Genomic DNA, 230,686 nt, shown 5'->3' on the forward strand with positions numbered 1-230,686 from the left:
TGGCAGCACGGATGCAGCAATACCACTGCCCCCTCCGGCAAAGTGGAGAGCATGTCGAGCATGGCTTCCAAACGCAGTTGGCCAGACGCATCGTCAAAATACGGGTAGGTATTCACCTTCAGCCCTGCCCCTTCAAATATCGCCCAGTGGTTGGCCCAGGTAGGATCGGAAACCCAGATTTCGCGGCGCGCCAGATAGTGATAAATAAAATCGGCACCCAGTTTCAGTGCGCCAGAGCCACCCACACTTTGTACCGTAGCAATACGGTCCGCCGGTTCACCAAACAGCAGCGTCTGGATCTGGCGGGCAAACAGTGCAGAACCTTCGATTGGCGGGTAAGTATGTGGCCGCTGTTGTTCCAGTAAACGCTGTTCGGCAATATGTACGGCCTGCATCAAGGGAATATTACCCTGATGGTCGTAATACAGGCCTATACCCAAGTTAACCTTTTGCGGATTAGCATCCTGCATATAGGCTTCCATCAGTGACATAATAGGATCGGGCGTTGACGGGGTAATATGTGCGAACATAGATTATCCTTAACTCATTATGTAATGAATCAGCAGGTGAATATTATTTTATGAAGATTTAATTACGCTGTGGCGCTAACGGTGATTTCTATTTTCATTCCTGGCACCACCAATTTATCAACAATCACCGTTGAGCGGTTGGGATACGGATAATTAAAATACTGTTGATAGATTTTATCGAGCAGTTTAACGTCATTAACATCGGTAAGATAAACAATAACCTGTAATACATTATCGCTATGGCTATTGGCGGCCTTCAGCGTGGTGGCTAAATTATCAAACGTCAGCGTAATTTGTTTTTCCGGATCGCCGGTTTCAATAGTGCCATCCTGGCGGACCGGGCCATGGGCGGTGAATAACATCCCGCCGCCTTTGGTCGCCCAGGAAAAAGGTTGCCCGATCTCCGGCAGGCCGGTTTCAATGACTGTGCGCATCAAGATACTCTCCATCGGTAAGCAGGAAACGGTGCAGAGCGCCATCGGCGGCAAAGACCGCATCCAGCACGCTGTAATGATTAGCACCGGGGAGCGCATAACGGCTAACCGGCAGCCCCTGCGCCCGCAATGCGGAATAATAATAAAGCGATTGCCCAATCAGCTCCGGCAGTTCCGCCGCGCCGTAAAACAGCACCATGGGCTTCAAAGATAGCGGTATATTACGCGCCGGGCTTAAGGCCTCTATCTGCTGGGTGGTCAGCTTTAGCTGTTGGTTTACGTAGCTCGCCAGCAGCGGCTGTAACTCAAAAATGCCGCTGATGGGAAACACCGCCTGCACCCGCGGATGGTGTTGCCAATACGCTGCCAAATGTCCACCGGCAGAATGACCCGTGAGATAAACCGGTTTATCGCCACGCGGCTTCAGCCGCCGCTCGATGGCATCCAGCGCGCCCCCAATTTGCTGACAAATATCGGCCAAGTTAGCCGCTGGCGCCAGGGTATATTCCACCAGTACCACATCAAAACCTAATGACAATGGCGTGCTGGCAATAAAAGCAAAATCCTGCTTATCACAAAACTGCCAATAGCCGCCGTGAATAAATATTATCGTGCCTTTATATTCTTCAGTTGAATAAAACCAGTCAAAAACTTCACGCGGCGCATCCCCATAAGCCATATTCAACTCATGGCGTTGCTGTTGGTAAACTCGCTGACTGCGTGATTGAAATGAGAGCAGGATCTCGTTTTCATCAGCCACCGTCGTTGCGTTATCGTAACTGCCCGCTAAAAGTTTCATATATTAAACTTTGTTTATTATTTAAGATGTGAGTTAACTATTAGCAACATGTTAAAATATTGTCAAGACAGCGCATGCGGCAATGCGTGTTCGGCGAGATAAATTTATTTTTTCCGGCAATAAGTTTCACTGGTTAAACATTTAGAGGTTATTTTAAAGTTTCATCCATGAAACTCGAAAATAAATTGAGGATAAAGGATAAGTGGGCGCAGCATGCCTCGCCCCTACGGGCGAGCCGGTTGTATTTGCGCAATTTGGCTGAGGTGCTGATAAGCGTAATCCCAAAAGGTACGCACCTTCAGCGGCATGTATTGCACATTATTCGCCACCAGTTGCACCGGCACTGGCATGGGCTCGTAGGCGGCCAGCAGCCGCACCAGCGTACCATTGGCCAGATCGTCCGCCACCTGATAAGACAGTAGCCTTGCGATCCCCTTGCCTGCCCGCACCGCCAACAGTTGAGTTTCCACCTCGTTCAACAACAAGCGCGGCGTCAAACGTACTCGCTCACCGTTTTCGTCAGGCCCAAAGCGCCATTCACCTGACGTCGGACGTAAAGTGCCGACAATAGTGTCATGATCGCTCAACTGCGCCGGTTCCAGCGGCTCCCCTCGTTGCGCCAGATAGGCTGGGCTAGCCACGGTGATGCGTGTCACCTCTCCAAGCTTACGCGCCACCTTGGAGGAATCCTGCAAATGCCCGATGCGCACCGCCACATCCAGCCCTTCATCGATCAGCTCCAGATTGCGGTCATTTAACTGCATGTCGATGTGGATTTGCGGGTAACGTTCGAGAAAAGCCATCACCATCGGTGCCACATGCTTGCGCCCAAACTGTACCGGCGAAGTAATACGCAGCAGTCCGCTCAGTTGAGCCTCTGCGGTATCCATTACCGCACCTTGATAGTCATGCAACAGAGCACGCGCGCGTTCGGCTAAACGCAAACCGGCCTCCGTAGGTGCCAGACGCCGGGTAGTGCGTTCCACCAGCCGCGCCCCCAACCGCTGCTCCAAAGCAGCGATAGCTCGGGTTACCGCCGGAGCGGAACGGCGCAGCTTGCGGGCCGCACCGGCCAAACTCCCCTGCTGGATCACCGCCACAAAAATCGCCAACTCGTCCAAACGATCCATAGATTATTCCGCCAAGTGAAATTATCAATTGCCATCTTCCCGGATACCCATCATCTGGCGCAAGAGTATTCTGGTCAGCAAGACCATAAAGGAGACTCACCATGCAAACGTTGAAACTATACGGCACTCCGGCCTCTGGCCATTGCCACCGCGTCGAGTTGCTATTGCGGATGCTAGATCTGCCTTATGAGTATTGCGAAGCCCCGGCCTCGGTGCGCCGCAGCGAGGCGTTCCTGAGGCTTAATCCCGTTGGACAAATCCCGGTATTGCTGGCCGATGAGCAGGTATTGAGCGACAGCAACGCCATCATGGTGTACCTGGTCAAACGCTATGCGCCGGATAGCCACTGGTTGCCAGAAGATCCGTTGGCAGCAGCCCAAGTTCAAGCCTGGCTTTCCAAAGCGGCCGGAGAGGTGCGCTATGGCCCCGCATCTTGTCGGATGGTGGTGCAATTTTCTGCGCCAGAGAACTACCCGTCTGCACAAGCCATCGGCGCACGCTTTCTACCCCAGTTAGAGCAACATTTGGCAGAACGCGAGTTTTTGGCAACGTCTTTGCCAACGATTGCCGATCTGGCCTGTTACAGCTACGTGGCGGCCGCCCCAGAAGGTGGACTTTCCCTCAAGTCCTTCCCGGCAATCCAGCGTTGGCTAGATCGTATTGCCGCGCTACCCGGGTTCTTCCCCATGCCTGCGTTACCCCTGCCTGACCAGGCTGTAGGCCAATAACATGTCTCCCTCCATGTTTCATCCCGATGAGCAGTTGGCGCAGGACCTGGCCGGTTTTGATGCGGTGAGCGGGAATATCTATACCGCCATGCCCGATCAACATCGCGAGTTCTTCGCTCACCTGCCCTACCTGTTTGTTGCCACACTGGATGAGCGGCAGTGGCCGGTTGCTACGGTGTTCAGTGGGCCTGCCGGCTTTTTGCGCTCGCCAGATGAAGCACATTTGCGGATCGTTTCACCACGCCGGGCGGACGATCCTGCTCAGGCAGCGCTCTATCCCGGCCAACCCGTCGGCGCATTAGGATTAGATTTCAGTAACCGCAGGCGCAACCGGGTTAACGGCATCATTAGCCGCACGGATAAAAACCGCGTGGAGATTACGGTGCAACAAAGCTTTGGCAACTGCCCACAGTACATTCAACGGCGAGAGCTGTTCACCGATCCGAGCGTTGCCGCACCCATTGAGCAGTTGAGTTCGTTAGACGATCAGGCCCGGCAGTTGATCCAACAGGCGGATACCTGCTTTGTGGCCAGCTATGCCCACGGTGATTCAGCGCAAGGTGGCGTAGATATCTCGCATCGCGGCGGTAAACCGGGGTTCATCCATCTGGCTGGAGAAACCCTGTGGATACCGGACTTTCGCGGTAACCGTTATATGAATACGCTAGGAAACCTGCTGGCACAGCCGAGGGCGGCGCTGTTGTTTATCGATTTTGCACGCGGGGACATTCTACATTTGCAAGGGGAAACCCAGATCTTATGGCAGGCGGAAAACGAAGCCGTCGAAGGAGCCGAGCGCTACTGGCGATTTGATATCACCAGTGCATGGCGTTTTCGCCAGGCACTGGGCTGGCGCGGCAGAAACGTTGAGTTCTCTCCGGCAACGTTACGCACGGGTATTTGGCAAAATCACGCAGAAAGCTAAACGGTCGCGCATGCTCGCCCTATCCCCATTCAGCGACATTGCCACGCTGTCATCAATCTGCACTGCAGGATCTATTTTTGCTAGCTAGCGCCATTTTAAATAAATCCACGCTGGGTTACAGTGAAAGTGGAGAAGCCCTCCAGTGTACAGTTTGACTCAAAGGAGCTTGAGTATGTTTCCAGAATACCGTGAGTTAATATCGCACCTGAAATCAAGCCACCCCCGCTTCCAGTCATTGTTTGATAAGCACAACCAACTCGACCACCAAATCTCCAGGTTAGAAGGGCCTGCAGGCAACGGCTACTCTGACGAGGTGGTTCGCTTGAAAAAAGAGAAGCTACATATCAAGGATGAGTTACACAAAATACTAAAGGCAGAGGAAGCCGCGGCCAAGTAGCGCATGCCGATCCCCGCGCTACTGCGGGGATCACCGCTTGAGCGCCATTAAACCCATTGGTATAAAATTGCTTATTTATCGTTTCCATTCCATTCTTCGGGACGTTGGTCACAGACAAAGTTAAGCGTAAGTGATTGAATAGTAGCGCAGAGCAAGGTTTTAATCCGCATAGCGGGTAGCCTTGAGACGGTTTGCAAGGCCGTCGCGTTCAGCCACTCCGGCAGCTCTGCGTGAAACGCTTGCTATAGTGCCCCCTTTTGCGGCATGTTGACATTATCAGCCCCAGCCGAATGTTCCAGTGACCCTTAGAGCAACGCAATGATTAAATGGCCGTGGAAAGCAAATCAAGCGCAGGCGGAAACGTTTGCCGACTGGCAGGAAGCCCTGTCCATTCCCCTGCTCTCACCTTTGGATGAGCAAGAGCAGCGGCGTTTGGTGGCGGTTGCCAGCCAGATTTTGCAAAATAAACGCATCGTGCCTTTACAAGGGTTGGAAGTGACATCCCTGATGCAGGCGCGTATTGCCCTGCTGTTTGCGTTGCCGGTGATGGAACTGGGGGCAGAATGCCTGGACGGTTTTAACGAAGTCCTGCTCTACCCAACCCCGTTCGTGGTGGAAGATGAATGGCAGGATGATATTGGTCTGGTGCATTCCGGGCCGGTGGTACAAGCGGGCCAAAGCTGGGAACAGGGGCCTATCGTACTCAACTGGCTAGACGTGCAAGACTCCTTCGACCTTTCCGGCTTCAACCTGGTGATCCATGAAGCGGTGCACAAACTGGATATGCGTAATGGCGGCACCGCTACCGGCGTACCCCCAATCCCGCTGCGCGATATCGCCGCCTGGGAATACGATTTACACGCCGCGATGGAAAACCTGCAGGATGAAATCGATATGGTGGGTGAAGAAGCAGCCAGCATGGATGCCTACGCCGCCAGCGATCCGGCAGAGTGCTTTGCCGTGCTGTCCGAGTACTTCTTCAGTGCCCCTGAACTGCTGGCCAACCGCTTTCCTGAGTTGTACGAGCATTTCTGCCGCTTCTACAAACAAAACCCTCTGGCACGTTTGCAGCGTTGGTATGCAGACAGCGAGCCACAACGGGACTGAGTTTGCTCAGATGATGAGCTGTCGCACCCCCAGAATCAATTTTGCGTTGACACGATCTGCACGGCTGGATATGATGCGCCCCGTTCACACAATTCCTCTGTAGTTCAGTCGGTAGAACGGCGGACTGTTAATCCGTATGTCACTGGTTCGAGTCCAGTCAGAGGAGCCATATTTAGAAAAGCCCGCTTAGTTGCCTAAGCGGGCTTTTTGCTTTTTCATTGGCCCCCAGAGCCCCCGCTACCGATCAATCTAGTCAGCCCCCTCACTTGACTTATTTTGTCTAATTTGTATTTTAAGGACATGCACACCTTTTTGATTATCGTCCCCGAAGGGGGCATGTTATTCGAGCCTACGGGCATTGCCGATATCCTGATGCAAGCCAACCGCTTGAGGCCGACGGATGCCGCGCATCCACCTTATCAGGTGTCGATTGCCACGACCCAGGCGCACCGCGTGATCCATGGGGGGTCGGGGCTAAATCTGCTGGCCGATCACCGTCTGACTGACCTTGATCCCACCCTGCAGCGTGACACCATTATGATCACCGGCAAAGGTATGAGCGTTGAGGAAAGCGATATCGTCGTCAATTGGCTGCGTCAGGCTGCGCCGTATGCGCGGCGGATCGTATCGATTTGCGGCGGTGCGTGGCTATTGGCTCAGGCCGATCTGCTTGATGGCCGCCGTGCCACCACGCACTGGCGGCTCCTGGAAGCGATGCAAGCTCAATTCCCCAGTGTCCACGTTGAGAAAGGCCCGATTTATCTTCAGGACGGCAACATCTGGACCTCCGCTGGCGTCAGTTCGGGCTTCGACCTCACGCTGGCTTTAGTGGAAGACGATCACAGCTTCACGTTAGCGCGCGATGTCGCCCAAGACTTGGTGATGTTCCTGCGCCGCCCCGGAGGACAGTCTCAGTTCAGCCGTTTTCTGCTCAGCCAAGCCAGCTCGCCTGGCCCAATTCGTGACCTGCAAACGTGGATACTGCAAAATCTGTCCGGCGATTTATCTGTTGAAAGGTTGGCGGAGCACGTGGCCATGAGCCCAAGGAATTTTACCCGCGTTTTCACCCGTGAAACCGGGATCAGCCCCGCCAAGTATGTGGAAGAAGTCCGCCTCGACGTAGCACGGCAACACCTGGAACAAAGCTCGGATAAGCTTGAACAAATCGCTACCGCCACGGGTTTTGGCAACAGCCTCAACCTGCGTCGCGTGTTTGAAAGAAATTTACAACTCACACCCTCAGATTATCGAGAGCGTTTTCACGCTCGCACTATGTCCTAAATTGATTGTTATTTGTCATTTACGCCAAATGATCCACGCACTATTTTGGAACCAGATAACTCACCGAGGAGCACATCATGGTCAAAGTAGGCATTAATGGGTTTGGTCGCATTGGCAGAAACGTACTGCGCGCCGCGCTGGGTCGCAATGACTTTCAGGTGGTGGCAATCAATGACCTGACCGACAGCAAAACCCTGGCTCATCTTCTGAAATACGACTCGCTGCAGGGCACCTTGGCCGCCAGTGTTGAAGCCTCTGAAGGGCAGTTATTGGTGGATGGTAAAACCATTCACGTCTTCTCCCAACGCGATCCGGGCGCAATTGCGTGGAGCAGCGTGGGGGTTGATTTAGTTATCGAAGCCACCGGATTCTTCACCGACAAAGCCAAAGCCGAAGTACATATCACCAAGGGCGGCGCAAAGCGGGTGATTTTATCTGCGCCCGGTAAAGACGATGACATCACGGTCGTGATGGGCGTCAATCATGAGAAATACGATCCCGCCTTGCATAAAGTGGTCAGCAACGGCAGTTGTACAACTAACGGTTTAGCACCAGCAGCGCTGGTTCTGCACCAAAGCTTCGGTATTGAACATGGTTTGATGAACACCACCCATGCCTATACCAACAGCCAGGCCCTGCACGATCAACCGGAAAAAGATCTGCGCGGAGCCCGTGCCGCTGCGCTTTCTATCGTGCCTTATTCTAGCGGTGCGGCTAAAGCGCTCGGTAAAGTGATCCCGGAATTGGACGGACGCCTGACCGGCTATTCACTGCGCGTACCTGTGCCCGTGGTGTCTATTGTTGATCTGACCGTCACGCTCAAACGTGATGTGACGGTAGAAGAAGTGAACGCGGCATTTCGCAAAGCGGCAACCTCAGGTCCGTTGCAAGATATCTTGGGCTACAGCGATGAGCCTTTGGTATCGAGCGATTATCAGGGTGACCCACGTTCATCAATTATCGACGGACTGTCTACGCTGGTCATCGGCGGCAATCTGGTGAAGATCCTCGCATGGTACGACAACGAATGGGCTTTCTCTCATCGTCTGGTTGATCTGGCTGTTTTGATGGACCAACGCGGTTTGTAATTTCGCTAAGCGGGCGCTCTGTGCAGCGCCCCTCATCGCCTCCCTTCTCTTCATCCCCTCCACAAACCAGCCAATGAATTTTCGCGATTACCAGAAAAGCGCCAGCCATCGGCTAGACTTTAACTTGTCAGTGCAGTACTGCTAGATCGATACCTATAAAGAGAAAAATTGCGTCGTAAACAGAATAATATGGGTCATTACCCATCACAGGAGCACGCTATGCGGATGTTTCTTGCAGTGGTCTGGACAGGGCTGTTATTGCTAACCACGCCAACTCATGCAGCAGAACCGGAACCCAGCACCGGGCGGGTCTCGGGCTGGTGGAACTCTTTAACCAGCGGTGTCGCACAAACCTGGGAGGACCCGCAATACCACGATCTTTATCTGCCGTTTATCAGTTGGCACGCCCGTTTTATGTACGACGAGACGGATCATTACAATGAGATGCCGTGGGGCGGCGGCTTTGGGATATCGCGCTATAACGAAGAAGGTGACTGGAGTGCCCTGTACGCGATGATGTTTAAAGACTCCCACAATGAGTGGCAGCCGATTGTCGGCTATGGCTGGGAAAAGGGCTGGTATCTGGATCAGAATCAAGATTTCCGCCTTGGGTTTGGTGTGACGGCGGGGATCACCGCACGTGAAGATTTCGGCAACTACATTCCATTGCCGATCGTGCTGCCGCTGTTTTCCGCTGGCTACAAGCAGGCAACCGTTCAGTTCACCTATATCCCCGGTACCTACAACAACGGCAACGTGCTGTTTGCCTGGTTACGCTTTAGTTTTTAGTTCGGAGTCATCATATGAGCGGGCGCACATGATGCGCCCCTACTCCACGCAAGTGCAGCAGCAGATAGATTCATTCGGCCAACGCTTTACGCTATGCTGAGGTATCGCAAGAACCGAGGAAAAACAATGAATACCCCTGAAAAAAAGTCGCTGACTGCCCTGCAAGCCCTCGACCAACTCGAAGTACTGTATGACGCATCGGTCAACGCCTTGCGCGCTGCCATCAAACAATTTATCGCGGATGGCACCCTGCCAGAATCGCAGGCCCGTGCCTCGGGGCTGTTTTCCTACCCGGAGCTGCGAGTACGCTGGGATGGTGAACATCCCGACCATCCAAGAACTCGGGCCTATGGCCGTTTTACCCGGCCTGGCAGCTACACCACCACCATCACCCGGCCGCAGCTGTTCCGCCCTTATCTTGCCGAACAGTTGGCAATGCTGACCAGTGAATATGCCGCCGTGATCGAAGTGGTTCCTTCTCAACAGGAGATCCCCTTCCCTTATGTGATCGACGGCTCCGATCTGGCCTTGGACAGAACCATGAGTGCCGGGCTTACCAAGCATTTCCCCACTACCGAGCTGGCGCAGATTGGCGATGAAAATGCAGACGGCCTGTCCCCTTTTGCCAACCATTTTCCACTCTCCCATTTTGACGCGCTGCGGACCGATTTCTCACTGGCCCGTCTGCGGCACTACACCGGCACGCCGGTGGAACATTTTCAGCACTTTGTGTTGTTTACCAACTACACGCGCTATGTCGATGAGTTTATCCGCTGGGCGTGTAGCCAGATCGCCGATCCGGCCAGCCCCTATATCGCGCTTTCTTGCGCCGGTGGCCACTTTGTTACGCCAGAAACGCCAAATCCAGAGCAGACGGTGTCCGATCTAGCCTGGAAGAACCACCAAATGCCCGCCTATCACCTGATCGCCAACGATGGCCAGGGGATCACGCTGGTCAATATTGGTGTCGGCCCTTCCAATGCCAAAACCATCTGCGATCACCTGGCCGTGCTGCGTCCCCATGCCTGGCTGATGATTGGCCACTGCGGCGGCCTGCGGGAAAGCCAGTCAATTGGCGACTACGTGTTGGCCCACGCCTACCTGCGTGACGATCATGTATTAGACTCGGTGCTGCCACCGGATATCCCAATTCCAAGCATCGCGGAAGTTCAGCGTGCGCTGTATGACGCCACCAAAACGGTAAGCGGTATGCCTGGGGAAGCGGTAAAACAGCGGTTACGTACCGGGACGGTGGTCACCACCGACGATCGTAACTGGGAGCTGCGCTATTCGGCTTCCGCACTGCGCTTTAACCTCAGCCGCGCCGTCGCCGTCGATATGGAAAGCGCCACCATCGCGGCGCAGGGTTATCGCTTCCGGGTGCCTTATGGCACTCTGCTGTGCGTGTCTGATAAACCGCTGCATGGCGAGATTAAACTGCCGGGCCAAGCCAACCGTTTCTACGAGGGTGCGATTTCGGAGCACTTGCAGATCGGGATTTGTGCCATCGACCTGTTGCGGGCTGAAGGTGAACATCTGCATTCACGCAAACTGCGCACCTTCAACGAGCCGCCGTTCCGCTAACCCAAAGGCTGGGCGCCGCACGCGGCGCCCCTACAGCGCCAAAGCCAGCATTCGCGTCGGCTGATGATGGCTGGCGGTAATTTCCAGCAGGATCTCCCTCACCGCTCCCGCCACCGCAGTGAGCGGCTTTTGGCCGCAAACCACTAACGCCAGCGGTACCGAAAGCGCCGGAGCATTGAGGCGGATCATCCAGGCCTTGGCCGGGCCGATCGTCGCCCTGGCAATCGATTCTGGCAGGATCGTCGCCCCCATTCCGCTAGCGATAGCGGCGCAAAGCATGCTGTGTGATTCGATCTCACCAATCACATTCGGCGTGAGTTGGCGCAGCGCCAGAGCCTCATCGACCAGGTCGCGCACCACATCCCCCTCACGCGGCAAGAACAGATTAAACCTGCTCACCGCCGATAAATCGATGCTGTTGCCCGGATGAGGGATACTTCTTGCCGCGACCAGATACAAATCCTCTTTAGCCAACGCCGTAACGTTCAGGTTCGGTGGCATGATCTGCCCGTACATCACCGCCATATCCAGAGCCTGCGTCGCCACCTGCTGGCTCAACGCGTTGCCGATATTCTCATTCAGGCTCAGCAAAATCCCAGGATGCCGATCGCGTACCGCTTGCAACAGCGGCAGCGCCAACTGCGAGGCCGCACTACCTTGCACCAGGCCGACCGCCACCTGCCCAACCAGCGTTTCCCCACTGCCGATCACAGCTTGCTGGGCCTGCTCGCACTGCTGAAGGATGGTTTGCGCATGCGCATAAAGAATATTGCCGGCCTCCGTGGGCATCACTCCGCGCTTGGTACGGATCAGCAATTGCTGTTTCAGTTCCCCTTCCAGAGTGGCAACTTGCTGGCTCAGCGCAGGCTGCGCAATATGCAACACCTCTGCCGCCTGAGTCAGGCTGCCGATATCGACGATCTTTACGAAATACTTCAGGCGTCTGAAATTCATCGTGGCTCCTAGCTGCGGTTAACTGCATTCAATATCAACGACTGCAACTACAGCAAAAAACGGGCCAGGCAGAACAAGCAGTGCATTATCAGCCTAAGTGATTAAAAAATAATGAAAGGTAACGATATGGCGGGATTGGGTGAAAAGGTAAAGCCGGGTTCTGCACCACACTGGGGCATTGCCAGTCCCCAGCGTGGTTCAGCTAAAAAAAACCCGCCAATCATCTGGCGGGTTAGTTATAGGGTTACGGAGCTTTTTGCTCGGAGGCTGGTATCACATCCAGGATGCGTACGTTATAGACCATGGTCGCGCCCGGTGGGATATCCGGTGCCATGCCTTTCTCGCCATAGGCCAGTTCAGGTGGCACCACCAGCGTCATGTTACCGTGGTTCTTCAACTTACCTAGCGCTTCGCGGAACAGCGGTGGATACGCGCTCAGCGGCTGCGAAATTGAAGTGCCAGCCAGATCCATATCCTTGATCACTTTACCGTCGGTCAAGCTCTCTTTAACCACCACGGCAACGGTATCACCCTCACCAATCACGCTATCGCCAACATAATCGATGCGGTAATAGAAGCCTTGCTTAGACTGTACGACGCGTGGCTGCTTCTTGAACTTATCGATGTAGCTGCTGCCTTGTTTTTCGTTCTGCTGTTTGATCTTTTTATGCTGATTGTTCAGCTCCAACTCGCTTTCATACAAGGCTTTGGCAATCTGTTCTTTGGCCAGTTTGGTCTGGCCATTGATGACATCAGTGACACCTGCCAGCGCCAGTTGGCGGTTCACGTCTACACCCTGGGTCTTTTTGCTGTTGAGCAAATCCAGGATGTCATTACCCAACGCGGTACCGATCGCATAATCGCGTTTTTCCACCTGCGTTTTCGGCTCCGTGACCACGGACGTGCCAGCCGTTTGCTTTTTCTCGGCTGCAGTCAGCTTCTGCTGTAGCTGGGCAAGTTCCTGCACCTTCTGCTCATTGTCTTTGGTTTGTGCCGCCAACTGCTCTTGCAGCTTGGCACTCTCCTGCTGACTCGCCAGCTGCAACTCGGCGATCTGCTTCGCTTTCTGCTCGCTGTCTTTGGTCTGAGCCGCTAACTGCTCCCGCAACTTGGCGCTCTCCTGCTGACTCGCCTGCTGCAACTGGGCGATTTGCTGCGCTTTCTGCTCGATGTCTTTAGCCTGAGAGGCTAATTGCTCTTGCAGCTTGACACTCTCCTGCTGACTCGCCTTCTGCAACTGGGCGATCTGCTGCGCTTTCTGCTCGCTGTCTTTAGTCTGAGCGGCCAACTGTTCCTGCAGCTTCGCACTCTCCTGCTGACTCGCCTTCTGCAACTGGGCGATCTGCTGCGCTTTCTGCTCGCTGTCTTTAGTCTGAGCGGCCAACTGTTCCTGCAGCTTCGCACTCTCCTGCTGACTCGCCTTCTGCAACTGGGCGATCTGCTGCGCTTTCTGCTCGCTGTCTTTAGTCTGAGCAGCTAACTGCTCCTGCAGCTTAACGCTCTCCTGCTGACTCGCCTGCTGCAACTGAGCGATCTGCTGCGCTTTCTGCTCGCTGTCTTTAGTTTGTGCGGCCAACTGCTCTTGCAGCTTGGTGTTCGACTGCTGACTGGCCTGCTGCAACTGGGCAATCTGCTGCGCTTTCTGCTCACTGTCCTTGGTCTGAGCGGCTAACTGCTCCTGCAACTTCGCCAATTCCTGCTGGCTTTGCTGGAGTTGTTTAACCTGCTGAGCCTTCTGATCGTTGTCTTTGCCATACACCGTCAACTGTTCTTGCAGCTGCTTTATCTGCTGCGCCTTCTGTTCACTGTCTTTGGTCTGCACGGTCAGTTGATCTTGCAGTTTCGCCATCGTCAGCAGCTCTTGCTGCAATTTCTTCATTTGCTGAGCTTGTTGCACGAAATCTTTGTTATTAAGCGCCAATTGCTCCTGCAACTGCTTGGCCTGTAGCGCTTTTTGTTCGCTATCCTTGGCCTGGGCAGCCAGTTGAGTCTGCAACTTGGCCAACTCTTGCTGGCCTTGCTGGAGTTGCTTCACCTGCTGGGCTTTCTGCTCATTATCCTTACTGGAAGCCGCCAACTGTTCCTGCAGCTGTTTGACCTGCTGCACTTTCTGCTCGCTGTCCTTGGCTTGAGTAGCTAACTGAGCCTGCAGCTTGGCCAGCTCTTGCTGGTTTTGCTGCAGCTGTTTCAGCTGTTGCGCTTTCTCATCATTGGCTTTGGTTTGTGCAGCTAGTTGCTCTTGCAGCTTGCTACTGGTCTGTTGCAACTGTTTCACCTGCTCGGCTTTTTGCTCGCTGTCTTTGGTCTGGATGGCTAGCTGTGCCTGCAACTCTGCGACGGTTTGCTTATTTTGTTGCAGCTGCATCACTTGCTGCGCTTTCTGCTCATTATCTTTGGTTTGCGCGGTCAACTGCTCCTGCAACTTGGCGCTCGCCTGTTGCAACTGCTTCACCTGCTCAGCTTTCTGCTCGCTGTCTTTGGTCTGAGCGGCCAGCTGTTCTTGCAGTTTTGCCAACGACTGTTGGTTTTGCTGCAGTTGTTTCAACTGCTGGTTTTTTTCATCAAGGCCTTGGGTTTGCGCGGTCAGTTGCTCCTGCAACTTGGCACTAGCCTGTTGCAGCTGCTTCACCTGTTCGGCTTTCTGCTCGCTGTCTTTGGTCTGTGCGGCCAGTTGATCTTGCAGCTTCGCTATCGCTTGCTGGGTCTTCTGCTCATTCTCTTTGCTGCGCGCCGCCAACTGATCTTGCAACTGTGTTACCTGCAGGGCCTTTTGCTCACGCTCTTTGGTCTGGGCAGCCAACTGTTCCTGCAGCTTCGCCAACGCCTGCTGGTTTTGCTGCAGTTGTGCAGCCAGTTGGGCTTTTTCATCGTTGACTTTGGCTTGTGCCGTCAACTGCTCCTGCAGCTTGGCGCTCGCCTGTTGCAGCTGCTTCACCTGTTCGGCTTTCTGCTCGCTGTCTTTGGTTTGAGCAGCCAACTGTTCTTGCAGCTTTGCCATCGCCTGCTGCGTCTTCTGCTCATTCTCTTTGCTGCGCGCCGCCAGTTGATCTTGCAGTTGTGTTACCTGCAGCGCCTTTTGCTCACGCTCTTTGGTCTGGGCAGCCAACTGTTCCTGCAGCTTCACCAACGCCTGCTGGTTTTGCTGCAGTTGTGCAGCCAACTGCGCTTTTTCATCGGTAGTTTTGGTTTGAGCCGCGATCTGTTGCTCTTGCAGCTTGGCGCTGGCCTGCTGCAACTGCTTAATTTGTTCGGCTTTCTGCTCACTGTCTTTGGTTTGAGCAGCCAACTGTTCTTGCAGCTTCGCCATCGCCTGTTGGGTCTTCTGCTCATTCTCTTTGCTGCGTGTCGTCAGCTGTTCTTGCAGCTGTTTGACCAGTTGGGCTTTGTATTCACTGTCTTTGGTCTGGGTGGCTAACTGCTCTTGGAGCTTCGCCAACGCCTGCTGGTTTTGCTGCAGCTGCTTGGCCTGCTGGGCTTTTTCATCGTTAGTTTTAGCATACGCCGTTAGCTGCTCTTGCAGCTTGACGCTCGCCTGTTGCAGCTGCTTCACCTGTTCGGCTTTCTGCTCGCTGTCTTTGGTCTGTGCGGCCAGTTGATCTTGCAGCTTCGCCATTGCTTGCTGGGTCTTCTGCTCATTCTCTTTGCTGCGCGCCGCCAGTTGTTCTCGCAGCTGTGTTACCTGCAAGGCTTTTTGTTCACTGTCTTTGGCCTGGGCAGCCAACTGTGCTTGCAGTTTCGCCACCTCCTGCTGATTTTGTTGCAGCTGCTTGGCCTGCTGGGCTTTTTCATCGTTAGTTTTAGCATACGCCGTTAGCTGCTCTTGCAACTTGGCACCAGCCTGTTGCAGCTGTTTCACCTGCTCGGCTTTCTGCTGGCTGTCTTTGGTTTGCGCAGCCAGTTGCTCCTGCAGCTTCGCCATTGCCTGCTGGGACTTCTGTTCATTCTCTTTGCTACGCGCTGACAGCTGATCCTGCAATTGGGCTATGGCCTGCTGGTTTTGCTGTAACGTTTGCTGCAGTTGTTTGATCTGTTGCGCTTTTTGTTCGTTATCTTTGGTTTGCGCTGCCAACTGTTGCTGCAATTGCGCACTGTTACGTTGTTCCTGCTGTTGCAGCTTCATTTGCTGCATCTGCCGCTCGCTTTCCTTGGCCTGTGCGGCAAGCTGCTGCTGCAGCCGCGCATTTTCCCGCTGGCTTTGCTCAATGGCCTGTTGCAGACGCGCCAACTCTGCAGAAGAGCCCGCTGACTGAGATTGCGTTTTACGCAACTGCTCGAGAGCCGCTTCCTGGCTGGTGACTTTGGCTTTCAGCTGATTGATGGTTGCCTGCAGCGTCTTCATTTCGCGAATACGCTCACTGCCCCTCTCATCCGCCGACTTTGCCAGTTCGTTAGGTTTGCTGCTGGCAGGTTTACTACTTTTGGGTCTTGCAGGTTCTGCTGTATCCAGTTGTGAAGGCGTCAGAAACAGGAGCGCCGGAGCCTCATCCACCTGGCGTGTGATCGCGTCCAGTGAATTCAACGCATGGGCATCGGGAGTAACCGCCTCCTCAGCCCTTACTACTCCTAGCGGCAACGCCAACGTCAACAAGGCACCGCAATATATCCTGCGTTTCATTTCACGCTTTCCCCTCTCTGGATCAAGCCTTGCAGGACGTCACGTTCGATCTCGGCACATAGCTGATTGGTCTTGTATTTGTACAACGCATCAAGGGTATCTTTGGTTGTCGCATTGACATCGCCGCGTACCGCGCCATAAACCGAGGCATTGTTCACCAGACGGTTAAAGTTGGCCTGCTTGGCCGCGTAAGCCTTCGGATTGACCTGCTTGAGTGACGCCAACTCGCTTTGGCAAAGGCCAATTTTGCTGGTTTTGGTTTCTGCGGCAGCCGGTTCTGGCGGTGGGGACACGCTGATCTGTTGAGGGGGAGCTTGTACGGTGGTCGCTGGTGGGGTTTCTTGCCAACGGGTCTGTGCGGTTTTCTGGCATCCTGCCAGCAACAAACCACTGCACAGTATTACGCCTAAACAGAGGTTCTTTTGGGTGCTTATCATCGAAAATTCCTTTCAAAAAATTCCGTTACCGACAGGTCAACTCAGACCAGATCGGCTATATCCTGGATAAATAATACGAGCATTTTTCAGCAATGATATAGGGGTGGCTCTTCAGTAGCAAACATTCACTGGAACTATACTATGGCCGCTCATTGCCCCTACTCTTGCAACGTTCGCCATGGTCTATTAACTTAACGAATACTTAACCGGGTTTCATCGGTGACCTGCATAGCGCAATAAGGCGCCTGCAACTTGCCAGCGATTTAACCTGCCCACGACGTTTATGAAGTGCAAAATAATACTGGTATTTTTTATATCCAGCAACTCTGCAAGCGGGCCTGAACGCCGAGTTGCGTGGCAAAAACGGCGCTTGTCGCCAAGTAAGGACAAAGACACACTCCCGCATACAGCAGCATCCATTCTGATCTCTTGGTAAAAAAAGCGCCAAAAAATACAACAAAATAGATTAAAAACAATGAAATGCATGGAAATCTGACAATTTCCGCCGCTATCATCGCAACCCCCGTTTTTCCTAATGAAAATGACTATCCCCCACGATTAAAAATAGATATATATATTATTAAAAACGCATTTTTTGGCGATTTACTCCACACGTGCCCGGATGTTTTTCCATAGCGACAGCGCAATCTAAAGATTTATCCGAGGCACTCTGATTGTTGTATTAAAAATACAGGACTTGATGATAATCCTTAAACTTATTTTTCCATCGATCACTAGGAATAATCCATGAAAATTACAGGAAATATCTTAGCGAACAAGCTCAATCCCTCACTCTATAATTAGGAATTTTCTTGGGTTTAGCCTTTAAAATATCAGCACCCCGAAAAACTCGGGATTAACTTACAAAGTGTGCCCGCCCTGCAATGATAGCGGCCTGTCTGTCAGTGATAAAGTTTAACCTGCTGGAAAACAAGCCAATTTGCTCATAACCTCGACAAACGGAACATTTGTGCATTTTCATGCTTTACAAGCCCCATCGGCACCGCTATTATTCGCCCCGTTCACACGATTCCTCTGTAGTTCAGTCGGTAGAACGGCGGACTGTTAATCCGTATGTCACTGGTTCGAGTCCAGTCAGAGGAGCCATATTTAGAAAAGCCCGCTTAGGCAACTAAGCGGGCTTTTTGCTGTTTAACCACTGGGTGACTCAATCGTCATAAGGTTCGCCGAGTGTCAGCATCAACCGGTTGGCCCAAGCAAAGAAGGCCGTCGCCTGCACCAGGTCCAACAACTCCAGTTCGCCTAGCCCTTGTTCGCGTAACGCAACCAGCTGAGCCGCATTGGCCTGCGGTGGCGTGGCCGAAAGCGCTGCGGCAAAGTCTATTTGCGTACGCCAATCCTCACCCTGCCCCTCGCTCAAGATCCCTCCAGGCGCGACATCCAGCAGGCGCTGCACCTCTTCAGCCCTTTTGGATAACTGCACCGCTTTACGCGCATGCACCGAGGCACAGTAAATACAGCCATTCACCTTGCTGGCCACCGCCGCAGCCAACTCCCTATCCTGGCGGGCCAGGCCACCCACGGTGTAGAAAATGGCCCTATCGGTGATGGTTCGCTGTTCCAGCACCGCATGATCGCGCGCCAACAAACGGAAATAGTCAGAATCCGCGTGACCGAACTTGGTCAACAAGGCTTTTCCCGGTTCGTCAAACGCCTCCAAGGGTTTAGCCGCAATCCAGGGCTCCCATCCCAACTCCTGGCTGGTGAACGCAGGCGGTGCATGTCGATCACTGGCTGTATGACTCGCGGTTCGCCAGGCGGAAGCTCGAACGGGAGCACGGCCACTGGTCGCTACCGGCAATCCTGCCAGCAAGCGGTAGCCGTACAGCAGACGGCTCTGGAAACTGACAAAGGCGATCAGCTGTGAAAGCGTGACGATGTCATCCAATGACCACCCCGCCTGTTGCAGAGCCTGTAAGTGTTTGGCTTCTGCCCCGGCAGGTTTGAAGGCCAGGCGTTCTGCGTGATCCAATGCGGCCTGCAAACGTGGGCCGTCTGCGGGCGGAGTCTGCTGCAGTTGAGCATAATGCCCCGCCAATTGCCGATCGCCGTGCCATTCACTGATACGTTGAGCCAACAGCAGGCGTTCCGCAATCCCAAAACCGCCCACATCCTGTGGCGCGAACAGCCTCTGATAGCTGGCCTCAATCCCGTCGGTTGCCGCCTGGCGTGTTGCTCTGGCCTGTGCCAAAGGAGAGTCTGGGGTGATTTCAGCCAGTCTGGTCAGATGATCCTGGGTTTCGGTCATACGTTTTCCTCTGCGTGATGTGAATAAGCCAACGTGGCAGGATTGCGCCGCTGCCAGCCTAATGCCGGTGCAACGTCGCGAGCTATCAGCTCAATGGAGCGCAAAATATAGGCGTGTGGCGGATCGATAGAGTGCACCTGAAACGCCAGATCGGTGACACGGGCCAGCGCGCTATCGCGTTGCAACGAGGCGATCACCTGCTCTGGCGTACCGAGATGCACGTCAAAAGCGCGGATCAGACCGTCGAGCGACTCATCCTGTACCTGATGCCCACAGGCGCGTAAGCGCTCCAATCCACGGCTAAGCCCCTGTGCAGCAAAATCCCGCGCACGGTTCTGATCTTCAGTCACAAAAGCGGTGCGCGATCCCATGATGCGGGGCTCTACACCAGGCGGCAGCGCGGCGAGATAGGCATCAATAATCGGATTTTGCAGCTCATCGAGTGGCGTATCCGGTGCATCTGACGGCCTGGGTTGAGTGCGTGACAACATCAGCCCATCTCCAGCCTTACCAGCACGGATCCCACCGTCAACCGAGAAGGTGGCTTGCCAGACGCGTTTTTTCAGTTGGGGAGCGGCCGGATAAAGACGGTTGGCGGAGTTGCCGAGCGCCTCACCACTCCAGGCGTCCAGCAGAATGCGTAAATTATCGTTAAACGCCGCATTACGCCGCTCGGCATCAATACCAAAAGCGCTAAACGAAGACGGGGTTCCCCCTGCCGCAAGCCCCACTTCCAGCCGGCCACCAGAGAGCAGATCCAACACCGCCGTATCTTCCGCCACGCGAACGGCAGACTCCATCGGCAAGGTGATCACTCCAGTCCCCAAACGAATATGCCGGGTATGCACCGCGGCCTGAGCCAAAAAAACCAGGGGTGAAGGCAAGCCGCCCTCATCCTGATGAAAATGGTGCTGCGCTACCCAGGCGGTATCGAACCCGGCGCGTTCGGCATGGACAATCTGCTCGGTGGCCAGCCGGTAACGTTCCTGAGCACTGCCGTTATCCAGCAGGCGGGTAAAAAAGCCGAGACGTTTAGCGCTCATGAGGCATCCTTCAAAGTTTGGTACATCGCACGGCCAGGAATGGCCGCAATCAATTGGCGGGTATAGTCACTGCCGGGCCGGGCAAATACCTCGGCGGTAGTGCCTGCATCTACCTGTTGCCCACGGCACAGCACCGAGACGCTGTGCGAGATTTGCCGCACCGTAGCCAGATCGTGCGAGATAAACAGGTAGGTCAGCCCCAACTCTTGCTGTAGCTGCTCTAATAAGCGCAGGATTTGCGCCTGCACGGTGACGTCCAACGCCGAGGTAGCTTCATCCAATACCAGCACCCGAGGTTGCAATATCAGAGCACGAGCGATGGCAACCCGTTGGCGTTGGCCCCCTGAAAGCTCACGCGGTTTGCGCGTCAGAAGTTCAGCAGGCAGAGCGACTCGTTCGAACAATTCCCGCACCCGCCGGTAACGCTCTGCTTTGGCGACAGGCTCAAAGTTGAGCAACGGCTCTTCAATCGCCTGATACAGGGTTTGCGCCGGATCGAGCGAAGCAAAGGGGTTTTGATAGACCAGTTGAATACGTCGCCGAAACTGGCGCAACGCCTCGCCCTTCAGCCGGGTAAAATCGACGCCGTCGATGATGATTTGCCCCGCATCCGGCCGCTGAAAACCCAGCAGGCAGCGGGCCAAAGTGGTTTTACCGGAGCCAGACTCGCCGACCAACGCATGAGTAGTGCCGCGCTGCACGCTGAACGACACCCGATCCAACGCCCGGAACGCCTGCCCGCCTCTGCCAGCAAAACGGAAATCCTTCACCAGCTCGTTGACGACGATCGCCGGTTCCGCCTTACGGACGATAATTGGCGGAGCAACGGAAGCCAGCGAAGGCACATCGGCAAACAAGCGGCGGGTATACTCATGCGCCGGTGCCTGCAACACCGCCGCCGTTTGCCCCTGCTCTTGCACTCTGCCCTGACGAAACACCAGTAGCCTATCGGCCCGTTCCGCCGCCACGCCCAAATCATGGGTGACAAACAGCACCGCCGTGCCAAACTCCTGACGCAGTTCGTCGATCAGATCGAGGATGCGTTTTTGCACCGTGACGTCCAGCGCGCTGGTCGGTTCATCGGCAATAATCAACGCGGGCCGTAACGCAATGGCGATGGCAATCAGCACCCGCTGTTTCATGCCGCCGGAAAGCTCATGCGGATATTGGCGCGCGCGCAATTCAGGATGAGTCAGCCCCACACGGGTGAGTAACTCCACTACCCGAAGCTGTACCAGCTTGCGTGGCAGACGCTGGTGAATATTGATGATCTCGGCAACCTGCTCACCGATGGTTTTAACCGGGTTCAGCGAACTGGCGGGATCTTGCGGGATCAGGCTGATCTGCGCACCACGTACCGCATCCAACTGACGGGTAGAGCAGTGGGCAATATCGGTACCATTGAGGCGGATCGCCCCCTGCTCCAGGCGGCCATTTTCCGCCAGCAGGCCGATTATCGCCTGGGCCGTGGTGGTTTTACCCGATCCCGATTCCCCCACCAGGGCAACGACCTCCCCTGGCTGAATGGTAAAAGAAACGTTGTGCACCACCCGCTGATTACTGTTGCCCTGCTGATAGGCGATAGAAACGTTATCCAGTTCCAGCAGTGGCGCGGGTGAAACGGTTGTCTGCGGGGTCATCGGCGCGCGCTCCCTAATGCATGGCTGATTCGGTTGGCCGCCAGCACCACGGCAACCACCATCAGGCCGGGGAAGGTCGTCAGCCACCAGGCCGTTGAGATGTAGTTACGCCCTTCGGCGATCAGCAAGCCCCACTCCGGCGTGGGCGGTGGCGTGCCGTACCCCAGGAAGCTCAGGGTGGCGATCGCCAGAATGGCATTGCCAAACTGTAGGGCAGAGAATGCAATCACCGAGGTCAGTGAATTAGGCAGAATATGACGCCATAGCACCGCCCAAAAGTGTCCGCCGCTACCGTAAGCCGCCTCAACGTAGTCGCTGTGCCGCACCCGCAGCACCTCCGCACGAGCCAGACGCGCAAAGTTGGCCACCGACGAGATCCCCACCGCCAGCGCCGCATTCACCGTGCCAAAACCCAGCAGGATAATTACGCTCAAAGAAAGCAGCAGCCCAGGGATCGACAGCAAAACATCAACCAAGCGCATCACAACATCATCGGCGATGCCGCCCAAAGCCCCGGCGACTACGCCCAGCAACGTCCCCACAACCAGCCCCAACGCCACGGCAACCAACGCTGCAGATAAAGTGTGCGATGCGCCATACACGATCCGGGCGTAGAGATCGCGGCCCAGTGGGTCTGTGCCCAGCCAATGTTCACCACCCGGTGCCAGACGCTGTGCTCCGGCAATTCCTTCCGTGCCGCTGTACGCAGTAAAGATCTCTGGGGCGATCGCCCAAAGCACAGCGATCGCCAGCACGGCCCAGGCCAGCCCCAGGCTGAGCGGATAACGCCGCTGAGCGCGCCTGGCGGTGGGTAAACTACCTTCGGTTTCCCCGCCGGACAGATCGCGTTCCGGCATCACGGATTTTTCCAACGGAATACTGCTCATCGGGTCGCTCCTGCATAGGATTTCAATCTGGGATCGAGCAGCGGGAACAGCAGATCGACCAGCAGATTGAGGAAGACAAAGGCGGCGGCAGAGATCATTACTACCGCCTGTAGCACCGCCACGTCCTGGTTCACGACCGCCTGCTGCGTCAGTTGCCCCAGGCCACTGCGGCCAAATACGGTTTCTGTGATCAACGCCCCGGCGATCAGTTCGCCAAACAGAATGCCCGCAATGGTCAGCACTGGCAGCATCGCGTTACGCGCCACATGCCGCCACAGCACTCCGCTACGACTAGCCCCTTTGGCTCGCGCCACCGCCACAAACGGCTGGGTTTGCACGCTATCGATGCTGCGGATCAGGATCTGCGCCAACGGGGCAGAGATTGGGATTGCCAAGGTCGCGATCGGTAACACCAGCCCAACCCACTCCCCTGGATTGATGATCGGCACCAGTTTCAGCCGGAATGAAAAGATCTGGATCAACACGATGCCAAGCCAGAAGGTGGGAACCGATACAAACAGCGCAGGCAGCGATTGCAGCGCCGATTTCAGCCAGCCAAAACCGATCAGATTGGAGACAAAGGCAATGGCCAGCGCCAACAGCAAGGCCAGGGTGAAGCCCAGCACCGCTAATTGCAGGGTGGCGGGCAGGTTGGCAGCCAGCAAAGCACTGACCGGCACGCCGTTCTGGATCGAATAGCCCAAATCACCGCGCAGGAAATTCCCCAACGTATGCAGATATTGCTGCCACAGGGGCACATCGGCACCGTAGGCGGCGCGCATGTCGGCGATCTGATCCGGGCTAAGCCCCATATCCGGGTTCTGGAATTTAATCAGGATCGCGTCGCCGGGCAGCACCTGCAGCAAGATAAACGACAGGGTAAATGCCGCCCATAGCACCAGCAACGCCTGTCCGGTTCGGCCACTCAGGTATTTCAGCATCTTTATCTCCTTGAATGTGGCGTTAGCGTTTCTCTAACCACGCGCCATAGAAGCTTGGCCGACCCACGGCTTCAAAGTTGACGCCTTTCAGATAGGGAGCACCGGCAAAGACCTGCGGCTCTTCAAAGAACGGGATCACATAGGCCTGATCCAGCAGATACTTTTGAGCCTCACCGGCGATCTGCAAGCGCTTGGCCGGATCCACTTCAGAGGCGATCCCCAGCAGCAGTTGGTTCAGCGAATTGTCGATAAATTGACTGTTCTGGCTGGTGCCCCCCTGCTGCAACAGGCCATCACGATTGGTGGGATAAAACTGGCTTTTAATCACATCGGGATCGGCACGGCCCACTTCGACCACCGAAGCCGGGGTCTTTTGCGGATCGAGGTTATCTGCCACCCGGCTGCCAGCATCGCCTGCCAAGATATTCAGCCGAGCCCCCACCTTGCCCCATTGCTGCGAGACCAATTGCAGCACCGCCTTGTTTTGCGGCTGCGGAAGCGACTCGTACACCGTTAACAACAGCTTTTTACCGTCTTTCTGGCGCAGACCATCGCTGCCCTTTTGCCAACCAGCGTCATCTAGCAGGCGGTTGGCCTTCGCCAAATCGAAGGTCAATTTATCGGAGAGATCGACAAAACCGGCTGCCGAGGAGGCAATCACCGATTTGGCTTGTGGATAGTTGGCGGAGAACAGCGTATCGACGATCTGTTTGCTGTCGGTGGCATGCAGCAGCGCTTGCCGCACGCGGATATCGGCCACCAGCGGATTGTCTGGCCTGAAGGCAATGCTGTCGTTTACGCCACGGGTTGGCGCGGCATAGATCGTAAAACCCTGGTCTTGGGTTTGCTTCTCATCGTAAGCCTGGATCTGGCGAATAAAGTCCGCCTGCCCGGCCTGCAACGCGCCAATTCGCACGCTGTCTTCCGGGGTGACGATCACCTTGATGGCATCCAGATTGGCCCGCCCTTGCTGAGGCAGCTTGGCGGGCCCCCAACTATAGTCTTGGCGTACGCTGAGATCGACCTCCCGCCCTAAGGTTTCACCGCTCACCACAAACGGGCCAGAGCCGATAATATGGCGCGCATCACCCAGTTCATCGTATTGGCGGTTCAGCGTGCTGAGCGACACCAGCCCGGAACCGATGGTCGCCGTACCTTGCAGGAATCCTGGGGACGAGCGCTTGAAATAGAATTTGACCGTCAGCGGATCGATGACCTCACTGTGGTCATAGTTATTGATCACCTCGGAAACCGGCAAGCGCAGCGCTTTATTGCCCAAGCCGTAGGTATCAAAGTTCTTGGCTACCGCGTTGGCATCCAGCGGTGTCCCGTCGGAGAAGGTCACTCCGGGGCGCAGTTTGAAGGTATATTCCGTTTTATCGGGGTTGCTGGACCAGGACTCGGCGATCCAGGGTTCGATCTCCAGCGTTTTCGGGTTCTGGTAGGTCAGCTTGTCGGTGATCTGATTAAGGATACCGCCATTGGGATAAAACCCACCTGAAGGGGGATACAGATTGGTATGGGCCTGCTGCTCCAGATAGATCAGCGTGCCGCCCTGCACCGCCGCGATGGCCGGGCTCGCCGCAGCCGCAGCGCCTAATACCACCACCAGTCCGCTGGTTAACGTCTTGAAAGGAAAATTAAACATGGGTGCCGTGCCTTCTTTATGTCGGTTTGTTATGGGGTAGATAACAAACCAAAACGGCACGGAGTTGAACGAACTAATTTAGCTAACTAATGATGAAAAAAGCAGTAACACGCCAAGCCGTGGCTGGGCACACCTGCACGCCCCATCAATCCACCTGATACTGCACAATCAACTGCCCTTTCTTCATCTTGACGGCGGTAATTTGCACCTTGCCCAACTCCGCCAGCGAACGCACATGGGTGCCACCGCAGCCATAAGCAGGCAGATCGCCAAACCCAACCTGACGGACGCCTTGCTGTTCCTGCTGCCTGCGTGGCAAGTCGGCGGCGATCAAGTCCGTCAGCCGTTGTTGCAAATATTCTGGTTGCAGTTCCGTTGCCTGTGCACCCGGTGCAAAGGTAATACGCCCTTCCCCCGGCCAGTGGTGCGCTTTCACCGGCTGCCAGCCCCGGTTTTCCCCAAGCCAGCCAATCAGATGCCCGGCAGAATGCCAGCGGGTATGTAAGTGGCGTTGCTCCCCGTCGATTTCCAGCGTCACCGGACCACAAGGCAGGGGGGCGGCCAGATAATGGAGCAGTTGATCGCCCTGCGCAGCAACACGTAATACCGCTACACCGCCGATCGTGCCGCTATCGCTCGGCTGCCCGCCGCCCTGTGGGTGAAACAGCGTGGCATCCAACTGCACCGCATAGCTGCCATCCTCTTGCGCCGTGCAGGACAATACCTGAGCCTGGAGCTGCAAATCATCGTGATAATAATAAAGTCGTTCGGTCATGGGCTCTCTCCTGGTTAACGCCGTTATTATATTCGTGCCATAATCGGCTGATAATCCGTCTTCTTTACAATGGACCTTTGCGCCGTGAGCACAAATCTTTCCACCACACTGCTGGTTGAAATGGCCGTTTTTGTTCAGGTGGTGGAAAGCGGCAGCTTCTCCGCCGCCGCCCGCCAGTTAGGCAGCTCGCCTTCTGCCACCAGCCGCAGCGTTGCCAGGTTGGAACAAGCGCTGAACGTACGGCTGTTGCACCGCACCACCCGCAAACTGCGCCTGAGTGAGCAAGGCGAGGCCGTGTTTCAGCGCTGCCGCAGCATGCTGGATGCCGCCAACTCAGTGTTGACCATCAGCGACCAGAACAGCTCGGAGCCGGAAGGCACAATCAGCATCAGCGTACCGAAAGCCGTCGGGCACTTTGTCCTGCACCCTCACATGCCAGAGTTCTTACGGCGCTATCCGCAGGTGGATGTCCATCTGCGGCTGGAGGACCGTTATATGGATTTGATCGACGATCGGGTCGATCTGGCGCTGCGCATCACCGACCGACCGTCACCGGGCCTGATCGGCCGCCCGTTGATGACCATCGAACATTTGCTATGCGCCACTCCGCATTACCTGGCCCAACAGGGCACGCCGCGTCACCCACGAGACCTGACGGAGCATAGCTGTATTTATCTGGGGGAGACGCCCAGCGACGCACGTTGGCGTTTTCGCCGCAATGGCAAGACGGTTTCGGTCAATGTGCGGGGTCGCTATGCCGCCAACCACACCGGGGTTCGGTTGGATGCGGTGAAACAGCATATCGGTATCGGCAGCCTGCCTTACTTTACCGCCCACCAGGCGCTAGCCAGCGGTGAGATTGTGCAGGTGTTGCCAGAGTGGGATTTCCTCAGCAGCTATCATGGCGATCTGTGGCTGCTGTATGCCCCAACTCAGCATCTGCCCCCCAAGCTGCGAGTGTTTATCGATTATCTGGTGGCCAGTTTAGGCCAGGAACCCGCGTTAAAGCGCCTTGCGCAGGGTGATATTGATACGGTGTGACCCCACCAGGGAATGATAGCCCTCTTTCACCGGCATGATGCCGTGGAAACATAATCGCGACGGGCCACCCCAGACTACCACATCACCGTGGGCCAGCGGGATGCGCCGCGTTCTGTCGCTGCGATGCAGGCCACCAAACTGAAAAACGGCCGGTAGCCCCAGCGATACCGAAACGATCGGTGCCGTAAAATCATGCTCGTCTTTATCTTGATGCAGTGAAAGCTTACTGCCCGGATCGTAGCGGTTCATCAGGCAGGAGTCCGGGACGTAATGACCGAACCCGGCCTGCAAGGCCGCTTCATCGGCCAAAGCCAGCAAAATTGCCGGGATTTCTGGCCAACTTTTGCCAGTACCGGGATCGCGTTGCGAATAGCGGTAGCCATTGCTATCGCTGTTCCAGCCGTTGCCGCACCAGCTCATGGCCACCGACATGGTGAAGCCGCCCGGCGTGGTCATATGCCGCCAAGGCACCTGTGCCACCACGCCGTTGACCGCCGCCAGCAGTTCCGGCCCGTGATCGCGAACAAAGCCGTGCAATACCACCGCCCCCGGCGCGATTTCCTCACGCCAGGGCGGCGGCAGCGCATCCTCAAACAGATCGATTGTCATCGTCATTACCTGGATAAATACACAGGTGTAATTCTAACCGCTTGGCCGTTGTTGTCCAGTCCAGCGTAATCCATTGTTGTTAGAGCTAAATAGCCTTAGAGTAGCCGCAGGAAATTCCATTAATAATCAGGAACGCTGGTGATCAAAGGCATCATACTTTCCGTCGTCGCTTCCCTGCTGTTCGGCGTGATGTATTACTACACCTCAATGCTAACCCCACTCGACGGCGAGGAAATCTATGGCTGGCGCACCCTGCTGACGCTGCCGTTTCTGACGCTGTTTATGCTGTTTTCCGGCGACTGGGCGCGGGTGAAAGAGATGCTGCACTGGCTACGGCAGCGTCCGCAACGCGTGCTGTTGTTGCTGCTCACCACTTCCCTGCTGGGCGTGCAGCTGTGGCTATTCCTGTGGGCACCGCTGCACGGGATGGCGCTGGATGTCTCACTCGGCTATTTCCTGCTGCCGCTGACCATGGTGTTGGCAGGGCGAGTGTTTTTCCGCGATCGCCTGTCTGTGCTGCAAAAAATGGCGGCCCTATGCGCATTGGTCGGCGTGGGTAATGAGCTGATCCTGGTGGGCGGGGTTTCCTGGTCAACGCTGGTCGTCGCGCTAGGTTATCCGGTTTACTTTATTCTGCGTCGCCGCTTGGGCACCGATCATCTGGGCGGGTTGTGGTGTGAACTGACGCTGATGCTGCCAGTTGCCGCGCTGTTTGCCCTTGGTGGCTCAGAACCGCTGGCGGCACTGACGGCCAAACCGCTGCTGTATTTGCAGATCCCGCTGTTGGGCATTATCAGCGCTCTGGCGCTGGTGTGCTATATCCTTGCCAGCCGCCTGCTCCCCTTCAGCCTGTTTGGCCTGCTGAGCTATGTAGAACCGGTGTTGCTGGTGATCGTCGCGCTGCTATTGGGGGAAACCATTAACGCCAACCAATGGCTGACCTATATCCCGATCTGGCTGGCGGTCATGTTGCTGGTGCTGGAAGGTGCGCGCCATCTGCTACGACGCCGTAGGTATTAAAATTCTGATTTTAAAAACAAATAAACGTTGTTACGGCGTCACCTTGCAGCCAGAAACGTCCTTTAAACCGACGGCCTGCTTGGCATCGTGGCGTCAACGTTGTTAGCAACTCCAGCTCAAAGGTCTGCGCCTGCATATCCAACCCGACGATCCGCGCATCCATAAAATCAAAGTAGCAGCGTACCTGCGGGTAAAGCGCCTTGAACAGGCTTTCCTTGGCGGAAAATACCAGCGTCAACAGCAGATTAAAGGGCTGTAGCCGTTGGCGTAACCACTGGCATTCGTTCTCATTGACGATGCCGCTCCACAACTCTTCTGCTCGTACAGATGGCATCTGCGTTTCCACATCAATGCCCACGCCACCTGCCCCATCCTCATGCTGAGCGGCACACAGCGCCGTATCATTATTGTGGCTGATCGCCCCGGCAATTCCGGCGGGCCAGAGCGGTTCACGTTTCTCCCCGCGCAATAAAGTGAAATCCTGATGGCCCAACTCTGCCAGCACCCAGCGCGCCAGATAGCGCCCGGCAAGATATTCCGCCTTACGTTTGGCGACTGCGGGTGCGACATGTTCAGGGAAATCGATACCGGCGGCAGCAAACAGATCGTCGTGATAATCCGCGACAGAGAAGTGACATTGCGCGATCAGGCCGGTAAAGCCGTCAATCGGCAGTAATTTAGCGTTGAGAATAAAAGAAGAGAGCACGTTTCATCCGTGACAAAGGATCCGTTGAGACAGTATATACCGCGTGGCTGGCCGGGGCGAAACGGTTCGCCCCGGCAGCAAGGTTAATGCAAGACGTCCTTCATGGTTTTTTCAAAGTCGCTCCAGGCGCAGAAGCCGTCTTTATCTACCGGGCAGCCTTCCAGCGCCAGGGTGACGCGCTGCGGCGGGGTGCTCAGCGTCAGCGGTTCGGCATTACGCAACTGTTCGGTGGATTGGTAGACATACTCAATCTTCAACAGATCGCGATCGCCCTTGCCATCATGCCAGCGTTGAAACACCAGCTTGCCGCCAATCGGGGTTTTCTCATACTGCTTCGGCAACGCATACGGCTTGAACTTCATCGCTGACAGCAAGGAAGCGATGTTGGAATCATGCCCCACCAGCACGGTCAGCTTCGGTGAATCCGCCTTGCGCTCGCTAATCAGCGCCGAGTTGATGTAGGTCAGCAGCGGTTTGGCAACGTTCTGGGCGACGACCGACGAGGTGAACAGCGAATCCTGATAGCCATCTTTCAGCTTGGCCAACTGCTGCCACTGGTGCGGTGTCACAATCTTGCCCCAGGCCACCTCTTTCATCGGGAAGCCTTCGTAATACTGCAGCATAAAGGCATCCACCAGCGAGTTACCCACTTTCAGCGGGCCAGAAACGCCTGGCTCTTTCCCCGGTACCGCGCTCATTTTGTTCGGCTCAGTGGCCAGGTTGCACTGCTTGTCGATCTTGCAGGCGGGGGAGTCTTTGTAGTCGATGATCTGCTCGAGCTGTTTGTAGGAGGCGTCCAGCTTCAGCGATGCCAGCTCGGCATTCATGGCGCTCAACGCCTGCTGGTTAAAGGTTTCGCTGCTGTTGGTGATAATCGGGTTGAAGGTAGGATCCATCTCCCCCATTTTCTCCTGATGATGCACGCTGATGTCACAGCCTGGGAATGCGCCGTTGGTAAAGAACTGCGCGGTGGCTACCGTGCGTTGCAGGCTGTTGGCATACACGTAAACGCTGTCAGCGGCTGGGCAACCTTCCTGCGGCAAAATGCCCGCCTGCTTGAGCCACGCGTTGAAATAGTGGCCCATATACACTTCCAGCACGCCGCCCTTGGTGGTCAGCAAGCCACCTGGCGTATCCCACTGTGGCCAGGCTTTCGGCGTGGACTGGGCCAGCACGCTACCGTTGTTCGCCAGCGGAGCGCGCAGGTTATGGCGGCTCATCACCAGCACCTGCTCAAGTTGATAACCGTCGTTCTCGGCAAAGGCGGTGCCGCTGAACAGCAAAGGCAGGCAAAGTAATAACGTTTTTTTTCTCATCCGCAGAGGCTCCCTAAATATGATTATTTTGAATAGGTTAACGTTGGATTTGTATAATGACGGCGTTCGACATGAAAGTGTGTGACGGGCGTCACGGGGGAAGGGATTGCAACAGCGGCCATCCGTGGATGGCCGCCGATTAACTTAATACCACAGGCTAAGAATTGGCCAGCCGATCAACAGCAGCGCCGCGATATACACCACGCCGAGGATACCGCCAAGACGCCAGTAGTCTTTCGACTTCACATAGCCACAGCCGTAGATGATTACCCCTGGGCCAGTGGCATACGGGGTCAATACCCCCATGATACCGATAGACAGCACCAGCAGGATGGAAAGGTGTTCCATCGGCACGCCCGGCAAGCCTTTACCTACCGCCAGGATCATCGGCAACATGGTCGCGGTGTGGGCCGACAGGCTGGCAAACAGGTAGTGCGCGTAGTAGAACACCAGCACCAGCAGAATCACCGTCATTTTCGGTGAGAAACCGTCCAGATGGGTGCTCATGGTGGTGGCAAACCAGTCAATAAAGCCGGAACGGCTCAGGCCGCTGGCCATCACCACCAAGGTTGCCAGGTTAACCAGGGTATTCCAGGCGCTGGAGTATTTGGTGATGTCTTTCCAACTGACCACGTGCAGGGCAAGCATCAGCGATACCGCCAGCAAGCACACCGTGGTCGCATCCAAAATTTTACCGCCGAACACCCACAGACACAGGCTGAGTAACACCAGACCGATCAAGGTATATTCTTTGCGGGTCAGTTTACCCATTTCCCCCAGTGCCGTACTGGCCCAGCCAGCCACTTCGTTGCTGTGGGTTACACCTGGCTTATACAGGTAGTAGGAAATCAACGGAGCAACGATCAGCAGCAACAGCCCAACCGGCAGGAAGGCCAGGAACCATTGCATCCAGGTGATATTGATCCCGGCAATCTTGTTGACGAACTCGATGCCCAACACGTTAGGTGCCGCGCCGGTCACAAACATGGAGGAACTGATGCTGGTCCCCACCACCATCATCCACATCAGGTAACCACCAATGCGGCGTGAGGAAGGATCGTTAGGGAAGGAATCAAACAGCGGCGGCAGGTTCTTCACCACCGGGAATACGGTGCCGCCGGTACGCGCGGTATTGGACGGGGTAAACGGCGCCAACATGATATCGATGATCACCACCGCGTAGCCTAGCGTCAGGGTGCGTTTGCCCATGAACTTCACCAGGAACAGCGCGATGCGGCGCCCTAACCCGGTGGCCTCGTAGCCCAGCGCGAAGATAAAGGCCCCAAACACCAGCCAGACGGTGGTACTGGAGAATCCGGCCAGCCCCCATTTGAGCGCCTCTTTACCGGCTTTAAAGCTGGGATTGGCCAGCTCTTCGGCACCAAACAGCACCCAGTTGGAACTGAGCACGCTGACGGTCACGGCAATAAAGCTGATCGCCGTGGCCGGGATCGGCTCCAGGATCATACCGACAATCATCGCCACAAAGATGGCAAAGTAACGCCAGGCTTGCGGTGGCATCCCCTCCGGCGTGGGTATCATTAACAGGACGGCAAGCACCACCAACGGGGCGATCGCTTTCCAGATTTTCTCTTTGGTTTCGGACATGGACACTTCTCCTGAAGGCTTCGTTATTTTTTTAAGCCCCCGCCTGCGGCAACTGCGCCAACAGCCAGGTGACTATCAATAAATCGGCACTACCGCCGGGGCTAAGATTGCGGGCGATGCACGCAACGTCGAACTGCCGCAAACGGGCAATTCCTTGCGCCGTACCTGCCCCTCCCTGTGCCAATAACTGGCTGGCGTAGTGTTGTAACCAGCGCAGCCCTTTAATGCCGCCCCGCGAGGCGACGTTGGTATCATCGTTATGCGCCATCAGCCACAGCAGGCTGTCCAGCAGCGCGACCTGTTCTCCACAACCACTGGCGATCCTCTGGTGATACAGCGGTAACGCACCGCCGCTCACCCGCTGAAAGCCGGATTCAGCCTCACCACGGGCACCGCTCAGGCCAAACTCGGCAAATAACCGTTGCCCTGCCGTCTGGCCCGCGTTGTTACGTTGCAGCTCCCGGCTAACCAACCCACGGCACATCTCGGCCACTTCGCCACACAGGCTTTGGGCGTCAATTTGCCGTTGTTGTTGCTGTAAGCGGCCAAAGGCGCAGCACAACAGCCCCAGCGAGAACACGCTGCCTTTATGGGTGTTGATGCCGCCGGTGGCGTGGAACATCTGTTCTTCACAGGCCATGCCCAATGGGCGCAGGCGTGCAAGCTGCTGCTCGGCGGGCAAAGCGGCGTCGGCCATACCCTGGCGGATAAAATAGGGCAGCCACCGGCCAATCGCCCTTGAGCTACGGTAGAAATGGCCAATATCCATGTCGCGATGCGCGCCATTGTTGTGGCGATCGACCAACCCCGGTTTCGGCGTCAGGTTGACCTCCACCAACAGCGCCCGATAGGCGTCGCGAGCAAAGCGCTGGCTGTGCGAAAGATCTGTAACCGTCGGCTGCCAGTCAGGCTGGGAGTGCATCATTGAGCATCCTTTCCATTGCAGTGAGCAGTTGTTCGGTGCTGTGGCTCTGCTGGCGGGCGCAAATCTTGGCTGGCTGATTGCACAGCAGACAGCTGCGTTCAGGCAGACCAAGTTCACGCCGCGACAGGATCTTCCCTTGCGGGGTCAGTACATCGATATCCCACAGGCGGCCAATTGGCTGCTGGATTTCCAGTTGGATGGTGGCCTCTTTCACCGCGCGGGCATCGGCTTGCAGCGCCAGATAGCCCTCGCAGCCAGTGGGCAGTGCCAGGGTCTTCTGCTGCAAACAAAGCCAGCCTTGCTGGCGATACATCTGCTGCAAGGCCTGCCTGCCCAGATTGAACACGCGCCGCGTCATGGGGCTGTCTTTCACCGCCCCCGGCACCACGAGTGTGAGCACCACCAGCGTGGCGGTAGGATGGCGCGCCAGCCACGCCTGTTGCCGTGCCTGCCGGCATTCACGGCTGGAAAGCAGTTCGGGCAAACTTACGGCGCGGCTGGCGGCCAATTCGGGGGAGATGTAAGCCATGGCGTTACTCCGCGACCTGATGTACGACGTCAATCACCGAACCGTCGCGATAGCGCACCACGGCCACCACGTTGTCGGTAAAGGCGATCGGTTTCGGTTCGCAGGTCAGTACCAGCGCACGCTCACGCAGCCATTCGATGGTGACCACCTGCAGGCCAGCATCACGTAATCTCTGCGCCAGTTCTGGGCGAGCCGGGTTTACGGCAATACCGTGGTCGGTCACCAGAATGTCGATGCTGGAGCCCGGTGTAACGCAGGTGGTCACCTGCTCAACCAGCGTAGGAATGCGGCCACGCACCAACGGTGCGACAATAATCGCCAACCGCGCCGCCGCTGCGGTATCACAGTGGCCACCGGAAGCGCCACGGATCACCCCGTCGGAGCCGGTCAGCACGTTAACGTTAAAGCCGGTGTCAATTTCCAGCGCGCTCAGCACCACCACGTCCAGGCGATCAACCGACGCACCCTTGGAGCTGAAGTTGGCGTACTGATTGGCGCTGATCTCAATATGGTTTGGGTTGCGAGCCAATGACATGGCCGCCGCACGGTCAAAGCTCTGCACGTCCAGCAGTTTGCCGATCAGGCCTTTCTCATGCAGATCCACCATGGTGGAGGTGATGCCGCCCAGTGCAAAACCGGCGCGGACGCCACGGGCACGCATCTTGTCTTCCAGGAAGCGGGTTACGGCCAACGAAGCGCCACCGGTGCCGGTCTGGAGGGAAAAGCCTTCGGTAAAGTAGCCGGAATCGACGATCACTTCGGCAGCACGGCGGGCAATCAACAGCTCACGCGGGTTGGAGGTCATTCGCGTGGCATCGGCCCCAATCTTGTCCGCATCCCCTACTCGCTCCAACTGCACGATCAGATCGACCTGATCCTGTGCCAGACTGGCGGGATGATGCGGATAAGGCACGATCGCTTCGGTCAATAGCACTACGCTACGGGCCGCGGCGGCATCCACCTTGGCATAGCCGAGCGAACCGCAGCAGGCATCGCCGGTATAACCGTTGGCATTGCCGAACTCATCGCAGGTAGGCACCCCGAGGAAGGCAACGTCGATCTGCAACTCACCCGACTCGACCAGGTTGACCCGGCCACCGTGCGAGTGAACCTGCACCGGCTCTTTCAGCAAGCCGCGCGAAATGGCATCTGCCAACGGCCCACGCAGGCCAGAGGTATAAATACGGCTCACCACCCCGTTGCGGATATGGCCGACCAGCGGCGCATGGCAATCGGTCAATGAACTGGAGGCCAGCGTCAGGTTGCGGAAGCCCATCTTCGCCAGCACATCCATCACCTGGTTGAGGGCCAGATCGCCGCCACGGAATGCGTGGTGGAAAGAGATGGTCATGCCGTCCTGCAGGCCGCTGCGGCGGATCGCCACTTCCAGCGACTCACAGCGTTTGATATCGCGCGGTTTCCGCGCCTGCAGGTTGGCCTTGGAGGCTTCCTGATAAAGCCGCATCTCGGCGTGATTGTTCAAGGTCATCAGGCGTTGTTGGCGTTTCATCATGCTTCCTCGCTGTGGTTCGGTTCTTCACGCACGCCGGAAAGCGCTGCGCGTTGCAGTACCAGACGGGCCCGTTCAATCACCGGGCTATCGACCATCTTGCCGTTCAGCGAAACCACGCCGCACCCCTCTTTTTCTGCCGCCTCTGCCGCATCGACCACTCGCTGGGCATGAGCCACTTCTTTGGCGGTTGGTGCATACAGGTTGTGCAGCAGTTCGATCTGGCGTGGGTTAATCAGGGATTTACCGTCAAAACCCAGCTGTTTGATCAGCGCCGCTTCCTGTAGGAAACCCGCTTCATTGTTGGCATCGGAATAGACGGTATCGAACGCCTGGATCCCGGCCGAGCGGGCAGCCTGCAACAGTGAGCAACGGGCGAACAGCAGTTCAATGCCTTCCGGCGAGCGCTCGGTACGCAGATTACGCACATAGTCTTCGGCACCCAGCGCAATCCCGATCAACCTTGGGGAAGCCTGCGCAATCGCCACCGCGTTGGTGATGCCCTGTGCGGACTCGATCGCCGCCAGCAGGCCAGTGCTGCCGACCGGGCGACCACAGGCACGTTCAATGGCGGCGATTTCACGCTCCATATCCACCACGTCCTGCGCGGTGTCGGTTTTTGGCAGACGGACGATATCCGCCCCGCCGCGCACCACCGCTTGCAGATCCGCCAGGCCATAGGCCGAATCCAAGGCGTTAACGCGCACAATGGTTTCAACTTCCTGATACAGCGGGTGTTGCAGCGCGTGATACACCAGGCGACGGGCCGCGTCTTTCTCACGCAGGATCACCGAGTCTTCCAGATCGAACATCAACGCATCGGCCTGATAGATAAAAGCGTTGCTGACCATGGCGGCATTTGCCCCCGGTACGAAAAGCATGCTGCGGCGCATACGGTGTTTATTCAGCGTTTTCACGGCGTTCCTCCCAAGGCAGTGCGGCGGTTTCGCTGGCACGCATCAGCGCGGTTTCCAGCCGTGCACGCAGCACACAGTCCAGTGCGCCTTTATCGTCGACAATCACCTGCACCGGCGGCACGTCATACTGCTGCAAAACCTGCAACAGGGTGTGGCGGATGGCATCGCCGAACTGTTTTTCCACGCTGCTGGCAATCAGCAGATCGTGTTCCGGGCCTTCTGCTGGCGCGATACGGACCATGACATCGCTGGATTCCAGCGTGCCGGCCATTGCTTCTCGGATTATTTTCATTGTTCACCTGATTGTGCGGACTCAAATTCTTGCGGTACTGGCTTGGCCCGGCGCTGTGCCTGCAGATCCTGCAGGTAGTACAGCGTGTCTTTCGGCACCAAAGGCGCTGCGGCGTGGAAGTCTCCCGCGGCCAGCAGCTTGCGCACCCAGGAGGCAGAGATCGCCGTGCCCTGGTACTGCAAGCGCTCAATTTCCACCAGATCGATCGGTGGGCTAGGCAGCGCCGGAGTTTCCAGCCAATAACGCATGTCGCGGTTGTATTTCGCCGTTACGGCGCAGAACGGTTCGTTGCCGACAAATCGATGCGTGATGCCCAACGCGGGGGCCAGATACTGGCGGAAGATTTTCAGATCGATTTCGGTGTAACAGTCGTCGGCAACCCCCTGCTCTTTAATGAAGTAGCAAGGGAAAGTGGCACGGGAGATCACGTATTGAGACCCCTCATGCACCGTCAAATTGGTGATCCCCTCGGTGCCCTTCAGTACCAGATCGCGGCGATCTTCATACGGGAAGCGTGAGGTGTTTTCCTTCACCAGGAACAGATGCAGCCAGTCACATTGGGCGGCGGCTTCCCGCACCAGATATTGATGGCCACGGGTAAAGGGGTTGGCATTCATCACGATGCTGCCAATGGTGTCGCCCGGCTGGCGCTCGCTGGCCAGTTGCGCGGCGTAACGCTTCAGGCGGCACGGGCTGTTTTCCATCAGCACCACGATGCCCGGCACGCTGGCAATCGGATAAAAACCACACTGGCGAAACAGCGTCTCATTCTGCACTTTGGTGTAGATAAACAGCTGGGTGTGATGGCGCTCATAGGCCAGATTCACCAGTTCGGTCGCCAATGATAACGCCAGGCCTTCACCGCGCATTTGCGGGCTGATGGCCACGCATTTGATAATATTTTCGGCGATACCTCCGCAGGCAACCAATTGCTCGCCCTGGGTCACGGTGATAAAAACCTCGACCGTGGTATCAATATTCAGATCGTTACTACGCAAAAAAGCATTAATTGAGGCTATATTTTTGTGATCCGATCTTTTCACCCGAGTAAATACGGTATCGCCCAGCATGTCAGTCTCTCTAAAATAACTTATCAATAACATTTGAAATACAAAATCCCATTACAGTTAACATTAAGGTGTAATAAAAACCTTAAAAACCATCGAGTTGAAATGGTCCATAACACGAACGGGGTATTTAATGGCGCCATGTTAAACACAAATAACGCCCTGATTATTGACCTATTTCACAATCTACCCGCAGTAAATAAGTTGTTTAATGGTTTTTATTTACTTAATTATTTTTATAGTTTTTATTAGCGACATAGTGTTTAATTAAATAACCATCTCGCTGAGATTTAATTAGCAACGTAATTAAGCAACGGGGAATTAACATGGAGTGGCTAAATATTCTGATTGTTGAGGATGAAACGCCGTTGGCAGAAATGCATGCGGAATTCATCAAGCAGAATGGCGGATGCCGGCAGATTTGGCTGGCGGGTACCCTGGCACAGGCACGCACGATGACCGAGCGTTTCAAACCCGATCTGATCCTGCTGGATAATTTCCTGCCAGACGGCCAAGGCATAGAACTACTGCGCGAACTGACGCTACAAGGCTACGGCGGTGGCATTGTGTTTATCACCGCCGCCAGCGATATGGACACCGTGGCCGAAGCGCTGCGCTATGGCGTGTTCGATTACCTGATCAAACCCCTGGCCTATGACCGCCTGGCGCAAACCCTGCAACGCTTTAGCCAACGGCGCGAAGCGCTGAAAGACAAGGCGCGGGTCAACCAACGCCGCATTGATGAAATGTTCAACACCTACGCCCGCGGTGGCGATCAGGCCGCGTTGCCCACCGGCATTGATGAGCTGACGCTGATAAAGATCCGCGATTTGTTCGAAGATCCGCAGGTGCGTCATACGGCAGAAAGCGTGGCACAACAAATTGGGCTGAGCCGCACCACCGCTCGGCGCTACCTGGAGTTTTTTAGCGCCAACGATCAATTAGTGGCGGAGATTATTTACGGCAAGGTGGGCAGACCCCAGCGGATCTATCGTTCAGCAAGCCATGGTTAAACAGGAGCGCCCAACATACAGTGATGTAGTGGGCTGCTTCTGAGGCTATCGAACCTGTTTGGTGAACTTGCCCTATCACTACAACGGCTTGTTCTGCCCTAAGAACCGCAATGCCAGGACCTTCGCACCTTTGACAAAGATAAACGCCAGCAGTAGCGACCCCCACAGTGCCATGGTGATATAGCTACTGACGCCCATGATATTTAGCCCGCTCTCCAGCATTTGCAGCAGGAACAGCGCTAACACAATGCCGAAGACCCTACCAAATCCGCCGTCAGGATTTACCCCACCCAATACCGTCGCCAGGATAGTGATAAGCAACAGTGACTCGCCGTAGGAGGCTTTGGCCGAGTTGAGTTTCGACATCATCAGCAACGCCGCGACGGCGCACAGTAACGAGGAAATCACATAAACCCAAATCAGCGTGCGGCGGGTGTTAATCCCAGAGTAAAAGGTGGCTTTCTCGTTGGAGCCGGACAGGTATATCTGACGGCCCAGCGGGGTCTTGGCCAACATAAGCCAAAGCAGCAACGCCACCACGGCAAACAGGTAAAGCGGGACTGGAACCCCAAGAAAATAGCTGCGGTCCAATGCCAGTACATAGCTCGGAAAGTTAGAAATCGCCGAGCCTTTGGAGATCAGCACATTGATCCCTTTGAGCAAGGTCATGATGCCCAGTGTCGCCAAAATTGGGGATACCCGAACCACCGAGATAAGCACCCCATTGATGATCCCCACCACCAAGGCAACCGCCCCCCCCGCCAACAGCATCACTATCAATGAACTGAACGTTGGCTCAAGATGGGTACACACCCAGGCCATCACCAGCGCACTGGCGTTCGCAGTGGCAATAATGGATAAGTTGATGCCACCGGTCAGCATGGTGATCGCCATTGCCAGCGTCAATATCCCCACGACGGGGATCTGTGAGGCGATGGATTGGAAATTGGCCGCAGACCAGAATACCTGTGGGATCAGCACACTGAACACGCCCGCCACCAGCACCAGCAGTGCCACCAACCAGCGCTCGGTATGATCACGTTGAGTTGTTTTCGACATGGTTATATCCCTACCTTATGACGTTGGCCCCAGGCTGTCACACTGATACTGATGACTATCACCAGACCGATCACCACGCTATGCCAGTACGACGAAATACCCAGTAAATTCAGACCATTTTGCAATATTGCCAGCAAGATCACCCCGAGCAGAGTGCCGGTTAGGGTCCCCCGTCCACCGACAATACTGGTACCGCCCAGCACCACCGCCGCCAGCACGGTGAGTTCATAACCGAGCAACGAATCCGGTGCCACCGTCAAGACGGTATAGGACTGCACCACACCGGCGATACCGGATAAAAACCCCATATAGCCATAAACAAACAGTTGCAGCTTTACAATGCTGAACCCCATGCGGGATGCCGCTTCCTGATTACCGCCCAACGCATAAATTTGCCGGCCAATGCTGGTGCGTGTCATCACCAAAGCAGTGACAATAATCGTCGCCAGCAAGGTCAAAATGGGCAGCGAAAGGCCATAGTCATAGCCGTCAGCGGCGGTGAAGGAGAACAGCATTGGCCCATGTTCGAACCATTCCGGATAGGTATACAGCCAGACACCCCGGCTGAGATACAGCAGCAACCCGTAGAAGATATTCAGCGTGGAAATGGTAATAATGATGGACGGTACCCGCAGGCGATTAACCAAGAGCGCATTGATCAACCCCAGCAACAATCCGATGCCTCCTGCCAACGCGAAAGCCACCGGGAAATTACCGCCAAACTTCGCAATGAATGTCACCATGACATATTGCGAGATAATGGTCATCGCCGGGAATGAAATGTCAATACCGCCAGAAATCAAGACGATAAAAAACCCGCACGCCAAAATGGTCAGCATGGCGTAGTTATTTATCAAGTCATAAATATTGGCGAGCGTCAAAAATTCTGGGCTGGTGAAAGCAAGATAAGTCGAAATAATCAATAGGGTAAAAGCCAACATAACTTCATGGCGTTTCAGATGCTCTTTATTAAATAATCCTGTTTTGCCTACATCAGGCTTATTGAGTGCATGGGGATTAGCCATTGACTACCTCCGCAATGGCAGCTTCGCTGCAGTTACTCGGCAAGAACTCCTGCACAAGCCGCCCAGACCGCATAACCAGAATACGGTGGCTATTAAAGTAAGCTTCATCAATCTCATCACAAACCATTAATACCGCAATCCCCCGCGCCGCCAATGCATTGATAATATTATAAATGCCTGCTTTGTTGGCGATGTCGACCCCAACGGTCGGCGAGTCGAGGATCAGTATTTGCGGGTCGGTTGCCAGCCATTTGGCGATGGCAATACGCTGGGCATTTCCACCGGATAACGTATTGACCGGCAGGTCGCTATTACCGATTTTGATCGACAGATGTTTCACCATGTCTTCGACCAGCGTGTCGACTCGCTCGGCCCGCATCAGGTGCAAGGCATTTTTAAGCCGGTGTAATACCGTGGCACTGATATTGTCGCGGATTGATTGCTCCATAATCAGCCCGGTGCTCATCCGGTCTTCCGAGACATAGCCCACACCGGCGGCAATGGCATCGCGGTTACTGGCGAACCGCATTGGCTTATCATTGATACGAATGCTGCCCGACTCGGGTTTGGTTAAACCAAATAGACTGAGGCACAGTTCTGTGCGGCCAGACCCGAGCAAACCAACCAGCGCGACAATTTCGCCAGGATGCAAAGCCAGTGAGATATCCTGATATTGATTGCCACGGGAAAGCGCTTCCACTGCCATCACGACAGGGCGTGCTTCGCTGTAAGGCGGTAGCACCTGAAAATCAAATTTCATATCCGTCATCAGCCAGGCAAGCCGCTGGTTGTCCACTTCAGCCGCAGGGTAGGTTCCAACCCACTGGCCATCTTTCAGCACGGTAATACGGTCTGAAATCTCCAGCACTTCGCTCAACCGGTGACTCACAAATACCACACAGATATTGCGTGATTTCAGCTCATGCACCACCCGTAGCAAGCCGTTGACTTCCTGCCGGGTCAGCGACGCGGTTGGCTCATCCATCACAATGAGGCGGGCATCTTGTGCCAGTGCACGACAGATAGCGACTAACTGTTTCTGGGCGATGGATAAATTCTCAACCAATTCGTCCAGATTAAGGTGGGCATCAATGCTGTTAATGACGCGTTCGGCGGTCTCACGCATCTGACGTTTATTCACCCACAGCTGATGGTGATAATGGTTCATGGCGATATTCTCAGCCACGGTCAGATTCGGGAATAAGGATAAATCCTGATAAATGACCTGGATCCCCAGGCGGACAGACTCAATAGGTGTCAGGGTTGAATAGGTTTTGCCATCAATAATAATGGCGGCATCTCTATCGGGTTGGTAAACACCGGAGATAATCTTGATCAGTGTTGATTTGCCACAACCGTTCTGCCCAGCGAGGCAATGTACCTCACCCGGTAACAGGGTCATAGCCACCTTATTCAGCGCCTTGACGCCATAAAAGGTTTTACTGATATTTTCCAGGGTAATAAATGGCTGCATACATCCTCTTACGCCAGGCGAGCAATGGTTGCAGAGCCGGACAAGGCATCCGGCTCTGCGGTCATGCGGGGGAATTAATACAGGGAATCCACGTTATCTTTGGTAACTCGCAGTACATTGTGGAACTGAATCAGGTGTTTATCCTGATCAACTTCCGCTTTACCCACCCCAGGGATCTCCATGCCTGTTTCGATCTTCTCACCTTTAAGCACTTTGTCAGCAACGGCGGTCAATGCATATCCAGCAGAACCTGGGTCATAAGTGACACCCATGGCGATATCACCACTTTTAATCAGCGAGGCTGCCTGAGAGGGGATCATCATGCCGAATACGTGGACCTTGTTTTTCGCCCGCTTCTCTTTCACTGCACGGCCTGCACCAATTGGGCCTTGTGAACCGAAGGCCACAATCCCTTTCAGGTCGCTATGCGCTTTCATCAGATCCAGTGTGGTGCGGCGTGAGTCATCAATGCTCTCGGCGACGGGCATACGGCTAGTCACTTCAAACATTTCCGGATAATGCGCTTTCTGGTACTTAACAAACAAATCTGCCCACAGGTTATGCTGTGGCACGGTCAGGCTGCCGACATAAATGACATACCCACCCTTGCCGCCCATCGCTTTTGCCATTTCTTCCACGTTGTCGGCGGCAAATTTGGCGTTATCAATGATTTCAATATCCCAGTTAGCGCTAGGCTGCCCTGGTGATTCGTTGGTTAATACCACGATACCGGCGTCACGCGCTTTCTTGAAGACGGGCTCCAATACATCGGCATCGTTCGGCACGATACTGATGGCACTGACTTTCTTGGCGATTAAATCTTCAATAATTTTAACCTGTTGTGGAGCATCGGTACTGGATGGGCCGACTTGATAGGCTTTGATACCCAGTTCTTTACCGGCACGTTCCACACCTTCACCCATACGGTTGAACCAGGGCATTCCCGCGATTTTCGAAATATTGACGACTTCCACTTCTTGCGCCAATGCACCGCCCGAGCCCACCAGCATGCTGAACAGGCTAGCCGCCAATAACGTTTTCACACTCAATTTTTTCATCTAACACTCCCGGATCTAATGTAGGTTGAGGCATAATCGCCAAATAGCGAGGTAACTCATTGGTATTATTTATATTTTATTGTTAGTGACGGTTTCCCGGGATGCCGATTTTACATCTGCACAACATTCCCGTAGAGGGACTCTACAGCCTCGATAGCGATTTCCCCCATATCTTTGAATGCTATTTATATGGACAAACCTGCAACCTTCCCGGTTTGCGACGGGGGTCATGATCCTGAGGGGATAAACGAGGCGAAATGCGTAAAAATAACCGTCAGGAAGGCAATAACAGCGCTGGTGACAGGGATACTCTGGGTCGATGCGGCAGGCCATTTTAATGCCAATCTGTTAACTCCCTTCCATTTTGCAGCGCAACAGTTGCCAGCCAGAGTTTTCCTGCGCATGATGCGGAAAATCTCACACTTTGTTACAGGCTTATGATTAACGTTGCGCTGATAGACGACCACGTGGTGGTTCGTTCCGGGTTTGCCCAGTTACTGTCGTTGGAAGAGGATATCCGTATCGTCGGCCAGTTCGACTCGGCGGCACAGGCATGGCCGCACTTGCTGCGCGATCCGATCGACGTAGCGGTGCTGGATATCGCCATGCCGGATGAAAGCGGCCTCAGCCTGCTCCAGCGTTTACGCCAACAGCGCCCCACCTTTCGCGCCATCATCCTCAGCATCTATGACACCAATGCCTTCGTGCAAAGCGCTATCGATGCCGGGGCCGGTGGTTATCTCACCAAACGCTGCGGCCCCCATGAACTGGTGCAGGCGGTTCGCGCCGTCAGCAGCGGTGGGCTTTACCTGTGCGCGGATGCCTTGCGAGCGCTGCGCCATACTCCGCAGCCACCGAAAGAATTGCAGGTACTCACCCCGCGCGAGAAAGAGATCTTCGATCTGCTGGTCAACGGCCTGAGTGTCAAAACCATCGCCCAACAGTTGACCTTAAGCCATAAGACCGTGCAGGTGCACCGCGCCAACATCCTCGGCAAACTGCATTGCGACACCACCGTAGAACTGGTGCATTTCGCGCTGCAACATCAACTGCTTGCCGGGAGTTAGCCGGTGCCGCCAATGGTGCGCCGCCTGGCGCTTTCGCTGTTTCTGGCGCTGTTTTTTGCCCTCAGTTGGCTAGCCCTGTGGACCATTAGCCTGCATCTGAGCCATGACGGCCAGCAGGCCGTGCTGCTGTTTCCCCAAGGGCTACGGCTAGCGCTGCTGATCCTGTTACCCCGACGTTACTGGCTCACGCTATTACTGGCGGAAGCCGCTACGCTGCTATGGCTGCATGACCAGCAATTGCTGAGCGATCGCTCGGTGCTACTGCTACCGTTGTTAAGCCTGCTACCGGCCTGGGGCACTCAGCGGCTGTGGTATCGCTATCACCTGTATTGGCAACGGCTGTCGCTATTGCTGGCGGCCATCGCGGCCAATTCGCTGCTGTGCGGGTTACTGGCGGGGGTCTGGCTGCCATCCAGTATCAGTCAAACCTTGCTGACCAGCTTTACCGGCGGCGTACTGCTGGTGCCTTTCGTCTATCTGATTTATACCTACCTGCGCCAGCAACTGGTGACGTCGATGCCCGTTCCGCGCCCCTCGACACCACAGCTACGCACCTCTCTTCTGCTGTGGTGTTCACTGTTTCTCACCATGGGGATTTGCGTGCAACTGGCGATCGCCCCGCAGATGGAGCGGCTGCTGCTGATCTTTATCTTTCTGCCCAACGTGTTTATGGCTTATCGCTTTGGCTGGCAAGGGGGCGTCCTGGCGGCGCTGTTTGGCAGCGTGATGATCACCCTCACCCGCCAGGCTGGTGGCGCGTTTCAGGGTCTGCAAGAGTTGGAGCTATTCCTTTCTACCCAGGCGCTGTTGGGGATTGGGCTGGGGATTGCCATCAGCCGTCAGCAGCAATTGGCGCAAAAGCTACAGCGCTATCGCCAACAGTTGGAGCAGGAATTAGCGGCCAAAAGACACCTGATGGAGCGGCTGATAGGTACCGAAGAAGAGGTGCGCAAGGCCATCGCTCGCGAGTTGCATGACGAGATCGGCCAGAATATTACCGCCATTCAGATCCAGGCAATGTTGGTCAACCGCAGCGCCACCGCCCCGGCCACCCGCCTGGCCGCGGAGCAGATCGATTCGCTATCGCAACGCATCCACCACACCACCCGCACCCTGCTACGGCAATTGCGCCCACCGGTGTTGGAAGAGATGGCGCTGGACAAAGCCCTTCATCACCTGGCCGATGAGTTTTCCTTTGCCGAACAGGGGATCAGCTTCCAGCTGGATTACCGCCTGCCAGCCACGCCAGATGATGAAACCCTGGTATTTACCCTCTACCGTGTGGCACAGGAGCTGCTCAATAACATCAGCAAACACGCCTGCGCCAGCCATGTGCATTTAAGCCTGACGCAAACCCACCAGACGATCACCCTGGAAGTCCGTGACAACGGCCAGGGCATGCCGTTGCAACCCACCAGCGGCTTTGGCCTGCGCGGTATCGAAGAGCGAGTGCGCGCATTGGGGGGCGATTGGCGGCTCCATCGGCGTAATGGCACGCGCATAATTGTTAACCTGCCCACAAAACTGAACAAAAACTCCGTCTGACTAGGACTAAGTCTTAGGTGCCTAAAACCTTGTCTCATCCAATCCTGTTTTCAACACCCTACACTGCTCTCACTGTCCGGAGGAACTCATGACATCGGCCACGTTAACCGCGGAACAAATCAGCGCTCGCTACCGCTACTGGCGACCACGCCTGATGTTTTCGATGATCGTCGGCTACGGCGCCTTTTATCTGACACGCAAGAGCGTCAGCTATGCCATGCCGGTGATGCAGCTCGAACTGGGGTTGGACAAAGGGGATATCGGCCTGCTGGGTACGCTGTTTTACCTGGCCTACGGCGGCTCGAAGTTTGTCTCCGGCATTGTCAGCGATCGCAGCCAGGCGCGCTGGTTTATGGGTGTCGGGCTGTTTATCACCGGCGTGCTGAACATCGTGTTCGCCTTTTGCCATTCGCTGACGGCGTTGCTGGTGGTCTGGACGTTAAACGGTTTCTTTCAGGGCTGGGGCTGGCCGCCCTGCGCCAAGATGCTCACCAGTTGGTATTCGCGCAACGAGCGAGGCTTCTGGTGGGGCACCTGGAATACTTCGATCAGCCTGGGCGGTGCGGCCGTGCCGTTGCTGTCCGGATTTATGGCTTCACACTACGGTTGGCAGGCTGCGCTGTTGCTGCCGGGAGCCATCGGGATGCTGATTGGGCTGTGGTTGTGCTGGCAACTGTGCGGTAAACCGCAGCAGCAAGGATTACCCAGCGTAGGCCACTGGCGGCGCGATCCGCTGGAGCTGTGGCAAGAGCAGCAAAGCCCGGCGATGCCGATGCGGCGGATGTTGTTTGACACCATTTTGCGCAACCCAACCATCTGGTTGCTGGGCGTGTCCTACATCCTGGTGTACCTGATACGCATTGCGCTGAACGATTGGGGCAACATCTGGCTGGCGGAGAGCCACGGCGTCAACCTGATGAAGGCCAACGCCACGTTGTCACTGTTTGAACTGGGTGGGCTGTTTGGCGCACTGTTTGCCGGGTGGGGATCGGATCTGCTGTTTCGCGGCCTGCGAGCACCGATGATCCTGCTGTTCTCCATCGGGCTATTTCTAACGACGACCGCCCTATGGCTGGCCCCGCTGCACCATTACGGGCTGCTTTCGGCCTGCTTTTTCGGCCTCGGCTTTTTTGTGTTTGGGCCGCAGATGCTGATCGGGCTGGCCGCCACGGAGCACTGCCACAAGGACGCGGCCGGGACCGTGACCGGGTTTCTTGGCCTGTTCGCCTACCTGGGTGCCGCGCTGGCCGGTTGGCCGCTGGCGCAGGTATTGCAGCATTACGGCTGGTATGGCTTTTTTGCCCTGCTGGCGCTGGCAGCCACCTGCGTCGGCCTGCTGTTGATGCCGCTGCTGATGGCCGGGCAGATACGGCAACAATAGACGTAATTTTTATACGGTTAATGGATTAATCCTCGCACCCAATAGCAACACCGGATCAGCTCCCTCTCCCTGTGGGAGAGGGTTGGGGTGAGGGGAAAATGGTTTGCTTTACCCTACAAAGACAACAACAAAAAGGACAACACCATGAAATTGACACCTCTCAACACCCTGCTGGCCACCACGCTGGCGCTGACAGCCCTGGCCGGAACCGTGCAGGCCAAAGGCCGTCTGGTGATCTATTGCAGCGCCACCAACGCCATGTGCGAGGAAGAAGCCAAAGCCTTCGGGGAAAAATACGACGTCAAGACCAGCTTTATCCGCAACGGCTCTGGCAGCACCTTGGCCAAGGTAGACGCGGAGAAGAAAAACCCACAGGCTGACGTCTGGTACGGCGGCACGCTGGATCCTCAATCGCAAGCCGGCGAAATGGATTTACTGGAGGCTTACGCCTCGCCGAACCTGGAGCAAATCATGCCGCAGTTCCGCGATCCGGCCAAACGTAAAGGCAACTACTCCTCTGCGGTGTATATCGGTATTCTCGGTTTCGGCGTCAACACCGATCGCCTGAAAGAGAAAAACCTGCCTGAACCCAAGTGCTGGAAGGACCTGACCAACCCGATCTACAAAGGGGAAATCCAGATCGCCGATCCACAAAGTTCCGGCACGGCCTACACCGCGCTGGCCACCTTTGCGCAGTTGTGGGGCGAAGAGGCCGCCTTTGATTACCTGAAACAACTGAACGGCAATATCTCGCAGTACACCAAGTCCGGCATCGCCCCGGCCCGCAACGCCGCGCGTGGTGAAACCACGATCGGCATTGGCTTCCTGCACGACTATTCGCTGGAAAAAGAAAAAGGCGCACCTCTGACGCTGGTTTCCCCATGCGAAGGTTCTGGCTATGAAATCGGCGGTATCAGCATCCTGAAAAACGCCCGCAATATGGAAAACGCCAAGCTGTTCGTGGATTGGGCGTTGTCTAAAGAAGCCCAGGAGCTTTCCTGGAAGAAAGGGCAGTCTTACCAGATCCTGACCAACACCACGGCAGAGACTTCTCCTAACTCGCTGAAGCTGGATCAACTGAAACTGATCGATTACGACATGGATACCTACGGCGCTTCCGACATGCGTAAAAAGCTGATCACCAAATGGGTTAACGACGTGAAGATGGGCCACTGATCCCATCCTGCATCTATCGGGCGTAGTGACTGCTGACTATGCCCGCTTCATTTTCGTTTATTCCGGGGAATATCATGTCTGAAACCATCACCTTGCGCACGGCGCAGGGGCGGGATCCCATTTTCTACTGGTTGCTGCTGGCGCTGGCAGGTTTCGCCCTACTGCCTTCCTACAGCCTGGACTACGGGCTGCTTGAGGCGACCAACGAAGAACTGCTGGCGGCCTACGGATGGTCACATGCAGGCTTGGCCATGCTGTGGTTTGCCGCCCCGTTGCTGCTGGTTGTACGCCCGCAGATTGCCAATGGCCGCAAGCAACGCAACCGCCACCTGTTTGATGCTGGCTATGCTCTGGCCTGCGGGCTATTGGTATTTATCAGCGCCGCCGCGACCGGTACTGGGATGGGGTTCGCTACCTTGCCGCTGCTGATAGCAATGGGCGCAGTGATCACCCTTGCCCTCTCAAGGCTGGAATGGCTGGGTGGCGATCGCTTTGTACTCGGTTCGCTGGTGGCGGTGATCGCCCTGATCGTGCTGTTTATCATTTATCCCAGCATCGCCATCTTTATCCCGATGTTCACCGATGAGGCCGGTGCCTTCGCCCCGTTGGCATTTATGCAAACGCTCGGGCAGGCGCATATCCTGCAGGTGATCTGGAACTCCTTCCTGCTCTCCGTCGCCGTCGGGATTGGCTGTACCTTCTTTGGCATGGTGCTGGCGATTTATACCACACGTATCGCCCGCCGCTCGGCGGTGATTGGCCGTATCTTCTCGATCCTGCCAATCGTCACACCGCCATTTGTGGTTGGTTTAGGCGTCACCCTGATGATGGGCCGCTCCGGCTACATCACCGAGCTGATGGTGACCTGGTTCGGCCTGACCAACACCAACTGGCTCTACGGCTTTACCGGGATCTGGTTGGCTCAGGTGCTGGCCTTTACGCCCATGTCATTCATGATCCTCGATGGGGCTATCAAGACCATCCATCCGTCGCTGGAAGAGGCGTCCTACACGTTGCGCGCCAACCGCTTCCAGACCTTTACCCAGGTGTTTATGCCGCTGCTGAAACCGGCATTGGCCAACTCGTTCCTGATCGTCATTGTTCAATCGTTGGCGGACTTCAGTAACCCCTTGGTTCTCGGCGGCAACTTCGACGTATTGGCCACGCAGATCTACTTCTACATTACCGGTGCGCAGCTTGATTATCAGGCAGCCAGTACGCTAGGCGTGGTGCTGCTGATGTTCTCGCTGCTGGTGTTCTGCGTGCAATACATGTGGATCGGCAAACGTTCCTACGTGACCATTTCCGGCAAATCCAACCACGGCGACGTTCAGCCGCTGCCGGTGACGCTGGTGTGGGGCGTCTCGCTGATGCTGTATGTCTGGATCGCCTTCAACATCTTGCTGTACGGCAGCATTTTCTACGGCAGCTTCACCGTTAACTGGGGCGTGGACTACACGCTGACGCTGGACAACTTCAGCAAACTGTTCGGCCAAGGCTTCAGCGACGGCGCGTGGCCTTCCCTGCTCGATACCTTGCTGTATGCCGGGATTGCCGCACCGATCACTGCCATCTTCGGCCTGCTGATTGCCTACATCGTGGTACGCCAGCAATTCCAGGGTAAAAAAGTGATCGAGTTCAGCACCATGCTGTGCTTCGCGGTGCCAGGCACCGTGGCCGGTGTTTCCTACATTCTGGCGTTCAACAGCGCGCCGGTTTACCTGACCGGAACGGCAGCCATCGTGATCATTTCGATGGTGATGCGCAACGTGCCGGTGGGGATCCGCGCGGGTATCGCCGGTTTGGGGCAGTTGGACAAGTCGCTGGATGAGGCCTCCCTCAGCCTGCGTGCCGGTTCGCTACGCACCATAGTGTATATCCTGCTGCCCTTGCTGCGCCCGGCGATCCTTTCGGCGTTGGTCTACAGCTTTGTCCGTGCCATGACCACCGTGAGCGCCATTGTTTTCCTGGTGACGCCAGATACGCGCGTCGCAACGTCCTACATCCTTAACCGGGTCGAGGACGGCGAGTATGGCGTAGCCATTGCCTACGGATCGATCCTGATCGTAGTGATGCTGGCGATTATTTTCCTGTTTGATGCCCTGGTTGGCGAAGCGCGGGTCGCGCGTTCCAAAGCCCGGAATGCGGCCTGATACCCGGCGGAGAAGGATGAACAACATGTCTGACATTCAAGATAAGAAACACTTTGTTGAACTGAAGAACGTCGCCAAGCGGTTTGGCAACAATACCGTGATTGAAAACCTGAGCCTGGCGATCCCACGTGGGGATATGGTGACGCTGCTTGGCCCTTCCGGCTGCGGTAAAACTACGGTCCTGCGCCTGGTCGCCGGGCTGGAGAAACCCAGTGGCGGGCAGATCTTTATCGACGGCGAGGACGTGACCGATCGCTCCATTCAGCAGCGGGACATCTGTATGGTGTTCCAGTCCTACGCGCTGTTCCCTCATATGTCGCTGGGGGATAACATCGGCTATGGCCTGAAAATGCTCGGAAGGCCCAAGGCAGAGATCCGCGATCGGGTACGTGAAGCCCTGATGCTGGTCGATCTGGAGGGTTTTGAAGAGCGCTATGTCGATCAGATCTCCGGCGGCCAGCAGCAACGCGTCGCCCTGGCACGTGCGCTGATCCTCAAACCCAAGGTGCTGCTGTTCGATGAACCGCTGAGTAACCTGGATGCCAACCTGCGCCGCAGCATGCGTGAAAAGATCCGCGAATTGCAGCAGCAGTTCAACATCACCTCACTCTATGTCACCCACGATCAGAGTGAAGCCTTTGCGGTTTCCGACACCGTGCTGGTGATGAACAAAGGGGAAATCATGCAGATTGGCGCACCGCAAACGCTGTACCGCTACCCGGCCTCGCGCTTTATGGCCGGATTTATGGGGGATGCCAACATCTTCCCGGCCAAGGTGACCAGCAGCGGCGTAGAGATCTTTGGCTACGCGGTGCCACGCCCACAAGGCTTTGCTGCTGGTTTGCAGCAATGTACCGTGGGCGTGCGCCCAGAAGCGATTACCCTCAGCCAACATGGGGAACCGAGCCAGCGTTGCACCATCAGTAAGGTAGCTTATATGGGGCCGCAGTATGAAGTGCTGGTGAACTGGCACGATCAGTCGCTGCTGCTGCAGGTAAACGCTACGCAGTTGCAGCCCGAACCGGGCGACAGCTATTTCCTGCAAATCCATCCGTTCGGCATGTTTGTCCTCGCCGACGAGTAAGCATGAATTTACTCCCCGCTCGTGGTTCCGGGCGGGGATTTTTTCGATGTCCATTCCCTACTCCCGTCTCGATATCACCGCATTTACGGCACTGATGTGATCTCGCTCTGTTTCTCGCCGCCGTCGGGCATTATCACTATCGGTTGAACTTAACGCGGGCATCTATGGGGTAAATCTGCCAAAAGCTCAACGGGTTGCGCATTCTGTAAGCAAACAAACGCAGAATGCGTAATCCCCTTTGACTTCCCCCCTGCACCCCGTTATGATTCCGCCCGTTCACACGATTCCTCTGTAGTTCAGTCGGTAGAACGGCGGACTGTTAATCCGTATGTCACTGGTTCGAGTCCAGTCAGAGGAGCCATATTTAGAGAAGCCCGCGTAAGGAAACTTAAGCGGGCTTTTTGCTTTTCAGTGACCCGTCCTGAATAGCGTTGACACGTTTTCGACTTAAATCCGGAGAACGTGATAATGGCCGAGTTTAAACGTACACAACGTGACTATCCTTTGTCTTTTAAAATTGCTGTTGTTGAGCAGGTTGATAAAGGCGAAATGACCTACAAACAGGCTCAACTGCGCTATGGTATTCGGGGACGTTCGACCGTTCTGACCTGGTTGCGCAAGCATGGCCATCTTAACTGGGCCCCAGGTCTTCCCCATCTCTCCAGCCGGGAGTTGCCCATGAGCCAACCGCCTGCCCCTTTAACTCCTGAACAAAGGATCAGGGAACTTGAAGAACAGCTTGAGCTGGTCACCCAGATCGCACTGTGATTAAAAAATACGCTATCATCTTGTCTAGACAGTGAAAATACACAAAATAAAACCGTTCTGACGGGCCCGACTGGGTAATAGCTTTGTTCTGTTTATGGAATTCGAGCTTACTATTCCCGGCCCCTATCCCCCAGTCGTATTTATCGACCGAGAAAAACCATTTGTCATTGCATTCAAGTAAAACTCAGATGATTGTAGCCGGCTTCAATAACGGTCAACTCTTCTGCACTAAAAGTCTGCCGTTTTCGCTCACCCCGGTAATACCAACAGCAATGCACCAGCCCCTTATCAGACGTAGTTCCACTGACGACCATGATTGCAGGTCGTTTACGTAAGCGTACAAGCATCCCAGGCATAAACATTAACCGCCCCCTGCTAAAGCAGAGCTATTAGTCTGCCCCATCTTTAATACACTCATCATAATGAATTCGTTTGCCTGTTTGAGGGCAGAAAAGTCAGGTTTGACCTTGCCATAAACACGCATTCCTTCAAGCATTATGAAGAGGCTTTCAGCCATAATCTCGGCCTTGACATCCAGCCTGAATATGCCTTTTTCTTGGCCCTGCTTGATTATGATCAACAGGTTTTTCTTAATTCCGCTGAACATATAGCTGACTTTTTCGTAGATATCCTTGTCATCTGGGAGCAACTCACTCGCCGTAGCAATGGTAAAGCAACCCCGGGTACCATCTTCGCCGGTAGACAGTAAAGCACAGTAATTCAGCGTTTCTCTCAGTGCTTTTTCAGGATCCTGCTCACCTGCGCGTTTTTCCATTCTCCGCAAACCATCATCCATATACTGCGTTAACGCAGCCAGAAAAATGGACCTTTTATCCGGGTATAGCTTGTAGATGCTCGCGCTGGCCAAGCCCGATACCTGCATTAAGTCAGCCATTGATGTGGCGTGAAAACCTTTCATCCAAAACACGCTAAGCGCAGCATCAAGAAAATCCTGCGGGTGAAATTCTCGAGGTCTACCAAGATTTTTTTTCATATTTTCCACTATTTTTTCTTATCGTGATATAAGCCCACCATGAATTGTAGATTAATCAATCCACAAGTCAAGAGGTTAATGATTAATAAAAGAAAGTAATCATATAATTAAAATAACCGCATGTTTTTACTTGAATTTTACAATCATGATTGGAAAGATGTTTAATTTCACAAATCACTCTTATTCAATTTAACAACCAATCTATTCTTTTTTATTCCTTTTTGATACTTCCACAGCATAAAAACCGCATGTAATTCTAGCTGTGATTAATTAATGTTTTCATATGGAGATCGCTATGAATAAGGAAAAAACACTGAAGTTAATCGAACTTAGTCACGAAGAAAAATCAGTAATTCTCGATAAAATAGCAGGGCTAACCTATTCGCCAGAAGGAAGTTCAGAATATATTAAAGCTATAAGAAAACTGATGTGGAGTATTCTGCCTGAACACTTAACTGATGCCCTAGAAGACCTCAAAAAGCCATTTCCAGAATATGCAGGTATTAAAGTTACAAATCTTCCTGTTGATAGCGTTATTACTGGTAGCCCTCACAACAATGAAACAGGTAGACTATTCAAAAGTGGTTCTGTAACAGAGAATATTTTAGTTGGCATGGGCGCTATTTTAGGAGAACCCTACTCCATTGCTCATGAAGGATATGAATTGGTCAATAACCTGACCCCACATAAAGAAAAAGCGTCTGATTATACCGGATTAGGCTCCGCAGTCGAACTTGACTTTCATATTGAAAATGCAGCACAAGTTTATCAGGAGGAAGGTGATACTTCCCCTTTCGTACTCATACTTCTAGGGGTGAGGGAAGATACACAAGCAAAACCATTAACTCGAATCTCTGATGCTCGCAAAGCGCTTAAGCAGCTTTCTGCAGATGATATTGCTGTATTACGAGAAAGATCTTTCATTATCAAAGTCCCTCATCGCTGGAGATCGGCCACGGTTACTCCCAGAGATAATACAGAGTTAGTCCCTGTCGTTTCTGGACCGATAAATGCGCCTAGGATAACCGTGGCATTTTACCCAGATATGGTTATACCCGTTAATAGCAGGGCTCAAGAAGCATTAGAGAAATTACATATCACTATCCGGAGTGTGGCTGAAGGCATTCATATTACTCCTGGTACAATGGTGATAATCAACAACAATTTCATGCTGCATTCTCGCGATCAATTCACAGCCAATTATGATGAAAATGGCCGAGCCTATCGCTGGGTTCAGCGTATTTTCGTCACTAAAAATTTATGGCCTTTCCGCAATTTTAGTTGCCAAGGCGAAAGGATTTACAACGCTAAATTGCTCACCGCAGATCAAAAATGTACTGATGAATAAGAGGCTGAAATGCAACTCGTCATTATAGGTGCTAGAAATACTGGCACCAGCTTATATCTTGTGTCGCTGGCGATTCGCTATGGTTATAGCGTCACCGTGTTAACGGCTGAACATGATAATCTCAATGGCGCTTTTGAAAACGCCGTGCAGGTTATCTCATTGAATATTTCCACTGAGAATGTTATAAATTGGATTAAAAACAACCTGGTAGTATTTACCTCGGCATTACTGATAACAACTGCACACGACTTATATGCAACAGTTGCAGCTCAAGTTGCCGATTGGTTTGGTGTTCCCGGCCCTGATAAAAAAGCAGTAGCTTACTGTGTATCTAAAATTAACCAGAGCGAGACACTTAGCCGCCTAGGTTTTCAGCAAGCTTCTCCAACTCGAGTTTCTCTATCAGAACAGCTACCTGCATCCCTGATCGCGACCTTAAGTTATCCTGTGGTCATTAAACCGGTTGAAGGCTCGGCCAGCCAAGGGATCAGTCTATGCCGGACAACGAAAGAAGCTTTAGTCCACCTTGAACACCTCAGTGCTAAATACAGGGCTCAGCCAGAAATTATCCCTGGTGGCGCAGTACTGATTGAACACTTCGTTGCAGGGCAGGAGTATTGTGTTGAACTATTTGATGGAGTTTTTATTGGCACTATGAAAAAAAACAAGCGTGCAGGCTCACGCTTTATTGAACGGGGTTACAGCTCTGATATTGATTTGACAGAGTCTCAGATTGACAGACTCATCCTCATGACAGAGAAAATTACAGCCTCACTGAATCTGATGTGGGGCCCTATACATATAGACTGTATTATTAATGAAGAGCAGATATATATCATTGAAATTAACCCGCGCATTGCCGGAAGCTTTATTACCGCTATCATTCGAGATGCATGGATGTTTGATATCGCGGATGCACTATTAAAACGCTTGAGTGGGAAGCACGTTGAAATTTTTAGACGACGTGAGCCAAAAAAATTTGCTCAAGTAATGTTTTTTCTTGGTTGTGATCCTGAATCATGGCAAGTCCCTGTAGCAAGTCAACTGACGGACTCTAAAATCAAAGTGATATATGCACCGCAGTTCATTCCGGAAAGGGAGCGCCGAGCCTATGTTTATCTTGTGGTGGAGTGAGCAATGAAAGCACATCGACCTTCACTTCTTCAAGCTGCTCTTGTTACTTCACTTGGCTATATCGTGGTTCAGCTTGATGTCACTATCGTCAACGTTGCCCTACCGACCTTTGCCAGAATATTCCAAGCTGACATGTCTGGGCTACAGTGGATCCCAGATGCGTATGTCATCGTTTTTGCAGCCCTTCTGCTTGCAGCAGGCGGATTGAGCGATCGATTTGGCAGTCGGAGAATCAACCTCGTTGGAATGGTCATTTTCCTGTTTGCATCGCTAATTTGTGCTTCCGCTACCTCAATTGATATTATGATTGTTGGCCGTATCGGACAAGGGGTAGGTGCAGCCCTTATTCTTCCTTCATCACTCGCATTGCTCTCTGCAGTCAGCGAAGGCGATGCAGTACTCCGTACAAAAGCCATTGGATGGTGGAGTGCTATTGGTGGCATTATTAGTGCCGCAGGGCCTTTTATTGGAGGGCTTATATTAAAATATTTATCTTGGCACGCACTTTTTCTTATAAATATCCCGTTCTGTCTTGCTGGTTTAATTTTTACTCTTTATATTATCAAGGAACCCCCATGTCATCATCGCCAAAAAGTCGATACAAAAGGGATAGTGATTTTTATTATAGCTAGTTTTTCACTGGTGTTTTTACTTATCAATTTTGGAAAAAAATCCGTATATTCCTTTTCTAACCTTGCATTTATAATGTTATTTTTCATTTCAGCGACACAGTTAATTCGGCACCTAAGAAATAATGAATATGCTTTTATACCTCCAACTTTACTGCGAACCCCCATTTTCTCAATGGGATTGCTTCTAGGCGCCACCATGAATTTTTCATTTTATGGTTCTATCTTTATATTAACCATTTATTTTCAGGTTTATCGCGAATTTTCACCCGTTATGACAGGGTTAGCTCTGCTGACTTTCACTATTATTGCTGTGGCCAATACTGCCAGCGGTTACTTGTCTGAACGCTTTGGCCCCCGCCTAACCATCATGACCGGACTGGTTACTGCCTCTGTGACCTACACTATTCTGGCTTTTCTTACGTATACCGATGCGAGTTATCTTGCTTTTGTATGTTTCCTATTTCTTATGCCGATAGGTGGCGGAATCGCCTTGCCCACGCTTATTTCGGCTTTCATTCATGCAGCACCTGCCGATAAGACGGCAACCGCCTCAGCAGCGATTAACTCCATGCGTCAAATCGGTGGTGCTATTGGCGTAGCGTTGCTTGGGCTTCTTGTCTCCGGCGTACATTTCCCAGTAAATGTCGGAGCTGCCACCGGCTTTCTTATTGCAGCCTTTACCATGCTGATAACAGCACTCCTTACCTATGCAATGTTTTATGAGTCTGAAATCAAGAGGGTTTAAGATGAATATCAGTAATATTCTTATTGTCGATGGGGCTTCTACTTCTGCAAGTTATGCTCCTTTATTCCGAGCTTATGGCATTCCTTGCATCCATCTGTTTAGCGATCCTGTTATAGCCAGCCACTTTGGAGCAATGATCAATCAGCAAGATTACGTGGCATGTTTGACCCATCAGGGCGACATAACGCAAACCCTTGAGCGTCTATCCAAATGGCAAATCTCAGCTGTATTACATGGTTTGGACTCAGCGTTAGCAGTGGCAGGAGCCATCGCCAACGCGTTGAATCTGACATATGTCAATGAGCCGGAGTTAAATCTAGCTAGGCGGCACAAGTTTGAAATGATAGAAACCGTCAGAAAAGCAGGATTACGAGCCCCAGAACAGATATTATCAGATAACATACAAGTCATCTTAAATTGGGTCGGGAACAGAAATCAGTATCCTGTTATTATAAAGCCTGTTGAAAGCGCAGGAGTAAAAGGTGTCTTTAAATGTAGCTCTATTAAGGAAGTACACCGGTACTTTAATAAGGTAATGAACTCGTCTTCATACTATGAAGAGCCAAATACAACTGTTTTAATTCAAAGCTTCTTAGCTGGGAAGGAATATATTCTTGATAGCGTATCGTTAAATGGAAAACACTACTTAACCAGTATTTGGCTTGTCAAACGTGACAATGGGTCATCGCCGTTTCTTGATAATATGGAAACAGTTGATCACACCTTGCCGAAATACACTGTAATTCGGGAGTATGCAACAGCTGTTTTAAATGCTCTTGGCGTCCGTAATGGCCCCTCACATCTTGAGGTTATTCTGACTGAAAATGGCCCAGCACTAGTCGAGCTTAACTGTCGCTTACATGGGAGTCTTGACCTCCGTCTGACCACTTATGCATGTGGCCGTAATCATGTCCAGGATGTGGTCACCTCCCTCTTATCCCCTGATTACTTTATGACCTCATGCTCTCATCCCCTTTCATTTTATGGTCAGGCGATGCATGTATTACTTCGTTCTCCTTTGGCCGGCCGTAAATTGCGCAAAGATTATTGGTCGAGATTAGAAACGTTATCTTCTTTTGTCAGTTATAAATCCAATTTACCTACTGAAGGAATAACTCCTAAGACTAAAGATCTGAAGACAGCGATAGGTACTCTATCTCTTTTTAATCGGGACAGTAAACAACTAGCAACCGATCTCCTTTTAGTACGCCATGAAGAAAATACAGGGGCCATGTATAAACAAGACTAAAAAACAGCCAAATTAGGGAGGTAGTTAAGATAAAAAGGCATGCACTGCCTCTCTTTTTAATTATTCAACTAACACCATTCTAATCGCCCCAAAAAAGAGCAGAAAATTTATGCAATCTCAACCAGCGCATATCAGGTGGCTAACCAAGAGCCTCACACCCAGCCCCTCAAACCCGCCTCCAGATCACACCCTCAACATTTAACATGAAAAGTACAATTTTTTACCTGAATGTTACATTCCATTAAAATACCCTTCCCCCATACTCATCCCACGCCCACCCCTACCGAGGGAACCAACTGATGAAAACTAGCAACCCGATGCTGGAAAAATTACTGCCCATTCTGCCACTTATCGCTGCCAACGCCGCACAGGCGGAAAGCGAACGAAAAGTACCGGATGAGAATATCCGTTTGTTAAAAAGCATAGGTATGCACCGGGTATTCCAACCGAAAAAATTCGGTGGCCTGGAAATCTCCCTGCCAGAATTCACCGACTGTGTCGCCGCGCTGGCCGGAGCCTGTGGCGGAACGGCCTGGGCTTTCAGCCTGCTATGCACCCACAGCCATCAGATAGCGATGTTTTCCCCCAAACTGCAACAAGAGATCTGGGGAGATAATCCAGACGCCACCGCCAGCAGCAGTATTGCCCCGTTTGGCCGCATTGAGGAAGCCGAAGGCGGTGTCTATCTGAGCGGTGAAATGGGCTGGAGCAGCGGTTGTGACCATGCCGAATGGGCGATTGTCGGCTTTCGCCGCAAAAACGCCGACGGTGAGTTGATCTACAGCTTTGGCGTGATCCCACGTAGCGATTACGAAATTCGTGATGACTGGTTTGCGGTTGGCATGCGCGGCAGCGGTTCCAAAACGCTGGTGATAAAAAATGCCTTCGTGCCGAACCACCGCATTGAAGCCGCTCAGGATATGATGCACGGGCGCTCTGCAGGTTTCGGCCTCTACCCGGACAGTAATATCTTCTACTCGCCCTATCGCCCCTATTTCGCCTGCGGTTTTGCCGCCATCAGCCTTGGCGTTGCGGAGCGTATGCTGGTCGCCTTTAAAGAAAAAACCCAAAACCGCGTACGAGCCTATACCGGAGCCAGCGTGGGGACGGCCACCCCGGCGCTGATGCGTCTGGCAGAGTCCACCCATCAGGTTGCTGCCGCCCGCGCCTTTTTGGAAAAAACCTGGCAAGAACATGCCGAACACGGCCGTAAGCACCAATATCCCTCTCATCAGACATTGACGTTCTGGCGTACTAACCAGGCCTACGCGGTCAAAATGTGCATCGAATCGGTTGATCGCTTGTTCAGCGCCGCAGGGGCAACCAGTTGGATGGAAAGCAATGAGATCCAGCGCCTGTTCCGCGACTCGCACATGACCGGGGCACACGCTTATACCGATTACGATGTCTGCGCACAGATATTAGGCCGCGAGTTGATGGGGTTAGAACCCGATCCGACGATGGTGTAACGAGCAGGAGTTCCTATTTAATGACACATCACACAGAACCAGCCCTGGATCCCCGCGCATTTCGCCGTGCGCTGGGTAATTTCGCCACCGGCGTGACGGTAGTGACAGCAGCAACCGCAGATGGCACCCGCGTGGGAGTCACAGCCAACAGCTTTAACTCGGTATCACTGGATCCGCCGTTGGTATTGTGGAGCATTGATAAACGCTCCGGCAGCTACGCGATCTTTGAGCAAGCCAGCCACTTCGCCATTAACGTGCTGGCCGCCGATCAGATGGATATATCCAATCGTTTCGCCCGCCCCAGCGAGGATAAATTTGCCGGGATTGAGGTGGAGGTCGGCGCGGGTGACGTGCCTTTGCTTGCCGACTGTGCCGCACGCTTTCAGTGTGAGAAATATCAGCAGGTTGACGGCGGTGACCACTGGATCCTGATTGGCAAAGTGGTGGCGTTTGACGACCTGGGCCGCGCACCACTGGTATATCACCAGGGATCCTATTCCATGGTGCTGCCTTACCCGCAGGTGGCGGAGCGCGTTGCACAGAATGCAGTAGGCAGCGCCAGGCAGGAACGCTTGAATAACAACGTCTTCTACTTGCTCACCCAGGCGCTGCGCAGCTATCAAAGCAGCTACCAGCCCAAGCAGCTCTCCACCGGGTTGCGGGCCAGCGAGGCCAGAATGCTGCTGGTGTTGGACAGCGACGCCTGCCTTGATAAGGCCTGCCTGCTGGCAGAAATGGCGATGCCAACCAGAGAGATCGAAGAGGCGCAGGAGGCGTTGTACCGTAAAGGCTTGGTATCCAGCACCGAGAATGGCCATCACTTGACCGAGGCAGGCGAACGCCAGGCCAGCGTGCTGAGAGATATTGCTGCCAAACAGCAAGAACAGGTCCTGTCCGCCTTCACAGCGGACGAAGTGGGCATTTTGAAGAAGCTGTTGCGCGGTATTATTGCTAATAGTCAGTGACTTAAATCGGTAAACCTCATGCGCATTGTCAGCAACGGCAATGCGCATGAAAACCTCACCACCGCATCCTACCTATTCATGCAGCCGTGAACCTATTCGCGCTACAGACATCCTCTGCCCTACCCAACCTAGCACCGCGCAAACGGCCATCACCAACGTCATGGCAAACGGCGTGTCATCCTGCAACCAGGAAACGGCCAGGCTTGCCAACGCCCCCATACCAAACTGCAACGAGATCGCCAGGGCACTGGCACTCCCAGCCTGTTGGCCACGCTGTTGCAACAATAGCGACAGGCTGTTGGTGCCAATGGCATTCACCAGCGACATAAACAACACCACCAGGATCACCAGGATAGACAGGCTTTGCTGATGGAACATCAGTAGCAACAGCCCAAACACCACCTGGGCACTGCTTTGTATCATCAACAGGCGCGGCAGGCTGTAGACCTTCAGCATCCGCACGTTCAGCAGCAGCACGGCGATCATGCCAATGACGTTGCAACCAAACAGCAGCCCGTAATACTCAGCGGGAACCTGAAAGTAGCTGATGTAGACAAAGGGAGAACCGCTGATAAAGGCAAACATGCCCGCGAAGGAAAACGCCAGGGTAGCAATAATGCCCATCGCTTCCCTGTCCCGAGCCAACAGGCAATAGTTATGAAACGCTTTCAGGATGCTGCCTGACTGCCCTGGCGGGGTCTTTAACGTCTCCGGCAGTATCAAAAATACCAATAACCCACTGATACAACCCACCACCGCCAACAGCATGAAGATGGCTTGCCAGTCGAAGATAGTCAGCAAAGCACCGCCTAACAACGGGGCCAGCAGCGGTGCAATCATGGTAACCAGGGTCATCAGCGATAACACTCGGGGCAGCTCATCCGAGGCATAAACATCCCTGGCAATGGCGCGCGCCATCACTACAGCGGCCCCGCTACCAAATGCCTGTAACGCCCGCAGTACCACCAGTTGCTCAACCTGAGTGACCTGCGTACAGAGCACGCTGGCAATCACAAACAGCAGCATGCCGCTCAGCAACAGCTTTCGCCTGCCTAGCCGATCGCTAAGTGGCCCGTACAGCAACATGCCGATGCAAAAACCGGCAAAGAATGCCCCCAATGAATGCTGCATCTGCCCCTGTGTGGCATGCAGTTGTTGCCCCATCGCAGGTAACGCAGGTAGATACATATCAATCGACAGTGGGCCAAAAGCCACCAGCGATCCCAGTAGCGGGATCAACCAACGTGGCGGCCGGTTAGTAAAGGCAGGTGGCATAGCGGCTCCTTTATCATCAATAACGCCTCAGCGGTTGTGGGCGTGAGTCTTGGTGATTATTCGTTAATATATTAACAATCATCTTATAAAATGGACACATTTAAGACAACATTTGTGTCTTTCCTGACGAGAATGGATTTTATTAATACATTAAAGAAAACAGGACTGGCGTTGAAACGCAGAGGGCTGAGAATGCTGGGAGGATGTATTTTTAGCGGGAACCCAGGGCTCCCGCAGAGGTTATAGTTGCCGCGTTGCCTTAGATCGCATTCAACTTCGCAACAGCATCGCTCGGCAGTTTGAGTTGGGCTGCGGCAAGGTTCTCTTTCAGATGTGCCAAGGAGGATGTCCCTGGGATCAGCAGAATGTTGGGTGAACGCTGCAGCAACCAGGCTAGTGCCACTTGCATAGGCGAGGCTCCCACCTGCTGCGCAACTTCCGACAACGTCGTAGACTGCAACGGCGTGAATCCCCCCAGCGGGAAGAACGGCACATAGGCAATGCCCTTGCCAGCCAGTTCGTCGATCAGTGCGTCGTCATCCCGATGTACCAGGTTGTAATTATTCTGTACGCAGACAATCTCACAAATCTTCTGCCCTTGCGCAACCTGAGCCGAGGTGACATTGCTCAGCCCGATATGGCGGACCAGCCCCTGCTGCTGTAGCTCGGCTAACACGGAGAGTGGCTCTTCAAGCGACCCCTCTGCCGGACCATGTGCATCAAACATGCAGCGCAGATTGACCACATCAAGCACATCCAACCCCAGATTACGCAGGTTGTCATGCACGGCCTGGGTCAACTCCGCCGGAGAAAATGCAGGCAACCATGCGCCTTGCTCATCCCTGCGCGCGCCGATCTTGGTGACAATGACCAGATCGTCGGCATAAGGATGCAGTGCCTGGCGAATAATTTGATTGGTGTAATGCGGGCCATAAAAATCGCTGGTATCGATATGGTTGACCCCGCTGGCAACCACTTCACGCAGAACTGCGATGGCCGTTTCAGGATCCTTCGGTGGGCCAAAAACACCTGGACCGGCGAGCTGCATGGCACCATAGCCGAGCCGCTTGACGGTATGCGTGCCGAGCGCAAAGGTACCTGACAGATGAGTGCTGGACATAATCAAACTCCTAATAAGATGGCGCAAAGTTCAGACGCTGCTATTACCGACGATAGGCAAACAATATATACCCGTCGCCTGGCAAGCTACAGCGTTCAAACCGATGCACAACTGATTTAGGGTTGAATCATCGAGCCAGTTGATTAAATAACAAACCCATAGTGCGAACCATCTGGCAGCTCTATATCCAGACGCAGCTTGCCCCCTGCGGCCTCGATATAGCGTTTGAGCGAGGAGAGCTTCAGATCGCGGCCTGGTTTTTCCATGCCCGCCACGGTGGGTTGTTTGATGCCAAGTGCCTGCGCCATTTCAACCTGGGTTTTCTGCACCCGCTCACGTAGTTCGGCCAGGTGAATATTGAGCAGCGTATCCGCCGCAATGCGCTCAGCGCTGGCCACTACCTCGGGTTTTTCTTCCGCCAGGATTTGTTCGAGTGTTCTGCCCATGGCCTACTCCTTGTTCTCTGCTGTATTCAGAAATTGGGTAAATTCCCGATCGGCAATCGGGATCATCACCTCATAAAAACGCTTCTCATTACCGGCCTTGCTGCCTTGCTACCAGCACAAAGCAAAATACCGCGACGGCGTGGATCAAAGGCAAAGAAGGCCCTTATCGGTATGCCTCGGCTTTGCACACGTAGTTCCTTCATGTTGCTGTAGCGCGATCCCTTTACCGTGTGGGCATAAGGTCTGGGCAACTGAGGACCCTTTTCACGTAGTACCATGAGTGACGCCAGCACCGAAGCTCTGTCAGTGTCATCCAACCGGCTGAACCACTCGTCAAACGTATCCGTTGTTTTAATCTTCCACACAGGTGCTCCTTGGCAATATAGGTCAAAAACTATATAGGTGTAAACCTATAAATTGCATTATGTCGGAGCTTGGAACGCGAGGCATTGGCCACAATGGTGAAGCTGGAAGCCGATCCCGGTATTTCGATGAAGGTGAAGCATGCACGTTGATATTTTGCGTATCTGCTAGCAAAACATGGCGGCAAGATGGGAGGTAAAGAGAAGATAGGTCTTAGGGGGCCCTTGATTACCGGGCCCGGCAATCAAGGGAGCGTTGATTAAGCCCGATGGTGCTGCAAGCGTTCGTTACGATAGAAACTCAAGATACACCAGCCGAGGGCGATCAGGGCCAACGGCGCTCCGACGAAGCCAATGTTTGGCATTCCCAGATGCAGGCTGACCTGGTTGCCCAGCAACGCCCCGCCGCCGATCCCAAAGTTATACAAGCCGGAGAAGATCGCCATCGAGACATCGGTCGCATCCGGTGCCAGACTGAGCACCTTCGCCTGCATCGAAAGACCAATCGCCATGATGGCCATGCCCCAGACCACACACAGTAACGTCAAGGTCGTTTCATTACCGGAGGCGGGCAACAGCAATAACAGGCTGAGGGCCAGCAGACCAATTGCCCCCATGAAGAAACCCGACGGGAAACGTTCGCTGTAGCGGCTGAATAGCAGGCTGCCGACAATGCCCGCAGCACCAAACAGTAACAGCATCAAGGTGGTAAAGTTGGCGGATAACCCGGCCACGGTCTGGATAAAGGGCTCGATGTAGCTGTAGGCAGTAAAGTGCGCCGTCACCACAATGATGGTCAACATATACAGGCTGACCAGCTCCGGGCGTTTGAACAACAGGGGAACGCTGGCCAGTGAACCGGAATGCTCGCTTTTCAGCACCGGCAGCAAGCGCCACAGCATCACCAACGCCAGGGTGGCGCACACGGCAATGCCAATAAACGTCATACGCCAACCGAGTAGCTGCCCCACCACTCGCCCTAACGGTAAACCCAACACCATCGCCAGCGCGGTTCCCCCCGCCAGCATACTCAACGCCTGTGCCTTTTTGCCTGCGGGTGCAACACGAATGGCCAATGACGCGGTGATCGACCAGAACACCGAGTGCGCCAGCGCCACACCGGCACGCGAGATCACCAAGGTGGTAAAGTTCCAGGCCACCGCGGTGAGCACATGGCTGGCAATAAACAGGATAAATACCCCGATCAGCAGCTTACGCCGCTCAATCTTGCTGGTCAGCAACATACAGACCAGCGACATCGTGGCAACGATCCAGGCATAAATCGTGATGATCAGCCCCACCTGCTCGGTTTGCATCCCAAAGCTTTGGGCAATATCACTCAATAACCCGACGGGGATAAATTCGGTGGTATTAAAGATAAATGCCGAAATGGCCAAGACGACCACGCGCATCCAGGCGGTCGAGCGGGAAGTGCTGATTTCATCCATTGTAAGGTGTTCCGGAACAGGGGCTGGCAGTGGCGCCATTTTAACTAACCCGTAACCAGAATGCGACCTAGATCACGTTTTTGTGGTGCTGTTTTTTTCAACAGTAGGAGCGCCATATTTGACGCGCCTAGGATCGAGGATGTTCAATGCGCCCCTCATCGGGGCGGTTACCTTTATGCGCCTCCCAGATAAGCCTTTCTCACCTCCTGATTGCTCAGCAGTTCGGCACCGCTGCCGCTCAGGCGGATTTGCCCATTGACCATGACATAGCCCCGATCGGACAGCTTCAGCGCATGATTGGCGTTTTGCTCCACCAGGAAAATTGTCATGCCACCGTTGGCCAGTTCGCGCAGAATGCTGAAGATCTGTTTGACGATGATCGGTGCCAGCCCCAGGCTAGGCTCATCCAGCAACAGCAACTTTGGCCGGCTCATCAGCGCACGGGCTATCGCCAACATTTGCTGCTCACCGCCGGACATGGTCATCGCCCGCTGGTTACGCCGCTCTTTCAGGCGCGGAAACAGCTCATACATACGTTGCATATCTTCAGCGGCATAGCGGTTACCAAGGGTGATGGTGCCCATCAGCAGATTTTCCTCTACGCTCATGTCGGGGAAAATCCGCCGCCCTTCTGGGGCCTGCGCGATGCCGCTACTGGCCACAAAATGCGTCGACCGCTGGCTGATATCTGTCCCCTGAAACAGGATCTGCCCACCGCTGATGCAGGGTTGGCCAAAGATTGACATCAGCAAGGTGGATTTCCCCGCCCCGTTGGCCCCGATCAACGCTACGGTTTCCCCTTGCCTGACCTGCAATGACACCTGTTGCAGCGCCTGGATCGGGCCGTAATGGACATCTACCTCGCGAAATTCCAGCATCACCTCGCTCATCCTGTCAGCTCCTCTTCGTCTGCGCCCAGATAAGCGGCGATCACGCTGTCATTGTGTTGGATCTCCTGCGGTGTTCCCTCGGCGATCACATTGCCGTGATCCAGCACGATCACCCGGTCGGAAATCTCCATCACCATGCCCATATCATGTTCGATCAGCAGCACCGTAATATCATGATGCTGGCGCAGAAAGCGGATGATCCGACTGAGGGTGGCGGTTTCCACCGGGTTTAACCCGGCGGCGGGTTCGTCCAGACAGATCATTTCCGGGGTGGTGCACATCGCGCGGGCGATCTCCAGCCGCCGCTGCTGGCCGTAGGACATCTCCCCCGCCAGCCGGTTGGCACAGTCCACCAACTCGACCACCTCCAGCCAGTAAAATGCGCGGTCCAGTGCTTCATTTTCTGCCCGGCGATAGGCAGGCGTATTGAACACGCCAGCAATCAGGTTACGGTTACTCAAACGGTGTTGCGCCACCAACAGGTTCTCCACCACCGACATCTCACGGAACAGGCGGATATTCTGGAAGGTGCGGGCAAGCCCGGCACGGTTCACCAGATGTGTGCCACCAAACATTTTGTAGTAAAGGCGCGACCCCAGTTGCGCGGGGTTAATCCAATCCCCTGCACGGAATTTCTGCCCGAGGATACGGATCACATCGATGGGTCGTTTGTGAGTATTGAGCAGGATCGCCCCGCCGCTGGCACGATAAAAACCCGTCAGGCAGTTAAACACCGTGGTTTTCCCCGCGCCGTTCGGTCCGATCAACGCGGTGATCGACCCACGCTCCACTTCGAGATTTACATCGTTCAGCGCTTTGATGCCGCCGAAGTGCATCATCAAATGTTCAACGCGCAAAATGGCATCGCTCATGGTGCAACCCCCTTGCGTGGCGTAAAGCTGCTACGGCTGATACGCACCAGGCCGCGTGGCCGCCAGATCATCATCAACACCATCAGTACGCCAAACAGCAACACTCGATATTCGGCAAAGCTGCGCAGCAGTTCCGGGGCCACCGTCAGCACAAAGGCAGCCAGCACGACACCGATAGTCGATCCCATTCCCCCCAGCACCACGATCGCCAGGATCAGCGCCGATTCAAAGAAGGTAAACGACGTTGGATTGACGAACCCTTGATAGGTAGCAAAGAACACCCCGGCGATACCCGCGGTGGAAGCTCCCATCATAAACGCCGAGAGTTTGACCAGCACATGATTAAGCCCGAGCGAACGGCAAGCAATTTCATCCTCCCGTAACGCTTCCCACGCCCGCCCTATCGGCATCCTCGTCAGCCGATGTTTGACGAACAACACCAGCAACACCACCAGACACAATACGGCGTAGATAAAGATAAACTTCAGGTTGGGGTTGTAGGTAATACCAAGAAACTCGTGGATCGGTACTCCCCCTTCCTTGGCCCGACGGCCAAATTCCAGGCCGAACAGGGTCGGAGCAGGAACCGAAACGCCGTTTGGCCCGCCGGTCAACGACACCCAGTTATTCAGCACCAGGCGGATGATCTCACCAAAGCCTAGCGTCACAATCGCCAGATAGTCACCGTGCATACGCAGCACTGGGAATCCCAGCAAGGCCCCGGCCAGCGCCGCCATCAACGCCCCCAGCGGCAACATCGCCCAGAAGCCCAGACCAAGATACTGATAGCCCAGTGCCAGGCCGTAGGCACCAATGGCATAAAACGCCACGTAACCCAGATCGAGCAGCCCGGCCAGCCCCACCACAATGTTCAATCCTAGCCCTAACAACACATAAATCAGGCCGAGGATCGCCACGGTCAGCAGGTATTTGGTCGCCATAAACGGGAACAGCAATGCCAACACCACCAGTAACGGCAGGATCCAACGCAGGCTCGTTCTGGCTCCGACTGGCCGAACATAAACACCGTCATTGCCCCCTTCAAAACGCGCCGACACCCTGCGCCCCAACGGCGTTTGCAAAAACAGGCTGAGTAACAGCCGCCCCGCCATCACTACCGAGATAATCACCACCAGGCGGTGTGGCTCAAAGTTGAAACTGTAGCCGTCCAGCACAATGCCGACGATCGGGCCAAACACAATCAGCGCGATCAGGCCCGCGAGAACGGCATCCAACAGGCTGCGTTTAATACTCAGCCCTTGATGAACTGTGGATTGAGACATAGTTTCCCTCACACCTTAGCGACCATTGGCCGCCCCAGCAGGCCCTGAGGGCGGAAAATCAGGATCACCACCAGCAGACCGAATGAAAACACATCCTTGTAATCCGAGTTCACCATGCCGGCGAACTGTGCCTCTGCCACCCCAAGCAGCAAGCCTCCGAGCATCGCGCCGGGCAATGAGCCAATGCCCCCCAGCACCGCTGCGGTGAAGGCTTTGACGCCGATAATAAAGCCCACGTAAAAATCGAAGGTGCCGTAGTTCATGGTGACCAGCACCCCGGCCAGCCCGGCCATCGCCGCGCCAATCACGAACACCAGCGAGATCACCCGATCGGTATTGATGCCGAGTATCGATGCCATCTTGCGATCCTGTTGGGTAGCCCGGCAGATACGCCCCAGGCGCGTGCGTTGGATCACGTAGGTAAGCACCGCCATACCCAATAGTGCAGCGACCAGAATAAATACCTTGGTATAGGTAATCTGGATCACTCCGCCATCAAAATTGAGCCGAAAAACGCCGTCCAGCAGCGTGGGGATCCCCTGCTGGCGCGGCCCCTGACTAATTTGCGCGTAGTTCTGCAAAATCAGCGACATACCAATGGCAGAAATCAGCGGAGCCAGACGCGTGGAGTTACGCAGCGGTTTATAAGCAATACGCTCAATCACCCAGCCATAAACGCCGGTAACCACGATGGTGAAAACCAGGGTGCCCAGGATCAACAGCGGGAAAGAGTGCAGACCAAAGAAAGAGAGCAGCGCCAGGCCAATCGCACACAGATAGGCAGAAATCATATACACCTCGCCGTGGGCGAAGTTGATCATGCCAATAATGCCGTACACCATGGTGTAGCCGATGGCGATCAAGCCATACACTGCGCCAAGGGTCAGGCCGTTAATCAGCTGTTGCAGGAAGAATACGTCCATAATAAGCAATCTCACCTGATGGGCGGGCCGCAAGTTCAGCACCACGCGGCCCAAAGGAGGTTAAGGAACGGATCCGCCGCAGGCTCGGATCCGTTGATCTTTACATCAGAGCTGGTGATATTTGCCTTTGTCATCCCATTGGTAGACCACGTAGTCTGATACCTTCAGGTCACCTTTTTTATCCCAGGCTTTTTTCCCCATCACGGTATCCACATCGTGAGATTTCAACCACTCGCTGGCCTTGGCACTGTCTTTACCGCCGGTGGCATTGAACGCTGCAGCGATGGCCTGAATCGATGCGTAGGAGTACAGCGTGTACCCTTCTGGCTCAAATCCACTCTCGCGGAACTTGGCGATCACAGCTTTCCCTTCTGGGATCTGACGGGGATCGTTACCGAAGGTCATCAGCACGCCAGTGGTGTACTGTGGCCCGCCGGCCGCCGTCACCAGTTCCTCGGTAACAATACAGTCGCCGGAGAAGAATTTGGCTTTCACCCCTTGCTCACGCATCTGACGCACCAGCGGACCTGCTTCTGGGTGGCAGCCGCCGAAGTACACCACGTCTGGATCCACCGAGGCGATTTTGGTCACCAGGGCGTTAAAGTCTTTCTCACCGCGCGACAGCCCTTCATACATCACTTCCTTCACGCCACGTTTGTTCATTTCTGCCTTGGCGGCATCTGCCAACCCCTGGCCATAGGTGTCCTTATCATGGATGACGGCAATCTTCTTCGCCTTCAGGGTATCCAGCATGTAATTGGTGGCGATAACCCCTTGCTGATCGTCGCGGCCACACATGCGGAACATGTTATTCATGCCACGTTCGGTGATTTGCGGGTTAGTGGAACCGGGTGTGATAGCAATGATCCCAGCTTCGTCATAGACCTCCGAAGCGGGCATGGTGGAAGACGAGCAGAAGTGCCCCACCACCGCAGCGACGTGATCCTGATCGACCAACCGGTTAGCTACCGAGACGGCCTGCTTAGGTTCACAAGCATCATCGCCTTGCACCAGCTTGATTTTTTCCCCTTTAATTCCCCCGGCCGCATTGATGTCTGCGGCAGCCTGCGAGGCCCCACGCCAGTATTGATCCCCATAGGTGGCATTTGGGCCGGAGAATGGCCCGGCAACGCCAATCACGATATCGGCATGTGCAGAAAAAGCCGTACTAAAACAACCAATAAGCAGAGCAGCAAGCGGGGTTTTTAGCAATCTCAATGACATTTTGCATTCCTCAGCACTGTTTTAGCGAAAGACCGTAGACCCGGCAGATTGCAAATTGCGGCCAATAACGGCGGCAGTTGCAGGACGACGGGTAAATGACGTGGAGCAGTCACTTTATGTGTAGTCGGGGAAAATAATTTGCGCGAGAGCGCAACCGATTTACCCGCGTTTATCCAAGCAAAAATCTAGCCATTGTGACGGCGCATACAAAAATAGAGCCGATTTGCTGGCGCTCTCAGCCGTAAAAATGAGGAGGCTCACTGGTTTTAGCGGGCAACGAGCGATAGAAAAGAACGCGGAGAATTTGCTGGCGCACCTTGCTGGTGCAACTGGAGTGCATTTCGTATGAGCAGAAACAAAAACGCTCCCTAAGAGAGCGTTTCTGGTACAACACCATGTATTCCCGGAACATCTGAATACGGGGTATGCGCGTTAGGCGCCAGTCACACGCTCGATCAAAGCATTGGTCAGGTCGGTGCTGATGCGGTTACAGGTTTTGGCAATGCGGAACTGATAGGCAGCATCCATGATTTGATGGATTTCGGTGCTGACGTTGTCACGAATACGCATGTAAAGCTTGGCCTGCGCCACGATATCGTTCAATTCCACGCTGCGGGTTTGATACAACCGCGGGCTAACCTGTTGCAGAGCATTCAGCTCTTTCATGCAGGGATACATGATGTCATCGGTACCCACAGAAGCCATCGGCTGAGCTGGCTGTGTAACGGTAGCACTCGGCGTGACTGGGGCTGGCGCTGGAACACCGGCGGCGGTTGCAGGTTTGTTTTTCGCAGTCTGACACCCTGCCAGCAACACACACAATGCAGCTATGGCGATTGTTTTTTTCATTACTAAAAAACTCCGGGAAACAAAGGAACGGCGTGGTTTACCGCTATTAAAAATGGCTTGGCGTAGCATAGAGTAATAAAGCAAGCATTGACAAGATCTGCGAGGGCCTCATTACTGCTATCAGCATAGAATGCCCGCCAGATTAACATAGAAAAATCTTAAAAAAAATCACTTATCGCCAATTAGAACGACTTACCATTTTGATTTAAATCAACTTTTCTGGAAAAACCAAGCATCTGGCAGATGAAAAATAAAAAAACAATCTCGATCACAGTTTGGTAAAAGATAAGCAGATATTTTGGGTTTTCGCTAATGGCCCATTCAGATGGCATCAAGACCCTTCCTGATTAATTTATATTCGGTGAGTAGTGTTTTTGTGGGATCGCTTTATGACGGTGCTACTTAGCATTCTGTCATGGTCGTTAAGCTGCATGTTGAACGCGCTGATCTTTTCCTCATGGTTCCGCATTTTACGCATTGTTAACCAAAGCAAAGTGCCGAAAAACGAGCCAATATGCTCAATCTGGCAGCAAACGCACTTTTCCCTCACTTTAGTGCTTTGACAAACCCAATACGCCTCGCTATTATTCGCCTCGTTCACACGATTCCTCTGTAGTTCAGTCGGTAGAACGGCGGACTGTTAATCCGTATGTCACTGGTTCGAGTCCAGTCAGAGGAGCCATATTTAGAGAAGCCCGCTTAGGAAACTAAGCGGGCTTTTTGCTTTTCAACGGTGTCTCAGCAGTTCGCCCTATTCCCTATACTTTCACATGCTCCCGCCGTAAATGGTAATCCACCTGGTACTCGCTGGCATTTCTGAACATCACCGAGTAATTCACGAAATCGCCGCTGTCGCTGTATGACAGCGAGGTGATGCGCAAAATAGGTGTCTGTTCATCGACATTCAGCAGCTTCGCCATCTTTTTATCGGCCAGCACAGGCGTGAGGCTCTCATAATTGCCGCGCACGATGATGTGACATTCATCTTCGATATAGCTGAATTTTGACCCCTCCAGGTGGGCAACGGACAAATTGCGATAGAGCTTCGCTGGCATATAGCTGTCTTCTACCATCAGTGGCTTGCCGTCGACCGAACGAACCCGGCGCGAGTAGTAGATCCGTTCATCAATCTTGATGCGCAGCTGGCTGGCGATAGCGGGTGGCGCGGGCATAATAGTAAACTCCAGCACGTCGCTTACCACCTCCTTACCCTGATTGCGCATTACCTCGATAAATCCGGTCAGGTTGGTGGTTTCATGATGCACATCTTTCTTCGCGACATACGTGCCGCTACCGTGGCGGCGCTCCACCAATCCCCACCCCACTAGCAAATCTATCGCTTTGCGAATAGTCATGCGGGAGACGCCAAACTCTTCTGCCAGGCGAACCTCCGCAGGCAATGGGCTGCCAATATGATAATCGGCGGAATTGAGCCGAATGCGTAGTCTGTCGGCTATGGATTTGTAGATCACTGATAGACCTCTCTGGAGTTCCGCGCTGCGCTTAAATAATCCACACCCTATAAATTAATAGGCTGTTTTTATTGAAGTTGCAAACAACCTCATCAAGTGAAAATTCCAAGCGAAATCGTCGTGTACAGTTTTATGACGAAAAGTAGACAACTTGGTGCAAACAAAAACCATGAATGCGATCACGAATCGGTGCGACGGACAAAGATAACCCCTCACGTACTCCCTACTCTGCTTCTCAGACCCGCGTTAAAGAATAAGGTCACTTCCCCTACAGGTTGTTACATGAGGATTTAACATGCTCAGTCAAATACAACGTTTTGGTGGCGCAATGTTTACCCCGGTCCTGCTATTCCCGTTTGCCGGGATTGTGGTCGGTATCGCCATTATGCTGCGTAACCCGATGTTTGTCGGCGAAGCGCTCACTGCACCCGATAACTTATTTGCGCAAATCGTCCACATTATTGAAGAAGGCGGCTGGACGGTATTTCGTAATATGCCACTGATTTTTGCCGTGGGTTTACCTATTGGCCTGGCAAAACAGGCTCAGGGCCGCGCCTGCCTGGCTGTGCTAGTCAGTTTCATGACCTGGAACTACTTCATTAACGCAATGGGAATGACCTGGGGCCAGTACTTTGGCGTTGATTTTAACGTCGACCCGGTGGCGGGAACCGGGCTCACGATGATTGCCGGCATCAAAACGCTCGATACCAGTATTATCGGTGCGATTGTGATTTCCGGATTGGTCACCGCTATCCATAACCGCTATTTCGATAAACAACTTCCCGTTTTCCTCGGTATTTTCCAAGGCAGCTCATTCGTGGTCATTGTTGCCTTCTTCGTCATGATCCCTTGCGCGTGGCTAACCCTGTTCGGCTGGCCAAAAGTACAGATGGGGATTGAATCACTGCAGGAATTCCTGCGCAGCGCTGGCTCGCTCGGCGTGTGGGTTTACACCTTCCTTGAGCGCATCCTGATCCCGACAGGGCTTCATCACTTCATCTACGGCCCATTTGTCTATGGTCCGGCAGTCGTGGAAGGAGGCATTCAGGTTTATTGGGCGCAGCATTTGCAGGAGTTCAGTCAAAGCACGCAGCCGCTGAAAACGCTGTTCCCAGAAGGCGGCTTTGCGCTGCACGGTAACTCGAAGGTGTTTGGCTGTCTGGGGATTGCGCTGGCTCTCTACGCCACCACGGCACCTGAAAATCGAGTGAAGGTGGCAGGCCTGCTGATCCCTGCCACGTTAACGGCGATGCTGGTCGGTATTACCGAACCACTGGAATTTACCTTCCTGTTTATCTCGCCGGTACTGTTTGTCGTCCACGCATTTCTGGCCGCGACCATGGCGACGGTCATGTATATGTGCGGCGTAGTAGGCAACATGGGCGGCGGTCTGCTTGACCAGTTCCTGCCGCAAAACTGGATCCCGATGTTCCACAACCATGCGTCAATGATGTTCACCCAGATTGGCATAGGCCTGATCTTCACTGGCCTCTACTTCGTGGTGTTCCGCTTGCTGATCCTGCGCTTCAACCTGAAAACACCGGGCCGGGAAGAGGCCGAAATCAAGCTCTACAGCAAGGCGGATTATCAAGCATCCCGCCAAGCGAAAGAAACCAAACAAGGCCAGGCTGTCGGTTTTCTCGAAGCTCTTGGCGGAGCAAGCAACATCCTGAGCGTTAACAACTGTGCGACCCGCCTGCGTATTACCCTGGTGGATATGTCGCTGACGCAAAGCGACGACATTTTTAAAGCGCTGGGCGCCCACGGTGTGGTGCGACGCGGCAACGCTATACAGGTGATTGTGGGGCTGAACGTCCCGCAGGTCCGCGACCAGATCGAAAACCTGATGAAAGACGCTTCTTCGAGCGAACTTAAATCCATGACGGAGGCAGTATCATGAATAAATTCTCTGTAGTTGTAGCTGGCGGTGGTAGCACCTTCACTCCAGGTATCGTACTGATGTTACTGGCAAACCAGCACCGTTTCCCGCTGCGCGCCTTGAAATTCTATGATAACGATGGTGCGCGCCAGGAAACCATTGCCGAGGCGTGCAAAATCATCCTGAAAGAACAGGCACCAGACATTGAATTCAGCTACACCACGGACCCCAAAGAGGCATTTACCGATGTGGATTTCGTGATGGCACACATCCGCGTGGGCAAATACCCGATGCGTGAAAAAGACGAAAAAATCCCTCTGCGCCACGGCGTGCTTGGCCAGGAAACCTGCGGTCCAGGTGGAATTGCTTACGGCATGCGCTCCATCGGTGGCGTGCTGGAAATTGCCGACTACATGGAACAATACTCGCCAAACGCCTGGATGCTGAACTATTCCAACCCGGCGGCGATTGTGGCAGAAGCAACCCGTCGTCTGCGCCCTACGGCGAAAATCCTCAATATCTGCGATATGCCCATCGGCATTGAAAGCCGTATGGCGCAAATTGCTGGCCTGAAAGACCGCAAAGAGATGCGCGTGCGTTACTACGGGCTGAACCACTTCGGCTGGTGGACGTCTATTGAGGATCTACAGGGCAACGACTTGATGCCTAAAATCCGTGAATACGTGGCTAAATTTGGCTACGTTCCGCCATCAGATGAACATGGTACGGAGGCTAGCTGGAATGACACCTTCGCCAAAGCGAAAGATGTCTGGGCGTTGGATCCAGAAACCTTCCCCAATACTTACCTGAAATACTATCTGTTCCCAGACTACGTAGTAGAGCATTCCAACCCAGAGCGTACCCGCGCTAACGAGGTCATGGATCACCGCGAGAAGCACGTCTTCGGCTCCTGCAATGCCATTATCCAGGCGGGTAAATCCTCGGCAGGCGAGTTGGAAATCGATGAGCATGCCTCCTACATCGTCGATCTGGCAACCGCCATCGCCTTCAACACCCAGGAGCGCATGCTGTTGATTGTGCCAAACAACGGCGCTATTAATAACTTCGATCCGGAAGCCATGGTCGAAATCCCCTGCCTGGTTGGCAAAAGTGGCCCGCAACCGCTGGTGGTTGGCAATATCCCGCAATTCCAGAAAGGGCTGATGAGCCAGCAGGTGGCGGTAGAAAAACTGGTGGTCGATGCCTGGGAACAGCGTTCTTATCAGAAACTGTGGCAAGCCATTACGCTATCCAAAACCGTGCCGAGCGCATCGGTTGCCAAAGCAATACTTGATGACTTGATTGAGGCGAACAAGGACTACTGGCCTGAGTTGAAGTAAGTAAGGATAGCGTTGCCAACGAGAACCACTTTCCCCTCCCCAAAGGGGGGATAGTTTGATTTCATTGCTCATGGTGATGTATTAAGTCATAGAAGCCCGGATGGTCCGGGCTTCCCATAAAGCAAAATCTGCAGCACAAAGCGTTTTACCAACGTAACACGTTGCCTGCATAGTCAATAAAGTGGTGCCCTCCTTTGCCGCGCCAGGCCAGAACCTGGCTCACAATCCCAGAGCAGCTTTGTTCGACAGTCAGCGTGGCATTGGTTCCGCCCATATCCGTTTGTACCCAGCCCGGATGCACCGACAGCAAAGTCACCTCCCGCTGTGCGGCCGTATCACGCAATCCGCGCGTTAACATATTCAGAGCAGCCTTGCTGGCGGCGTACAGCGGATAGGTTGCCGCTTCGTTCTCATTTAAACTGCCCAACTCCGATGTCATCAACGCCATCACGCCGGTTTGCGCTTTCACCAGCGGTATTAACGCTGCCGCACAGCGAACCGGGGAAAAGGTATTGGTCATAAACAGTTCAACGATCTCATCATTATTCGCCTGGGTAACGTCCTGATGGACTGGCCCGTAAACACCTGCGTTGATAAAGATAAGATCGAATTGTTGTGACAACAGCCGTTCTTTCAGGGCAATCCTTTCATCATGATGATTGATATCTAATTTCAGCCATTGCGTGTCAGCCGGGCTATCAGCAGGCACCGCGCCGCGACAGGTTGCAACTACCTGCCAGCCCTGCATGGATAGCTGCCTGACAATGCCTAAACCTATCCCGCGTGATGCACCGATGATCAGTGCCGAGAATGGAGATGTCATGATTTTCTTCCTAATGCTGATAACGGTAGGTTTTCCCCCAGAATTACTCCGGCTCCACGTGGGTCATTTTGCCCATCACAAAGGCTAAATTAGCCGCCGCGATCAGTGCCGCAGCGTGGGCATCGGTACTCATCTGTTGCGCATAGAGCAGACCATTGGCAGCCTCGTTGGCTACGGTGATGGTCCCCACGCCGTTGCGATAAGACTCCAGCGCGGCGTCGTAGGTAATAAACGCGGTTTTTACCAGGTTCAATGCTGCCTGGTTGGCTTCTAGCGCGGATTGTAACGTATCGGCCGCCACGATAATCTCACGAACCGCAGCCTCCTGCGTCTTTTGGAAAGTCTCGTTTGCCACGGCGGCACGTGATTCGGCCTCTTTCACGCGGGCAGCTCGTATTCCACCATCGTAAAGCGGTACGGTAACGCCCAACAGAATGCTAGAGGAGGACGTTTGCTGGCCAATGGACGGCAATCCCTGAATGTCAAAACGCCCATCGCCACCCGCGACCGCGCTGGCAAGATAAACCTTAGGCAGAAAATCCGCCTCTGCCGCCTTGATACCGGCAGTAGCGGCCTGAGCAGCAGCATAAGTTGCCAATACGTCTGGCCGCTGAGAGAGCGCCAGCTTAATCATCTGCTGGGTTGGCGCACTGGCTGTCTGCGGCAAAGGTTTATCCTCGGCATAGCCCACTTTGATTTGCGATGAGGCAGAAATGCCCATGGATGCCAGCAAAGCCTGCCATGCGTCACGTTCCGTTCCCTGCGCAACAACGCGATTCAATTCAGATTGCGCGACCTGCTGGCGTGCCTGTGCAACTTCCACCGTTGTCGCAACGCCATTTTTGTTACGCGCCAAGGCAGCATCGAGGATTTTCTGGCTATTGCGCAGCGTCTCCTGCGCTATTTTTCGGCGTGACTGGGCCGCACCGTATTGGTAATAGCTGCGCGTAACCTCATAAATAATCTTTTGATGCATGCCGTTAAAGGCGACGTTGGCGGCATAGGAGGTGTGCTTGGCCGCCTGTTGCAAAGCGCTACGCTGGCCAAAATCGAAAATTAACCACTGCAACGCCAGTGCCGGCACTACCGCGCTGCCGGAGGTATCCAGATCGTGTTGGTCGCCAATGTCATAGGGCAACGGCGTTCGCGTTCTTTGGTAGCCGCCAATCACGCTGGCTGACATCATTGGCAAAAATGTCGCTTCAGCCATGCCGACACCCAGTGCAGCCTGCCGCGCCTGTTGCCAGGCGATGCGGGTATCCGGGTTTTGCATCTGGGCAATGTCTATCAGCTCAGGTAACTGATAGATCTGCTGCTGGTTGATCGCAGGCGGTGCAGGGAGTTCTGCTACCGCCGGGTTGGCCGGAACAGCAAATTCATGACTGCTGATGCCGTCAGGTGTCCAGGGAGAGGAAGGGCTAGCCGGAGCCAACGCCAGTTGGTCCGTGGCACAGCCTGCTAACAGACATAATCCCACTGCCGTGCTGAAAGTTCGTATTTTGAAAGTCTGAGTGCGCGGCTTCATCCAAGAAGTTCCTCAAGTCGCCTGATGCTTTGTTGGATCTCAAGTTCAACGGCGGGTGGCAAACCGTTGTTGCTGCCTGTTGGTACTGAGGGATTAATCACTCCACCGCTCGAGGAAAGCCGGCTAAGCCGTTCCACATCGGAGAAGGACTTATCAAAGGGCAAAAACAGCGCCGGACAGAGGTTTTCCATTTCGCCAAGGATCGCTTGCAGACGCCGGTATTCTTCGGGAGAGGGGCGTAGCGATCTTGGCTCAAAAGGAACCAGCCTTAGCGCCTCCCGTGCCGTAGTCAGTTCTTCTTCAACCTCTGCCGCCTGTCTTATCGCTGCCGGGCGCTCTGTTGGCGATAACGCGGCAAGATTGCTTAATCCCGTGACCAGGCTACGGATGCGAGTGCGGACAAAATCAGCAATGGCGACGGGCCACACGTAAGTGAATATCAAATACACCACCAGATTCCCCAGCAGGATCCCGAGTACCCTATCGAGCGCAACGCCCAAATCCGTACTCGGACTAAAGCCATGTAACACGGTCAGTAAGAATGCCAGTCCGATTTGTATGCCCGCATAAGCAATCCGCTCATTGCCGCTCGATACCCAGGCACTGAGCAGCAGCGCGCCGAATACCAACGCCATTAACTGGCCGATATCACTAAGCGACGGAACAATAAAAATCAGCGAAAGCACGCCCATCAATGCGCCTATCAGGCAACCAACAATGCGTAACGTCAGCTTGTGTACTGTCTCTCCCGCAGTGCCTAACGCAGCGACATAACAGGTGATCATGGCGGTATGAATATCTTGCCAGTCCAGTGCGGTATAGACGAGATAACAGATCACGCTGGCCGCCGTGGTCTTTAAGGCAAATTGCTGATGGACGGGATTGGTAAAGGCGTCTGCGGCTAAAAATGAGGCTTTGGGCGCACTGGTGTCTACCGCATTATCTGGCGTTGCAAGTTGCACCAGCGCGTGGGTGACTTCGTCATTTTCCCCACTCTGATTAAACGCTGGGGGTTCAATCCCCCGGCCCGCGGCAATAGCCTCGGCGGCGGAACTGCACCAGTCTGCCAAATTCGGGCGAGTTAACGCCGGTTCGGTTTTATTGAGGGCTGAAATGGCCAGCAGTAACCGATAGCTGCTGTTGACAGCGGCGGTTAACCAGGCAGCCTCTGCGGCAGGCCGCAGATGGAAAATGCGCACGAGCATAGCCCGCTGTTGATGTTCGCTCTGCCCTTCCCGCAACAGCTCCTCTACTTTATACAGGCTGGGGGCATCCGGGTGGCGTAAAGCCTCACCGGCAACCGCTAAGCGCTCTGCCAGACTTGCGCGTAGCAGTTTCCAGGGTGGCCGCCCGATGAAAAGATTAAAGGCTACCAATAGCAGCATCGGGGATGCGGCCATCAGCCAGGCATACAGCACCGCGCGTACCGCTAACTCTCCATTCGGCGCGTCGCCAAGTAGCGACATGATGAAAGCGATCACCAGCGCAATAATGCTGCCTACCGGCCCGAGCTTGCTCGCCGAGCCTAGCCAGAGAAAGGCAAACGAGCTAAGCACCAGCACCGCCATGCGTAAAGGCGCAGATTCCAAGGTATAAGGCAGGATCAGCAAGATCAGCCCCACCACTATGGACACGAGCAGGGTCACCGCAATGGCCATCGCCATACTTTCGGCGGCGTCTGGTTTCATCACGAACAAAATCAGGTAGCAGCTAATGGCTGATTCGGGGATACCGTAAAGCATGGCCACCAGCGTCATCAGCGAGCAAAGCGCACCGACCCGCCAGGCCATCGCCAATCGGCCAGGGAAATAGGCCAAATCGCGTTTCACCTGGCGCAACATTCTGCCCCAGGGGCTGTCAGCAACCATGGTCGTCTCGTACTATTGCTACCGCGCTGGCACCAATTCGCATCAACTCCGCCGGCGGATCTTTAAGGGTTATCCGCACCGGGAAACGCTGTTCGACCCGCACCCAGTTCAGCGATTTTGGGACATAGGGCAGATTTCGTGGAATGTTAAACTGCTCCTCGGAGCTGATCCCCCAGCCAATCCCCTCCACTTTGCCCTGAATCGCACGCTGACGATCGGCCATAACATATACCGTGGCGCAATTCCCCGGTTTAATGTGCGCCAGCTCTGTTTCGCGAAAGTATGCCGAGGCGTGCCAGTGGTCGCTATTAATCAGCGTAAATACCGCCTGATCCGGCATCACAAATTCCCCCGCCGAAACATTCAGCCCCACTACCAGACCATTATGCGGCGCTCGTATCTGGGTATTTTCCAGTTCTTGTTCGGCAATGGCCAATGCGGCGCGGCGTGCGCTGAGCAGGGCCTCAGACTCCGCAGCGCTGCTGATTAATGCCTGCGAAGCGACGGTTTGCTTCAGCGCCTGTTTCAGGCTGATTTCCGCATCGTGTTTGGCTGTCTGGGCATCGTCCACTTGCTGGGCGGTGACATACCCCTTGCCCAGCAGTGGCTGAATGCGCGCCAGAGTCTGGGTGGCAAGCTTGAGGTTGGCTCGCGCCCGGTTTACCTGTTCATCGGTAATAGCCGCATTAGATTGTTCTGCGATCATCGTGCGGTGCTGAGTATCCCAGGCAGCTTGCGCCATCTGCAGTTCCGCCCGTGCCTGCTCGACCCGCAAACGATAAATCGTGGGATCGAGGGTGAACATCACCTCACCTCGTTGGACCCTGCCGTTTTCTGTCACATTAATGGACTGAATACGCCCAGGTACGGAGCTGCTGACGTTCACCACGCTAGCACCGATGACCGTATCCTGCGACGTGGGATTTAACGTGTTTTGACGCAGCGTCAGCCACCCTGAAATAGCGGCAGCAATAACGATAACCACCCCGATGACGATCGCTATCCGACGTTTATTGCCCGGTTGTTTTAACGTGTTCATTTTTAGCGCACTTAGAATAAAAGCGATGACATAAAGGCTACGGCGAGCGCCAGGCAGGTATAGACGAAGAGTCGCCACGGCAGAACTTCGTCAATTCCTGCAAAAATCAGCAGAACGCGCGCTCCTATCGCTACCACGAGGCCAATCCCAGCACAGGCTAGCCAGGCTGGGAAATAAGAGCCGAGCATGGAAAATGCTGGCGCACCAAAGTCACGACACCCGATAAGGCTAAAGGTGCTGACCAGCAATAAGGCCAACGCTCCGTAACGCGTATGGCCTGAACGAAAAAACACAGGCCCCCGGCGCTGACGAAAAGAGTGTGCGCTTGCCATTTTATCTCCCAAAACCGCATTGCGGCGCTGTATTAAACCGCGCTGTTTACCAGCGTATTTTTATAAATTTGCCCATTTTTCATGATCATCTGAAATGCTTCCTCAGGCTGGGCCAGCAGTTGAATATCCGTTAGCGGATCGCCGTCGACAATGATCATATCGGCCAGAGCGCCTGCTTCTATCACCCCGAGCCTCTCGGGATAAGGGTTACGCGGGCCGGAAAGCGCGCAAAGTTCGGCATTCACGCTGGTAGCCATTTTAAGAATTTCAAGAGGTGTATACCAGCGGATCAGCTTGGCAAGCTGAGCTCCTTGACGTGTGGCAAGCCGGGCGTCGAACAGAGTATCGGTACCCCAGGCGGTTTTAATCTGGTGTTTTTTCGCCAGTTGGTAGGCGTTATCGGTTCCTGCAGACATCACCAGTTGCTTGGCGCGTGAAGCCGGATTCGCCATCGGTACGGCATCTTCATCGTCCAGGAAAGGTTGTAGGCACCACCACAGATTCTGTTGCGCCATGAGCTCCACGGTCTGTTCATCCACCAACTGGCCGTGTTCGATGCATTTTACGCCGCCTTTGATCGCCATGGTGACAGCTCGGGCCGTATAGGCGTGAACGGTCACGTAGGTACCCCAATTTTCCGCGGCGGTCACCGCCGCCTGGATTTCGGGCACGGACCCCTCCGTTACGTCGATGCCGTCATAGAGTGAGGCTACACCGCCACCGGCCATAAATTTGATCTGGGATGCCCCCCTCATCAGCTGTTCCCTGGCGCGCAACAGCACCTGGTCGGCACCATCAGCAATGGCGGTTATCCCCACCCGCTCGATATAGCTCAGCGAGTCCGCGGGTGCGCGTGGGACTTCGCTCAGCATGCGAAAATCACCGTGGCCGCCGGTCTGGGAAATGAACGCCCCGGACGGATAAATGCGCGGGCCAACCGTAATCTGCTCATCAATCGCACGTTTCAAACCAAACACCGGCCCGCCCATATCGCGTACCGTGGTGAAACCACGCAGCAGCGTTGCCTGTGCTTCGGCAATGGCCAGCGCCTGGATATAGTTAAAATCGGCCGTCATCGCCGCCATCATGGAAGGACGAGCCATGATGGCATGCCAGTGCGCATCAATCAGGCCGGGCATCAGTACGCCACCGTTGCCGTCTATAATCGTTGCTTCCGCTGGCGGAGGCGTATCAGCAGGTTCAATCGATTTGATTTTGTTGCCTTCAACGATAACCTGCATGCCCTCGCGCAGTTGGTCAGAAACCCCGTCAAAAATCCGTACGTTGATAAACGCTTTCAGCTGCGTAGCGCTGGCGGTTGCATTGGAATGTGTGGATTGTCCTGCGGGTATTGCTGCTGCGACCGTGGCTGTCGTTATCGGCGGCGCTTTCGCCGCCTGGCGGGTTAGCACCGTATTAATGCGTAAAAATGCCGGGCTGTGGCATAGGCATGCCTCAGAATGTTCGTGGGCAGGCAAGTCCATGGCGCTTTGCTGCATAACACATCACTCCTTATCAAATTAAACCGACTTAGCGGGTAACTGCAGGTTTTGTTTAGAGTAATTGTAGAACGTAATCCCTACAATGCTTTATTTTTCAATAATTTTATATCTTCATTAATAAAACATTATTTTGCAGTGGATAAAATAGGAATTACCTTATCAATAGAGAGGAAAGTCTCATTAATTAATTTAACATCATCATAACCATGAAGTAACAATATTTAAATTACTGGCATAAAAAATCCGAGTGAGACCACCCAATGAATCGCCCCTCACGTTTTTTGGGGGTATTGAGAAAACGATCAACAACGCAAGCATCTTTATCGCTGATTTTAAAAGAAAAATATTATATTTATAATTATTTCCTGTCTTTTTCACAAAATGTTCTAGAATTAACGGCAAGACTTGATGGCGTTAGTAGAGCGCAGGGGACGGTTTCACGTGATCCTGCCGAGTATATTGACATATAAAAATCAAGAGGGTTCTTATGAGTAACAGCAATCAGAAAAATAACAGCAATGTTAATGATGATGTTTATTCTTCGATAGATTTGGCCATTTCACTACCGAAATCTGGATTTCCAGACGCAGAGCGAAACCCTCGCCATGTATTCAGTGCCATTCGTGATGAGTTAATGTTGGACGGTAACTCACGGCAAAACCTGGCGACATTCTGCCAAACTTGGGTTGACGAAGAAATTCGCGACCTGATGGATCTATCCATCGATAAAAATATGATTGATAAAGACGAGTATCCACAAACGGCCGAAATTGAAGCCCGCTGCGTGCGCATGTTGGCCGACCTGTGGAAATCACCGTCGCCGGACACCACCCTGGGCTGCTCCACCATTGGCTCGTCAGAAGCCGCTATGTTGGGTGGGTTGGCGTTGAAATGGCAATGGCGCAAAAAACGTGCCGCGCAGGGCCTGACAACCGATAAGCCCAATATGATCTGCGGGCCGGTGCAAATTTGCTGGCACAAATTCGCGCGTTATTTCGATGTGGAGTTGCGAGAAATCCCTCTGGAAGGCGATCGTCTGATCATGAGCCCGGAAGAGGTACTGAAACGAGTCGATGAGAACACCATAGGTGTGGTACCCACCCTCGGAGTGACCTTTACCTGTCAGTACGAGCCGGTAAAAGCGGTCAGCGACGCGCTCGATAAGCTGCAAAAAGACACCGGACTGGATATTCCTATTCATGTCGACGGTGCCAGCGGCGGCTTTCTCGCCCCATTCTGTGCCCCCGATCTGGAATGGGATTTCCGCCTGCCACGCGTAAAATCCATCAATACTTCAGGCCATAAATTTGGGTTAGCCCCTCTGGGTGCGGGCTGGGTGGTGTGGCGTGAAGCGACAGACTTGCCCGAAGAGCTTATTTTCAACGTCAACTATCTTGGCGGCAATATGCCTACCTTTGCGCTCAACTTCTCGCGCCCTGGTGGACAGATCATCGCTCAATACTACAACTTCTTACGCCTTGGCCGCGAAGGCTACGCCAAAGTGCATAATGCTTGCTATGCCACGGCCCAGTATCTTGCTGACGAGATCGGTAAGCTCGGCCCGTTTGAAATCCTGTTTGATGGCGACAGCGCCAAAGGCATCCCGGCGCTGGCCTGGAAACTGAAAGAAGGCGCCAACATCGGTGGCTACACGCTGTATGACCTCGCCGATAAATTACGTTCACGCGGTTGGCAGGTCCCGGCATACTCCATGCCAGCTAATCGGGAAGATCTGGTTATCCAGCGTATTCTTGTACGCCACGGGGTGAGTTTTGACCTGGGTAGTCTGTTGCTTGACGATCTGAAACGAGCGCTTGAGCATTTCGAAAATCATCCGGTCGTTAATCCACTTTCGGAAGATGAAGCGGCCGGTTTTAACCACGGCTGATCCGCAGTTGGTCTGTTAATGGAGTGGCATGCTCTTCGCCACTCCTGTTAACCATAAGAACTCAACTGGCAAGCATCTTCGCTTGTCCCAGGAGAATTGCCATGGCTACCTCTCAAATCATCGCTGCGCCAAAACAACTCACGCTGTTGGGCTTTTTTGCCATAACGGCATCAATGGTGATGGCGGTTTACGAATACCCAACGTTTGCGACCTCTGGTTTTTCACTGACCTTCTTCCTGATCCTTGGCGGCTTGCTGTGGTTCATTCCGGTAGGATTGTGTGCCGCTGAAATGGCAACGGTTGAGGGTTGGCAGGAGGGCGGCGTGTTTACCTGGGTTTCTAAAACCCTGGGTGAGAAATGGGGGTTTGCCGCTATTTCGTTTGGCTATTTGCAAATCGCGATCGGCTTTATCCCGATGCTCTACTTCGTGCTAGGGGCGCTGTCCTATATTCTTAACTGGCCCGAGCTCAATAACGATCCGATAGTCAAGACCATCGCAGCACTGATTATTTTATGGGGTCTGGCCTTGACTCAGTTTGGTGGCACCAAGAATACCGCTCGCATCGCCAAGATTGGTTTTTTTGCCGGTATCCTGCTACCAGCAGCCATTCTGGTGATCCTGGCCGTCACTTATCTGCGCTCTGGTGCTCCCATTGCGATTGAAATGAATGCCGAAACCTTCTGGCCGGACTTCACCAGCATGAGCACGTTAGTGGTGTTTGTGGCCTTCATCCTAAGCTATATGGGGGTCGAAGCATCGGCTACTCACGTCAATGAGATGAAAAACCCGGGCCGCGATTATCCGCTCGCCATGCTGCTGCTGATGTTTGCGGCGATTTGCCTGAGTTCAGTCGGCGGGCTGTCCATTGCCGCCGTGATCCCCCATGAGCAAATCAACCTCTCTGCGGGCGTGATGCAAACCTTCACGGTGCTGATCAATCATTTGGGGACGGGCTTTGAATGGGCTATCCGCGGTATCGCTGCGCTGTTGCTCCTGGGCGTGCTAGCTGAGATCGCGGCATGGATTGTCGGGCCTTCCCGTGGGATGTTAGTGACGGCACAACAAGGGATCCTGCCTGCCCGCTTTGCCAAAATGAACAAAAACGGCGTCCCGGTAGTGCTGGTCATTTCCCAGTTACTCATCACCTCGGTGGCACTGATTGTGCTGACCAATACCGGGGGCGGCAATAACATGTCGTTCCTGATTGCGCTGGCGCTGACGGTGGTAATTTATCTTTGCAGCTATTTCCTGTTATTCCTGGCTTATATCCAGCTGATCCGCAAACAGCCGAATAACAAACGCACCTTTAATATACCGGGAGGCAATGGGGTTAAAATTGCGGTGGCGGTCATCGGATTGCTGACCTCTCTGGTCGCCTTTGTCGTCTCCTTCTTCCCTCCTTCGGGGCTACCGGGTGGAGAAGCTAACGACGTCTATGCCGGTTTACTGGTCGTTTGCTTCCTGGTGGTGCTGGTCATCCCCTTCATTATTTATGCACTACATAATAAAGCTGCCGGAGCGAAAAATATCACTCTGGTGCCAATCAACACGGATAGCGCTCAGGAAGGGCATTTCTTCATCCATCCGAAGGCACGTAGCCCGCACCACATCATTGTTGATGGTAAAAAGCTTCACTGATCGTCGATTATAAGGTGGATGTGCGGCAACGCCATCCGCCTCTTTACCCCCCGGTTAACCAGCCTTCAAACGACTCAACTCAGTGAGTTTGCCAGCGCTAAAGGCGTCATAGCCAACAGCGGATGGGTTTTCATCAGCGCAAATGACCAATCCACAAAGCTTCTCACCCGAACCGACAAATGCTTGCCGGTGGGGTAGATAATATAAATGGGTCGTGGAGCAAAGTGCCACTCGGGTAACACCGGCTGCAAGAGCCCACTCTTCACATAGCTTTCCACCGCGAAGGGTGCTCCGGAGCAGATGCCCGCCCCGGCAAGGCAAGCACTCATGGCCACATCGGGATCTTCGATCAGCAAACTGCTGTTGCCTACTACCGCGATGCTCTGGCTTGCCGATTGCAGATGCCAGGTAAGCTGCTTACCGCGCTGAATGCCAAAACCCCCAACCCATCGATGATGCTGAAGATCTTCAGGCTGCCTGATAGCTCGCATTGAGCGGAGAAAATGAGGGGAAGCATAAAGGCCCATCTGCACATCGCAAACGTGCCTGGCCACCAGCGTCGAATCTTCCAGATTACCGCCGCGGATCGCGCAATCAATGCCTTCCTCAAACAAATTACTGATGCGATCGCTGCTGGCAAGCCGCACCACGATCTCTGGAAAACGTGCCTGAAAGTCATGCAACTGAGGTGCGAGGATCCAACGCGCAATCGAGGCCAAAGCCTCTATACGGATCTTGCCGCTCGGCGTTGTCACCCCGCCGCTGAGCCCCCCTTCCAACTCATCAATTTCCGCGAGAATATGCTGGCAGCGCTCAAAATAGGCGCTACCATCCTCCGTCAGGCTCAACGCCCGGGTCGTTCGATGCAACAGGCGCACGCTCAGGACGCGCTCAAGATCGCTAATCCGCTGGGAGATCCGCGCTTTGGGAAGCCCCATGGCGATAGCCGCACGGGTGAAACTTCCGGTTTCAACCACTTTGACAAAAGTGGCCATGGCTGCAAGTTTGTCCATTTGTTCACAAATATTGAACAGAGTTAGCTTTTATAGTCTATTTATTAATTTTTGCTGTCAAATATCATGACGATCGCGCTCTCAACCCAGCTTGGAGTTTCCACATGATGCAATGCGATCCCAGCACCGGCAGTTGTCTACTGCCTGACGAGCCCTCTGATGCACAACGGCAACCCACTACGCCCAGCGATGTAGTCATTCGCTACGTCGGCGATCCGATGTGCTCCTGGTGCTGGGGCATTTCACCCGTGGTGAAGAAACTGGCGGAGTATTGCAATCAACATGGCCTGAGTTTTGTGATGACCATGGGTGGCTTGCGCGCTGGTGGCGGCGATGCTTGGAACTCGGCATTCAAAGCCTTCTTAAGGGAGGAGTGGCGCCACATCCAGAAAATAACCGGCCAACCTTTTGGTTTCAGCCTGCTGGAAGCAGCGCAATTCAATTACGATACCGAGCCGGCCTGCCGGGCGTTCGCAACAGCTACTCTGCTGTTGGTTGAGCGGGGTTTACCTTCCTCGGCAGCGTTACCGTTTCTCGCAGCAAGCCAGTACAAATTCTATGTAGATGGGCAGGATCCTAAAACCGTGGCGTTTTATCGTGACATCTGTGACCAGGTTGGCCTGCCATTTGAAGAATTCAGCCAAACCTTTACGTCACAACGGGCCAGAGAGGCGGTTAACCAAGACTTTGCGCTGTGCCGCCAATGGGGCGTTCGCTCCTTCCCCACCCTGTTGCTGGAACGTCAAGGTGAGATATCGCTGCTATCTTCGGGTTACGTTGACACCGAGACATTGCTTAACCGTCTCAACGCACAGTTACCCCCTGTTGCAGAGCACACCACGGAATAACCCTGTTTCTTATACAACCACCCGTCACGAAAAGGATCACGACATGAGTGTCATTTTACAGATTGATTTTAGTTTCCCAGCCGACCAGCTTGGTGCAACCCTGTCCAAAAATGCGCAATCGCTGGCCGAAAGCATCAATCAAGAGCCGGGTTTCATCTCCAAGATATGGACTGAGAATGAGCATACTGGCGAGGCGGGTGGAATATACTTTTTCGAAAACCGAGCGTTTGCCGAAAAATATGCCGAACACCACGTCAAACGGGCTGAGGCGATGGGGGCCAAAAATCTTCATCTGAAAATATTCGACATCAACCTTCCCCTGACCAAAATCAACCATGGCCAATATGAGTGATTATTGTCCTAAAAATTGAAGCACAAGGTGCCCCGTCAAAGGGAAGCCAATTTATTCGATAAAATTAATGTAATCATGGCATTAACGGAATAACTGTATGTGATCGCCCGCGACTTAACAAGTCGGTCAATTGATTTTTCACCAACAATTGCCACGAAAACGACAGCTTGAAGCGAAAAAAATCATTTGTTTTCGCTATTATTAGTCTTTCTCTGGCCAACTCTAAATACCAACACCAAACCCAATAGGATTGCGGCCATACCTAGCAAACTGAGTGCCGGTAATACGTTGCCTAAGAACAGATAATCCATGACAGCCGTAACAACAGGAACCAAATAGAAAAGGCTGGTCACGTTGACCATATTTCCACTGCGGATCAGTCGATACAACAAAAACTGTGCTCCAACGGAGATAACCAAACCCAGCCATAACAGTGGCAATAGGAACCCCACTCCCCAGTCGACCTCAAAGGGTTTAAATGGCACAAAGCAAAGGCAGAATACCAAGCTGACAAGATACTGAAGAGGCATCACTTCCTGGGGTGACTGCTGCACTGTTTTTTGTAATAGCGCCCCTGTCGTCATGCTGACTAGTGCCAACAGGGCAAAAGCCAATCCCAGGACCGACATCCTAGCAAAGCTTAGCCCTTCAAATACCACCAGAGTCAAGCCACACAGAGCCAATACCAAACCGCCTAGACGAGCTAACGAGAAATTCCGCTCGGTAAGCACCAATGTAAGGATGGGTTGTGCGCCTAGGATAGTGGCAAGTACGCCAGGGGTGACCCCATGCTCGAGAGCCAGAAAGTAGCAAATCGAATAACCGCCAATAAGCAACACTCCTGTCAGTGCTACTTTCCCACGAGTGCCCGACTTCGGCAGCAATCCTCCGCTAAAGCTGGCGATGACGACGAGCAGTGACAGCGCGAGAATAAAGCGCAAGGTAAGGATGGCGAACGCTGAGCTGTGGTCAAGCCCCCAGCGTGAGAAAATTGCTCCGCTGCCCCAAAGCAGAACAAAAAGCATGGTTGTGCCGTACGAGGCCCAGGCATTCTTGGTTAGCATCATATAATCTGCCTATATTGTTGTCTTTTCAGGTCCACCAGACAACCTCCCCCGTAGGTAATTGCCCCATAAAACAAGTAATCAACAGGCGTTGCCGTGCAGAAATACCGCTACCACCAAGTACAGCATGAACGAGATTACCATTTAGCAGTACGAGGTCACCTGCTTCCAAATCAATAGTTAGATGAGCATGTTCGTGCAAAAGCTCTACTGGATAAGGAAAACCACTATATTCAAGTCCTAGCTTTATTCGGGAATCATTATCTGGGGCGATATTCCAAACTTTGAGTTGGCCACCTTCACTTGGCATATCTGCGTAGAAGTTCATAGCCATTACATGCTCAACCCCCTGAATCTCAAAGCCATGTTGTGAAGGATCGCTCAATTGGGCCAAATCGTCATGCGGTAGTAGCAAATAATCTCCAGTATTGTTCCAGTAAACAGCCTTAGCATCCCCCGCAGGTCGTCCATCGTGGATTGCTGCTCGAACATTCATAGATTCCTTACGGAATCCTTCCCTCACTCGAGCAAGCGGATCCACACTGCCCTCGTAAATCGCATCTACCGGTTTCTTAAAGAAAGCGACTTGATCCAGATACTCTTGAGTCGTCTTTTCAATATGTGATGCGCCGACAAAGTATCCCTCAATCCCACCCTCACCTTCTCCATACCGTGGCGTGCGCGCTTTAGAACACCAAAAATTCTTTACTATTTGCGTCCTCTCTTCCACAGATAGAAACTGGCGTACTCGATACGCAGCCAACTGTCCGGATAGCACCTGATTAGCCCAAGTGAGATCCAAACGCTCAACAGATCCCTGAACCATGAAATTGCTATCAAATAGCCTTTCCCCCGTAATTGTCTCTCTATTCAAAGACATGATGACCTCCTTAATCGCCTTGGCGAAGATGACCCGTGTTCACTTTTTTGTGCAGCATCGTCCGCTGTCGATGCAAGAAACCCAAAATTGCAGGAACCGGGCTGATGACACGCTGATGCTCTGAGAGTTGCTTAGCATATTTCTGACGCGTTAAGGGTAAATATAGCCAGTGCGCTGTTGGCACAAGGTGATGCTCCTGATGATAACCATCGTTGAACGCGATAAAATTGTAAAACCGACCGTAATGACTTACCGAGTTGGCAAATGGGTCATCGGGATTTGCACCAAAATGTTCGTAGTAGTTCTGGATATTAACCAGCGCGAAAGACAGATAGAGTGCAGGAAAATAGCACAAGAGCACCCAATCCCATGCCACACATAACAATAGGAATAGCGCTAAGCACTGCACCACTCGGTCCCAGCGTAATTGCGCTATCTCACGCGATCTTGCTGATGGCGAGCGCGAATAGAAGAGGTCCATCTCAACGACACCCGCATGACTCCTCCAAAAGCAAACTGATTTGACCATTGCAACTAAACTGCTGAAAAAAGTGTAGAACGCTCCCCGAAATGCGTAATGTATTAGGCCCACGTGTTCACCGTTTACGCCATCGACGAACGTAGAAGAAGTATCTTGAGGCGGATGCCCGTTTTTACCACGATCATTATTGTATCGATGATGATTCCGTACATGCGTCAAATGGTAAGCTTGGACGGATTGCCCAATATTTATGGAGTTAAACATAGATACTGCGGCATTTAATTTTGATGAAACAAACCAAGGGGTATGCGTAAAAAAATGTGAAATAATTATAATGTTATAAGTCGTCATAACCACAAGCAGCAGTACGTTAAAACCCCAAGCACTCCAAGAAAAAAAAGACCATCGCGAGGCTAGCCAGAACGTTAGCACCAATTGTGCCAGACTCAGGATAAACATCAGAATATCCCATTGAGAATATTTCCACAGTTTCATCGCTGGCCCTCCTACTATAGATAGGATTGGAGGTTGCCACGCCGGCGAACATCCAATGTTGCGCAATGAAAAGAACCACCGAAACTATTAAAACACCTGAAATTACATGGGATAGGCGTAAATCCCCAAGACTTCATTTTTCTAATCATCGGTTCATCCTGTGCTTCAACAATCACACGGTGCTCATCCAGCATAAGGATATTCATATTTATCCACTTACTGGTCATATATAGCGGATGCGAGTCTGGAACTATTGGTTCTGGTGCCAGTAACATATCCCAGTTTTTGAAGATGGAGGGTTTCTCTCGTACGCGCTCAGGATTTACCAGCAGCTTGCCTGGTGCCAGTGGAACCAGAGTTGCATCTATGTGCATCGGATGCTTGTCATCAAACTCCAAAACATGGACACGATATTCGCTACCAAGATGGCGTCTTAACCATTCAATGCCGAATGCATTAGTCACATTGCTCTTTTGGGCTATGATATCTCGGCCACAGCGAGCAAAATCCGCCGCGTCAAACGTAGGTTCGAATTCAGTGACCACTAGCGGTATTGTGCCAAACGAGGCATTTTTTTCCCAATCAGGATCAAACTGCTCATCCGTCAACTGCGGTTTCGGCCCGGCACTCCATCGAGCGCCGCTATTAAAGTACTCTTTGAGCAATGGTTTATATGCGGAAACCTCGAAGTAACGGGAGCGCCATGCAAGAGGACATTCGATAATATCGTTGCCTATCACCAACAATACGTCTCGAGGCATTGCACAATATAACCCGCTGCTAGACCAACCCGGTGCACCAAAAATCAATGTCTGATCTTGAGGAACTGGACGACGAACTGTGACGCCTTCTCCTGTAAGAATACTGACAAATTCCTCGAGTTCCTCACGGGCCTTATCGATAAGATTCACGGGAAATGAGCGACCGGCCATGCGCTGAAACAGTGAATGTTGTGCAGCGGGCAATACGGGCTCAAGAGCAACATGCCAAGGTGGGAAGCACGCACCATCTACAACACCGACAATAACCTCTTCCAATGGATCCCATTCGGTATACGAACTCACAGCGCAATATTGAGATAATAACGCAGATTGATTATCTTGAGGTTTAAAAACTGTATTCATATGTTCCTCCTTGATTTTATAATCACATCCCTTAGGATTCCTCCCGTGCCAGATGTATAGATATTTTATCTAAAAAAATTACATTTATTCAGACTATCAATTACTCTACTACACTAACTACAACACCGATTAAATGATGTCATCATGGACTAAGGATCGCAGATAAGGCACTCATTATCATTAATTAAATTATTGCCACATCAATAACATACAATAAATCACAATGCGTCTTAAACGTATCGAATTTTTAGTCTCAAATATGAAACACCTTAGACTGTAGCAATACCACATATGAATTTCATCAAATTAAAGAATGAATCACCTAAACACGAATCAAGACTAACGTCAGAATTAACAGCAATAAGCAACGAGTAAAGTTCGACGATATATTGAGAGAAATAGAAAATGACGCAAGCTCTTTTGTAATGTCAACTTACAGGAGGTTTTTCGTGGCTTCCATGATACAGGTCACAACACTCACACAAACTCCTACATTTTTATAACATCTATACGAGTGCAGATTTGTCACTTAAACGCGCTTTGGCCTTATTGCCTGCCCCACTATTTCACCAGCATAGTGTGCCACAGACCTTCTGCGATTTCCTGCTACGTTAACTCTTTCAGCGGGCGGGCTTTGTCTGAGGCGTTCTTTTCACCATAGTGTCCATAGCAGGAGGCGCAGCTATTTTTATAGATCACACCAGGAGTCTGGACCAATTCCGGGACGGAGCCTGGCAAACGCGCTATTAATAGTGTTCCGTGTTACTCGCTTATCAGTTAATTACTCTACCGTTTTAATGCTTGGTTATTGCCGAAATGGGCTGCTGGCTACCCTTACTTCGCTGCAGGCTTCAGCAATCCGTTGTTACTGGTAGAGCTACCAGGTTTTATCCAGGTGTGACTGAAAGTTATCGCTCCGCTGTGGATAGTTTGTGGCAGCCAGCGCTACAGAGCTGAGAAAATATTATCCGTCACAGAAAAACAGGATCCGACTTATAGTACACATTGACATGATAGCAATTCTTTTAATAGGCGTAATTCTTATTATTAATTTCGCATCAAGGACATAGGCTGATTAAGGTCAAACTATGGAGGTAAGGCATGACCAAACGGGCGTAGCATGATGCTACACCCATTTAACCGCATATAGCGCTAGCGTTTTGCGGCTGCGAGGTACTTGGCCATCTCTTCCTCAGGCACCATACCGCCACCGGTTGCCCACACCAAATGCGTGGCATTAGCGATCCGTTGGGCGTCGATCTGGTGGTGGTCCAGATAATGTGGGTCGGCGCAGACTCGAGCCGGCCCCGCCATGCCAGCCAACGCAGAAGGCTCCAACTGAATGCTCTCTTCAGCGGCAAGCAAGCCAAGCAGGTCGTACATCTCCTGATCGCTCAGGGTGTAGAAACCATCCAGCAAGCGTTCCATGGCACGCCCGACAAACCCGGAAGCCCGGCCGACGGCCAAACCATCCGCCGCCGTGACGTTATCAATCCCCAGGTCCTGCACCGCAATGTGATCGTGCAACCCGGTGTGGATCCCCAGCAGCATGCAAGGTGAGTGCGTCGGCTCGGCAAAGATGCAGTGCACATGGTCGCCAAACGCCAGCTTCAGACCAAACGCCACTCCGCCAGGCCCGCCGCCTACGCCGCAGGGCAAATAAACAAATAACGGATGGTCCTGATCAACCTGGATGTTCATCTGCGCAAACTGCTTTTTCAGGCGACCACCGGCCACCGCATAGCCGAGGAACAGGGTTTGCGAGTTCTCATCATCGATAAAGAAACAGTGCGGGTCAGACTCCGCCTGCTTACGCCCTTGAGCCACCGCCACACCATAATCCTGCTCGTACTCCACCACGTTAACGCCGTGCTCACGCAGTTTGCGCTTCTTCCAGGCGCGAGCGTCGGCAGACATATGCACGCTGACGCTGAACCCCAGCTTGGCACTCATGATGCCAATCGACATCCCCAGGTTACCGGTTGAGCCCACCGCAATGCTGTACTGGCTGAAGAACTGGCGGAACTTGTCGCTAAACAGGATGCTGTAATCGTCGTCTACAGACAGCATGCCCGCCTCGATGGCCAGCTTTTCCGCATGGGTCAGCACTTCATAGATGCCGCCACGGGCCTTGATGGAGCCAGAAATCGGCAAATGGCTGTCCTTTTTCAACCACATCTTGCCCGCGATCGCCTGCTTATAACGCTGCTCCAACGCGCCCTGCATCGCCGGGATCGCCACTACCTCAGACTCGATAATGCCGTTCGTTTGCTGCGTTTCGGGGAAGGCCAGGCACAGATACGGAGCAAAGCGTTGCAAGCGCGCTTCGGCTTCGGCGACATCATTTTGCGTCAACCCGACGTAAGGTAACCCTTCCTCCAGCGTGGTCGTATTGGGGTTGAACCAGGTCACCGCTTCCAAATCCATCAGCCGTTGCACCAAAGGAAATTTCACTACCAGGTTTTCAATGTCTAACGTATTCATAAAGAGTCTCTTTTGGTCTAGATGATATAAGAAAGCAGGAATGTGGTTCCCAGCGCAATCAGCGAAGCAATAAAGGTGGCCGAGGTATAATACTTAAACATCTCGCTGAGCGTCGCGCCGCAGTATTGTTTCACCAGCCAGAACAGCGAGTCGGTGACGATGGTGCAACCGATGGCACCCGAGCCAATGGCCAACGCGATGATCTCCGGGCTGACGCCAGGGTAATGCGGCAATACGGGGGCAACAATAGCCGTTGCTCCCATCATCGCCACGGTGGCCGACCCCACCGCCGCATGCAGGCAGATAGCCACCAGCCAGGCCAGCAAGATCGGATGCATATCCATATTCGACAGGATCACCGCCAGCGTATCCGCCAGCCCACTGGCTTTTAATATGCCGTTGAATGCACCACCAGCCCCGATAATCAGCAAGATGTTGGCGATGGAAGAGAAGCCGTTTTCGGTTTTGGTCAGCAAGGTGCCCATGCCCATATTGCGGCGAATACCCAGCACGTAGTAGGCCACGAAGGCGGCGATAAACATGGCGGTGATCGGGTTGCCGATAAACTCCAGGAAGGTATACAGCGCACTGTCTTTGGCCATATAGAGTTCCGCTGCGGTTTTCACCAACATCAGAATGATCGGCAATAGCACGGTAAACAGTGTGGCACCCAACGAAGGCAAGTCCTGCTCGTTGCGTACCTCCACGGAGGAAAACTCGGCGGGTACGGGTTTGAACGGCAGACGCTTACCGACCAACTTGAGGAACAGTGGCCCACCGATCAGCGAGGCGGCCAACCCGACAATCAAACCATACACAATCACCGAGCCCACATCGGCACCCAGCTTGTTGGTGACAAACAGCGCCGCCGGATGCGGAGGAACCACACAGTGCACGGCCATCAATGCGGTACACAGCGGGATCGCCAACTTCAGCAAGGAGGTATTGGTTTTTTTGGCAATCGAGAACGCCAGCGGGATCAGCAACACCACGCCCACTTCAACAAACAGCGTAATGCCGCAGACCAGCCCCACCAGCACCATGATCACGTCAGCCGACAGCCAACGGCACTTTTGCAAGGTGATGCCAATGCGTTCTGCCGCCCCGGACACTTCCATCATGTTGCCCAGAATGGTGCCTAAACCAATCACCGCCGCCAGGAAGCCCAAGGTCCCGCCGATACCGCCTTCAATGGCATTGACCATTTCCAGCGGGTTCATGCCCATCAGGGCCCCCACATAAAAACTGGCCAGCAACAGCGCCAGGAACGGGTGGATCTTGAATTTTACGATAGTGAGAATAATGATAATGATGCTGCTTAGTAACGTAGCGACTACCCAGATCTGCGAGTCCATGTTCAGCGTCCTTCCAGGATAAATTTCACTCCTATTGGAAACTAACGCCCCAGCGCTGACAAACGATCAAAACGCCTCTTCACATGAGCCAGATTCAATCAATCAGGTGATTTCGGTCAACATTTGGCACTATTTATGTCTTTGACTCACATTGCTTCATCTTTAAACCCCCAGCTTCGATATAATCTGGTTTATTTCACAGGCGATAACCATGTACGACGACAAGCACCAGCTCGCCCGCAACAGGCACCTGAATGGCTATCAGCTAGCCAAGCTGCATACGTTTGAGATTGCCGCGCGGCAAGGCTCATTCGTGCTGGCCGCCGAAGAGTTGGCGATCACCCCCAGCGCCGTCAGCCATCGGATCAACAATCTGGAAGCCGAGTTGGGTTTTAAGCTATTCCAGCGCTTTCACCGCCGGATCGAACTCACCCCTGAGGGCGAGCGGTTGTTCTGGGTGTTGAAATCGTCACTCAGCTATCTCAATCAGGAGATACTGGAGATTAAAAGTCAGGAACTGTCTGGCACCCTGACTATCTACTCCCGACCGTCGATTGCCCAATGCTGGCTGGTGCCCAAGCTGGCAGATTTCGATCGCCAATATCCGGCCATCAGCCTGAATATTCTCACCGGTAACGAGATGGTGAACTTCCACGGTGCGGGGATCGATCTGGCGATCTATTTTGATGATAAAACGCCGGAGAAACTCGATTGCCAGCATTTGATGGATGAGTCGATTGTGCCCGTTTGCAGCCCGGAGTACGCCGAGCGCCATGAGCTAGCGGGTAATCCCGCCAACCTGCGCCGCTGCACGTTATTGCACGATCGTCAGGCATGGAGTTACGACTCGGACATTGGGGAATGGAATACCTGGGCTAAACACTTTGACCTGGAGTTTGCTGAAGGCCAGCGCGGTATGGGGTTTGATCGTTCGGATCTGGCGGTGATCGCGGCCATGAACCACGTGGGAATTGCCATGGGCCGCAAGAAGTTGGTGAGTAAGCGCCTGGAGAATAACGAACTTATCGCGCCCTTCCCCGGCATGGAAATGCAATGCGCCCAGCGCTACTACATTTCCACGCTCTCGGACCGGCAATGGCCTAAAATCAACGCCTTTATCCAGTGGTTAAAGGCCATGGCCGACGAGTCTTAATTAGCCGCCTGCTGGCGCGCCCATGCCAGCGTCTGCGCTGCCAGCTTATCGCTGGCCAGGCCAAAGGCCTGCACGACGTTGTCCATCGATGTGCCGTGGATCGGCTCGCGCACCGCAAAACTACGGCTGGCCATCACTCGGCGATCGGAGGTGCGAACCAGGCGAGCATCAAAACGGATCACCACTTCGCCCCGATCCCCGTTATAGACCCCTTGGAAGGAGGACAAATCGCCGCCTAGCTCAAGATCTGCCTGTAAATTGTCATCGTCGCTGCTCACCGAGCGGAAATGGCCGTTAGTACGGAACTCCTGGATCAGGCGATTACGCAACAACAACGGGGCCGGATCGCTCCAGCGTGAACCGCTAAAAGAGGTGATCTCCGCACCCTGAGGCTGCACAGCAATGCGCGTACCGTTCAAAAACTGGCTGGTATTGGGCTGCACGATACGTACCGAGCGTTCAGACGCCTGGCCCCCTGCCACGGCCACTGGCTGTGCTGGCAGCAAATACACCTGCTGTATCGGGCTTTCCGGCAAAATGGTGCAGGCGGCCAGCGGCATCACGGCCACCAGCACCAACAACCGAAGCATCTGGCGAAGTTTTAGCTTAATCATTTAGGGGTAAACTCCTTGGTACGTTCGCGGCCCCTGAGCAAGGCGGACGGGTTCTCTTCCAGGCGGCTCATGGCACCGCGTAAGGTCAATAAGGTTCTGCGTAATTCATCTACCGCCGGGCCAAGATCGTTGAATCCCTGGATGCCGCTATTCAGTGACTGCTGATTTTCACCAATCAGCTTGTTGAGCAGTGCAGTGGTTTTCTCAAGCGAAGCCATGGTATTTGCCGCATTGGCCACCAATTGCTTGCCCTGCCCGTCCAGCAACACGTTAGCATTGCGCACCAACCGATTGGTCTGCGCCAGCGTATCGTTGCTTTGCTTGGTCACCAGCGCCAGCTGCTGCAAGATGGTGCGGATATCTTCACGTTGCCCGGCTACGGTAGAGGTGATCTGTTCCAGATTATCCAGCGTATTCACCAAACGCTGCTGATTGTCCGGCGTCATGAGCTGATTCAAACGCACCAGCACCTGGTTGACATTGCTCATCACATCTTCGCCATTGGCGAGCAACTGGGTCAACGGTGATGGCGTGGCGACAATCACCGGGATTGCCCCATCCTCTCCTGTCAGCATCGGGCTGGTTTCGCTCCCACCGCTGAGCTGGATATTGGACGTACCGGTAATGCCAGCTATCGCCAGGCGAGCCTGAGTGTCCTCACGGATCGGTGCAGAGGCCGTGACCCGAATGCGCGCCCAGACTTTGGTCGGCACATTGGGATCCAATCGCAGCTGAGTGACTTCCCCCACACGGATCCCACTGTAATTGACCGTGCTGCCCTGTGACAGGCCACTGACGGCTTCATTAAACACGATATCGTACTGCTTGAACTGGCGATCGGTGCCGGACTTGGTTAGCCACAGGCTGAACAGCAGCACGGCAGTGAAAATAATGAGCGTAAATAAACCAATCAAGACATGATGCGCACGGGTTTCCATTTGTTATTGCCTCTCTGGGATATTCGTTACGGCCTGCTGTGCCGCCCGCCCACGCGGGCCGTGGAAATACTCTTGGATCCAGGCATCGTCAGTGGCGGCCACCACCTCCAGCGTATCCACCACCAGCACCTTCTTCTGCGAAAGTACCGCTACCCGGTCACAGATTGTATAAAGCGTATCGAGATCGTGGGTGACCAGAAACACCGTTAACCCCAAGGCATCGCGCAACGTGCGGATCAGGCTGTCAAAGGCGGCGGCACCGATGGGATCCAGCCCGGCCGTTGGCTCATCCAGAAATACGATTTCCGGATCCAACGCCAGCGATCGGGCCAACGCGGCACGCTTGACCATGCCGCCAGAAAGCGAGGCCGGATACTTGTTGCCGGCACTGGCAGGCAGCCCGGCCAGCGCCAGCTTCACCTGGGCCAGCTGCTCGGCATCACGGCGCGGTAAGCCTGCGTATTCAATCAGCGGCAGCGCCACGTTTTCCGTCACCGTCAGCGAGCTGAACAAGGCACCACGCTGAAACAGCACGCCAAACCGCCTTTCCAGCACAGAGCGGCGCGTACCAGAGAGCGCCATCAGATCCTCGCCAAAGACGTGGATCTGTCCAGCGGTTGGGCGGCGCAGACCAACGATACTACGCAACAGCACGGACTTGCCGGTGCCCGAACCACCGACCACGCCCAGGATTTCTCCTCGGCGCACGTCCAGATCGAGGTCCACATGCACGCATTGGGGGCCAAAACAGTTTCGCAATTTACGGATGCGAATAATGGCTTCAGGGGTCGTCTGGCTCACACGCCCATCTCCATGAAGAACAGTGCAGCGACCGCATCCAGCAGGATCACCACAAAGATTGAATGCACGACGCTGGCGGTGGTATGAGCCCCTACCGACTCGGCGCTACCGCTGACTTTAAACCCTTCCAAACAGCCGATAATGGCAATCAGGAACGCAAATACCGGCGCCTTGCTCATCCCCACCAGGAAGTTCTGAAAACCGCCGCTACTCTGCATGATGGTTAAAAACATGGTGGGTGAGATATCCAGCGTCAGGGCACAAACCACCATGCCGCCAAAGATGCCGCTAATCATGCCTATGAAGGTCAGCATCGGCAACGCCAGGAGCAGCGCCAACACACGCGGCAGCACCAGCAGTTCAACCGGGTTCAGGCCCATCGCCTGAATAGCGTCTATTTCCTCATTGGCCTTCATCAGCCCAAGCTCTGCGGTAAAGGCGCTGGCGGTACGGCCCGCCATCAAGATAGCCGTCAGCAGCACTGCGAACTCTCGCAGGAAGGAAAACACCACCAGTTGCACGGTAAAGATGCTGGCACCGAAGGTAGACAGGACGGTTGACCCCAGGAAAGCGATGACGGCCCCTACCAGGAAGGTCAGCAGCATAATGATCGGCACCGCGTTCAGGCCGATTTGCTGGAGATTGGCCACCAGCGAGGTGATTCGCCAGCGCGTAGGGCGTAGCAGATTGGCAAACAGGGTTTGCAACGTCAGGCCGATAAACCCCAGCAGGGCAACCAGGTTGTGCCAGAAATTTTCCATCGACCGGCCGACGTTGGCCAGCAGTTCGATCGCCAGACCGGGCGGCTTTTCTGCCGGTGGCGGCTCAAAACCTTGCAAAGCACGGCCAACGGTTTCCAACAGCACGCGGCGTTCCACAGGAAGCGTGGGGGCTAACTGTTTGAGATCGGATATCCGTTGGTCACCCAGCAGATTGACCAGCAAGGTGGCACCTGCGGTATCCAGGCTGCCCAGTTGGCTGAGATCGAACACCACATCGGCCGGCAAGCGGGCTTGCAGTTGCCCAACGGAGGGTTCCAACAGGCGATAATGTGCCAACACCCAATCCCCAGATGCCAAGATACGGGGAGGATGGAGCGTCTCGTCCAGGTTGAGAAAGGTGCTGAGTTGCGGTTCTGCCATCGATGACAGCCTCTGCTGGCGAAGAAATTTATACCCGTCGTCCTTCAAGCAACATCGTGAAAGCGATTGGGCAAAGTCTATTTATAACATTAGCGTAGCGGCTTTAAGCAGATTTGCTATAGCACGGTAACATATCGTTATTCTTTATGGTCGTTCGGGGCGCTGCGCCCCTGAAAAGACGCAGGGCCGGGAGATCCCCAGCCCTGCTTGACGCGAATTACTTCACTTCGCCCATTGCTTTCAGCTTTTTGGACAGATCGCGGCGTTCTTTCGACAGATCGGCATTTTTGATGATGTAATCATCAACGCGATCTTCATAGTCACCGCGCATGTTGGCGATGATGCCCTGAATGTCTTCAATGCTCATGCCCGGCTTGATGTACTCGCTCAGGTTGTCGAGCAGCAGCACACGCTTCTGGTTGTCACGAATTTTCTTTTCGTTGTCGACAATTTCACGCTGTAGCTTGTTTTTACGGCGGAACATACGCACAAACTCCAGAACGTCCTGGAAACTCGGCTTATTTGCATTATCCATCTTTATACCCTTGCTTTAGTAATACACAGATTCATTTGCTTACGGCCACAATGATACCAAGATACAGGGTTGTGGCCGTCAGACACAACTGTCATTGCCTTATCTTACCCACTTTAGCGCATTGACCCTATCCTGATGCACCTGCTTCATGATCTGATCCACTATTCCTGAGTATTGGCCGTACAGACCTTGAGCAGATCGCCCAACTCTTCCAACTGCTGCGCCAGTTCCATGCTCAGCCAGACATAGCCATAGATCGGGGCTTCGCTGAGTTGAGCGGCACTGGCCTCTTGCATTAATGCCTTCAGCTCTGCGGAGATATCGTTCAGTTCCCCGGCAATAACCTGTGCATGCAGGGGTTCACCATCTCGCATAATACTCGCCAGCGATTCGATCGCGCGCTGCGTCAACAGCTGTGAACTACGCAAGGTTTTGGCATTAAGCATAATAAAATGGGTTTCACGCGAGGCCCAGTAAGCATCGGCTAACAGCTCCAACGTGCAAACCAGATTGCGGCTCAGGGTCTGTACCGCTTCAAAGACCGGTTTGGCGATATGAGTCTCTTTGCTGGCGGGGGCGATCAGTGTGCGTAGCTTCACCACATCGCCCAGCAAGTTTTTGAGCCGGGGCTCCAGCCGGGGCCGCTCAATCATATTGGGTGAAAGGTAAGCGCCGTAGATCTTCCCTACCGTCTCCAGGCAATCCGCCATTTTCATTCGCCACAATACATAAGCCCGCTGCGGGTAGATACTGGTAAACAGCAGCGCCAGCAACGAACCAAAAATCACATCGCCACTGCGCCACAGTGCGATAGAGATATCGCCAGCCCCGGCGCCGATGACCACCGCCAGCGTAATGCCCACCAGCAACGCCATATAAGGCCGTTTGCCTAGCGTCAGATAACCACAGGCAAACATCACCACTCCGCACCAGGCCAGCATCAGCGGCAGTGAATACAGCTCCAGATATAGCGCAATCAGACCAGAGGCCGCACCAAACACCGTACCGGCAATACGCTCCATCGCCCGTTGCAGTACGTTACCCCAAAAAGAGATCGGCCCCATCACCACGATCAGCGTGATCAACGGCCAGGTACCTTCCGGCACCGCCAGCAGACGGATCAGCAGAAAGGTCAGGATAAAAGCCAACCCGATCCGTACCCCGTGGACGATGCGGTAATTACGGTAGATCAGATGTTCAAAAGAAGAGATTTTTCTATCCAGACGCACGCTTGTACCCGCCAACCCTGCTGTAAAACCCTTATTTTAGTGGAACAATGCGGCTGACGTACAACACAAGCTGTTGAAAGATGTTTCCTGGTTAGGAATAGGTTTAGGTTGGCGCTAAAGATTTTAGCGGCGAAGGATTTACCTTTTTGCTAAAGAGTGAGATCATCGGCCCATGGAAACCAAAGAAATCAGGCGCAATAACCTGCGCGATCTGATGGCACGTTTCGCCCGGCAAGGCACCAACCAGAATGAGTTTGCTCTACTGGTGGGATCTTCTGCGCCAACGCTGAGCCAGATCACCGGTGAAAAATCCTCCCGCAACCTGGGCGACAACCTCGCCAGACGCATTGAGGCCAAACTCGGCTTGCCCAAAGGCTGGTTCGATGTGTTCCATGAGAAGGCGCTGGAACAGCCGTTTGCCAACGTGGCGGCCGAGTCTGATTTCCAACCGGCACGGCTCAAACCCGTGGTATGGGAAGATACCGAGCAGGACAAGGAAGAGTTTGTGGAGATCCCATTGCTGGATATCGATTTCTCCGCCGGTGACGGCTGCTACGAAATTGTCGATAGTGAAGAGTTTTCGCTGATCTTCCGCCGCTACTATCTGCACAAGATGGGGGTGCCGGTAAACGCGGCGCGCATTATCCGCATCTCCGGCTCCAGCATGGAACCCCGATTGCAGGATGGGGATGTGGTGGGAATCAATACCGCCGATACCCGCATCCGCGAAGGGAAAACCTATGCGATCCGCCACGGCAATCTGTTACGGGTCAAGATCCTGATTGAGCAGCCCGACGGTGGCGTGGTCATCCGCTCTCTGAATCGGGAAGAGTATCAGGATGAGCAGCTCAGCTATCCACAGCGCAAAGAGCAACTGGTAGTGCTGGGCCGGGTATTCTGGTCTTCCTCCTCCTGGTAAGATCCTGGAAGCGGGCGCAGCATGCGGCGCCCCTCCGTAACCAACCATTCAGCCTCTATTTAAAATCCACCGCCATTTGCTGCGGTATCGACAACCCACGCGTCGATTGCACACAGCGGCCAATATAATCGGTAAAGCGCGGCGGTTTAGGCATACCCAGCTTGAGGATTTTTTCGTTGCTAAAGCGCACGTTCAGCATGGCAAAGGAGCCGTACAGACGCATCGCTTTCAACATCAGGCGCTCATTGCACGGCCCGAAGATATCCTTCAACTGTTTGCGCATTTGCAACAGGGCTTCGTAGCTGACCTGTGCATAGCGATCGCCCACCGGTGGCTCCTCTAATGCGGCGGCGATGGCATAATCGATATCTGCAAAACTGACGCTGCTCTCCTCCCCCGCCGAAATATGGTAAACATCGTTATCCAAGCTCTCGCGGTTAAGCAGCATCACTAACGCATCGGCGCAATAGTCCACCGGGATCACATCGATACTATCTTGCAGCGAACACATAAACTTACGCAACATCAACGCCATACTGAATACCCAGAAAATACTGCTGGAGGGTTTGCAGCCCAACTGCGTATGCCCCACCACGATCGAGGGCCGGGCGATCACCAGCGGCAGCTGTGGGCAGGTTTGCCGCATCAGTTGCTCGATGGTCGATTTGGAGCGGGTATATTCCACCAAGTGTTCGGCGGTTTCCTCAAACTCGGCGCTTTCTGCCACCAACGACCCCACCTGAGGTGAGCAAGACATTGCCGTGCCCACATGCAGAAAACGTTTTAATCCAACCACCTGAGCCATTCGCTGCGCAAATGCCAGAGTGCCTTCAACGTTAACCTTCCAAATAAGGGGGTTGTTACCAAATGACGCCACCGCGGCACAGTTAACGACATGGGTTACCTGGTTAATGCGGGCGTCAGACAAAAAGTATTCAGGTTCGCTTAAGTCACCCAGTAAAATATTCTCTACAGTGAGCTTATTCAGAATATTTTTATCTATATTGAACTTTTCCATATTAGTGAAAATACGGTTCAAGCCCTGCTCTTCTGTTTCCGCACGCACCAACAATAGATAGTTAACCTTCTGATTTTCTTTCAGTAACTTTTCAAGCACCGCACCACCGAGAAAGCCAGTCGCTCCAGTCAACAGTAACGTTTTCATCTTACATACCTACATTTTCATTGAATGAGGTGGAGTGTATGCCTATATTTATAAACCAGAAGTAAATAGAAATTAACTGATTACGTAACTACCCCTATTAATATTCTCTTGAGGAATATCCTGAAACACTCACAGACAATGAGTAACAGCTCAACGCCTCTTTCATTCCGTTTGTTTAATTAACATTTATGTTATCTCTGATTTAATTAACCAGATTAATCCCATACGCTTTTTAGGAGCTATCATGAGCTACAACCAAAAGGTCTGGCTGGCTGTATTAACGGTTTGCACGCTATTCTGGCTTGCCCTGATTAGCGGTCTGTATACCTATGCTAAATCATTGGATCATCAGCACGATCATGGCCAGCAAGAACAAGCGATGAGCATCAAGCCAGTAAAGCACCACCCCACTCTGGCACAGGCGCTATGAAGGTTCTGCCCTGAATGAGGTAGCGACAAATTCTCTTAAGCCAAATATTATGCGCTATCGAATAGGGAGAAAGACATGCCACGACCACTGGATGGCCTACCCCAGCAAGAACGTGAAAAGATCCAAACCGATTTGCTGGCACTCAGAATTATTTATAGCGAACGCTACGGCTACGCCGCCGAGTGGGAAAGCGCCGAAACGCACGTCCCCACGCATCTACGCGGCTACTTTCAGCAACGGTTGAACTTCTATCGTACTGCGCAGCGCCACTCAATTTAACGTTAAGCCTTAACCAATACTTGGCATCGGTGATCGCGCCGTTACAATAGGGCTATTCCCTACGCCAACAAGAGATGCGATTTTGAGCAGCAAGGCACCGGCCACATTCTACATCCACGACTACGAAACCTTCGGCAAAAGCCCGTCAATGGACCGTCCGGCGCAGTTTGCCGGGGTGCGTACCGATATGGATTTCAACATTATCGAAGAACCGCAGGTGTTTTACTGTGCGCCAGCCGATGACTACCTGCCTGACCCCGAAGCGGTGATGATCACCGGCATCACGCCTCAGCAGGCGCTGGCCAAAGGCGTTAACGAGGCCGAGTTTGCCCGCCGTATTCATGAAGCGTTCAGCGTCCCTGGCACCTGCATTCTGGGTTACAACAATATCCGCTTTGACGATGAAGTCAGCCGCAACATCTTTTACCGCAGCTTCTACGATCCTTACGCCTACAGCTGGCAAAACGGCAATTCCCGCTGGGATCTGCTGGATGTGATGCGGGCCTGCTACGCCCTGCGCCCGGAAGGCATCATCTGGCCAGAAAACGAAGATGGCTTCCCCAGTTTCCGTCTGGAACATCTGACGCGTGCCAACGGCGTTGAACACGAACACGCTCATGATGCGATGTCCGATGTGCATGCCACCATCGCCATGGCCAAGCTGGTCAAACAGGCGCAGCCAAGGCTGTTTGACTACCTGTTGCAGCACCGCAACAAGCACAAACTCAATGCGCTGATCGACGTCGCGGAAATGACGCCGTTAATGCACGTTTCCGGCATGTTTGGCGCGGCACGGGGTAACACCAGTTGGGTTTCCCCCCTGGCCTGGCACCCGGACAATAAAAATGCGGTGATTATGTGCGATCTGGCAGGGGATATTACCCCGCTGCTGGAACTGAATGCCGACGAGCTGCGAGAACGCCTCTACACCCGCCGCGATCAATTGGCGGCCGATCAGGCCCCGGTGCCGATCAAGCTGGTGCATATCAATAAATGCCCGGTGCTGGCTCCGGCCAAGACGCTGCTGCCAGAAAATGCAGACAGGCTAGGCATCGATCGTCAGGCATGTCTGGAGAATCTGAAGGTGCTGCGCCAACACCCGGAGATCCGTGAAAAAGTGGTGGCCCTATTTGCCGAGGCCGCCCCTTTCACCCCGAACGATGATGTGGATGCCAAACTGTACGACGGTTTCTTCAGCGATGCCGACAAGGCGGCGATGAGGATCATTCAGCAAACCAAACCGCAGAATTTACCCGCGCTGGATTTGACCTTCAGCGATGGCCGGATGAAAGAGCTGCTGTTCCGCTTCCGCGCCCGTAACTACCCCAATACGCTGGACGACGCAGAGCAGCGCCGTTGGTTGCAGCACCGCCAGGAGGTGCTCAGTGCCGAGCGGGTGCAAAGTTATATCTTGCAACTGGAGTCGCTGTATAACCTGCATGAAGGGGATAAAGAGAAGATGGCGTTGCTGAAAGCGCTGTTTGATTACGGTAAACAGTTGGTGGGGTAGCCTCAACACACCTTCTCACTGAGTGGCATTACATTTCTTCAAGCAAATAAAAAGGGTTCCAACATGTGGAACCCTTTTTGCTATCGCGAAGCAGAAGAATGGATTAAGCCACGTCTTCGCTTGCTTGTGGCACCGGCAGGCTGAAGCTACGAGTGACAAATGTCAGATACAGCAGGCCAATCGCCGCCCAGACCAGACCCAGCGTCATGGAACTGACTTCCAGGTTGACCCACAATGCACCGACGGTTAACGCCCCCAACACCGGCAGGATCAGGTAGTTGAAGGTGTCTTTCAGCGTACGGTTACGTTTCTCGCGAATGTAGAACTGTGAGATCACCGACAGGTTAACGAAGGTGAACGCAATCAGTGCGCCAAAGTTGATCAGTGCCGTAGCCGTGACCAGATCGAACGAAACGGCAGACAGCGCAATCGCACCGACCAGCAGCACGTTCAGCGCCGGAGTACGCCATTTTGGATGCACATAACCGAAGAAACGCTCCGGGAATACGCCATCACGGCCCATGACGTACATCAGGCGGGAAACACCCGCGTGAGATGCCATACCGGAAGCCAGTACGGTTACGCATGAGAACACCAGGATCACCGACTGGAAGAACTTGCCAGCCACATACAGCATGATTTCCGGCTGTGACGCATCAGGATCTTTGAAGCGCGAGATATCCGGGAAGTACAGCTGCACGAAGTACGACACCACGATAAAGATCACGCCGCCGATCAAGGCCGTCAGGAAGATGGCTTTCGGGATCACGTTTTCTGCGTCTTTGGTTTCTTCGGATAACGAGCTGATGCCGTCAAAGCCGAGGAACGAGAAGCACAGAATGGTCGCACCGGTGATCATCGGCACCACGTGCGCGTTGTCAGACCAGAACGGACGGCTGCTCACCAGCGTACCGGCGCCTTCACCGTGGGAGATACCGTTAATGACCAGGCCCAGGAACACGATCATGATTGCCACCTGTACCACCACGATTATGGAGTTCAGGTTGGCCACCAGCTTGATGCCACGCAGGTTGAACGCCGTCATCAGCCCAACCAGGGCCGCAACGAAGATCCACGAAGGCACACCCGGGAAAATGGCTTCCAGGTAAATTTTTGCCAACAGGATGTTGATCATCGGCATGAACAGGTAGTCCAGCAGTGATGACCAACCCACCATAAAGCCGACGTGCGGGCTAATGGCTTTCTGGGCATAGGTATAGGCAGAACCGGCTGAAGGGAATTTCTTCACCAGTTTGCCGTAGCTCAGGGCGGTAAACAGGATCGCCAGCAGAGCAAAGGCGTACGCGGTCGCGACGTGACCGTCGGTCAGGCCGGAGACGATGCCGAAGGTGTCAAAGATGGTCATAGGCTGCAAATAGGCCAGACCCATCATGACGACCGGGACTAAAGTCAGTGTTTTACGCAGTTGGGCGCGTTGGCCGGCAGCGGGTGCGGCGTTGATGATGTTATCGGACATCGCGTAGCCCCCCCTTACCTTCAGTCTTGCGGATAATAGACACGCCAAGACTCAAGGTTGCGGGGAAACTTCGCAACGTGCGACTGAATTCTAAAAGGGGGATGAGGGAAGCTGGATAACTAGGCACAATAGCCTGTGTTGCTCCATAATCGCTGCGACCGCAACGGAAACCGGCGTGCACCGGTGCCAAGGTGAAAAATTGCCCCATCTTTCTTATCCTCATGAGTCACGACCATAAAGTTTTGGTTGATCGCGACGAACCTATTTATCTATCCGGCTCGATGTCCGGCCTCGCTTGATGTATGAAACGCACGTTGGTAGAACATAATGCAAAAAAAAATAACCGACGCGTTAAAACGTCGGCTATCTGCATTTCGCGTATTTTGCCATAAGATCGCAGAAAGACAAGATCCTGAAACCTTCTAATACAAATTCTTTTGCTTAATATCAGGAAAAACGCCCTTCATTGCCATCAGGGTACCTGATATCAGGCATTTTTCAGCATCCAGTCGATCTCGGTTTCCGTCACCAACCGTTCAAACTGCATCAGTTCCCCCATTTTGCAGGCGTGATAAACCTGTGAAAAGCGTTCGCCGAGGTAGTGCGTCAGTTCGTGCTGATGCTCGAATTCGTACAGGGCATCGCTTTGGCGGATCGGGAACGGTAGCCCCTCCTGTTCCAAACCGTTGCCGGTCACTGGCTCAGGCAGCGGTAATTCGGTGTCCAGCCCGTACAGCATCCCCGCCAGGATAGTCGCCACCACCAGATAAGGGTTGGCATCGGCACCGGCAACGCGGTACTCCACGCGGTGGTTCTGCGCATCGCCACAGGGAATACGTAACGCCACGGTACGGTTGTTATGCCCCCAGGACGCCTGGACCGGCACATACATCCCCGGCTGGAAACGGCGGAACGCATTCACGTTGGGCGCCAGCACCGCCATCGATGCGGGCATCAAGGCGATCATCCCGGCTAATGTCCGCTTAAGCAGCGCCGAGTCTTCGCCATCCGCTTCGGCAAACAGGTTTTTCCCCGCACTGTCTACCACGCTGAGATGGACGTGCATGCCACTTCCCGCGTAATCCTCATAAGGTTTCGCCATAAAGGTGGCATGCATATGGTGATGTTCGGCCACTTGGCGCACCAACCGCTTCAGCGCCAGCGCATGATCGCAGGCTTGCAGCACGTTGTCGGTATGATTCAGGTTCACCTCGAACTGGCCGGGGGAAGCTTCAGCCACCGCGCCATCCGCCGGTAGCCCTTGCATCTGTGCCAATGTGTCGATGTCGTTGAGCACCCCAGCAAAATGGTTGAGGTTATCCAGCGAATAGACCTGGCTCTGTACGTTGCGCTCCTGGGTGCCCGGTGCGCACGGAGGCTGCAGATAACCTTCCGAGTCTCGCTGTCGATCGATGAGATAAAACTCCAGCTCTACCGCTACCACCGGGAACAGTCCGCGCTGGCGCAACGCCTGCCATATTCGGTTCAGTACATTGCGGGGTTCAACGTCAAAGGGAGTACCATCTTCATCCAGCATGGTCAGCAGCACCTGACCGATATGTTGCGGATCCGCCGCCGACGGCGTCAGCGTACCGGGCACGGGCATGCAGATCCGATCCGGCTCGCCCAGTTCCTGCCCCAACCCGGCCTCTTCCACCACGTTGCCCAAAATGTCCATAGCGAACACCGAAGCGGGGAAATAGCAGCCTTTTTCAACTTTTTTCAGCCCGGAGACGGGAATGCGTTTACCGCGGAAGGAACCATTGAGATCGGTGAGAAGGATATCGATATACTGCGTGGCAGGGTGGCGTTCCAAATAGTGAGCAACCTCACTTTGGAACGCGCTACTTCGCCTTTCTTCATTATGCTGTGCAAAATCTTCTACTACTGCGCTATTGGTTTGCATACATCACCTGCCGTTGTGCTCTTGGGAATGCCTTCGCATCCGCTTGCCGATTGACTTAACACATGGTCTGATTTCTCTGTAGAGTGCGCCACAGGCTGGCGCTCAAAATAACACCCATAATATGAAACATAGCTTTAACATAAATGGTTTGCAAATGTTACAATGGCGTTTGATTATTCGCCAGGGACTGCTAAATTGATAAAATATTGACCGAAAAGGCGTTGTTTGCGCTTTGTTGGTACGGAATTTCTTCCGCCAGACCAGGGGGAAACATGGGCAATATATTTTCCAACGGCCGCCCAACAACCGATATCATGTGGTTTCGATATCACTTAGACAGGTACCCGGCTCCGGGTGTGATCCCAACCTGTCGCTCCTATCAGAAGGAACTACCGCTATGAGCGAAGTCAGCTTGGCACCAGGCAAGCGCCTGTCGCAGATCCGTCAGCACTTGGGTTTGTCACAGCGCAGGGTCGCCGAACTGTCCGGATTAACCCACAGCGCCATCAGCACCATTGAGCAGGACAAAGTCAGCCCTGCCATCAGTACGCTGCAGAAACTGCTGAAGGTCTATGGGCTATCGCTGTCTGAATTTTTTGCTGAACCTGAACGGCCAGATGAACCCAAAGTGGTGATCGAGCCGGACGATCTGATCGAGATCGGCAGCCAGGGCGTTTCGATGAAGCTGGTGCATAACGGCAGCCCTACCCGCAGCCTGGCCATGATGCTGGAGACCTATCAACCGGGCACCACCACCGGTGAGAAGATCAAACATCAAGGCGAAGAGATCGGCACGCTACTGGAAGGAGAGATCATGCTGACGGTCAATGGCCAGACCTATCTGCTGACCGCTGGCCAGAGCTATGCCATCAACACCGGCATGCCCCACAGCTTCAGCAATACCTCAACGCGCGTTTGCAAGATCGTCAGCGCGCATACCCCAACCACCTTCTGACAAGACCCGCCGGAGGAGTGATGATGGAACATGTTGCCAGCTATTATGCCGCCAGCGCCAACCCCCATGCTCCTTATCCCCAGTTGAACGAGGCTATCCGCTGCGATGTCTGCATCGTCGGTGGCGGTTTTAGCGGCCTCTCCAGCGCCCTGCACCTGACCGAGGCCGGTTACGACGTGGTGGTGCTGGAAGCCGCCCGCATCGGTTGGGGAGCCAGTGGGCGCAACGGTGGGCAGGTGGTGAACTCCTACAGCCGCGATATCGATGTGATCGAGGCTCGCTACGGCCAGCAAACTGCAGCCATGCTCGGCAGCATGATGTTTGAAGGGGCGGAGATCATTCGCCAGCGTATCGATCGCTACGCCATCGCCTGTGACTATCGCCCCGGAGCGGTTTCTGCCGCCTTAACCACCAAACAATTTAACGCGCTAACGGAAAAAATGGCGCATTGGCAGCGTTATGGCCACCAGCAACTGGAACTGCTGGACGGGGAAACCATGCGCCGCACCGTGGCCAGCGAACGCTATGTCGGCGGGCTGCTGGATCGCCAAGGTGGCCATTTGCATCCGTTAAATCTGGCGCTGGGTGAAGCCGAAGCGGTACGCCGCCACGGCGGGCGGCTGTTTGAACAATCGGCGGTCACCCATATCGATTATGGTCAGCCCGCCACACTACACACTGCTCTTGGCTCCGTCAGCGCAAGCTTGGTGATCCTGGCAGGCAACGCCTATCTGGGGGAAAAGCTGGAACCCCGCCTCGGCCGCCTGAGTATGCCCTGCGGCTCGCAAATCATCGCCACCGAACCTTTATCTGCGGATATGGCTCTATCGCTGCTGCCCGATAATTACTGCGTTGAAGACTGCAACTATCTGCTGGATTACTTTCGCCTGACGGCAGACAACCGTTTGTTATACGGCGGTGGCGTGGTCTATGGCGCACAGGATCCAGCAGATATCGAAGCCAGGATCCGGCCCTTGATGCTCAAAACCTTCCCGCAGTTGAAGAAGGTGCGCATCGATTACCGCTGGACCGGCAATTTCCTGCTGACCCTGTCGCGCATGCCACAGTTTGGCCGCCTGGAAAATAACGTTTACTACCTGCAAGGCGACAGCGGCCACGGCGTGACCTTGACCCATCTGGCAGGCAAACTGATTGCCGAAGTGCTGCGCGGCGACGCGGAACGCTTTGACGCATTCGCTCAACTCCCCCATTTGCCGTTCTTCGGTGGCCGCCATTTACGGGTGCCATTTACCGCCCTAGGTGCCGCCTACTATGCCCTGCGCGATCGCTTAGGGTTCTGATCCCGCTTTTTATCTACGTTATGCCATTTTGCATGTTGCAAAAATGGCAATTCATGTTACAAAAGAGTTTCTTTAGCCGTCTATACATCCAAATGAATTTCACGTTGCCGCCACCACGCCGCGATTTGAAACACGAGGGGCGCAACGTCTTCAGCCAAACTATGCCGACCAATACCGCTTCACGCCTGGAGATGCGCAATATCTCCATCGCCTTTGCCGGGTTCAACGCTCTGCAAAACGTCGATTTTACGCTGCAAGGCGGTTCAACCCATGCGCTGGTGGGAGCCAACGGCGCGGGCAAATCCACGCTGATGGGCATTCTCTCCGGCGCGCATAACCATTACCAGGGTGAAATTTTTATCGACGGCCAAAAGGTCGATATTCATTCGCCGCTGCAGGCCCGCCAGCACGGGATCCAGGTGGTGCAGCAGGAGGTGGATGTAGCGCTGATCCCCACGCTGTCCGTCGCGGAAAACATCATGCTGGACTGGCTCAATCAGCCGGGCCATCTGCTGAACTGGCGGCAGTTGCATCGCCAGGCTGCCGCGCTGTTGCAGCAGCTTGGGCTGAATATCAACCCACGCCAACGCCTGGAAGCCTGTACGTTGGCGGAGAAACAGCAGGTGCTGCTAGCTCGGGCGCTATCCCACCGCTGCCGTTTTCTGGTGCTTGATGAGCCGACGGCTCCGCTGGACAGCAATGAGAGCGAACGCCTGTTCCACATCGTGCGCCGCCTGCGCGCCGAAGGCATCGGCATCGTGTTTATTTCCCATCGTATCCACGAATTGAAAACCGTCTGTGATCATTTGACGGTCCTGCGCGACGGTCGCCATGCCGGTGAAAGCAGCATGCAGGGCCTGAGCGGTGAACAGATCGTCGAAAAAATGCTGGGCCATTCGCTGGACGATATCTTCCCTGCCCCCCGCCCACAGCACGGCTCGCGCCCGTTGCTACGGGTAGAGGGATTGCACGATCGCCATAAACTGCGTGACGTTTCTTTAACCCTGCATCAAGGGGAGATCCTAGGCATTGCCGGGCTGGCGGGCGCAGGAAAAACCGAGCTTTGCAAAGCGTTGTTCGGCGCAACCCCCAGTAAATTGACGCAGGGAGAGCTGCGCGGCAAACCTTGGGCACCGCATTCACCGCATCTTTCGGTAGAACAAGGCCTGGCGCTGGTGCCGGAAGAGCGCCGCAAGGAGGGCATTTTTATCCACGAAGCCGTCCCAATGAACCTGAGCGTCAGTGCCGATGACAGCTTCTCCCGCTGGAGCCTGTTCAGCCGCCGCCAGGAACTGCGCTGGGCCTTAGAGATAATGCAACGGCTTGGCGTACGGGCCTCCGGCCCACAGCAAAAGCTGGCCCGCCTGTCGGGCGGCAATCAGCAAAAAGTGGCGATCGGCAAATGGTTACGTGGCAACGCCGAGGTGCTGATCTTTGACGAACCCACCAAAGGCGTAGATATCAAGGCCAAACAGGATCTGTTCCGGCTGATCGACGGTTTGGCTCGTGACGGCAAAGGCATTATCTATGCTTCCGGCGAGTTTTCCGAGCTGGTGGGCCTGTGCGATCGCATCTGCGTATTATGGGATGGCCGCGTAGTGGCGGAGCTCAACGCCGCCGATATTGATGAAGAAACCCTGTTACTGTATTCCACCGGAGGAACTCCTGCGTGAGTAAAGCATTGTCCCTGAAAAGCGTTCTGCCCTGGCGCCACCAACTGTTTGAGTTTTTGTATAAATGGGGGATGTTGCTCACCGTTGTCGCCTTGATCGCGCTGTTTGGCCTGGCTTCCGACAATTTCCTCGAAGCCAACAACATCATCAACATTCTGCGTTCGATCGCCATCGTGACGGTGATTGCCATTGGCGTGTCGATCTCACTCTCGGTGGGCGGCTTCGATCTCTCCGTCGGTTCTACGGCGTCGTTGGCTAATGCGTTGGTGATTTCGTTGTTTGCCTGGTACGGCTTCGGCACTACCGGTGCCATCGTGCTGACGCTGCTGCTGTGTACGCTGGTCGGCCTGTTCAATGCCTTTTTGATCGTGGTGCTAAAGATCCCCGATATGCTCGCCACGCTCGCCAGCCTGTTCGTTATCCAGGGCGTGGCCATGACCTACAGCTACGGCGGCTCCATCACCCAGAATATGGTGCTGCCGAACGGGGATATGGCCGAAGGCGTGATCCCAGAGGTGTTTTCCTCTCTGGGGCAGGTGCCGGTGATCGTGCTGATTATGCTGGCGGTGACGGTGATCATGCAGCTTTTCCTGTCGCTGACCAAGCATGGCCGCCGGATGTATGCCATCGGCGGTAACCCGGAGGCCGCCCGGCTTTCCGGTATCCGCACGGTACGTTACAGGGTTACCGCATACGTGCTTTCTTCGCTGCTGGCGGGCCTTGGCGGCATTTTGCTGGCGTCACGTATCGGTTCCTCACAGGTTAACGCCGGAGGCGGTTACCTGATGGATGCGGTAGCGGCGGCCTATATCGGTTTCTCCCTGGCGGGCTCCGGCAAACCTAATGCGCTGGGTACCCTGGTTGGCGCGATTATCCTGGGCGTATTGCAAAACGGCTTGGTGATGCTCTCCGTGCCCTACTACGCTATGGATATCATTAAAGGGCTGGTGCTGGCATTGGCACTGGCGATCACCTACATCCAAAAACGCTAATCCACCCGGCGCACCACCGCGCTGCGCCGGGCTATCCCCCCTTTTCCCCGGGTTTGAATCTATTACCGAACAAATATACAAATGATAGTTGTTATCATTTGTATTTACATTCATGACGATTTCCTTACAATGGCCTGACGTTTTCCTCACGCAACGAAAATTCTCGCGGCAGCGTGAAAACATATTCTTTTAAATCAAACAACTAACAGGAAAACCTGTTGACCTCGGACGGGAATATTTAACCCATGGAAAAGCCAAGCTATAACACTTTAACCGCGTTAATCCTCGCATCACTCGCCAGCGGCAGCGCTCTGGCACAAACAGAAGATACCATGGTGGTCACCGCCTCCGGTTTCCAGCAAAGAATTCAAGACTCGCCAGCCACCATATCGGTGATCCCTCGCCAACAGCTAGAAACCCGCGCGTACCGCGACGTCACCGATGCGTTGAAAGACGTGCCGGGCGTGGTGGTAACCGGCGGTGCCAGCAGCAGCGACATCAGTATTCGTGGGATGTCCTCTAAATACACGCTGATCCTGATCGATGGTAAACGCGTCGATACCCGTGGCACCCGCCCTAACAGCGACAACGCCGGTATCGAGCAAGGTTGGCTGCCGCCATTGCAGGCTATTGAACGCATTGAAGTGGTACGCGGGCCAATGTCTTCTCTCTATGGCTCCGATGCCATGGGTGGGGTGATCAACATCATCACGCGCAAAACCTCCACCACTAAAGACTGGGTTGGCTCCCTGCAAGGCGATGCCACCATTCAGGAAGACCGGGATTCCGGTGATATTTACCAGACCAACGCCTACGCCTCTGGCCCGCTGATCGATGGGCTGCTTGGCCTGCGGGTGAATGGTCTGTTCTCCCATCGTGGGGAAGACCACTTTACCAATGGCTTTAACGAACAGCGTATGCGCAGCGGCACGGCGGTATTCAGCCTGACGCCGGATGAGAAAAACGATTTTGATTTCGAAATCGGTCGTTCCCTGCAAGATCGTAACAGTACGCCGGGTAAGTCCGTAGCAGCAGAAAAATGTAAAAAAGGCGTTTGTACGCCGAACAACCCCAGCGACAACCTGTATACCCGTAATAACTACTCGATCACCCATAACGGCTATTACGACTTTGGTAACAGCACCAGCTACGTTCAACGGGAAGAGACCAATAACCCCGGACGCAACATGAAGCTGTACAACACCATCTTCAACACCCAGACCCAATTTGATCTTGGTTCCCACATGCTGAACCTCGGTGGGCAATACCGTTACGAGAAACTGAATGACGGTGGCAACCAGCTTAAGGCGGCTGACGGTCTGGACCAACTGACCCGCTGGAGTTGGGCACTGTTCGCCGAAGATGAATGGGCGCTGACCAACGATTTTAGCCTGACCACTGGCATCCGTATGGATCGCGATCAGAACTACGGCAGCCACTGGACACCGCGCATGTACGGCGTGTGGCACCTGACAGAGATGTGGACCGTGAAAGGCGGGGTTTCTGCGGGTTATCGCTCGCCGGACCTGCGCCAGTCCTCTGCCAACTGGGGCCAGATCACCGGCGGTGGCGTGAGCAACGGCATCATCGTGGGTAACCCGAATCTGAAGCCAGAGAAAAGCATCAGTGAAGAGGTCGGCATCCTGTGGGATAACCAGCAGGGGCTGAACGCAGGCATTACCCTGTACAATACCGATTTCAAAGACAAAATCACCGAAGTTCGCCGCTGTAACAGTTCAGAGGATCCGGCCTGCACCATCGGTGACGAGCACTATGATTTCGTCAGTGACCGCGTCAACGTGGATAAAGCCAATATGCGTGGTATCGAAGTGACCGCCGGTTGGCAGATCACCGAAGACTGGAAGCTGAGCACCAACTACACCTTTACCGAGTCTGAACAAAAGAGCGGTGAGTTCCAGGGCAAGGCGCTGAACCAGATGCCGAAGCACATGATCAATGGCGTGCTGGATTGGCAAGCCACCGAGGATCTCGGCCTGTGGTCACGCGTTAACTTCCGCAGCGAAACCTCGGAATACCTGAGCCGCACCTCCATGGCGGTCAGCACGCCATCCTATACTTTTGTTGATGCCGGGGTGAGTTACCAGGCGCTGAAAAACCTGCAGCTTAGCGGCGGGGTTTACAACATTCTGGATAAAACCGTGGATTACGAGCACTACAATACCACGCTGGATGGCCGTCGTTATACCGTGGGCATGACTTACAACTTCTGATTGCCAAACAGAGTTTGTACCAAGGGGCTGCCATCGTGCGGCCCTTTTTTTGTTTGGTTTTTAGCTGGGGGGATTTTTGAGGGGGGGGAGAAAGGGGCGGGAACCCGCCCCGTCTAGAACTAATCGCTTACTTATCAGGGTTCCATTTCGGGAATTCCATTTCGCTGTACTTCACCACTTTGGTGCCGCGCGTCAGCTTATAACCGAACCAGATAATCAGGAACAGTGGAATACCGATGTAGGTTGCCGTCACGCCGTACCAGTCGATACGGTCCGCCAGGAAGGCCTGATAGTTCTGCCCCAGCGTGATGATCAAGCACAGCACGAAGGCAAACATTGGCCCCAACGGGAAGAAACCGGATTGATACGGCAGATCGCTCAGGCTATTCCCTTGCATCACATAGCCGCGACGGAAACGGTAGTGGCTGATGGCGATCCCCAACCAGGCGATAAAGCCGGTCATGCCCGAGGTATTAAGCAGCCACAGATAAACGGACTGATTACCAAACATCGAGCTAAGGAAGCACAGCGCCGCTACAACGGTGGTGGCATACAGCGCATTACGTGGCACTCCACCTTTTGACAGCTTGGCGAAAATACGTGGCGCCTTACCTTCCGAAGCCAGCGTGAACAGCATACGGGTTGAGGCATACATCCCGGAGTTACCCGCAGAGAGTACCGCCGTCAGGATCACCGCGTTCATCACCGCCGCCGCAGAGAGCAGGCCAGCATGTTCGAATACCAGCGTGAACGGGCTGACGCTGATGTCTTTCACGTCATTGCGTAACAGGCTCGGATCGGTATAAGGAATGATCAGGCTGATAATCAGGATCGCGAAGATATAGAACAACAGAATACGCCAGAACACCTGACGCACCGCGCGTGGAATGTTCTTGCCCGGATCTTCCGACTCGCCCGCCGCGATACCGATCAGCTCGGTGCCCTGGAACGAGAAGCCGACGATCATTGCCACGCCAATCATGGCCGAGAAGCCACCGGCAAACGGTGCATCGCCGATCGTCCAGTTATGCCAACCGGCATTTTCACCGCCCTTCAAGATACCGAAGATCATCAGTACGCCAAGGACGATAAAGATAATTACCGTGCTCACCTTGATCAGCGAGAACCAGTATTCCGCTTCACCGAAGCCTTTGACCGAGATGTAGTTAAGCAAGAACATCAGGCCAAGGAACAGGGCGCTCCAGATCCAGCCTGGCGTGTCTGGGAACCAATAGTTCATCACCAACTGTGACGCTACCAGGTCGACCGCAATGGTCACCGCCCAGTTGTACCAGTAGTTCCAGCCCAGCGCAAAGCCGAAGCCTTCTTCAACATACTTGGCACCATAGGTGGAAAACGATCCTGAAACCGGCATAAACGCCGCCAGTTCACCCAGGCTGGTCATCAGGAAATACACCATCAGACCAATCAATGCATAGGAGAGTAACGCGCCACCTGGGCCTGCCTGGGAAACCGTTGCGCCAGAGGCAACAAACAGGCCGGTACCGATGGAACCGCCAATGGCAATCATGGTTAAATGCCGCGCTTTCAGCTCGCGGCGTAATCCGGGTGCTTTCTGCCCCGCTGTTTTTATATCCTGCTGAGCCATTCTTACCCTATCTGCTCGTCAAAAATGAGGGCCGGATTGTAACAAATACCCGCCAGCGAACTAGTAACATTGCCCTGATATAAGATAGCTTCATAATCCGCCGCCAATTATTAGCAGCGGCCCTAATGATGACTTTATGCGATCTTGTCCGGTTTTTGCCCAACGCAATAGCTCAAGAAACGCTGTAGCGCATTGGAAATGTGCTTTTGCCGATGATGGATCAGATACAACGTGCGCATCAATGGCGGTAGAGGAATGCTCAGTTCCACCAATACACCGCTAGCCAACTGTTCTTCCACTACGCGACGTGACAGGCAACTGATGCCGATGCCGTGGCGCACTGCATGCTTGATCGCTTCCGAGTTGCCCAACTCCATCACCAACTGGAAGTTTGGCAGGTGCGCCAGCAGCAGATGATCCAGTACTTCCCGCGTGCCAGACCCACGCTCCCGCAGGATCCAAGGGGCGCTGGCCAGCGTTGCCAGGGTCACCGGTTGCTGTAACAATGGGTTATCCGGCGCGGCAAACACCACCAGTTCATCTTCAAGCCACGGCTGGGTGACCAACTCAGGCATGTGGCACGGCCCTTCGATCAGCCCCAAATCGACTCGAAAATCGGCTACCGCAACAATCACCTCCTGACTATTGCCCACGTTCAGTTCCAACGCTGTAGCAGGAAAATCTTTGCGATAGTGGGCGATCATCTCTGGCAGCATATAGTTGCCGATGGTGCTGCTGGCGGCGATGCGTAACGCGCCGCTGTCATGCAGGAACAGTTGTTCTATTTCCCCAGCCTGCTCCAACAGAGCCAGCGCTTTGGGGTATAGCAAGCGGCCATGTTCGTTGATCACCAGGCGTTTACCCACGCGATCGAACAACAACACCTTCAGTTGCCCTTCCAGATCGGCCAGCGCCGCGCTGACTGCCGATTGTGATAAAGCCAATACCACTGAGGCCTGAGTGGTGGATCCGCTTTTCAGCACCTCGGTAAAAACTTCCAGTTGGCGCAAAGTGATATGCATAACAGCCTCGACATAAAGAGAATGGTCAGACAAAACCATTAAAATGAAAACACCAAAAATCAGTTACACGGCATTGGTAAGCTTACTGCCCTGCCTTATAAGGTTATCACGTTTACAGGATTAGGCTTGGCGGAGTAGCCGACCGTCCAGCCGATCAACCACTTATTCCGATAAGTTATAAATATATAATCAATTTCTCTTTTAGGTCACCTGCTTTTATCATTGCACTCAGGAATTTAGCAGAGGACAGAATAATCATGGCGAGTCACAGCACTCATACCTATCCCGAACAGCGTTTTCCGCTGTTTGGACTACCACGGTTGATACCAGGCTTACTGCTGACCGGCGCGCTGACCGCGTTTTCGGTCTGGGCGGGCGATGTTCCCTGGGTTGCCGGGTTGGGATTAGGCGCCCTGACGCTGGCGATCCTGTGCGGCATCCTGATCGGCAACACTCTTTATCCCTGGTTGCAGCCTAGCTGCCATAGCGGCGTACAGCTGGCCAAACAGCGGCTGCTACGCCTGGGGATCATTCTTTATGGCTTTCGTTTAACCTTCCAGCAAATTGCCGACGTGGGGGCCAGCGGGATCATTATCGATGCCCTGACCCTGAGCAGCACTTTCTTGCTGGCCTGCTGGTTGGGTAAAAAAGTGTTCGGCCTCGACAGCCAAACCACCATGCTGATCGGTGCCGGTAGCAGCATCTGCGGAGCCGCGGCCGTAATGGCCACCGAGCCGGTGCTGAAGGCAGACTCCAGTAAGGTTGCCGTCGCAGTCTCTACCGTAGTGGTGTTTGGTACGCTGGCGATCTTTGCCTATCCGTGGCTGTATCAACTCAATGAGCACTTCCAGTGGCTGCCGTTGACGCAGGAAACCTTCGGCATCTACGCTGGCTCGACAATCCATGAGGTGGCTCAGGTGGTTGCTGCTGGCCATGCCATCGGCCCAGATGCGGAAAACGCGGCGGTGATCTCCAAGATGATCCGCGTCATGATGTTAGCCCCGTTCCTGCTGTTGCTGTCTGGCTATATCAGCCGCCGGGCCGGTAACGGCAGCAAGAGTGAAAAATCGGCCATCACCATTCCGTGGTTTGCTGTGCTGTTTATCGCCGTTGCCGGGCTGAACTCGTTCAACCTGATCCCGGCTTCGCTGGTACAGCATCTGATCACCATCGACACCTGGATGCTGGCCATGGCAATGGCCGCTTTAGGGCTGACCACCCACATTAGTGCGGTACGTCAGGCGGGTGTGAAACCCATTCTGCTGGCAACGCTGCTGTTTGTCTGGCTGATCGTTGGCGGCGGTGCCATCAACCTGTTGGTGCAGCACCTGTTGTAATCCCCCCTCTTCAGGCCCGAGCTTTCGGGCCTGCTTGTTTTACCCCCACCATTCAATCCTTCGCTTATCAATGCCATAATGGCAGCGTTAACACAGGAGAATGAAAATGAAGTTTGTCGGTGCACACGTCAGCGCTTCTGGCGGCGTAGATCAGGCCGTGATCCGCGCACACGAATTAGAGGCGACCGCATTCGCCCTGTTCACTAAAAATCAGCGTCAATGGAAGGCTGCCCCGCTGCCTGCCGACGTGATAGACAAGTTTAAAAGTGCCTGCGCACAGTACGGCTACGGCCCAGGGCAAATCCTGCCGCATGACAGCTATCTGATTAACCTTGGCCATCCGGTAACGGAAGCGCTGGAGAAGTCCCGTGAGGCGTTTCTTGATGAGATGCAACGCTGTGAGCAACTGGGGCTGACGCTGCTGAACTTCCACCCGGGCAGCCACCTGATGCAGATAGATGAGGATAAGTGCCTGGCAAGGATCGCCGAGTCGATCAACATCGTGCTGGATAAAACCCACGGCGTCACCGCCGTGATCGAGAATACCGCCGGGCAAGGCAGCAATCTGGGGTTCAAATTTGAACATCTGGCGGCGATCATCGACGGTGTAGAAGACAAGAGCCGCGTCGGTGTCTGTATTGATACCTGTCATGCCTTCGCCGCCGGTTACGATCTGCGTACCGAAGAAGATTGCCAGAAGACGTTTAAAGAGCTGGGCGACGTGGTGGGCTTTAATTACCTGCGCGGTATGCATCTTAACGATGCCAAGAGCGAGTTTGGCAGCCGCGTTGACCGCCACCACAGCCTGGGTGAAGGCAATATTGGTAAGACCGTGTTCAGCTATATCATGCGCGACGAGCGCTTCGATAACATCCCGCTGATCCTGGAGACGGTGAACCCGGATATCTGGGCCGAGGAAATTGCCTGGCTGAAGGCGCAGCAGTAATTTTTCTGCAGACATAAAAAAGCCGGCATTTTTCAGATGCCGGCTTTTTATTGCGTGGTTGCCGTTATGCCACCGTGGCTACCGGCGCTTCAGAACGTTTAAGGACCGCATAGGCCACGCCCGCCAGCAGGGTACCCGCCACAATCGCCAGCAGATACAGCAGCACCGGCGAGATAGCACCAGGGATCAACAGCACGAACAGCCCACCGTGTGGTGCCATCAGTTTTGCACCGAAGGCCATCGACAGTGCACCTGTCAGGGCTCCACCTGCGATACAGCACGGCAGAACGCGCATTGGGTCACGGGCAGCAAACGGAATTGCCCCTTCAGTGATAAAACACAGGCCCAACACCAACGCGGCCTTGCCCCCTTCCTGCTCGGACTTCTCGAACTTGCGACGAGCCAGAATGGTCGCCAGCCCCATCGCCAGCGGTGGCACCATACCTGCCGCCATAATCGCTGCCATAGGTGCGTAGACCGAAGAACTCAACAGCGCTACACCAAAGGCATAGGCCGCCTTGTTAACCGGACCACCCATATCGGTACACATCATTGCACCGAGGATTGCGCCCAGCAATACCGCGTTGGCGGTGCCCAGCGATTGCAACCAGTTGGTCAGGCCAACCATGATTTTGGCAACGGGTGTGCCCACTACGTAAATCATGATCAAACCGGTGATCAGGCTGGCAACCAGCGGAATAATCAGGATCGGCTTGAGCGCTTCCATACTCGGTGGCAAACGCAACTTACCGCTGATGGCCTTGGCCACGTAACCCGCCAGGAAACCGGCAATGATACCGCCAAGGAAACCCGCACCGGTGCTAACTGCCAACATACCGCCGATCAGGCCCGGCGTCAGGCCAGGACGATCCGCAATGGAGAACGCGATGTAGCCCGCCAGAACCGGCACCATCAGCGCAAAGGCCGAACCACCACCGATCTGCATCAGCGCCGCAGCCAGCGTCCCTTTGACTTCAAACGCCTTGATACCAAACACGAACGACAGCGCAATACACAGACCGCCCGCCACCACCATCGGCAGCATGTAAGACACGCCGGTCAGCAGGTGGCGATAAGGCCCTGCGCTCTCTTTCTTCTTGCCTGAGCTCGCGGTGCTGCCACTTTTTTGCGGTTGGAAAATCTCGGCTTCTACCTGTGCCTTATCCAGCTCCTGCGCGGTTTTCTTCAACGCCAAACCGGTCGAGGTGCGGTACATCGGCTTGCCGGCAAACTTGTCCAGATCCACTTCGATATCTGCCGCGACAATCACCAGATCGGCCGCCGCCACTTCTTCTGGGGTGATCGCATTCCCGGCACCGACGGAACCGCGGGTTTCAACCTTCACCCACCAGCCACGTTTCTTGGCTTCGCTCTCGATGGCTTCGGCCGCCATAAAGGTATGCGCAACGCCGGTCGGGCAAGCGGTAACGGCAACAATGCGTTTCGGACCGGCGGATTTTGCCGGTGCTACCGTCTGGGCCGGAGCCTGATACGGTTTGGCTTGCGCCTGTGCCGTGGCCAGGAAGGCTTCAGGCTCACGCACCGCGTGTTCCACATCTCCGATATAAACCTGTTTGCCGTTCAGCTCAGCGTCAGCAGGTGCAGCAACACCAGCCACTACCACCAGTTCGGCCTCGTTGGCCGTATTAACCAGCGTCAGGCCGGTTTTGGCCGCAGCGGCCTCAAGCATGCGTTTCGCCAGGTGGCTACGAGCCTGCCCGAGCGAACTGTCTATCATCAGCAGCGTTTTCATTCTGACTCCTGCGATTAGTTAAAGGGTTTCAGATCGACGCGCGCCATCATCGCGGCCAACTGCGGGCGATCGGTGATGCCAACGTTGCTCTGGCTCACCGCCAGGGCAGCCACGGCAGTGGCCAAGCGCAAGGTATGCTCGCTGGATTCACGCATCAGCAGGCCGTAAATCAGGCCGCCGACCATGGAATCACCAGCCCCCACGGTGCTGACCACCTCACAGGCTGGCGGTTTGGCGATCCAGGCGCCGGAGGCGTTAACCCACAGCGCGCCTTCAGCACCCAGTGAGATCACCACGTGGGCAATGCCCTGTTCACGCAGGGCGTGAGCGGCTTCCACTACATCTTCCAACTTCGGCAGGGGTTTGCCTGCCCAGATTTCCAGTTCACGACGGTTAGGTTTTACCAACCACGGCGAGGCTTTCAGCCCAGCCACCAGCGCTTCACGGCTGCTGTCAAAAATGATGCACGGACACTGCGCACGCAGGCGGGTCATCCACTCGGTGAAGGCTTCCGGAGCAACCCCGGCAGGCAAGCTACCGCTGACCGCTACCATGTCGAACTGGCCCAGCCAGCTCAGGGAATCCACCACAAAGCGTTCCCAATCCTGGGGCGTCACTTCAAAACCGGAGAAGTTGAAATCGGTCACTTCACCGTCTTTCTCCGTCAGCTTAACGTTGATACGTGTACGCCCAGGGACCACCTGGAAACGGTTGGCAATGCCCAAATCGCTGAACAGCAGTTGGAAACCATCCTGGTTATCTTTACCAAGGAAACCGCCAACGGTGACGTCGATACCCAAGTCTTTCAGTACCTTGGCAACGTTGATCCCTTTACCTGCCGCATGGAGACCGGCGGTTCTTACCAGGTTAACCTCACTCCGTTCGATCTCCGGGCAAAAGCCCACCAAATCGTAAGCCGGATTCAGGGTTATGGTGGCTACTCTTCTGCTCATGCTGCACCCTCGCCAAGACCTTCACTGATGGCTTCGCCGATGGCTTTCAGCGCTGCTTCAGCATCGTCACCACTGGCGGTAAAGCGCAGGTGATGACCTTTTTTCACTCCCAGTGCCACAACCTTCATCAGGCTGCGGCCGTTAGCCGGTTTACCGCTGCCGTCGAGATTGGTAACGGTAATTTCACTGGAGAACTGTTTGATTACGTTGACCAGCGCAGTGCCTGGGCGGGCATGCAGGCCATGCTCATTGCGCACCACGTATTCCGCACTCAGCACCGCGCTCTCTTCGGCAACTTCGCTGGTCAGTAACGCCAGCACGCCCACCGCATCAGCGTTCAGCAAGCGTTCAGCTTTTTGGCTCACTAACAGATCGCTTAAGTAGTTCAGCACCGTCAGCGGTTGTTGATCGGCGACGGCGACGGTCAATAACAACGCGACCTTTTCGCCCTCTTCATCAAACGCCTGTGCCGGGCGGCTGACGGTAGCGGCGCTGGTCAGGTTGCCTTCAGTGCTGTCACTCAACCAGATCCCCTGCCCCAGATTCAGCGGCTTGCGGGTGATCACATCGCTGACAAACTGGGCGTTAACCGCACCGATTTTTTGCAGACGGCCCGCGTTCAACGCTTGCAGCGTCATCAGCGAATCAGCGGCCACATCAAGAGCAATCAATGAGGCATCAAACTTGAATTCAGCCGCCAGTTTCTCGCCCATCAGCAAACTGCGCAGTTCTTCAGCTGAAGTCGTTTTTGCCAGCTGTTCGGCGACGCTGTCATCACTGAGCACGTGCGTGAGCTGACGCAGTAGCGCCAGGTGTTCATCGGAACGCGCGGCAATACCGATCACCACATAGGCCGTCTGGCCTTCGCCCCACTCGATACCCTGTGGAAACTGGAATACCTGAACACCGGTGTTCAGCACCAGATCGCGGGTATCTGTAGTGCCATGTGGAATGGCGATGCCGTTGCCCAGATAAGTAGAGGTTTGCAGCTCGCGCTGCAGCATGCCGTCAACATAGGCGGCGCTGACGCATCCGGCGGAGGTAAGCGCTGCCGCTACCTGCCGGATGGCTTCCTGTTTGCCGCTAGCGGCAGCTCCCAGGTGAATATCTTGCTGTGACAACTGGAACATGGTTCTCCTCTCCTGCTGAATTGAATCGTTTCAGCCAAGTTAAGAAAAAGGAGCGTTACCCATCGCCTAACCAGGCCATCGATGACGCTGAAACGTTTCAATGAGTGTGTGAGCAGCTATCACCGAAAGCAAGTTTTCTCGATCTCCGCGTGATAGTTTTTTGACCTTACGCACACTTTTCTGGCTAAAACCCCCTTCCACGGGGGAAAATGGCATACTGTGCTGAAACAGTGCTGAAGGAAGATAACAACATGGTTGCCACCGGTATCGGGGTCATAATCGTTAACGCTCAAGGGCAAATCCTGCTGGGGAAACGCTGCAGCACCCATGCCCCTTTTTGGTCTATCCCTGGGGGGCATCTGGACGCGGGGGAAACCTTTGAACAGTGCGCCCAACGCGAAATTGCCGAAGAGACCGGGTTGCAGATAGCTCCGCCAACCTTTATTGGCGTCAGCAATAATCTGCAAACCTGGCGGGCAGAGGGAAAACATACGGTGTCGATCTGTATGCTGGTTCAGCATCCAGGAGGAGAAGCCGAGCTGAAAGAGCCGGAAAAATGTGCCGAATGGCGCTGGTGTTCCCCGCACGACCTGCCGGAGCCCCACTTTGAAGCGAGCAGAACGGCGATCCACCTTTGGTTGAGCCAACAGGTATATCTGCCGATATTGTGACGTTATTCCCTCCTATTTTTTCCCCTGTTCATCAAAGCATATCGCTATATAAATTAGAATATAACGCTACATTATTACTCAATCACTCTACTTTTCGCTGTAAATACCCCTAAGGTATTAGGTTTCTTTTGCGAAAATACCTATACTAATTCAGGTGTTTTTGACCTGGTGTCGAAACCTTTTTGGCAAGTTTTTCCTTGGTATTTCATAACTATAAGTGGGTTCAATATGAGCAAAAAACAAGCTGGCTTTGAAAAGCGACGCCGGTGGGGATGGCTATGGATTTTAGTGATCGGGATTATTCTCGGTGCCGCACTGCTGGCGGGGACCGCAACGGTCTTCCATAAAACCAGCGATACCGCCTTCTGTGTCTCCTGCCACACCATGCAACAACCTCTGGCCGAATATCAAGGCAGTGTCCACTTCCAGAACGCCAAGGGGATCCGCGCGGAATGTGCCGATTGCCACGTCCCTCATGAGCCACTCGATTACCTGTGGACCAAGATCCGTGCGGTGAAAGACATTTACGGCGAAATGACCGGCAAAATCGACACCCCGGAAAAATACGAAGCCCATAAGCTGGCCATGGCACAATCGGTCTGGAAAACGTTGAAAGAAAACGATTCAGCCACTTGCCGTTCTTGCCATAGCTTCGATGCCATGGATATCACCGCCCAGCGTCCTGAAGCCCGTATTCAGCATCCGGTGGCCATCAAGCAAGGTGAAACCTGTATCGACTGCCATAAAGGCGTAGCGCATATCCTGCCGGATATGAGCGGTGCCGCACAGGCCGGTGCTGCCGAACTGGCAAAAGCCGCGGCGGAAACCTCACCAACAGCAACCACGCTGTTTACCATCGCTACCGAACCGTTCTTCCTGAAAGCCGACGATACGCATAATGCCGGTAACCTGATGCCTTCAACCGAAGTTCACGTCGTGAAACAGGAAGGTGACAAGGTGCTGGTAGACGTTAGCGGCTGGCAACAGGATGGCGTCAGTGAAGTCTTCTACGCAGCACAAGGTAAACGTATCCTCAGCGTTCTGCTGGGCGAAGACGCGCGTAAACTGCTGAAAACCGGCAGCACCATGACCGATGCCGAAACCGGCCTGGTCTGGCATCAGGTGTCTCTGCAGGTCTGGTTGCCACGTAAGCAACTGATCGACGATCAGCAGAAAATCTGGCGTTACACCGCCGATATGATGTCCGCCAACTGTACCGGCTGCCACGGCCTGACCGCCCTTGATCGCTTCAACGCCAACCAGTGGATCGGCGTGATTAAAGGTATGGCTCCTCGCACCTCGCTGTCGCAAGAACAACTGCGCGTTCTGACGCAGTACGTTCAGAAACATGCCAGCGATATGCAACCTGCCACACCGGCCAAAAGTTAAGGGAGAAGCGAAATGAGCAAGTACCAACAACAACCATTGGCCATGAGCCGCCGTCGTTTCCTGACCGGTGCCAGCGCCCTGGCCGCCGTGCCTCTGTTTGCGGGTCTGTGGCCTAAATCAGCATTGGCGGAAGCCATCAGCCAGGCATTGCCACAGTTCGTGGCCCTACGCCAGGCGCAGAAGGGCATCCTGACCGGTGCGCACTGGGGCGCATTTGAAGCCATCGTGCAAGACGGAAAAATGGTCGGCGTGTTGCCGGTCAAAGACGACCCTTACCCGAACGATCTGATCACCATGGCCCCCCACCAGGTCCATGCGGAAAACCGTATCAAGTATCCAATGGTACGTAAAAGCTGGTTGGAAGGCGGCCCTGGCAGCCGTACCGAGCTGCGCGGCAACGATGAATGGGTGCGCGTCAGTTGGGATAAGGCTATCGATCTGGTCGGTAACGAAATCATCCGTTTGCAAAAAGATCACGGCCCTCAGTCAATTTATGCCGGTTCTTACGGCTGGAAAAGCGTGGGCATGCTGCACAACAGCCGTACCCTGCTGCAACGCCTGATGAACCTGAGCGGCGGCTTCCTTGGCTATGCAGGTGACTATTCTACCGGTGCTGCACAGGTGATCATGTCACACGTGATGGGGTCAATGGAGGTTTACGAACAGCAAACTGCCTGGCCAAACGTCATCGACAACAGCCAACTGGTGATCCTGTGGGGCTGTAACCCGATGGTTACGCTGAAAAACAGCTGGAACGTGCCAGACCACGTCGGCCAGACCGGCTTTGAGGCGCTGAAGAAGAAAGGCACCCGCATCATCAGCATCGATCCGGTGCACAGTGACAGTGCCAAATATGTCGGCGCACAGTGGATCGCTCCGCGTCCGTACACCGACAGCGCGATGCTGATCGGTATCGCCCACACCCTGTTGACCGAAAAGCTGCATAACCCGGACTTCCTGAAAACCTACACCGTGGGCTTCGACAAGTTCCAGGCCTATCTGCTGGGTGAAACCGACGGTACGCCGAAAACTGCCGAGTGGGCTGCCGATATCAGCGGCGTTGATGCCGAAGTGCTGCGCCAGTTGGCGCGCGATATGGCAAAACAGCGCACCATGATCATGGGCGGCTGGGGGATCCAGCGTCAGCATCACGGTGAGCAGCAGCACTGGTTGCTGGTGACCGTGGCGGCCATGCTTGGCCAGATCGGCCTGCCGGGCGGCGGCTTTGGCTTTAGCTATCACTACTCTTCCGGCGGTAGCCCAACGGCTAAAGGCGGCATCCTCTCCGGTATCTCTGCGGGGAATGCACCGAAGAATTCACCAACGCCAATCCCGGTGGCTCGTATCGCCGAGTGCCTGACCAACCCAGGCAAGACCATTCACTTCAATGGGACCGATGTTACCTACCCAGACGTGAAGATGGTGTACGTGGCCGGTGGTAATACCTTCCACCAGCATCAGGATACCAACAATCTGGTCAAAGCCTGGCAGCGGCCGGAAACCATCGTGGTTAACGAACCGTACTGGACGGCCACCGCCAAGCATGCGGATATCGTGCTGCCTGCGACCACCAGCTATGAGCGTAACGATCTGGAGATGGGCGGCGACTACTCGCAGCTGTATGTCTTCCCGATGCATCAGTGCGTGCCGCCGCAGCATGAGTCACGCAACGACTTCGATATCTTCGCCGCTCTGGCCGCCAAGCTGGGCGTACTGGATGCCTTTACCGAAGGCAAAGACGAAACCCAGTGGCTGAAAGGCATGTACGACGACATGAAGTTGCAGGCCCGCGCCGCCCGCGTTGCCCTGCCGCCGTTTGACATGTTCTGGGCGTCGAACAACTACATTCGTTTCCCGATCCCGCAGGAAAACAAACAGTGGGTACGTTTCGCCGATTACCGTGAAAACCCGCTGCTTAATCCATTGGGGACTCCGTCCGGCAAGATTGAGATCTATTCCGATGCCATCTCGAAGATGGAGTATCTGGATTGCAAAGGTATCCCGACCTGGATGCCGCCGCATGAATGGTACCGTGGCCCAGAGGCAGCCAAATACCCGCTGTCACTGAATACCGCGCACCCGACCAACCGCCTGCACTCACAGCTGGACAACACGCCGCTGCGTAAGAAGTATGCGGTGGCCGACCGTGAAGCGATCTTGATCCATCCAGAGGATGCCAAATCGCGCAACATCACCAACGGCGATTTGGTGCGGGCGTTTAACGACCGTGGGCAGATCCTGGTTGGCGCTATTGTCAGCGAGGATGTGCGCCCAGGTGCAGTGCGGATCAGCGAAGGTGCCTGGTACGATCCGGCCGATCCGTCAACGCCGGGGTCAATCTGTAAGAACGGCAACGTCAACTGCCTGACTTTCGATATTGGCTCATCCAATCTGGCACAGGGCAACTGTGGCCAGATGGCACAGCTGGAAATTGAGAAATATCAGGGCGAAGTGCTGAAGAATACCGCGCACGACGTTCCTGCTGGCGCATAACCGCTAGCCACCAGCGCAGGGTGATGGTGACATCGCCCTGCGCTTTTCCTGCCGACAGAGACAATGTATTTACCCTTTCCTTGATTGAAACAGGTTTTTGTTTTTTTAAACGAGCGTATTATGCGCGCGTCTCCCTTCTCTTTGGCTATTCATTCAGCTTATGCGTACTTCAACTGCGGCGACACGACGCTTGCCCGATTTAACTTCGTTGGCATTTCTGGTCGTGGCCTTTCTCACCGGGATTGCTGGTGCCCTACAGACGCCCACGCTGAGTCTGTTTCTCTCCACCGAAGTGAACGTACGGCCAACGATGGTCGGGCTGTTCTTTACCGGCAGCGCGGTGATCGGCATTTTGGTCAGCCAGTTTCTGGCCAGCCGCTCAGACAAGAGGGGCGATCGCAAATCACTGATCTTTCTCTGCTGTATGTTAGGTGCCTTGGCTTGTGCGCTGTTCGCCTGGAACCGTAACTATTACCTGCTGCTGTTTGTCGGCGTGCTGCTGAGCAGCTTCGGCTCGACCGCCAACCCACAGATGTTTGCCCTGGCACGGGAACATGCCGAGCACACCGGCCGGGGAACGGTGATGTTCAGTTCTATCCTGCGCGCTCAGGTTTCGCTGGCCTGGGTGATTGGCCCGCCGATCGCCTTTGCGCTAGCCTTGGGGTTTGGTTTTAAGGTGATGTATCTGGCCGCCGCCGCCGCCTTTATTCTCTGCGGAGCGCTGGTATGGAAGATGTTGCCCTCCATGCCAAAAGTGCAGAGTACCAGCGGGGCGACGCTGGAAGCCCCCCGCCAGAACCGCCGCGATACGTTATTGCTGTTTGTGGCCTGCACCTTAATGTGGACGGCCAACAGCATGTATTTGATCAATATGCCGCTGTACATGGTGCGGGAGCTACAGTTACCGGAAAAACTGACGGGAATACTGATGGGTACCGCTGCCGGGCTGGAAATCCCGACCATGTTGCTCGCAGGCATGGTGGCCCAACGCTTTGGCAAGCGCTTCCTGATGCGCTGTGCGGTGATTGCCGGGGTGCTGTTCTATGCTGGGCTACTGTTAATAACTGGCACTTGGCAACTGATCGCCCTGCAACTGCTGAACGCGCTGTTTATCGGGGTGTTAGCGGGAATTGGTATGCTCTATTTCCAGGATTTGATGCCCGGCCAGGCCGGAGCGGCCACCACGCTGTTTACCAATACCACCCGCGTAGGCTGGATTATTGCCGGTTCGATCGCCGGGGTCGTGGCTGAAATGTGGAGTTATCACGCGGTATTTTACTTTGCGTTGGCTATGGTACTGGGTGCAGTACTGTGTATGTGGCGGCTGAAGGACGTTCAAGGGGCGGTATCCGCCTCCAACTTGGCAAGATAGATCAGCGCCTCATCACGGCGGTCGTGGCACATCTCACGGCTGGCCTGCAGGCTGCCACAGACTTTGGGCCGCAGCGGCGAATGAAATATCCCACAGCGCAGTTGCGGGTCCAGATGGATGCAGCGGGTATTGGCCGGTTTGCCGTTGGGCATACCAGGGATCGGGCTGGAAATCGAAGGTGCGATACAGCAGGCACCACAGTCGGCACGGCAGTCCATCTGCGATCCTATGGGGGGCTGATTATGTGGTTGAGACAATAACAGAAGCCAAGGCTAAGTTATACTCATTCATAAATCTTACTAATAGTGCTAGAATATAACCTTAATGGAGCATGGCAGCGCAGAACGAACAATGGATTGAGTAAATGGATGTGAATAATAAATACGTTAAAATATTACTGTCAACAACACTCTTAATTGTGTTTTCACTTGTGACATTATTAGTCTGCCAGTATGTTTTAGCGTTAGTATTCATGGAGGATGAAATAACCTTTTCCGCATCTGTTGTTATCGGTTTCCTTACCTGCCCACTACTATTATATGCAATGCTTAGCGGCATATACTTTTTTATTTTCAATAAGCGCCCAAAATATGACAAAGGAATTACTCGATATTTGGTTTATCTAATGTTTACCTCATTTGTTATCAGCTTACCCATTGCTTTATATGTTGATTATAAACTAAAGCATACCGGTTATTTAACATGTGACAGGATATCATGGCAGTCACCTACAACTTATGTCACGAACCTATCACTTTGCCAGTGAAACCTACCATAAGATAAGCATAGTCTTGTGAAAAACAGATACTGGAAAATATTAGGGGCATCAGCATTACTGGCAATATTCATATGTCTATCGCTATTGATTTACAGTTACGCTATTTCATTGATATTGATGGAGGATGAAATAACATTTTCAGCATCTGTATTCATCTGCTTTTTTGCAACGCCTTTGATACTCTATACTTTTTCTTGCTCTGTTTTTTTCTTTATTTTTGACAGACAACCTAAATATAACATAATAATCAGCAAGTATTTAATCATGATAGCGTTCACATCATTAATTTTTAGTTTTCCTGTATCTCTTTATGTGAACTACAAACTCATACATGTTGGCTATTTCACGTGCGATAAAATTTCCTGGATGTCACCAACGACTTATGTGAAAGATTTATCACTTTGTCGATGAGTGGCATTTCCCGCTATACCCAACAATTAAACAATGAAATACATCACAATACGTAAAGTGACGCCCCTCACCCTAACCCTCTCCCGCAGGGAGAGGGGACTGAATGTGCTACAACTTAACGTCAGTAACTGGCCTCGGCACCGCAATAACTCCATCTCGCTTAGGGAATATTTTAACGTGACACTGATAGACTTCGGCACCTGACTACAGCACAGTTCTAACCCTTCGTGAGTGCGAACAGACAGATTTCTGCACCTGACCACAACGCCATTGCAGCCCCGCCCTGTTAGAGAGGGCTGTATGAGCAAAAAAACCACCAAAATAACGCTCCTAACCGCTGAATATTGCACCAATCACACCAAATATCCGCTTTACATGCACACATCGCGCACGTACCATTAAGCTAGTACAAAAGAACTCAAGGCCAGCGGCCAACCAGGAGCAATAATGTCTGCGGACACCATCCAGAAGCTTTCCCGCCCTTCCGTACTCGGTGGCGCGATGATCATTGCCGGCACCGCCGTAGGTGCTGGTATGTTCTCCATTCCTATCGTAACTTCTGGCGTGTGGTTCAGCGGCTCCGTGGCGCTGCTGATTTATACCTGGTTCTGTATGCTGATCTCCGGGCTGATGATCCTGGAAGCCACCATGAGTTATCCGGCGGGCGCCAGCTTCCACACCGTGGTCAAAGATCTGCTCGGCAAAGGCTGGAATACCCTTAACAGCCTGTCGATCACCTTCGTACTCTATATTCTGACCTATGCCTATATCTCGGCGGGCGGTTCGATCATCGCCCATACGCTGGAAGGCGTCTTCGGGGCCAACCAAACCCTGTCCGGATTGGTGTTTGCCATCGTTGTGGCCTTTATCGTCTGGTTATCCACCCGCGCCGTGGATCGCCTGAGCACCATTCTGATTGGCGGTATGGTGATTACCTTTGTGTTGTCCGTCGGTGATATGTTCACCCACGTGCAACCCGCCGTGTTGTTCAACCAGGGTGGTAGCGACGCCAACTACCTGCCCTATGCGCTGGCGGCATTGCCTTACCTGCTGACCTCGTTCGGCTACCACGGCAACGTGCCCGGCCTGGTGAAGTATTATCAGAAAGACAGCGGTGCCGTGGTGCGCAGCCTGGTATACGGTACCTTGCTGGCGCTGGCGATCTATATCCTGTGGCAGTATGTGATCCAGGGAAATATCGCTCGTGATGCCTTCAAACAGGTGATCGCCGAAGGGGGCAACATCGGCAGCCTGCTCAAGCAGATGGGTAACGTTTCCAGTAGCTATGCGGTAGGCCAACTGCTGAATGCCTTCTCGTATATGGCGCTGGCCAGTTCATTCCTGGGGGTGTCGCTGGGGCTGTTTGATTTTCTCGCCGACTTCTTCAAGTTCAAGGATAACCAGGCAGGCCGCACCAAATCGGCACTGGTGACCTTCGTGCCGCCAACGTTAGCCGCGTTACTGTTCCCGAACGGTTTCCTGTACGCCATCGGCTTTGCTGGCCTGGCCGCCACCATTTGGGCGGTGATCGTCCCTGCGATGATGGCACGCGCCAGCCGCCGCCGTTTCCCACAGGCGAGCTACCGTGCTCCCGGCGGTCAAGGCATGATCCTGTTCATCATCCTGTTTGGGGCGATTAACGCCGTGGCCCACGTGCTAACGCTATTAGATTTGCTGCCAGTGTTTAAATAAGCCTCAGGGCGGCTACGGCCGCCCTTTTTCCCCACTCTTTTTGCGCGCGGCACTTGCCTGAAAAGCACGGCGCGAGTAACTTGTCGCAACTTCCTAAATTCCATTTCGACAGGGTATTCCAATGGCAAGAGCGAACGAAATCAAGCGCGGTATGGCGATCAATTACAACGGCAAACTGCTGCTGGTAAAGGACATCGATGTCCAGAGCCCAAGCGCCCGTGGTGCCAGCACGCTGTATAAAATGCGCTTCTCCGACGTCCGTACCGGGCTGAAGGTAGAAGAGCGTTTTAAAGGTGATGATATTCTGGACACCATCAGCCTCTCCCGCCGCAAGGTAAACTTCTCCTATATTGACGGCGAAGAGTATGTGTTCATGGACGATGAAGACTACACCCCTTATATCTTCAAGAAAGATCAGATCGAAGATGAGCTGCTGTTCATCCCTGAAGCGGGTTTGCCGGGTATGCAGGTACTGACGCTGGATGGCCAGGTGCTGGCGTTGGAACTGCCGCAGACCGTGGATATGGAAATTGTTGAAACCGCTCCGGGCATCAAAGGAGCTTCTGCCAGTGCGCGTAACAAGCCGGCCACCATGGCGACCGGCTTGACCATTCTGGTACCCGAGTACCTGAGCAGCGGTGATAAAATCCGCATTCATATTGCAGAACGCCGCTATATGAGCCGCGCAGACTAGTCAACGGTGGGGGCGCAACCTGAGTGCGCCCTGCTTTTGCTAGAGTAATTCCGGGAAAAACCGCCGCTTTAACGCCAGCTCAACCCCACGAACCTCCGCCAAACCTTTCAACCGACCGATGGCCGAATAGCCCGGATTGGTTTTCTTCTTCAGATCGTCCAGCATCTGGTGACCATGGTCTGGTCGCATTGGGATAGGCCGCAGATCGCCCGCTTTATGACGGCGCTGTTCTTCTGCCAGAATAGCTTCAACCACCGCAACCATATCCACATCCCCTTGCAAGTGCGCCCCTTCGTGGAAGGTTTTAGGGTTTTGCTCGCGGCAAGTAGCACGCAGGTGGGTAAAGTGAATGCGATCGCCAAAGGTCTCAATCATCCGCACCAGATCGTTATCCGCACGCACGCCGTAAGAACCGGTACACATGGTGAAGCCGTTATAGATGCTATCTACCGTCTCTTTCAGCCACTGCATATCTTCGATGGTGGAAACAATACGCGGCAAGCCAAGGATGGGGCGCGGTGGATCATCGGGATGCACTGCCAACCTGACCCCCACCTCTTCCGCTACCGGCACGATAGCGCGCAGGAATACGGCCATATTTTCGCGCAACTGCGCCTTATTGATATGATCGTACTCCGCCAGCCGAGCACGGAACTGATCGAGCGTGTATCCCTCTTCCGCCCCAGGCAATCCGGCTATGATATTTCCGGTCAGCTTGGCAATATCTGCCGTACTCATCGCCTTGAAATAGCTTTGTGCCTGGGACTGCTCTTCGTCGGTGTAATCTTTTTCGGCCCCACGGCGGCACAGGATATGCAAATCGAAGGCCGCAAAGGCGATCTGATCAAAGCGTAAAGCCTTGGAACCGTCCGGCAGTTGATATTCCAAATCGGTACGCGTCCAGTCGAGGATCGGCATAAAGTTGTAGCACACGGTATCAATGCCACATTCCGCCAGATTGCGCAGCGATTGTTGATAGTTGGCGATATAACGTTGATAGTTGCCGCTGTGGGTTTTAATTTCCTCGTGCACCGGGATACTTTCCACCACCGACCACACCAGCCCTTTTTCCGCTAACAGAGCCTGCCGCGCCTTGATCTGTTCAACCGGCCACACTTCGCCATTAGGAATATGGTGTAACGCGGTCACTACGCCAGTCGCACCAGCCTGACGCACATCGTCCAGCGAAACCGGATCGTTCGGCCCATACCAACGCCATGTTTGTTCCATTGATTTATCCTTGTAAAAGTCGCTCTGTCATCGTTAAAGCGATATCGGTGGTGAGGTAGATCGCAAAATCAAATCAATCCTGTTATACCACATTGCAGTAGATATCATTCATCTTTAACCTTACTGATTAGCGGCATGCTGTCAAAACAGAAACGTCGATTGATTGATCCAACTCACGATCCTGGGATATTTTGGACCGACCAATTTTATTCACCTCTCTACCGCTCTACACTGGCGGTTGTTAACAGATACGCGAGAGCCGGGCATACACCTGCGGCTAACTGGTCTGATAGCTTTATACCAGCGATCAACCGCCCCTTGCTCTCGTCATGGAGCCATTAATGAAAACTATCGCCAACTCACCGTTACCCGCCAAGACACAACTGCCCCAGTACGATCGCCAGAGCCTGCGCAGCCGAATTGTCCACCTGGGCTTTGGGGCTTTTCACCGCGCTCACCAGGCATTGCTGACCGACAGAGTACTCAACCGTAACGGCGGCGATTGGGGGATTTGCGAGATCAGTCTGTTCGGCGGCGATAAGCTATTCCAGACCCTGCGCGACCAGGATCATCTTTACACCGTGTTGGAAAAGGGCGCGGCGGGCGATCAGGCCATCGTGGTGGGGGCCGTTCACGAAAGCGTACATCGCAAATTGGAAGGTATCGACGCCGTGCTGGAAAAGCTGGCCGAGCCACAGGTGGCGATCGTCTCCATGACCATTACGGAGAAAGGCTACTGTATCGAACCCGGTAGCGGCCAATTAGACCTGCAACACGACGCGATCAAAGCCGATTTGGCTAATCCGGCCCAACCCACCACGGTGCCGGGGATCCTGGTGGAAGCACTGCGCCGGCGTCGAGAACGTCATCTACCCGCCTTTAGCGTGCTGTCCTGCGACAACATTCCAGAGAATGGGCATGTGGTGCGCAATGCGGTGACTGGGCTAGCCAAAGCGCGCGATCCACAGCTGGCCGAGTGGATCGCGCAACACGTCACCTTCCCCAGCACCATGGTCGATCGCATCGTTCCAGCCGCTACGCCAGCAACGCTTGATGAAATCGCCGCCGCTCTGGGTGGCGTGCGTGATGAATGCGCTATTGCCTGTGAACCCTTCATTCAATGGGTGGTGGAAGATAATTTTGTCGCTGGCCGTCCACGCTGGGAGGATGCCGGTGTGCAACTGGTGGACGACGTTCTGCCGTTCGAGCAGATGAAACTGCGGATGCTCAACGGCAGCCACTCCTTCCTGGCCTACCTCGGCTATCTGGCGGGTTACCAATACATAGTTGACTGTATGGCGGATGAGAATTATCGCCGCGCCGCACACCATTTGATGTTGAACGAGCAGGCTCCGACGCTGCAGGTCACTGGCATCGATCTGGCCGCCTACGCGGAGCAGTTGATCGAACGTTACAGTAACCCGGCACTGCAACACCGTACCTGGCAGATCGCTATGGATGGCACGCAAAAGTTGCCTCAGCGCCTGCTGGAGTCCATCCGTTGGCATCGGCAATATGGCGGCAGCCATGCGGGGCTTGCGCTTGGCGTAGCGGGCTGGATGCGTTATGTCGGCGGGATTGATGACGCCGGGCAACCGATTGATATCCGCGACCCCATGCTGGCCACGTTGCAACAGGCCGTTAGCAGCTCACAGGACGGAGAACCCCGCGTGACCGCATTGCTGGCGTTGAAAAGCGTGTTTGGCGAGCAGTTGCCAGCAGATAGTACGTTTGTGGCGGAGGTAACCCGAGCCTATCTGTCATTGCGCGATCGAGGGGCACGCCAGACGGTAAAAGATTGGGTAACCACCCAGTTGAATTGATCCCTACCGGCCGCCATGCCAATCTACCAGGCATGACGGCCACTTGACTGAATGTGGATTAATGGTATTCCAGCGTCATTATTCCGAGTTTTTTCTGCTGATCCAACCACTTGATTTCGCTCTTGCCGAGATTCATTGGCAGCTCTTTGCTACCGCTCTGCAGGCTCGCTAACCGATGTTTGCTGGTGTAGTTTTGCCCGTCGCGATAGCATTGCGTTTGCGCCGTTGAGTCAGCGACTTCCACCGTGCAAGGGCCTTCGACAATGGCGCCATAGAAGTGGATCACGCCACCGGTAGCTGCATTAGCCACACCAGCTGCCAGCCATGAAAACAACATTCCTGCGATCAAAAATAACCGTAAGCTTTTCATGGTCACCTCACTTGTTATTAAGCCAATATAAACCTGAAAAAAAGTTCTTGGATTAAGCGCAAGTTAGAGAGGTTTTATCTATTTATCATCTAGTTAGATAACTACCCACCTCTCTGGCGGCGCATAATTTATTGCCGCGAAATACAGATTTCAAGCCGGAAAAGTCTTAATTTATTTTCTGACAACGGCCTGCTGTGCAGACGGCTTGCCGTGCACAATCCTGGTCAGTCGGTTGGGCAATGAAAGGTGTGGAGAAAACGAATCAAAATGCGGGATCTGGGGAAGTCATGCCGAGCCCCACTCGGCATGACTAGAGGACTTAACGATAAATCACTGTCATTATTGCGAGTTTTTTCTGCTGATCGACCCACCGCATTTCGGTGGTACCGATATTCAGCGGAAGTTCTTTACTGCTGGCATCAAAACTTGCCAGCCTTTGCGTGCCTGTGTAGTTTCGCCCGTTACGATAACATTGGGTATTCGCCGTTGAGTTGCTAACATCTACCGTACAAGGGCCTTCGACAATGGCACCCACAAAGTGGATAACGCCACCTGTGGAACCCGCATGACTTGCTGCCATCCATGAAAACAACGCTCCTGCGATCAAAATTAACCGTAAGCTATTCATGGCAACCTCACTTTTGTTAAGCCACTTTAAAGATAGGTTACTTTTTTAGGAATAATCGTAAGGATAGGCAGTTTTTTTAACGGTTAATCGTTGAATTAAGGCCGTGGAAACAATACGGTACGGTACAGTTGACTTTGTTAACGCCACGTTTTTATGGGAAAAATCCTATCGTTTTAGCGAAAAATAAGCGCACAAAAACAGGCGATTTTTATGCTTAAATTTGTGATCTTCCCCTCCTAGTTGGCCAAGAGCGATAAATAAGCAAATAATTGCCAACCTGCATACATTGAAAACATCACTAACGGGAATCTCCAAATGACAAAAACCAATCTGATCACCGGCTTTCTCGGTAGCGGCAAAACCACCACCATTCGACACCTGTTGGCCAATAAGCCGGAAAATGAGCGTTGGGCCGTGCTGGTCAACGAGTTTGGCGAGATTGGTATCGATGGCGCCCTGCTGGCCGACAGCGGTGCGGTATTGAAAGAGATCCCCGGAGGCTGCATGTGCTGCGTTAACGGGCTACCTATGCAGGTAGGATTGAATATGTTGCTGCAACAGGCCAAACCCGATCGGTTACTGATTGAACCCACTGGATTAGGTCACCCTAAGCAGATCCTGGCGCTGTTGACCCAGGAAACCTATGGTGGGTGGATCGATTTACTGGCAACGATCTGTGTGCTCGATCCCCGCCAACTCGGCGAATCTCGCTATAGCGAAAATGAAAATTTCCGCGATCAGCTGGCCGCAGCCGACGTCATCATCGCCAATAAAATGGATACTTGGCAGCCGCAAGATGCCCTGGCACTGGAAACCTGGCAAACCCTGCATGGCCAGCAGCGGCCGGTCTTTACCATCGAGCAAGGGCGCATGGATATCAAGCTGTTGGATCGGCCACGCACCAATTGCACAGAATTGCCGGACGCACAGCATCATCATAGCCACGCCAAGACCCAAGGATTGGCAGCGTTGCGTTTGCCTGAAAACTCCCGCTGGCGCCGAGCCCTCAACCAAGGCCAAGGATTCACCAGCTGCGGCTGGATATTTGATGGAGAAACCGTCTTCGATACCGTCGGTATGATGGAATGGATCAGGTTAGCACCGGTTGATCGGGCCAAGGCAGTGGTACGCATTGCCGAAGGCAGTTTGCTGATCAACCGCCAAGGGCAGGATCTCAGTATCGAGACGCGCCCCACCGCTCCGCTCGACAGCCGTATCGAATTGATCCACAGCGACGAGGCCAACTGGAATGCTTTGCAAGCGGCCTTGTTTAACATTCGTTTAAGTTAATGCTTTTAACGTTGGCATTATTTTTTTGATTTTTACAGGTTAGCCATGACACGCCGTAATTTACCCTCCATCCTCATGCTCAACGTCTTGGGCATCGTGCTATTTCTTTCCTGGTATTTACCCACGGATCACGGGTTCTGGTTCAAGCTTGACTCAGCAATCTTTTTCTACTTCAACCAACATCTGGCCAGCGATGCCTGGTTTCTGAGAATGGTGGCGATCACCAACAATCGGATATTCGACGTCATTTCACTCATCGCCATGGGGTTGTTGTACCTTTACTTCTACCTCAAGCAGGATGCCTTTGGCCGCCGCCGTCTGATCGTTACCGGCGTCGTGATGTTGTTAACGGGAGTGGTGCTCAACCAGTTTGGCCACCTGCTGCCGGTCAAACACGCCAGCCCAACCCTGACTTTTGACAATATCAACCGGGTCAGCGAACTCACCGGCATCCCAACCAAAGACGCCTCCAGCGACAGCTTCCCTGGCGATCATGGCATGATGCTGATGATTTTCTCCTGCTTTATGCTGCGCTACTTTAACCGCACGGCATTTGCCATCGCGCTGCTGATCACCCTGGTCTTCTGCCTGCCACGCATCATGATCGGCGCACATTGGTTTACCGATATTGCCGTCGGCTCGCTGTCGGTGGTGATGGTCGGAACCAGTTGGTGGCTGATGACACCGGCCAGCGATGTTGTGATCCACTGGTTGAACTGCAAACTACCTGGTAAGTATCGCCCAACGCAGCCATAACTTTAGGTTATGATAGCCGGGAGGCCAGCGCCTCTCGGTTATTTACCGGCCGGATCTTGTTTACTCAACAACCACACCGTTAACATGCCTACCCCATTAATTAACCTCAATCCAACATAACCGCCAAACCGCGGTTTTTTATATGAAGATTTACATTATGTTACATCACAATTTCATATAAAGAATGTCGGAAAAAGGCTCGCAATCCTCACGTCATTCCGGTACTCTCGGATGCGTTTGTGCCTGGTTTAGCTTGGCTCATTAGTAAAAATCCGAAAACTGTGCGTTCCTGCACATTTCCGATGCTAACTGATTGTCCTTCCTGCCAGTGCCAACTAGTCTCGTTCCGTTTGGTATTTTTCAGATAACGACTTGCGTCGTTAAGGACTTCAAGGGAAAACAATTACAATGGTCAAATCTCAACCTTTTCTGAGATATTTTTTGCGGGTTTTACCTGCAATTGCGGCAGCCTTGGTGCTCTCCGCCTGTAGCTCAACAAACACTTCGAAGTTAGATAGATCACAAACTGAGATGCATGCAGTTAATGACAAAAACGGTCTTTTACTGCAAGCCTCTCAGGATGAATTCGAAGCGATGGTGCGTAACGTTGACGTCAAGTCAAAGATTATGGACCAGTATGCTGATTGGAAAGGCGTCCGCTACCGTTTAGGCGGTGAAAGCAAGCGCGGTATTGATTGCTCGGCGTTTGTGCAACGTACCTTCCGCGAACAGTTTGGTATGGATCTGCCCCGCTCAACCTATGAGCAAGAAGATATGGGCAAACAAATCCAACGCGCCAAACTGCGCCCAGGCGATTTAGTGCTGTTCCGCGCCGGTTCTACTGGCCGCCACGTCGGCATCTATCTGGGTAACGACAAATTCGTTCATGCCTCTACCAGCAGTGGTGTGACAATCTCTAGCCTTTCGGATAACTATTGGGATAAACGTTATCGTGAAGGCCGCCGGTTACTGGGTAAAAGCTCCAGCTAACGGCGTAGTATCTGAATCTGGTCCTGAAAGCCAAACAAACGAGACGAGAACGCTGCCCCAGGGCAGCGTTTTTTTTCACGGTCATGCTGGCGCCGAACAAACCCGCATCGCTATTTTCGCTTATCACTGTGCCATAAACCACGCAACGGTTGAAAAAATAGCCTATTATCGTCAAGTGACATGCCATTTCGTAACGCACTATTTACGCTGTGTCTAAACAGACAGCCTTGGTGCAAGCCAAACGAATAATGACGCAGGCAGGATCGGTGGGATATATTAATCACCAGCAATATAACAATAATATTTTTATGCTGCGCTCAGGGGGCGAGTAATGGGATTGAAGGGAGCATTTGCACGCCATGCATCCAACACACGACGTAGCCTGACTAAAAGCTGTATTGTCGCCGTCGTTTTCCTCATTGTTTTTACCTCTGTCACCTTATTTCTGATCGATCATCAGCGCTCGCAATATCAGCATAAAATCGAAACCCGTACGCAGAAATTTGCCGTTAATTACCTCGATCATCTGCAAGAAATGATGCAACAAATCATGCCGCTTACCGGTAAACCCTGCGAACAGGCTCAGTCCGATCTGACCTACCGTGCTGCATTTACCGCCGGCGTACGCACCTTTGTTCTGGTAAAAGACGGTTTTGCCTATTGCTCCTCGGCAACCGGTAACATGATGCTGCGGATGAGCCATATTTATTCCGATATCGACTGGCATAAGCCACTGGATATGGCATTACAACAAGGCACGCCGATGGTGCCTGGAAAACCGGCGATTGCCGTGTGGTTACGCCAACCAGGGCCAGGCAATACCGGCATATTAGCCACGCTGGATCTCACCCTGGCCCCCTATCTGCTGCTCAATTCACCCGATAGAGATACTCCCGGATTTGCCATAGTGATCGGGGGGCATGCGGTTACCACCTTCAGCTCGAATATGCTGCCGCTGGCGCAATTACCTAAAAGCCACGCCAACCAACTAGCCGTCCCGGGCTATCCACTGAGTATGATCTTCTATCACCAATCCCTGACGGCTAATGATATCCGTTTGACCGTGCTGGGTAGTCTGGTGCTCTCCCTGATGGTGGGCGCGCTGTATTACTATATGCAGATACTGCGCCAAAGCCCCGAACGGGCCCTGATGAGAGGCATCAAGCACAATGAGATCTTTGCTGAATATCAACCCGTGTTCCACTCTGCAACCAACACCATTGCCGGCCTTGAGGCATTGATCCGCTGGCAGCATCCCACCGAGGGGCGCATTCCACCCGATCTGTTTATCCCCTATGCTGAAAGCGAAGGGTTGATCGTAGCGCTGACCCGCCACCTGTTCCGTAGGATCGTGGCAGATATCCCGCAATTGGTACAAGCTCTGCCACGGGGCGCCAAACTGGGCATTAACCTCGCGCCTTCTCACCTTAATGCGCCTTCGTTCCATGACGATATCACCGAGCTACTGGCTAAGTTGCCAACCGACTATTTCACCGTGGTGTTTGAAATCACCGAGCGCGGCATGGTGGAAGAGCAAAATGCCTTGGAAGAGTTTGACTGGCTACATCGCCAAGGGGTTGAAATCGCCGTGGATGACTTTGGTACCGGCCACAGCGCCTTAATCTATCTACAACGCTTTACCCTGGATTACCTCAAAATCGACCGCGGTTTTGTCAATACCATTGGCCAGGATACGGCGACCGCTCCCGTCCTGGACGCAGTGATCTCGCTGTCTAAAAAGCTGAAAATGCTGACCGTGGCGGAAGGCGTTGAAACCGCCGAACAGGTGAGTTTTCTGCAAGAACGCGACGTTAATTTCATGCAGGGCTATTATTTCAGTAAGCCACTGGGTATTGAGGAGTTTGTGGCCTTTTGCCAGAATAAGGCCGTTTTTGATTATCAGGCCGCAGTTAATCCCTGATATTTAAACTTCTTTACTCAGAAAACCAGCCTGAAATGCTATGCTACCGGCTGGATTAATTGACTTATATCCGACGTATTTCAAGCCATGGCTTGAAAGGCAACGGGTATAGCTAGCAGGAGCTTACCGTAGAGATGTCCGTACGCATTTTTGCTGCCTTGGTGCTTTCGGCACTCAGTTTTAGCATGCAGGCCGAAACCCTTAATGAAAGCTACGCTTTCGCCACGCTCGGTGAACCGAAATATTCCACCGACTTTAGCCATTTTGACTACGTGAACCCTGCGGCCCCCAAGGGCGGCGACGTTAGGCTGGCAGCCATCGGCACCTACGATAACTTCAACCGTTTCGCCTCGCGCGGTGTACCTGGTGAAAGAACCGGGGAACTCTACGACACGCTGTTCACCAGCTCGGACGATGAGCCTTCCAGCTATTATCCGTTGATTGCGGAATCTGCCCGCTATCCGGCAGATATGCGTTGGATGGAGCTGGATATCAACCCACGCGCGCGCTTCCATGATGGCAGCCCGATCACCGCCGCCGACGTGGCCTTTACCTTCAACAAATTTATGACCGAAGGGGTGCCGCAATTCCGTTCGTCGTATAAAGGCGTCACCGTCAAGGCCATCTCCCGTCTGACTGTGCGCATAGAACTCCCCAAACCGGATAGAGATCAGCTACTCGGCCTCTTAAGCCTGCCGGTGATGCCAGAAAGCTTCTGGAAAGACCATAAACTGAATGAACCACTGACTGTTCCCCCACTAAGCAGTGGCCCTTATAAAATCAGCAGCTACCGATTGGGCCAATATATTACCTATGAGCGCGTACGTGACTATTGGGCCGCCAATCTGCCGGTGAATCGTGGGCGCTATAACTTCGACACGCTGCGTTACGACTATTACCTGGACGATAAGGTGGCGCTTGAAGCCTTTAAGGCCGGGGCTTACGATTTCCGCGTCGAAGGCTCGCCAAAAAGCTGGGCCACCCAGTATCAAGGCGGTAACTTCGCGCGCAACTTCATCATCAAACAGGATGAAACCAATCAGGCGGCGCAGAATGCCCGCTGGCTGGCATTCAATATCCAGCGCCCGATTTTCGCCGATCGCCGGGTGCGGGAAGCCATTACCCTGGCCTTCGACTTCGACTGGATGAACAAGGCGCTGTATTACGATGCCTATCAGCGCGCCAACAGCTATTTCCAGAATACTGAATACGCGGCCAGCGGCTACCCAGACGCTGCGGAGTTGGCCTGGCTGGCCCCGCTAAAAGGTAAAGTGCCAGCAGAAGTGTTTACCTCAATCTACCAGCCTCCAACATCCGACGGCAGCGGCAATGACCGGGCGAACCTGCTGAAAGCCACCGAATTGCTTAAACAGGCCGGTTGGGAAGTGAAAAACCAGCAGTTGGTCAACAGCAAAACCGGTAAGCCCTTTACCTTTGAACTGATGTTGCCGAGTGGCAGCAATTTCCAATATGTACTGCCTTTCCAGCACAATCTGAAGCGGTTGGGTATCGATATGCAGATCCGTGAGATCGACATCAGCCAATTCACCCGCCGCATGCGCGAACGTGATTTTGATATGATGCCGAGGGTCTACCCCGCGATGCCGTTCCCCAACTCCAACCTGCAGATCTACTGGGCCACAGAATATCTGAACTCCAGCTACAACAGCCCTGGCGTCAGCGATCCAGCCGTCGATGCCCTGATAGAACAGATCATGAAGCATCAAGGGGATGAAAAAGCGTTGCTGTCCCTTGGCCGTGCGCTGGATCGGGTGTTGACCTGGAACATGTATATGCTGCCGATGTGGTACTCCAATCACGACCGTTACGCCTATTGGGACAAATTCTCTTCGCCAGCGGTACGCCCGGCCTATTCGATCGGGTTCGACAACTGGTGGTTCGACGTCAACAAGGCGGCACGCTTGCCGGCGCAACGGCAATAAGGAGCCTCAGGTGGCCGCTTATCTGATACGCAGATTACTGCTGGTGATCCCCACGCTGTGGGCGATCATCACCATTAACTTTTTCATTGTGCAAATCGCCCCCGGTGGACCGGTCGATCAGGCCATTGCCTCTATTGAGATGGGGCAAACCAGCGGCTTTGGCGGCGGTGGCGCAGGTGAAGGCCTAGGGCATATGAAGGCCGGCGCGGGCAACGTGGCCGAAGGCCAATACCGTGGCTCACGCGGCCTGGATCCCGAAGTGATCGCCGAGATCACCAAGCGTTACGGTTTCGACAAGCCGCTGCACGAACGCTATTTCACCATGCTGTGGAACTACATGCGCCTCGATTTCGGCGAAAGCCTGTTCCGCGGGGCCTCGGTAATGCAGCTAATTGGCCAGAGTCTGCCAGTTTCCGCGACCCTGGGGCTATGGAGTACGCTGATCATTTATCTGGTGTCGATCCCGCTGGGGATACGCAAGGCCATCCACAACGGCAGCGCCTTTGACACCTGGAGCAGCACGCTGATTATCATCGGCTACGCCATTCCGGCATTCCTGTTCGCCATCCTGATGATCGTGCTATTCGCCGGTGGCAGCTATCTGGACTGGTTCCCACTGCGCGGGCTGGTTTCCAGCAATTTCGACACACTGCCGTGGTACGGTAAAATCACCGATTATCTGTGGCACATTACCCTGCCAGTGCTGGCTACGGTGATCGGTGGCTTTGCCGCCCTGACCATGCTGACCAAAAACTCGTTTCTTGATGAGATCCGCAAACAGTATGTGGTCACCGCCCGTGCCAAAGGGCTGGACGAGAAGAAGATCCTTTACCGCCACGTGTTCCGTAACGCCATGCTGCTGGTGATCGCCGGTTTCCCGGCCACCTTTATCAGCATGTTTTTCACCGGTTCGTTGTTGATCGAAGTGATGTTCTCGCTCAACGGCCTTGGGCTGTTGGGCTACGATGCTACCCTGCAACGCGACTATCCGGTGATGTTCGGAACGCTCTACATATTTACCCTGATCGGCTTGCTGTTGAATATCATCAGCGATATCACCTATACCCTGGTCGATCCGCGCATTGATTTCGAGGGCCGTCAATGAGCCGCTTAAGCCCCATCAATCAGGCCCGCTGGGCACGTTTTCGCAGCAACCGCCGTGGTTACTGGTCGCTGTGGATTTTTCTGTCTGCCTTTGCACTGAGCCTGGCCGCCAACCTGATCGCCAACGACCGGCCGTTGCTGGTGCGCTATGAAGGCCGGCTGTATGTGCCTTTTATGGTCAACTACAGCGAAACGACCTTCGGCGGGGAACTGAATACCACTACCGATTTTCAGGATCCCTTTGTTATCAAGCAGATTGAGCAACACGGCTGGGCTATCTGGGCCCCGATCCGCTTTAGCTACAACACCATCAACTTTGCCACCAAAGTGCCCTTCCCGTCGCCGCCGTCACGCCAAAACCTGCTCGGCACCGACAGTAATGGCAGCGATGTGCTGGCCCGGGTGCTGTACGGTTTCCGTATCTCAATGCTGTTCGGGCTAGCGCTAACGCTGTGTTCCAGCGTGATTGGTATCTGTGCGGGAGCGACGCAGGGCTATTATGGCGGCCGATTCGATCTTTGGGGGCAACGGCTGATCGAGGTTTGGTCGGGGATGCCGACGCTGTTCCTGATCATCCTGCTGTCCAGCATCATCCAACCCAATTTCTGGTGGCTGTTAGGCATCACCATCCTGTTTGGCTGGATGAGCCTGGTGGGCGTAGTGCGTGCCGAATTCCTGCGTACCCGTAATTACGACTACATTCGTGCCGCCAGAGCGATGGGCGTGCCGGATCGCGTGATTATGTATCGTCATATGCTGCCTAACGCCATGGTGGCCACGCTGACCTTCCTGCCGTTTATTCTGTGTGGTTCGATCACCACCCTTACCTCTCTCGATTTCCTCGGCTTCGGCTTGCCGCTCGGTTCGCCTTCGTTGGGTGAGCTCCTTTTACAGGGCAAAAACAACCTGCAAGCTCCGTGGTTGGGCATTACCGCCTTCCTGGTGCTGGCGGTGCTGCTCTCACTGTTAATCTTTATCGGCGAAGCGGTGCGCGACGCCTTCGACCCAAGCAAGGCGCATTAATATGACCACTCCTCTGCTCGCTATTCAGGATCTCAGTATCGCCTTCCGCCAGGGAGGCAGCTTGAATCAGGTGGTCAACGGCGTCTCGTTACAAGTGGAACAAGGGGAAACGCTGGCGTTGGTGGGTGAATCAGGCTCAGGCAAAAGCGTCACCGCCCTCTCCGTGCTGCGGCTGCTGCCTTCCCCGCCGGTGGTGTATCCCGGTGGGGATATTCTGTTTAACGGCAACTCACTGTTACATGCATCGGAAGCCGAACTGCGCAAAGTACGTGGCAACCAGATCTCAATGATATTCCAGGAGCCGATGGTGTCGCTCAACCCGCTGCACACCATCGAAAAGCAACTGGCCGAAGTGCTGATGCTCCACATGGGTATGCGCCGTGACAGCGCCCGTGCCGAAATCATTCAGTGCCTGGATCGGGTGGGAATACGTAACGCCAAAGCGCGCCTGAAGGACTATCCCCATCAACTCTCAGGCGGAGAACGTCAACGCGTGATGATCGCCATGGCGGTGTTGACCAAGCCCAAGCTGTTGATTGCCGATGAGCCGACCACCGCGCTAGACGTGACCATTCAAGCGCAGATCCTGATGCTGCTGAAAGAGTTAAAGCAGGAGCTGGGGATGGGATTGCTGTTCATCACCCACAACCTGAACATCGTGCGCCGGTTGGCGGATAACGTGGCGGTAATGCGCCAAGGGTTGTGCGTAGAACAAAATAGCCGCGATGGGCTGTTTAGTGCCCCACAACAGGCCTATACCCGTCAGTTATTGGCTGCGGAAGACGTAGGCGAGCCTCTGCCACTACCTGCCAACGATAAGCCTATGCCACTGCTCAAAGTGGAACACCTGCAGGTCAGCTTCCCGATCAAACGTGGCCTGTTACGGCGTATCGTCGATCAGAACTACGCGCTGAAAGATCTGAGCTTCGAAATACAGCCTGGGGAAAGCGTGGGCCTGGTGGGCGAATCGGGTTCAGGTAAGAGCACGACTGGCCTGGCGCTGCTGCGCCTGTTGAGCTCCAAAGGTGCGATCTGGTTTGATGGTCAACCGCTGCATCAGTTCAATAACCAGCAGATGTTGCCTTACCGCAGCCGGATGCAGATCGTGTTCCAGGACCCCTATTCCGCGCTGAATCCACGCCTGAACGTGCTGCAAATCATCGCCGAAGGGCTGGAGATCCACCAGCAACTGACCGCAGAGCAACGCGAACAGCGGGTGATTGAGGCGTTGGAGGAAGTCGGATTGGATCCGGCCCTGCGCTATCGTTATCCCACGGAGTTTTCCGGTGGGCAGCGACAACGTATCGCCATCGCGCGTGCGCTGATCCTGCAGCCGCAGCTGTTGATCCTGGATGAACCGACGTCCTCACTGGATAAATCGGTGCAGGCACAGATCCTGACGCTGCTGAAGTCGCTTCAGCTCCGTCACCGGCTGGCCTATCTGTTTATCAGCCACGATTTGCAGGTGGTACGATCGTTGTGCCATCAGGTGATCGTACTGCGTCAGGGAGAAGTCGTGGAGCAGGGTAACTGCCAGACGATTTTCAACGCACCTGCTGCTGTCTATACACAGCAGTTATTGCAGTTGGTTGATTAGCGGCATCATTCAGAAGGGGTACTGCGCGCTGAGCTGCTCGGCAATCGCCGCACCGACGTTTTTCAAGCGGCACATGGCGGCACTTTCATCACATTGATGAACGAACAGGCAAGGCTCGCCTTCCCATTCAACAATGGAGCAGTTGACCTGGATCTCTTGCAGAGACAGGTTGAGCTGCTGCATGACCCGCCAGGCTTCGCGCCCGTCATGGCTGAGCAGCTTGAGGCCGATCAGATCGTTATCTTCGTCTATGCCGCTAAGCGGAATCGGTTCAACCTTGCTGCCGGTAAAACCTGATAGCCAACGATAACTTTGCGGCAAGCGATGCACTACCGAAAGCTGGAAACTGTCCACATGAAATCCCTAGTATGAAAAGATGAAACACTTTTTACATCACAGGATGACTTAGTTATAGCCGGGATCATCCGACTTTGCCGCCTACAAATGTTATTTTAAAGTAAAATTTGCAACAAACAATTAACCATATCCTGCGCTTGCTGATATCACTCAGTTTTTCTCCACCGTAGAAGGTTCTCTCACGGCGTTTTGCGACTCAGCTCGCATTTTTGCGTTATATGTAACCCTTTCCCGCCGCGATCTCAACATTTTTTTCTTGCAATGCGGTTACTTTACAATCGGTATAATTTTACATTGTGCAAACATCTCGCTCAAATACCCAAGGCAGGTTAAATCAATAATATTTTGATTTAAAACAATATTAGTCCGATTAGTCGCCAAAGAAATGCCCCATCAGCCAACGGGTTGCACCTCTGGCCACCAGGGAAAATAACGCCGTCATATTTAACAAAAAAACTACAGTTCGTTTGGCCGACGTTTAGTTAGCCTGCATATATTTAGCAACAAACTTAAACTTGCAAGCAGGCAGATTGGGGGCTAATTGCATTTGATCTCTCTCACCCCAACCCTCTCCCCAAGGAGAGGGAGCTGGTCCGGAGCTGTAATCAGGTGCAGGATTTAACCTATGGCACATCCGGTCCCGAGGGAGTCAGGTGTTGTGGTAGGGTTCAGGCGTAAAGTGGTGGCACATTCATTGGAAGAGCCAAGGTGATCTCAGTATCGATAAAATAGCTCGATCGGTCCCCTCTCCCTGTGGGAGAGGGTTAGGGTGAGGGGTAATCAGGCAGGATTATTGCGCGGACGGCTGGCATAAAAATAGAACAACACCGCAACGATGCTGCACAGAGCCATCGATGAAACCATCGGCCACGCGCTCTTACCTGGGGCCAAGGACAGTATTGCCCCAACCAGCGCGCCAATGCTGAAGCGCAACGTCCCGGCCAGTGAAGAAGCGGTTCCCGCCATATGGGGGAAATCGTCCAGGATCACCGCCATCGCGTTAGACGAGATCATGGCGATACAGCCGAGATAAACCGCCACCCCAAGCACCAAAGCCCAGAAACCCAGCCCGCTGGCGGTGACGGCCAGCAACCACACGCCCATCGTCAATTGCACAAACAGACCAAGACGGAACATTTTTACTGCCCCTAGGCGTCGCACGTTGCGGCTATTGATCAGGGTTGTCAGGAACAGAAACACGATGTTCAGCGCAAAGTAATAGCCAAAATGCTGCGGTGAAACGTTATTCAGCTCGATATAGACAAACGGCCCGGCGCTGAGGAAAGAAAACATCCCGGCAAACGAGAAAGCACTGGCCAGCATATAGCTCAACACGCGCTTGTGGCGGAACAACGAGCCGAAATTCCTCAGCGTGGTACGCAGATGGAATTTTTGCCGCCGCTCCTTGGGTAACGTCTCCTTGATAAAGAACGCCACCAGTACCGACCCCAACAACGCCGCAGCCCCCATGGTCCAGAAGATGGCATGCCAGCTGAACCATAGCAGCAGCACACCACCGATCATCGGAGCCAGCAATGGCGCAATGGTCATCACCAGGATCACGAACGACATCATGCGTGAGAACTCATCCTTGGTGAACATGTCACGCATCAGGGCGTTGATCACTACGCTTGCCGCCGCTGCGGCCAGGCCGTGCAGGAAACGCAGGTTGATCAGTTGCTCCACGGATTGGGCCATCGCACAGGCCCCACCGGCGATAGCAAAAATCAGCGTGCCCCACAGGATCACCGGCTTGCGACCAATGCTGTCGGACATCGGCCCATAGAACAGTTGGCCAACGGCAAAGCCCAGCATATAGGCGCTGAGCGTCATCTGCACCCGGCCAGACTCCACGCCAAACTCCTGGGCGATTATCGGCATGCTGGGCAAGTACATGTCGATCGCCAACGGCATCAGCATGGACAGTAGGCCCAGAATAAAGATCAAACCGAGGTGAGAGGTCCGGTTCTGTTGCACGTTCAACGACTCCTTGGTCGGTCGCAAAAATTAATCCAGCAGGTGCGGTGCGCCTACACTGGCAATCTCTTCTTCGGTCAGCGGGCGATATTCCCCCGGTGCCAAATCGTCATCCAACACAATGGCGCCAATGCGCTCACGGTGTAATTCGATGACCCGGTTACCCACGGCTGCAAACATGCGCTTCACCTGATGGTAACGCCCTTCGCTGATGGTGAGGCGCACCAGGGTATCTTCGATTTTTTCCAACTTCGCTGGCTTGGTCAGATTTTTTTCGTTATGCAGCTGCACGCCTTGCTCGAACTGCTGAGCGGTATCAGCGGCCAACGGATGTTCCAACGTCACCAGATAGGTTTTCTCACACTCGTGGCGCGGTGAGGTGATACGGTGCGACCACTGGCCGTCATCGGTCATCAGCACCAGGCCGGTGGTATCAATATCCAGCCGTCCTGCCGCATGCAGCTTGTACGCGACAGGTTCATCCAGGAAATAGAGCACGGTTGGATGATCCGGATCGTCGGTTGAGCACACATACCCCTGTGGCTTATTGAGCATGAAGTAACGTGGCCCGTTCAGCTGTGACAACACGTTGCCATCAAACCGCACTTCCTGTTCCGGAGCCAGCTTGAGCGCCCCGCTCTTGACCACTTCACCGTCTACGGTGACACGTTTTGCACGGAGTTCACGCGCTACCAGCGCACGGCTGATACCCAACTGCTGAGATAAAAACTTGTCCAGTCGCATTGAATCTGCTTTGCCTGTCGTTGTTATGATCGCATTGATCTGGTTGCTAAATATGACGCCCCGTTGTCGCACCAGGTGCAGAAAACAGGTTCGAAGAGGATGTTCGCGTAGGGAAGCCGCTTAGTATAGCGACGGAAACGATGCCATAACAGGGGTAATTTCCATGCTTCTCGCACTGCGTAGCCGCAGAGGGCATAATAATAGAAATTTTTCCGCCGTCTGAGGAGCAAAATGTCACAATTTCAGTGGAATGTTACAGCCCACTTCAGCGAGCGATACTAACTCATGGCTTTTACCCTACGCCCCTATCAGTTGGAAGCGGTCGATGCCACCATCAAGCATTTCCGTCAGCATCCTGAACCGGCCCTGATCGTGCTGCCAACCGGCGCAGGCAAAAGCCTGGTGATCGCCGAGTTGGCAAAACGCGCCCGTGGCCGGGTGTTAGTACTGGCCCACGTTAAAGAGCTGGTGGCGCAAAACCATAGTAAATACTGCGCTTACGGCCTGGAGGCCGACATCTTCGCCGCCGGGCTTCAGCAAAAAGAGAGCAGCGGCAAGGTGGTGTTTGGTAGCGTGCAATCGGTAGCACGTAATTTATCGCTGTTCGATGGCGCGTTTTCCCTGCTGATCGTCGACGAATGTCACCGCATCAGCGACGATGACGACAGCCAATACCAACAGATTATTCAACACCTGCAAAAAACCAACCCACAGTTGCGCCTGCTTGGTCTGACGGCCACCCCTTACCGGCTGGGCAAAGGCTGGATCTATCAATATCACTACCACGGCATCACCCGTGGCGACGGCAACAGCCTGTTTCGCGACTGCATTTATGAACTGCCGTTGCGCTATATGATTAAACACGGCTTCCTGGTGCCGCCAGAACGGCTGGATATGCCGATCGTGCAATACGATTTCAGCCGCCTGGAGGCCAGAAGCAACGGCCTGTTCAGCGAAGCGGATCTTAACCGCGAGCTGAAACAGCAAAACCGCATTACGCCCCACATCATCAGCCAGATCGTTGAATACGCCGAAACCCGCAAAGGCGTGATGATTTTTGCCTCCACGGTGGAGCATGCCCGTGAAGTGCATGGCTTGTTGCCAAGCGGGGAGGCGGCGCTGGTCAGTGCAGAAACTCCCCCCGGCGAACGCGACGCACTAATCGAAGCCTTCAAGCAACAGCAGTTGCGCTACCTGGTCAACGTGGCGGTGCTGACGACGGGTTTCGATGCGCCTCATGTCGATCTGATCGCTATTTTGCGGCCCACCGAGTCTGTTAGCCTGTATCAGCAGATCGTCGGGCGCGGTTTACGGCTGTCCCCAGGCAAGACCGACTGCCTGATCCTGGACTACGCAGGCAATCCCCATGATTTGTTCACGCCGGAAGTCGGCGTCAGCAAACCCCACTCAGACAGCCAACCGGTGCAGGTCTTTTGCCCTGGCTGCGGTTTTGCCAACCTGTTTTGGGGCAAATGCACCGAGAACGGCGACATCATCGAGCACTATGGCCGTCGCTGTCAGGGCTGGCTGGAAGATGATGAGGGGCATCGCGAGCAGTGTGACTATCGCTTCCGTTTCAAATGCTGCCCGCACTGCGGCGCAGAGAACGACATTGCAGCACGCCGCTGCCATCAGTGCCAGGAAGTGCTGGTCGATCCGGATGATATGCTGAAGGCCGCATTGAAGCTGAAGGATGCGCTAGTCCTGCGCTGTGGCGGAATGGAACTGCAAAGCGGCAAGGACGACAAAGGGGAATGGCTGAAAGCCACCTATTATGACGAAGATGGCACCAGCACCAGCGAACGGTTCCGCCTGCAAACGCCCGCACAACGCAAGGCCTTCGAGATGCTGTTCCTGCGCCCGCACCAACGGGCACCAGGCGTCCCCTTCGGTTGGCAAAACGCAGCGGACATTCTGGCTCAGCAGGCGCTGTTGCGCCATCCAGACTTCGTCGTCGCTCGCAAACGCGGCCAGTTCTGGCAAATACGTGAAAAAGTTTTTGATTATCAGGGCCGCTTTCGCCGTGCCAATGAGCTGTATTAGACCCGAGCGGCAGGTTTTCATTGCCCAGCGAGCGGCTTTCCGTTAAAATGCCGCCCGCTTTACCTGGGTTCGCCCAGTGTGAAAGCAGGTTATCGAGCCTGTTACTGGGTCGCCTGTAGCAGGGTAAATTTTCTTTTAAGAGAAAAAACAATGTTCACTATCAACGTACAAGTACGTAAAGACCAGGGTAAGGGTGCGAGCCGCCGCCTGCGTGCAGCAAACAAATTCCCAGCTATCATCTATGGTGGCGAAGAAGCTGCGATTGCTATCGAACTAGACCATGATTCTGTCAAGAACATGGAAGTTAAACCAGAATTCTACAGCGAAGCCGTAGTTTTGGTTGTCGACGGTAAAGAAACCAAAGTTAAGGTTCAGGCTGTACAGCGTCACCCGTTCAAGCCAAAACTGGCTCACATCGACTTCGTTCGCGTTTAATCGCCACGTTATCGATTTTCGGGACGCCGAAGTGAAAAACGCCGCAATTGCGGCGTTTTTTATTGGCTGTCATTCTGCGATGCTTACTTGCCGCCCGTGCGACGTTGCAACTGATCGCGCAGATTCGGTGGCGTACCTCTGATCGTCAGGGTATCAGTGGCCGCATCCCAGAAAATGCGCTCCCCCAGCAGCATCGCATCAAAGTTCAGGCTGATACCGCCGCCGCTGCCGGCAAATTTGGTCAATTGGCGTAACGTGCCGCGATCCGCCGGGAAGCTATCTTCCAGTTCGTAGCCCTGTTCGCTGGAAAACTGCAGGAAATCCTTCTCGCCCACCGGGGCTATCTCTTTCGACAGTTCCTGCAGCTCAATCTCTTCACCGGCCTGCAACTGCTCATTACAGTAGCTGTAAACCTGCTGACGCACCGTCTGGCGTTCGTGTTTGCCTAGTTGAGCATCGGCACAGTAATCATCCACCGCCTGTAACAAGCCACGGTTTTGCGCTTTGGTATCCAGCCCTTCCGACGCCGCCAGGAAATCCATAAAGAAATCGGAGACCTTGCGCCCTACCCGCCCTTTGAGGAATGTCAGGTAGCGAGTCGATTGCGGGTTGGTTTCCCATTCGGTCAGATCGATACGCGCCACAATGTCCGCGTGGTTGATATCCAGATAGTGGGTGGTGCGGATATCCAACTCTTCATTGACACGCGTACTGTTGCAACTGTTCAGCACCGTGATCAGCAAGTATTCCACCGCCAGATAGCGGTAATGAGCGAACAGCACCACGCCACCGTCGGCAAACGGATATTTGGCCAGTTCGTCGCGCAGACGGCCGGTGGCAGCACGGCTAAATGCGAGGAAATCGTCATCACCCTTACGGCAGTTACGCAACGCGTCCGCCAGTTCGCTCTGCTCGTTGAACAGGCCGTAAGCCTTACTCTTGGCGCTGTAAACGCGATGCAGCTCTGCCATCATCTCTTCCACCGCCGCATTGGTGGTAAGAAGGGAATCGCGCAACACCACTTCCAGCGTCTGCTCATCGCGTTTTACCAACTGGTGCAGTGCAATCTGCTCGATATCCAGACTCATGATCAATCCTCCTGTTCTTTGAGCGCGTATTCAAGCACTGACGAAGCCGAAAGACAACGGGCATGGCAATGCCTTAACGATCTTCACGCTATAAAAGAGCGGAAAATCACGGCCCCATACGGTAAGATATGGGACTTTGTCGAGCTTTGAGCACAATATTTATGCCACAATCATCTCGTTATAGTGACGAACACGTTGAACAACTGCTCTCTGAGCTGGTCAACGTTCTGGAAAAACACCATACTCCCACCGACCTCTCTTTGATGGTTCTGGGCAACATGGTAACCAATTTGATCAACACCAGTATTGCTCCCGCACAGCGGAAGACACTGGCCAGATCGTTTGCTGAAGCCCTGCAGGCTTCTATCCGTGAAGATAAAGCGCATTAATAATTACTTATGGTGACAAACCGTCAGCGTTATCGTGAAAAAGTCTCCCAGATGATTAGCTGGGGGCACTGGTTCGCCTTATTTAATATTCTGCTCAGTATCGGGTTGGGCAGCCGCTACCTGTTTGTTACCGACTGGCCGTCCTCATTGCTGGGGCGAGTCTATGCGTTGGTCAGCCTGATTGGGCAGTTCAGCTTTATTGTCTTTGCCGCCTACCTGCTGATCATCTTCCCGCTCACCTTTGTGGTGATGTCGCAGCGCCTGCTGCGATTTATTTCCGCGACGTTGGCCACCGCTGGGCTGACGTTGCTGCTGGTCGACAGCGAAGTCTTTACCCACTTCCACCTGCATCTTAATCCGGTGGTGTGGGAGTTGGTTATCAACCCGGACCAAAGTGAGCTGGCGCGAGACTGGCAGCTAGTGTTTATCTGCGTGCCGGTGATATTCCTGATCGAAATGCTGTTTGCGACCTGGAGCTGGCAGAAACTGCGCAGCCTGAACCGGCGCAACTTCGGCAAACCGCTGGCGGTGCTGTTCATCTGTTCGTTCTTTGCTTCGCACCTGATTTATATCTGGGCGGATGCCAATTTCTATCGGCCGATCACCATGCAACGCGCCAACTTACCACTCTCTTACCCAATGACCGCGCGTAAGTTCCTGGAAAAACACGGCCTGCTCGATCAGCAAGAATATGAGCGCCGCCTGATGCAACAGGGCAATCCAGAAGCGGCTGCCGTTGAATACCCGCTCAATAGTCTGAACTACAGCGATAAAGGCAGCGGCTACAACCTGCTGATGATCGTAGTGAACGGTGTGCGTACCCAGGATATGGCGCAAGACATGCCAGGCCTGAGCCGCTTTGCCCAGGAAAATATCCGCTTCAGCGACCATTACAGCTCCGGTAACCATGCGGACACCGGCCTGTTTGGCCTGTTCTACGGTATTTCGCCTACCTATCTGGATGGCATTCTGGCCGGGCGCAAACCGGCCGCGTTGATTAGCGCGCTGAGCGATCAAGGCTATCAGTTCGGCCTGTTCTCTTCAGACGGTTTCAACGCCACGCTTTACCGCCAGGCACTATTGACCGATTTCTCGCTCCCGCCGGAACCGTTCGTGCAGAGCGATGCTGCCACCACGCATCAGTGGCAGAGCTGGTTGGCCACACAGAGCGGAAATAGCCCCTGGTTCTCCTATATCAATTTCAGCGGTGCAACGTTCCCAGAAGGCGACAATAAGCTCTCGCCGGAAGCCTTTACCCAGCTCTATCGTACTGGCGCGAAAGACGTCGATGCGCAGATCGAGCAGGTGCTGGCAACGCTGAAAGAAAAAGGCCTGTTGGATAAAACCGTGGTGGTGATCACCGCTGAGCACGGCATAGAATTCAACGATACCGGTAAAGGCAACTGGGGAGCAGGTAGCAGCTTTAATCGCAGCCAGTTGCAGGTTCCGTTGGTCATTCACTGGCCAGGCACCCCGGCACAAACCATCAATAAGCTGACCAATCATAACGATGTGATGCGCACGCTGATGCAACGTCTGCTGCATGTGAAAACACCGGCTAACGACTATTCGCAGGGCGAAGACCTGTTTGCCGCACAGCGTAAAAACAATTGGCTCGCCACCGGCGACGGCACCCAGTTGGTGATCACCACGCCAACGCAGACGCTGACATTGGATGGTAATGGCAACTACCGTGCCTACGATCAAGACGATAACGAGATCAAAGACGAGAAACCCCAGCTAGCCCTGCTGTTACAGGTGCTGACGGATGTAAAACGCTTTATCGCCAACTAACTGCTTAAATCTAGAGCAATCGGTGAGGTAGCTGCTTGAATTTACATCCGAAAACGGTAGTATAGGGTTCTGCGTCGGCATGTAGCGCAGCCTGGTAGCGCACCGTCATGGGGTGTCGGGGGTCGGAGGTTCGAATCCTCTCATGCCGACCAATTATTTATAGAAAAACCAACCGCTTAGGGTTGGTTTTTTTATGTCTGAATTTTGGCTATGGTACCGCCCCTTTAACAGGCCATACCAATGTATCATCTCAGGTCATTCGCCAGATTGTGTCTCTCAATGGATAGCGTGACTGTTCACAAGCACATCACTAATCAGAGATCACCACCGATTAATAAGCCAACGAGTTTCAGCTCTGCGGGCAAGCGACCAGATAAAGATCGTGAACGGGCATACTCGCATCAAAACCACGCACTCTCTCTGGATCATCAATAGCCGGGTCAGCAAGCTGCTTGGCTACGTCGTCTACACTGACATCTTCAACATAAAAAGTCGCATCAGTCATTTTATTGCAGTTAAAGTAGGTCCCCATTAATACCATTTTCCCAGGGGTCGTATAGCTCTCCTGTTTATTGACCAGTGCAACAACACCATCCGCTCGTTTAGCGACGACAGTATAGCTTTCCTCTGAGCGATCAAAAACATAGGCATCATTTTCAGGATAAGTCGACCATATAGTAGACTTCTCAGCAAACAACTCTGCCAAATTAATCGCTGGCTTTAGTGCATTTTTGTTATCAGCATCTTGGGCAACTGCCGACGTCACCACACCGATGGTGCCAACCGACAGCACACCTAAAAAGAGTAATGTTTTTTTCATGGTATTAATTCCGTTTTGAAAAAGTTTTAATATGACAGCTTAAATAATAACCATATGACATATAACAAGAAGTATTGCACAACAGCTCATCTTTGCACTCAATTATGATGGGTGCATTCAAACGGACGCGCAAAGATCAATATGCATCATAAAAACCAACGATTCATACCTTGACAATTAGTGTGTAATGACAATAGAGATCACATCCCCTAGCATAGGCCACGATAAAATTTTCCCCTCCCCCTCTTGCACTCACCCCGTCCCTTCGGTCAAAATAACTGTATACATAAACAGTAAATTTAGGGTTGGGCTATGTTCGTTGAATTGGTGTTTGATAAGCGTAATGTCGCAGGGATCCCCGGTGCCGATGAAATCATCAAGGCCGAGCTGACAAAACGGGTACATCGCATCTTCCCGGATGCAGAAGTGAAGGTAAAACCCATGCAGGCCAACGGCCTTAACTCAGACGCCAGCAAAAGTGACCGCGAGAAGTTAAACCGTATGCTGGAAGAGATGTTTGAAGAGTCTGATCAATGGCTGGCCACCGATATTTAAAGGGCCGAAGGGCGCGGTCATTGACTGCGCCGCACCATGGATGCCCAAAACAAAAAACCCCAGCATTTCTGCTGGGGTTTCTTATATGGTGCCGGCTACCGGAATCGAACTGGTGACCTACTGATTACAAGTCAGTTGCTCTACCTACTGAGCTAAGCCGGCGAAATCTGTCGGAAGTCGTGCTGTTTCCGTGGGGCGCAATATAATACAGCCAGACTGGAACAATCAAGCGTAATCAACAGATTATTTATCTTGTTGATTAAAAAACGGCTTATATGCCGAATTTCTCACCGATGGCCCGTTCTTCGCGGCTTAATGTCTGATTAATATAGTCCACAAACAGCTCCAACGCCGTGCTCCGCTGCCGCCCCAGAGGTAATTGCAGCTGCAAGGTCCGCGGGCTTTGCTGCTCGACAGCAAAAGGTTTCAGGATCAATCCTTGCGGCTGCAACAACGGCATCGCAGTAAACTGGCTACAGATGGTCACCGCCAACGGGGAGCCCTGTAAAAAATAGTACAGCGTGGAGAAGTTATCACAGGTTAGCACTGGTTCAATGAAGGTGCCATTCATCTGGCAAGCGATATCAAACAGCTGACGTATTGTGGAGCCTGGCTCTGGCAGACACACCGGATACTGGCAGAGATCTGCCAAAACCACCTGCCTGCCGGCTAATGGGTGCTCCTTCCTCATCAACAACAAGACCGGTGCAGGCCACGAAGCCGCTACCTCAACACCCCGCTCTGGGTGCAAACTAAACTGCAGCACCATGTCACACTCGCCATTACGTACCAACCGCGCCAACGTTTTAGTGTCTGCCACCGTCAGCACGAAGCTGACAGCCGGGTATTCTGCACGAAAACGCGCCATCAGTTGTGGCATCAGCATAAAAGCCACTCCATTACTACAGGCCACGCGTAGCGCAGTACGGCGTTCGGCTTTCAACCCTTTGATTTCTGCTACCGCCTGTTCAATATTCAACAGGCTTTTACGAATATGATTTTCAAAAATCTGCCCGGCCTCGGTCAGCACCATCCCCCGCGCGTGGCGTTCGAACAATGGCGTGCCAACCTGCACTTCCAGGCGCTGGATCTGCCTGCTGATCGCCGAGACCGCCACAAACAGCTGTTCACTGGCCGCACTGAGCGAACCACAGTTGGCGACCACCAGAAAAAAGCGAACCTCGCTACTCAACATGCCGTCCCTCTCCATGGTGCAAAGCTTGCCAACGAGCAACCCACCGTTGCCTTTAAAGCAAAGCTTGTTTGTTAAATGGATAATTGTGGCAAACCCCGATTTTAGCTTAGATAACAAACACAACAAGTAAAACAACACAACGCAAACACAACGGGGAAAATAATCATGACGGGTGAACAGGCCGTCGCTTTGGCGACAGCGTATTTTGACAGTGGCGAATTCCGCCGCATATTGGCACGGCGCATCGCGCTGGCCACCGAAAGCCAGCGGCATGACGACGATGCCGGCATTTTGCTCTACCTCGAACAGGAAATCATGCCGCCGTTACGGGCATTGGGTTTCGAGTTACAACTGTTCGATAACCCGGAAGCGGCCAACCGCCCGTTTCTGATCGCCGTACGCATTGAAGATCCTTCCTTACCTACCCTGCTGAGCTATGGCCACGGCGATGTGGTTTTCGGCGATGACGAGAACTGGCGCACAGGTCTTTCGCCTTGGGAATTGAGTGAAGAAGGCGATCGTTGGTACGGCCGTGGCAGCGCGGATAACAAAGGCCAGCACAGTATTAACCTGGCGGCGCTGGAGCAGGTTTTCCACGCACGCGGGGGCAAACTAGGGTTCAACTGCAAGCTGATTTTCGAAATGGGCGAAGAGATCAGTTCCCCTGGGCTAGCGGCCATTTGCCAGCAGCAACGCGAATTGCTGCAAGCCGATCTGTTTATCGCCTCCGATGGCCCACGGCTGAACGCCACACAGCCCACATTATTCCTAGGCTCACGCGGCTGTATCAATTTTCGCCTCAGCATTCACGCCAGGGATAACGCCTATCACTCTGGCAACTGGGGGGGATTACTCAGCAATCCCGGAACCCAACTGGCTAATGCCATCGCTTCTCTGGTTAATCAACATGGGCAGTTACAGGTTGCAGCGCTGAAACCCGCCCCTCTGGATAGCAACCTGCGTGCCATTTTGCGCGATCTCAGCGTTGGCGGCCAAGCTGGCGATCCGGCGATCGATGAGAACTGGGGTGAAGCTGGCCTGACCCCTAGCGAGCGCCTGTATGGTTGGAACACGCTTGAAGTACTGGCCTATCAAACGGGCAACCCGGCTCGGCCAATGAACGCCATCCCCGGCAGCGCAACGGCGGTATGCCAACTGCGCTTCGTGGTCGGTACCGACTGGCAAAATCTGGTTAACCATATCCAACAGCATCTGCAATTACACGGCTTTGGCAATGTGGAGGTGGAATGGCTGCATGGTTCACCGGCCACCCGGCTCAATCCACAAGATCCGCTCGTTTCCTGGGCACTTGAGATCCTGCAACAAACCAGCGGCAAAAAGCCCGCATTGCTGCCCAATCTGGGCGGTTCGCTGCCTAATGACGTGTTTGCCGATACGTTGGGACTGCCCACGCTGTGGATCCCCCACTCCTATCCGGCCTGTGGTCAACACGGGGTCAATGAGCATATGTTGAAATCCATTGCTCGTGAAGGATTGCAGATCATGACTCGCCTGTTCTGGGAGTTGGGCGAAAATGGCAGCACGATCCTGGCACAACGCCGGGCAGGAGAGTCTTCATGAGCGCGATAGCCCAACAGGATAGCGTAGCGGCCAAGCCCAATTTGTATAAAACGCTGTTTGCCACCTGCATCGGCAACGCGTTGGAATGGTTCGATATCGCGGTTTATGGCTTTTTCGCCAGCTATATCGCCCATGCCTTTTTCCCTACGGAGGATCCGGCCGTTTCATTGTTGCTGACTTTCGGCAGCTTCGGTGTCTCATTCTTAATCCGCCCACTGGGTGCTGTGGTGCTCGGAGCCTACGCCGATCGGGTTGGTCGCAAGAAGGCACTGTTGATGTCCATCAGCCTGATGCTGCTTGGCGGTGCGATCATCACCTTTATGCCTTCTTACGCCACCATTGGGCTGGCGGCTCCGCTGATGATCTTGATTGCCCGATTGATTCAGGGTTTTTCCGCCGGTGGGGAGTTTGGTAGTTCAACCGCCTTTCTGGTCGAACACTTCCCGGAGCGCAAGGCATTTATCGCCAGTTGGCAGTTTGCCACACAAGGCGCCAGCACGCTGATGGCTTCCGCCTTCGGGTTAGGTATGACCCACTGGCTGACAGAAAACCAAATCCAGGACTGGGGCTGGCGTATTCCCTTTGCTTTTGGGCTACTGATCGGCCCGGTGGGGCTGTATATCCGCCGCCATGTGCATGAGCCGGCCAGCTTTGTACAGCAGAAGAAACCCGAAGCACCGTTAAAGATGCTGGTCGGTAATCAAAAAAACCTGCTGTTGCTGGCCATCGGGCTGATGGTGATTTCCACCGCCATCAACTACATGCTGAATTATGTGCCCACCTATGCCACCAAAAACCTGAATCTGTCCGGTTCCGCCGCCTTTAGTGCAACCCTGTTAGCCGGTGTGATTTTAACGGTAGTCACCCCGATAATGGGATTATGGGCGGAAAAAGTCGGCCGCCTGCCGTTGATGTGGGGCTCGCTGATCCTGCTGCTGCTGACGATATACCCGGCATTCCTGTTGGTGGTGAACCACACTTCGCCAATGATGCTGATGTTAATGGTTGGCTGGCTGGCCTTGCTGAAGTCCATCTACTTCTCGACGGTGCCTTCGGTAATGGCCGATTTGTTCCCGATGGCAACACGGGCCAGCGGTATGGCGATCAGTTACAACGTGGCGGTGACGGTATTTGGTGGCTTTGCGCCGCTGATCTGCACCCTGCTGATCACCGCGACCGGGACCAGCCTGGCACCAAGCTATTATCTGATGATGGTGGCACTGCTGAGCGGCTGGGCACTGTTAGGTAGCAGAAAACATTTGCGTTCGGCTCCGCTTTAAACTCTCTATGAGGCCATCAAATGATGGCCTCTTCATTTAGTGCAAGCAATGAAGGAGTGGTCTGGCCGCCTATCAGCACTGCTGGTGTACCATTATCGGATAAAGGGAGACACGCCTCAGAAAATAAGCATATTCCTATGCTATCCTGGTTTTTTCCTAACAAAAAAAACGCAAAACGAACCACTACCTATAGGCATTAATGCTGAAAATTTTGGTTTAATCCTCTAGGAAAAGCAGGCTTAAAGTTAGACCTTTCCTAAGCAATTCCCCCCAATCCATCTTGTGCAATTTAATTGATATCAGTATTATGCGTTGATAAATTTCACGGTTAAAAACAGTGGGCGTTAATTAAAAAATTAAACCGCTCAGTTTCCCCCAGGTTGTAACCCGCTAACAAAAGGAAATTGTTTTATGAAAAGCATCGTTAAATGGTGTGCTGCTCTTGCCGTCATCGCCACTCTGACCGGTTGTGTGCGTACTGCCCCAATACAACAAATCAACAGCACGGTCAGCACTGGTCATACCGAAGCGCAAGTCAGAACTGCAATCCTGAAAGCAGGTGTGCAACGTGAATGGGTTATGACGCAGGCTGGTCCTGGCGTCATTAATGGCCGCCTCCAGGCTCGCGACCATGTTGCTGAAATCCGCATCACCTATTCCGCAACGAATTATTCCATCGACTACGCCAGTAGCCTCAACCTGCTAGCCTCGGGTGGGAAAATTCATAAAAGCTATAACCGCTGGATACACAACCTAGATAAAGATATCCAGTTGAATTTGTCGGCTGGTGCCGCGCTGTAATTTCCAATATTGATTAGATTAGCGCCGGATACAAGCTGGCGTCACTATTTTGTATCCGGTTAAAGAGGCTGTACAACAAATGTATCAACAGGACACTCTCAGTGCACTTGATGCTATCACTGAGGCGCAACGGATTGCCTTTGCTCCAATGCTGTTTCAAACCGCCCTTTGTCTGCGCAATACGGGTGTATTAGCCTATCTGGATGAACAAGGAAAACACGGCGCCCTCCTTGAGGACATCGCTGCCAATAGCAGCGTTAATGAATATGCCGTTAGTGTGCTGTTGGATATGGGGTTAAGTGGCCGTATTGTGACTCATCAAAACGGCTATTACTTCATTGCCAAAGTGGGGCACTTCCTACTCCACGATGCCATGACCCGTGTGAATATGGATTTCACTCAAGATGTTTGTTATCAGGGGCTGTATTCTTTAGAACATGCGCTTAAGGAAGAGAAACCCGCTGGTTTAAAAGTGTTTGGTGAATGGCCGACCATCTACCCTGCCTTATCGCAATTGCCCAAGGCTGCACGTGAAAGCTGGTTTGCTTTTGATCACTACTATTCAGATGCCGCATTTAATGCCGCACTACCCCATATATTTAACAATAAACCAACAACGCTTTATGATGTGGGCGGCAATACTGGAAAATGGGCGCTACGTTGTTGCCAGTACGATGATAACGTCAGCATTACCTTACTGGATCTGCCGCAGCAAATTAGCCTGGCGCGTGAGAATGTCGAAAAAGCCGGGTTATCTCATCGCATAGATTTCCATGCTGTAGATATGCTAAGCGATGCACCATTGCCCAGTGGCGCAGATATCTGGTGGATGAGCCAATTTCTTGACTGTTTTTCACCGGAACAAATTATTACTATTCTGAAAAAAATCAAACGGGTGATGAAGCCTGACGCTCAGCTATGCATTATGGAGTTGTTCTGGGATGCACAAAAATTTGAAGCGGCTTCGTTCAGCCTCAACGCCTCCTCACTCTATTTTACCTGCATGGCTAACGGCAACAGTCGCTTTTACAGCGCCGGTAAATTTTACAGTTTCCTCGAAACGGCAGGTTTCCGAGTAGAAAAACGTCTCGATAACCTCGGTATTGGTCATACCTTGTTAGTATGCCGAAAGCAATAATGATAGGGCAGCGCTCATGCTACCTTGGAGATGACACAGTCCAAACCGAGTAACCGCGGAAGCACGTTGATGAATTTTGCATTGAACATCGTTGATTGGCAGGCCATGGCCCCCGGACTAAGCGACGCATCGCAGTGGCGTCAATGGTCGCAGGAGCCTCGTGGGATCATACCCTCAGCGCCACAATCGAAGCTGACCGAACTTCCCATGATGACAGCACGCCGCCTGAGTTCAGGCAGTAGGCTGGCCGTGGAATGCGGTTTGGCCATGCTACGTCGTCAACCGGTGGATGCAGTACTCTATACCAGCCGTCACGGTGAGTTGGAGCGTAATTACCGCATTTTGCAGGCCATAGCCACCCAGCAAGCGGTTTCCCCAACTGATTTCACCATGTCGGTACATAACTCAGCCGTGGGTCACTTGACCATCACGGCGCAAAATCCTCTGGTATCATCTTCACTTTCTGCTGGCCTAGACACCTTTCAGCAAGCGTTATGTGAGGTAGTGTGTTTACTCCAAGCGGGTTACCAGAGAATATTAATGGTCGATTTTGATGGCTTGCTGCCCGAGTTTTACCACACCTACCTGCCAGAGCAGATGCCGACCTGGGCCTATGCGGTGGCGCTGGTGTTTGAACGAGGGAATACCTTACGGTGCGAGAGCAAGCCGGAAGGCACAGGGGAAGAGCCCCTACTACCGCAAAGCTTACAGTTTTTACAACACTACCTGGCCGAAGAACCAACGTTCGCCATTGCGGGTGAAAGACTGAAGTGGTATTGGAGCCGTACATGAGCGGCCTATTCGCACGTTTAAACTGGGCTTGGCGTCTGATGATGACCGGCTTTTGCTTTGTGCTGTTTGGCGTCGGTGGCCTGCTGCTATCGCTTGTCTGGTTTAATCTGCTGCTGGTACTCCAGCGCAATATTGCCAAGCGCCGCCAGGTAGCCCGGCGCAGCATTGCCGCCAGTTTCCGGCTGTTCTTATCGATAGCAAAAACGTTGGGTGTGTTAGATTATCGCATCAAGGGGATTGATATATTACGCCAGGAGCGCGGTTGTTTGGTGGTCGCTAACCATCCGACACTGATTGATTACGTGCTTTTGGCATCCGTGATGCCCGAGACAGACTGCCTGGTAAAAAGCGCTCTGCTACATAACCCCTTTGTGAGCGGAGTGATCCGGGCTGCGGATTATCTGGTCAATAGCCAGGCGGACACGCTGCTTCCAGCCTGTCAGCAACGCCTGGCACAGGGCGACACCCTACTTATTTTTCCAGAGGGAACACGCACACGCCCTGGTGAAAATATGACACTGCAGCGCGGTGCCGCCAATATTGCCGTACGATGCCGCCGTGACGTGCGCATAGCAGTGATCCATTGTAGCGAACATCTGCTTGATAAACAGAGCAGATGGTATGACGTTCCGCCCAGGAAACCCCTGTTCCAGGTAGAAGTGCGTGAACGGGTACAGATAGAACATTTTTTTGATGCAGAATCGCAACAGCCAGCATTAGCCGCAAGGCAGCTAAACCGGCATCTTTTGCATCAGTTATCACCAGGCCTTATACCTTTGTCAGGAATTAATGATGCAAGCGCTCCACCTTGAAATTAAAAATCTCATAATAAATACACTGAATTTGGATGAACTGTCTGCGGACGATATCGACACCAATGCGGCGCTGTTTGGTGAAGGATTGGGGCTAGACTCCATCGATGCTTTAGAGTTAGGGCTGATGGTGAAAAACCAGTATGGTGTCGCGCTTTCCGCCGAAAATGAAGAGATGCGTCAACATTTCTACTCAGTGGCAACACTGGCATCCTTTATCCAAGCTCAACGTGCCTGAGAAGAGCCCGCTATGACAGAACAACAAACCATATATCAGGAAGTGTCCGCGCTGCTGACCAAACTGTTCGATATCGATCCACAGGACATCAAACCTGAGGCCCGCTTGTATGAAGAGCTTGAGTTAGACAGTATCGATGCCGTCGACATGATCGTGCACCTGCAGAAGAAGACCGGGAAGAAAATCAAGCCGGAAACCTTTAAGCAGGTTCGTACCGTGCAAGATGTCGTCGATGCGGTAGAACAGCTATTGCAAGAAGCATAACCGTTTATGCCCGGCGCTCGGTCCCTGAAAGGGATACAACTGGTGGCTCTACTGGCGCTACTGGCTTGGCCATTTCTTGTCTGGTTTGGCCTGACACGCAACAGCCTTCACTGGCTGCTGCCGATCATCGCCTTGTTGCTGGCCTTTCGCCTCTATCAGGTCAAAAGTCAGCGCGGCCCTATGCGCTATGTACTGCAAGCCGTGGCACTCGCGGGTCTCACATTATGCCTAATGAGCTATGTGCTAAAAACGCATCAGTTGCTGCTATTTTACCCAGTGGTAGTCAATCTGGTCATGCTCGGCGTATTTGGTAGTTCACTGTGGAGTTCGATGCCAATGGTGGAGCGCCTTGCCCGTTTGCAGGATCCGGAGCTCCCCCCGTCAGGCGTGCGTTATACCCGCAAGGTCACCCAGATATGGTGTGTTTTTTTCATTCTGAACGGTTCGATGGCACTTTTTACCGTTCTGCTCGGTGATATTCGGTTATGGACGCTGTGGAACGGCATGATTGCCTATCTGTTGATGGGAGCGCTGATGGCTGGCGAATGGCTGGTGCGTCGCAGGCGGATATTGCGAGACAAGGCATGAATCAGATACTCCCTCTGGCCCAGTGGCTAAGTCATTCGCGTGCCGATGAAACCCCGATTGCCTGGCTTGATGAGCATATCTGGACGCTGGGGCAGTTGCGCCATGACGTAGCAGCACTGGTGAGCATCCTGCAACAATATGAAGGCGACCGCTGGGCGCTGTGTTTTGAAAACAGCTATCTGTTTATCGTCGGACTATTGGCAATATTGCATGCGGGCAAAACCCCCGTGGTTCCCGGACATAGCCGTGTTTCACTGCTGGAAGAACAACGGGCGCTGTTTAACGGCATACTGACCGACCAGGCACTGACCTGGAGCGGTACGCTGATCCAGGTCCAATCAACGGATCAAGGTAGCGAGAACCAGCCACCGCTACCCACTCTCGATCCGGCCAGCCATATCGAACTATTTACCTCCGGCTCGACAGGGCAACCACGCCGCATCATAAAGCCCATTGCCAGCCTCGATCGCGAAGCCTCCTTACTGGCTGAACGTTTTGCCGACAGGCTCACCGGCTGCCATATTGTGGCCTCGGTACCTCCGTTGCACCTTTACGGCCTCACCTTCCGCATCTTTTTACCCATGGCGCTAGGATTACCGCTGCATGCAGCAATGCTTCATTACACCGAGCAGTTGGCAACTCTGGCTAATCACCACCAATACGCCTTTATCAGCAGCCCGGCTTTTCTAAAACGCCTAGACCACCAGCTCACACCACCGCCAGTGAATATGGTCATCTCCGCAGGGGGAGTGTTGCCTTGGGAAGACGTGGCTCAGACCGCCAGTTGGTTAGGGGTCTGGCCAGACGAAATCTACGGTAGTACCGAGACCGGGATCCTCGCCTGGCGTCACCATCAGCAGCCTGATGTAACCTGGCAGCCCTTCCCTGGCGTGCGTATCGTGGTTGACGCCGACGAGATCCGCGCTATCTCTCCGCTTATCAGCGATAGGCACGGCCTGCTCCTCGACGATATTTTGCAATTTGACGATAGCGGACGCTTCCAGATAACAGGTCGCCGCGACCGGGTGGTTAAAATTGAAGAGAAACGCATTTCACTTTGCGAGATCGAGCAACGGCTGCTGGAACTCGAAGGCATACGCGAAGCCGCAGCGCTACCGGTAACACGCGGAGGGCGCCAAGGCATTGGCGCATTGCTGGTGCTTGAAGACCATGCTCGGCAGCAGTGGCAACAAATGGGCGGCAAAGCACTGGAAATATCATGGCGTCGTGCGCTGCGCCCGTGGCTGGAACCTGTCACTATCCCTCGTTACTGGCGTATCGTCGACGAGATGCCCGTCAACAGCATGAACAAGCGCGTCTATGCGCAATTACAGGAATTGTTTCATGAGACCCCATGAGATGGCTCGCCATCAGACGCAGCAGCAGGCCGAGATCGTGTTACGGCTGGATGCGGCTTCATTCTGGTTTAAAGGCCACTTCGCAGTGCAACCTCTGCTACCCGGCGTGACACAACTAGACTGGGTGATGCACTATGCCACCTCACTGCTGGTACCCGATTTTCGCTTTCACAGTATTCAAAGTGTCAAATTCCAACAGCCCTTACTGCCGGATAACATCGTCACGCTGACGCTTGACTGGCAGGAAGAACGGCAAATCATGGTTTTCCGCTATCAACGTCATGATGGTGAGGCACGTAGCACAGCCAGCAGCGGGAAGATCCGATTATGTCGCTGAATAGTGCCACGTTTAACCCTTGTGTGGTGATCCCCTGTTATAACCACGGAGCCATGATGGCAAGTGTGCTCGCGCGCCTGCAACCCTTTGGCTTAGCCTGTCTGGTGGTGGACGATGGCAGCGACCAGGCCACCCAGCAGGAACTTGAGCGCCTGGCCACCATTCACGCGGATGTCACCTTAGTACGCCTTGCACACAATTCAGGAAAAGGCACGGCGGTGATTCGCGGATTGGAAGAGGCTCAACGCAGAGGATTTAGCCATGCGGTACAAGTCGATGCGGACGGCCAACATGCCATTGAAGATATTCCCAAGCTGATTACCCTGGCACAGATCCATCCCCAGGATTTAATTTCCGGACAACCGGTTTACGACGACTCCATACCAGCGTCGCGGCGCTATGGCCGCTGGGTAACTCACGTCTGGGTCTGGATTGAGACGCTCTCTCTACAGCTCAAAGACAGCATGTGCGGCTTCCGGGTTTACCCCATTACCCCCACCTTGGAGTTGGCGCATAAAACGGCGCTAGGCAAACGCATGGACTTCGATACGGAAGTCATGGTTCGCCTCTACTGGCAGGGGAACACCAGTTACTTTGTGCCGACGCACGTCACCTACCCCCAGGATGGGTTGTCACACTTTGATGCCTTGAAGGATAACGTGCGTATTTCACTGATGCATACCCGCCTTTTCTTCGGCATGTTGCCGCGCATCCCTACCCTGCTTTTTCGTCGATGCAACCCACACTGGGCACGTCAGAAAGAAATCAAGGGGTTGTGGGGAATGCGCATCATGCTTGCTATCTGGCGCTTACTGGGTAGAAAGGCCATTGCTCCACTGCTCTATCCGGTGGTGGCGGTTTACTGGCTTGGCGCACATCAGGCCCGTCAGGCTTCACAAGCCTGGCTGAAGCGGGTACGCAACGAGTTGACTTCACGTTCGCTCCCCATTCCTGCGCATCTCAACAGCTATCACCATTTTTTACGTTTTGCAGATGCCATGCTGGATAAAATCGCCAGTTGGCGTGGGGAAATGCGGCTAGGGCAGGATGTTGTCTTCGCCCCCAATGCCGAAGCCACGCTGGATATTGGCTCCCCACAAGGCAAATTGCTGCTGGCCTCCCATTTGGGAGATATCGAAGCTTGCCGGGCGTTGGCACAATTACAGGTGAGTAAAACCATCAATGCGCTGGTGTTCAACGACAACGCCCAGCGTTTCAAACAGATTATGGCAGAGATAGCACCCCAGGCAGGGCTCAACCTGTTGCCTGTGACCGACATCGGCCCGGATACCGCCATATTGCTCAAAGACAAACTGGATCGTGGCGAATGGGTGGCGATCGTTGGCGATCGCATCGCGGTAAAACCGCAGCGAGGAGATAGCTGCCGGGTTATCTGGAGTCGCTTTATGGGCCATCCTGCCCCATTCCCTCAAGGGCCGTTTATTCTGGCTTCGATATTGCGTTGCCCGGTGTTGCTGATCTATGCCCTGCGCCAGCAGGGAAAACTGCATTTGCACTGTGAGCCGTTTGCCGACCCTCTGCTGTTACCGCGGGCCGATCGTCAAGCCGCCTTGCAACAGGTGGTGGATCATTATGCTGAGCGTCTTGAACACTACGCGTTGCAGGCACCGCTCGATTGGTTCAACTTTTTCAATTTTTGGCAACTGCCTGACCAACAGGCCAACACCACAGACAGGAGCAAAGGGTGCTAAACGATCCCTGTTTCACCAGCGAGATAGAACTGACCGTTCCCTTTCATGATATTGATATGATGGGAGTCGTGTGGCACGGCAATTATTTCCGTTACTTTGAAATTGCCCGCGAAGCCCTGCTGAACCAATTCAACTACGGCTATCGGCAGATGAAAGAGTCGGGATATGTTTGGCCAGTGGTGGATACCCGTGTGAAATACCGCGATACGCTAACCTTTGAACAACGCATCCGCGTTCGTGCCACGTTGGAAGAATACGAAAATCGCCTGCGCATTGCCTACCAGATTTTTGACGCCGACAGCGGCAAACGCACCACAACCGGTTACACCATCCAGGTAGCGGTAGAGGAAAAAAGCCGTGAGATGTGCTTTGTCTGCCCAGACATACTGTTCGAACGTCTGGGGGTGCAGCCATGAAAGCCTGGCCTCTGCTATTCCTGCTGATCAGTCCATGGGTCAATGCCATCACGCTGAATGAATTACAGCAGCGTTTTACCGAACAACCGGTAGTGCGAGCCCATTTTGCCCAGGCTCGAACCATTAAAGATCTGCCACAGCCACTGCGTTCTCAAGGCGACATGGTGATCGCCCGCGATCAGGGTTTGCTGTGGCAACAGCAAACCCCCTTTGCCATGACGTTGATGCTCAACGACTCACGGATGGTGCAAATCATCAATAACCAGCAACCGCAGGTTATTACCGCACAAAACAACCCGCAGATGTTTCAGTTCAATCATCTGCTGCGCGCGCTATTCCAGGCCGATCGTCAGGTGCTGGAGAAAAACTTCCGCATTGATTTCCAGGAGCAAGGTGAGGGTCGCTGGACGCTATCCTTAACCCCACTGACTACCCCTCTGGACCGAATTTTTGCCACTATAGTGCTGAGTGGACAAACCTATCTGGAAACCATCCATTTAAACGATAAACAGGGCGATGTGACTGAAATCACCTTTTCTCAACACCGGCTGCAACCCGCAGCTTTGACCGATGAAGAGCGACAACGTTTTGCCGCCTACTAATGCCAAGCGCCTCGCGCTGCTTTGGGGAATCGCATGCCTGATATTAGTTGGCATGCTGCTAGCCCTATTGCCACAGGCCCGGATCAATAGCAGCGTGTTGGCGATGTTGCCCAAGCAGGCATTGGGTGCCATTCCCCCCGCGCTGAACGACGGTTTTATGCAGCGCCTGGACAAGCAGTTGGTCTGGCTGGTCAGCCCCGGAAAACAGGCAGACCCGCAGGTAGCGCAATATTGGCTTACCCAATTGCAAAAGTCCGGGATAGCAGAGACGGTGAAAGGCCCTATGGGTGCCGCAGACCAGCAAGCCTGGGGCGACTTTTTCTGGCAGCATCGTAATGGTCTGATCGACAACGCAACGCGTGAGCGCCTGCAAAACGGTGGCGAAGCCCAGGCACAGTGGGTCCTCTCTCAGCTCTATTCAGCATTCTCTGGCGTCAGCGGCAAAGAGCTACGCAACGATCCGCTAATGTTGATGCGAGGCTCACAGCTGGCTCTGGCCCAGAACAGCCAGCGTTTACGGCTGATGGACGGCTGGTTGGTTACTCAAGATGAACTGGGGAACTACTGGTATTTTCTGCATGGCGAATTGACGGGATCGTCATTTGATATGCAACAAACCCACCGCGTCGTCACTACCCTCGCCGCGCTGGAGGATCAACTCACATCACGCTATCCCCAGGCCAAGCTCCTCTCACGTGGGACGCTGTTTTACAGTGATTATGCCAGCCAACAGGCAAAACAGGACATATCTACGCTGGGGGTCGCCACCATACTGGGCGTAATACTGCTGATCGTGGTGGTTTTCCGCTCGCTGCGCCCGCTGATGCTGTGCCTGATTTCCGTTGGCATCGGTGCACTAGCAGGAACAGCAGCTACGTTGTTGCTCTTCGGTGAGCTCCACCTGATGACGCTGGTGATGAGCATGAGCATCATTGGGATCTCTGCCGACTATACGCTTTACTACCTCACCGAACGCATGGTGCACGGTAACGAGATATCGCCATGGCAGAGTCTGCTCAAAGTGCGCAATGCCCTGTTATTGGCGTTGCTGACTACCGTCGCGGCCTATTTGATCATGATGCTCGCTCCCTTCCCTGGGATACGACAAATGGCGGTGTTTGCCGCTGTGGGCCTGAGCGCATCATGCCTTACGGTGATCTTTTGGCATCCGTGGCTATGTCGCAACTTACCGGTACGCCCTATTCCTGCCGCGATCTCCCTGCTGCGCTGGCTTGCGGCCTGGAGGCATAACCGCAAACTGTCGCTGGGGCTACCTGTCGTATTGGTGTTGGTTTCTCTTGCGGGGATAGCGACATTACGCGTCGATGATGATATTGCCCAGTTGCAGGCGCTGCCGCAGGATATCCTGGCGCAGGAAAAAGCCATTACGCAGCTCACTGGGCAAAGCGTCGATCAAAAATGGTTTGTGGTCTACGGCAACACTCCTCAGCAAACCCTGGAGCGGCTTGAAGACTTCACGCCGGCACTGGAACAGGCCCGCCAGACTGGGATTATCAGCGCTTTCCGCACAATCCCGTTAAACTCACTCGCACGCCAGAAACAGGATCTCGCCCTGTTGCTGGGCGCCGCTCCTACGGTCATCCGTGCATTGCAAAATACAGGGTTAACGGACGTCACGCCCGATCTGCAAACCGCACCCGCAACGTTGGAGGATTGGCTCAACAGTCCAGCCAGCGAAGGTTGGCGCTTAATGTGGTTGACGTTGCCCAACGGCAAAAGCGGTGTGCTGGTACCTGTAGAAGGCGTTAACGACAGCACGGCTCTGAGCTCACTGGCGGAAAAACAACCGGGTGTAGTGTGGGTAGATCGCAAGGATACATTCAACGAATTATTCGCCCTCTATCGCACCATACTTACCGGCTTACTGCTGGTAGCACTGGCGGTGATCGCTTGCAGTGCGGTGTTCCGTCTCGGGTGGCGTAAGGGATTAATCAGCCTGGTGCCTTCGCTGCTGTCGCTGAGCATCGGACTGGCCACCCTATCCTTTAGCGGACATGCCGTGAACCTGTTTTCGCTACTGGCGCTGGTACTGGTGCTGGGGATCGGCATTAACTATACGCTGTTCTTCAGCAATCCACGTGGCACACCACTGACATCGTTGTTGGCGATCGCGCTGGCAATGATGACAACGTTGTTAACCCTGGGCATGCTGGTCTTTAGCAGCACTCAAGCTATCAGCAGTTTTGGGATTGTACTGGTCAGTGGGATCTTTACCGCTTTCTTGCTCTCCCCACTCGCCATGCCTGACCGTAAGCAGAGAAAAAAATGACAAATTGCGACTTCTGGCGCGCGGTTCCCCTGTTGGCCGTGCTATTGATTACCGGCTGTAGCCACTCATCGCATAATGAGGATGGCTCCCGCCCACAAGCCTGGCTTGAACCCGGCGTACGCGTCACGCTTCCGGCTCCTGGTATCACTGAAAATATCCAGTCCCAGCAATTATTGACCGGCAGCTTTAACGGCAAAACCCAGTCTTTGTTGGTCATTCTAAATGCGGATAGCAATACACTCACCTTGGCGGGGCTGTCTTCGTTAGGTATCCGCTTATTTCTCGTTACCTATGACGATAAAGGCATTCATACCGAGCAGTCGATCGTGGTGCCACAACTGCCGCCAGCCAGTCAGGTCTTGGCCGATGTGATGCTCGGCCACTGGCCGATTACCGCCTGGCAAGATCGGTTGCCGCAGGGCTGGACGCTAATCGATAAGGGCGACAAACGAGAATTACGCAACGCGCGCGGCAAACTGATAACGGAGATCACGTACCTGCAACGTAAAGATCGTCGTGAACCTATCAGCATTGAGCAACACGCGTTTAAATACCACATCACCATTCAATATCTGGATGACTGATATGATTTACATTTCTGCTATCGGCATGATCAACGCTTTGGGCCAATCGACAGAAGAGATTGCAGCCAATCTGACCCAAGGAACAGCGCCCGGCATGCGCAAGCGTGAGCATTGGTTACAGAACCAACAGGACGCGGTATTAGGCGGCGTCGACGGAGAATTACCCACTATTCCAGACAACTTTGCCGCACATCGCAGCCGCAATAACCAATTATTATTGGCCGCTCTGGCGCAAATTCAGACCGTGGTAGATGACGCGCTGCTTCGCTTTGGTGCCGACCGCATCGCCGTAGTGCTCGGTACCAGCACCTCTGGGCTGGATGAAGGCGATCGACATGTTAGCCATATCACTAACCATGAAGAGAGTCCGAGCTGGCAATATCCACAGCAAGAGCTGGGCGATCCGTCACGCTTCCTCGCCGCTTGGTTAGGCCTGAATGGCCCTGCGTTTACTCTTTCCACCGCGTGTTCTTCCAGTGCCCGCGCGATCATCAGCGGGCGCCGTCTTATTGAGGCCGGGCTGGCGGATATCGCGATTGTTGGCGGTGCCGATACCTTAAGCCGCATGCCTATCAACGGTTTTAATAGCCTGGAGTCTCTTTCCACTACGCTTTGCCAACCGTTTGGCCGCGACCGCTGTGGTATCACCATTGGTGAAGGAGCGGCACTGATGGTACTTACCCGCGAGCCGCACCCCATAGCACTACTGGGTGTGGGTGAGTCAAGCGATGCATACCATATTTCGGCACCACATCCACAGGGTGCCGGTGCCTTGCGAGCCATCGAGCAGGCATTGCAAGACGCGGAGCTTAACCCCGCAGAGGTCGGTTACATCAATCTGCATGGAACTGCCACCTTGCTCAACGATCAGATCGAATCCAAAGTGGTTCACGATCTGTTCGGTGAAAGTGTGCCCTGCAGCTCTACCAAACATTTAACCGGGCATACCCTGGGGGCTGCGGGCATCACCGAGGCCGCTCTCAGCGCACTTATTCTGCTCTATGACTTGCCACTGCCAGCGCAGGACTTCAGCCGTTCTCCGGCGGATCCGACATTACCGCCCTGTGGTTTACTGCATGCGGCTGAACCGCTGATGCGGCCGGTCATTCTGTCTAACTCTTTCGCCTTTGGCGGTAATAACGCCAGCATCCTGCTGGGGAGGATGGCATGAGCCATTACTTATCACCGGCGGAATATCTGCCACACGACGCCCCAATGCTGCTGTTGGCAGAGGTTATCAGCGTGACGGAAGACAGTGCACATTGCCGGGTTGAGGTCAGGAGCGACAGCGTACTGGCACCGTTCCTCAATGCGCAAGGCGAACTGCCTGGTTGGTACGCACTGGAATTGATGGCGCAAACCATAGGCGTTTGGTCAGGTTGGCATCGTCATCAGCGAGGAGAACAGCGGATCGCCCTCGGTATGGTGCTTGGAGCCAGGGAATTGGTCTGTGCTGCGGGTTACTTACCAGCAGATGCAATGCTAGACATCCAAATCAAGCTGCTGATACATGATGACCGTTTCGGGAGTTTTGACTGTGTTATTGGCGCGCAAGGTGACACGCTGGCCACCGGCCGCGTCAATACCTTTCAACCCACACCAGAAGAATCAACAATGCTTTTTAATCAGGGATCTACTGCATGAGTCGTTCAATTCTCATCACCGGAGCCAGCAAAGGTATCGGACGCGCTATTGCCAGCCAGTTAGCCGCTGACGGTTTCATCGTTGGGATACACTATCACCAAGATGAAGCTGGCGCACAACAAACGCTGGCCGCAATTACCGCTGCCGGAGGACAAGGCCGCCTGCTCTGTTTCGACATTAGCAATCGTCAGCAGTGCCGGGAGGTTCTCGAGCAAGATCTGACAGAGAATGGGGCATGGTACGGCATCGTCAGCAATGCCGGGATCGCTCGCGACGCCGCCTTCCCTGCATTGAGCGATGATGATTGGGATGAGGTTATCCACACCAATCTGGACAGTTTCTACAACGTGATCCAGCCCTGCATCATGCCAATGATTGCCGAACGTCAAGGTGGCCGCATCCTTACACTGTCTTCCGTTTCTGGCATTATGGGGAATCGGGGCCAGGTGAACTACAGTGCGGCCAAGGCAGGAATTATTGGCGCAACCAAAGCGTTGGCGATCGAACTGGCAAAACGCAAAATCACCGTCAACTGCATTGCCCCAGGACTGATCGATACCGGCATGATCAAAATGGAAGAGGTGGCGTTAAAGGAGGCCATGTCGATGATCCCGATGAAACGGATGGGCCAGGCGGAGGAAGTCGCCGGGCTTGCAAGCTATTTGATGTCTGATATAGCCGGTTACGTGACTCGTCAGGTCATTTCTATCAACGGAGGGATGCAATGATTCGTCGGGTAGTTATTACAGGTATGGGCGGTATTACCGCCTTCGGTGAAAACTGGCAGGCGGTATCCGCCAAATTGCTGGCCTATAAAAACGCCGTACGCCACATGCCTGAATGGCAAATCTATGACGGCCTGCACACCCTGCTGGGCGCCCCAATCGATGACTTCGTGCTGCCAGAACACTATACCCGTAAGCGCATACGCTCAATGGGCCGGGTGTCTCTCATGTCGACCCGCGCAACGGAATTGGCTCTGGAGCAGGCTGGGCTTATTGGCAACCCGGTGCTAACCAACGGCCAGACCGGTATCGCTTATGGCTCATCCACCGGCAGTACTGGTCCGGTGAGCGAATTCGCCACCATGCTGACCGAGAAGCACACCAATAACATCACGGGCACTACCTATGTGCAGATGATGCCTCATACTACCGCGGTCAATACCGGGTTATTCTTCGGCCTGCGCGGGCGTGTGATCCCGACGTCCAGCGCCTGTACATCAGGCAGCCAGGCCATTGGCTATGCCTGGGAGGCTATTCGCCACGGTTATCAGACTCTGATGGTTGCTGGTGGGGCAGAAGAACTGTGTCCTTCCGAGGCCGCCGTGTTCGACACGTTATTTGCCACCAGCCAACGTAATGATGAACCGCATGCCACCCCTTCCCCATTTGATCAGAACCGCGATGGTTTGGTGATTGGGGAAGGTGCTTGTACGCTGATCCTCGAAGAGCTGGAGCATGCGCAAGCACGCGGCGCAACCATCTACGGGGAAATCGTCAGCTTTGCCACCAATTGTGATGCGGCACACATCACACAGCCGCAACGTGAAACCATGCAGATTTGCATGGAACAGTCGTTGAGGATGGCCGGTCTGCAAGCGAGTGATATCGGCTATATTTCTGCCCACGGTACCGCCACCGATCGGGGAGATATTGCCGAAAGCCAGGCAACCGCCGCGATCTACGGTGATAGCGTGCCGATCTCGTCGTTGAAAAGTTACTTCGGCCATACCTTGGGGGCTTGTGGAGCACTGGAGGCCTGGTTGAGCCTGCAGATGATGCGTGAAGGCTGGTTCGCACCAACGCTAAATCTGCGTACCCCTGATGAACAATGCGGCGCACTCGATTACATCATGGGAGAAGCCCGTCATATCGACTGCGAGTTTCTGCAAACCAATAACTTTGCCTTTGGTGGCATCAACACCTCGATTGTTATCAAACGCTGGGCATAACCAACTCTAATCACCGGGAAACCGCCATCGGCAGGCGTTGCCAGCCGATTGGCACTCGCCTGGGCAAGCAAGCTCATGCCATGTATGATCAACTCACCAACGGGATCGATCCGCTAGGTTTCAGGCCGCTTGTTGCAGCAGAGAAACCGTGATCCCGACATTTACAGATGCCTCACGTCAATTAGCAACCATCAGCACACTGGGGTTCAGGATTGTTGAACAGAATACGAACCAGCAAAGCCCGGGGTTCGCGCAACGGATCATTGCCGATAGCTAACACTCGGCCATCATGGGTCGCAGTATATTCCCGAATGATGTCGCCAAATGCATTACGCTGAACCGCCACCTTCTGCCCTTTGACCACCGTATCGCCGACCTTAACCAGAACCTCGGCAAATCCGCCAACCTCAGCTCGGATCGAGCTCATTTCATTACCGATAAAGGTTTTTTGCTCTTTAGCCGTTGTCCCTAATGTTCCGGCTGTCATGCCTTGTTGAACCATCAGGTTACGCACCCCTGTCAAACTGCGCGCGATAAGTTCAGGTTGATAGAGCTTGGGCTTGCCAATTTCGAGTGTAATGGCAGGGATCTTGTTCTCAACGAAAGTGGTTTCGACGGAGCCTTTCTCACCAGGATCGGCTTTTATCTGGTCCGCCGGGAACAGTTCAGCCATTTGCTTCACCTGCGGGTTACGATAATCCGCATAGATGAACAAGGGATATTCGGTCCCCCGGCTCTGCGTGTGCATATCAACGAACAGCGTGGCATTACCCGCCCACAAATTATTCCATAGCAGCCAAGCCTGCTGTTCGGCAGCGTTACCTTTTTCTTTACCCGGCCAGACCCGGTTGAAATCGACCATATCTCCCCCGTCATTGGCCAACTGCCAGTTTCGGTTATTGGCTAACATGCCAGAAGGATTCGCGCCCACGGCACCGATCACGCTGCCTTTCAACTCTGCGGGATCCAGCTTTTCAAACACCTGCTGTATCACCCGGGTACCATTTAATTCATCACCATGGACCGCCGCTTGCAGACCCAGCTTAGGACCAGGCTGTGCGCCTTTGGCCACCATTACAGGAACATACCAATGTTGACCGATCCCATTGCTGGTTCCCTGGAACATGAAGCGATAAACCTTTCCTGCCTCCAGATCGTCTACATCCAACTTGCTGATAACCGGATTACCCTCAATTTTATCTCCGGTATAAACCGTTGCCGCCTGAGCATTAAGCATTCCCGTAAGCAACACCGCCAACATCGTAATCTTATGCATAACCATTCCCTTTAGTATCAGTAAGTAACACGCGTGTGATTTCTTGATCATTGGTCAACCGACTAACAAAAGTCGTACTTCAGGAACAAGACGGGATGCGCTTGCTAGCGCTTCCAATCAAGATATAGGCGCTTAAAAGCTCCAGGGTATAAACATATTGACCGCGCCCGACACGGCGAGCCAGGGGCCAAAGGCTAACGGTTGATTAAGATCTTGTTTCGCCAACCCGCGCTGTATCAGCGTAACCAGCAGCCCACTGGCCGCCGCCACCAAAATCACCTGTGGCAACGCTTGCCAACCTAACCAGGCCCCTAACGCCGCAAGTAATTTAAAATCACCATAGCCGAGAGCCTCTTTACCGGTTGCCAGCTTGAATAGCCAGAACACGCTCCATAGGCAGACATAACCCGCTACTGCGCCAATCGTCGCCTGTTCCAACGAGGCAAAATGCCCCTGAATATTGAACAAAAGTCCGATCCATAGCAGTGGCAACGTCAGCACATCTGGCAACAGTTGTCTGTGATGGTCAATAACTGCCAGCGTCAGCAAAAAGGAGAGCAATATCCAGGCGCCCAGCAAAGGGAAACCTAGCGGGAATATAAGCGCCGTCAGCACAAACATCATAGCCGTTGCCACTTCAACCAGCGGGTAGCGCCTTGGGATCCGCTCACCACAGCAACGAGCCTTACCCTTTAACAACAGAAAACTCAGCAAGGGGATATTGTCCCTGGCTGCAATAGGATGCTGGCAATGCGGGCAACAGGAATGCGGTAATAGCAGATCAAAACGTGGTGTGGATTCAGGTAAGGGCAGCGCCAGCTGCACTAGCGCCTCACGCTGCCATTGCTTTTCCAGCATCACCGGTAATCGATAAATCACCACGTTGAGAAAGCTACCCACTATGGCCCCCAATATCCCCGCGACACACAGCCAGAGGAGGGGAAATGCAACGGTAAAATCCAATAATAAACTCAAAAAACCTCCCTGCAGTCAACCAAGTACCTACCCAACCCTTTTAAGACAGCCTAGCGCCGTTTAAAGCAACCGCCCCTGAACCTGCCAGGGTATCTGCCCCTGATCGTTGGCCCTGCCTAACTGATTTATCAGTGGCCTCATCGTCTCCGGTAACACCGGCCCTCGGCGCACCTGACCGTTGAACTGATAGCGCCCGTCAAATCCGACGGTGCCACGCCCCGTCAGGCTCAGATGAGAGGAGTCTTGTTTCAACACCAACACCAGAGCCCCTTTTCCATCACAGCTCAATTGTCCTTGCACGTTGGCCAGCTCCAACGCCCCCAACGGGGTCGCAAGCTGTGCGTGCTGCCAGTTGACAACACCACCGCCAAGACTCCGGCAACCCGCGGAACTGAACTCTCCTTGTTGCAACCGCAGTCGCAGCTCTCCCTGGGCGGTGATCGGCAGAGGCAACGACAACTGCTGCCGCACAACATCTGCAGGAACAGAGAGTTGCCACTCATGCAGTTGAAGATCCTGCCAACCACGCAGGATACCGGCTCCCTGCAAGCCTTGCGGATCTCGTAGCTCAATCTCCAAGGCTGGCATCCAAGAGGAAAAAGTGAACTGCCAGTTCAGCTTGGCCAGCATAATGTTACGCCAGCTTAACTGGTGCAAACTGCCCTGCCACAGGGAACCCGAAAAGCCACCGACCTTCATATCTGCGGGTATAAAAGCTTGTAATACCCGTGCTGGCGCATGGCCTCCCAACAATAGGAGATAACAGGCCAACAAAAGCACGGCCTTTTTGGCTTTAGCGCCCATCGCTGCGCTCCAGCATCAGTTTGTTTACCGTCACCCATCCGGGTTTATCGGGACGCATCGCCACCTCAAGCGCCACAATGCGAACGCTATAGCGCTTTTCCAACTGTGTGAGCCAAAGCATCAGGGCATTAAAATCGCCAGGTTCCAGCGTGACCGCCAGCCGCTCTCCCTGAGGCTGCATGCGGGTAATGTTCATGTTTTGAGCTGTAGCGCTCTGTGCCACCCTGGCCGACAAGCTTAGAGAAGCCTCCTGTATGGGTTGTGCCCCTTGCTGGCGCAAGCGCGGAGCCTGTTGCAACATCCATTCCACCGTGTTTTGTTCACGAGCGATAGTACGCTGCCATTGGCTAGCCTGTTGTTGCCAGGGCAACCACAGTGCGTAGTAGCACAAGCTGACGATAACCAATACACCACAGCCTAATACCAACCCTCGTTCCCGAAGGCTGAGCTGTAGCCAGCGGCGCTTGAGTTCATTCATCCTTTATCCCCAGAGTCAGTCGGCCCTCTACCCCAGTTGGATTCTGCTTGATTTCACCAGGTTGCACCTGATAACGCTGCCCGGCGGCAACCTGAAACTGTTCCAACGCCTGAAAAGAGGCCGCCTGTACATCGACTTTCAGCTCTTTGCGGTCAGCGTCATAAGACAGCGCCTGGAACCGGATTGCCGAGTTCTCCGCCATCAGCTGTTGCAATTGGCGCATCTGTGCGACCACACCGGCTTGCTCGACGGGTTGTAATTGTTGCAAGTGCTGCTGCATCTGCACGCGCGGATTAATCACCTTTTTATCAGCCGGGAACAGCTGTTGGTAGACCCGCACACTTTCCTGCCGCCAATGGTCAGCCTGTTGCCAAAGCCGGTAATGAGACAGCCCGGCGCTCACACACAACAGCAGTAAATACACCGTTAATGCCATCATCACGGTTCGCCAGGGGCGTAATCGTGTGCGCCAGGGGCTAGAGCGGGTGAATTCGCCCTGGCGCAGATCGGCTCCGCTATCGTGCACACCTTCTGCCGCCAGCTGCAGTAAATCCCGCGGTGGTTGAACACGCCATTCCGGAGGGCTAGCGGTTGATGCCGGTGGTACGGAGTAGCTTTCAATGACCGGCGGTGCCCACACGGCCAAAAACTCCGATAACCAGGAGGATTCAACAATCATGCCGGCATGCTTTTCCCGGCGAAACAACCATTGATCATTGAGACTGACCGCACTCCAACCGTCGGCGGCCAAGGGTAACGCCAGCACATCTGGCAACATTGCCTGTACCTGCCCCCCCAGACGTTCACAACGGGCTACCCACTGATGCATCAGGCTTTTATCAACTACCGCAACGTCACACACATCACCACTTTGCTGCAAAATGGCAAAATGCAGCCGTTCAACATCCGTTGCCAGGTGCTCCTCCAGCATAAACGGCAGCACTTGCAGACTCTGACGCCTGGCACGACGAGGCAGCGTCACACGATGGAAAACCAACTCGCTCGCAGGCACCAATACCCAGGCAGGGTATCTGGCAAGCAGGCTCACCAATTGGTCATCGTTCTCCCCCATAGCCAAACTACCTTGCTGATGACCGTCTGCTGAAGCGAAATACCACAGCACTGGCTGCGTTTCATCGCTGGGTAAGCGCAGTATCAACCTGGCTTGCTCACGGGGCTTTCTGTTAGGCATCAAGGCTCCACCATCATGCTTAATCCATATTGCCGCTGTACTACCTGGAAACTGTTACCGGCTTTGCGCAACAGGCTGCGCTGGCTATAGTGAGTCTCCCCCATCAGCACGGTGAAACTGGCTAAAAACAGCTCACTCTTTATCGTCAACAGCGATCTGACCGTTGAGGTGTCGATGTCCTTCAGGGCAACCTGTGCCAAAAATGCCGTCGTACTGCTCCACCCTTCACGTGGACGCTGTTGTAACAATCGAGTCGCCATGGCTGTATCAAGCTCCTTGAGAAATAGCGCCGCCAGTAATGGCCCTTGAGACTCACTCAGGGTATTAACGTTTACCAACAGCGTCTGGGTTGGCAGCGCGCAAACGTAAGGCAAAAGACGCCGATAAAGGCTGGCATCAACCCCTGAGACGGTGCGCAACTCGCTGACATCCTGCATGGGTTGATTGGCTGGCAAGTAAGCCACCGCCTGGGCCATATAGACCTCATCTTCAGCCCCGTCACTAACTGGTTCGCTATCACTGTCTACCCAGTCGCGCAGTGCCGCGGCTATCTGCGTCGCACGCAGGGGCTCTTCCCCCAGGTTGATTAAAAGCTGTCTAAAAACCTGGCTAGGATAAGGCAATGTCGGCTGCATCCCCTCACTGGCTGCCCCTTGGTTAATGGCATTGAGATTAAAGCAGGCCTGGCCATCAACAATCTGCCCAAACACCTCCCCGCCTTCAACGGGGAAACGGCGCTGTTCTTGCGCCCAGTTTTGCGCCAAATGCGTTTTATTCGGTGAGTCCAGCGCGTCTCGTTGCAAAATTTTTACCGCCAGTGCTTCTGCCGAGCGGGCATACCATTTTGCCTGCTGGCGATCCAAATGAGCCGCTGTGCGCAGATAGGTACGCCCGTTTCGCTCGGCAATGGTCGCAGCAATCGTCACCATCAGCGCCAGGATCAGCAACACCACCAGCAGGGCAACGCCCTTTTGCCGCGCCCTCATTCTTGCCCCACCGCCGTGATCAAAAACAGACGGGTCAATTCACCCACGCCAGCAACCACTAATGTCACTTCAATCCCCTGCGGCAAAACCGACGCGTTGTCCCAACTCTCCCGCCACGTCCCCTCGGAAAAAAAGCGCAGACGAAAGACACTGACCTCATTGAGCAAAACCTTGACCACCGGCGCTTCCCCAACGAGCGGATCCGCATGGGCATAGCTCAGCCGCTCTAACTGCTGATGGCGCAGACGATATCCCACCGGTTGTAACTCGGCGCGGGGCAACATTCCCATCGGGTTTTGCCAACCGTTGCGCATGAAAGAGACGCCCCAGTCCTCACTTTGTAATTGATAGCGCGCCGCGGAAAATACGCGTTCATTCCCTCTGTGATGGCGAGGGATGATCTGACCGAAATCCCCTTCCAACTGCATAAAGGCACGTTGAAGTTCGGCCAACCGCTGCGCCTTGCGCTGCGAAATCTCATCATTGCGCATCACCCCCTGCAACACCTGGAAGGCGCTGATGCTCAACGCAGCAAAAATTGCCAATGCCAACAGCATCTCAAGCAACGTGAAGCCCCGCTGGCTACGACCATTCATTCCCGCACCACGTAGCTGCGTAAAGAAACCACTGGCGCAGCGTCTTCTTTATGACGCCGTACCTCAACATCCAGTGCCCGTAATTGATCCAGTTCGGTATCAACCCCCTGCCAGCGTACAGACCATTCCTCGCCAGCATAGGTCACCGTGGTGCCGACCCAGCGCTTTTCCGGCCAGGTTTTATCAAGATGTAACCTGGCCTGTTGATTATCCGCCAACCAACTTGCCAGTATTTTTTCCTCCATACGGCCAATACTGCCAGCCTGCTGTGCCGTGGTTTGCAGCACGGCTAACCCCGCCAAGGCGAAAACGATCAGTGCCACCAGCACTTCCAGCAACGTCATCCCTCTTTGGGCGTTCACTGTGCTGCTCCGTTTACTGACGATTCGATCGCGCCCACGTCGTCGACCCGCAGCCATACCAATGGCTGGCTACCGGCCTCACTGAACACCAGCTCAAACGGCGTAATCTCCCCGCCAGGTAACAGCAGAATATCGGGTTCCGGTGCCGATTCCGCAGCACGCGGCCACTCCTGCCGATCGGGGAAATGCAGCTTAAGACGAATATCATCAGGCATTTGGCTCCCTAACGCCGCCTGACGGGGTTGCCAATTCTGCCAGACGTAACCTTGCCAACTATCCGAGCCAGATACCGCCCCGCGTTTTTCAGCGGCCTGACGCTGTAGCATTTGGAATTGCCAGCCGTCAGGTCGAACCCGGATCCCCAGCAACTGGTCATTTTGCACCGCGGTATCCATGGCAAACGCCAACTGAGCCTGAAAACGTTTCAGCTGTAGCTGCGGGTTATTTTGTTGCATGGCCGGAAATGACATGATCACCAAACTGGCTGCACTCCCGATCAGCAGCACAACCAGCATCATTTCCAACAACGTAAAGCCGCGTTGGCGCACTACTTCTTCCCAATCGTCCAGTTACCGATATCATCCTCGGTGTCCGGTATGCCATCGGGGCCATAAGAGAAAACGTCTAACTGACCGTGTTGGCCTGGGCTAAGCAACTGATAGTCTGCCCCCCATGGATCCTGTGGCAAACGGCGAATATAGCCACCTTGGGGATAATTGCGCGGTTCCGGTTGTGCCGAGGGCTTGGTCACCAGTGCCTGCAACCCTTGTTCGGTGGTGGGATATCGACTGTTATCCAGCTTGTACATATCCAATGCGCTCTCCAGCGCGACAATATCGCTGACGACCTTCTGATGGTCCGCCTTCTCTTTATTTCCCATCAGGTTAGGCACTACCAGACTCGCCAGGATGCCCAGGATCACAATCACCACCATAATTTCCAGCAGGGTAAAACCTCGCTGACGCTGTTGCCGCATTTTTCTCTCCGTTATTTGCAGATTGAATTTACATACTCATCAAGGTATTTAATTGCAGGATTGGTTGCAGGATCGCCAAAACGATAAACAGCACCACGCCCGCCATACTCACCACCAACAAGGGCTCAAAAAGCCCCAATGCCAACTGCATTTGGGCAGTAAACTCCCGATCCTGATTGTCTGCCGCGCGTTCCAACATGCTGTCCAGTTCCCCACTGCGTTCACCGCTGGCGATCATGTGCCGCATCATCGGGGGAAACAGCGCAGTGATTTCCAGAGCACGATGCAGGCTCACCCCCTCGCGCACTGATTCCGTCGCCAATGACAACTGGCGGCGCGCATATTCATTGGTTAATACCTCTCCGCTGATGCGCATCGCTTGCAGCAATGGCACCGCGCTGGCATTGAGAATACTCAGCGTTCTGGCGTAACGGGCAGTATTGAGCCCTCGTGCGATGCGTCCGATCACCGGGAGGCGCAGCAACTGCCGATGGAAAGCAATGCGCCGCGCTTCTTGGCGCAGCCACAGACGCATCAGCATCGGCGCCAATAACAGCAACAGCAGCACCCAAGGGCCAAAGGCTCGAACTCCGTCACTCAGCCCCATCAGCACACGCGTTGATAGCGGAAGTGCCTGCTTCATGTGAATGAACTGTTCCACCACCTTGGGCACGACGGCGGAAAGTAAAATGGCGATCACACTGATGGCGACCACCGTCAGCACGCAGGGGTAGATCATCGCCTGCAGGATACGAGCTCGCATTTGCTGGCGCTGCTCGGTGTAATCCGCCAACCGGTTCAGAACCAGATCCAGATGACCAGAAGCTTCACCCGCCGCCACCATCGCGCAGTACAACCGCTCAAAACTGGTGGGATAAGCGCTCATGGCTTCAGCCAAGGAATGCCCCTCCAGTACTTTGGTGCGCACTGCGGCCACCAGGCTGCGCTGGCGGGGTTTTTCACTCTGTTTTGCCACGGCATCCAGCGCCTCCTCCAAGGGTAAGGAGGCGGCGACCAAGGTCGCAAGCTGACGAGTCAACAACGCCAGATCGGCACTGCTAATCCCCCGCCCCCATGAAAGACGCCGCCCGTTTTGGGCCTGCTGGCGTTCATCCTGCCCTTCGTCCAGGCTTACAGGGACCAACCCCTGTTCCCGTAAAAGTTGACGGGCGTGGCGGGCTGAATCCGCTTCCTGCACTCCCCGCCGTTTTTTGCCGCGCTCGTCTAGCGCCTGATAATGAAATAGGGCCATGTCATCCCTCTTCCTGAGACTGGCTTTCGGTCACGCGGATCACCTCTTCCCAACTGGTCTCACCCGCCAACACTTTTTCCAATCCCCCCTGGCGCAATGTCTTGTACTCATGACGTAATTGACGAGCAATCGCGAATTCACTCTCTCCCTGATGGATCGCCGTACGCACTCGGTCATCAATCAGCAGCAGCTCATGGATACCCGTACGCCCACGGTAACCGGTAAAATTACACTGCGAGCATCCTTTCGCCTGCCATAATGGGGTTCCGGGTAAAATCCCCATTTGATCGGCCAAGGCCGGATCGGCGGCGTAAGTTTGACGACAATCGGGGCAGAGTGTGCGAACCAGTCGCTGCGCCAGCACGGCCAGTAATGAGGTGGAAAGCAAAAAAGGCTCGATGCCCATATCCTGCAGCCGTGATAAGGCCCCCAGCGCGCTGTTGGTGTGCAGCGTGGAGAGTACCAGGTGCCCTGTCAGTGATGCCTGAACCGCAATCTGAGCAGTTTCGCTGTCGCGGATTTCCCCAACCAGCACTACATCAGGATCCTGACGCAGAATGGCTCGCAGACCGCGAGCAAATGTCATATCTACCTTGGGGTTTACCTGCGTCTGGCCGATACCCTCGAGTTCATACTCGATCGGGTCTTCGACCGTCATGATATTGCGTTCGCTGGCATTGAGGCGGCTCAATGCTGCATAGAGGGTGGTGCTCTTACCCGAACCTGTAGGTCCGGTGACGAGGATAATACCGTGTGGCCGCTGGATCAGTTCATCGATCTGCCGCCGATGATGTGAAGACATGCCAAGCGCGGCGAGATCCAGACTGACGCTGTTTTTATCCAGTAAACGCAGAACAATTCGTTCACCATAATTAGACGGTAAGGTCGAAACCCGCACATCAATGGCTCGGCCACCGATTCGCAATGCCATGCGCCCATCCTGCGGTATCCGCTTCTCGGCAATATCCAGCCGTGCCATGACCTTGATGCGCGATATCAATAAAGAGGCCAACCGCCGCTGAGGGCGCAGAATTTCACGCAACACGCCATCGACCCGGAAACGGATCTGCAAATGGCGTTCATAGGTTTCGATATGGATATCCGAGGCTTTATCCTTGATGGCTTCCGTCAGCATCGCATTGATCAGGCGGATAATAGGGGCATCATCATCGGCATCCAGCAAGTCGTCGCTGTCGGGTAGCTCTTCTGCCAGGGTATAAAAATCCATTTCATTGCCGATATCGGTCATCATGCGTCGCGCCTCTTGCGAATCGCGCTGGTAGCTGATCACCAGTTGTTTCTCAAACTCTTCACCCGACACCGTGCTGATAGTCAGCCCACACCCGGCCACCCTACGCACCTCAAGCAATGCTGTGGCGGTGGTTTCCGCCAGACGGAGCACTCGGCACCCAGCATGATCCCGCAAAAGCAAAATGCGTTGCTCGCGCGCATAGGCAAATGGCAACTGCGGGCGTAATTCACTCAGGTCCTCGGGGAGGGTGTTCATCGTCCCCCCGTTGAATAGAATGCGCTGATCGCGGCATTAACCTGGCGGAAAGTGGCACCGTTTTGATCGGGTGGCAACTTCAATACTTCGTTATTCAGCGTGGCTTCGCTCCCTTGTTTGCCACGCTGATGGTCTTGTTCCTGATTAAAAGCCTGATACTTTTCTGAGGAGGCCTGGCGATACTGGTCACGATCCCGGATGATCGACGGGCGGATGAACAGCATCAGGTTGCGCTTGGAAACCTGTTTGCTGTTGGAGCGGAACAGATAGCCCAGCACCGGGATATCCCCCAGCACCGGAACCTTGTCGCTGCTGTCGCGGACGGTTTTATCCAGCAAGCCACCCACCACCACGGTTTCACCGCTGCCTACCAGCACCGCGTTATTGACCGTGCGGGTATTAAAGGTCGCCCCCAGATTAGCACTGCTGCTGGACGCCGCATCAGCCACACTGGAAACCTCCTGCTCGATCTCCAGCAGCACGGAGTCCCCTTCGTTGATCTGCGGTTTGACCTTCAGCTTAATGCCGACGGTTTTACGCTCTACCGTGTTGAAGATATTATCGCCCGACGTCGTTTGCGAGCCGGAGAGGACAGGAACTTCCTGGCCGACATTGAATGTCGCCTCCATGTTGTCAAGCGTGACAATGCTCGGTGTCGCCAGAATGTCATTCTTGCTACTGCTGGAAAGCGCGGTCAGCAGCATTGCCCAATTGCCCTGATAAAAACCGGCAGCAATACCGTTAAAACTGCTGAGAGCGCTGGCCAGGGTACTATTCACCGTCCCGTCCTGATTGTATTGATTGGCTCCGGCAATCGCCGTAGTGATAGGCAAACCGGTATTGGTGAACTGCGTCACTCCAGCATTCTTGTTGGCCCACTGGATCCCCAGGTTCAAACCATCGGCATCTTGTACCTCTGCGATAATCGCCTCTACCAATACCTGTGCACGGCGAATATCCAACTGAGCTATCACCTTCTCCAGATCTCGCATGACATCCGGAGCCGCCGTCAGTATCAGTGAATTGGTTTGCTCATGGGCTTTGATGGTGATGTCTTTACGCAGTGCTTCCGCCGGCTTGGCATTCTGTTGCTCACTTTGAATACTGGTACTGACGCCAGTCAACACCTCAACCAGATCGGTGGCTTTGGCATACTTCAGGTAAATCACTTTGGTATTGCCTTGCACGGCCTGCTCACGATCCAGCTGCTTGATCATGGCGATGATCCGCTGGCGGGAGTTGGGTTCTCCGCTCACCAGGACCGAGTTGGTTCGTTCATCCGCAACAAGATTGGCTACCATCAGGCTTGGCATCGCTGATTTGCTGGCATCCTTGGTTAATTCGGTGACCAGTTTGACGACTTCAGCAGCTGACGCGTAAGCCAACGGTACCGTGACCACACTACGGTCACCGACCTTGTCAACGCGTTCAACAATCGCCATCAAGCGTTTGATGACCGCTGCACGCCCGGTCATCAGCAACACGTTGGAAGGCTCATAATGCACAACACTGCCAGCCCCGGCGTTATCGTTCAATTGACGGAGTAACGGGGCAAGATCGCGTGCCGCCACGTTATTGACCGGCACGACACGTGTCACCACTTCATCACCCTCGCCCGGCTGAGCATCGCTGGCTACCGGCACCGCAGCGGTTTTCGCATCCTTGGAGCGCACCACTTTCAACACGCCGTTACGCATATCGACCACGGCAAAGCCATAAACGTCCAGCACGCTGAGGAAGAACTGGTAATACTGCTCCTCATTGAGCATGTCATAACTGCGTACGGTGATAGTGCCGCGCACGGCAGGATCGATAATCACCGTTTTATTCAGGTTCTTGCTGACCGTATTAATAAACTCCTGAATATCCGTGCCCTTGAAGCTGGCAGAAAACTCGGCACTCCAGCCCTGCCGAGTACCAAGCAGCATCACTGCCAGTAGCACAATGCGTAAGCTCCTGATTATTTTTGTATTCAACAATTAGTCATCTCCAAGAGCCAAATAGATATCCTGTAACTGACCGCCACGCTCAACGGTAAGATTCAGTTCACTGAGTTCTGAAAGCTGTTTCAATGCCTGTTGCGCCTGCTGTGCATCGCGCAGATCCAGGCCATTTAGCGCTATGGCAAGATCGTTTTCCTGCAGCCCGACCTTGCGGAATAACTCGCCTTGTTTGCCCGGATTGAGTCGATAGCCGATGAGTTTGTCATCCACCATCACCGGTGAGATATTCAGGTAATTGAGAATGCTTTGCGGCTGCTTTTGCAGCTGTGCCTTGAGCTGCGACGCTGAGGTTTTTTTGTCACTTTTAGCGGCCTCGGGTTGCTCGCTGAACAGCAACAACGATTCATAATTCCCCTGATAGGCGATCACGATACGATCGGCAAAAATTGACGCAATTCGGGCGTCATAACCAGGCACCTTCTCCCCCACGCCAAGGCTGAACTGTTTGCTATCTTTGGCGATAATGGCGATGGAACGCTCTGGACTGGGGCTGGCGACAATGCCGGTCAGGTTTAGCTTGAGAGAAGAAGGCGGTGCGTTACGCAGGGTTTGGTCAGAGACCGCATGCTCAGCGGCGGAAGATGAGGATAGCGAAGTACCAAAGAGGGTGAAGCGGTAACGTTCAGACTCACCTCCAACGCCAGTTGTTACTGGTGCGAAATCTGCTTTGGATAAGCGTACGGGGGATATTTCAGGGGGCAGGAGCCCGTGCCAGGTGAGCAAGGCGAGTTGATTGCAAATCAACAGTGACAGCACGCATAAAGCCCATCGCGGCGTGAACAGCCTGAAAGTAGCCTCTCTGCATACCGATAACAATACAGAAAATCGCATCTTGCCTTCCTTTGCCTGCTTCTCTGTTTACGCCAGCCAGAAGTTCACCGATATCAGTCAATCGGTGGGCATATCGTTGGGGGCATTGTCGTTGGAGAATATGTAAGGTTATGACTGAAACCTTACAACTCAGTACCTCCATCAGCCCTTACGTTTCTGAATACATCCTCTCAGAAAGGGTTACTTTATACATACTCCCCTCAATAATAAATCATTATTTTTGCTTATCGAAATAATTTATCTTTCTGTTTTTATAGCTATTTATTTCTTAATCTCGCTAGCATAAAAGCGGTTTAACCCGTTTGTTCTCCCTACTCTAAACTTCGCGTCCTCCTTCCACCTACGCCCCTCCTCCTCCTAAAGCAGGAGGATGCTCCTCCTTATCATGCAATATCTAATACCACTGCTTTACACATTGATACGATTTTTTACTTTCTATAATGCAAGCCTGATAGGGAATTTAGAATGCTGAAAAATACCTGTAATGCCCTACTTTTCGGCTCGCTCGTCATATTGAGCGGCTGTGATAATAATAATTCTTCAGACGTTAGCCCCGATACCAACAACCAAGAGCCGATTGCACGTCTGCCTGACATAGCCATGCCTGGCGAAGCCGTCATGGCAGGTGAAAACCAAGCGGTCATTCATCTGGTCGATATTGCTGGTATCACCAGCGGCTCCGCCGCTGATTACAGTACCAAGAACCTGTTTTTGTGGAATAACGACACCTGTGACGCCCTGGATAAGCCCTCTGGGGACTGGAATGACACCAGTACAACACCGACAGGCAGCGACAGTTATGGCCCGTATTGGGTGCTACCTCTGAGCAAAACCACTGGGTGTATCAACTTCATTCTGCGTGATGGCACCAATAAGCTGATTGATGCGGATATGCGTTTATCGTTCAGTGATTTTCCGGACAGGACCGTTTCTGCGCTTGCAGGCAGCAGTACGCTTTATGATACCCGTGCCGAAGCTTTCCGCGCGGCCTTCGGGGTGGCTCTGGCTGAAGCCCATTGGGTAGATAAACACACCCTGCTGTGGCCTGCCGGGGAAGGGAAACCTATCGTACGTCTGTACTACAACCACAATGGCAAAGTGGCCGCCAACAGCGAAGGGAAGTTTACCGATCGCTATCTTTCGCTGACACCGACCAGCATCAACCAGGAACTGGGTTCACGCTTCCCTCACCTTGCGGGTTATGCCGCCTTCAAATTGCCGGACAATGCAAAAGTAGACGAACTGCTTAGCGGCGAGACCGTCGCCCTGGCCGCCAATCAGGACGGCATCCTTATTTCAGCCACCCAGGTACAGACCGCTGGCGTTCTCGATGATCGCTTCTCAGCCGCAGCGGAAGGCCTGGAATATGGTGCTCTGCTGACCGATTCTGGCGTCACTTTCCGTGTCTGGGCACCCACGGCCCAGCAGGCAGAACTGGTGATCTACAGTGCGGATAAAAAAGTCATTGGTAGCCATCCGATGACCAGAGATAACGATTCCGGTGCCTGGTCATATCAAGGAAGTCATGACCTTAAAGACGCTTTTTATCGTTACGCCCTGACCGTTTATCATCCGCAATCGCGCAAAGTGGAGCAGTATGAGGTCACCGACCCTTACTCCCATAGCCTCTCCACGAACTCCGAATACAGCCAGGTCGTGGATCTCAATGACAGCGCGTTGAAACCAGAAGGCTGGGACGGCCTGACAATGCCACACCCACAGACCAGCCAGGCTGATATTGCCAAGATGGTCATCCATGAGTCGCATATCCGCGATCTTTCCGCCTGGGATCAGACCGTGCCTGAACAGGTACGGGGTAAATATCTGGCGTTGACTGCCAGTGACAGCAATATGGTGCAGCATCTCAGACAGCTTGGGCATGCGGGCGTAACCCACATTGAATTGCTACCGGTGTTTGATCTGGCAACCGTCAATGAGTTCAGCGACAAAGTGGCGGATCTCACCCATCCATTCAGTCGGCTTTGTGAACTGAACAGCGCCGTTAAGCAAAGCCGTTTTGCTGGCTACTGTGGGAGTTCAACCACCATCGGTGATGTACTAGAAGAACTGAAACAGAATGACAGCCAGAACAATCCGCAGGTGCAGGAATTGAATGGCTATGTGGCCCAGACTGACTCCTACAACTGGGGTTATGATCCGTTCCATTACACGGTGCCTGAAGGTTCTTACGCTACCAATCCCGAAGGCACTGCCCGCATCAAAGAGTTTCGTACCATGGTGCAGACCATCAAACAGCAACTGGGTATGAACATCATCATGGACGTGGTTTATAACCACACCAATGCGGCTGGCCCAACGGATCGCACCTCGGTGCTGGATAAAATCGTGCCCTGGTATTATCAACGTTTGAATGAAACTACGGGCAGTGTAGAGTCGGCCACCTGTTGTTCCGACTCGGCCCCCGAACACAGGATGTTTGCCAAACTGATTGAAGACTCTCTGGTGGTCTGGAGCCGAGACTACAAGATTGACGGATTCCGCTTTGACCTGATGGGCTATCATCCGAAAGCACAAATCCTGGCGGCCCGGGAGAAAGTAAAATCGGTGAACCCCAACGTTTATTTCTTTGGTGAAGGTTGGAATTCAGGTCAGGACGATCGCTTCGAAATCGCTTCGCAGATCACGTTAAAAGGCACCGGCATTGGCACCTTCTCCGATCGTCTGCGTGATGCTGTTCGTGGAGGCGGCCCGTTTGACTCTGGTGATGCCTTGCGTCAAAACCAGGGGGTGGGTAACGGTGCCGGAGTATTGGCTAACGAGTTAACCCAGCAAAACGAGGATACCGTGCGCCATCTGGCCGATCTGACCCGTCTGGGCATGGCCGGCAACCTGGCTGAATTCCTGTTGATCGATAAAGACGGCTCCGTCAAAAAAGGCAGCGAAATTGACTATAACGGGGCGATTGGGGGTTATGCCAACGATCCGACCGAAGTGGTCAACTATGTTTCCAAACACGACAACCAAACCTTATGGGATATGATCAGCTACAAAGCCGCACGTGAAGCCGATCTCACCACTCGCGTACGCATGCAGGCGGTGTCACTGGCCACTACGTTGTTGGGCCAAGGGCTGGCATTCGATCAACAAGGCTCTGAACTGTTGCGTTCCAAGTCATTTACCCGTGACTCATATGATGCCGGGGACTGGTTCAACCGTGTGGATTACAGCTATCAAGACAACAACTTCAACGTTGGTATGCCACGCATCAGCGATGACGGTGACAACTATTCGCTGATCGCCAGCGTAAAAGATGCTGTTGCCACACCTGGCCAAACAGAGATCGCGCAGATGAACTCGTTCTATCAGGAACTCACGCAACTGCGCCAATCCTCGCCTCTGATTGCCTTGGGTAGCGGCCACGAAGTGATGAAACGTGTCGATTTCCGTAACACGGGCGCAGAACAGCAACTGGGCTTACTGGTAATGACCATTGATGACGGAGTTCAGGCCGGAAACGATCTTGATCCCCAAGCCGATGCGTTAGTCGTTATCATCAACGCAGCGCCGGAAGCCAGAACGCTTAATGACTTTACCGGTGAAAATCTCACCCTGAGCGCAATCCAACAAAACCTGGAAGACCGCTCACTCGCCTCCGGCGTCAATATTACCGCAGAGGGCAGCGTTACAGTTCCCGCCTGGTCGGTGGCCTTGTTGGTCAAACAACAAGTCACTGCCCAAGGCACAGGTTTGCCTGTAAGCAGTAAATAAAACGGTTCGTTTCGGGTCACCATCAGGTGGCCCGAAACGAGATGTTAAACCCACTGAGTCACATCAATCCCGAATATCAGTACAATGCTATTGACCCGAGTTTTCGGGCAGGATATACCCTTCATACCTTGGCGTTACCCAACGTTGGCGACACGCCAATAAACAACCTCTGGCTGTAGAAATCAGCGTTTATTAAAGGTTCAGGGATGTGGACAATAAATCGAAAGTAGAGCTAGAAGCCAGCGTTCACCCCGCCAAGGGGCTGTTTATTCCCCGCTATCTGCTGCCAGTGTATGCATTGCTGTTAATAGCGATAGGCTGGTTTTCCGGACAGCACTGGCGTAACAACGAAGCTTTCGCCGCCCCCGCGTTGACTCAAGTTGCCCCCTCTGTCGTGGTAAAAATGGAGATGCCCAGGCATACGGTCACCAACGCTGATAGAGAAACTGCGCATAATGAAAATAAACCAGCGCAACAAGTGGGATCAGATAATAAAGTCCCCCCCTCCTTAGCCAGTGATGAATTAGCCCCTTTAAGATACAGCGCGCACGTTTACGCATCGGAAGATGACAAACGCAGCATCACGCTGAACGGTCAGCGTTATCAGGAAGGAGACAGCCCTGCCCCCAACCTTACGATTGAGCAAATACAACAGGACGTGACCATCTTTAACTTCAATGGCGAGGTATTCACACTTGACGCATTAGAGGATTGGCCGGGCGGCAAGGTGGATAGCGACAGCACCGCTGAAGAGTCAGAATAAAGCTTACCACTAGCCCGTACACTGGGCACAGGACACCAAGTTGGTGTCACTAACTGCTTTTTTCTGCACGCAGTTCGTCGGTAAAAGGTGCCAACAGGCTGTTAAAGCTGCTGCACTTGGTTTGTTCCGGCGTGTTGTCTCTCACCAGCCTTTGATAAATTTCCTCGCTACGCTGCGGCAAAGCCCCGTAGCCAGCACTATTCCAGCCTCGTTGTTTGGCGACTTTGTAGGCAACCTTGTCAATGACCGCATCGCTGGGTAAATCACTACGATTACACTTATATTTCAAATACTTGGTACTGGCAATCACTGAAGCCAGCTGTTCTACCTGTTCATTAAGGGCGACAGGCTCCTTTTGCAGAGAAGAACGGGGTTGCTGACAACCCGCCGTTACCAGCAAAAGCAACACAGGGACAAGACGAAAAATCTTAGTTAACTGCATGATAATAATAATCTTATCTTGATTAAGTGGGTCTATTTTAACAAATCCCCCAGCACTGTCACTTGCTAGAGAGAAAAGTTTTCCTTATTGCGATCCCGCTTGCAGATTCATTTTCAGTGCTTTGCATTTTACCTCGTCGCCACACAAGTAGAGCACTGCGCGCAACAAGCACCGTGTTCCGTTGGAACCAAGAACCATTGAGATCTTGGAAGGTATGTGGGGATGACAAGGTGAGTTGGTGTTCTCCCTCCTCCCCCGAACTTCCCGGAAGCTCGGGATCATCAATAATACGCGTAACTCAAGTAAAAAAGTTATATTTTTCCACTTTAAGAAACATTCATCCTAGCTATATAGACTTCAATTTTTTGATGTCCTTGTCTATCTAACAATATCTCCCTCATCATTTTAATTTATGGATATATCTTTTAAAAAATCTATTTTCATCCTGTTACACATACAATAATGAAAACCATCACATCTACTTGCTATTCATTATGTTCAAGCATTACTATCTCACCGCTTTATTCTCACCACGGGGGCCTTATGGACGATGGAAGTTTTAGTTTTAGCTTAGTACTACTGGATAAATTTCAGTAATGTAGTTCATGCTACATTCTGAAATAAACAGAATGTAGACAATCAATCAACGGCTTATCAGCAACGTCCTGGCACTGCCTATGTGCCTTGGCATCTGATAATACCGGCTTGTCATGCCTGTTCCTGTAGTATTCATCGTTCACCATCAGCGTAACAATCAACAAATTAATTTATCTCAAGCTATATATGTTCGTTTAAAACGGAGGCGCTCGGCTTTATCAAGTTGACGTTCCCGCCGGTTTTTTGAGAAATTTATGGGATTGGCATTATGCAAAAAAGCAGAAGTACATCTATTTCTAGAAAGTACTATCTAAATGACCTTATTGTTTTTGTAATAGCATCATTGGTCATCGTCTTTCTTATCCGTGCCTGGGGGGACATGCACGGTTCGTTCGATGAACACAACGTGGGTGCCATTAGTCTGGATACCTGGAATCTTTTCTATTACTCACTAAGAACGACAATGCGGTTTGCCATCGGCATGATTTGGTCATTGTTATTCTCCATTGTCTTTGCCGTCCTGGCGGCGCGCTACGTGCCGTTACGCAGGGTGATATTACCTTTCGTCAACTTTATGGAGTCAGTACCCTTGGTGGGCTTTTTAACCTTCACCACGGCGTATTTTCTTGGCCTGTACCCACACAGTGTGATGGGGCTGGAGTGTACCGCTATCTTTGCGGTATTTACCGGCCAGGCATGGAACATGATGCTAACGTTGTACCAGACGCTGCGCATCGTTCCAAGTGAACTGGATGAAGCCGCACGCAGTTTCAACTACAATCCATGGCAACGTTTCTGGCGGTTAGAGTTTATCTATTCCGTACCCGGATTATTGTGGAATGCCATGGTGTCACAATCGGCAGCATGGTTCGCTCTGGTGGCGTCGGAGGCGATCCCGGTCAACGATAAATCGGTGGCGTTGCCTGGTGTAGGTTCCTATATTGCCGAAGCGCTGGCGCAGCAAAACCTGCACGCTATTCTGTTTGCCGTGATCACATTAGCGGCCAATATTATCGTGCTTGACCAATTGGTTTTCCGCCCGTTGGTTCGCTATACCTCCCGTTTCAAATACGAAGATGTTAGCGCCAATAAAACTGAAGGCAGCTCATGGTTTTATAACTGCCTGAGCTATTCCCATCTAGGATCAATGTTGTCAGCGGCCCTACGCATGCTGGCTGATGTATGGCTATTTAAGCTGCCGCAGATCTGGTACGGCCTTGGTTTGCACAAGCTGTTTCGCATCACCGCAAAAGCCAACTGGCTGTGGCGCAGCACTTGGTATCTCGCGGTGGTCATGGCCTGTGCCTGGTTTGGTTATCAACTGTGGGAGTATTTCCCAAAGCAATACTTCGCCATGATGCCTGAATGGATGCTGCTGACTACTGCGCGTGTAGTGGCTGCAATGGTGCTCAGTATCGTGATTTTCACCCCACTCGGCGTCTGGATAGGGATGAATCCACGCCTGGTGAAATTCTTCCAGCCGATCATTCAAATCCTGGCTGCTATCCCACCCAATATTTTCTATCCTCTGATCGCCGCTTTTATCGCTGTTTATCATCAGGATCTTGGCTGGTGGGCGATTCCAATGATCATGCTCGGCACGCAGTGGTATGTGTTGTTTAACGTCATTGCCGGCGTCACGGCAATCCCATCACATATCACCGAAGTCAGCGAAACCTTCGGTTTACGGAGTTTCAAATGGTGGCGTTACTATATGCTGCCCGCGATTTTCCCCTACATCGTTACCGGCATTATTTCTGCAGCAGGCGGTGCCTGGAATAGCGCCATTGCAGCAGAAGTCATTCAATGGGGAGCTACCACGATCAGTACTACCGGGCTGGGCGCTTTTATTTCAGTCGTGACCGATGCCGGTAAAAACCCGGAATCCGCGCTGGGCTGTGCTGCCATGTGCTCACTGGTGGCGTTATGCGTAATCTTTATCTGGCAGCCACTGTATCGCGTTGCAGAAACCAAATTCAAATATGATTAATGCAGGGAAATTAAATGACTATTCAAGAAGTGGTACTCAGCGCCAAGCAGGTAAACAAAGCCTTCATTGGAGAAAACAAGCTCCCCAAGGAAGTGCTGCGCGACGTGGATCTGAATGTTCACAAGGGTGAGTTCGTTACGATCCTTGGGCAGTCAGGTTCTGGCAAATCAACGTTGATGCGCATATTTGCCGGCCTGATTTTCCCTGATACCGGCACGGTATCGCTGGCAGGAAAACCTATCGAAGGACCCAATGCCGATATCAGCATGGTATTCCAGTCTTATGCTCTTTATCCGTGGCTCACGGTGTATGACAACATCGCCTTTGGCTTGATCGCACAAGACTTGCCACCGCAATTGATCGACAAAAAGCTGAAAGCATTACTCACGCTGGTTGGCCTGAATGGGTATGAGAAAGCCTGGCCCCGTCAACTTTCCGGTGGTATGCGCCAGCGCGTAGGTTTTGCCCGAGCATTAGCCGTGGAGCCCAAAGTTTTGCTGTTGGATGAGCCCTTTTCTTCTCTTGATATCTTTACCGCACAGAAACTGCGGATGGATTTAATGAATATCTGGACGAACAAAAAAAATAATATCAGCGCCATCATCATGGTGAGCCATGACATAGAGGAAGCGGTCATGATGTCAGACCGAGTCGTCATTATGGATGCCAATAAACGGCAAATCACCGATGAGATCGTTATCGACAGGCCAAGAGAATCACGAGGCAGACAGAATATGGCAGCCATTATTGATGAAACCAGCGATCGTTTGTATAAGAGAATTGCGATATCACAAAAAGCATCATAGCTTTCAACGTATTTATTAACATCAGGTTATTGAAATGAAAAAAATAATGCACTTGGCTGTATTGGGGTTACTATTGCCAGTAGCCAGCACCACGTTAGCTGCAGAAATCGTAAATAAAGACGGCAATAAATTGGATTTATATGGGCAGATTAATGGTGTTCATTATTTCAGTAATAATGCTGGCAGCAGCGGCGATCAATCCTACACTCGCTTTGGCTTTAAAGGCGAAACACAAATTAATGATGACATCATTGGATACGGCCAATGGGAATATCAGATTGGGCTGAACGGAGCGGAAAGCGGCGAGCAAAGTGGTAACTACACTCGGTTGGGTTTTGCCGGGGTGAAATTCGGCCCGTTTGGAAGCATCAGCTATGGACGCAACTACGGTTTACTCTATGACGTGGGAAGCTGGACCGATGTATTACCCGAGTTTGGTAATGACAGCTATGAAGCTGCCGATAACTTTATGACCAGTCGGGGCAACGGTATGTTGACCTATCATAATCAGGGTTTGGGGGGGATTATTGATGGCCTGAATATTGGCATGCAATATCAGGGAAAGAATCGGGGGGACGACGCCCATCACACGCAAGACCTGCAGACACAAAACGGCGACGGATATTCCTTCTCCACGACCTACGACATAGGTTGGGGACTGAGCGCTGGCGGTGCCTACGCCAATTCGGATCGTACACAGGCACAGCGTAGTTTTGGTCTGGCCAATGGCGATCGTGCCAGAGCCTGGACTTTGGGCCTGAAGTACGATCGGGATAACCTCTATCTGGCAGCAAACTATACCCGCACTCAGAACATGACCTACGTAGAGGGTGGCAACTACACCGGCTTTGCACCAAAGGCAGATGCCGTCGAAGCCGTGGCGCAGTATCACTTTGATTCTGGCATCACCCCTTCTCTTGCCTATTTGCAGTCACGTGGGCGTGACCTACCTGGCATCGGTGATACCGATCTGGTCAAGTATATAGATATGGCGCTGGGTTATAGCTTCAATGCCAATATGTCAGCCTATGTAGAGTACAAACTGAACCTGCTGGATAAACACAATGCAGCCGGTTTAGGTTCTGATGATGTCGTTGAAACGGGGATTATGTACCAGTTCTGAGAAGTTAAGCGCTGAAACCCATGCCTGATGAGGTTTGACCTCATTGGGCTTTTTAGCGTTTTTGAATGGGTAAAAGCTAGCAAGCAAGACATATGAATGAAAGTTAAAAACAGTGAATACAATCATATTAGCCGTTTCTTTCCCCATTCCACATTGCCAATAGGCATTTCCCTCTGAAATTAGAGTATTTTTGATAGCGACGCCAAAGATAACAATCACCACGTTGACTGCATTACCTTCATTTAACGTTTTAGTTTCACTTCCAATGCTCCGGGGTTTATAGTCAACCACTCATTTAAACTCCAATCTCGTTGATGCTGTGTTTATTTTAAACATCCCTTGCGATATCCATTAATATTAAATTACATTTTGCAGTTATAAAACATCACTCAGTTATTGAGCTTCCTGACCCTTGTGGGTACTATGAGACTCCGATTTGATACAGGATAAAATTATGGACACCGACGGTTCGTTATTCATTGGTTTGTTGAGCCTGCTGGAGGCTTAGGCGCAATAGTCATTTTACTGCGTCCTGAAAAGTATTCGTATGTGACGTCATCACGTTACAGCTGCACTTTATTCTCACCTCCTTCAGCGCCTTATACTAGGCGATCCTAAGCTGACAGCATATCTCAATAACCAGAATTCAACTTATTAATCAGACCAATAAGACCGCTGGCATTCTCTAGTGTATATTTTCACGTCTGGATGTTTCTGTGAAAAACTCAGCGGCATATCCTATTCACCTATTTATTTTTTAAAAGATAACCAAGGAAATATGATGGCCAAGAAAAAAATATTACTTACTGTCAGCAACGTGAGTAAGAGCTTCCAACCTACGACCCAAAAATCACATTTGGTCCTTAGTGATATCGACCTCAACGTCTATGACAATGAAGTGATTAGCGTATTAGGGAAATCCGGCTCGGGCAAATCCACCCTACTGCGGATCATCTCAGGTTTGATATCTCCTGATTTTGGGGATGTCATGCTCGGTGAGGACAAAGTCACAGGCCCTAACCCACAAATCAACATGGTTTTCCAGAACTTTGCTATTTTCCCTTGGTTAACCGTTTATCAAAATATCGCCTTTGGATTGCAGGCACAGCATTATTCCCAAGACACCATCGACAAACAGGTGATAAAAATGCTGAACCTGATTGGTCTGGAAAAATACCGCAATGCTTTCCCACGAGAACTTTCCGGTGGTATGCGCCAACGGGTGGGGTTTGCCCGTGCGCTCGTCGTCGAACCTGCGTTACTGTTACTGGATGAACCTTTCTCTTCCCTGGATATTTATACCGGAGAAAATCTACGCAACGACCTAATGCAGATCTGGTCGACGCGGCAAATAAAAACTCGCTCCATGATTTTAGTAACCCACAGCATAACAGAAGCCGTAATGATGTCAGATCGGATTATTTTGCTAGGTTCAGACCCCGGTACCGTTACTGGAAATTATGAAATCACCCTGCGGCGTGAGGAGCGGAACAAACGCTCAATGCAAAGCCTGATCGAAGAAATCAGCGCTGAGCTAAGCCAGCAAATTGCTACTTCGGTCTATTAAAGCCCGGCCTGTATAAACGCCACTGCTCCGCGTCTGCCAGGCATAATATCAATTTTTAATCGCTGACTGGCAGATGAAAAGTCTGCCATTTTAACTACCTGTTTATCAAGGACTACCTTTTTATCGGTGTTTCATGATAAGCAGATAACATGTTGGTTTTTATCATGCATTTTATTCAAACATTAATAACGCTATCAACAGCATCTTTACTTGGCGCAATTATTGGCTATGAAAGACAGTTCCGGCAACGCACTGCCGGGTTACGCACCAATACACTTGTTGCCACCAGCGCAGCTATCTTTGTCCATCTGGCCATGACCATTGATGGCAGTGGGGGGGCGGTAAGAGTGATTTCTTATGTGGTTTCTGGCGTCGGTTTTCTCGGAGCAGGGGCAATCATGAAAGAAGGAATGAATATCCGCGGTCTGAACACAGCGGCTACGCTGTGGGGATCGGCAGCCGTCGGTACCTGCGCGGGTTGTGCATTATATGGAGATGCACTGGCCGCTACGTTATACGTACTGGCTGCCAATACACTGCTGCGCCCGATCGTCAATATGGTCAACAAACAACCCTTCAGCGATGTTAACGGTGAATCCACCTACCAGATCTGCGTGATTGCATTTGAACACGAGCAACGCGAAGCGTTAGCCAAATTCAAACAGGTGATGCAAGCCGAAAACTGCTTTATCTCGCACCTTGATATTGAGCCTTTTGGCGATGATGACGTAGAAATCACCGCAACTCTCATGCCCGCCTCTGTCACTACTACGGTACTTGATAAAACCGTCAATACTTTACTTGGCGATAGCATGATGAAACAGGCCTATTACAGCAGAATTTGTGGATCTGGTTAAAAACGTCATACAGACCCCTTTTGCACCACCAATTCAAATATGAATGAAGAGACTGATTATGAAAAGTATGCCGAAATTATCTCATCTGACTACTTTTAAAGAAATTATTTACTGCGGTAGCTTACATGAAACATCAAAAAAACTGGCTATTTCACAACCGACACTCAGCCGTATTATTAAAGAACTTGAAGAAAATATTGGCTCGCGTCTTTTGGAACGCAGCAACCGCGGTGTCCGGCTCACTGCGGTAGGTGAAGCATTTTTTCAACACATTGACGCTATCACCAATGAGTTAAGAAATACCATTTATGAATTCCGTGGACTGAAAGAAACCGGAGAGAAATTCTTGCGCTTAGGCATGAGCACCTACCCACTGCTATGCTATCTCCCCGAGGCACTTGAGATCTTTAATCAGCGTTATCCACACACCCGCATTACCGTGATTGAGGATTGCTCCGAAGAGTTGATTGCCAAGTTGAGAAATAACGAATTGGATCTGGTGGTCTGCAACCTCAGCGAGGGGATTAACTGTGTCGATCTGGTAACGCAGGACTTCAAATGTGAGACGTTTTCGCTTTATCAAGGGAACAATCACTCCTCTGATGAGCTGCCGCTGGAAGAAACAAAGTGGGTAGTTCCACATTCCTGTACTGCAGGCCGTTTAGCAATGCAAGACTCCTCTTTCCCGTGCACGCAGCAGGGTAATGTCGTGGAAACTGACTCTTTCCTCGCCACCTGGTGTCTAGTGAAACAACAGGGTTATCTCGCGCTTTTAAGCGATCGTGTTGTGGAGCATTACAGCCCACAGCTGAACCTCAAGAAAAAATCTGCTGAAGATATCAATATCAGCGCATGCTTTTATATTATTAAACGTGACGAGCCCATGACATCGTCTATCTCTGACGATTTTACCGAGATCCTGATGGCAATGTGAACACGCGGAAAATCACCTGGCGAAGTGGTGCAAGCGCCTGGAAAGTAAAGACCTGAAGGCCATCTGAAAACGAAAAACCCCAAGCTCTTACGAGCTTGGGGTCTGTATTTGGCGGAAGGACAGAGATTCGAACTCTGGGAGCTGTTACACTCGACGGTTTTCAAGACCGTTGCCTTAAACCACTCGGCCATCCTTCCAATGGGCGCAGATATTAACGGTACCGTTATGAAATGTCTATCGTTTTGACGTAAAAAAATGCGTCAAAACGCTCGTTCGCTTAAATTTCAGACCAATTGCGCTTAAAAAAACCAGAGCCCCGCATCAGCGAGGCTCTTTTCGGACAATAAGCAGGCAGTTATTTAGGTTGGGTATCGTACTCTGAACAACTCTGATATCCCTTGTTCATCACGTGGCCCGTGTCGTTGAAGCTGACAAAATAGGTCTGTGCTTTGCCGTCCCGTGGTGCCACGGCATAAGTATCACAGGTCCCCTGCGCATGGATCAGGCTGGCTGAGGTTGATGGTGGCCCGGCAATTGCGCGCACTTGCTGTTTAGTCATCCCGACTTTTACATCGCTTACCACAGGCTCGTTCACATAGCTCGCGGCCCTGTCGTAAGTGGTACACCCAGTCAGTACGGTAAATAGCGCCGCAGTACATCCGGCCAAAACCAGTTTCATTGTCATAGCTTATCTCCTTAGCATGCTTATTGTTATGTAAGTGTAGAAGCTAAAAGGCTTTTATGCCAATAATGCGTTGCCGCTGTTAATAGTTGGCCCAGATACCCGGCGTCACCAGTTCCAACAGGTGGCCATCCGGATCGCGGAAATAAATGCTCTCCGCGCCCTGCTCCCAACGCATACGCCCTTCTATCTCAACACCGTGTTCGGCCAACTGCTGCTCCCACAGGGGTAACTGGGCCTTGCTCACGGCCAAACCAAGATGTTGTGGGCCGCTGCCGTCATGAGGGGGAATATAGCCTCCCGGATACTGAGCACCGTTCAGCGAATCTCCGGCAACAAACAGCAGCAACACGCTTTGATCGGAGATGTTATAGGCCCGGAAACGATCGTTCGCGACCATCGCGGGCAGTTGCAACACCTGCTGATAGAAGGCTGCGGCACGTTCGATATCGTTAACATACAGCACCGTCTCAATCACACGCTCAATCTTAAGTTCCATACCAACCTCCTGATTTATCAATTTACAAACAGGGTAGGCAGTTACAGACTCAACAGAATAGCAATCAGTGCCGCGTGAAGATCAATCTGTGCGGCTGGCTAATGGGCAAAAAAAACGCGGCCCGAAGGCCGCGTGGTCACATTCACAGTATTGCTTAGAACTGGTAAACCAGGCCTACAGCAACCACGTTGTCGGTATTGATACCGGCTTTGTCGGTAAATGTGTTGTCGTCCAGCAGGTTGATTTTGTAGTCAACGTAGGTGGACATGTTTTTGTTGAAGTAGTAGGTCGCACCCACATCAACATATTTCAGCAGATCCTGGTCGCCGTAACCGCCGCCAATGTCCTTGCCTTTAGACTGCAGGTACGCCACGGAAGGACGCAGGCCGAAGTCGAACTGGTACTGTGCAACCACTTCAAAGTTCTGTGCCTTGTTCGCGTAACCGTACAGAGAGCTATTGCTGTTGCCGAAACGGGTAGCATTGTAAGACTGGGTATACATCGCTGCCAGATAGATGTTGTTGGCGTCGTATTTCAGGCCGCCGCTATAGCCTTCGGCTTTGTCACCACGACCCAGAATGGAAGAGGTGCCGTTAGGGCCACCGTTCTGATCGTTGGTACGGTCAGAGTTGAAGAACGCACCGGCAGCACTGATGCCATAGCCCAGATCGTAGGATACGGACATACCGTAGCCGTCACCGTTCTGGTTCAGGACATCACGGCCATTGTTGCTTTCTTCACCGTTGCCGTTTTTACCCTGATACTGCAGAGCAAAGTTCAGACCATCAACCAGACCGAAGAAGTTGTTGTTACGATAAGTCACAACACCGCTGGTGCGTTGGAACAGGAAGTTGTCCGCGCCATAGGTATCGCCACCAAACTCAGGCAACACGTCGGTCCATGCGCCGATGTCATACATCACACCGTAGTTACGGCCGTAATCCAATGAGCCGTAATCGCCGAATTTCAGACCAGCGAAGCCCACACGGGTGAAGGAGTCATTTTCGTCTTCAGTTTTGTTCAACTGAACCTGATATTCCCACTCACCATAACCGGTCAGCTGATCGTTGATCTGAGTTTCGCCACGCAGGCCAAAACGCATGTAAGACTGATCGCCGTCGGTTTTATCGTTGTCGGAAAAATAGTGAAGACCATCGATTTTACCGAACAAATCCAGTTTATTGCCGTCTTTGTTGTAGATTTCTGCTGCACCTGCTGTGCCTGCCATCAACAGAGCTGGGACGATCAGGGAGAGTACTCGAAGTTTCATCGTTATTATCCTCTTAATTATGTCGAGCTACGGCCACTGCTCTTCTGAGCATTATTAGCGCGACTGTGAATCACCATTCTGGTAACAAGGGCTATATTAATCCAGAAAGAAAATGATACCAAGTATCCAATGGTGTTTCATACCTATATTTAAAGGTTTCAAAATGTAAATACTGGCGAACTTTCACAAAACATTACCGACAAGACAAATAAAGCACTGAAAGATAAAAAATAAAATAACACATATAAATCAATTACATATACAAAACTTTATAAAAATAAAGATAACAGTACAAAAGTATCCAACAATAAGCACGTTGTGCCAAAAATCGTTGCCATTCCTGACGCTATAATCATCCCGCTATCATCATTATTTTCATTATTACCTTCATTATCCGTATGATAATTTTTGTAGTTACAACCGGCCTCTGGCCGGTTTTTTTATACCCAAAAATCAGCGATAAAATCGTGCCAATAAAGCATTTTATGCACAAATTTAATCACAGAGAGATATCATAAACATGATCAATTACCGCACTAATAGCTAAAACACCCCTAAAAGACCGCCAATAATTAACCAACGAATAATTTGTCGCCGCTCATCGTTTAAATAGACAACAATCACATACAAAATAGCAATGAATCCTGCTTCAATTCCCTAGATAATAGATTTGTTACCTTGAGAAACTATTTCTCCCTCATCCGCGAGTGATCTTACATCGCTCCTGCCCCCCTGATGGGTTACACGGTTAACGCGAATCCTTTCGACCCCGATCACAGATTGTGATAAAAACAGGGGTTCATTTAAGCCACTATCCAGAGCCGATCCCGATACCGACATGACAGTCACTTGCAACGAACAAATTAAGCCCGGTGTGCCCGAGCAGAATGCCACCCGCCTGGCCTTTTTTATCGCCGGACTGGCAATGGCCACCTGGGCACCGCTGGTACCTTTTGCCAAAACGCGTATCAATATAGATGACGGCTCATTAGGCCTGCTGCTGCTGTGCATCGGAGTTGGCTCGATCATGGCAATGCCGTTGACTGGGCTTTTGACCGGCAAATTTGGCTGCCGCCGCGTGATCCTGCTGGCGGGTATCGCCCTATGCATCGATTTGCCGCTGCTGGTGCTGATGGACTCCACCTTGGGGATGGCATTAGCCTTACTGCTGTTCGGTGCAGCGATTGGTATGATTGACGTGGCCATGAACATTCAGGCCGTGGTGGTCGAACGCGCCAGCAATCGAGCCATGATGTCCGGCTTTCACGGTTTCTTCAGCATTGGCGGGATAGCCGGTGCGGGTGGAGTCAGCGCCCTATTATGGTTGGGGCTCGGTCCGCTACAAGCCACTCTGATCGCCGTCGTCGCCATTCTGGCTCTGCTGCTGATTGCCAGTAAAAACCTGCTGCGTGAAAGCGGCGGAGATAAAGAAGGCCCGATGTTCGTTCTGCCACGAGGCTGGGTGATGTTCATTGGCCTACTGTGCTTCATCATGTTCCTGGCGGAAGGCTCAATGCTCGACTGGAGCGCGCTGTACCTGACCACCATGCGCGGGATGGATCATAACCAGGCTGGCTTGGGTTACGCTTTGTTCTCCATTGCCATGACGATCGGCAGGCTGAATGGCGATCGCGTAGTGAATGCCATGGGCAGATATCAGGTACTGTTGCTGGGTAGCTTGTGTGCGGCCATCGGCCTGGCGTTGGCGATTACGATAGACAGCGCCATAGCCTCTTTGATTGGTTTTATGCTGGTTGGCGTCGGGGCATCCAATGTGGTCCCTATTCTGTTTAGCGCAGCGGGGAACCAACGCGTCATGCCTGCCAACCTGGCCATCGCTTCGGTCACCACGGTGGGCTATGCCGGTATTCTGGCCGGCCCGGCAGTGATCGGGCTAATCGCCCAGGTCTCCAGCCTGACGTTTGCCCTGGCCTGTGTCGCTGCGTTGCTGCTAATCGTCACTGCCAGCGCCAAAGCGGTCACTCGCTAATTTCAGGAATGCGTAGCCATGTTGCAAGATAGACAACTGACCATCAACTCCCGCTACATCACCCGCAGCTTCTGGCTGTTTGTCGTGCTGCTGGCCATGGCAATTGGGTTGTACAGCTATAATTATACCAACGCCTATCTGACGGAGAAAAAACATGCCGTCAACACCATCGCCAACATGCTGCAAAAACGTATCGACAGCTACCGCTCTCTGACCGAGCAAATCTACGACAAATTTGGTAATACCGCGTCGCTTGCTGTTGAGACCAACCTGCAGGAAACCCGACTGCGTCCGGATGTATATTATGTTGAGAAGCGACGCAGCAAAACCGATGCGGTCATTTTTGGCAACCATGACAACGCCACGCTGGCTACGGTTGCCAATATCTCTGACTTCCTGGATAACCGCTGGGGAACCGAGACCGAAAACTATGCGATGTATTTTCTCAACGGGCAAGATAACAGCCTGAGCCTGGTGACGACCCAATCGCTGAAAGACCTGACTTCGCGATTGAAAGAAAACTACCTGACTACGTCGGTGTCAGACCGCCGCACCGAAATGCTGCAACAGGCCAATATGCTGGACGAACGCGAGAGTTTTTCCGGCCTGCGTAAACAGCGCTTCCAGAACGCCTACTCGTTTTCTATCCGCACCACCTTTAACCAGCCGGGGCATTTGGCCACGGTGATCGCCTTCGACCTGCCGATTAACGATATCATCCCGCTTAATATGGCCCGCTCCAACTTCCTGCTGCTGCCCGATAATGCAGAGATCGACGACAGCATGGTGCCAAGCGAAACGGCAATCAACGCCCAGGCCGCCCTGAAAGGCAGTTGGGTTGAGTTCAGTGTTTCATTACCCAACTCGCCGCTGCAGCTGATTTACCGCGTTTCAGCTTTCAATCTGGCCATTGACCTGCTGCGCAATAACATCTGGCTACTGGCGGTCAATCTGCTGTTGCTGACGCTATCGATGGTGGGCATTTATTTCCTCCGCCAGCAATACATCCGCCCCAGCGAAAATATCGCCGCCGAGCTGGATCTCCAACGCTCGCTCAACCAGGAAATTGTTGCCAGCCTGCCTTGCGGGCTGCTGGTCTATGACTTTGCCGATAACAGCGTGATCACCAGCAACAAGATCGCTGAGCACCTGATGCCACACCTCAGCCTGTCCAAAATTGCCCATATGGCGGAGCAGCATCATGGCGTGATCCAGGCGACGGTCAACAACGAAGTCTATGAGATCCGCATCTTCCGCAGCCAACGCACGGCGGAAACCTATCTGTTCCTGCTCAACGATCAGGATAAAGAGGTGATGGTGAACAAACGGCTGCAACAGGCCCGCCGCGAATACGATAAAAACGTTCAGGCCCGTAAGTTGATGCTACACAACCTGGGGATCGAGCTGAATCAGCCGGTGCGGCAAATGCACGAACTGGCCGCAAGCCTGTGCCAACCATCAGACGCCGAACAGCAACAGACATTGCTTAAACAACTCAACCTGGCTTCGGCATCGGTATTGGATCTGATCGATAATATCACCCTGCTCACCAGGCTGGAGACACAGGATTGGCAGCCGGTTCGTCAACCTTTCAACCCCACTGTACTGCTGGATGAACTGCTGCTGGACGTGCTGCCAGCCATCAACCAGAAAGGGCTGGCGCTGTTCAATCACGTTAATCTGGACGTCAACCAACAGTACATTGGCGATGCTGGCGCACTGCGCAAAATCCTTTCATTGCTGCTGCGCTACGCCATCATCACTACCGCCTACGGCAAGATCACCCTGGTAGTGGAACAGGAAGTCGATCGCCCTGAACACCTGGTATTTCATATCAACGACACCGGCACCGGCATTTCCAATGAGGAAATCAGCAATCTGACCTACCCGTTCCTCAGCCAAACGCTGGTCGATCGCTTCGATCACGGCTCTGGGCTGACGTTTTTCCTGTGTAATCAGCTGTGCAAAAAACTCAATGGCCAGTTGGATATCCACAGCAAAATCGATATCGGTACCCGCTATACCATTCGTGTCACTATGGAGCAGGAGAAAACAGAGGAACAGGCGACGGAGAAATTACTCGATGGGGTAACGGCGCTGCTGGATATCACCTCCGACGAGATCCGCCGGATCGTAACTCAGCTACTGGCGGGATATGGGGCCAACTGCATCGTGGCCGAGGAGCACCAAAACAGCCGGGAATATGATGTTTTACTGACCGATAACCCGCAGCAGGCCGACGACTATACGTTGCTGCTAACCAGCGATGAAGCAGGCTGGCAACAGCTTGATAAAGGCTATATCCGCGTCAACTATAACCTGCACAATGCCATGATCGACGCGGTTCTGATCTTGATAGAACACCAGATGGCGGCACAAGAGCAGGAAGAAAACCCTGTAGGATCCCTGGCAGAAAGCGCCCAAGTGTATGAAAAACAATTGAGATCAAGTGATTACTATGGTTTGTTTATTGATACAGTACCCGACGATATCAAAAAACTGTATACTGAGGCGGGCAGCGGTGATTTTGCAGCGCTGTCTCAAACCGCACACCGCCTGAAGGGCGTGTTTGCCATGTTAAATCTGCTTCCCGGAAAGCTTCTGTGTGAATCGTTAGAACAGCACATCGCGGACGGTGATGCGCTCAAGATCGAGAATAACATCAGTCAGATTGATTTTTTCGTCAGTAGACTGCTGCAGCAAGGTAGCCAACAACATGAATAACCTGAACGTAATTATTGCCGATGACCATCCTATCGTACTGTTTGGCATCCGGAAGTCACTTGAGCAAATTGAGTGGGTGAATGTCGTTGGGGAGTTCGAGGACTCTACAGCACTGATCAACAATCTGTCCAAGCTGGACGCCAACGTCCTGATCACCGATCTTTCGATGCCGGGTGACAAATATGGCGACGGCATTACGCTGATAAAATATATCAAACGCCACTATCCGCAATTGTCGATCATCGTTCTGACCATGAACAACAATCCGGCCATTCTCAGCGCGGTGTTAGATCTGGACATCGAAGGCATCGTCCTGAAACAGGGGGCGCCTACCGATTTGCCAAAAGCGCTGGCCGCATTGCAGAAAGGCAAGAAATTCACGCCAGAGAGCGTCTCGAAGCTGTTGGAGAAAATCAGTGCCAGCGGTTACGGTGACAAACGCCTCTCTCCGAAAGAAAGCGAAGTGTTGCGTCTGTTCGCCGAAGGTTTCCTGGTGACCGAAATCGCCAAAAAACTGAACCGCAGCATCAAGACGATCAGTAGCCAGAAGAAATCAGCCATGATGAAGCTGGGTGTTGATAACGATATCGCACTGCTTAACTATCTCTCCTCCGTCAGTATGACGCAGTTGGATAAAGACTAAAGTTCAACGGGTGCAGCATGCGGCGCCCCTGAACCAGCATGGTTATCAATTTAAAGGGCGCTCTTAGTCGCCCTTTAGTGTTTATGCCGTTTCCGATTCAGCCCTAAGCCGCCGTACCCGTTGACTGTAATAGCCCAGCGACTGCTCCAGCGTCTCCAGCGTGACCGGTTTCGACAGGCAGTTATCCATCCCGGCCTCAAGACAGCGCTGTTTCTCTTCTGCCAGCGCATTAGCCGTTACGCCAATCACCGGGGCAGTGAAATTCGACTTACGCAGGCAACGTGTCAATTCATAGCCATCCATATTCGGCATATTGACGTCAGTCAATACGATATCCACCGCATTGCGTTCCAGTACGCTGAGCGCATCGACACCATCATTGGCGGTAATCACCTGATAGCCCAACGATGACAGCTGATCGGACAGCAAGCGCCGGTTGATCGGGTGATCGTCTACCACCAGCAGGCGAATATCCCCGTTATCGGCATTATTGGCCTTAACCGATAACGGCAGTTGTACCAACGCCTTATCGTTTTCGGTAACCACACCAAACAACCGGTTCAACAGCAGGATAGCATCCCGTGGCGTAGAGGTACTATGCAGCCAGTAACCCGGGTGCGTTTCCAATGACGGTCCGATGTGCGCAATGGAGAATTCAATCTGTGCCAACAGCGGGGTATCCACCTGCAAAGGATAATCGCTGAGCAGAACGTCCCCTGCTGCGGTTTGCTGCCCCTCATAACGTAATACCGTGGCACCGAAGCCGCCAAGGATCGCCTGCAGATAGCTTTCCAACCGCTGATTACGAATTTGCAGCCACAGGTTTTTGCCCTGCCAGGTATCGCTGGCCTGCGGCGTCGGAAACTGCGCTCCAAACAACGGAATGCGAATGGTAAACAGGCTGCCGAGACCAGGCTCGGACTCCACCGCGATATCACCGTCCATCAGGTTGATCAGTTTTTCACAAATCGCCAGCCCAAGCCCAGTGCCCTGGAAATGGCGCTGTACCCCGCTGCCAACCTGGAAGAAGGGATCAAACAGGCGCAGGACCTCTTTTTCTGGAATACCGACGCCGGTATCGCGAACGCTGAACTCCAGATAGCTGTCACGGGTGCAGACCTGCAGCATAATACAGCCGGTGTCGGTAAACTTGATGGCGTTATTCAATAGGTTAGACAAGACCTGTTGCAAACGCACGGGATCGCCATTGATACGTTCAGGCACACCTTGTTCAATAAAACAGTACAAACCGAGCCGCTTTTTCACCACCAGCGGCAAGTAGTTGCCCGCAATGTGGGTAATCACTTCCAGGCAAGAAAACTCACGGGGTTCTATCTTCAACTGCTCGGATTCAATCTTGGAGAAGTCCAGGATGTCGCTGATGATCTTCAGCAACAGCCCCGAGGAGTTGTTCATCGCATTGACCAGACGGTCGACCCCTTGCGGCAACGCCTTGGTCTGCAGCAGATCCAGGTTGCCGATAATCCCGTACAGCGGCGTGCGCAGCTCATGGCTGACGGTGGCCAGGAACATCGATTTGGACTGGCTGGCCTGCTCCGCTGCCGCGGCCATTTCCTGCAGCGACTCTTCCATTTTGACGCGGGCACTAACGTCAACCAGCACGCAGATAGCCACGTCCTCATTGCGATAACGGGAGTGCACAAAGCTGATTTGCAGATTGTTGTTATTACTGGTCATCACATCTACAAAGTTGACCTGCTGTTCGCAGATAATGCGTGTAATGCGATCCCGATCCTCGTTGGTCAACAGGTTGATATAGTTATGCGCCAGTTCATTACTCAGGATGTTGGTACCATCACTGATGCGCAGAATGCAGATACCCACCGGTGCCGAAGCCACGATTTTGCGGTTGAACTGTTCATGCTCCTCCAACCGGAAGGCATTCTCTTCCGCTGGCAGAAACATCTTGCGCTCGAACAACCACGCCAGGCTGAACAACACCACGGCCGACAGCAGGTTAAGCAGCACCGCATTGAGGATCAGTACCTTGAAACGCTCCACCACGCTCTTCACCGGCAATGAATACACGATGCTGAGCGACGAAGGCGGCAGCGCCTTCTTCATGATCAGATCCTGGTAACTGTCTACATAGCCAAAATAGGTGTGTTCCTGCGGATAAACATTGAGCGAAGAGGCATAGCGATCGCCATTGGCCAGTCGCAGCACCGATTCGTTGTTCTCATCCAGCAGATTAACCCCTACCGGCAAGTTGCTGGTGGTGACAAAGTCTTCCAGGCGGATCGTCTGTTCAATCCCCAGCAGCGCTTCCAGTTTGTTGCCGACATAGACCGGCGTCATTACATACAGGTAACCTACATCAGGCCGCTGCTGGCTGGGGCTGATCCAGTAAAGGTTATTGTCTTTCTCCGCGCTGTTGGCGGCGTTACGGTATTTAAGGATGCGCTCATGCAGCGCCTTGAGCACGTTTTGCCGATCGGTGATGCCGTTACTGCTACCGAATTCGGTCATGCACAGGCTGTCACTGCCGATAAAAAACACCCGGTTCAGATCATAGGCCGCGACAAAGTTTTCTTTCCAGTATTGGATCAGACTGTTTAACGAGGTGATCGAGTCACGGTAGTTGGAGTTCAGCGCGCAGTTGGATTCCGGGTACAGCGGCTTCATCTCCGGTTGGCTGTCTTTGCCATTCATCATGCCGGTGAACAGCTCGAGGCTCCCTACCGTGCCGTTGAGGCGGTTTTCCGCCATGTATTTGATGTCGCGGATGATATCCGCCGAGTGGCGAATGTAGCCCTGAGCCTGGTCAAAGTTGAGATTATATTCCTGCCTGATATCGGATTCTTTTTCATGCACGATATCCAGGATATAAAACGTGGTCAGCAGTGCACCCAGCGACCACAGCATGAACGCCAGTACCCGAAACAGATAGCGGGAAATTTTTAACGTGGTACGGAAAGAGGCTAAGTATTTCAAGCAGGTACCATGCCAGTGTAAGGGGTGACGAGCATAATCATAGCAAAACAACGATCCCGTGCAGCATCGACAAGTGATTGCAGCAATTAAACCATACAACTGAAAAAGGGCCTAGCATCGCTGCCAAGCCCTTTTTGAACCACCCAGATTAGACGGCCAAGGCCGTGCTATTTAGGCGTTCTCGTCATCCATATCGTCTACGGCGCCGGTATCCTCATCACCCTCATCGAGTGGTGTGGTATCTTCTTCCGCTTCTTCTGCGCCCGGTTCAAGGCTATCAAGCTCTTCATCTTCAACCGGTTCAGCAACGCGCTGCAGGCCGACAACGTTCTCGTCTTCCGCAGTACGGATCAGGGTGACACCCTGGGTGTTACGGCCAACCACGCTGACTTCCGCGACACGGGTACGCACCAGCGTGCCTGCATCGGTGATCATCATGATTTGATCGGTAGTTTCTACCTGTACAGCCCCAACAACCTGACCATTACGCTCGCTGACCTTAATGGAGATAACCCCTTGGGTCGCGCGCGATTTGGTCGGGTATTCCGTTACCGCGGTACGCTTGCCGTAGCCGTTCTGCGTCACGGTCAGGATATCGCCTTCACCACGAGGAATAATCAGCGAAACTACGCGATCGCCTTCACCGAGGTTGATACCGCGAACGCCGGTAGCGGTACGGCCCATTGAACGAACCTGCCCTTCTGGGAAGCGGACCACTTTACCGTTGGCGGAGAACAGCATCACTTCGTTGCTGCCGTCGGTCAGGTCAACACCAATCAGCTCGTCACCCTCGTTGAGGTTAACGGCGATGATGCCTGCGCTGCGCGGGCGGCTGAACTCGGTTAATGCGGTTTTCTTCACGGTACCGCTAGCAGTAGCCATGAATACATGGCGGCCTTCTTCGTATTCACGTACCGGTAGAATGGCGGTGATACGTTCGTTGGCTTCCAGCGGCAACAGGTTGACGATCGGCCGGCCACGAGCACCACGGCTGGCTTCAGGCAGTTGATACACCTTCATCCAGTACAGGCGACCACGGCTGGAGAAGCACAGGATCGTGTCGTGGGTGTTGGCCACCAGCAGACGATCGATAAAGTCTTCTTCTTTGATACGGGCGGCTGACTTGCCTTTACCACCGCGACGCTGCGCTTCATAGTCGGTCAGAGGCTGATACTTCACGTAGCCCTGATGCGACAATGTCACGACCACATCTTCCTGGTTGATCAGGTCTTCGATGTTGATATCAGACGTGTTGGCGGTAATTTCGGTACGGCGTGCGTCGCCAAACTGATCGCGCATGGCCACCAGTTCTTCACGGATCACTTCCATCAAGCGGTCTGGGTTTTCCAGAATAAAGATCAGCTCAGCGATGAGGTTCAGCAGCTCTTTATACTCGTCCAGCAGCTTCTCGTGCTCCAGGCCGGTCAGTTTCTGCAAGCGCAGATCCAGGATCGCCTGAGCCTGTTGCTCGGTCAGGTAATATTTGCCGTCACGGATGCCAAACTCTGGCTCCAGCCACTCTGGGCGTGCAGCGTTGTCACCGGCACGTTCCAGCATCGCCCCGACGTTACCCAGATCCCAAGGCTGCGCGATTAACGCAATCTTCGCTTCTGCCGGAGTCGGCGCGCGGCGGATCAGTTCGATAATCGGGTCGATGTTGGCCAAGGCAATGGCTAACGCTTCCAGGATATGGGCGCGATCGCGGGCTTTACGCAGTTCGAAAATGGTACGGCGGGTCACCACTTCACGGCGGTGGCGCACAAATGCACGCAGAATATCTTTCAGGTTCAGCAACTTTGGCTGGCCCTGATGCAGTGCCACCATGTTGATACCGAAGGTGACCTGTAGCTGAGTCAGCGAATACAGGTTATTCAGCACCACTTCACCCACGGCGTCACGTTTGACTTCAATCACGATGCGCATGCCGTCTTTATCAGACTCGTCACGCAGCGCGCTGATGCCTTCAACGCGTTTCTCTTTCACCAACTCGGCAATTTTCTCGATCAGGCGCGCTTTGTTCACCTGATAAGGAATTTCATGCACGATGATGGTTTCGCGGCCGGTTTTAGCGTCCGCCTCTACCTCGGCACGGGCGCGGAGATACACTTTGCCACGGCCGGTACGGTAGGCTTCTTCAATACCACGACGGCCATTGATGATCGCCGCCGTCGGGAAGTCCGGGCCTGGGATGTGTTCCATCAGCCCTTCAATGCTGATGTTTTCATCCTCGATATAGGCCAGACAGCCATTAATAACTTCAGACAGGTTATGCGGCGGAATGTTGGTCGCCATGCCCACGGCGATACCGGACGAGCCGTTGACCAGCAGGTTCGGGATCTTGGTTGGCATAACGGCCGGGATCTGCTCGGTACCGTCATAGTTTGGCACGAAGTCGACGGTCTCTTTTTCCAGATCCGCCAGCAGTTCGTGGGCGATTTTCGACATGCGCACTTCGGTATAACGCATTGCTGCGGCGGAGTCGCCGTCCACAGAACCGAAGTTACCCTGGCCGTCCACCAACATGTAACGCAACGAAAACGGTTGGGCCATACGGACGATCGTGTCATACACCGCGCTGTCACCATGCGGGTGATACTTACCGATCACGTCCCCAACGACACGGGCCGATTTCTTGTAGGGTTTATTCCAGTCGTTACCCAGTACATTCATCGCGTACAGAACGCGGCGGTGCACCGGCTTCAGTCCATCACGAACATCTGGCAACGCACGGCCGACAATAACCGACATCGCGTAATCCAGATACGAGCTTTTCAGCTCTTCTTCGATATTTACCGGTGTGATTTCTCTGGCAAGGTCGCTCATGGAGCTGCTATCCCTCATACTGAATGATTCATCTGCCTTGGCGTAGTGCCAAAGGTGTAAAACTATATCACAAAGCGCGCTTTACGGGGAAATTACCGGCGCTGTTTCGCTGAAATGTGCTGCCCTGCGGGCGAAAATTACCTCGATAACACTTGCCTCGATAACAACAGCGCTGCGCCAAGCGTGCCGGAACATGTATAATCTGCATCATAAGAGAACCAGGAGCTAATAACGCCCATGAATGCTGAATCATCCCGTCACGCGCCTAACGTTGATCACCAGGAAATCGCCAAATTTGAAGCTGTCGCCTCGCGCTGGTGGGATCTGGAAGGTGAGTTCAAGCCGCTGCATCGGATCAATCCGCTGCGTCTGAATTATATCATGCAGCGCGCAGGAGGCATTTTTGACAAACAAGTGCTCGACGTTGGCTGCGGCGGCGGCATTCTGGCAGAGAGCATGGCACGTGAAGGTGCGTTAGTGACCGGGCTGGATATGGGGGCAGAACCACTCCAGGTGGCGCGACTGCATGCGCTGGAAAGCGGTATGCAGGTGACCTACGTGCAAGAAACGGTAGAAAGCCATGCGCAAGCTCATCCACAACAGTATGACATCGTCACCTGTATGGAGATGCTCGAGCACGTCCCTGACCCGGCCTCCGTCGTGCGCGCCTGTGCACACCTGGTCAAACCAGGCGGCCATGTGTTTTTCTCCACCATCAACCGCAATACCAAAGCCTGGCTGATGGCGGTCATCGGCGCTGAATACGTGCTCAAGATGGTGCCACAGGGCACCCATGATCATAAGAAGTTCATCCGCCCTTCTGAACTGATCGGTTGGGTCGACGGCACCGAGCTGCGTGAAAAACATATCATCGGCCTGCATTACAACCCGATCACCGACCATTTCAAGCTGGGCCGCAACGTTGATGTGAACTACATGGTGCATACCCAGCACCAGGGTTGAAACTGCCGAAACGTACCGGGGGCGATGTTTCCGCCGCCGGTGCAACTAAGCGTATAAGATAAATACCTATTTATCCGTTCTCGATCAAAAAAGCCGATCTAAACCATTTTTAAGAATATAAAAGCAGATCAATATGCGGTTTTTTTCTAACGTTTAATAAAGCGGCAAACGATCGGGGTTTTCACAAAATCAGCAAAATCTCATCGTGCTTATTGACAACCTTGCCACCCCAGATAGGGCGCGCACTAGGAACAATTGGTAACATTTCACCCCCAAGTTATCCACAAGATCGGCAGGTTTTGTTCACTTGCAAACCCACCGTTTTATCACTATCTTGTTACCTCACCGACATACACCCCCTATATATAGTGTTTACATACTGAGCAGAGCGACTACACTTTCTGCTTAGGGGAATCTCACGGACAGGTAAAAATGAACCAAAGCCTACTTGTAACTAAACGCGATGGCAGTAAAGAGCGCATCAACCTCGACAAAATCCACCGAGTCATCGACTGGGCCGCGGAAGGTTTAAACAACGTCTCGGTCTCTCAAGTAGAGTTACGTTCACATATTCAGTTTTATGACGGCATCAAAACCGCCGATATTCATGAAACCATCATCAAGGCCGCAGCCGATCTGATCTCCCGTGACGCACCGGACTATCAGTATCTGGCCGCTCGCCTCGCCATCTTCCATCTGCGTAAAAAAGCTTACGGCCAGTTTGAACCACCGAAGCTGCTCGACCACGTCGCACGCATGGTGGAGATGGGCAAATACGATAAACATCTGCTGGAAGACTACACCACTGAAGAGTTCGAGCAGATGGACTCCTTTATCGATCACTGGCGTGATATGAACTTCTCCTACGCTGCCGTGAAGCAGTTGGAAGGGAAATATCTGGTGCAGAACCGCGTTAGCGGCGAGATTTACGAGAGCGCCCAGTTCCTGTATATCCTGGTTGCCGCGTGCCTGTTCTCCAACTACCCGCGCGCCACTCGTCTGGACTACGTAAAACGTTTCTATGACGCGATCTCCACCTTCAAGATTTCACTGCCTACGCCGATCATGTCTGGCGTGCGCACCCCAACCCGCCAATTCAGCTCTTGCGTGCTGATCGAGTGTGGTGACAGCCTGGATTCCATTAACGCCACCTCCAGCGCCATTGTGAAATACGTTTCACAGCGTGCCGGTATCGGTATCAATGCTGGCCGTATCCGTGCCTTGGGTAGCCCAATTCGTGGCGGTGAAGCCTTCCACACCGGCTGTATCCCGTTCTACAAGCACTTCCAGACCGCAGTAAAATCCTGCTCTCAGGGCGGTGTGCGTGGTGGTGCAGCAACGCTGTTCTACCCAATGTGGCATCTGGAAGTGGAAAGCCTGCTGGTGCTGAAAAACAACCGTGGGGTTGAAGGCAACCGCGTCCGTCACATGGACTACGGCGTACAGCTCAACCGCCTGATGTATCAGCGCCTGATCAAGAATGAAGACATCACCCTGTTCAGCCCGTCTGACGTCCCAGGGCTGTACGACGCGTTCTTCGCCGATCAGGACGAGTTCGAACGTCTGTACACCCTGTATGAGAAAGACAGTAGCATTCGCCAGCAGCGCGTGAGAGCGGTAGAGCTGTTCTCACTGATGATGCAGGAACGTGCTTCTACTGGCCGTATCTACATCCAGAACGTCGACCACTGCAACACCCACAGCCCGTTCGATCCGCAGATCGCCCCGGTACGCCAGTCAAACCTGTGTCTGGAAATCGCTTTGCCGACCAAACCGCTGGATGACGTTAACGACGAAAACGGTGAAATCGCACTGTGTACGCTGTCAGCCTTCAACCTGGGTGCGATTGAGAGCCTGGACGATCTGGAAGAGCTGGCTACGCTAGCCGTGCGTGCGCTCGACGCCCTGCTGGATTATCAGGATTACCCTATCAAAGCCGCTCACCGTGGCGCGATGGGCCGCCGTACTCTGGGTATCGGTGTGATCAACTTCGCCTATTACCTGGCGAAGAACGGCGTACGTTATTCCGACGGCAGCGCCAACAACCTGACCCACAGAACCTTCGAAGCGATCCAGTACTACCTGCTGAAAGCCTCGAACCGTCTGGCTCAGGAGCAAGGGGCTTGCCCGTGGTTCAATGAAACCACCTATGCGCAAGGCATCTTGCCAATCGATACTTACAAGAAAGATTTAGACGCGATCTGTAGCGAACCGCTGCATTACGACTGGGAAACCCTGCGTAAAGAGATCAAAGAGACCGGTCTGCGCAACTCAACGCTGTCTGCCTTGATGCCGTCGGAAACCTCGTCGCAGATCTCCAATGCCACCAACGGCATTGAGCCACCACGCGGCCACATCAGTATCAAAGCGTCCAAAGACGGTATTCTGCGCCAGGTCGTTCCTGAGTATGAGCGTCTGAAAAATGACTACGAACTGCTGTGGGAATTACCGAATAACGACGGTTACCTGCAACTGGTTGGCCTGATGCAGAAATTTATCGATCAGTCGATCTCGGCGAACACCAACTATGACCCAACCCGTTTCCCGGGTGGCAAGGTGCCGATGAAGCAGCTGTTGAAAGATCTGCTCACCACCTACAAGTTTGGTGTCAAAACGCTGTATTATCAGAACACCCGCGACGGTGCAGATGATATCCAGGAAGACATGCAGCCTGCTCAGGGCGGCGATGACGACTGTGAAGGCGGCGCCTGCAAGATCTAACGTTTGACACAGCGGGCCGGAACTCTTCCGGCCCCTTTAATTTTCAGCTCGGCACTAATGGATCCAAGCTCATGGCTTACACTACTTTTTCTCAAAACAAAAACAACCAGTTGCTTGAGCCGATGTTCTTCGGCCAGTCGGTCAACGTGGCGCGTTTCGACCAGCAAAAACATGAAATCTTCGAAAAGCTGATCGAAAAGCAGCTCTCCTTCTTCTGGCGTCCGGAAGAGGTTGACGTCGCGCGCGATCGTATCGACTATCAAGCGCTGCCGGAACACGAGAAGCACATCTTCATCAGCAACCTGAAGTATCAGACGCTGCTGGACTCCATTCAGGGCCGTAGCCCTAACGTGGCATTTCTGCCGCTGATCTCCATTCCGGAGCTGGAAACCTGGGTCGAAACCTGGTCATTCTCAGAGACCATTCACTCGCGTTCCTACACCCATATCATTCGTAACATCGTTAACGATCCGTCGGTGGTGTTTGACGATATCGTCACCAACGAGGAGATCCTCAAGCGGGCAAAAGATATCTCCGGCTACTACGACGATCTGATCGAAATGACCAGTTACTATCATCTACTGGGTGAAGGCACGCATCAGGTCAATGGTAAAACGGTGACCGTTAACCTGCGCGCCATCAAAAAGCAGCTGTATCTGTGCCTGATGAGCGTCAACGCACTAGAGGCCATTCGTTTCTACGTTAGCTTCGCCTGTTCGTTTGCTTTCGCCGAGCGTGAGCTGATGGAAGGCAACGCCAAAATCATCAAGCTGATCGCCCGCGACGAAGCCCTGCACCTGACCGGTACGCAACATATCCTGAACCTGATGCGCTCAGGCGCCGATGACCCAGAGATGGCCGAAATCGCCGTGGAATGCCAGCAAGAGTGTTATGACCTGTTCGTCCTGGCGGCACAGCAAGAGAAAGAGTGGGCCGAATATCTGTTCCGTGACGGCTCCATGATTGGCCTGAACAAAGACATCCTGTGCCAGTATGTGGAATACATTACCAATATCCGCATGCAGGCCGTCGGCCTGGGTTCACCGTTCCCTACCCGCTCCAACCCAATCCCGTGGATCAACGCCTGGCTGGTGTCGGATAACGTGCAGGTGGCTCCGCAGGAAGTTGAAGTCAGCTCTTACCTGGTCGGCCAGATTGACTCTGAAGTCAACGCCGACGACCTGAGTGATTTCGAGCTGTAAGTGGCGGCACCAACCATCACGCTGCGTGCCACCGGTACGCAGCTCTCCTGCCCCGAAGGTGAGAAGTGCCTGCTCGACGTGCTGGAACTGCATGAGGTAGAAGTGGAATACCAATGCCGCTCCGGCTATTGCGGTGCCTGCCGAGTGAAATTACTGAAGGGTGAGGTCGCTTACCACCAGCAGCCGTTGGCATTTATCAATCACGGCGAGATCCTGCCCTGCTGCTGCATGCCCGCCATGGATATCGAATTAGAAATTTAACCACGCAAAATAATCTTCAAACACTGGGATACCCTAAGAATTTCAAGTTGCAGCTAGGCGGCAAAGGTGTGAATCCCCAGGAGCTTACGTTTAGTAAGTGACTGGGGTGAGCACCTGCAGCCAACAACGCTGCAGCTTGAAAGGCGACGGGTATCAATACCAAAACCGTAATGCATACAGTTAGTAACGCGTAGAGCGCATGTTTTTTATACATGGCTTGCCTCCTTGCTGTGAAGGGGCTACCATAACGGTGTCTAGGCGTTATTGGTTGCCCCATTCTGAGTTAACGTCAGTTTGGGGCTTTCAACTTTCCGCCTTGCCACACAATGCCCAAGACGAAAAGTCTCAAGCACCCGCAAAGAGTGTAACAACACAATCCCACAGCGAATACCCCTTATATTATTATGATCCATAAGGGATATATCATCGCCATCAACAAGTTTCTCTGCGGTAATGTCGACCATTCCCAGCCCACCGCTTCTGCCGCAAACCTGGCCGCCATTCAGCCAACGACTCAGCAAATCCAGCACCAGGACACTACCGATGCTTAACGTAAACGCAAGCTATGGTGGGCTCATTGTCTGGCAGACAACCGCCAGACAATACTCCTAGGGTTTACAGGTAGTGCAGGCTTAGAGTGGTGTTAGTGTTAAAGTTGACAACGTCTTTCAGCTCCTCCACGACTTTAACGTTAAGTGCCGCAGAGACCGTTATAACACCAGAGATATTAGTGGCTTCCTGTGGTGCGTTGTCTTTCCCCCAACCATGGAACCCGGATCCATCCTGATACATCAAATGCTCGGCGGTGCCAGAAACCGCGCTCCAGCTACTGCCGCCATTTTTGGAGGAGATAAGCTCGGCATCTTTGCTATCCAGGGTGGCACTTGCCAGCATCACGGTAAAATAGCCGATGTCTTCACCCTCAAGCGCCCCTAGGGATGCAAGCTGCCCGGGTTCAGCACGCAGGGCTTTGTCGGTATCACTGAGGTAGCTAACAACGCCCATCGTGGGGGTGCCAGAAACAGGGGTGTCCGCCTGTGCAGATAGTGCCACTTTGGCTGCCGATTTACATTGAATATTAAAACCAACAGGCTTGTAGCCTAATTGATAGGCATTTTGATTTTTAGTTTGTTCTTGCAGCTCGTTTTTTTTCAAATTACCGAAGTCAACAGAACCATCAACAGAGATGGCACACGCAGAAGGAAATACCGCCCCCTTCACCGTAATTTGAGCTGTTTCCGCCGCCATCGCAGTCAAAGAACTCGCAGAAGTAGCGATGGCAAGGGTCAGAACTGTAATTTTAAACATATTCATTTAAGTACCATTTTTCAGATTAACTAACATTAACCATCCCTAGACTGGATACTTCTTCCATAACAAAAACAGAGGCAATACCGGCACAGCATGCAGTGCCCCTCCGCTGTGAACCCATTGGGGTTTGTCAGCAGCCTCAGGCGATATCGACTATTGCCGCGCTTCAAACCTCACTTGGCCGCTCATCTCCGTCAGATCGCGGATCCGGCCCTCATCCCCTGCGGCGGGAAAATCCAGGCGCAGTTGCACTATCAGCAAATGAGTCTCCTTCTCGACGGCCCCTGCTGCGAGCGTGGTCAGCTGGCTGCCAGGAGACAGCAGTACCGATGAACCCGACGATAGCTGCCTTTCCCCCTGCAGCGCAGAACTCAGCCTCAGCCCTGTGTCACTACCGTCATACTGCGCAGCCAGCAGCGACAGTGTCATTCTGCCCGCAGTGCCAAAGCGAAAGTGTTGCCCCCCCTCATCCGGCGTGCCATCAATCAGCAACGTGATCGGCCCCGTCCCCACACACTCAGCGGCGACAGTCATCTCTTGCTGGGTAAACAACGTTCCTGCATTGGCAACATGGATCTGTTTGCCCAGCTGGATCTCGGGGCGTGATACCACCACCTGACAGTTCTGTGCCATAGCGTCTGGAGTGACAAGCCACAGCACAGTGATGAGGCTCAATCCCCGGATTAATGTGATAACCTTCTGTTTCACACGCCCACCCTGGTTCTACGGTTAACTGCATTGTGCGCTGACATTTTCATAGGCCTCCCCCTTTAGCGCCTTTTCCGGTACGGAATAATGCAGACTGCATTGCTGCTCCTGCCAACGCGCCATCAGCGGGCGTTTATCGTTCAGGTCGGTGAGGAACACCGTGCCTGCATCTACCGCAGTGGTCACATAACTACCGTCTTGCGCAATAATGGCGCTGCCTTTTGGCAACGGCGATCCATCCATCAGCTTCACCGTCAACAACCCGTTGCGCGTCTGCTGCAAAAGAAAATGAGTATTGGTCACCGCCCCGTGCCCCGCCACAACTTGCCGCAAGCCATTGCTGACATCGGTATTTGCTGGCAATTGTTCCGTGTTCAACTCTATCCGGCCTGCAGCGTAAGCTGGCAACCCAGGAACCACCGCCTTACCCCGCCAGTCAGTCCATACTTTTCCCCGTGGGGTGTTGATTTCTACCCCACTGACCGCAGGCTCCACCGCCACGACCCCAAAGGTGTCGTTAATCTTATGTGGTGAGAACACCACTCCTTCCTGATGGGCTACGATGCCGCCAGATAAAGTGCCGGAGTAGTTGCGGGTATGATCGGTCGCAGCGTAACCATATAACCCGCCAGTGGTATAGTGCAGGTTGCCGTTCAGGCTGCCTGACAGGCTGGTATCGCGTTGCTGTTTCATACTGTGCTCTGTCGCCAATGACCAGTTGCTGTTTTCCGTCAGGACACCGCTCGTTTGCATGCCCACGGCCGCTGAATCTGGGGTATGACGATAATGGCTACCGATCACTTGCCCACCCAGTGGAAAACTGAGGTTAACAAACAGGCTATCGCGGTCGGTATTGCGGCACCGATAAGATGCGTGGCAGTTTCGTAAACTCCGGCTCTGGCGCTGCCAGTTCACCGAGGCGTTTACAAAACCAAAATTGCGGTTCCAGGTGGCCATCATGCGCCGAGAATCCCCGCCATTATCCCCTTGACGGGTCTGGCTGGCAGAGAGCGAAATATGGCCCAGTGTCTTTTGGTACCAATTCATCCGCAGACCTGCACTGGTGCGGCTATAAGGGCTATCAGTGAGGGAAACCGAGTCCGTCAGTTCCCGATAGCCGGGAGAATATAGGGTGATGTCACCACCAAATCCGAGATTCAGTGGAGCTTGCCAGTTCACCGAGGCCGTGCTCTTTGCCCCCTGTCGGTCATGGTTGCGATCCTGGCTCAGCGCGGCGGATAGGCCTACAGAGACTTCTTGGCGCGGACTGACGGTGATCCCCACACCGCTGCCCAGATAGCCAGAGGCGATAATTGACCCGCCCTCCAGCAATACCCGCTGGGAAATCGCCCGCCCATCAGACAGGCTGGCCACCCAGGGCCGCTCATAGCTCTGGCTGACGCCGTCCGCACGCAGGCGTCCCAGCGCCAAAGACCAGGTTTCAGGAGCCTTTGGTACCAAACTGCGAAACGATGCCGCAGTGATGGTGTAAGCCTCCTCCTGCCCGCTCGGGGTTATCACCGTGAGTTGCAGGTCACTAGTGGAATTCAGCACAGGGAGTTCCGTTAGCGTAAAGGGACCCGCGGGCACCAGCGTGGAATAAATCAGGATACCGCTTTGACGGACTTCCACCCGTGATTGGTCTGCCCGGGCAATACCGCGCACCTGTGCCCCTTCTCCCTGGCTGCTCAGCGCAGACTGTGGGATCAGTTGCATCCCATTGATGGACGCACCGGACAGGAGATTATTGGAAAAGTTGATTTGCCCGGCCTGCAATAATTGCTTGCTATCAACCAGGGTTTTCTGTGCGTATACATACGCATTGTCGAAGGTAAAGCCACCCGCGCTGCTCTGGCGCAGGTTATGCGCACCGCGCACCATCCAGTCACCCGCGTTAAAACCGCTTTCCAAATTCAGGTAGCTGTTGCTTGAATGGTTACCGTACGAGGAAAAATAGGAACGGTAAGCGGAATAGTTCAGCAAACCAGCCGTGCCACCTTGCTGGAAATGCGCCAGGTCATTTGCCTTCTCTACCGCTTCCGGTGGCACCACAATATGTACTTCTTGAGTGGCGGGAAGTAGGGAGACCGTCGCGGTCGGCCAGACGTCAATAAGTTGCGGACAGGTATCTGCGTCCGCACTCTCCTGCCGCAGTGGCGGCTCCAATCGGATACCGGCAGACGCAAAAAAGGCTTCATCCGCACACATTTCACCACTGTGACCAAATGCCAGTCTCTGCATACCTCGGTAGGCGCCATTGACCTCTAGCTCCACTTCGGTAATACCAGGCGTAAAGCGCGCCCCTTGTGCAAAGTAGGCAGCAGTAGACGGATCGATACCCAACGCCTTCAGCCGACTTTCACTGAAGCTGCTCAATTTGGCCCCTTCTGCTGGTACGGGTGCCCCCCAGCAAACCAGTAAAATGGCTGAGATCAGTAATGAATTGCGGGTTGTCTTCATGGTATGAGTAATTATTTGCCGCTCAGAGGGGCAGTTTGTACACCTACACCAAACCCGTAACGAGTAACGGGGGAGAACTCCACCTGCTGCTGGCTACTGAGACGAGGACTGGCAGGTGCGGTGACCACCAGGGTTTCGCCAGGCAGGATATAGCTCTTGTTCAGAGACAGCATATTACCTGCGGGTTGAAGTTTGACCTGCGGGGTCAAGCGCACCACATGGCGGCCAGTGTTGGTGACTTTCAGGCGGTTTGCGCTAACGGACCAGTCCAGATCGCTCCACATATCGCGTTTAGCGCTCAGCCCCTTTGGCACGATAATCACCGGAAGATCCTGACGCACGCTAACGGACACTTGGCTGTTATCCGTAGTCCGTTCAGTCACGCCTTCAAAATATACGCGCTTGATATGTTCGCTCTGCAATGGAGTATTGCTGTTCAACACAAAGCGTACGCGTTGAGACTGGCCTGGCTCCAAACGAGCCACAGGC

Annotated in this window: 204 protein-coding genes, 7 tRNA genes and 2 pseudogenes (2 of these 213 cut by a window edge); 108 read left to right on the forward strand and 105 right to left on the reverse strand. The window is 53.4% G+C overall.

Annotation, left to right across the window (positions count from 1 at the left end):
- The 4 genes from KGP21_RS18225 to KGP21_RS18240 form a co-directional block, all read right to left on the reverse strand.
- Positions 1–530, reverse strand: the 5' end (the start) of a protein-coding gene (locus KGP21_RS18225; RefSeq protein WP_223535930.1) for an amino acid aminotransferase. The gene continues 655 nt to the left of window position 1, outside the view; only the first 530 of its 1,185 coding nucleotides appear in the window; it begins with the start codon at positions 528–530; its stop codon lies off the left edge, out of view.
- 62 nt (positions 531–592) lie between these two features.
- Positions 593–964, reverse strand: coding sequence for a RidA family protein (locus KGP21_RS18230; protein WP_021805760.1), 372 nt, complete (start codon positions 962–964; stop codon positions 593–595).
- Positions 948–1,763, reverse strand: a complete 816-nt coding sequence (locus tag KGP21_RS18235) for an alpha/beta hydrolase (protein ID WP_021805761.1) — start codon at positions 1,761–1,763, stop codon at positions 948–950. Before KGP21_RS18235 ends, KGP21_RS18230 begins: the two co-directional genes overlap by 17 nt.
- A 224-nt stretch (positions 1,764–1,987) precedes the next feature.
- Positions 1,988–2,893 (reverse strand): LysR family transcriptional regulator, encoded by a 906-nt coding sequence (locus tag KGP21_RS18240; RefSeq protein ID WP_021805762.1) that lies wholly within the window; start codon positions 2,891–2,893, stop codon positions 1,988–1,990.
- A gap of 101 nt (positions 2,894–2,994) precedes the next feature.
- Here KGP21_RS18240 and KGP21_RS18245 point away from each other — a divergent pair, with 101 nt between their 5' ends.
- The 9 genes from KGP21_RS18245 (at position 2,995) to KGP21_RS18285 (ending at position 10,792) form a co-directional block, all read left to right on the forward strand.
- On the forward strand, positions 2,995–3,621 hold the full coding sequence (locus tag KGP21_RS18245; RefSeq protein WP_037375410.1) for a glutathione S-transferase family protein: 627 nt from the start codon (positions 2,995–2,997) through the stop codon (positions 3,619–3,621).
- 1 nt (position 3,622) lies between these two features.
- Positions 3,623–4,546, forward strand: a complete 924-nt coding sequence (locus KGP21_RS18250; protein ID WP_179249053.1) for a pyridoxamine 5'-phosphate oxidase family protein — start codon at positions 3,623–3,625, stop codon at positions 4,544–4,546.
- 172 nt (positions 4,547–4,718) lie between these two features.
- Positions 4,719–4,943 carry a YdcH family protein gene (locus KGP21_RS18255; protein WP_021180872.1) on the forward strand — a complete coding sequence of 75 codons (225 nt, stop codon included), beginning with the start codon at positions 4,719–4,721 and terminating at the stop codon, positions 4,941–4,943.
- 318 nt (positions 4,944–5,261) lie between these two features.
- Positions 5,262–6,050: a DgsA anti-repressor MtfA gene (gene mtfA / locus KGP21_RS18260; RefSeq protein WP_021805763.1), complete on the forward strand. Its 789-nt coding sequence runs from the start codon at positions 5,262–5,264 to the stop codon at positions 6,048–6,050.
- A 93-nt stretch (positions 6,051–6,143) separates the two neighbouring features.
- Positions 6,144–6,219, forward strand: a tRNA-Asn gene (locus KGP21_RS18265).
- A gap of 131 nt (positions 6,220–6,350) precedes the next feature.
- Positions 6,351–7,331, forward strand: a complete 981-nt coding sequence (locus KGP21_RS18270) for a GlxA family transcriptional regulator (protein ID WP_223535932.1) — start codon at positions 6,351–6,353, stop codon at positions 7,329–7,331.
- Between the two features lie 77 nt (positions 7,332–7,408).
- On the forward strand, positions 7,409–8,419 hold the full coding sequence (gene gap, locus KGP21_RS18275) for a type I glyceraldehyde-3-phosphate dehydrogenase (protein ID WP_223535934.1): 1,011 nt from the start codon (positions 7,409–7,411) through the stop codon (positions 8,417–8,419).
- Positions 8,420–8,638: 219 nt separating this feature from the next.
- Entirely contained in the window at positions 8,639–9,208 is a 570-nt protein-coding gene (gene pagP / locus KGP21_RS18280) for a lipid IV(A) palmitoyltransferase PagP (protein ID WP_021805766.1), read from the forward strand.
- Positions 9,209–9,334: 126 nt separating this feature from the next.
- Positions 9,335–10,792: an AMP nucleosidase gene (locus tag KGP21_RS18285; protein ID WP_021805767.1), complete on the forward strand. Its 1,458-nt coding sequence runs from the start codon at positions 9,335–9,337 to the stop codon at positions 10,790–10,792.
- Between the two features lie 30 nt (positions 10,793–10,822).
- On the opposite strand, the gene nac is transcribed toward KGP21_RS18285, so the two are convergent.
- The 3 genes from nac to KGP21_RS18300 all read right to left on the reverse strand — a co-directional run bounded on the left by nac (position 10,823) and on the right by KGP21_RS18300 (position 16,798).
- Positions 10,823–11,746, reverse strand: a complete 924-nt coding sequence (gene nac / locus KGP21_RS18290) for a nitrogen assimilation transcriptional regulator NAC (protein WP_166732908.1) — start codon at positions 11,744–11,746, stop codon at positions 10,823–10,825.
- A 244-nt stretch (positions 11,747–11,990) separates the two neighbouring features.
- Positions 11,991–16,361 (reverse strand): FKBP-type peptidyl-prolyl cis-trans isomerase N-terminal domain-containing protein, encoded by a 4,371-nt coding sequence (locus tag KGP21_RS18295; RefSeq protein ID WP_223535936.1) that lies wholly within the window; start codon positions 16,359–16,361, stop codon positions 11,991–11,993.
- Positions 16,358–16,798 (reverse strand): hypothetical protein, encoded by a 441-nt coding sequence (locus KGP21_RS18300; RefSeq protein WP_021805770.1) that lies wholly within the window; start codon positions 16,796–16,798, stop codon positions 16,358–16,360. The genes KGP21_RS18295 and KGP21_RS18300 overlap by 4 nt, the downstream gene beginning before the upstream one ends.
- 1,031 nt (positions 16,799–17,829) lie before the next feature.
- Here KGP21_RS18300 and KGP21_RS18305 point away from each other — a divergent pair.
- Positions 17,830–17,905, forward strand: a tRNA-Asn gene (locus KGP21_RS18305).
- 61 nt (positions 17,906–17,966) lie between these two features.
- Here KGP21_RS18305 and KGP21_RS18310 read toward each other — a convergent pair.
- From KGP21_RS18310 to KGP21_RS18340, 7 genes are all read right to left on the reverse strand, one after another.
- A complete protein-coding gene (locus KGP21_RS18310; protein WP_223535939.1) occupies positions 17,967–19,067 on the reverse strand; it encodes an alkylhydroperoxidase domain protein in 1,101 nt (366 codons plus the stop codon).
- Positions 19,064–20,110, reverse strand: a complete 1,047-nt coding sequence (locus KGP21_RS18315) for a putative FMN-dependent luciferase-like monooxygenase (RefSeq protein WP_223535942.1) — start codon at positions 20,108–20,110, stop codon at positions 19,064–19,066. Before KGP21_RS18315 ends, KGP21_RS18310 begins: the two co-directional genes overlap by 4 nt.
- Positions 20,107–21,750: an ABC transporter ATP-binding protein gene (locus KGP21_RS18320; RefSeq protein ID WP_223535944.1), complete on the reverse strand. Its 1,644-nt coding sequence runs from the start codon at positions 21,748–21,750 to the stop codon at positions 20,107–20,109. Before KGP21_RS18320 ends, KGP21_RS18315 begins: the two co-directional genes overlap by 4 nt.
- Positions 21,747–22,637 carry an ABC transporter permease gene (locus KGP21_RS18325; RefSeq protein ID WP_021805774.1) on the reverse strand — a complete coding sequence of 297 codons (891 nt, stop codon included), beginning with the start codon at positions 22,635–22,637 and terminating at the stop codon, positions 21,747–21,749. The genes KGP21_RS18320 and KGP21_RS18325 overlap by 4 nt, the downstream gene beginning before the upstream one ends.
- Positions 22,634–23,578, reverse strand: a complete 945-nt coding sequence (locus tag KGP21_RS18330) for an ABC transporter permease (protein ID WP_209528934.1) — start codon at positions 23,576–23,578, stop codon at positions 22,634–22,636. Before KGP21_RS18330 ends, KGP21_RS18325 begins: the two co-directional genes overlap by 4 nt.
- 22 nt (positions 23,579–23,600) lie before the next feature.
- The gene (locus tag KGP21_RS18335) at positions 23,601–25,226 is read right to left on the reverse strand and encodes a TIGR04028 family ABC transporter substrate-binding protein (RefSeq protein ID WP_223535946.1); all 1,626 of its coding nucleotides are present in this window, start codon (positions 25,224–25,226) and stop codon (positions 23,601–23,603) included.
- A gap of 145 nt (positions 25,227–25,371) precedes the next feature.
- The gene (locus tag KGP21_RS18340) at positions 25,372–26,001 is read right to left on the reverse strand and encodes an alanyl-tRNA editing protein (RefSeq protein ID WP_223535948.1); all 630 of its coding nucleotides are present in this window, start codon (positions 25,999–26,001) and stop codon (positions 25,372–25,374) included.
- A gap of 84 nt (positions 26,002–26,085) precedes the next feature.
- On the opposite strand from KGP21_RS18340, the gene KGP21_RS18345 reads away from it, so the two are divergent.
- Positions 26,086–27,042: a LysR family transcriptional regulator gene (locus KGP21_RS18345; protein ID WP_021805779.1), complete on the forward strand. Its 957-nt coding sequence runs from the start codon at positions 26,086–26,088 to the stop codon at positions 27,040–27,042.
- On the opposite strand, the gene alkB is transcribed toward KGP21_RS18345, so the two are convergent.
- Complete coding sequence (gene alkB / locus KGP21_RS18350; RefSeq protein WP_021805780.1) at positions 27,004–27,651, reverse strand: DNA oxidative demethylase AlkB; 648 nt, start codon at positions 27,649–27,651, stop codon at positions 27,004–27,006. The two genes, KGP21_RS18345 and alkB, sit on opposite strands and share 39 nt — an antisense overlap.
- Positions 27,652–27,789: 138 nt before the next feature.
- Between alkB and rarD the strand changes: the two genes are divergently transcribed.
- Positions 27,790–28,671 (forward strand): EamA family transporter RarD, encoded by an 882-nt coding sequence (gene rarD / locus KGP21_RS18355; protein ID WP_223499994.1) that lies wholly within the window; start codon positions 27,790–27,792, stop codon positions 28,669–28,671.
- Between the two features lie 10 nt (positions 28,672–28,681).
- Here rarD and KGP21_RS18360 read toward each other — a convergent pair whose 3' ends face one another.
- The 9 genes from KGP21_RS18360 to citC all read right to left on the reverse strand — a co-directional run bounded on the left by KGP21_RS18360 (position 28,682) and on the right by citC (position 37,544).
- Positions 28,682–29,377, reverse strand: coding sequence for a 4'-phosphopantetheinyl transferase (locus tag KGP21_RS18360; RefSeq protein ID WP_223535950.1), 696 nt, complete (start codon positions 29,375–29,377; stop codon positions 28,682–28,684).
- Positions 29,378–29,460: 83 nt separating this feature from the next.
- Entirely contained in the window at positions 29,461–30,693 is a 1,233-nt protein-coding gene (agp, locus tag KGP21_RS18365; protein ID WP_218519169.1) for a bifunctional glucose-1-phosphatase/inositol phosphatase, read from the reverse strand.
- A 144-nt stretch (positions 30,694–30,837) separates the two neighbouring features.
- Complete coding sequence (locus tag KGP21_RS18370) at positions 30,838–32,301, reverse strand: anion permease (RefSeq protein ID WP_021180306.1); 1,464 nt, start codon at positions 32,299–32,301, stop codon at positions 30,838–30,840.
- Between the two features lie 31 nt (positions 32,302–32,332).
- Positions 32,333–33,226 (reverse strand): triphosphoribosyl-dephospho-CoA synthase CitG, encoded by an 894-nt coding sequence (gene citG, locus KGP21_RS18375; RefSeq protein ID WP_059201157.1) that lies wholly within the window; start codon positions 33,224–33,226, stop codon positions 32,333–32,335.
- Complete coding sequence (citX, locus tag KGP21_RS18380; RefSeq protein ID WP_094982591.1) at positions 33,207–33,755, reverse strand: citrate lyase holo-[acyl-carrier protein] synthase; 549 nt, start codon at positions 33,753–33,755, stop codon at positions 33,207–33,209. The genes citG and citX overlap by 20 nt, the downstream gene beginning before the upstream one ends.
- Positions 33,756–33,759: 4 nt before the next feature.
- On the reverse strand, positions 33,760–35,265 hold the full coding sequence (gene citF, locus KGP21_RS18385; protein ID WP_223535952.1) for a citrate lyase subunit alpha: 1,506 nt from the start codon (positions 35,263–35,265) through the stop codon (positions 33,760–33,762).
- On the reverse strand, positions 35,265–36,158 hold the full coding sequence (gene citE / locus KGP21_RS18390) for a citrate (pro-3S)-lyase subunit beta (protein WP_371824870.1): 894 nt from the start codon (positions 36,156–36,158) through the stop codon (positions 35,265–35,267). Before citE ends, citF begins: the two co-directional genes overlap by 1 nt.
- Before the next feature lie 7 nt (positions 36,159–36,165).
- Positions 36,166–36,474, reverse strand: coding sequence for a citrate lyase acyl carrier protein (citD, locus tag KGP21_RS18395; protein ID WP_021180301.1), 309 nt, complete (start codon positions 36,472–36,474; stop codon positions 36,166–36,168).
- On the reverse strand, positions 36,471–37,544 hold the full coding sequence (gene citC, locus KGP21_RS18400) for a [citrate (pro-3S)-lyase] ligase (RefSeq protein ID WP_218519168.1): 1,074 nt from the start codon (positions 37,542–37,544) through the stop codon (positions 36,471–36,473). The genes citD and citC overlap by 4 nt, the downstream gene beginning before the upstream one ends.
- 323 nt (positions 37,545–37,867) lie before the next feature.
- On the opposite strand from citC, the gene dpiA reads away from it, so the two are divergent.
- Positions 37,868–38,554, forward strand: coding sequence for a two-component response regulator DpiA (gene dpiA, locus KGP21_RS18405; protein ID WP_059201159.1), 687 nt, complete (start codon positions 37,868–37,870; stop codon positions 38,552–38,554).
- 78 nt (positions 38,555–38,632) lie between these two features.
- Here the strand turns inward: dpiA and KGP21_RS18410 are convergent, their stop codons facing one another.
- The 4 genes from KGP21_RS18410 to KGP21_RS18425 form a co-directional block, all read right to left on the reverse strand.
- Complete coding sequence (locus KGP21_RS18410; RefSeq protein ID WP_218519167.1) at positions 38,633–39,613, reverse strand: ABC transporter permease; 981 nt, start codon at positions 39,611–39,613, stop codon at positions 38,633–38,635.
- Between the two features lie 2 nt (positions 39,614–39,615).
- Positions 39,616–40,554, reverse strand: a complete 939-nt coding sequence (locus tag KGP21_RS18415; RefSeq protein WP_037375581.1) for an ABC transporter permease — start codon at positions 40,552–40,554, stop codon at positions 39,616–39,618.
- 76 nt (positions 40,555–40,630) lie between these two features.
- A complete protein-coding gene (locus KGP21_RS18420; protein WP_218519166.1) occupies positions 40,631–42,112 on the reverse strand; it encodes a sugar ABC transporter ATP-binding protein in 1,482 nt (493 codons plus the stop codon).
- 74 nt (positions 42,113–42,186) lie between these two features.
- Entirely contained in the window at positions 42,187–43,122 is a 936-nt protein-coding gene (locus KGP21_RS18425) for an autoinducer 2 ABC transporter substrate-binding protein (protein ID WP_223538537.1), read from the reverse strand.
- A 237-nt stretch (positions 43,123–43,359) separates the two neighbouring features.
- Here KGP21_RS18425 and KGP21_RS18430 point away from each other — a divergent pair, with 237 nt between their 5' ends.
- From KGP21_RS18430 to KGP21_RS18470, 9 genes and pseudogenes are all read left to right on the forward strand, one after another.
- Positions 43,360–43,611 carry a hypothetical protein gene (locus KGP21_RS18430; RefSeq protein WP_223535956.1) on the forward strand — a complete coding sequence of 84 codons (252 nt, stop codon included), beginning with the start codon at positions 43,360–43,362 and terminating at the stop codon, positions 43,609–43,611.
- Entirely contained in the window at positions 43,608–44,237 is a 630-nt protein-coding gene (locus KGP21_RS18435) for a response regulator transcription factor (protein ID WP_021805795.1), read from the forward strand. Before KGP21_RS18430 ends, KGP21_RS18435 begins: the two co-directional genes overlap by 4 nt.
- A gap of 12 nt (positions 44,238–44,249) precedes the next feature.
- The gene (locus tag KGP21_RS18440) at positions 44,250–45,782 is read left to right on the forward strand and encodes an MASE1 domain-containing protein (RefSeq protein WP_223538538.1); all 1,533 of its coding nucleotides are present in this window, start codon (positions 44,250–44,252) and stop codon (positions 45,780–45,782) included.
- Between the two features lie 88 nt (positions 45,783–45,870).
- Positions 45,871–47,163 (forward strand): MFS transporter family glucose-6-phosphate receptor UhpC, encoded by a 1,293-nt coding sequence (uhpC, locus tag KGP21_RS18445; RefSeq protein WP_021805797.1) that lies wholly within the window; start codon positions 45,871–45,873, stop codon positions 47,161–47,163.
- Positions 47,164–47,307: 144 nt separating this feature from the next.
- Positions 47,308–48,339, forward strand: coding sequence for an ABC transporter substrate-binding protein (locus KGP21_RS18450; protein WP_021180290.1), 1,032 nt, complete (start codon positions 47,308–47,310; stop codon positions 48,337–48,339).
- A 74-nt stretch (positions 48,340–48,413) separates the two neighbouring features.
- A complete protein-coding gene (locus KGP21_RS18455; protein ID WP_223535958.1) occupies positions 48,414–50,492 on the forward strand; it encodes an iron ABC transporter permease in 2,079 nt (692 codons plus the stop codon).
- A 25-nt stretch (positions 50,493–50,517) separates the two neighbouring features.
- On the forward strand, positions 50,518–51,576 hold the full coding sequence (fbpC, locus tag KGP21_RS18460) for a ferric ABC transporter ATP-binding protein (RefSeq protein ID WP_039995816.1): 1,059 nt from the start codon (positions 50,518–50,520) through the stop codon (positions 51,574–51,576).
- A gap of 285 nt (positions 51,577–51,861) precedes the next feature.
- Positions 51,862–51,937, forward strand: a tRNA-Asn gene (locus KGP21_RS18465).
- Positions 51,938–52,044: 107 nt separating this feature from the next.
- Positions 52,045–52,320: pseudogene (locus KGP21_RS18470) on the forward strand (IS3 family transposase); the annotation flags it as partial.
- Positions 52,321–52,705: 385 nt separating this feature from the next.
- On the opposite strand, the gene KGP21_RS18475 reads toward KGP21_RS18470, so the two are convergent.
- On the reverse strand, positions 52,706–53,338 hold the full coding sequence (locus KGP21_RS18475; protein ID WP_059201165.1) for a TetR/AcrR family transcriptional regulator: 633 nt from the start codon (positions 53,336–53,338) through the stop codon (positions 52,706–52,708).
- Positions 53,339–53,633: 295 nt separating this feature from the next.
- Here KGP21_RS18475 and KGP21_RS18480 point away from each other — a divergent pair, with 295 nt between their 5' ends.
- From KGP21_RS18480 to KGP21_RS18505, 6 genes are all read left to right on the forward strand, one after another.
- A complete protein-coding gene (locus KGP21_RS18480) occupies positions 53,634–54,686 on the forward strand; it encodes an oxygenase (RefSeq protein WP_071680973.1) in 1,053 nt (350 codons plus the stop codon).
- Positions 54,687–54,695: 9 nt separating this feature from the next.
- Positions 54,696–55,820 carry an acetyl-CoA carboxylase biotin carboxylase subunit family protein gene (locus KGP21_RS18485; RefSeq protein ID WP_166732925.1) on the forward strand — a complete coding sequence of 375 codons (1,125 nt, stop codon included), beginning with the start codon at positions 54,696–54,698 and terminating at the stop codon, positions 55,818–55,820.
- A 3-nt stretch (positions 55,821–55,823) separates the two neighbouring features.
- Complete coding sequence (locus tag KGP21_RS18490) at positions 55,824–57,197, forward strand: MFS transporter (RefSeq protein WP_223535961.1); 1,374 nt, start codon at positions 55,824–55,826, stop codon at positions 57,195–57,197.
- Between the two features lies 1 nt (position 57,198).
- On the forward strand, positions 57,199–58,446 hold the full coding sequence (locus KGP21_RS18495; RefSeq protein ID WP_059201169.1) for an ATP-grasp domain-containing protein: 1,248 nt from the start codon (positions 57,199–57,201) through the stop codon (positions 58,444–58,446).
- Between the two features lie 299 nt (positions 58,447–58,745).
- Positions 58,746–59,915 carry a p-hydroxyphenylacetate 3-hydroxylase oxygenase component gene (locus tag KGP21_RS18500; RefSeq protein ID WP_223498022.1) on the forward strand — a complete coding sequence of 390 codons (1,170 nt, stop codon included), beginning with the start codon at positions 58,746–58,748 and terminating at the stop codon, positions 59,913–59,915.
- A 20-nt stretch (positions 59,916–59,935) separates the two neighbouring features.
- Entirely contained in the window at positions 59,936–60,880 is a 945-nt protein-coding gene (locus KGP21_RS18505) for a p-hydroxyphenylacetate 3-hydroxylase reductase component (RefSeq protein WP_223535964.1), read from the forward strand.
- 72 nt (positions 60,881–60,952) lie between these two features.
- Here the strand turns inward: KGP21_RS18505 and KGP21_RS18510 are convergent, their stop codons facing one another.
- The 11 genes and pseudogenes from KGP21_RS18510 to KGP21_RS18560 all read right to left on the reverse strand — a co-directional run bounded on the left by KGP21_RS18510 (position 60,953) and on the right by KGP21_RS18560 (position 71,572).
- Entirely contained in the window at positions 60,953–62,155 is a 1,203-nt protein-coding gene (locus KGP21_RS18510; RefSeq protein ID WP_223535967.1) for a Bcr/CflA family multidrug efflux MFS transporter, read from the reverse strand.
- Positions 62,156–62,414: 259 nt separating this feature from the next.
- The gene (locus KGP21_RS18515) at positions 62,415–63,275 is read right to left on the reverse strand and encodes an aldo/keto reductase family oxidoreductase (protein WP_094982867.1); all 861 of its coding nucleotides are present in this window, start codon (positions 63,273–63,275) and stop codon (positions 62,415–62,417) included.
- 143 nt (positions 63,276–63,418) lie between these two features.
- The gene (locus KGP21_RS18520; protein WP_021180280.1) at positions 63,419–63,721 is read right to left on the reverse strand and encodes a helix-turn-helix domain-containing protein; all 303 of its coding nucleotides are present in this window, start codon (positions 63,719–63,721) and stop codon (positions 63,419–63,421) included.
- A 3-nt stretch (positions 63,722–63,724) separates the two neighbouring features.
- A pseudogene (locus KGP21_RS18525) lies at positions 63,725–64,086 on the reverse strand (type II toxin-antitoxin system RelE/ParE family toxin).
- Between the two features lie 257 nt (positions 64,087–64,343).
- Complete coding sequence (locus tag KGP21_RS18530; protein WP_021805810.1) at positions 64,344–65,531, reverse strand: sugar transporter; 1,188 nt, start codon at positions 65,529–65,531, stop codon at positions 64,344–64,346.
- A 173-nt stretch (positions 65,532–65,704) separates the two neighbouring features.
- Positions 65,705–66,421, reverse strand: a complete 717-nt coding sequence (locus KGP21_RS18535; RefSeq protein ID WP_223535970.1) for an ABC transporter ATP-binding protein — start codon at positions 66,419–66,421, stop codon at positions 65,705–65,707.
- Complete coding sequence (locus tag KGP21_RS18540) at positions 66,418–67,293, reverse strand: ABC transporter ATP-binding protein (RefSeq protein ID WP_209554763.1); 876 nt, start codon at positions 67,291–67,293, stop codon at positions 66,418–66,420. The genes KGP21_RS18535 and KGP21_RS18540 overlap by 4 nt, the downstream gene beginning before the upstream one ends.
- Positions 67,290–68,576, reverse strand: coding sequence for a high-affinity branched-chain amino acid ABC transporter permease LivM (gene livM, locus KGP21_RS18545; protein ID WP_223535972.1), 1,287 nt, complete (start codon positions 68,574–68,576; stop codon positions 67,290–67,292). The genes KGP21_RS18540 and livM overlap by 4 nt, the downstream gene beginning before the upstream one ends.
- Before the next feature lie 8 nt (positions 68,577–68,584).
- Positions 68,585–69,499, reverse strand: a complete 915-nt coding sequence (locus tag KGP21_RS18550) for a branched-chain amino acid ABC transporter permease (protein WP_021180268.1) — start codon at positions 69,497–69,499, stop codon at positions 68,585–68,587.
- A 105-nt stretch (positions 69,500–69,604) separates the two neighbouring features.
- Positions 69,605–70,723 (reverse strand): branched-chain amino acid ABC transporter substrate-binding protein, encoded by a 1,119-nt coding sequence (locus tag KGP21_RS18555; RefSeq protein WP_021805814.1) that lies wholly within the window; start codon positions 70,721–70,723, stop codon positions 69,605–69,607.
- Between the two features lie 432 nt (positions 70,724–71,155).
- Positions 71,156–71,572, reverse strand: coding sequence for a hypothetical protein (locus tag KGP21_RS18560; protein WP_021180266.1), 417 nt, complete (start codon positions 71,570–71,572; stop codon positions 71,156–71,158).
- Between the two features lie 606 nt (positions 71,573–72,178).
- Between KGP21_RS18560 and KGP21_RS18565 the strand changes: the two genes are divergently transcribed.
- Positions 72,179–72,254: transfer RNA gene (locus KGP21_RS18565), tRNA-Asn, on the forward strand.
- Between the two features lie 76 nt (positions 72,255–72,330).
- Here the strand turns inward: KGP21_RS18565 and KGP21_RS18570 are convergent.
- Positions 72,331–73,044 carry a GntR family transcriptional regulator gene (locus KGP21_RS18570; protein WP_021805816.1) on the reverse strand — a complete coding sequence of 238 codons (714 nt, stop codon included), beginning with the start codon at positions 73,042–73,044 and terminating at the stop codon, positions 72,331–72,333.
- Positions 73,045–73,339: 295 nt separating this feature from the next.
- Between KGP21_RS18570 and KGP21_RS18575 the strand changes: the two genes are divergently transcribed.
- Complete coding sequence (locus KGP21_RS18575; RefSeq protein ID WP_223535975.1) at positions 73,340–74,944, forward strand: alpha-glucoside-specific PTS transporter subunit IIBC; 1,605 nt, start codon at positions 73,340–73,342, stop codon at positions 74,942–74,944.
- The gene (locus tag KGP21_RS18580; protein WP_021805818.1) at positions 74,941–76,263 is read left to right on the forward strand and encodes a 6-phospho-alpha-glucosidase; all 1,323 of its coding nucleotides are present in this window, start codon (positions 74,941–74,943) and stop codon (positions 76,261–76,263) included. The genes KGP21_RS18575 and KGP21_RS18580 overlap by 4 nt, the downstream gene beginning before the upstream one ends.
- A 145-nt stretch (positions 76,264–76,408) precedes the next feature.
- Here KGP21_RS18580 and KGP21_RS18585 read toward each other — a convergent pair whose 3' ends face one another.
- The 6 genes from KGP21_RS18585 to KGP21_RS18610 are packed head-to-tail and all read right to left on the reverse strand — an operon-like array spanning position 76,409 to position 83,349.
- Entirely contained in the window at positions 76,409–77,086 is a 678-nt protein-coding gene (locus KGP21_RS18585) for an SDR family oxidoreductase (RefSeq protein WP_094981611.1), read from the reverse strand.
- A 43-nt stretch (positions 77,087–77,129) separates the two neighbouring features.
- A complete protein-coding gene (locus tag KGP21_RS18590; protein ID WP_218519155.1) occupies positions 77,130–78,611 on the reverse strand; it encodes a TolC family protein in 1,482 nt (493 codons plus the stop codon).
- Positions 78,608–80,479, reverse strand: coding sequence for an FUSC family protein (locus KGP21_RS18595; RefSeq protein ID WP_223535978.1), 1,872 nt, complete (start codon positions 80,477–80,479; stop codon positions 78,608–78,610). Before KGP21_RS18595 ends, KGP21_RS18590 begins: the two co-directional genes overlap by 4 nt.
- Positions 80,469–81,518, reverse strand: coding sequence for a multidrug transporter subunit MdtN (mdtN, locus tag KGP21_RS18600; protein WP_094981613.1), 1,050 nt, complete (start codon positions 81,516–81,518; stop codon positions 80,469–80,471). The genes KGP21_RS18595 and mdtN overlap by 11 nt, the downstream gene beginning before the upstream one ends.
- A gap of 11 nt (positions 81,519–81,529) precedes the next feature.
- Positions 81,530–81,850, reverse strand: coding sequence for a YtcA family lipoprotein (locus KGP21_RS18605; RefSeq protein WP_172413924.1), 321 nt, complete (start codon positions 81,848–81,850; stop codon positions 81,530–81,532).
- A 32-nt stretch (positions 81,851–81,882) separates the two neighbouring features.
- The gene (locus tag KGP21_RS18610) at positions 81,883–83,349 is read right to left on the reverse strand and encodes an amidohydrolase family protein (RefSeq protein WP_223535981.1); all 1,467 of its coding nucleotides are present in this window, start codon (positions 83,347–83,349) and stop codon (positions 81,883–81,885) included.
- A gap of 263 nt (positions 83,350–83,612) precedes the next feature.
- Between KGP21_RS18610 and KGP21_RS18615 the strand changes: the two genes are divergently transcribed.
- The 3 genes from KGP21_RS18615 to gadC all read left to right on the forward strand — a co-directional run bounded on the left by KGP21_RS18615 (position 83,613) and on the right by gadC (position 86,880).
- Positions 83,613–83,822: a hypothetical protein gene (locus KGP21_RS18615; protein ID WP_223535984.1), complete on the forward strand. Its 210-nt coding sequence runs from the start codon at positions 83,613–83,615 to the stop codon at positions 83,820–83,822.
- 17 nt (positions 83,823–83,839) lie between these two features.
- Positions 83,840–85,240: a glutamate decarboxylase gene (locus tag KGP21_RS18620; protein ID WP_223535986.1), complete on the forward strand. Its 1,401-nt coding sequence runs from the start codon at positions 83,840–83,842 to the stop codon at positions 85,238–85,240.
- Positions 85,241–85,341: 101 nt separating this feature from the next.
- The gene (gadC, locus tag KGP21_RS18625; protein WP_209554758.1) at positions 85,342–86,880 is read left to right on the forward strand and encodes a glutamate:gamma-aminobutyrate antiporter; all 1,539 of its coding nucleotides are present in this window, start codon (positions 85,342–85,344) and stop codon (positions 86,878–86,880) included.
- Positions 86,881–86,954: 74 nt separating this feature from the next.
- Here gadC and KGP21_RS18630 read toward each other — a convergent pair whose 3' ends face one another.
- Positions 86,955–87,893, reverse strand: coding sequence for a LysR family transcriptional regulator (locus KGP21_RS18630; RefSeq protein ID WP_223535989.1), 939 nt, complete (start codon positions 87,891–87,893; stop codon positions 86,955–86,957).
- A gap of 104 nt (positions 87,894–87,997) precedes the next feature.
- Between KGP21_RS18630 and KGP21_RS18635 the strand changes: the two genes are divergently transcribed.
- Both KGP21_RS18635 and KGP21_RS18640 read left to right on the forward strand, forming a co-directional pair.
- Positions 87,998–88,741, forward strand: a complete 744-nt coding sequence (locus KGP21_RS18635) for a DsbA family protein (RefSeq protein ID WP_223535992.1) — start codon at positions 87,998–88,000, stop codon at positions 88,739–88,741.
- Between the two features lie 43 nt (positions 88,742–88,784).
- Complete coding sequence (locus KGP21_RS18640; protein ID WP_094981616.1) at positions 88,785–89,093, forward strand: monooxygenase; 309 nt, start codon at positions 88,785–88,787, stop codon at positions 89,091–89,093.
- A gap of 182 nt (positions 89,094–89,275) precedes the next feature.
- Here KGP21_RS18640 and KGP21_RS18645 read toward each other — a convergent pair whose 3' ends face one another.
- The 6 genes from KGP21_RS18645 to dsdX all read right to left on the reverse strand — a co-directional run bounded on the left by KGP21_RS18645 (position 89,276) and on the right by dsdX (position 96,976).
- The gene (locus KGP21_RS18645) at positions 89,276–90,157 is read right to left on the reverse strand and encodes a DMT family transporter (RefSeq protein WP_059202062.1); all 882 of its coding nucleotides are present in this window, start codon (positions 90,155–90,157) and stop codon (positions 89,276–89,278) included.
- 28 nt (positions 90,158–90,185) lie between these two features.
- Positions 90,186–91,037, reverse strand: coding sequence for a hypothetical protein (locus KGP21_RS18650; RefSeq protein ID WP_179250034.1), 852 nt, complete (start codon positions 91,035–91,037; stop codon positions 90,186–90,188).
- Between the two features lie 10 nt (positions 91,038–91,047).
- Positions 91,048–92,013 carry a fatty acid desaturase gene (locus KGP21_RS18655; RefSeq protein ID WP_059201205.1) on the reverse strand — a complete coding sequence of 322 codons (966 nt, stop codon included), beginning with the start codon at positions 92,011–92,013 and terminating at the stop codon, positions 91,048–91,050.
- Between the two features lie 14 nt (positions 92,014–92,027).
- Positions 92,028–93,137 (reverse strand): amidinotransferase, encoded by a 1,110-nt coding sequence (locus KGP21_RS18660; protein WP_094981618.1) that lies wholly within the window; start codon positions 93,135–93,137, stop codon positions 92,028–92,030.
- Positions 93,138–94,289: 1,152 nt separating this feature from the next.
- The gene (locus KGP21_RS18665) at positions 94,290–95,621 is read right to left on the reverse strand and encodes a D-serine ammonia-lyase (protein WP_223500017.1); all 1,332 of its coding nucleotides are present in this window, start codon (positions 95,619–95,621) and stop codon (positions 94,290–94,292) included.
- A gap of 17 nt (positions 95,622–95,638) precedes the next feature.
- Complete coding sequence (gene dsdX / locus KGP21_RS18670; protein WP_021805830.1) at positions 95,639–96,976, reverse strand: D-serine transporter DsdX; 1,338 nt, start codon at positions 96,974–96,976, stop codon at positions 95,639–95,641.
- 211 nt (positions 96,977–97,187) lie between these two features.
- On the opposite strand from dsdX, the gene dsdC reads away from it, so the two are divergent.
- Positions 97,188–98,129 carry a DNA-binding transcriptional regulator DsdC gene (dsdC, locus tag KGP21_RS18675; protein WP_021805831.1) on the forward strand — a complete coding sequence of 314 codons (942 nt, stop codon included), beginning with the start codon at positions 97,188–97,190 and terminating at the stop codon, positions 98,127–98,129.
- On the opposite strand, the gene KGP21_RS18680 is transcribed toward dsdC, so the two are convergent.
- The 6 genes from KGP21_RS18680 to KGP21_RS18705 form a co-directional block, all read right to left on the reverse strand.
- On the reverse strand, positions 98,126–98,743 hold the full coding sequence (locus KGP21_RS18680) for an ABC-type transport auxiliary lipoprotein family protein (protein WP_021805832.1): 618 nt from the start codon (positions 98,741–98,743) through the stop codon (positions 98,126–98,128). The genes dsdC and KGP21_RS18680 overlap by 4 nt on opposite strands.
- Entirely contained in the window at positions 98,740–99,681 is a 942-nt protein-coding gene (locus KGP21_RS18685) for an MlaD family protein (protein ID WP_021805833.1), read from the reverse strand. Before KGP21_RS18685 ends, KGP21_RS18680 begins: the two co-directional genes overlap by 4 nt.
- A gap of 3 nt (positions 99,682–99,684) precedes the next feature.
- Entirely contained in the window at positions 99,685–100,482 is a 798-nt protein-coding gene (locus tag KGP21_RS18690) for an ABC transporter ATP-binding protein (RefSeq protein ID WP_021805834.1), read from the reverse strand.
- Positions 100,479–101,624, reverse strand: a complete 1,146-nt coding sequence (locus KGP21_RS18695) for an ABC transporter permease (RefSeq protein ID WP_021805835.1) — start codon at positions 101,622–101,624, stop codon at positions 100,479–100,481. Before KGP21_RS18695 ends, KGP21_RS18690 begins: the two co-directional genes overlap by 4 nt.
- 217 nt (positions 101,625–101,841) lie before the next feature.
- Positions 101,842–102,159, reverse strand: coding sequence for a PTS system regulator TmaR (tmaR, locus tag KGP21_RS18700; RefSeq protein ID WP_024528076.1), 318 nt, complete (start codon positions 102,157–102,159; stop codon positions 101,842–101,844).
- Positions 102,160–102,320: 161 nt separating this feature from the next.
- The gene (locus tag KGP21_RS18705; RefSeq protein WP_223535995.1) at positions 102,321–103,388 is read right to left on the reverse strand and encodes an FUSC family protein; all 1,068 of its coding nucleotides are present in this window, start codon (positions 103,386–103,388) and stop codon (positions 102,321–102,323) included.
- Between the two features lie 172 nt (positions 103,389–103,560).
- Between KGP21_RS18705 and KGP21_RS18710 the strand changes: the two genes are divergently transcribed.
- Positions 103,561–104,307 (forward strand): helix-turn-helix transcriptional regulator, encoded by a 747-nt coding sequence (locus KGP21_RS18710; RefSeq protein ID WP_021805838.1) that lies wholly within the window; start codon positions 103,561–103,563, stop codon positions 104,305–104,307.
- A 55-nt stretch (positions 104,308–104,362) separates the two neighbouring features.
- On the opposite strand, the gene KGP21_RS18715 is transcribed toward KGP21_RS18710, so the two are convergent.
- Positions 104,363–105,472, reverse strand: a complete 1,110-nt coding sequence (locus KGP21_RS18715) for an SDR family oxidoreductase (protein ID WP_021805839.1) — start codon at positions 105,470–105,472, stop codon at positions 104,363–104,365.
- A 244-nt stretch (positions 105,473–105,716) separates the two neighbouring features.
- On the opposite strand from KGP21_RS18715, the gene KGP21_RS18720 reads away from it, so the two are divergent.
- The 3 genes from KGP21_RS18720 (at position 105,717) to sbcB (ending at position 107,691) form a co-directional block, all read left to right on the forward strand.
- Positions 105,717–105,902: a hypothetical protein gene (locus tag KGP21_RS18720; protein ID WP_021805840.1), complete on the forward strand. Its 186-nt coding sequence runs from the start codon at positions 105,717–105,719 to the stop codon at positions 105,900–105,902.
- Positions 105,903–105,977: 75 nt separating this feature from the next.
- Positions 105,978–106,181, forward strand: a complete 204-nt coding sequence (locus KGP21_RS18725) for a DNA polymerase III subunit theta (protein ID WP_021805841.1) — start codon at positions 105,978–105,980, stop codon at positions 106,179–106,181.
- Between the two features lie 82 nt (positions 106,182–106,263).
- Positions 106,264–107,691, forward strand: coding sequence for an exodeoxyribonuclease I (sbcB, locus tag KGP21_RS18730; RefSeq protein WP_223535998.1), 1,428 nt, complete (start codon positions 106,264–106,266; stop codon positions 107,689–107,691).
- A gap of 103 nt (positions 107,692–107,794) precedes the next feature.
- On the opposite strand, the gene KGP21_RS18735 is transcribed toward sbcB, so the two are convergent.
- Positions 107,795–109,168, reverse strand: a complete 1,374-nt coding sequence (locus tag KGP21_RS18735; protein ID WP_059201212.1) for an APC family permease — start codon at positions 109,166–109,168, stop codon at positions 107,795–107,797.
- A gap of 487 nt (positions 109,169–109,655) precedes the next feature.
- Positions 109,656–111,074 (reverse strand): glutamine synthetase family protein, encoded by a 1,419-nt coding sequence (locus KGP21_RS18740; protein ID WP_094981620.1) that lies wholly within the window; start codon positions 111,072–111,074, stop codon positions 109,656–109,658.
- Between the two features lie 397 nt (positions 111,075–111,471).
- Between KGP21_RS18740 and puuR the strand changes: the two genes are divergently transcribed.
- From puuR to KGP21_RS18765, 5 genes are all read left to right on the forward strand, one after another.
- Positions 111,472–112,029 carry an HTH-type transcriptional regulator PuuR gene (puuR, locus tag KGP21_RS18745; RefSeq protein ID WP_021805845.1) on the forward strand — a complete coding sequence of 186 codons (558 nt, stop codon included), beginning with the start codon at positions 111,472–111,474 and terminating at the stop codon, positions 112,027–112,029.
- Positions 112,030–112,049: 20 nt separating this feature from the next.
- Complete coding sequence (locus KGP21_RS18750) at positions 112,050–113,330, forward strand: FAD-binding oxidoreductase (protein WP_223500024.1); 1,281 nt, start codon at positions 112,050–112,052, stop codon at positions 113,328–113,330.
- 161 nt (positions 113,331–113,491) lie between these two features.
- Positions 113,492–115,003: a sugar ABC transporter ATP-binding protein gene (locus tag KGP21_RS18755; RefSeq protein ID WP_037375584.1), complete on the forward strand. Its 1,512-nt coding sequence runs from the start codon at positions 113,492–113,494 to the stop codon at positions 115,001–115,003.
- Positions 115,000–115,995, forward strand: coding sequence for an ABC transporter permease (locus KGP21_RS18760; protein ID WP_037375450.1), 996 nt, complete (start codon positions 115,000–115,002; stop codon positions 115,993–115,995). Before KGP21_RS18755 ends, KGP21_RS18760 begins: the two co-directional genes overlap by 4 nt.
- 245 nt (positions 115,996–116,240) lie before the next feature.
- Positions 116,241–118,226, forward strand: a complete 1,986-nt coding sequence (locus KGP21_RS18765; protein ID WP_094981622.1) for a ligand-gated channel protein — start codon at positions 116,241–116,243, stop codon at positions 118,224–118,226.
- Between the two features lie 127 nt (positions 118,227–118,353).
- Here KGP21_RS18765 and KGP21_RS18770 read toward each other — a convergent pair whose 3' ends face one another.
- Positions 118,354–119,835, reverse strand: a complete 1,482-nt coding sequence (locus tag KGP21_RS18770; protein ID WP_021805848.1) for an amino acid permease — start codon at positions 119,833–119,835, stop codon at positions 118,354–118,356.
- Between the two features lie 134 nt (positions 119,836–119,969).
- Positions 119,970–120,857 (reverse strand): DNA-binding transcriptional regulator YeiE, encoded by an 888-nt coding sequence (gene yieE, locus KGP21_RS18775; RefSeq protein ID WP_021805849.1) that lies wholly within the window; start codon positions 120,855–120,857, stop codon positions 119,970–119,972.
- 257 nt (positions 120,858–121,114) lie between these two features.
- Between yieE and KGP21_RS18780 the strand changes: the two genes are divergently transcribed.
- Positions 121,115–122,194, forward strand: coding sequence for a YeiH family protein (locus KGP21_RS18780; RefSeq protein ID WP_223536001.1), 1,080 nt, complete (start codon positions 121,115–121,117; stop codon positions 122,192–122,194).
- A gap of 106 nt (positions 122,195–122,300) precedes the next feature.
- Positions 122,301–123,140, forward strand: a complete 840-nt coding sequence (gene nfo, locus KGP21_RS18785) for a deoxyribonuclease IV (RefSeq protein WP_094981625.1) — start codon at positions 122,301–122,303, stop codon at positions 123,138–123,140.
- Positions 123,141–123,204: 64 nt separating this feature from the next.
- Here nfo and fruA read toward each other — a convergent pair whose 3' ends face one another.
- Genes fruA through fruB form a run of 3 tightly spaced genes read right to left on the reverse strand, consistent with a single transcriptional unit; the run spans position 123,205 to position 126,976 of the window.
- Entirely contained in the window at positions 123,205–124,893 is a 1,689-nt protein-coding gene (gene fruA, locus KGP21_RS18790) for a PTS fructose transporter subunit IIBC (protein WP_021805852.1), read from the reverse strand.
- A gap of 14 nt (positions 124,894–124,907) precedes the next feature.
- Positions 124,908–125,846, reverse strand: a complete 939-nt coding sequence (gene fruK, locus KGP21_RS18795; RefSeq protein WP_223536003.1) for a 1-phosphofructokinase — start codon at positions 125,844–125,846, stop codon at positions 124,908–124,910.
- Entirely contained in the window at positions 125,843–126,976 is a 1,134-nt protein-coding gene (gene fruB, locus KGP21_RS18800; RefSeq protein WP_024484971.1) for a fused PTS fructose transporter subunit IIA/HPr protein, read from the reverse strand. Before fruB ends, fruK begins: the two co-directional genes overlap by 4 nt.
- Before the next feature lie 209 nt (positions 126,977–127,185).
- On the opposite strand from fruB, the gene KGP21_RS18805 reads away from it, so the two are divergent.
- The 4 genes from KGP21_RS18805 (at position 127,186) to KGP21_RS18820 (ending at position 132,901) form a co-directional block, all read left to right on the forward strand.
- Positions 127,186–127,647, forward strand: coding sequence for an NUDIX domain-containing protein (locus KGP21_RS18805; RefSeq protein ID WP_024528058.1), 462 nt, complete (start codon positions 127,186–127,188; stop codon positions 127,645–127,647).
- A 228-nt stretch (positions 127,648–127,875) separates the two neighbouring features.
- Positions 127,876–129,036, forward strand: coding sequence for a NapC/NirT family cytochrome c (locus KGP21_RS18810; RefSeq protein WP_024528057.1), 1,161 nt, complete (start codon positions 127,876–127,878; stop codon positions 129,034–129,036).
- A 12-nt stretch (positions 129,037–129,048) separates the two neighbouring features.
- The gene (gene torA / locus KGP21_RS18815) at positions 129,049–131,529 is read left to right on the forward strand and encodes a trimethylamine-N-oxide reductase TorA (RefSeq protein WP_021805857.1); all 2,481 of its coding nucleotides are present in this window, start codon (positions 129,049–129,051) and stop codon (positions 131,527–131,529) included.
- Positions 131,530–131,689: 160 nt separating this feature from the next.
- Positions 131,690–132,901 carry a sugar efflux transporter gene (locus KGP21_RS18820; RefSeq protein WP_218519144.1) on the forward strand — a complete coding sequence of 404 codons (1,212 nt, stop codon included), beginning with the start codon at positions 131,690–131,692 and terminating at the stop codon, positions 132,899–132,901.
- Here KGP21_RS18820 and KGP21_RS18825 read toward each other — a convergent pair.
- Entirely contained in the window at positions 132,865–133,119 is a 255-nt protein-coding gene (locus KGP21_RS18825) for a YkgJ family cysteine cluster protein (RefSeq protein ID WP_021805859.1), read from the reverse strand. The genes KGP21_RS18820 and KGP21_RS18825 overlap by 37 nt on opposite strands.
- A gap of 254 nt (positions 133,120–133,373) precedes the next feature.
- On the opposite strand from KGP21_RS18825, the gene KGP21_RS18830 reads away from it, so the two are divergent.
- The 4 genes from KGP21_RS18830 to yeiP all read left to right on the forward strand — a co-directional run bounded on the left by KGP21_RS18830 (position 133,374) and on the right by yeiP (position 136,476).
- On the forward strand, positions 133,374–133,667 hold the full coding sequence (locus KGP21_RS18830; RefSeq protein WP_223499681.1) for a DUF1240 domain-containing protein: 294 nt from the start codon (positions 133,374–133,376) through the stop codon (positions 133,665–133,667).
- Between the two features lie 129 nt (positions 133,668–133,796).
- Complete coding sequence (locus tag KGP21_RS18835) at positions 133,797–134,090, forward strand: DUF1240 domain-containing protein (RefSeq protein ID WP_306455332.1); 294 nt, start codon at positions 133,797–133,799, stop codon at positions 134,088–134,090.
- A 447-nt stretch (positions 134,091–134,537) separates the two neighbouring features.
- Positions 134,538–135,782 carry a tryptophan permease gene (gene mtr, locus KGP21_RS18840; RefSeq protein WP_223536005.1) on the forward strand — a complete coding sequence of 415 codons (1,245 nt, stop codon included), beginning with the start codon at positions 134,538–134,540 and terminating at the stop codon, positions 135,780–135,782.
- Between the two features lie 121 nt (positions 135,783–135,903).
- Positions 135,904–136,476 (forward strand): elongation factor P-like protein YeiP, encoded by a 573-nt coding sequence (gene yeiP / locus KGP21_RS18845; RefSeq protein WP_021805861.1) that lies wholly within the window; start codon positions 135,904–135,906, stop codon positions 136,474–136,476.
- Between the two features lie 39 nt (positions 136,477–136,515).
- On the opposite strand, the gene uxuA is transcribed toward yeiP, so the two are convergent.
- The gene (gene uxuA / locus KGP21_RS18850) at positions 136,516–137,706 is read right to left on the reverse strand and encodes a mannonate dehydratase (protein WP_223536007.1); all 1,191 of its coding nucleotides are present in this window, start codon (positions 137,704–137,706) and stop codon (positions 136,516–136,518) included.
- A gap of 341 nt (positions 137,707–138,047) precedes the next feature.
- Between uxuA and KGP21_RS18855 the strand changes: the two genes are divergently transcribed.
- The gene (locus KGP21_RS18855) at positions 138,048–139,529 is read left to right on the forward strand and encodes a mannitol dehydrogenase family protein (RefSeq protein ID WP_179253671.1); all 1,482 of its coding nucleotides are present in this window, start codon (positions 138,048–138,050) and stop codon (positions 139,527–139,529) included.
- Between the two features lie 58 nt (positions 139,530–139,587).
- Here the strand turns inward: KGP21_RS18855 and KGP21_RS18860 are convergent, their stop codons facing one another.
- Positions 139,588–139,899, reverse strand: a complete 312-nt coding sequence (locus KGP21_RS18860; RefSeq protein WP_021805864.1) for a type 1 fimbrial protein — start codon at positions 139,897–139,899, stop codon at positions 139,588–139,590.
- Positions 139,900–140,218: 319 nt separating this feature from the next.
- Complete coding sequence (locus tag KGP21_RS18865; protein ID WP_037375456.1) at positions 140,219–140,527, reverse strand: fimbrial protein; 309 nt, start codon at positions 140,525–140,527, stop codon at positions 140,219–140,221.
- Positions 140,528–140,842: 315 nt separating this feature from the next.
- Between KGP21_RS18865 and KGP21_RS18870 the strand changes: the two genes are divergently transcribed.
- From KGP21_RS18870 to yejF, 8 genes are all read left to right on the forward strand, one after another.
- Positions 140,843–141,817: a GTP-binding protein gene (locus KGP21_RS18870; RefSeq protein WP_179245509.1), complete on the forward strand. Its 975-nt coding sequence runs from the start codon at positions 140,843–140,845 to the stop codon at positions 141,815–141,817.
- A 45-nt stretch (positions 141,818–141,862) separates the two neighbouring features.
- Complete coding sequence (locus KGP21_RS18875) at positions 141,863–142,573, forward strand: phosphatase PAP2 family protein (protein WP_209529000.1); 711 nt, start codon at positions 141,863–141,865, stop codon at positions 142,571–142,573.
- Positions 142,574–142,981: 408 nt separating this feature from the next.
- The gene (gene mepS, locus KGP21_RS18880; RefSeq protein WP_024528047.1) at positions 142,982–143,563 is read left to right on the forward strand and encodes a bifunctional murein DD-endopeptidase/murein LD-carboxypeptidase; all 582 of its coding nucleotides are present in this window, start codon (positions 142,982–142,984) and stop codon (positions 143,561–143,563) included.
- Between the two features lie 331 nt (positions 143,564–143,894).
- Entirely contained in the window at positions 143,895–145,484 is a 1,590-nt protein-coding gene (locus KGP21_RS18885; protein WP_021805869.1) for a cyclic di-GMP phosphodiesterase, read from the forward strand.
- A 134-nt stretch (positions 145,485–145,618) separates the two neighbouring features.
- Entirely contained in the window at positions 145,619–147,427 is a 1,809-nt protein-coding gene (locus KGP21_RS18890) for an extracellular solute-binding protein (protein ID WP_021805870.1), read from the forward strand.
- Positions 147,428–147,437: 10 nt separating this feature from the next.
- Entirely contained in the window at positions 147,438–148,532 is a 1,095-nt protein-coding gene (locus tag KGP21_RS18895; RefSeq protein WP_209529002.1) for a microcin C ABC transporter permease YejB, read from the forward strand.
- Positions 148,529–149,554 (forward strand): ABC transporter permease, encoded by a 1,026-nt coding sequence (locus KGP21_RS18900; RefSeq protein ID WP_021805872.1) that lies wholly within the window; start codon positions 148,529–148,531, stop codon positions 149,552–149,554. The genes KGP21_RS18895 and KGP21_RS18900 overlap by 4 nt, the downstream gene beginning before the upstream one ends.
- A 1-nt stretch (position 149,555) precedes the next feature.
- Positions 149,556–151,151 (forward strand): microcin C ABC transporter ATP-binding protein YejF, encoded by a 1,596-nt coding sequence (gene yejF / locus KGP21_RS18905; protein ID WP_223536009.1) that lies wholly within the window; start codon positions 149,556–149,558, stop codon positions 151,149–151,151.
- Between the two features lie 9 nt (positions 151,152–151,160).
- On the opposite strand, the gene KGP21_RS18910 is transcribed toward yejF, so the two are convergent.
- From KGP21_RS18910 to rsuA, 3 genes are all read right to left on the reverse strand, one after another.
- Positions 151,161–151,505 carry a YejG family protein gene (locus tag KGP21_RS18910; RefSeq protein ID WP_021805874.1) on the reverse strand — a complete coding sequence of 115 codons (345 nt, stop codon included), beginning with the start codon at positions 151,503–151,505 and terminating at the stop codon, positions 151,161–151,163.
- Positions 151,506–152,288: 783 nt separating this feature from the next.
- Positions 152,289–153,485 (reverse strand): Bcr/CflA family multidrug efflux MFS transporter, encoded by a 1,197-nt coding sequence (locus tag KGP21_RS18915; RefSeq protein ID WP_021805875.1) that lies wholly within the window; start codon positions 153,483–153,485, stop codon positions 152,289–152,291.
- A 30-nt stretch (positions 153,486–153,515) separates the two neighbouring features.
- Complete coding sequence (rsuA, locus tag KGP21_RS18920; protein WP_021805876.1) at positions 153,516–154,229, reverse strand: 16S rRNA pseudouridine(516) synthase RsuA; 714 nt, start codon at positions 154,227–154,229, stop codon at positions 153,516–153,518.
- Positions 154,230–154,514: 285 nt separating this feature from the next.
- On the opposite strand from rsuA, the gene KGP21_RS18925 reads away from it, so the two are divergent.
- Both KGP21_RS18925 and rplY read left to right on the forward strand, forming a co-directional pair.
- On the forward strand, positions 154,515–156,272 hold the full coding sequence (locus tag KGP21_RS18925) for a DEAD/DEAH box helicase (RefSeq protein WP_021805877.1): 1,758 nt from the start codon (positions 154,515–154,517) through the stop codon (positions 156,270–156,272).
- A 150-nt stretch (positions 156,273–156,422) separates the two neighbouring features.
- A complete protein-coding gene (gene rplY / locus KGP21_RS18930) occupies positions 156,423–156,707 on the forward strand; it encodes a 50S ribosomal protein L25 (RefSeq protein WP_024486231.1) in 285 nt (94 codons plus the stop codon).
- Between the two features lie 83 nt (positions 156,708–156,790).
- Here the strand turns inward: rplY and yejK are convergent, their stop codons facing one another.
- A complete protein-coding gene (gene yejK, locus KGP21_RS18935) occupies positions 156,791–157,795 on the reverse strand; it encodes a nucleoid-associated protein YejK (protein ID WP_024486230.1) in 1,005 nt (334 codons plus the stop codon).
- A 161-nt stretch (positions 157,796–157,956) separates the two neighbouring features.
- On the opposite strand from yejK, the gene KGP21_RS18940 reads away from it, so the two are divergent.
- The 3 genes from KGP21_RS18940 (at position 157,957) to KGP21_RS18950 (ending at position 160,130) form a co-directional block, all read left to right on the forward strand.
- Entirely contained in the window at positions 157,957–158,184 is a 228-nt protein-coding gene (locus tag KGP21_RS18940) for a YejL family protein (protein WP_021805879.1), read from the forward strand.
- Positions 158,185–158,193: 9 nt separating this feature from the next.
- Entirely contained in the window at positions 158,194–159,978 is a 1,785-nt protein-coding gene (gene yejM / locus KGP21_RS18945) for an LPS biosynthesis-modulating metalloenzyme YejM (protein WP_094981900.1), read from the forward strand.
- A 75-nt stretch (positions 159,979–160,053) separates the two neighbouring features.
- A tRNA-Pro gene (locus tag KGP21_RS18950) sits at positions 160,054–160,130 on the forward strand.
- A gap of 197 nt (positions 160,131–160,327) precedes the next feature.
- Here KGP21_RS18950 and KGP21_RS18955 read toward each other — a convergent pair.
- Positions 160,328–160,798 carry a hypothetical protein gene (locus KGP21_RS18955; RefSeq protein WP_094981945.1) on the reverse strand — a complete coding sequence of 157 codons (471 nt, stop codon included), beginning with the start codon at positions 160,796–160,798 and terminating at the stop codon, positions 160,328–160,330.
- A gap of 312 nt (positions 160,799–161,110) precedes the next feature.
- On the opposite strand from KGP21_RS18955, the gene KGP21_RS18960 reads away from it, so the two are divergent.
- A complete protein-coding gene (locus tag KGP21_RS18960; RefSeq protein WP_021178442.1) occupies positions 161,111–161,353 on the forward strand; it encodes a DinI family protein in 243 nt (80 codons plus the stop codon).
- Between the two features lie 86 nt (positions 161,354–161,439).
- Here the strand turns inward: KGP21_RS18960 and KGP21_RS18965 are convergent.
- Together KGP21_RS18965 and KGP21_RS18970 are read right to left on the reverse strand one after the other, a co-directional pair.
- Positions 161,440–161,515: transfer RNA gene (locus KGP21_RS18965), tRNA-Thr, on the reverse strand.
- Positions 161,516–161,624: 109 nt separating this feature from the next.
- A complete protein-coding gene (locus KGP21_RS18970) occupies positions 161,625–162,548 on the reverse strand; it encodes a LysR family transcriptional regulator (RefSeq protein WP_179247793.1) in 924 nt (307 codons plus the stop codon).
- 165 nt (positions 162,549–162,713) lie between these two features.
- Here KGP21_RS18970 and KGP21_RS18975 point away from each other — a divergent pair, with 165 nt between their 5' ends.
- From KGP21_RS18975 to KGP21_RS19070, 20 genes are all read left to right on the forward strand, one after another.
- Positions 162,714–164,129, forward strand: a complete 1,416-nt coding sequence (locus KGP21_RS18975) for a M20 family metallopeptidase (protein WP_223536011.1) — start codon at positions 162,714–162,716, stop codon at positions 164,127–164,129.
- Complete coding sequence (locus KGP21_RS18980) at positions 164,126–165,409, forward strand: MFS transporter (protein ID WP_223536013.1); 1,284 nt, start codon at positions 164,126–164,128, stop codon at positions 165,407–165,409. The genes KGP21_RS18975 and KGP21_RS18980 overlap by 4 nt, the downstream gene beginning before the upstream one ends.
- 411 nt (positions 165,410–165,820) lie before the next feature.
- The gene (locus KGP21_RS18985) at positions 165,821–166,210 is read left to right on the forward strand and encodes a hypothetical protein (protein ID WP_059201234.1); all 390 of its coding nucleotides are present in this window, start codon (positions 165,821–165,823) and stop codon (positions 166,208–166,210) included.
- A 79-nt stretch (positions 166,211–166,289) separates the two neighbouring features.
- Positions 166,290–167,348 carry a methyltransferase gene (locus KGP21_RS18990; protein WP_059201235.1) on the forward strand — a complete coding sequence of 353 codons (1,059 nt, stop codon included), beginning with the start codon at positions 166,290–166,292 and terminating at the stop codon, positions 167,346–167,348.
- Between the two features lie 69 nt (positions 167,349–167,417).
- A complete protein-coding gene (locus tag KGP21_RS18995; protein ID WP_059201236.1) occupies positions 167,418–168,140 on the forward strand; it encodes a beta-ketoacyl synthase chain length factor in 723 nt (240 codons plus the stop codon).
- Entirely contained in the window at positions 168,137–168,952 is an 816-nt protein-coding gene (locus tag KGP21_RS19000) for a 1-acyl-sn-glycerol-3-phosphate acyltransferase (RefSeq protein ID WP_094981948.1), read from the forward strand. Before KGP21_RS18995 ends, KGP21_RS19000 begins: the two co-directional genes overlap by 4 nt.
- Positions 168,933–169,190, forward strand: coding sequence for a phosphopantetheine-binding protein (locus KGP21_RS19005; RefSeq protein ID WP_059201237.1), 258 nt, complete (start codon positions 168,933–168,935; stop codon positions 169,188–169,190). Before KGP21_RS19000 ends, KGP21_RS19005 begins: the two co-directional genes overlap by 20 nt.
- A gap of 12 nt (positions 169,191–169,202) precedes the next feature.
- Positions 169,203–169,454 carry an acyl carrier protein gene (locus KGP21_RS19010; protein WP_059201238.1) on the forward strand — a complete coding sequence of 84 codons (252 nt, stop codon included), beginning with the start codon at positions 169,203–169,205 and terminating at the stop codon, positions 169,452–169,454.
- 6 nt (positions 169,455–169,460) lie between these two features.
- The gene (locus KGP21_RS19015) at positions 169,461–170,042 is read left to right on the forward strand and encodes a hypothetical protein (RefSeq protein ID WP_059201239.1); all 582 of its coding nucleotides are present in this window, start codon (positions 169,461–169,463) and stop codon (positions 170,040–170,042) included.
- The gene (locus tag KGP21_RS19020) at positions 170,039–171,400 is read left to right on the forward strand and encodes an AMP-binding protein (protein WP_223536015.1); all 1,362 of its coding nucleotides are present in this window, start codon (positions 170,039–170,041) and stop codon (positions 171,398–171,400) included. Before KGP21_RS19015 ends, KGP21_RS19020 begins: the two co-directional genes overlap by 4 nt.
- Positions 171,387–171,737 carry a hydroxymyristoyl-ACP dehydratase gene (locus tag KGP21_RS19025; RefSeq protein ID WP_059201241.1) on the forward strand — a complete coding sequence of 117 codons (351 nt, stop codon included), beginning with the start codon at positions 171,387–171,389 and terminating at the stop codon, positions 171,735–171,737. The genes KGP21_RS19020 and KGP21_RS19025 overlap by 14 nt, the downstream gene beginning before the upstream one ends.
- Positions 171,728–173,449, forward strand: a complete 1,722-nt coding sequence (locus tag KGP21_RS19030) for a glycosyltransferase (RefSeq protein WP_059201242.1) — start codon at positions 171,728–171,730, stop codon at positions 173,447–173,449. The genes KGP21_RS19025 and KGP21_RS19030 overlap by 10 nt, the downstream gene beginning before the upstream one ends.
- Positions 173,443–173,865: a thioesterase family protein gene (locus KGP21_RS19035; protein WP_059201243.1), complete on the forward strand. Its 423-nt coding sequence runs from the start codon at positions 173,443–173,445 to the stop codon at positions 173,863–173,865. The genes KGP21_RS19030 and KGP21_RS19035 overlap by 7 nt, the downstream gene beginning before the upstream one ends.
- Positions 173,862–174,467 (forward strand): outer membrane lipoprotein carrier protein LolA, encoded by a 606-nt coding sequence (locus tag KGP21_RS19040; protein WP_059201244.1) that lies wholly within the window; start codon positions 173,862–173,864, stop codon positions 174,465–174,467. The genes KGP21_RS19035 and KGP21_RS19040 overlap by 4 nt, the downstream gene beginning before the upstream one ends.
- Positions 174,436–176,757 (forward strand): MMPL family transporter, encoded by a 2,322-nt coding sequence (locus KGP21_RS19045; protein ID WP_179251798.1) that lies wholly within the window; start codon positions 174,436–174,438, stop codon positions 176,755–176,757. Before KGP21_RS19040 ends, KGP21_RS19045 begins: the two co-directional genes overlap by 32 nt.
- On the forward strand, positions 176,754–177,341 hold the full coding sequence (locus KGP21_RS19050; protein WP_059201246.1) for a DUF3261 domain-containing protein: 588 nt from the start codon (positions 176,754–176,756) through the stop codon (positions 177,339–177,341). Before KGP21_RS19045 ends, KGP21_RS19050 begins: the two co-directional genes overlap by 4 nt.
- A gap of 1 nt (position 177,342) precedes the next feature.
- Positions 177,343–178,512 carry a beta-ketoacyl-[acyl-carrier-protein] synthase family protein gene (locus KGP21_RS19055; RefSeq protein WP_059201247.1) on the forward strand — a complete coding sequence of 390 codons (1,170 nt, stop codon included), beginning with the start codon at positions 177,343–177,345 and terminating at the stop codon, positions 178,510–178,512.
- Positions 178,509–178,985: a hypothetical protein gene (locus KGP21_RS19060; RefSeq protein ID WP_059201248.1), complete on the forward strand. Its 477-nt coding sequence runs from the start codon at positions 178,509–178,511 to the stop codon at positions 178,983–178,985. The genes KGP21_RS19055 and KGP21_RS19060 overlap by 4 nt, the downstream gene beginning before the upstream one ends.
- Positions 178,982–179,713, forward strand: a complete 732-nt coding sequence (locus tag KGP21_RS19065) for a 3-ketoacyl-ACP reductase FabG2 (protein ID WP_059201249.1) — start codon at positions 178,982–178,984, stop codon at positions 179,711–179,713. The genes KGP21_RS19060 and KGP21_RS19065 overlap by 4 nt, the downstream gene beginning before the upstream one ends.
- Positions 179,710–180,939 carry a beta-ketoacyl-ACP synthase gene (locus KGP21_RS19070; protein WP_059201250.1) on the forward strand — a complete coding sequence of 410 codons (1,230 nt, stop codon included), beginning with the start codon at positions 179,710–179,712 and terminating at the stop codon, positions 180,937–180,939. The genes KGP21_RS19065 and KGP21_RS19070 overlap by 4 nt, the downstream gene beginning before the upstream one ends.
- 181 nt (positions 180,940–181,120) lie before the next feature.
- Here KGP21_RS19070 and KGP21_RS19075 read toward each other — a convergent pair whose 3' ends face one another.
- The 14 genes from KGP21_RS19075 to gspC all read right to left on the reverse strand — a co-directional run bounded on the left by KGP21_RS19075 (position 181,121) and on the right by gspC (position 194,102).
- Positions 181,121–182,215 (reverse strand): succinylglutamate desuccinylase/aspartoacylase family protein, encoded by a 1,095-nt coding sequence (locus KGP21_RS19075; RefSeq protein ID WP_051363707.1) that lies wholly within the window; start codon positions 182,213–182,215, stop codon positions 181,121–181,123.
- A gap of 132 nt (positions 182,216–182,347) precedes the next feature.
- Positions 182,348–183,190 (reverse strand): A24 family peptidase, encoded by an 843-nt coding sequence (locus tag KGP21_RS19080; protein ID WP_037375496.1) that lies wholly within the window; start codon positions 183,188–183,190, stop codon positions 182,348–182,350.
- A 60-nt stretch (positions 183,191–183,250) separates the two neighbouring features.
- Complete coding sequence (locus KGP21_RS19085; protein WP_115158171.1) at positions 183,251–183,994, reverse strand: type II secretion system protein N; 744 nt, start codon at positions 183,992–183,994, stop codon at positions 183,251–183,253.
- Complete coding sequence (gene gspM, locus KGP21_RS19090; RefSeq protein ID WP_059201253.1) at positions 183,984–184,472, reverse strand: type II secretion system protein GspM; 489 nt, start codon at positions 184,470–184,472, stop codon at positions 183,984–183,986. Before gspM ends, KGP21_RS19085 begins: the two co-directional genes overlap by 11 nt.
- Positions 184,465–185,664, reverse strand: coding sequence for a type II secretion system protein GspL (gene gspL, locus KGP21_RS19095; RefSeq protein ID WP_223536018.1), 1,200 nt, complete (start codon positions 185,662–185,664; stop codon positions 184,465–184,467). Before gspL ends, gspM begins: the two co-directional genes overlap by 8 nt.
- Positions 185,664–186,650 carry a type II secretion system minor pseudopilin GspK gene (gene gspK / locus KGP21_RS19100; protein ID WP_166732978.1) on the reverse strand — a complete coding sequence of 329 codons (987 nt, stop codon included), beginning with the start codon at positions 186,648–186,650 and terminating at the stop codon, positions 185,664–185,666. Before gspK ends, gspL begins: the two co-directional genes overlap by 1 nt.
- The gene (gene gspJ, locus KGP21_RS19105; RefSeq protein ID WP_209522560.1) at positions 186,647–187,246 is read right to left on the reverse strand and encodes a type II secretion system minor pseudopilin GspJ; all 600 of its coding nucleotides are present in this window, start codon (positions 187,244–187,246) and stop codon (positions 186,647–186,649) included. Before gspJ ends, gspK begins: the two co-directional genes overlap by 4 nt.
- Positions 187,243–187,608: a type II secretion system minor pseudopilin GspI gene (gene gspI / locus KGP21_RS19110; RefSeq protein ID WP_223536020.1), complete on the reverse strand. Its 366-nt coding sequence runs from the start codon at positions 187,606–187,608 to the stop codon at positions 187,243–187,245. The genes gspJ and gspI overlap by 4 nt, the downstream gene beginning before the upstream one ends.
- Positions 187,605–188,156 (reverse strand): type II secretion system minor pseudopilin GspH, encoded by a 552-nt coding sequence (gspH, locus tag KGP21_RS19115; RefSeq protein ID WP_223536023.1) that lies wholly within the window; start codon positions 188,154–188,156, stop codon positions 187,605–187,607. The genes gspI and gspH overlap by 4 nt, the downstream gene beginning before the upstream one ends.
- Positions 188,156–188,584, reverse strand: coding sequence for a type II secretion system major pseudopilin GspG (gene gspG / locus KGP21_RS19120; RefSeq protein WP_021805938.1), 429 nt, complete (start codon positions 188,582–188,584; stop codon positions 188,156–188,158). The genes gspH and gspG overlap by 1 nt, the downstream gene beginning before the upstream one ends.
- A 28-nt stretch (positions 188,585–188,612) precedes the next feature.
- Positions 188,613–189,836, reverse strand: a complete 1,224-nt coding sequence (gene gspF, locus KGP21_RS19125; protein ID WP_223536026.1) for a type II secretion system inner membrane protein GspF — start codon at positions 189,834–189,836, stop codon at positions 188,613–188,615.
- Between the two features lies 1 nt (position 189,837).
- A complete protein-coding gene (gene gspE / locus KGP21_RS19130; RefSeq protein ID WP_059201258.1) occupies positions 189,838–191,343 on the reverse strand; it encodes a type II secretion system ATPase GspE in 1,506 nt (501 codons plus the stop codon).
- Entirely contained in the window at positions 191,340–193,304 is a 1,965-nt protein-coding gene (gene gspD, locus KGP21_RS19135; RefSeq protein ID WP_037375612.1) for a type II secretion system secretin GspD, read from the reverse strand. The genes gspE and gspD overlap by 4 nt, the downstream gene beginning before the upstream one ends.
- 18 nt (positions 193,305–193,322) lie before the next feature.
- Entirely contained in the window at positions 193,323–194,102 is a 780-nt protein-coding gene (gspC, locus tag KGP21_RS19140; protein ID WP_245398478.1) for a type II secretion system protein GspC, read from the reverse strand.
- Here gspC and KGP21_RS19145 point away from each other — a divergent pair.
- The 3 genes from KGP21_RS19145 to gspB all read left to right on the forward strand — a co-directional run bounded on the left by KGP21_RS19145 (position 194,080) and on the right by gspB (position 198,669).
- Positions 194,080–194,283: a hypothetical protein gene (locus KGP21_RS19145; protein WP_166732627.1), complete on the forward strand. Its 204-nt coding sequence runs from the start codon at positions 194,080–194,082 to the stop codon at positions 194,281–194,283. The genes gspC and KGP21_RS19145 overlap by 23 nt on opposite strands.
- A 359-nt stretch (positions 194,284–194,642) precedes the next feature.
- Entirely contained in the window at positions 194,643–197,906 is a 3,264-nt protein-coding gene (gene pulA, locus KGP21_RS19150; protein WP_223536028.1) for a pullulanase-type alpha-1,6-glucosidase, read from the forward strand.
- Between the two features lie 208 nt (positions 197,907–198,114).
- Positions 198,115–198,669: a type II secretion system assembly factor GspB gene (gene gspB / locus KGP21_RS19155; protein WP_223536030.1), complete on the forward strand. Its 555-nt coding sequence runs from the start codon at positions 198,115–198,117 to the stop codon at positions 198,667–198,669.
- Between the two features lie 49 nt (positions 198,670–198,718).
- Here gspB and gspS read toward each other — a convergent pair whose 3' ends face one another.
- Positions 198,719–199,111, reverse strand: coding sequence for a type II secretion system pilot lipoprotein GspS (gene gspS, locus KGP21_RS19160; protein WP_223536032.1), 393 nt, complete (start codon positions 199,109–199,111; stop codon positions 198,719–198,721).
- Between the two features lie 976 nt (positions 199,112–200,087).
- On the opposite strand from gspS, the gene KGP21_RS19165 reads away from it, so the two are divergent.
- From KGP21_RS19165 to KGP21_RS19175, 3 genes are read left to right on the forward strand one after another with little or no spacing between them, the layout of a single operon-like run.
- The gene (locus KGP21_RS19165; RefSeq protein WP_223536034.1) at positions 200,088–201,698 is read left to right on the forward strand and encodes an ABC transporter permease subunit; all 1,611 of its coding nucleotides are present in this window, start codon (positions 200,088–200,090) and stop codon (positions 201,696–201,698) included.
- 14 nt (positions 201,699–201,712) lie between these two features.
- Positions 201,713–202,504 (forward strand): ABC transporter ATP-binding protein, encoded by a 792-nt coding sequence (locus KGP21_RS19170; RefSeq protein WP_059201261.1) that lies wholly within the window; start codon positions 201,713–201,715, stop codon positions 202,502–202,504.
- A 34-nt stretch (positions 202,505–202,538) separates the two neighbouring features.
- Positions 202,539–203,627 carry a porin gene (locus KGP21_RS19175; protein ID WP_301178815.1) on the forward strand — a complete coding sequence of 363 codons (1,089 nt, stop codon included), beginning with the start codon at positions 202,539–202,541 and terminating at the stop codon, positions 203,625–203,627.
- On the opposite strand, the gene KGP21_RS19180 is transcribed toward KGP21_RS19175, so the two are convergent.
- Positions 203,580–203,918: a hypothetical protein gene (locus KGP21_RS19180; protein WP_223536036.1), complete on the reverse strand. Its 339-nt coding sequence runs from the start codon at positions 203,916–203,918 to the stop codon at positions 203,580–203,582. The two genes, KGP21_RS19175 and KGP21_RS19180, sit on opposite strands and share 48 nt — an antisense overlap.
- A 490-nt stretch (positions 203,919–204,408) precedes the next feature.
- On the opposite strand from KGP21_RS19180, the gene KGP21_RS19185 reads away from it, so the two are divergent.
- From KGP21_RS19185 to KGP21_RS19195, 3 genes are all read left to right on the forward strand, one after another.
- The gene (locus KGP21_RS19185; RefSeq protein ID WP_021805949.1) at positions 204,409–205,194 is read left to right on the forward strand and encodes an ABC transporter ATP-binding protein; all 786 of its coding nucleotides are present in this window, start codon (positions 204,409–204,411) and stop codon (positions 205,192–205,194) included.
- Positions 205,195–205,343: 149 nt separating this feature from the next.
- Positions 205,344–206,051 carry an MgtC/SapB family protein gene (locus tag KGP21_RS19190; protein ID WP_021805950.1) on the forward strand — a complete coding sequence of 236 codons (708 nt, stop codon included), beginning with the start codon at positions 205,344–205,346 and terminating at the stop codon, positions 206,049–206,051.
- Between the two features lie 58 nt (positions 206,052–206,109).
- On the forward strand, positions 206,110–206,985 hold the full coding sequence (locus tag KGP21_RS19195) for a LysR family transcriptional regulator (RefSeq protein WP_223536038.1): 876 nt from the start codon (positions 206,110–206,112) through the stop codon (positions 206,983–206,985).
- A 109-nt stretch (positions 206,986–207,094) separates the two neighbouring features.
- Here KGP21_RS19195 and KGP21_RS19200 read toward each other — a convergent pair.
- The 4 genes from KGP21_RS19200 to ompC form a co-directional block, all read right to left on the reverse strand.
- Positions 207,095–207,182, reverse strand: a tRNA-Ser gene (locus KGP21_RS19200).
- Positions 207,183–207,340: 158 nt separating this feature from the next.
- Positions 207,341–207,670: an osmotically-inducible lipoprotein OsmE gene (gene osmE / locus KGP21_RS19205; RefSeq protein WP_021805952.1), complete on the reverse strand. Its 330-nt coding sequence runs from the start codon at positions 207,668–207,670 to the stop codon at positions 207,341–207,343.
- A gap of 79 nt (positions 207,671–207,749) precedes the next feature.
- Positions 207,750–208,166 (reverse strand): VOC family protein, encoded by a 417-nt coding sequence (locus KGP21_RS19210; protein WP_021805953.1) that lies wholly within the window; start codon positions 208,164–208,166, stop codon positions 207,750–207,752.
- 154 nt (positions 208,167–208,320) lie between these two features.
- Entirely contained in the window at positions 208,321–209,436 is a 1,116-nt protein-coding gene (gene ompC, locus KGP21_RS19215; protein ID WP_223536040.1) for a porin OmpC, read from the reverse strand.
- An 838-nt stretch (positions 209,437–210,274) separates the two neighbouring features.
- Here ompC and KGP21_RS19220 point away from each other — a divergent pair.
- From KGP21_RS19220 to rcsB, 3 genes are read left to right on the forward strand one after another with little or no spacing between them, the layout of a single operon-like run.
- Positions 210,275–211,426 carry an MFS transporter gene (locus KGP21_RS19220; protein ID WP_037375510.1) on the forward strand — a complete coding sequence of 384 codons (1,152 nt, stop codon included), beginning with the start codon at positions 210,275–210,277 and terminating at the stop codon, positions 211,424–211,426.
- A gap of 21 nt (positions 211,427–211,447) precedes the next feature.
- Positions 211,448–214,150, forward strand: a complete 2,703-nt coding sequence (gene rcsD, locus KGP21_RS19225) for a phosphotransferase RcsD (protein ID WP_223538539.1) — start codon at positions 211,448–211,450, stop codon at positions 214,148–214,150.
- Positions 214,143–214,793 carry a response regulator transcription factor RcsB gene (rcsB, locus tag KGP21_RS19230; RefSeq protein WP_021178490.1) on the forward strand — a complete coding sequence of 217 codons (651 nt, stop codon included), beginning with the start codon at positions 214,143–214,145 and terminating at the stop codon, positions 214,791–214,793. The genes rcsD and rcsB overlap by 8 nt, the downstream gene beginning before the upstream one ends.
- Before the next feature lie 81 nt (positions 214,794–214,874).
- On the opposite strand, the gene rcsC is transcribed toward rcsB, so the two are convergent.
- Both rcsC and gyrA read right to left on the reverse strand, forming a co-directional pair.
- Positions 214,875–217,748, reverse strand: a complete 2,874-nt coding sequence (gene rcsC / locus KGP21_RS19235) for a two-component system sensor histidine kinase RcsC (RefSeq protein WP_223536042.1) — start codon at positions 217,746–217,748, stop codon at positions 214,875–214,877.
- Between the two features lie 171 nt (positions 217,749–217,919).
- On the reverse strand, positions 217,920–220,571 hold the full coding sequence (gyrA, locus tag KGP21_RS19240) for a DNA topoisomerase (ATP-hydrolyzing) subunit A (protein WP_115158186.1): 2,652 nt from the start codon (positions 220,569–220,571) through the stop codon (positions 217,920–217,922).
- 237 nt (positions 220,572–220,808) lie between these two features.
- Here gyrA and ubiG point away from each other — a divergent pair, with 237 nt between their 5' ends.
- The 5 genes from ubiG to KGP21_RS19265 all read left to right on the forward strand — a co-directional run bounded on the left by ubiG (position 220,809) and on the right by KGP21_RS19265 (position 226,269).
- Positions 220,809–221,534 (forward strand): bifunctional 2-polyprenyl-6-hydroxyphenol methylase/3-demethylubiquinol 3-O-methyltransferase UbiG, encoded by a 726-nt coding sequence (ubiG, locus tag KGP21_RS19245; RefSeq protein ID WP_021178493.1) that lies wholly within the window; start codon positions 220,809–220,811, stop codon positions 221,532–221,534.
- A gap of 432 nt (positions 221,535–221,966) precedes the next feature.
- Positions 221,967–224,255 carry a class 1a ribonucleoside-diphosphate reductase subunit alpha gene (gene nrdA / locus KGP21_RS19250; protein WP_021178494.1) on the forward strand — a complete coding sequence of 763 codons (2,289 nt, stop codon included), beginning with the start codon at positions 221,967–221,969 and terminating at the stop codon, positions 224,253–224,255.
- 71 nt (positions 224,256–224,326) lie between these two features.
- Positions 224,327–225,457, forward strand: a complete 1,131-nt coding sequence (gene nrdB / locus KGP21_RS19255; RefSeq protein WP_021805959.1) for a class Ia ribonucleoside-diphosphate reductase subunit beta — start codon at positions 224,327–224,329, stop codon at positions 225,455–225,457.
- Entirely contained in the window at positions 225,458–225,718 is a 261-nt protein-coding gene (gene yfaE, locus KGP21_RS19260; protein ID WP_021805960.1) for a class I ribonucleotide reductase maintenance protein YfaE, read from the forward strand.
- Positions 225,719–226,122: 404 nt separating this feature from the next.
- Positions 226,123–226,269 (forward strand): hypothetical protein, encoded by a 147-nt coding sequence (locus KGP21_RS19265; protein WP_021805962.1) that lies wholly within the window; start codon positions 226,123–226,125, stop codon positions 226,267–226,269.
- A gap of 64 nt (positions 226,270–226,333) precedes the next feature.
- Here the strand turns inward: KGP21_RS19265 and KGP21_RS19270 are convergent, their stop codons facing one another.
- The 4 genes from KGP21_RS19270 to KGP21_RS19285 all read right to left on the reverse strand — a co-directional run.
- Positions 226,334–227,032, reverse strand: coding sequence for a DUF1120 domain-containing protein (locus tag KGP21_RS19270; RefSeq protein ID WP_179247770.1), 699 nt, complete (start codon positions 227,030–227,032; stop codon positions 226,334–226,336).
- A 150-nt stretch (positions 227,033–227,182) separates the two neighbouring features.
- Entirely contained in the window at positions 227,183–227,737 is a 555-nt protein-coding gene (locus KGP21_RS19275; RefSeq protein WP_223498110.1) for a hypothetical protein, read from the reverse strand.
- Between the two features lie 21 nt (positions 227,738–227,758).
- A complete protein-coding gene (locus tag KGP21_RS19280) occupies positions 227,759–230,113 on the reverse strand; it encodes a fimbrial biogenesis usher protein (protein ID WP_245398479.1) in 2,355 nt (784 codons plus the stop codon).
- A 95-nt stretch (positions 230,114–230,208) separates the two neighbouring features.
- Positions 230,209–230,686: the 3' portion of a fimbria/pilus chaperone family protein gene (locus KGP21_RS19285; RefSeq protein ID WP_245208508.1), read on the reverse strand. The gene runs 209 nt beyond the window's last position; 478 of the gene's 687 nt are visible here — the last part of the coding sequence; its start codon lies beyond the right edge, outside the window; the stop codon is at positions 230,209–230,211.

Source organism: Serratia sp. JSRIV004, from assembly GCF_019968705.1.
Classification (GTDB): Bacteria; Pseudomonadota; Gammaproteobacteria; order Enterobacterales; family Enterobacteriaceae; genus Chania; species Chania fonticola_B.

Excerpts from the sequence above, each read along its gene's own strand:
- KGP21_RS19040 (WP_059201244.1), top strand. The coding sequence starts at position 173,862 with ATGAAAGCCTGGCCTCTGCTATTCCTGCTGATCAGTCCATGGGTCAAT.
- pagP (WP_021805766.1), top strand. The coding sequence starts at position 8,639 with ATGCGGATGTTTCTTGCAGTGGTCTGGACAGGGCTGTTATTGCTAACC.
- tmaR (WP_024528076.1), bottom strand. The coding sequence starts at position 102,159 with ATGGATAATGCAAATAAGCCGAGTTTCCAGGACGTTCTGGAGTTTGTG.
- KGP21_RS18925 (WP_021805877.1), top strand. The coding sequence starts at position 154,515 with ATGGCTTTTACCCTACGCCCCTATCAGTTGGAAGCGGTCGATGCCACC.
- KGP21_RS18235 (WP_021805761.1), bottom strand. The coding sequence starts at position 1,763 with ATGAAACTTTTAGCGGGCAGTTACGATAACGCAACGACGGTGGCTGAT.
- KGP21_RS18505 (WP_223535964.1), top strand. The coding sequence starts at position 59,936 with ATGACACATCACACAGAACCAGCCCTGGATCCCCGCGCATTTCGCCGT.
- citD (WP_021180301.1), bottom strand. The coding sequence starts at position 36,474 with ATGAAAATAATCCGAGAAGCAATGGCCGGCACGCTGGAATCCAGCGAT.
- KGP21_RS18885 (WP_021805869.1), top strand. The coding sequence starts at position 143,895 with ATGGGATTGAAGGGAGCATTTGCACGCCATGCATCCAACACACGACGT.
- KGP21_RS18740 (WP_094981620.1), bottom strand. The coding sequence starts at position 111,074 with ATGCAAACCAATAGCGCAGTAGTAGAAGATTTTGCACAGCATAATGAA.
- KGP21_RS18515 (WP_094982867.1), bottom strand. The coding sequence starts at position 63,275 with ATGTCCAGCACTCATCTGTCAGGTACCTTTGCGCTCGGCACGCATACC.
- KGP21_RS18430 (WP_223535956.1), top strand. The coding sequence starts at position 43,360 with ATGGACAAACCTGCAACCTTCCCGGTTTGCGACGGGGGTCATGATCCT.
- KGP21_RS18940 (WP_021805879.1), top strand. The coding sequence starts at position 157,957 with ATGCCACAATCATCTCGTTATAGTGACGAACACGTTGAACAACTGCTC.
- KGP21_RS18595 (WP_223535978.1), bottom strand. The coding sequence starts at position 80,479 with ATGGTTGCTGACAGCCCCTGGGGCAGAATGTTGCGCCAGGTGAAACGC.
- KGP21_RS18990 (WP_059201235.1), top strand. The coding sequence starts at position 166,290 with ATGTATCAACAGGACACTCTCAGTGCACTTGATGCTATCACTGAGGCG.
- KGP21_RS18750 (WP_223500024.1), top strand. The coding sequence starts at position 112,050 with ATGATGGAACATGTTGCCAGCTATTATGCCGCCAGCGCCAACCCCCAT.
- fruA (WP_021805852.1), bottom strand. The coding sequence starts at position 124,893 with ATGAAAACGCTGCTGATGATAGACAGTTCGCTCGGGCAGGCTCGTAGC.
- KGP21_RS18755 (WP_037375584.1), top strand. The coding sequence starts at position 113,492 with ATGCCGACCAATACCGCTTCACGCCTGGAGATGCGCAATATCTCCATC.
- KGP21_RS18410 (WP_218519167.1), bottom strand. The coding sequence starts at position 39,613 with ATGTCGAAAACAACTCAACGTGATCATACCGAGCGCTGGTTGGTGGCA.
- KGP21_RS18475 (WP_059201165.1), bottom strand. The coding sequence starts at position 53,338 with ATGAAAAAAAATCTTGGTAGACCTCGAGAATTTCACCCGCAGGATTTT.
- gyrA (WP_115158186.1), bottom strand. The coding sequence starts at position 220,571 with ATGAGCGACCTTGCCAGAGAAATCACACCGGTAAATATCGAAGAAGAG.
- KGP21_RS18710 (WP_021805838.1), top strand. The coding sequence starts at position 103,561 with ATGGAAACCAAAGAAATCAGGCGCAATAACCTGCGCGATCTGATGGCA.
- KGP21_RS18610 (WP_223535981.1), bottom strand. The coding sequence starts at position 83,349 with ATGCAGCAAAGCGCCATGGACTTGCCTGCCCACGAACATTCTGAGGCA.
- nrdA (WP_021178494.1), top strand. The coding sequence starts at position 221,967 with ATGAACCAAAGCCTACTTGTAACTAAACGCGATGGCAGTAAAGAGCGC.
- KGP21_RS18765 (WP_094981622.1), top strand. The coding sequence starts at position 116,241 with ATGGAAAAGCCAAGCTATAACACTTTAACCGCGTTAATCCTCGCATCA.
- KGP21_RS19025 (WP_059201241.1), top strand. The coding sequence starts at position 171,387 with ATGAGACCCCATGAGATGGCTCGCCATCAGACGCAGCAGCAGGCCGAG.
- KGP21_RS18485 (WP_166732925.1), top strand. The coding sequence starts at position 54,696 with ATGCAACTCGTCATTATAGGTGCTAGAAATACTGGCACCAGCTTATAT.
- KGP21_RS18245 (WP_037375410.1), top strand. The coding sequence starts at position 2,995 with ATGCAAACGTTGAAACTATACGGCACTCCGGCCTCTGGCCATTGCCAC.
- nrdB (WP_021805959.1), top strand. The coding sequence starts at position 224,327 with ATGGCTTACACTACTTTTTCTCAAAACAAAAACAACCAGTTGCTTGAG.
- KGP21_RS18975 (WP_223536011.1), top strand. The coding sequence starts at position 162,714 with ATGACGGGTGAACAGGCCGTCGCTTTGGCGACAGCGTATTTTGACAGT.
- KGP21_RS18325 (WP_021805774.1), bottom strand. The coding sequence starts at position 22,637 with ATGAGCAGTATTCCGTTGGAAAAATCCGTGATGCCGGAACGCGATCTG.
- mdtN (WP_094981613.1), bottom strand. The coding sequence starts at position 81,518 with ATGAACACGTTAAAACAACCGGGCAATAAACGTCGGATAGCGATCGTC.
- KGP21_RS19060 (WP_059201248.1), top strand. The coding sequence starts at position 178,509 with ATGAGCCATTACTTATCACCGGCGGAATATCTGCCACACGACGCCCCA.
- KGP21_RS18295 (WP_223535936.1), bottom strand. The coding sequence starts at position 16,361 with ATGAAACGCAGGATATATTGCGGTGCCTTGTTGACGTTGGCGTTGCCG.
- KGP21_RS18440 (WP_223538538.1), top strand. The coding sequence starts at position 44,250 with ATGGTGCGCCGCCTGGCGCTTTCGCTGTTTCTGGCGCTGTTTTTTGCC.
- gspL (WP_223536018.1), bottom strand. The coding sequence starts at position 185,664 with ATGCCTAACAGAAAGCCCCGTGAGCAAGCCAGGTTGATACTGCGCTTA.
- KGP21_RS19210 (WP_021805953.1), bottom strand. The coding sequence starts at position 208,166 with ATGGAACTTAAGATTGAGCGTGTGATTGAGACGGTGCTGTATGTTAAC.
- gadC (WP_209554758.1), top strand. The coding sequence starts at position 85,342 with ATGGCTACCTCTCAAATCATCGCTGCGCCAAAACAACTCACGCTGTTG.
- KGP21_RS18560 (WP_021180266.1), bottom strand. The coding sequence starts at position 71,572 with ATGAAAAAAACAATCGCCATAGCTGCATTGTGTGTGTTGCTGGCAGGG.
- KGP21_RS18640 (WP_094981616.1), top strand. The coding sequence starts at position 88,785 with ATGAGTGTCATTTTACAGATTGATTTTAGTTTCCCAGCCGACCAGCTT.
- KGP21_RS18660 (WP_094981618.1), bottom strand. The coding sequence starts at position 93,137 with ATGAATACAGTTTTTAAACCTCAAGATAATCAATCTGCGTTATTATCT.
- KGP21_RS19190 (WP_021805950.1), top strand. The coding sequence starts at position 205,344 with ATGTTGGTTTTTATCATGCATTTTATTCAAACATTAATAACGCTATCA.
- gspF (WP_223536026.1), bottom strand. The coding sequence starts at position 189,836 with ATGGCCCTATTTCATTATCAGGCGCTAGACGAGCGCGGCAAAAAACGG.
- KGP21_RS18370 (WP_021180306.1), bottom strand. The coding sequence starts at position 32,301 with ATGTCCGAAACCAAAGAGAAAATCTGGAAAGCGATCGCCCCGTTGGTG.
- KGP21_RS18855 (WP_179253671.1), top strand. The coding sequence starts at position 138,048 with ATGAAAACTATCGCCAACTCACCGTTACCCGCCAAGACACAACTGCCC.
- KGP21_RS18970 (WP_179247793.1), bottom strand. The coding sequence starts at position 162,548 with ATGTTGAGTAGCGAGGTTCGCTTTTTTCTGGTGGTCGCCAACTGTGGT.
- KGP21_RS18450 (WP_021180290.1), top strand. The coding sequence starts at position 47,308 with ATGAAATTGACACCTCTCAACACCCTGCTGGCCACCACGCTGGCGCTG.
- KGP21_RS18590 (WP_218519155.1), bottom strand. The coding sequence starts at position 78,611 with ATGAAGCCGCGCACTCAGACTTTCAAAATACGAACTTTCAGCACGGCA.
- KGP21_RS18530 (WP_021805810.1), bottom strand. The coding sequence starts at position 65,531 with ATGGATGAAATCAGCACTTCCCGCTCGACCGCCTGGATGCGCGTGGTC.
- KGP21_RS19030 (WP_059201242.1), top strand. The coding sequence starts at position 171,728 with ATGTCGCTGAATAGTGCCACGTTTAACCCTTGTGTGGTGATCCCCTGT.
- KGP21_RS18985 (WP_059201234.1), top strand. The coding sequence starts at position 165,821 with ATGAAAAGCATCGTTAAATGGTGTGCTGCTCTTGCCGTCATCGCCACT.
- KGP21_RS18285 (WP_021805767.1), top strand. The coding sequence starts at position 9,335 with ATGAATACCCCTGAAAAAAAGTCGCTGACTGCCCTGCAAGCCCTCGAC.
- mtr (WP_223536005.1), top strand. The coding sequence starts at position 134,538 with ATGTCTGCGGACACCATCCAGAAGCTTTCCCGCCCTTCCGTACTCGGT.
- fbpC (WP_039995816.1), top strand. The coding sequence starts at position 50,518 with ATGTCTGACATTCAAGATAAGAAACACTTTGTTGAACTGAAGAACGTC.
- KGP21_RS19065 (WP_059201249.1), top strand. The coding sequence starts at position 178,982 with ATGAGTCGTTCAATTCTCATCACCGGAGCCAGCAAAGGTATCGGACGC.
- KGP21_RS18780 (WP_223536001.1), top strand. The coding sequence starts at position 121,115 with ATGGCGAGTCACAGCACTCATACCTATCCCGAACAGCGTTTTCCGCTG.
- KGP21_RS18805 (WP_024528058.1), top strand. The coding sequence starts at position 127,186 with ATGGCATACTGTGCTGAAACAGTGCTGAAGGAAGATAACAACATGGTT.
- gap (WP_223535934.1), top strand. The coding sequence starts at position 7,409 with ATGGTCAAAGTAGGCATTAATGGGTTTGGTCGCATTGGCAGAAACGTA.
- KGP21_RS18865 (WP_037375456.1), bottom strand. The coding sequence starts at position 140,527 with ATGAATAGCTTACGGTTAATTTTGATCGCAGGAGCGTTGTTTTCATGG.
- KGP21_RS18830 (WP_223499681.1), top strand. The coding sequence starts at position 133,374 with ATGGAGGATGAAATAACCTTTTCCGCATCTGTTGTTATCGGTTTCCTT.
- gspM (WP_059201253.1), bottom strand. The coding sequence starts at position 184,472 with ATGAATGAACTCAAGCGCCGCTGGCTACAGCTCAGCCTTCGGGAACGA.
- KGP21_RS18685 (WP_021805833.1), bottom strand. The coding sequence starts at position 99,681 with ATGGAAACCCGTGCGCATCATGTCTTGATTGGTTTATTTACGCTCATT.
- KGP21_RS18820 (WP_218519144.1), top strand. The coding sequence starts at position 131,690 with ATGCGTACTTCAACTGCGGCGACACGACGCTTGCCCGATTTAACTTCG.
- gspK (WP_166732978.1), bottom strand. The coding sequence starts at position 186,650 with ATGAGGGCGCGGCAAAAGGGCGTTGCCCTGCTGGTGGTGTTGCTGATC.
- yejM (WP_094981900.1), top strand. The coding sequence starts at position 158,194 with ATGGTGACAAACCGTCAGCGTTATCGTGAAAAAGTCTCCCAGATGATT.
- KGP21_RS18620 (WP_223535986.1), top strand. The coding sequence starts at position 83,840 with ATGAGTAACAGCAATCAGAAAAATAACAGCAATGTTAATGATGATGTT.
- KGP21_RS18510 (WP_223535967.1), bottom strand. The coding sequence starts at position 62,155 with ATGCCACCTGCCTTTACTAACCGGCCGCCACGTTGGTTGATCCCGCTA.
- KGP21_RS19170 (WP_059201261.1), top strand. The coding sequence starts at position 201,713 with ATGACTATTCAAGAAGTGGTACTCAGCGCCAAGCAGGTAAACAAAGCC.
- KGP21_RS18890 (WP_021805870.1), top strand. The coding sequence starts at position 145,619 with ATGTCCGTACGCATTTTTGCTGCCTTGGTGCTTTCGGCACTCAGTTTT.
- KGP21_RS18435 (WP_021805795.1), top strand. The coding sequence starts at position 43,608 with ATGATTAACGTTGCGCTGATAGACGACCACGTGGTGGTTCGTTCCGGG.
- KGP21_RS19270 (WP_179247770.1), bottom strand. The coding sequence starts at position 227,032 with ATGAATATGTTTAAAATTACAGTTCTGACCCTTGCCATCGCTACTTCT.
- KGP21_RS18255 (WP_021180872.1), top strand. The coding sequence starts at position 4,719 with ATGTTTCCAGAATACCGTGAGTTAATATCGCACCTGAAATCAAGCCAC.
- KGP21_RS19075 (WP_051363707.1), bottom strand. The coding sequence starts at position 182,215 with ATGCATAAGATTACGATGTTGGCGGTGTTGCTTACGGGAATGCTTAAT.
- KGP21_RS18665 (WP_223500017.1), bottom strand. The coding sequence starts at position 95,621 with ATGAATACGTTAGACATTGAAAACCTGGTAGTGAAATTTCCTTTGGTG.
- KGP21_RS18230 (WP_021805760.1), bottom strand. The coding sequence starts at position 964 with ATGCGCACAGTCATTGAAACCGGCCTGCCGGAGATCGGGCAACCTTTT.
- KGP21_RS18575 (WP_223535975.1), top strand. The coding sequence starts at position 73,340 with ATGCTCAGTCAAATACAACGTTTTGGTGGCGCAATGTTTACCCCGGTC.
- KGP21_RS18310 (WP_223535939.1), bottom strand. The coding sequence starts at position 19,067 with ATGACCGAAACCCAGGATCATCTGACCAGACTGGCTGAAATCACCCCA.
- KGP21_RS18300 (WP_021805770.1), bottom strand. The coding sequence starts at position 16,798 with ATGATAAGCACCCAAAAGAACCTCTGTTTAGGCGTAATACTGTGCAGT.
- KGP21_RS18655 (WP_059201205.1), bottom strand. The coding sequence starts at position 92,013 with ATGAAACTGTGGAAATATTCTCAATGGGATATTCTGATGTTTATCCTG.
- KGP21_RS18455 (WP_223535958.1), top strand. The coding sequence starts at position 48,414 with ATGTCTGAAACCATCACCTTGCGCACGGCGCAGGGGCGGGATCCCATT.
- KGP21_RS18735 (WP_059201212.1), bottom strand. The coding sequence starts at position 109,168 with ATGTCCGATAACATCATCAACGCCGCACCCGCTGCCGGCCAACGCGCC.
- KGP21_RS19015 (WP_059201239.1), top strand. The coding sequence starts at position 169,461 with ATGCCCGGCGCTCGGTCCCTGAAAGGGATACAACTGGTGGCTCTACTG.
- gspS (WP_223536032.1), bottom strand. The coding sequence starts at position 199,111 with ATGCAGTTAACTAAGATTTTTCGTCTTGTCCCTGTGTTGCTTTTGCTG.
- KGP21_RS19005 (WP_059201237.1), top strand. The coding sequence starts at position 168,933 with ATGCAAGCGCTCCACCTTGAAATTAAAAATCTCATAATAAATACACTG.
- uhpC (WP_021805797.1), top strand. The coding sequence starts at position 45,871 with ATGACATCGGCCACGTTAACCGCGGAACAAATCAGCGCTCGCTACCGC.
- KGP21_RS18480 (WP_071680973.1), top strand. The coding sequence starts at position 53,634 with ATGAATAAGGAAAAAACACTGAAGTTAATCGAACTTAGTCACGAAGAA.
- KGP21_RS18770 (WP_021805848.1), bottom strand. The coding sequence starts at position 119,835 with ATGGCTCAGCAGGATATAAAAACAGCGGGGCAGAAAGCACCCGGATTA.
- KGP21_RS18715 (WP_021805839.1), bottom strand. The coding sequence starts at position 105,472 with ATGAAAACGTTACTGTTGACTGGAGCGACTGGCTTTCTCGGTGGTGCG.
- ompC (WP_223536040.1), bottom strand. The coding sequence starts at position 209,436 with ATGAAACTTCGAGTACTCTCCCTGATCGTCCCAGCTCTGTTGATGGCA.
- KGP21_RS18415 (WP_037375581.1), bottom strand. The coding sequence starts at position 40,554 with ATGTTGGCTTTTACCCTATTGATTATTTCGACTTATCTTGCTTTCACC.
- KGP21_RS19220 (WP_037375510.1), top strand. The coding sequence starts at position 210,275 with ATGACAGTCACTTGCAACGAACAAATTAAGCCCGGTGTGCCCGAGCAG.
- uxuA (WP_223536007.1), bottom strand. The coding sequence starts at position 137,706 with ATGGAACAAACATGGCGTTGGTATGGGCCGAACGATCCGGTTTCGCTG.
- KGP21_RS18875 (WP_209529000.1), top strand. The coding sequence starts at position 141,863 with ATGACACGCCGTAATTTACCCTCCATCCTCATGCTCAACGTCTTGGGC.
- KGP21_RS18335 (WP_223535946.1), bottom strand. The coding sequence starts at position 25,226 with ATGTTTAATTTTCCTTTCAAGACGTTAACCAGCGGACTGGTGGTGGTA.
- KGP21_RS19085 (WP_115158171.1), bottom strand. The coding sequence starts at position 183,994 with ATGGGCGCTAAAGCCAAAAAGGCCGTGCTTTTGTTGGCCTGTTATCTC.
- nfo (WP_094981625.1), top strand. The coding sequence starts at position 122,301 with ATGAAGTTTGTCGGTGCACACGTCAGCGCTTCTGGCGGCGTAGATCAG.
- KGP21_RS19195 (WP_223536038.1), top strand. The coding sequence starts at position 206,110 with ATGAAAAGTATGCCGAAATTATCTCATCTGACTACTTTTAAAGAAATT.
- KGP21_RS18630 (WP_223535989.1), bottom strand. The coding sequence starts at position 87,893 with ATGGACAAACTTGCAGCCATGGCCACTTTTGTCAAAGTGGTTGAAACC.
- KGP21_RS18495 (WP_059201169.1), top strand. The coding sequence starts at position 57,199 with ATGAATATCAGTAATATTCTTATTGTCGATGGGGCTTCTACTTCTGCA.
- KGP21_RS18645 (WP_059202062.1), bottom strand. The coding sequence starts at position 90,157 with ATGCTAACCAAGAATGCCTGGGCCTCGTACGGCACAACCATGCTTTTT.
- KGP21_RS18980 (WP_223536013.1), top strand. The coding sequence starts at position 164,126 with ATGAGCGCGATAGCCCAACAGGATAGCGTAGCGGCCAAGCCCAATTTG.
- KGP21_RS18420 (WP_218519166.1), bottom strand. The coding sequence starts at position 42,112 with ATGCAGCCATTTATTACCCTGGAAAATATCAGTAAAACCTTTTATGGC.
- KGP21_RS18320 (WP_223535944.1), bottom strand. The coding sequence starts at position 21,750 with ATGACCCCGCAGACAACCGTTTCACCCGCGCCACTGCTGGAACTGGAT.
- KGP21_RS19165 (WP_223536034.1), top strand. The coding sequence starts at position 200,088 with ATGCACGGTTCGTTCGATGAACACAACGTGGGTGCCATTAGTCTGGAT.
- KGP21_RS18605 (WP_172413924.1), bottom strand. The coding sequence starts at position 81,850 with ATGGCAAGCGCACACTCTTTTCGTCAGCGCCGGGGGCCTGTGTTTTTT.
- KGP21_RS18535 (WP_223535970.1), bottom strand. The coding sequence starts at position 66,421 with ATGAGCGAGGTGATGCTGGAATTTCGCGAGGTAGATGTCCATTACGGC.
- KGP21_RS18835 (WP_306455332.1), top strand. The coding sequence starts at position 133,797 with ATGGAGGATGAAATAACATTTTCAGCATCTGTATTCATCTGCTTTTTT.
- rplY (WP_024486231.1), top strand. The coding sequence starts at position 156,423 with ATGTTCACTATCAACGTACAAGTACGTAAAGACCAGGGTAAGGGTGCG.
- KGP21_RS18330 (WP_209528934.1), bottom strand. The coding sequence starts at position 23,578 with ATGCTGAAATACCTGAGTGGCCGAACCGGACAGGCGTTGCTGGTGCTA.
- gspJ (WP_209522560.1), bottom strand. The coding sequence starts at position 187,246 with ATGAATGGTCGTAGCCAGCGGGGCTTCACGTTGCTTGAGATGCTGTTG.
- nac (WP_166732908.1), bottom strand. The coding sequence starts at position 11,746 with ATGAATTTCAGACGCCTGAAGTATTTCGTAAAGATCGTCGATATCGGC.
- puuR (WP_021805845.1), top strand. The coding sequence starts at position 111,472 with ATGAGCGAAGTCAGCTTGGCACCAGGCAAGCGCCTGTCGCAGATCCGT.
- yejK (WP_024486230.1), bottom strand. The coding sequence starts at position 157,795 with ATGAGTCTGGATATCGAGCAGATTGCACTGCACCAGTTGGTAAAACGC.
- KGP21_RS18810 (WP_024528057.1), top strand. The coding sequence starts at position 127,876 with ATGAGCAAAAAACAAGCTGGCTTTGAAAAGCGACGCCGGTGGGGATGG.
- citC (WP_218519168.1), bottom strand. The coding sequence starts at position 37,544 with ATGCTGGGCGATACCGTATTTACTCGGGTGAAAAGATCGGATCACAAA.
- dpiA (WP_059201159.1), top strand. The coding sequence starts at position 37,868 with ATGGAGTGGCTAAATATTCTGATTGTTGAGGATGAAACGCCGTTGGCA.
- KGP21_RS19010 (WP_059201238.1), top strand. The coding sequence starts at position 169,203 with ATGACAGAACAACAAACCATATATCAGGAAGTGTCCGCGCTGCTGACC.
- ubiG (WP_021178493.1), top strand. The coding sequence starts at position 220,809 with ATGAATGCTGAATCATCCCGTCACGCGCCTAACGTTGATCACCAGGAA.
- livM (WP_223535972.1), bottom strand. The coding sequence starts at position 68,576 with ATGTCTCAATCCACAGTTCATCAAGGGCTGAGTATTAAACGCAGCCTG.
- KGP21_RS18490 (WP_223535961.1), top strand. The coding sequence starts at position 55,824 with ATGAAAGCACATCGACCTTCACTTCTTCAAGCTGCTCTTGTTACTTCA.
- KGP21_RS18550 (WP_021180268.1), bottom strand. The coding sequence starts at position 69,499 with ATGGACGTATTCTTCCTGCAACAGCTGATTAACGGCCTGACCCTTGGC.
- KGP21_RS18555 (WP_021805814.1), bottom strand. The coding sequence starts at position 70,723 with ATGTCATTGAGATTGCTAAAAACCCCGCTTGCTGCTCTGCTTATTGGT.
- alkB (WP_021805780.1), bottom strand. The coding sequence starts at position 27,651 with ATGACAATCGATCTGTTTGAGGATGCGCTGCCGCCGCCCTGGCGTGAG.
- gspG (WP_021805938.1), bottom strand. The coding sequence starts at position 188,584 with ATGCGGCAACAGCGTCAGCGAGGTTTTACCCTGCTGGAAATTATGGTG.
- KGP21_RS18500 (WP_223498022.1), top strand. The coding sequence starts at position 58,746 with ATGAAAACTAGCAACCCGATGCTGGAAAAATTACTGCCCATTCTGCCA.
- KGP21_RS18955 (WP_094981945.1), bottom strand. The coding sequence starts at position 160,798 with ATGAAAAAAACATTACTCTTTTTAGGTGTGCTGTCGGTTGGCACCATC.
- KGP21_RS18615 (WP_223535984.1), top strand. The coding sequence starts at position 83,613 with ATGAATCGCCCCTCACGTTTTTTGGGGGTATTGAGAAAACGATCAACA.
- KGP21_RS18315 (WP_223535942.1), bottom strand. The coding sequence starts at position 20,110 with ATGAGCGCTAAACGTCTCGGCTTTTTTACCCGCCTGCTGGATAACGGC.
- KGP21_RS18250 (WP_179249053.1), top strand. The coding sequence starts at position 3,623 with ATGTCTCCCTCCATGTTTCATCCCGATGAGCAGTTGGCGCAGGACCTG.
- KGP21_RS18960 (WP_021178442.1), top strand. The coding sequence starts at position 161,111 with ATGTTCGTTGAATTGGTGTTTGATAAGCGTAATGTCGCAGGGATCCCC.
- fruK (WP_223536003.1), bottom strand. The coding sequence starts at position 125,846 with ATGAGCAGAAGAGTAGCCACCATAACCCTGAATCCGGCTTACGATTTG.
- yieE (WP_021805849.1), bottom strand. The coding sequence starts at position 120,857 with ATGCATATCACTTTGCGCCAACTGGAAGTTTTTACCGAGGTGCTGAAA.
- rsuA (WP_021805876.1), bottom strand. The coding sequence starts at position 154,229 with ATGCGACTGGACAAGTTTTTATCTCAGCAGTTGGGTATCAGCCGTGCG.
- KGP21_RS18635 (WP_223535992.1), top strand. The coding sequence starts at position 87,998 with ATGATGCAATGCGATCCCAGCACCGGCAGTTGTCTACTGCCTGACGAG.
- KGP21_RS18650 (WP_179250034.1), bottom strand. The coding sequence starts at position 91,037 with ATGTCTTTGAATAGAGAGACAATTACGGGGGAAAGGCTATTTGATAGC.
- KGP21_RS18340 (WP_223535948.1), bottom strand. The coding sequence starts at position 26,001 with ATGACCGAACGACTTTATTATTATCACGATGATTTGCAGCTCCAGGCT.
- KGP21_RS18580 (WP_021805818.1), top strand. The coding sequence starts at position 74,941 with ATGAATAAATTCTCTGTAGTTGTAGCTGGCGGTGGTAGCACCTTCACT.
- gspE (WP_059201258.1), bottom strand. The coding sequence starts at position 191,343 with ATGAACACCCTCCCCGAGGACCTGAGTGAATTACGCCCGCAGTTGCCA.
- KGP21_RS18870 (WP_179245509.1), top strand. The coding sequence starts at position 140,843 with ATGACAAAAACCAATCTGATCACCGGCTTTCTCGGTAGCGGCAAAACC.
- KGP21_RS19045 (WP_179251798.1), top strand. The coding sequence starts at position 174,436 with ATGAAGAGCGACAACGTTTTGCCGCCTACTAATGCCAAGCGCCTCGCG.
- pulA (WP_223536028.1), top strand. The coding sequence starts at position 194,643 with ATGCTGAAAAATACCTGTAATGCCCTACTTTTCGGCTCGCTCGTCATA.
- KGP21_RS18680 (WP_021805832.1), bottom strand. The coding sequence starts at position 98,743 with ATGATTAAGCTAAAACTTCGCCAGATGCTTCGGTTGTTGGTGCTGGTG.
- KGP21_RS18860 (WP_021805864.1), bottom strand. The coding sequence starts at position 139,899 with ATGAAAAGCTTACGGTTATTTTTGATCGCAGGAATGTTGTTTTCATGG.
- KGP21_RS18725 (WP_021805841.1), top strand. The coding sequence starts at position 105,978 with ATGCCACGACCACTGGATGGCCTACCCCAGCAAGAACGTGAAAAGATC.
- KGP21_RS19265 (WP_021805962.1), top strand. The coding sequence starts at position 226,123 with ATGATCCATAAGGGATATATCATCGCCATCAACAAGTTTCTCTGCGGT.
- KGP21_RS18995 (WP_059201236.1), top strand. The coding sequence starts at position 167,418 with ATGAATTTTGCATTGAACATCGTTGATTGGCAGGCCATGGCCCCCGGA.
- KGP21_RS19020 (WP_223536015.1), top strand. The coding sequence starts at position 170,039 with ATGAATCAGATACTCCCTCTGGCCCAGTGGCTAAGTCATTCGCGTGCC.
- citE (WP_371824870.1), bottom strand. The coding sequence starts at position 36,158 with ATGCGCCGCAGCATGCTTTTCGTACCGGGGGCAAATGCCGCCATGGTC.
- dsdX (WP_021805830.1), bottom strand. The coding sequence starts at position 96,976 with ATGGACTCGCAGATCTGGGTAGTCGCTACGTTACTAAGCAGCATCATT.
- citX (WP_094982591.1), bottom strand. The coding sequence starts at position 33,755 with ATGGCTTACATCTCCCCCGAATTGGCCGCCAGCCGCGCCGTAAGTTTG.
- yeiP (WP_021805861.1), top strand. The coding sequence starts at position 135,904 with ATGGCAAGAGCGAACGAAATCAAGCGCGGTATGGCGATCAATTACAAC.
- KGP21_RS18240 (WP_021805762.1), bottom strand. The coding sequence starts at position 2,893 with ATGGATCGTTTGGACGAGTTGGCGATTTTTGTGGCGGTGATCCAGCAG.
- dsdC (WP_021805831.1), top strand. The coding sequence starts at position 97,188 with ATGTACGACGACAAGCACCAGCTCGCCCGCAACAGGCACCTGAATGGC.
- KGP21_RS19070 (WP_059201250.1), top strand. The coding sequence starts at position 179,710 with ATGATTCGTCGGGTAGTTATTACAGGTATGGGCGGTATTACCGCCTTC.
- KGP21_RS18825 (WP_021805859.1), bottom strand. The coding sequence starts at position 133,119 with ATGGACTGCCGTGCCGACTGTGGTGCCTGCTGTATCGCACCTTCGATT.
- KGP21_RS18900 (WP_021805872.1), top strand. The coding sequence starts at position 148,529 with ATGAGCCGCTTAAGCCCCATCAATCAGGCCCGCTGGGCACGTTTTCGC.
- KGP21_RS19050 (WP_059201246.1), top strand. The coding sequence starts at position 176,754 with ATGACAAATTGCGACTTCTGGCGCGCGGTTCCCCTGTTGGCCGTGCTA.
- torA (WP_021805857.1), top strand. The coding sequence starts at position 129,049 with ATGAGCAAGTACCAACAACAACCATTGGCCATGAGCCGCCGTCGTTTC.
- KGP21_RS18270 (WP_223535932.1), top strand. The coding sequence starts at position 6,351 with ATGCACACCTTTTTGATTATCGTCCCCGAAGGGGGCATGTTATTCGAG.
- KGP21_RS19000 (WP_094981948.1), top strand. The coding sequence starts at position 168,137 with ATGAGCGGCCTATTCGCACGTTTAAACTGGGCTTGGCGTCTGATGATG.
- KGP21_RS18695 (WP_021805835.1), bottom strand. The coding sequence starts at position 101,624 with ATGGCAGAACCGCAACTCAGCACCTTTCTCAACCTGGACGAGACGCTC.
- KGP21_RS18425 (WP_223538537.1), bottom strand. The coding sequence starts at position 43,122 with ATGCTGGTGGGCTCGGGCGGTGCATTGGCGCAAGAAGTGGAAGTCGTC.
- KGP21_RS18540 (WP_209554763.1), bottom strand. The coding sequence starts at position 67,293 with ATGAGCGATGCCATTTTGCGCGTTGAACATTTGATGATGCACTTCGGC.
- mtfA (WP_021805763.1), top strand. The coding sequence starts at position 5,262 with ATGATTAAATGGCCGTGGAAAGCAAATCAAGCGCAGGCGGAAACGTTT.
- citG (WP_059201157.1), bottom strand. The coding sequence starts at position 33,226 with ATGATGCACTCCCAGCCTGACTGGCAGCCGACGGTTACAGATCTTTCG.
- KGP21_RS18720 (WP_021805840.1), top strand. The coding sequence starts at position 105,717 with ATGAGCTACAACCAAAAGGTCTGGCTGGCTGTATTAACGGTTTGCACG.
- KGP21_RS18585 (WP_094981611.1), bottom strand. The coding sequence starts at position 77,086 with ATGACATCTCCATTCTCGGCACTGATCATCGGTGCATCACGCGGGATA.
- citF (WP_223535952.1), bottom strand. The coding sequence starts at position 35,265 with ATGAAACGCCAACAACGCCTGATGACCTTGAACAATCACGCCGAGATG.
- fruB (WP_024484971.1), bottom strand. The coding sequence starts at position 126,976 with ATGTTCCAGTTGTCACAGCAAGATATTCACCTGGGAGCTGCCGCTAGC.
- agp (WP_218519169.1), bottom strand. The coding sequence starts at position 30,693 with ATGAGAAAAAAAACGTTATTACTTTGCCTGCCTTTGCTGTTCAGCGGC.
- KGP21_RS19185 (WP_021805949.1), top strand. The coding sequence starts at position 204,409 with ATGGCCAAGAAAAAAATATTACTTACTGTCAGCAACGTGAGTAAGAGC.
- osmE (WP_021805952.1), bottom strand. The coding sequence starts at position 207,670 with ATGACAATGAAACTGGTTTTGGCCGGATGTACTGCGGCGCTATTTACC.
- rcsB (WP_021178490.1), top strand. The coding sequence starts at position 214,143 with ATGAATAACCTGAACGTAATTATTGCCGATGACCATCCTATCGTACTG.
- KGP21_RS18520 (WP_021180280.1), bottom strand. The coding sequence starts at position 63,721 with ATGGGCAGAACACTCGAACAAATCCTGGCGGAAGAAAAACCCGAGGTA.
- mepS (WP_024528047.1), top strand. The coding sequence starts at position 142,982 with ATGGTCAAATCTCAACCTTTTCTGAGATATTTTTTGCGGGTTTTACCT.
- KGP21_RS19055 (WP_059201247.1), top strand. The coding sequence starts at position 177,343 with ATGATTTACATTTCTGCTATCGGCATGATCAACGCTTTGGGCCAATCG.
- KGP21_RS19175 (WP_301178815.1), top strand. The coding sequence starts at position 202,539 with ATGAAAAAAATAATGCACTTGGCTGTATTGGGGTTACTATTGCCAGTA.
- yejF (WP_223536009.1), top strand. The coding sequence starts at position 149,556 with ATGACCACTCCTCTGCTCGCTATTCAGGATCTCAGTATCGCCTTCCGC.